The organism is Pseudomonas sp. H3_C08 (genome assembly GCF_054669455.1).
Map to the genome: position 1 here is coordinate 5,755,589 of NZ_CP162803.1, position 230,686 is coordinate 5,986,274.

The 230,686-nt window shown below is 59.8% G+C and carries 175 protein-coding genes, 2 tRNA genes and 1 riboswitch (2 of these 178 cut by a window edge); of the genes, 98 read left to right on the top strand and 79 right to left on the bottom strand.

The window, feature by feature from the left end; genetic code table 11:
- Together AB4N74_RS26270 and putA are read right to left on the bottom strand one after the other, a co-directional pair.
- Positions 1-1,379, bottom strand: the 5' portion of a protein-coding gene (locus AB4N74_RS26270) for an acyl-CoA dehydrogenase (protein WP_460089604.1). It extends 424 nt beyond the left edge of the window; the window shows 1,379 of its 1,803 coding nt (coding positions 1-1,379); its start codon is at positions 1,377-1,379; its stop codon lies off the left edge, out of view.
- Between the two features lie 259 nt (positions 1,380-1,638).
- Positions 1,639-5,592 (bottom strand): trifunctional transcriptional regulator/proline dehydrogenase/L-glutamate gamma-semialdehyde dehydrogenase, encoded by a 3,954-nt coding sequence (putA, locus tag AB4N74_RS26275; protein WP_093430113.1) that lies wholly within the window; start codon positions 5,590-5,592, stop codon positions 1,639-1,641.
- Positions 5,593-6,050: 458 nt separating this feature from the next.
- Between putA and putP the strand changes: the two genes are divergently transcribed.
- The 4 genes from putP to AB4N74_RS26295 all read left to right on the top strand — a co-directional run bounded on the left by putP (position 6,051) and on the right by AB4N74_RS26295 (position 11,253).
- Entirely contained in the window at positions 6,051-7,535 is a 1,485-nt protein-coding gene (gene putP / locus AB4N74_RS26280) for a sodium/proline symporter PutP (RefSeq protein WP_093430114.1), read from the top strand.
- Between the two features lie 351 nt (positions 7,536-7,886).
- The gene (locus tag AB4N74_RS26285) at positions 7,887-9,902 is read left to right on the top strand and encodes a type VI secretion system Vgr family protein (protein WP_460097692.1); all 2,016 of its coding nucleotides are present in this window, start codon (positions 7,887-7,889) and stop codon (positions 9,900-9,902) included.
- Positions 9,892-10,605, top strand: a complete 714-nt coding sequence (locus tag AB4N74_RS26290; protein WP_460097694.1) for a DUF4123 domain-containing protein — start codon at positions 9,892-9,894, stop codon at positions 10,603-10,605. The genes AB4N74_RS26285 and AB4N74_RS26290 overlap by 11 nt, the downstream gene beginning before the upstream one ends.
- 327 nt (positions 10,606-10,932) lie before the next feature.
- Positions 10,933-11,253, top strand: coding sequence for a hypothetical protein (locus AB4N74_RS26295; protein WP_186621237.1), 321 nt, complete (start codon positions 10,933-10,935; stop codon positions 11,251-11,253).
- 50 nt (positions 11,254-11,303) lie between these two features.
- Here AB4N74_RS26295 and AB4N74_RS26300 read toward each other — a convergent pair whose 3' ends face one another.
- Positions 11,304-11,759 carry a hypothetical protein gene (locus tag AB4N74_RS26300; RefSeq protein ID WP_093430118.1) on the bottom strand — a complete coding sequence of 152 codons (456 nt, stop codon included), beginning with the start codon at positions 11,757-11,759 and terminating at the stop codon, positions 11,304-11,306.
- 516 nt (positions 11,760-12,275) lie between these two features.
- Between AB4N74_RS26300 and AB4N74_RS26305 the strand changes: the two genes are divergently transcribed.
- On the top strand, positions 12,276-13,115 hold the full coding sequence (locus AB4N74_RS26305; RefSeq protein ID WP_093430119.1) for a 23S rRNA (adenine(2030)-N(6))-methyltransferase RlmJ: 840 nt from the start codon (positions 12,276-12,278) through the stop codon (positions 13,113-13,115).
- A 129-nt stretch (positions 13,116-13,244) separates the two neighbouring features.
- Here the strand turns inward: AB4N74_RS26305 and msrA are convergent, their stop codons facing one another.
- The 5 genes from msrA to aceE form a co-directional block, all read right to left on the bottom strand.
- The gene (gene msrA, locus AB4N74_RS26310) at positions 13,245-13,910 is read right to left on the bottom strand and encodes a peptide-methionine (S)-S-oxide reductase MsrA (protein WP_093430120.1); all 666 of its coding nucleotides are present in this window, start codon (positions 13,908-13,910) and stop codon (positions 13,245-13,247) included.
- 220 nt (positions 13,911-14,130) lie between these two features.
- A complete protein-coding gene (locus AB4N74_RS26315; RefSeq protein ID WP_093430121.1) occupies positions 14,131-16,827 on the bottom strand; it encodes a putative bifunctional diguanylate cyclase/phosphodiesterase in 2,697 nt (898 codons plus the stop codon).
- Positions 16,828-17,079: 252 nt separating this feature from the next.
- Entirely contained in the window at positions 17,080-18,477 is a 1,398-nt protein-coding gene (locus AB4N74_RS26320; protein WP_460097696.1) for an alkaline phosphatase D family protein, read from the bottom strand.
- 276 nt (positions 18,478-18,753) lie between these two features.
- Positions 18,754-20,724 (bottom strand): dihydrolipoyllysine-residue acetyltransferase, encoded by a 1,971-nt coding sequence (gene aceF, locus AB4N74_RS26325; RefSeq protein ID WP_460097698.1) that lies wholly within the window; start codon positions 20,722-20,724, stop codon positions 18,754-18,756.
- 11 nt (positions 20,725-20,735) lie between these two features.
- On the bottom strand, positions 20,736-23,381 hold the full coding sequence (gene aceE, locus AB4N74_RS26330; RefSeq protein ID WP_007915682.1) for a pyruvate dehydrogenase (acetyl-transferring), homodimeric type: 2,646 nt from the start codon (positions 23,379-23,381) through the stop codon (positions 20,736-20,738).
- A gap of 384 nt (positions 23,382-23,765) precedes the next feature.
- On the opposite strand from aceE, the gene glnE reads away from it, so the two are divergent.
- The 12 genes from glnE to AB4N74_RS26390 all read left to right on the top strand — a co-directional run bounded on the left by glnE (position 23,766) and on the right by AB4N74_RS26390 (position 38,770).
- Positions 23,766-26,705, top strand: coding sequence for a bifunctional [glutamate--ammonia ligase]-adenylyl-L-tyrosine phosphorylase/[glutamate--ammonia-ligase] adenylyltransferase (gene glnE, locus AB4N74_RS26335; protein ID WP_460097699.1), 2,940 nt, complete (start codon positions 23,766-23,768; stop codon positions 26,703-26,705).
- 307 nt (positions 26,706-27,012) lie between these two features.
- Positions 27,013-28,047, top strand: a complete 1,035-nt coding sequence (waaF, locus tag AB4N74_RS26340) for a lipopolysaccharide heptosyltransferase II (protein WP_093430125.1) — start codon at positions 27,013-27,015, stop codon at positions 28,045-28,047.
- Position 28,048: 1 nt separating this feature from the next.
- On the top strand, positions 28,049-29,110 hold the full coding sequence (gene waaC, locus AB4N74_RS26345; protein ID WP_077570514.1) for a lipopolysaccharide heptosyltransferase I: 1,062 nt from the start codon (positions 28,049-28,051) through the stop codon (positions 29,108-29,110).
- A complete protein-coding gene (locus tag AB4N74_RS26350) occupies positions 29,110-30,231 on the top strand; it encodes a glycosyltransferase family 4 protein (protein WP_093430126.1) in 1,122 nt (373 codons plus the stop codon). The genes waaC and AB4N74_RS26350 overlap by 1 nt, the downstream gene beginning before the upstream one ends.
- The gene (gene rfaP, locus AB4N74_RS26355; protein WP_093430127.1) at positions 30,232-31,038 is read left to right on the top strand and encodes a lipopolysaccharide core heptose(I) kinase RfaP; all 807 of its coding nucleotides are present in this window, start codon (positions 30,232-30,234) and stop codon (positions 31,036-31,038) included. It begins immediately after the preceding gene.
- Complete coding sequence (locus AB4N74_RS26360) at positions 31,038-31,772, top strand: lipopolysaccharide kinase InaA family protein (RefSeq protein WP_093430128.1); 735 nt, start codon at positions 31,038-31,040, stop codon at positions 31,770-31,772. Before rfaP ends, AB4N74_RS26360 begins: the two co-directional genes overlap by 1 nt.
- Entirely contained in the window at positions 31,769-32,521 is a 753-nt protein-coding gene (locus AB4N74_RS26365) for a lipopolysaccharide kinase InaA family protein (protein WP_093430129.1), read from the top strand. The genes AB4N74_RS26360 and AB4N74_RS26365 overlap by 4 nt, the downstream gene beginning before the upstream one ends.
- Entirely contained in the window at positions 32,521-33,972 is a 1,452-nt protein-coding gene (locus AB4N74_RS26370; protein WP_460097701.1) for a lipopolysaccharide kinase InaA family protein, read from the top strand. Before AB4N74_RS26365 ends, AB4N74_RS26370 begins: the two co-directional genes overlap by 1 nt.
- A gap of 119 nt (positions 33,973-34,091) precedes the next feature.
- Positions 34,092-34,427 (top strand): YceK/YidQ family lipoprotein, encoded by a 336-nt coding sequence (locus AB4N74_RS26375; protein WP_093430131.1) that lies wholly within the window; start codon positions 34,092-34,094, stop codon positions 34,425-34,427.
- A 172-nt stretch (positions 34,428-34,599) separates the two neighbouring features.
- Positions 34,600-36,354 (top strand): carbamoyltransferase family protein, encoded by a 1,755-nt coding sequence (locus AB4N74_RS26380; RefSeq protein ID WP_093430132.1) that lies wholly within the window; start codon positions 34,600-34,602, stop codon positions 36,352-36,354.
- Entirely contained in the window at positions 36,347-37,255 is a 909-nt protein-coding gene (locus tag AB4N74_RS26385) for a glycosyltransferase family 2 protein (RefSeq protein WP_093430133.1), read from the top strand. The genes AB4N74_RS26380 and AB4N74_RS26385 overlap by 8 nt, the downstream gene beginning before the upstream one ends.
- Before the next feature lie 75 nt (positions 37,256-37,330).
- Entirely contained in the window at positions 37,331-38,770 is a 1,440-nt protein-coding gene (locus AB4N74_RS26390; RefSeq protein ID WP_427119982.1) for a hypothetical protein, read from the top strand.
- A gap of 3 nt (positions 38,771-38,773) precedes the next feature.
- On the opposite strand, the gene AB4N74_RS26395 is transcribed toward AB4N74_RS26390, so the two are convergent.
- Positions 38,774-39,427 (bottom strand): toluene tolerance protein, encoded by a 654-nt coding sequence (locus tag AB4N74_RS26395; RefSeq protein ID WP_093430135.1) that lies wholly within the window; start codon positions 39,425-39,427, stop codon positions 38,774-38,776.
- A 125-nt stretch (positions 39,428-39,552) separates the two neighbouring features.
- Here AB4N74_RS26395 and msbA point away from each other — a divergent pair, with 125 nt between their 5' ends.
- The 7 genes from msbA (at position 39,553) to AB4N74_RS26430 (ending at position 47,811) form a co-directional block, all read left to right on the top strand.
- Complete coding sequence (gene msbA, locus AB4N74_RS26400; RefSeq protein ID WP_093430136.1) at positions 39,553-41,379, top strand: lipid A export permease/ATP-binding protein MsbA; 1,827 nt, start codon at positions 39,553-39,555, stop codon at positions 41,377-41,379.
- Entirely contained in the window at positions 41,373-42,269 is an 897-nt protein-coding gene (locus AB4N74_RS26405) for an antimicrobial resistance protein Mig-14 (protein WP_257356886.1), read from the top strand. Before msbA ends, AB4N74_RS26405 begins: the two co-directional genes overlap by 7 nt.
- A gap of 4 nt (positions 42,270-42,273) precedes the next feature.
- Positions 42,274-43,674, top strand: coding sequence for a PIG-L deacetylase family protein (locus tag AB4N74_RS26410; protein ID WP_460097703.1), 1,401 nt, complete (start codon positions 42,274-42,276; stop codon positions 43,672-43,674).
- Between the two features lie 64 nt (positions 43,675-43,738).
- Positions 43,739-45,160 carry a bifunctional D-glycero-beta-D-manno-heptose-7-phosphate kinase/D-glycero-beta-D-manno-heptose 1-phosphate adenylyltransferase HldE gene (gene hldE, locus AB4N74_RS26415; protein WP_093430139.1) on the top strand — a complete coding sequence of 474 codons (1,422 nt, stop codon included), beginning with the start codon at positions 43,739-43,741 and terminating at the stop codon, positions 45,158-45,160.
- 130 nt (positions 45,161-45,290) lie between these two features.
- Positions 45,291-46,265 carry a glycosyltransferase family protein gene (locus AB4N74_RS26420; RefSeq protein WP_116255772.1) on the top strand — a complete coding sequence of 325 codons (975 nt, stop codon included), beginning with the start codon at positions 45,291-45,293 and terminating at the stop codon, positions 46,263-46,265.
- Positions 46,266-46,952 (top strand): hypothetical protein, encoded by a 687-nt coding sequence (locus tag AB4N74_RS26425; RefSeq protein ID WP_099757818.1) that lies wholly within the window; start codon positions 46,266-46,268, stop codon positions 46,950-46,952. It begins immediately after the preceding gene.
- A gap of 58 nt (positions 46,953-47,010) precedes the next feature.
- Positions 47,011-47,811 carry a hypothetical protein gene (locus AB4N74_RS26430; protein ID WP_257356889.1) on the top strand — a complete coding sequence of 267 codons (801 nt, stop codon included), beginning with the start codon at positions 47,011-47,013 and terminating at the stop codon, positions 47,809-47,811.
- A 4-nt stretch (positions 47,812-47,815) separates the two neighbouring features.
- On the opposite strand, the gene AB4N74_RS26435 is transcribed toward AB4N74_RS26430, so the two are convergent.
- The 4 genes from AB4N74_RS26435 to AB4N74_RS26450 form a co-directional block, all read right to left on the bottom strand.
- The gene (locus tag AB4N74_RS26435) at positions 47,816-48,778 is read right to left on the bottom strand and encodes a metal ABC transporter ATPase (RefSeq protein WP_093430143.1); all 963 of its coding nucleotides are present in this window, start codon (positions 48,776-48,778) and stop codon (positions 47,816-47,818) included.
- Positions 48,779-48,809: 31 nt separating this feature from the next.
- Entirely contained in the window at positions 48,810-49,622 is an 813-nt protein-coding gene (locus AB4N74_RS26440) for an aldo/keto reductase (protein ID WP_093430144.1), read from the bottom strand.
- Positions 49,619-50,794: an NAD(P)/FAD-dependent oxidoreductase gene (locus AB4N74_RS26445; protein ID WP_460097706.1), complete on the bottom strand. Its 1,176-nt coding sequence runs from the start codon at positions 50,792-50,794 to the stop codon at positions 49,619-49,621. Before AB4N74_RS26445 ends, AB4N74_RS26440 begins: the two co-directional genes overlap by 4 nt.
- A 200-nt stretch (positions 50,795-50,994) precedes the next feature.
- Complete coding sequence (locus AB4N74_RS26450) at positions 50,995-51,327, bottom strand: DMT family transporter (protein ID WP_016985677.1); 333 nt, start codon at positions 51,325-51,327, stop codon at positions 50,995-50,997.
- Between the two features lie 110 nt (positions 51,328-51,437).
- Here AB4N74_RS26450 and AB4N74_RS26455 point away from each other — a divergent pair, with 110 nt between their 5' ends.
- Both AB4N74_RS26455 and waaA read left to right on the top strand, forming a co-directional pair.
- Positions 51,438-52,334, top strand: a complete 897-nt coding sequence (locus AB4N74_RS26455) for a LysR family transcriptional regulator (protein ID WP_093430146.1) — start codon at positions 51,438-51,440, stop codon at positions 52,332-52,334.
- An 11-nt stretch (positions 52,335-52,345) separates the two neighbouring features.
- Positions 52,346-53,620: a lipid IV(A) 3-deoxy-D-manno-octulosonic acid transferase gene (gene waaA / locus AB4N74_RS26460; RefSeq protein WP_460097708.1), complete on the top strand. Its 1,275-nt coding sequence runs from the start codon at positions 52,346-52,348 to the stop codon at positions 53,618-53,620.
- 91 nt (positions 53,621-53,711) lie between these two features.
- On the opposite strand, the gene AB4N74_RS26465 is transcribed toward waaA, so the two are convergent.
- The gene (locus AB4N74_RS26465) at positions 53,712-55,145 is read right to left on the bottom strand and encodes a TolC family outer membrane protein (RefSeq protein ID WP_093430148.1); all 1,434 of its coding nucleotides are present in this window, start codon (positions 55,143-55,145) and stop codon (positions 53,712-53,714) included.
- A gap of 206 nt (positions 55,146-55,351) precedes the next feature.
- A riboswitch (TPP riboswitch) is annotated at positions 55,352-55,457 on the top strand.
- A gap of 146 nt (positions 55,458-55,603) precedes the next feature.
- Here AB4N74_RS26465 and thiC point away from each other — a divergent pair.
- A complete protein-coding gene (thiC, locus tag AB4N74_RS26470; protein ID WP_099757824.1) occupies positions 55,604-57,496 on the top strand; it encodes a phosphomethylpyrimidine synthase ThiC in 1,893 nt (630 codons plus the stop codon).
- Positions 57,497-57,636: 140 nt separating this feature from the next.
- Positions 57,637-58,929, top strand: coding sequence for a putative hydroxymethylpyrimidine transporter CytX (gene cytX / locus AB4N74_RS26475; protein ID WP_116255778.1), 1,293 nt, complete (start codon positions 57,637-57,639; stop codon positions 58,927-58,929).
- Here cytX and AB4N74_RS26480 read toward each other — a convergent pair.
- Positions 58,898-59,644 carry an RsiV family protein gene (locus AB4N74_RS26480; protein ID WP_460097711.1) on the bottom strand — a complete coding sequence of 249 codons (747 nt, stop codon included), beginning with the start codon at positions 59,642-59,644 and terminating at the stop codon, positions 58,898-58,900. The genes cytX and AB4N74_RS26480 overlap by 32 nt on opposite strands.
- A 228-nt stretch (positions 59,645-59,872) precedes the next feature.
- On the opposite strand from AB4N74_RS26480, the gene AB4N74_RS26485 reads away from it, so the two are divergent.
- From AB4N74_RS26485 to AB4N74_RS26530, 10 genes are all read left to right on the top strand, one after another.
- Positions 59,873-60,490 (top strand): NUDIX domain-containing protein, encoded by a 618-nt coding sequence (locus AB4N74_RS26485; RefSeq protein ID WP_093430152.1) that lies wholly within the window; start codon positions 59,873-59,875, stop codon positions 60,488-60,490.
- Positions 60,481-60,933 carry a DUF1249 domain-containing protein gene (locus AB4N74_RS26490; protein WP_034151669.1) on the top strand — a complete coding sequence of 151 codons (453 nt, stop codon included), beginning with the start codon at positions 60,481-60,483 and terminating at the stop codon, positions 60,931-60,933. The genes AB4N74_RS26485 and AB4N74_RS26490 overlap by 10 nt, the downstream gene beginning before the upstream one ends.
- 99 nt (positions 60,934-61,032) lie before the next feature.
- Positions 61,033-61,848, top strand: coding sequence for a 3',5'-cyclic-AMP phosphodiesterase (cpdA, locus tag AB4N74_RS26495; protein WP_093430153.1), 816 nt, complete (start codon positions 61,033-61,035; stop codon positions 61,846-61,848).
- A gap of 291 nt (positions 61,849-62,139) precedes the next feature.
- Positions 62,140-62,748: a YqiA/YcfP family alpha/beta fold hydrolase gene (locus AB4N74_RS26500; RefSeq protein ID WP_093430154.1), complete on the top strand. Its 609-nt coding sequence runs from the start codon at positions 62,140-62,142 to the stop codon at positions 62,746-62,748.
- Positions 62,749-62,798: 50 nt separating this feature from the next.
- Positions 62,799-64,706: a DNA topoisomerase IV subunit B gene (gene parE / locus AB4N74_RS26505; protein ID WP_034151667.1), complete on the top strand. Its 1,908-nt coding sequence runs from the start codon at positions 62,799-62,801 to the stop codon at positions 64,704-64,706.
- Positions 64,706-65,695 carry an esterase-like activity of phytase family protein gene (locus AB4N74_RS26510; protein ID WP_460097713.1) on the top strand — a complete coding sequence of 330 codons (990 nt, stop codon included), beginning with the start codon at positions 64,706-64,708 and terminating at the stop codon, positions 65,693-65,695. Before parE ends, AB4N74_RS26510 begins: the two co-directional genes overlap by 1 nt.
- Positions 65,696-66,028: 333 nt before the next feature.
- Positions 66,029-67,030: an esterase-like activity of phytase family protein gene (locus tag AB4N74_RS26515; protein ID WP_460101238.1), complete on the top strand. Its 1,002-nt coding sequence runs from the start codon at positions 66,029-66,031 to the stop codon at positions 67,028-67,030.
- Between the two features lie 2 nt (positions 67,031-67,032).
- A complete protein-coding gene (locus AB4N74_RS26520; protein ID WP_460089646.1) occupies positions 67,033-67,566 on the top strand; it encodes a retropepsin-like aspartic protease family protein in 534 nt (177 codons plus the stop codon).
- A 7-nt stretch (positions 67,567-67,573) separates the two neighbouring features.
- A complete protein-coding gene (gene parC / locus AB4N74_RS26525; protein WP_093430157.1) occupies positions 67,574-69,838 on the top strand; it encodes a DNA topoisomerase IV subunit A in 2,265 nt (754 codons plus the stop codon).
- 177 nt (positions 69,839-70,015) lie between these two features.
- Positions 70,016-70,726: a PqiC family protein gene (locus AB4N74_RS26530; protein WP_093430158.1), complete on the top strand. Its 711-nt coding sequence runs from the start codon at positions 70,016-70,018 to the stop codon at positions 70,724-70,726.
- A 354-nt stretch (positions 70,727-71,080) separates the two neighbouring features.
- Here AB4N74_RS26530 and AB4N74_RS26535 read toward each other — a convergent pair whose 3' ends face one another.
- Entirely contained in the window at positions 71,081-72,586 is a 1,506-nt protein-coding gene (locus tag AB4N74_RS26535) for an AhpA/YtjB family protein (RefSeq protein ID WP_093430159.1), read from the bottom strand.
- A 134-nt stretch (positions 72,587-72,720) separates the two neighbouring features.
- Between AB4N74_RS26535 and serB the strand changes: the two genes are divergently transcribed.
- Positions 72,721-73,935, top strand: coding sequence for a phosphoserine phosphatase SerB (gene serB / locus AB4N74_RS26540; RefSeq protein ID WP_093430160.1), 1,215 nt, complete (start codon positions 72,721-72,723; stop codon positions 73,933-73,935).
- 119 nt (positions 73,936-74,054) lie between these two features.
- On the opposite strand, the gene AB4N74_RS26545 is transcribed toward serB, so the two are convergent.
- Complete coding sequence (locus tag AB4N74_RS26545) at positions 74,055-75,809, bottom strand: molecular chaperone (RefSeq protein WP_460097716.1); 1,755 nt, start codon at positions 75,807-75,809, stop codon at positions 74,055-74,057.
- Positions 75,810-76,029: 220 nt separating this feature from the next.
- Between AB4N74_RS26545 and AB4N74_RS26550 the strand changes: the two genes are divergently transcribed.
- A complete protein-coding gene (locus AB4N74_RS26550) occupies positions 76,030-76,431 on the top strand; it encodes a lectin OAA family protein (RefSeq protein WP_093430162.1) in 402 nt (133 codons plus the stop codon).
- A 69-nt stretch (positions 76,432-76,500) separates the two neighbouring features.
- Here the strand turns inward: AB4N74_RS26550 and asd are convergent, their stop codons facing one another.
- Genes asd through AB4N74_RS26565 form a run of 3 tightly spaced genes read right to left on the bottom strand, consistent with a single transcriptional unit; the run spans position 76,501 to position 79,776 of the window.
- Positions 76,501-77,361 (bottom strand): archaetidylserine decarboxylase, encoded by an 861-nt coding sequence (gene asd / locus AB4N74_RS26555; protein WP_460097717.1) that lies wholly within the window; start codon positions 77,359-77,361, stop codon positions 76,501-76,503.
- A gap of 18 nt (positions 77,362-77,379) precedes the next feature.
- On the bottom strand, positions 77,380-78,195 hold the full coding sequence (gene rhdA / locus AB4N74_RS26560) for a thiosulfate sulfurtransferase (protein WP_460097718.1): 816 nt from the start codon (positions 78,193-78,195) through the stop codon (positions 77,380-77,382).
- A gap of 42 nt (positions 78,196-78,237) precedes the next feature.
- The gene (locus AB4N74_RS26565) at positions 78,238-79,776 is read right to left on the bottom strand and encodes an HDOD domain-containing protein (protein ID WP_257356898.1); all 1,539 of its coding nucleotides are present in this window, start codon (positions 79,774-79,776) and stop codon (positions 78,238-78,240) included.
- 166 nt (positions 79,777-79,942) lie between these two features.
- Here AB4N74_RS26565 and motA point away from each other — a divergent pair, with 166 nt between their 5' ends.
- From motA to AB4N74_RS26580, 3 genes are all read left to right on the top strand, one after another.
- Positions 79,943-80,794 carry a flagellar motor stator protein MotA gene (gene motA / locus AB4N74_RS26570; protein WP_007952169.1) on the top strand — a complete coding sequence of 284 codons (852 nt, stop codon included), beginning with the start codon at positions 79,943-79,945 and terminating at the stop codon, positions 80,792-80,794.
- Positions 80,795-80,797: 3 nt separating this feature from the next.
- The gene (gene motB / locus AB4N74_RS26575) at positions 80,798-81,874 is read left to right on the top strand and encodes a flagellar motor protein MotB (RefSeq protein WP_460097719.1); all 1,077 of its coding nucleotides are present in this window, start codon (positions 80,798-80,800) and stop codon (positions 81,872-81,874) included.
- A 91-nt stretch (positions 81,875-81,965) separates the two neighbouring features.
- The gene (locus tag AB4N74_RS26580; RefSeq protein ID WP_460097720.1) at positions 81,966-83,129 is read left to right on the top strand and encodes a sterol desaturase family protein; all 1,164 of its coding nucleotides are present in this window, start codon (positions 81,966-81,968) and stop codon (positions 83,127-83,129) included.
- Positions 83,130-83,172: 43 nt separating this feature from the next.
- On the opposite strand, the gene AB4N74_RS26585 is transcribed toward AB4N74_RS26580, so the two are convergent.
- The 4 genes from AB4N74_RS26585 to rsgA all read right to left on the bottom strand — a co-directional run bounded on the left by AB4N74_RS26585 (position 83,173) and on the right by rsgA (position 86,271).
- The gene (locus AB4N74_RS26585) at positions 83,173-83,658 is read right to left on the bottom strand and encodes a toll/interleukin-1 receptor domain-containing protein (RefSeq protein WP_093430168.1); all 486 of its coding nucleotides are present in this window, start codon (positions 83,656-83,658) and stop codon (positions 83,173-83,175) included.
- Entirely contained in the window at positions 83,658-84,617 is a 960-nt protein-coding gene (locus AB4N74_RS26590) for a caspase family protein (RefSeq protein WP_460097722.1), read from the bottom strand. The genes AB4N74_RS26585 and AB4N74_RS26590 overlap by 1 nt, the downstream gene beginning before the upstream one ends.
- Before the next feature lie 2 nt (positions 84,618-84,619).
- Complete coding sequence (locus AB4N74_RS26595; RefSeq protein WP_460097724.1) at positions 84,620-85,027, bottom strand: TIR domain-containing protein; 408 nt, start codon at positions 85,025-85,027, stop codon at positions 84,620-84,622.
- Between the two features lie 212 nt (positions 85,028-85,239).
- Positions 85,240-86,271: a small ribosomal subunit biogenesis GTPase RsgA gene (gene rsgA / locus AB4N74_RS26600; RefSeq protein ID WP_016985702.1), complete on the bottom strand. Its 1,032-nt coding sequence runs from the start codon at positions 86,269-86,271 to the stop codon at positions 85,240-85,242.
- A gap of 107 nt (positions 86,272-86,378) precedes the next feature.
- Between rsgA and orn the strand changes: the two genes are divergently transcribed.
- The 6 genes from orn to AB4N74_RS26630 all read left to right on the top strand — a co-directional run bounded on the left by orn (position 86,379) and on the right by AB4N74_RS26630 (position 97,589).
- On the top strand, positions 86,379-86,921 hold the full coding sequence (gene orn, locus AB4N74_RS26605; RefSeq protein WP_003221098.1) for an oligoribonuclease: 543 nt from the start codon (positions 86,379-86,381) through the stop codon (positions 86,919-86,921).
- Positions 86,922-87,012: 91 nt separating this feature from the next.
- Positions 87,013-87,624 (top strand): trimeric intracellular cation channel family protein, encoded by a 612-nt coding sequence (locus AB4N74_RS26610; protein WP_093430171.1) that lies wholly within the window; start codon positions 87,013-87,015, stop codon positions 87,622-87,624.
- A 174-nt stretch (positions 87,625-87,798) separates the two neighbouring features.
- Positions 87,799-88,830, top strand: coding sequence for a hypothetical protein (locus AB4N74_RS26615; RefSeq protein WP_460097725.1), 1,032 nt, complete (start codon positions 87,799-87,801; stop codon positions 88,828-88,830).
- A 187-nt stretch (positions 88,831-89,017) separates the two neighbouring features.
- Positions 89,018-91,444, top strand: a complete 2,427-nt coding sequence (locus AB4N74_RS26620; protein WP_460097727.1) for a leucine-rich repeat domain-containing protein — start codon at positions 89,018-89,020, stop codon at positions 91,442-91,444.
- A gap of 331 nt (positions 91,445-91,775) precedes the next feature.
- Positions 91,776-92,717, top strand: a complete 942-nt coding sequence (locus AB4N74_RS26625) for a hypothetical protein (RefSeq protein ID WP_093430174.1) — start codon at positions 91,776-91,778, stop codon at positions 92,715-92,717.
- Between the two features lie 99 nt (positions 92,718-92,816).
- Positions 92,817-97,589, top strand: coding sequence for an RHS repeat-associated core domain-containing protein (locus AB4N74_RS26630; RefSeq protein WP_320335916.1), 4,773 nt, complete (start codon positions 92,817-92,819; stop codon positions 97,587-97,589).
- A gap of 15 nt (positions 97,590-97,604) precedes the next feature.
- On the opposite strand, the gene queG is transcribed toward AB4N74_RS26630, so the two are convergent.
- Entirely contained in the window at positions 97,605-98,690 is a 1,086-nt protein-coding gene (gene queG, locus AB4N74_RS26635; RefSeq protein WP_460097729.1) for a tRNA epoxyqueuosine(34) reductase QueG, read from the bottom strand.
- Positions 98,691-98,753: 63 nt separating this feature from the next.
- Here queG and AB4N74_RS26640 point away from each other — a divergent pair, with 63 nt between their 5' ends.
- From AB4N74_RS26640 to AB4N74_RS26695, 12 genes are all read left to right on the top strand, one after another.
- Entirely contained in the window at positions 98,754-100,253 is a 1,500-nt protein-coding gene (locus AB4N74_RS26640) for an NAD(P)H-hydrate dehydratase (protein ID WP_427120003.1), read from the top strand.
- On the top strand, positions 100,241-100,711 hold the full coding sequence (tsaE, locus tag AB4N74_RS26645; RefSeq protein WP_093430177.1) for a tRNA (adenosine(37)-N6)-threonylcarbamoyltransferase complex ATPase subunit type 1 TsaE: 471 nt from the start codon (positions 100,241-100,243) through the stop codon (positions 100,709-100,711). The genes AB4N74_RS26640 and tsaE overlap by 13 nt, the downstream gene beginning before the upstream one ends.
- 57 nt (positions 100,712-100,768) lie before the next feature.
- The gene (locus AB4N74_RS26650) at positions 100,769-102,142 is read left to right on the top strand and encodes an N-acetylmuramoyl-L-alanine amidase (RefSeq protein ID WP_371748301.1); all 1,374 of its coding nucleotides are present in this window, start codon (positions 100,769-100,771) and stop codon (positions 102,140-102,142) included.
- A gap of 8 nt (positions 102,143-102,150) precedes the next feature.
- Entirely contained in the window at positions 102,151-104,052 is a 1,902-nt protein-coding gene (gene mutL, locus AB4N74_RS26655) for a DNA mismatch repair endonuclease MutL (RefSeq protein ID WP_175559558.1), read from the top strand.
- Positions 104,052-105,023 (top strand): tRNA (adenosine(37)-N6)-dimethylallyltransferase MiaA, encoded by a 972-nt coding sequence (gene miaA, locus AB4N74_RS26660; RefSeq protein ID WP_257356905.1) that lies wholly within the window; start codon positions 104,052-104,054, stop codon positions 105,021-105,023. Before mutL ends, miaA begins: the two co-directional genes overlap by 1 nt.
- 95 nt (positions 105,024-105,118) lie before the next feature.
- Entirely contained in the window at positions 105,119-105,379 is a 261-nt protein-coding gene (gene hfq / locus AB4N74_RS26665) for an RNA chaperone Hfq (RefSeq protein ID WP_007902656.1), read from the top strand.
- Positions 105,380-105,391: 12 nt separating this feature from the next.
- The gene (gene hflX / locus AB4N74_RS26670; RefSeq protein WP_093430181.1) at positions 105,392-106,693 is read left to right on the top strand and encodes a ribosome rescue GTPase HflX; all 1,302 of its coding nucleotides are present in this window, start codon (positions 105,392-105,394) and stop codon (positions 106,691-106,693) included.
- Positions 106,694-106,789: 96 nt separating this feature from the next.
- Positions 106,790-107,965, top strand: a complete 1,176-nt coding sequence (gene hflK, locus AB4N74_RS26675) for an FtsH protease activity modulator HflK (protein WP_016984785.1) — start codon at positions 106,790-106,792, stop codon at positions 107,963-107,965.
- Positions 107,965-108,834 (top strand): protease modulator HflC, encoded by an 870-nt coding sequence (hflC, locus tag AB4N74_RS26680; RefSeq protein WP_016984784.1) that lies wholly within the window; start codon positions 107,965-107,967, stop codon positions 108,832-108,834. Before hflK ends, hflC begins: the two co-directional genes overlap by 1 nt.
- A gap of 313 nt (positions 108,835-109,147) precedes the next feature.
- Positions 109,148-110,335 (top strand): ATP phosphoribosyltransferase regulatory subunit, encoded by a 1,188-nt coding sequence (locus AB4N74_RS26685; protein ID WP_038360371.1) that lies wholly within the window; start codon positions 109,148-109,150, stop codon positions 110,333-110,335.
- 54 nt (positions 110,336-110,389) lie between these two features.
- A complete protein-coding gene (locus tag AB4N74_RS26690; RefSeq protein WP_460097734.1) occupies positions 110,390-111,679 on the top strand; it encodes an adenylosuccinate synthase in 1,290 nt (429 codons plus the stop codon).
- Positions 111,680-111,819: 140 nt separating this feature from the next.
- Positions 111,820-113,754 carry a methyl-accepting chemotaxis protein gene (locus AB4N74_RS26695; protein ID WP_460097735.1) on the top strand — a complete coding sequence of 645 codons (1,935 nt, stop codon included), beginning with the start codon at positions 111,820-111,822 and terminating at the stop codon, positions 113,752-113,754.
- 109 nt (positions 113,755-113,863) lie between these two features.
- Here AB4N74_RS26695 and AB4N74_RS26700 read toward each other — a convergent pair whose 3' ends face one another.
- From AB4N74_RS26700 to AB4N74_RS26715, 4 genes are all read right to left on the bottom strand, one after another.
- Positions 113,864-115,429 (bottom strand): ABC transporter permease, encoded by a 1,566-nt coding sequence (locus AB4N74_RS26700; RefSeq protein ID WP_460097737.1) that lies wholly within the window; start codon positions 115,427-115,429, stop codon positions 113,864-113,866.
- The gene (locus AB4N74_RS26705) at positions 115,429-116,439 is read right to left on the bottom strand and encodes an iron ABC transporter substrate-binding protein (protein ID WP_460097739.1); all 1,011 of its coding nucleotides are present in this window, start codon (positions 116,437-116,439) and stop codon (positions 115,429-115,431) included. Before AB4N74_RS26705 ends, AB4N74_RS26700 begins: the two co-directional genes overlap by 1 nt.
- Positions 116,440-116,631: 192 nt before the next feature.
- Positions 116,632-116,718 (bottom strand) — tRNA-Leu (locus AB4N74_RS26710).
- A gap of 180 nt (positions 116,719-116,898) precedes the next feature.
- Positions 116,899-116,985, bottom strand: a tRNA-Leu gene (locus AB4N74_RS26715).
- A gap of 226 nt (positions 116,986-117,211) precedes the next feature.
- Here AB4N74_RS26715 and rnr point away from each other — a divergent pair.
- From rnr to dnaB, 7 genes are all read left to right on the top strand, one after another.
- The gene (gene rnr / locus AB4N74_RS26720) at positions 117,212-119,842 is read left to right on the top strand and encodes a ribonuclease R (protein WP_460097741.1); all 2,631 of its coding nucleotides are present in this window, start codon (positions 117,212-117,214) and stop codon (positions 119,840-119,842) included.
- A complete protein-coding gene (gene rlmB / locus AB4N74_RS26725) occupies positions 119,839-120,606 on the top strand; it encodes a 23S rRNA (guanosine(2251)-2'-O)-methyltransferase RlmB (protein WP_007915843.1) in 768 nt (255 codons plus the stop codon). Before rnr ends, rlmB begins: the two co-directional genes overlap by 4 nt.
- A gap of 307 nt (positions 120,607-120,913) precedes the next feature.
- Entirely contained in the window at positions 120,914-121,336 is a 423-nt protein-coding gene (rpsF, locus tag AB4N74_RS26730; protein ID WP_016771938.1) for a 30S ribosomal protein S6, read from the top strand.
- A 29-nt stretch (positions 121,337-121,365) separates the two neighbouring features.
- On the top strand, positions 121,366-121,596 hold the full coding sequence (rpsR, locus tag AB4N74_RS26735; RefSeq protein WP_002551829.1) for a 30S ribosomal protein S18: 231 nt from the start codon (positions 121,366-121,368) through the stop codon (positions 121,594-121,596).
- A gap of 36 nt (positions 121,597-121,632) precedes the next feature.
- Positions 121,633-122,526, top strand: coding sequence for a hypothetical protein (locus AB4N74_RS26740; RefSeq protein ID WP_016983782.1), 894 nt, complete (start codon positions 121,633-121,635; stop codon positions 122,524-122,526).
- A gap of 19 nt (positions 122,527-122,545) precedes the next feature.
- Positions 122,546-122,992 carry a 50S ribosomal protein L9 gene (gene rplI, locus AB4N74_RS26745; protein WP_003186385.1) on the top strand — a complete coding sequence of 149 codons (447 nt, stop codon included), beginning with the start codon at positions 122,546-122,548 and terminating at the stop codon, positions 122,990-122,992.
- Between the two features lie 120 nt (positions 122,993-123,112).
- Positions 123,113-124,510: a replicative DNA helicase gene (dnaB, locus tag AB4N74_RS26750; RefSeq protein WP_007915846.1), complete on the top strand. Its 1,398-nt coding sequence runs from the start codon at positions 123,113-123,115 to the stop codon at positions 124,508-124,510.
- Positions 124,511-124,552: 42 nt separating this feature from the next.
- On the opposite strand, the gene AB4N74_RS26755 is transcribed toward dnaB, so the two are convergent.
- Both AB4N74_RS26755 and AB4N74_RS26760 read right to left on the bottom strand, forming a co-directional pair.
- A complete protein-coding gene (locus AB4N74_RS26755; protein ID WP_460097744.1) occupies positions 124,553-129,148 on the bottom strand; it encodes an NEL-type E3 ubiquitin ligase domain-containing protein in 4,596 nt (1,531 codons plus the stop codon).
- A gap of 171 nt (positions 129,149-129,319) precedes the next feature.
- On the bottom strand, positions 129,320-131,917 hold the full coding sequence (locus AB4N74_RS26760) for a hypothetical protein (protein WP_460097745.1): 2,598 nt from the start codon (positions 131,915-131,917) through the stop codon (positions 129,320-129,322).
- 209 nt (positions 131,918-132,126) lie between these two features.
- On the opposite strand from AB4N74_RS26760, the gene AB4N74_RS26765 reads away from it, so the two are divergent.
- From AB4N74_RS26765 to AB4N74_RS26780, 4 genes are all read left to right on the top strand, one after another.
- Entirely contained in the window at positions 132,127-134,439 is a 2,313-nt protein-coding gene (locus AB4N74_RS26765; protein ID WP_454565440.1) for a YgiQ family radical SAM protein, read from the top strand.
- A 424-nt stretch (positions 134,440-134,863) separates the two neighbouring features.
- Positions 134,864-138,139, top strand: coding sequence for a transglutaminase family protein (locus AB4N74_RS26770; protein WP_460097747.1), 3,276 nt, complete (start codon positions 134,864-134,866; stop codon positions 138,137-138,139).
- Between the two features lie 88 nt (positions 138,140-138,227).
- Entirely contained in the window at positions 138,228-140,714 is a 2,487-nt protein-coding gene (locus tag AB4N74_RS26775) for a circularly permuted type 2 ATP-grasp protein (RefSeq protein WP_460097749.1), read from the top strand.
- Positions 140,714-141,604 (top strand): transglutaminase family protein, encoded by an 891-nt coding sequence (locus AB4N74_RS26780; protein ID WP_257356911.1) that lies wholly within the window; start codon positions 140,714-140,716, stop codon positions 141,602-141,604. Before AB4N74_RS26775 ends, AB4N74_RS26780 begins: the two co-directional genes overlap by 1 nt.
- Before the next feature lie 210 nt (positions 141,605-141,814).
- Here AB4N74_RS26780 and AB4N74_RS26785 read toward each other — a convergent pair whose 3' ends face one another.
- The gene (locus tag AB4N74_RS26785; protein ID WP_095047310.1) at positions 141,815-142,012 is read right to left on the bottom strand and encodes a hypothetical protein; all 198 of its coding nucleotides are present in this window, start codon (positions 142,010-142,012) and stop codon (positions 141,815-141,817) included.
- 68 nt (positions 142,013-142,080) lie between these two features.
- Complete coding sequence (locus AB4N74_RS26790; protein WP_093430190.1) at positions 142,081-142,668, bottom strand: LOG family protein; 588 nt, start codon at positions 142,666-142,668, stop codon at positions 142,081-142,083.
- 340 nt (positions 142,669-143,008) lie between these two features.
- On the opposite strand from AB4N74_RS26790, the gene azu reads away from it, so the two are divergent.
- On the top strand, positions 143,009-143,452 hold the full coding sequence (azu, locus tag AB4N74_RS26795) for an azurin (protein WP_008078296.1): 444 nt from the start codon (positions 143,009-143,011) through the stop codon (positions 143,450-143,452).
- A gap of 200 nt (positions 143,453-143,652) precedes the next feature.
- Here azu and nadE read toward each other — a convergent pair whose 3' ends face one another.
- From nadE to AB4N74_RS26810, 3 genes are all read right to left on the bottom strand, one after another.
- Positions 143,653-144,480, bottom strand: coding sequence for an ammonia-dependent NAD(+) synthetase (nadE, locus tag AB4N74_RS26800; protein ID WP_093430191.1), 828 nt, complete (start codon positions 144,478-144,480; stop codon positions 143,653-143,655).
- 4 nt (positions 144,481-144,484) lie between these two features.
- Positions 144,485-145,708 (bottom strand): nicotinate phosphoribosyltransferase, encoded by a 1,224-nt coding sequence (pncB, locus tag AB4N74_RS26805; protein ID WP_460097752.1) that lies wholly within the window; start codon positions 145,706-145,708, stop codon positions 144,485-144,487.
- Positions 145,709-145,921: 213 nt separating this feature from the next.
- Positions 145,922-146,824 carry a LysR family transcriptional regulator gene (locus AB4N74_RS26810; protein ID WP_095047312.1) on the bottom strand — a complete coding sequence of 301 codons (903 nt, stop codon included), beginning with the start codon at positions 146,822-146,824 and terminating at the stop codon, positions 145,922-145,924.
- Positions 146,825-146,986: 162 nt separating this feature from the next.
- Here AB4N74_RS26810 and amaB point away from each other — a divergent pair, with 162 nt between their 5' ends.
- From amaB to AB4N74_RS26855, 9 genes are all read left to right on the top strand, one after another.
- Complete coding sequence (gene amaB, locus AB4N74_RS26815) at positions 146,987-148,477, top strand: L-piperidine-6-carboxylate dehydrogenase (protein WP_099757852.1); 1,491 nt, start codon at positions 146,987-146,989, stop codon at positions 148,475-148,477.
- Positions 148,478-148,641: 164 nt separating this feature from the next.
- Positions 148,642-149,925 (top strand): L-pipecolate oxidase, encoded by a 1,284-nt coding sequence (amaA, locus tag AB4N74_RS26820; RefSeq protein WP_460097755.1) that lies wholly within the window; start codon positions 148,642-148,644, stop codon positions 149,923-149,925.
- A gap of 368 nt (positions 149,926-150,293) precedes the next feature.
- Complete coding sequence (locus AB4N74_RS26825) at positions 150,294-151,427, top strand: ABC transporter substrate-binding protein (RefSeq protein WP_007915892.1); 1,134 nt, start codon at positions 150,294-150,296, stop codon at positions 151,425-151,427.
- Between the two features lie 241 nt (positions 151,428-151,668).
- Positions 151,669-152,583 carry an ABC transporter permease subunit gene (locus AB4N74_RS26830; protein ID WP_007915894.1) on the top strand — a complete coding sequence of 305 codons (915 nt, stop codon included), beginning with the start codon at positions 151,669-151,671 and terminating at the stop codon, positions 152,581-152,583.
- 3 nt (positions 152,584-152,586) lie between these two features.
- Positions 152,587-153,888, top strand: a complete 1,302-nt coding sequence (gene livM, locus AB4N74_RS26835; protein ID WP_093430197.1) for a high-affinity branched-chain amino acid ABC transporter permease LivM — start codon at positions 152,587-152,589, stop codon at positions 153,886-153,888.
- Positions 153,885-154,757 (top strand): ABC transporter ATP-binding protein, encoded by an 873-nt coding sequence (locus tag AB4N74_RS26840; protein WP_016985385.1) that lies wholly within the window; start codon positions 153,885-153,887, stop codon positions 154,755-154,757. The genes livM and AB4N74_RS26840 overlap by 4 nt, the downstream gene beginning before the upstream one ends.
- The gene (locus AB4N74_RS26845) at positions 154,754-155,470 is read left to right on the top strand and encodes an ABC transporter ATP-binding protein (RefSeq protein ID WP_007915900.1); all 717 of its coding nucleotides are present in this window, start codon (positions 154,754-154,756) and stop codon (positions 155,468-155,470) included. Before AB4N74_RS26840 ends, AB4N74_RS26845 begins: the two co-directional genes overlap by 4 nt.
- Positions 155,471-156,309: 839 nt before the next feature.
- Entirely contained in the window at positions 156,310-157,074 is a 765-nt protein-coding gene (locus tag AB4N74_RS26850; protein WP_093430198.1) for an SDR family oxidoreductase, read from the top strand.
- Between the two features lie 175 nt (positions 157,075-157,249).
- Positions 157,250-158,155, top strand: a complete 906-nt coding sequence (locus AB4N74_RS26855) for a cation diffusion facilitator family transporter (RefSeq protein WP_320335906.1) — start codon at positions 157,250-157,252, stop codon at positions 158,153-158,155.
- 137 nt (positions 158,156-158,292) lie between these two features.
- On the opposite strand, the gene AB4N74_RS26860 is transcribed toward AB4N74_RS26855, so the two are convergent.
- From AB4N74_RS26860 to AB4N74_RS26890, 7 genes are all read right to left on the bottom strand, one after another.
- A complete protein-coding gene (locus tag AB4N74_RS26860) occupies positions 158,293-159,426 on the bottom strand; it encodes an AGE family epimerase/isomerase (RefSeq protein WP_460097758.1) in 1,134 nt (377 codons plus the stop codon).
- Positions 159,427-159,607: 181 nt separating this feature from the next.
- Positions 159,608-160,180, bottom strand: a complete 573-nt coding sequence (locus AB4N74_RS26865; protein ID WP_093430201.1) for a HupE/UreJ family protein — start codon at positions 160,178-160,180, stop codon at positions 159,608-159,610.
- 27 nt (positions 160,181-160,207) lie between these two features.
- On the bottom strand, positions 160,208-160,822 hold the full coding sequence (gene ureG / locus AB4N74_RS26870) for an urease accessory protein UreG (protein WP_007915910.1): 615 nt from the start codon (positions 160,820-160,822) through the stop codon (positions 160,208-160,210).
- A gap of 11 nt (positions 160,823-160,833) precedes the next feature.
- On the bottom strand, positions 160,834-161,508 hold the full coding sequence (locus AB4N74_RS26875) for an urease accessory protein UreF (protein ID WP_460097760.1): 675 nt from the start codon (positions 161,506-161,508) through the stop codon (positions 160,834-160,836).
- Positions 161,505-162,005 (bottom strand): urease accessory protein UreE, encoded by a 501-nt coding sequence (gene ureE, locus AB4N74_RS26880; protein ID WP_008087160.1) that lies wholly within the window; start codon positions 162,003-162,005, stop codon positions 161,505-161,507. The genes AB4N74_RS26875 and ureE overlap by 4 nt, the downstream gene beginning before the upstream one ends.
- 301 nt (positions 162,006-162,306) lie before the next feature.
- Entirely contained in the window at positions 162,307-162,939 is a 633-nt protein-coding gene (locus AB4N74_RS26885; RefSeq protein ID WP_007915913.1) for a TetR family transcriptional regulator, read from the bottom strand.
- 154 nt (positions 162,940-163,093) lie between these two features.
- Positions 163,094-163,561 carry a hypothetical protein gene (locus AB4N74_RS26890; protein ID WP_093430203.1) on the bottom strand — a complete coding sequence of 156 codons (468 nt, stop codon included), beginning with the start codon at positions 163,559-163,561 and terminating at the stop codon, positions 163,094-163,096.
- Between the two features lie 385 nt (positions 163,562-163,946).
- Here AB4N74_RS26890 and AB4N74_RS26895 point away from each other — a divergent pair, with 385 nt between their 5' ends.
- Complete coding sequence (locus tag AB4N74_RS26895; RefSeq protein WP_093430204.1) at positions 163,947-166,022, top strand: AsmA family protein; 2,076 nt, start codon at positions 163,947-163,949, stop codon at positions 166,020-166,022.
- A 93-nt stretch (positions 166,023-166,115) separates the two neighbouring features.
- Here the strand turns inward: AB4N74_RS26895 and AB4N74_RS26900 are convergent, their stop codons facing one another.
- Both AB4N74_RS26900 and AB4N74_RS26905 read right to left on the bottom strand, forming a co-directional pair.
- Positions 166,116-166,649, bottom strand: a complete 534-nt coding sequence (locus AB4N74_RS26900) for a ferritin-like domain-containing protein (RefSeq protein ID WP_093430205.1) — start codon at positions 166,647-166,649, stop codon at positions 166,116-166,118.
- 98 nt (positions 166,650-166,747) lie between these two features.
- Complete coding sequence (locus AB4N74_RS26905) at positions 166,748-167,713, bottom strand: LysR substrate-binding domain-containing protein (protein WP_460097763.1); 966 nt, start codon at positions 167,711-167,713, stop codon at positions 166,748-166,750.
- Positions 167,714-167,804: 91 nt separating this feature from the next.
- On the opposite strand from AB4N74_RS26905, the gene AB4N74_RS26910 reads away from it, so the two are divergent.
- The 3 genes from AB4N74_RS26910 to AB4N74_RS26920 all read left to right on the top strand — a co-directional run bounded on the left by AB4N74_RS26910 (position 167,805) and on the right by AB4N74_RS26920 (position 169,719).
- Positions 167,805-168,443, top strand: a complete 639-nt coding sequence (locus tag AB4N74_RS26910) for an FMN-dependent NADH-azoreductase (RefSeq protein ID WP_460097765.1) — start codon at positions 167,805-167,807, stop codon at positions 168,441-168,443.
- Complete coding sequence (locus AB4N74_RS26915) at positions 168,444-168,749, top strand: DMT family transporter (RefSeq protein WP_093430208.1); 306 nt, start codon at positions 168,444-168,446, stop codon at positions 168,747-168,749.
- Positions 168,750-168,840: 91 nt separating this feature from the next.
- A complete protein-coding gene (locus AB4N74_RS26920; protein ID WP_093430209.1) occupies positions 168,841-169,719 on the top strand; it encodes an esterase/lipase family protein in 879 nt (292 codons plus the stop codon).
- Between the two features lie 95 nt (positions 169,720-169,814).
- Here AB4N74_RS26920 and AB4N74_RS26925 read toward each other — a convergent pair whose 3' ends face one another.
- Complete coding sequence (locus AB4N74_RS26925) at positions 169,815-170,702, bottom strand: DMT family transporter (RefSeq protein WP_093430210.1); 888 nt, start codon at positions 170,700-170,702, stop codon at positions 169,815-169,817.
- Positions 170,703-170,798: 96 nt separating this feature from the next.
- On the opposite strand from AB4N74_RS26925, the gene AB4N74_RS26930 reads away from it, so the two are divergent.
- The 3 genes from AB4N74_RS26930 (at position 170,799) to AB4N74_RS26940 (ending at position 173,283) form a co-directional block, all read left to right on the top strand.
- On the top strand, positions 170,799-171,593 hold the full coding sequence (locus AB4N74_RS26930; protein WP_257356918.1) for an AraC family transcriptional regulator: 795 nt from the start codon (positions 170,799-170,801) through the stop codon (positions 171,591-171,593).
- A 63-nt stretch (positions 171,594-171,656) separates the two neighbouring features.
- Positions 171,657-171,962, top strand: a complete 306-nt coding sequence (locus AB4N74_RS26935; protein WP_007950613.1) for a PsiF family protein — start codon at positions 171,657-171,659, stop codon at positions 171,960-171,962.
- A gap of 307 nt (positions 171,963-172,269) precedes the next feature.
- Complete coding sequence (locus AB4N74_RS26940) at positions 172,270-173,283, top strand: AI-2E family transporter (protein WP_093430211.1); 1,014 nt, start codon at positions 172,270-172,272, stop codon at positions 173,281-173,283.
- A gap of 135 nt (positions 173,284-173,418) precedes the next feature.
- On the opposite strand, the gene AB4N74_RS26945 is transcribed toward AB4N74_RS26940, so the two are convergent.
- Positions 173,419-174,693, bottom strand: coding sequence for an Hsp70 family protein (locus AB4N74_RS26945; protein ID WP_257356919.1), 1,275 nt, complete (start codon positions 174,691-174,693; stop codon positions 173,419-173,421).
- 292 nt (positions 174,694-174,985) lie between these two features.
- On the opposite strand from AB4N74_RS26945, the gene AB4N74_RS26950 reads away from it, so the two are divergent.
- Positions 174,986-175,936: a DnaJ C-terminal domain-containing protein gene (locus AB4N74_RS26950; RefSeq protein WP_460097769.1), complete on the top strand. Its 951-nt coding sequence runs from the start codon at positions 174,986-174,988 to the stop codon at positions 175,934-175,936.
- 22 nt (positions 175,937-175,958) lie between these two features.
- Entirely contained in the window at positions 175,959-176,264 is a 306-nt protein-coding gene (locus AB4N74_RS26955) for a chaperone modulator CbpM (protein WP_116255809.1), read from the top strand.
- A gap of 123 nt (positions 176,265-176,387) precedes the next feature.
- Here the strand turns inward: AB4N74_RS26955 and AB4N74_RS26960 are convergent, their stop codons facing one another.
- The 12 genes from AB4N74_RS26960 to urtA form a co-directional block, all read right to left on the bottom strand.
- Complete coding sequence (locus AB4N74_RS26960) at positions 176,388-177,515, bottom strand: sensor histidine kinase (protein WP_099757866.1); 1,128 nt, start codon at positions 177,513-177,515, stop codon at positions 176,388-176,390.
- Between the two features lie 157 nt (positions 177,516-177,672).
- A complete protein-coding gene (gene ureC / locus AB4N74_RS26965) occupies positions 177,673-179,373 on the bottom strand; it encodes an urease subunit alpha (protein WP_093430216.1) in 1,701 nt (566 codons plus the stop codon).
- Between the two features lie 156 nt (positions 179,374-179,529).
- On the bottom strand, positions 179,530-179,835 hold the full coding sequence (locus AB4N74_RS26970) for an urease subunit beta (RefSeq protein ID WP_093430217.1): 306 nt from the start codon (positions 179,833-179,835) through the stop codon (positions 179,530-179,532).
- Positions 179,835-180,368 carry a GNAT family N-acetyltransferase gene (locus tag AB4N74_RS26975; protein ID WP_093430218.1) on the bottom strand — a complete coding sequence of 178 codons (534 nt, stop codon included), beginning with the start codon at positions 180,366-180,368 and terminating at the stop codon, positions 179,835-179,837. The genes AB4N74_RS26970 and AB4N74_RS26975 overlap by 1 nt, the downstream gene beginning before the upstream one ends.
- Positions 180,369-180,373: 5 nt before the next feature.
- Positions 180,374-180,907, bottom strand: a complete 534-nt coding sequence (locus AB4N74_RS26980; protein WP_093430219.1) for a GNAT family N-acetyltransferase — start codon at positions 180,905-180,907, stop codon at positions 180,374-180,376.
- A 9-nt stretch (positions 180,908-180,916) separates the two neighbouring features.
- On the bottom strand, positions 180,917-181,219 hold the full coding sequence (ureA, locus tag AB4N74_RS26985) for an urease subunit gamma (protein WP_007915951.1): 303 nt from the start codon (positions 181,217-181,219) through the stop codon (positions 180,917-180,919).
- 330 nt (positions 181,220-181,549) lie between these two features.
- Positions 181,550-182,389, bottom strand: coding sequence for an urease accessory protein UreD (locus tag AB4N74_RS26990; RefSeq protein WP_093430220.1), 840 nt, complete (start codon positions 182,387-182,389; stop codon positions 181,550-181,552).
- 43 nt (positions 182,390-182,432) lie between these two features.
- Entirely contained in the window at positions 182,433-183,131 is a 699-nt protein-coding gene (urtE, locus tag AB4N74_RS26995) for an urea ABC transporter ATP-binding subunit UrtE (protein WP_095047335.1), read from the bottom strand.
- 140 nt (positions 183,132-183,271) lie between these two features.
- Entirely contained in the window at positions 183,272-184,141 is an 870-nt protein-coding gene (gene urtD / locus AB4N74_RS27000; protein WP_093430222.1) for an urea ABC transporter ATP-binding protein UrtD, read from the bottom strand.
- A complete protein-coding gene (urtC, locus tag AB4N74_RS27005; protein ID WP_460097773.1) occupies positions 184,138-185,217 on the bottom strand; it encodes an urea ABC transporter permease subunit UrtC in 1,080 nt (359 codons plus the stop codon). The genes urtD and urtC overlap by 4 nt, the downstream gene beginning before the upstream one ends.
- Complete coding sequence (gene urtB / locus AB4N74_RS27010; RefSeq protein ID WP_093430224.1) at positions 185,217-186,719, bottom strand: urea ABC transporter permease subunit UrtB; 1,503 nt, start codon at positions 186,717-186,719, stop codon at positions 185,217-185,219. The genes urtC and urtB overlap by 1 nt, the downstream gene beginning before the upstream one ends.
- 255 nt (positions 186,720-186,974) lie before the next feature.
- Positions 186,975-188,240, bottom strand: a complete 1,266-nt coding sequence (urtA, locus tag AB4N74_RS27015) for an urea ABC transporter substrate-binding protein (RefSeq protein ID WP_095047339.1) — start codon at positions 188,238-188,240, stop codon at positions 186,975-186,977.
- Between the two features lie 462 nt (positions 188,241-188,702).
- Between urtA and AB4N74_RS27020 the strand changes: the two genes are divergently transcribed.
- Positions 188,703-193,361, top strand: a complete 4,659-nt coding sequence (locus tag AB4N74_RS27020) for a DUF4329 domain-containing protein (protein WP_460097776.1) — start codon at positions 188,703-188,705, stop codon at positions 193,359-193,361.
- Between the two features lie 67 nt (positions 193,362-193,428).
- Here AB4N74_RS27020 and AB4N74_RS27025 read toward each other — a convergent pair whose 3' ends face one another.
- The 10 genes from AB4N74_RS27025 to cbiE all read right to left on the bottom strand — a co-directional run bounded on the left by AB4N74_RS27025 (position 193,429) and on the right by cbiE (position 202,392).
- Complete coding sequence (locus AB4N74_RS27025; RefSeq protein WP_099757875.1) at positions 193,429-194,802, bottom strand: PepSY-associated TM helix domain-containing protein; 1,374 nt, start codon at positions 194,800-194,802, stop codon at positions 193,429-193,431.
- A 110-nt stretch (positions 194,803-194,912) separates the two neighbouring features.
- The gene (locus AB4N74_RS27030) at positions 194,913-197,033 is read right to left on the bottom strand and encodes a TonB-dependent copper receptor (RefSeq protein ID WP_460097778.1); all 2,121 of its coding nucleotides are present in this window, start codon (positions 197,031-197,033) and stop codon (positions 194,913-194,915) included.
- 84 nt (positions 197,034-197,117) lie between these two features.
- Positions 197,118-197,564 carry a DUF2946 domain-containing protein gene (locus tag AB4N74_RS27035; protein ID WP_186620966.1) on the bottom strand — a complete coding sequence of 149 codons (447 nt, stop codon included), beginning with the start codon at positions 197,562-197,564 and terminating at the stop codon, positions 197,118-197,120.
- A gap of 21 nt (positions 197,565-197,585) precedes the next feature.
- Positions 197,586-198,065 (bottom strand): copper chaperone PCu(A)C, encoded by a 480-nt coding sequence (locus AB4N74_RS27040; protein WP_460089706.1) that lies wholly within the window; start codon positions 198,063-198,065, stop codon positions 197,586-197,588.
- A 48-nt stretch (positions 198,066-198,113) separates the two neighbouring features.
- Complete coding sequence (locus AB4N74_RS27045; protein ID WP_460097780.1) at positions 198,114-198,512, bottom strand: DUF2946 domain-containing protein; 399 nt, start codon at positions 198,510-198,512, stop codon at positions 198,114-198,116.
- Between the two features lie 97 nt (positions 198,513-198,609).
- Positions 198,610-198,900, bottom strand: a complete 291-nt coding sequence (locus AB4N74_RS27050) for an addiction module antidote protein (RefSeq protein ID WP_093430232.1) — start codon at positions 198,898-198,900, stop codon at positions 198,610-198,612.
- Positions 198,901-198,903: 3 nt separating this feature from the next.
- Positions 198,904-199,206, bottom strand: coding sequence for a type II toxin-antitoxin system RelE/ParE family toxin (locus AB4N74_RS27055; protein ID WP_093430233.1), 303 nt, complete (start codon positions 199,204-199,206; stop codon positions 198,904-198,906).
- A 171-nt stretch (positions 199,207-199,377) separates the two neighbouring features.
- Entirely contained in the window at positions 199,378-200,094 is a 717-nt protein-coding gene (locus AB4N74_RS27060; protein WP_257356928.1) for a cobalt-precorrin-6A reductase, read from the bottom strand.
- A complete protein-coding gene (locus tag AB4N74_RS27065) occupies positions 200,091-201,188 on the bottom strand; it encodes a cobalt-precorrin-5B (C(1))-methyltransferase (protein WP_460097783.1) in 1,098 nt (365 codons plus the stop codon). Before AB4N74_RS27065 ends, AB4N74_RS27060 begins: the two co-directional genes overlap by 4 nt.
- The gene (gene cbiE, locus AB4N74_RS27070) at positions 201,181-202,392 is read right to left on the bottom strand and encodes a precorrin-6y C5,15-methyltransferase (decarboxylating) subunit CbiE (protein ID WP_460097785.1); all 1,212 of its coding nucleotides are present in this window, start codon (positions 202,390-202,392) and stop codon (positions 201,181-201,183) included. Before cbiE ends, AB4N74_RS27065 begins: the two co-directional genes overlap by 8 nt.
- A 132-nt stretch (positions 202,393-202,524) precedes the next feature.
- Between cbiE and cobG the strand changes: the two genes are divergently transcribed.
- The 5 genes from cobG to AB4N74_RS27095 all read left to right on the top strand — a co-directional run bounded on the left by cobG (position 202,525) and on the right by AB4N74_RS27095 (position 214,229).
- Positions 202,525-203,820, top strand: a complete 1,296-nt coding sequence (gene cobG / locus AB4N74_RS27075) for a precorrin-3B synthase (RefSeq protein ID WP_460097786.1) — start codon at positions 202,525-202,527, stop codon at positions 203,818-203,820.
- Positions 203,813-204,439, top strand: coding sequence for a precorrin-8X methylmutase (locus AB4N74_RS27080; RefSeq protein ID WP_093430238.1), 627 nt, complete (start codon positions 203,813-203,815; stop codon positions 204,437-204,439). The genes cobG and AB4N74_RS27080 overlap by 8 nt, the downstream gene beginning before the upstream one ends.
- Entirely contained in the window at positions 204,436-205,170 is a 735-nt protein-coding gene (locus tag AB4N74_RS27085; RefSeq protein ID WP_371857758.1) for a precorrin-2 C(20)-methyltransferase, read from the top strand. Before AB4N74_RS27080 ends, AB4N74_RS27085 begins: the two co-directional genes overlap by 4 nt.
- Complete coding sequence (gene cobJ / locus AB4N74_RS27090; RefSeq protein WP_460097789.1) at positions 205,170-206,870, top strand: precorrin-3B C(17)-methyltransferase; 1,701 nt, start codon at positions 205,170-205,172, stop codon at positions 206,868-206,870. Before AB4N74_RS27085 ends, cobJ begins: the two co-directional genes overlap by 1 nt.
- 300 nt (positions 206,871-207,170) lie before the next feature.
- Positions 207,171-214,229, top strand: coding sequence for a TcdA/TcdB catalytic glycosyltransferase domain-containing protein (locus tag AB4N74_RS27095; RefSeq protein WP_460097791.1), 7,059 nt, complete (start codon positions 207,171-207,173; stop codon positions 214,227-214,229).
- Positions 214,230-214,319: 90 nt separating this feature from the next.
- Here the strand turns inward: AB4N74_RS27095 and AB4N74_RS27100 are convergent, their stop codons facing one another.
- The 8 genes from AB4N74_RS27100 to prmA form a co-directional block, all read right to left on the bottom strand.
- On the bottom strand, positions 214,320-214,916 hold the full coding sequence (locus AB4N74_RS27100; RefSeq protein ID WP_025111770.1) for a MarC family protein: 597 nt from the start codon (positions 214,914-214,916) through the stop codon (positions 214,320-214,322).
- Between the two features lie 64 nt (positions 214,917-214,980).
- The gene (locus AB4N74_RS27105; RefSeq protein WP_093430241.1) at positions 214,981-217,758 is read right to left on the bottom strand and encodes a hybrid sensor histidine kinase/response regulator; all 2,778 of its coding nucleotides are present in this window, start codon (positions 217,756-217,758) and stop codon (positions 214,981-214,983) included.
- 99 nt (positions 217,759-217,857) lie between these two features.
- A complete protein-coding gene (gene purD / locus AB4N74_RS27110; protein WP_116255825.1) occupies positions 217,858-219,153 on the bottom strand; it encodes a phosphoribosylamine--glycine ligase in 1,296 nt (431 codons plus the stop codon).
- 147 nt (positions 219,154-219,300) lie between these two features.
- On the bottom strand, positions 219,301-220,908 hold the full coding sequence (gene purH, locus AB4N74_RS27115; protein ID WP_095047355.1) for a bifunctional phosphoribosylaminoimidazolecarboxamide formyltransferase/IMP cyclohydrolase: 1,608 nt from the start codon (positions 220,906-220,908) through the stop codon (positions 219,301-219,303).
- Between the two features lie 83 nt (positions 220,909-220,991).
- A complete protein-coding gene (gene fis / locus AB4N74_RS27120) occupies positions 220,992-221,312 on the bottom strand; it encodes a DNA-binding transcriptional regulator Fis (protein ID WP_003221275.1) in 321 nt (106 codons plus the stop codon).
- A complete protein-coding gene (dusB, locus tag AB4N74_RS27125; RefSeq protein WP_093430243.1) occupies positions 221,309-222,319 on the bottom strand; it encodes a tRNA dihydrouridine synthase DusB in 1,011 nt (336 codons plus the stop codon). Before dusB ends, fis begins: the two co-directional genes overlap by 4 nt.
- Positions 222,320-222,504: 185 nt before the next feature.
- Positions 222,505-223,800 carry a DUF3426 domain-containing protein gene (locus AB4N74_RS27130; protein WP_099757888.1) on the bottom strand — a complete coding sequence of 432 codons (1,296 nt, stop codon included), beginning with the start codon at positions 223,798-223,800 and terminating at the stop codon, positions 222,505-222,507.
- 30 nt (positions 223,801-223,830) lie between these two features.
- On the bottom strand, positions 223,831-224,709 hold the full coding sequence (gene prmA, locus AB4N74_RS27135; RefSeq protein ID WP_093430245.1) for a 50S ribosomal protein L11 methyltransferase: 879 nt from the start codon (positions 224,707-224,709) through the stop codon (positions 223,831-223,833).
- 192 nt (positions 224,710-224,901) lie between these two features.
- Between prmA and AB4N74_RS27140 the strand changes: the two genes are divergently transcribed.
- Positions 224,902-228,861: a type III effector 1 gene (locus AB4N74_RS27140; protein ID WP_460097793.1), complete on the top strand. Its 3,960-nt coding sequence runs from the start codon at positions 224,902-224,904 to the stop codon at positions 228,859-228,861.
- 66 nt (positions 228,862-228,927) lie between these two features.
- Here AB4N74_RS27140 and accC read toward each other — a convergent pair whose 3' ends face one another.
- A complete protein-coding gene (gene accC, locus AB4N74_RS27145) occupies positions 228,928-230,283 on the bottom strand; it encodes an acetyl-CoA carboxylase biotin carboxylase subunit (RefSeq protein ID WP_093430247.1) in 1,356 nt (451 codons plus the stop codon).
- 17 nt (positions 230,284-230,300) lie between these two features.
- On the bottom strand, positions 230,301-230,686 hold the 3' portion of the coding sequence (gene accB, locus AB4N74_RS27150) for an acetyl-CoA carboxylase biotin carboxyl carrier protein (protein ID WP_093430248.1). It continues 79 nt past the right edge of the window; only the last 386 of its 465 coding nucleotides appear in the window; its start codon lies beyond the right edge, outside the window; the stop codon is at positions 230,301-230,303.

Genomic DNA, 230,686 nt, shown 5'->3' on the forward strand with positions numbered 1-230,686 from the left:
TTCTGCGCCAATTTACGCCCGAGCAAGTCCAGCGATTGAATGCCATGGGTTCCTTCGTGAATCGGGTTCAAACGGTTGTCGCGGTAATACTGCTCGACCGGGTATTCGCGGGTGTAACCGTGGCCTCCAAGAATCTGGATCGCCAGTTCGTTGGCCTTGAGGCAGAACTCCGATGGCCAGGACTTGACGATCGGCGTCAGCAGATCCAGCAATTCGTGGGCCTGTTTACGCTCGGCTTCGGACTCAAGCGTCGTGGTGTCATCGAACAGGCGCGCTGCATACAAGCCGAGGTCAAATGCACCTTCGACGTAGGACTTTTGCGTCAACAGCATGCGTCGTACATCGGCGTGCTGAATGATCGCCACCGGCGCCGTCGTCGGATCTTTGCTGTCCGGAACGCGACCCTGTGGCCGTTCGCGGGCGTACTCCAGCGAATACAGGTAACCGGCATAACCGAGCATCACCGCCCCCATACCGACGCCGATCCGCGCTTCGTTCATCATCTGGAACATGTAGCTCAGGCCCTGATGCGGCTTACCCACCAGATAACCGACACATTCACCGTTATCGCCGAAGTTCAGTGCTGTGGAGGTGGTGCCGCGCCAGCCCATCTTGTGGAACAGCCCGGCCAGCAGCACGTCATTGCGTGGGCCGAGGCTGCCGTCATCGTTGACCAGAAACTTCGGCACGATGAACAGCGAAATGCCTTTAACGCCCGCAGGTGCGTCCGGCAGTTTGGCCAGGACCATGTGCACGATGTTTTCCGAGAGCGGGTGATCGCCGCCGGAGATAAAGATTTTGTTGCCCTTCAGGCGATAAGTGCCGTCGGACGCCGGCTCGGCGCGTGTACGAATATCCGACAGCGATGAACCTGCATGCGGTTCGGTCAGCGCCATGGTGCCGAAGAAGCGGCCATCGATCATGGGCTGCAGGAAGCGTTGTTTCTGTTCCTCAGTGCCAAAACTCTCGATCAGGTTCGCCGCGCCCATGGTCAGGAACGGGTAGGACGTCGAAGCCGCGTTGGCCGACTGGAAATGCGCGAAGCAAGCTTGGGACAGCAGCGTCGGCAGTTGCATGCCGCCAGCATCGAAGCTGCGCGCAGCGTTGAGGAATCCGGCTTCAAGGAAGGCATCCACCGCCGGTTTCACTTCAGGAATCAGAATCGCCTGACCGTCTTCGTAGCGCGGCTCGTTCTCGTCGCCCTTGCGGTTGTGTGGCGCAAAGTACTTTTCGGCAATGTTGCGCGCGGTGCCGATGGCGGCGTCGAAGGTTTCGCGATTGTGCTCGGCAAAGCGCTCACGCCGGGTCAGGCCCTCGGCATCAAGGACTTCATACAGCTCGAAAGCCAGATTGCGGGAACTGAGCAGCGTTTCGGACATGGCGGCCTACCTGAAGTTGGGGTTGGGCCGAGTCTAGGCGTGCTGATAAAGGCTGAACAGGATGATTGATAAGCGTGATGTTGAAGCCGCGCGCAGACTTAACAAACACCACAAAACACTGTGGGAGCGAGCTTGCTCGCGAAGAGGCCGGCACATTCAACATTCACGTTGACTGGCAAACCGCTTTCGCGAGCAAGCTCGCTCCCACAGGGACTGTTGCTATGCCGGACACCCATGCAGGTGTCCGGTTTATCGGGTGTTAGCCGATAGTCATCAAGCTGGCATTACCCCCCGCCGCAGCGGTGTTAACGCTCAACGCCCGCTCAATCACCAGGCGCTCCAGCGCAATGTTGGTCTCGCCCTGGGACAAGCCCTGAACCCCAACGATCGCACCGGCACGCTTGGCAATCTGCTGGCAAACGCCGCGCAACTGGTCGGAATGGCCGTGATGCAGAACCGCATCAAACACCACCTCGTCTTTATTCCAGTCGGCAACCAGCTTGATCCGCGCCTGAATCTCCTTCGGCAGGCGTGCGAACAAGGCCTTGCTGATGTCGGACTCCGGCCATACCGCCGAACCGCCTACCGCAAGCACCGCCGCCAGTTGCGTCAGCAAATCACCTTCAACCTCGGCCAGGCACAACACGTGCTCACGCGGCAGGATGGCATAGCTGTTTTTCTCACCGGTCGGGCCGGCCAGCACGCGGGTGATGCCGCTCTGCGATTGCGCAGCGTACTGCACGCAAAGAGTGCTCAGGTCGGCAAACTTGTTGCTGTCGGCCCAGGCTTTCAGCGCGGTCAGCGGTTTGCTCATGGCGTCGCGCAGACGAACGTCCGGTGCCACGGCAGCATCACCGCGAGCGAAGGATTGTTCGATGGCATCAGTAGGGCGCGTCGACAGCAAGCGGTACAAGTACAGCGGGCCACCGGCTTTCGGACCGGTACCCGACAAGCCTTCGCCGCCGAATGGCTGCACGCCGACCACAGCGCCAACGATGTTGCGGTTGACGTAGACGTTACCGGCGTTGACGTTGTCGATCACCTTGGCGATGGTCTCGTCGATGCGCGTGTGTACGCCCAAAGTCAGGCCATAACCGGAAGCGTTGATCTGGCCGATCAGTTGATCGATCTCTTTGCGCTTGTAGCGAACCACGTGCAGCACCGGGCCGAAGATCTCGCGTTGCAGTTCGTCGAAGCTTTCCAGTTCGATCAGGGTCGGCATGACGAAGGTGCCGCGTTTGACTTCTTCGGTGTCGGCGATAGCGACCTGATACACGTTGCGACCTTTATCGCGCATGCCCTGGATGTGCTTGTCGATGCCCGCCTTGGCTTCGGCGTCGATCACCGGGCCGATGTCCACGGACAGGCGCTCTGGGTTGCCGAGACGGCTTTCCGCCATGGCACCTTTGAGCATCTCGATGACGCGATCGGCGGAATCTTCCTGCAGGCACAGTACGCGCAGCGCCGAGCAACGCTGACCGGCGCTGTCGAAGGCCGACGAAACTACGTCGATCACGACTTGTTCGGTCAGAGCCGAGGAGTCGACGATCATCGCGTTCTGGCCACCGGTTTCGGCGATCAGCGGAATCGGACGGCCCTGGTTGTCGAGGCGACCGGCAATGTTGCGTTGCAGCAGGCGCGCGACTTCGGTGGAACCGGTGAACATCACGCCTTTGACGCGCTCATCGCCGACCAGACCGGCGCCGACGGTTTCACCGCGACCCGGCAGCAGTTGCAGCACGCCTTCCGGGATGCCGGCCTCAAGCATCAGGCGAACAGCCTGAGCCGCCACCAGTGGGGTTTGTTCGGCCGGTTTGGCCAGTACCGGGTTACCGGCAGCCAGTGCAGCAGCGACCTGGCCGCTGAAGATTGCCAGCGGGAAGTTCCACGGGCTGATGCACACCACCGGACCCAGTGGGCGGTGGGCGTCATTACTGAAATCGTTGCGAGCCTGCACCGCGTAATAACGCAGGAAGTCGACCGCTTCGCGGACTTCGGCGATGGCGTTGGCGTAGGTCTTGCCGGCTTCACGAGCCAACAGGCCCATCAGTGGCTGAATCTCGCCTTCCATCAAGTCAGCGGCACGTTCCAGAATCGCCGCACGTTCGGCCGGCGGGGTAGCCTGCCAGATCGGTGCGGCGTTCAGTGCGCATTGGATGGCGTTGTCGACGTCTTCAACCGTGGCTTCTTGAACATGACCGACCACATCACGGTGATCAGCCGGGTTCAGAACCGCTGCCGGCGTTTCGTTGCTGGAAGCGCAACCGAGCATCGGCGCGGCTTTCCAGTCATTGTGCGCAGTGGCGAGCAAGGCGCAGGACAATGAGGCCAGACGATGTTCGTTGGCCATGTCGATGCCGCTGGAGTTGGCACGCTCGGCACCATACAGATCACGCGGCAGCGGAATGCGCGGGTGCGGCAGGCCGAAACCACCTTCCACGGTCGCCATCTGCTCGATCTGCGCCACCGGATCGGCCACCAGTTCCTGAATCGAAATCGACTGGTCGGCGATGCGGTTGACGAACGAGGTGTTCGCGCCGTTTTCCAGCAAGCGACGTACGAGGTACGCCAGAAGGGTTTCGTGAGTACCGACCGGAGCGTACACGCGGCACGGACGGTTCAGCTTGCCTTCGGAAACCTTGCCTACAACTTGTTCGTAGAGCGGTTCGCCCATGCCATGCAGGCATTGGAATTCGTACTGGCCCGGGTAATAGTTCTGACCGGCAATGTGATAAATGGCCGACAGGGTGTGGGCGTTGTGCGTGGCGAACTGCGGGTAGATGACTTCCGGCACCGACAGCAGTTTGCGTGCGCAAGCGATGTAGGAAACGTCGGTGTACACCTTGCGGGTGTAGACCGGATAGCCTTCCAGGCCTTCGACCTGGGCGCGCTTGATTTCGCTGTCCCAGTACGCGCCTTTTACCAGGCGGATCATCAGGCGATGACGGCTGCGACGGGCCAGATCGATCACGTAGTCGATCACGTACGGGCAACGCTTCTGGTAAGCCTGGATGACGAAACCGATGCCGTTCCAGCCGGTCAGTTGCGGCTCGAAGCACAGGCGCTCAAGCAGATCCAGCGACAGTTCGAGACGGTCGGCTTCTTCGGCGTCGATGTTCAGGCCGATGTCGTATTGCTTGGCCAGCAAGGTCAGCGACAGCAGGCGCGGGTACAGCTCGTCCATCACACGCTCGTACTGTGCACGGCTGTAACGCGGGTGCAGTGCCGACAACTTGATGGAGATGCCCGGGCCTTCATAAATCCCACGGCCGTGGGAGGCTTTGCCGATCGAGTGAATGGCTTGTTCGTACGACGCCAGGTACTTCTGCGCGTCGTGTTCGGTGAGGGCCGCTTCACCGAGCATGTCGTAGGAATAACGGAAGCCCTTGGCTTCGAACTTGCTCGCGTTGGCCAGCGCTTCGGCGATGGTTTCGCCGGTGACGAACTGCTCGCCCATCAGGCGCATGGCCATGTCGACGCCCTTGCGGATCATCGGCTCGCCGCTCTTGCCGATGATGCGGCTCAGCGAAGAGGTCAGGCCAGCTTCGTTGTGCGTAGACACCAGTTTGCCGGTCAACAGCAGGCCCCAAGTGGCGGCGTTGACGAACAGCGACGGGCTGTTGCCCAAATGCGGGTGCCAGTTACCGGTGCTGATCTTGTCGCGGATCAGTGCATCGCGAGTGCCTTTGTCCGGGATACGCAGCAGCGCTTCGGCCAGACACATCAGCGCTACGCCTTCCTGGGACGACAGGGAAAATTCCTGCAGCAGACCCTGAACAATGCCTGCACGACCGCCGGCACTTTTCTGGTTACGCAATTTTTCCGCGATGGAAGCGGCGAGTTTATTGGTGGCTTCTGCCATCGGCGCTGGCAGGCGAGCCTGCTCGATCAGCATCGGCACCACTTCCGGCTCAGGGCGACGGTAAGCGGCAGTGATCGAAGCACGCAGTACGGATTGCGGCAGGATGCTTTCGGCGAATTCAAGGAAGCACTGGTGGGCGTGATCGGTGTGGACTTCGCCCGCCTCATCGGCGTCCTTGGCGGTCAAACCGTTCAGCTCGGTCAGGGTTGCACCACCCTCGAGTTTTTCCAGGTAATTGAAAATTGCCTGCTTGATCAGCCAGTGCGGCGTGCGATCAATCGAGGTTGCGGCGGCCTTCAGGCGTTCGCGGGTCGGGTCATCGAGTTTGACCCCAAGGGTGGTGGTAGCCATATTTTTATCCTCATGGTTGCCACAGTTGCGTGGCATCAGCTGGCGGCAAGATTAGCCGTGCGCCGAAAGAGGTGCAACCGGGTGCAACCCTTTTTTTGTCGGAATAATAGGCAACTCGTCAGGAATTATTTTCTGGTACGAAAGTGCTGCTCCTGCTTGGTGCTTTTGCTTCTAGCAAAGGGTTATGACTGCCACAAAAGGGAGCAAAAACGGGGTGATTGTCGATAAATCCGACTAGGTGCAACTAATTCTCACGAAACTGGTTGCACCTTATTTGATTTGTTGCATAGCATTCGCGCCCTAGGTGCAACCGGGAATAACCCGGTGTACCGGCTGATGGCTTTCCTGGGGAAACATCAGTCCTAAATGCGCGGGATCCCGGATCGTCTGCCAAACGTCGTCGTTTGCGTGCGGTTCACCACCGCCGCTACATAAAAACAAAGCCAGGGCGTAACTCAATGAGCGTAAGCAATCCAACCCTGATCACGTTCGTGATCTACATCGCAGCAATGGTGCTGATCGGCTTGATGGCCTATCGCTCCACCAACAACCTTTCTGACTATATCCTCGGCGGTCGAAGCCTCGGCAGCGTCGTCACCGCGCTGTCCGCCGGTGCTTCCGATATGAGCGGCTGGTTGTTGATGGGCCTGCCGGGCGCCATCTATATGTCCGGTCTGTCTGAAAGCTGGATCGCCATCGGTCTGGTCATCGGTGCCTACCTGAACTGGCTGTTCGTTGCCGGCCGTCTGCGCGTGCAGACCGAGCACAATGGCGACGCCCTGACCCTGCCGGACTACTTTGCCAGCCGTTTCGAAGACAAAAGCGGCCTGCTGCGGATCATCTCGGCGATCGTGATTCTGGTGTTCTTCACCATCTACTGCGCTTCCGGCATTGTGGCCGGTGCCCGTCTGTTCGAAAGCACCTTCGGCATGTCCTACGAGACCGCGCTGTGGGCCGGTGCTGCGGCGACAATTGCCTACACCTTTATCGGCGGTTTCCTGGCAGTGAGCTGGACCGACACCGTACAAGCCACTCTGATGATTTTCGCGCTGATCCTTACGCCAATCATCGTGCTGCTGGCCACCGGTGGTGTCGACACCACGTTCCTGGCCATCGAAGCGCAAGATCCAAGCAACTTCGACATGCTCAAAGGCACCACTTTCATCGGCATCATCTCGCTGATGGGCTGGGGTCTGGGCTACTTCGGCCAACCGCATATCCTCGCGCGTTTCATGGCGGCGGATTCGGTGAAATCGATCGCCAAGGCGCGTCGCATTTCCATGACCTGGATGATCCTGTGCCTGGGTGGCACCGTGGCGGTGGGCTTCTTCGGTATCGCGTATTTCTCGGCACACCCGGAAGTGGCCGGTCCCGTGACCGAGAACCCTGAGCGCGTGTTCATCGAACTGGCGAAGATCCTCTTCAATCCGTGGGTGGCCGGTGTCCTGCTGTCGGCGATTCTGGCTGCCGTCATGAGCACCCTGAGCTGCCAGTTACTGGTGTGCTCGAGCGCCCTGACTGAAGATTTCTATAAAGCCTTCCTGCGCAAATCCGCCTCCCAGGTTGAGCTGGTCTGGGTCGGCCGCGCCATGGTGCTGTTGGTGGCACTGATCGCGATCGCTCTGGCCGCCAACCCGGAAAACCGCGTACTGGGCCTGGTGTCCTACGCATGGGCCGGTTTCGGTGCTGCGTTCGGTCCGGTTGTGCTGATCTCGGTTATCTGGAAAGGCATGACTCGCGACGGCGCACTGGCCGGTATTCTGGTCGGCGCGATCACCGTGGTGGTCTGGAAGCATTTCGAACTGCTGGGTCTGTACGAAATCATCCCGGGCTTCATCTTCGCCAGCCTGGCCATCTACATCGTCAGCAAGATGGGCGAGCCGACCAGAGGCATGGTGCAACGCTTCGACGCGGCGGAAAAAGATTTCCACCTGAACAAGTGATTGTTCTGAGCTGAGGCTCACCGGAAAACGGCCCGTTTCCTATAGGAGGCGGGCCGTTTTTTTGTGCCTGTGATTTCTCTGATTCACCGCGATCCCCTGTAGGAGTGAGCCTGCTCGCGATAGCGGTTCATCAGTAACGAAAATGTTGACTGTCACACTGCTATCGCGAGCAGGCTCACTCCTACAAGGTTCGGCGGTGGTTTTGGAGACTTGTCTGTAGTTGAAGGCGCCGCTTTTTGCAGGGTTTTTCGTCAATGAAAGTAGGGCAAATCTGATTTTCCAGTCACCCATTCATCACCCCTTGCCCCTCATGCAGAATCGCCCGCCCTTCATTCTGCAGAGAGACATCGGATGTTCGCGCCTGCCAATCAACCGCGTTTCACGTTGACCCTCGAAGGCGCCCAACATGACCTCAAGGTCCTTGAGTTCACGGGCAAGGAAGCCATCAGCCAACCCTTTCGCTTCGAGCTGGAACTGGTCAGTGAACGGCCGGACCTGGACCTCGAAAGCCTGTTGCACTGTCAGGCGTTTCTGAGCCTGGATGCTCAGGGTTCTGGTATTCACGGTCAGATTTATCAGGTCGGGCAGGGCGATTCCGGGAAACGTCTGACGCGTTATCACATCAGCCTGGTCCCGCGTCTGACCTACCTCGGCCAGCGGATCAATCAGCGGATCTTCCAGCATCTGACGGTGCCGCAAATTGTCGCGCGAGTGCTCAAGGATCATTCGATCCTGCGTGATGCTTTTGAATTTCGCCTCGGCAGCGATTACCCAGTGCGTGAGTATTGCGTGCAGTACGCCGAGAGTGACCTGGCCTTTATCCAGCGCCTGTGTGCCGAGGTCGGCATTCATTACCATTTCCAACACAGTCCCCACGGTCACCTGTTGGTTTTTGGCGATGACCAGACCGTGTTCCCGCGTCTGGGCGAGTCGACGGTTTATCTGCCGGGCAGTGGCATGTCCGCTGGCGCGCGGGCGATTCAGCGCTTTAACGTTCGCGTGGAAACCCGTACCAGCGTGGTCACCCGGCGCGACTACAACTTCGAAAAGCCGCGCCTGCAGTTGCAAAGCCGTATCGACGGCGAGCAGCGCCCGGTGCTGGAGGACTATCATTTCCCCGGCCAATTCAATGATCGGGAAACCGGCAAGCACCTGGCCCAGCGGGCACTTGAGCGACATGTCGCCGATTACCGTCAGGCTGAAGGCGTCAGCGACGAATCCGCATTGGTTTGCGGACATTTCCTGCAACTGACCGAGCATCCGCGCCACGACTGGAATGACCTCTGGTTGCTGACCGCCATCGAGCATCATGGCCGCCAGCCGCAGGTGCTGGAGGAATCGGTGACCAGCGATGGCGAGGGATTTCAGGGTTACCGTAATAGCTTTGTCACCACACCGTGGGACGTGTTCTTCCGCCCGGCGCTGGGGCCGGAAAAACCACGCATGCTCGGCTATCAACCGGCGGTCGTGACCGGGCCGAAAGACACGGAAATCCACTGCGACGAGTACGGCCGGGTCAAGGTGCAACTGGCCTGGGATCGCGACGGCGAATTGAACGAGCATTCCAGTTGCTGGCTGCGCGTTGCTACTAATTGGGCGCACGACCTTTACGGCAGTGTGCTGATTCCGCGAGTCGGCATGGAAGTGCTGGTCGGCTTCATCGATGCCGACGCCGACAAGCCTTTGGTCGTGGGCTGCCTGCCCAACGCCGCGACGCCGATTCCGCTGGACCTGCCGGCGGACAAGACTCGTAGCATTTTTCGTAGTCAGAGCAGCCCCGGCGGTGGCGGCTACAACGAACTGCGCATTGAGGATAAGAAAGGCGCTGAGGAAATCTATCTGCGCGCCCAGCGTAACTGGACGCAGCATGTGTTGAACGATCAACAGGTGCAGGTTGATAACCAGCGCAGCATCGTCGTTACCGGCACCGCTCGGCATGAGTTGAAGGCAGATGAGCAGCGCATCACCCACGGGCAGCGCCAGACCGAAGTGAAGCAGGACGATCATCTGAGCGTGACCGGCGACCGTCATGTTCGCGTGAGTAATCAGGCGATCAGCGCCAGTGGGCAATTCCACGTCAGCGCCGGTCAGCAAGTGGTCATCGACGGCGGCGCGAGTGCGACGATTCAGGCGGGCGGGCAGTGGATCAACATCGGTCCCGGCGGGATTTTCAGCAGCGTGCCGATTGTTGTGGGCGGTGCGCCGATGGCGGCGATGAGTGCCGCGCCGGTTGTACCGGGATTGCCGGAGAAACTCGCCGCCGCGCCGGCTGCCATGCTCACCGCTGCACAAATCATGAGTTTTAAAGGTGATGCGCCATTCTGCGAAGAGTGTGAGCGTTGCAAGGACGGTCTCTGTGCAGCCTGATTCCCTTTTGCCTGTTGATTGGCTGGCGCGTGAACCGTTGAGCGCATCCGAGCAATTGTTTGCGGTGTTCAGCAATGCCAGCGAGGCAAAGCCGTTCAAGGCTTGGTCAGAAGCGGCCAGTCCGATCTGGGCCGGGACGATCTATGCCGAGTGGGATGCGGTGATGCCTTACGTGGGAGTTGTCGCCGCCGACAGTGAGTTTCTGCATTGGGTCGCCACTACCGAGTCGCGGGATTGGGGATGGTTGGCGGTGTCTTCGGCGAGTCTTGAAGAGGTGGCGGCGCACTTTCGCAGCCTCACCCAAGTGTGGATGCCGGGCGGCAAAACGGTGTTTTTTCGTTTCTGGGACGGGCGGTTCCTATTGCCGGTTCTGCAGGCCAATGAAGTGGATACGGCGCAGCTGTTTCCGCTGATCGGGCGTTGTTTGATTAATGGTCAGGCGCTGGAAATTGGTGGCAGGGCGCAGGTTTCGGGGCGGGCATTGCCGTGGTGGCAGGTGCCGGAGTCAGTGCTGGCGCAGCAGGGTAATGACGTGCAAACGGCCAATGCGTTGCAGTGGTTGAGCGAAGAATATCCGGTTCTTTTCGAGGCCTTTCCCGAGGCGGTTTTGCGTTGCAAGGTGAGGCGGTTTTTTCAGGTTTCAATGTCGGAAGATTCGTCGCAATCGGCGTTGCTGGCGTTTTTGCTGGCAGAGTCGGAGTGAGTTTTCGGGGCGAAGGTCTCGGACGATTCCTTCGAGTTGCGGCGGTTTTCATGAACTGGTGGGCGGTGGGTTGCAGGGATAGTCTTTTCGTTGTCACTGCGAGAGTGGTGACAGGGTGTAGGAGCCCTCTACCTATGGTGCATCAGCGCTGTTGTTTGAATTGCGGCACGTAACTTGTGTGAGCAATGTCGTCAGCGGCGGCTGTGTGCGGGACACGCTTCGGCGTGGCCGAATTCCATGGGTCGGTTTCCTACTCCCGTGCACGGCTGCCACCCAATCCCGTAGGAAGGAATGCGGCAGTTCACTTACACTCTATGGAAGATAGAAATGACGACAATACGAACGGCTCCACCCTACGAAAAGATCATCCCCCATCCCGACAACCGCTTCATGGCCCTGACCGGCAATTGCAGCGACATGCCGACGCTGTTCATCGACACCCACGTGCCCCTCGACATCCTCATGGACGCCGCCAACCATCGTCTGCGCGCCGTGATCCAGGTGCTGGAAAACATGTGCATGCGCGGCTCGGTCGAATGCGACTCCGTCATCCTCAGCGACTTCGCCCAGCTCTGCGTGATTCCTTTGCGCGACGGCTGTGATGTGCTGGATGTCATCGGCAGGCGCCTGCGCGGCATGCCCGCCTGAAAAAGGTCAAAAGATCGCAGCCTGCGGCAGCTCCTACACGAGATTGGTGCTCACCCTGTTGGAGCTGCCGAAGGCTGCGATCCTTTGACTTTGATGGATGGAATGTACGCATCCTGCGTTTTGATAAAGCGGCTGAACGCCTCGGAGTTGTAGACCTTCAGGCACGCAAGGAACACTACTTTTTCATTCGAGTATTTGCTGTTTGAAGGTGTCTCTTCGTAAGCCGTTAATACGTAGTTTCGGGTTTCTTTATAGGGGTCGTGCAGCACCTGCAGTGTGTCTTCATTTTGCAGGATGGAATGCATGCCTTTGCCCATGAACGAATAGGCATTGGCGGACAATGCGATGTCTTTTTCCAGCGCGGAGTGTTCGTTGAATGGCTTCAGAATGCAGTGGCTCAGGCCGTAGTTCTTTAGTGTCTCGCGTGCCTGTTCAATGTGAGTTTCGTCGGCAAGGGCGAGGTATGGGCTAAGCAGGCTGAATAAGCAGATGATCAGATATCGCATGAGTTTTTGACTTCCTGTCGTTCATGGCTAGCCAGTTTAACGCCATAAAGCAAAGCCCCTCACCCTAACCCTCTCCCAGAGGGAGAGGGGACTGACCGAGTTGTCTGGGTGATGTACGCCGACCTGAGATTTCAGCGGTGAACTTCGCTTGGCCAAGCCTGGAGAGTGGTGTTCTTTCGGGGGACTGACCGAGTTGTCTGGGTGATGTACGCCGACCTGCGACTTCAGCGGTGAACTTCGCTTGGCCAAGCCTGGAGGGTGGTGTTGTTTCGGGGGACTGACCGAGTTGTCTGGGCGGTTTACGCCGACTTGCGACTTCTGCACTGATCTTCGCTTGGACAAACCTGAGATCACGCTGATCTTTCAGGTCGGTGTAACTCGCAAGATCACCACCGTCAGTCCCCTCTCCCTCGGGGAGAGGGCTAGGGTGAGGGAAAGGCTTTTGTCCGCTCGGCTGCGAACCCCTGACTTGCCGCCCGGTAAAAGGTAAACTTTGCGCCCTTCGCAGGAGCAGCCATGAATTATCGTCACGCCTTCCATGCCGGCAATCACGCCGATGTGTTCAAACACCTGACCTTGACCCGCCTCATCGCCTTGATGTCGCGCAAGGAGCAGCCGTTTGCCTATCTCGACACGCACGCCGGCATCGGTCTGTATGACTTGCAGGGCGATCAGGCCAACCGTACCGGTGAGTACCTGGAAGGCATCGCGCGCTTATGGGATCAACCGGATCTGCCGGCGCTGACCGCCGACTACATGAAGGTGCTGCATGATATGAACCCGGACGGCCAGTTGCGCTATTACCCGGGTTCGCCGGAGCTGGCGCGGCGCCTGACCCGTCCGCAGGACCGGGTGATGCTCAACGAGAAACACCCGGAAGACGGCGTGCTGCTCAAGGACAACATGGCCGGCGATCGTCGGGTCAAGGTTCATCTCGGCGAAGGCTGGCACGTCGCTCGTGCGATGTTGCCGGTGCAGGAAAAGCGCGCGGTGATGCTGATTGACCCGCCGTTCGAACAGCTCGACGAGATGCAACGTTGCGCGGCGTCGTTGAAAGAGGCGATTGGTCGTATGCGCCAAACCGTGGCGGCGATCTGGTATCCAGTGAAGGACCAGCGTGCGTTGCGCCGTTTCTATCAGGATCTGGCTGGCACCGGTGCGCCGAAGTTGCTGCGTGTGGAGCTGCTGGTGCATCCGCTGGATACGCCGAACAGCCTGAACGGTTCGGGCATGGCGATTGCCAATCCGCCGTGGGGGCTGGAGGAGGAATTACGTGAGCTGCTGCCGTGGTTGTCGAAGAAGCTGGGGCAGACTCAGGGTGGGTGGCAGATGGATTGGTTGATTGCCGAGAGCTGATCAACGGCAAGATCAAAAGATCGCAGCCTGCGGCAGCTCCTACGCGGTTCGGCGTCGTCCACGAATGTGCGGACGATCACTGATCTCCTGTAGGAGCTGCCGAAGGCTGCGATCTTTTGCTTTCAAGGGTCAGTTACCCGCCAGGCTCGGTGGCATGCACACGCCGGTGCCGCCGATCCCGCAATAACCCTCAGGATTCTTCGCCAGATACTGCTGGTGATACGCCTCGGCGAAGTACACGGTCGGCGCCTGTTCGATTTCGGTGCTGATTTCCCCCAGACCTGCTTTCGACAGCTCGGCCTGATAGGTCGCTTTGCTTTTCAGCGCCGCGTCCAGATGCTCAGGCGAGGTTGCGTAGATCACCGAGCGGTACTGCGTGCCGATGTCATTGCCTTGGCGCATGCCCTGCGTCGGGTTGTGCAGTTCCCAGAACATCGCCAGCAGCTCTTCGTAGCTGACCTTGGCCTTGTCATACACCACCAGCACCACTTCAGCGTGGCCGGTCAGGCCCGAGCAGACTTCTTCGTAGGTCGGATTCGGCGTGAAACCGCCGGCATAACCGACGACCGTGCTGACCACGCCTTCACGCTGCCAGAAGCGGCGCTCGGCGCCCCAGAAGCAGCCCAGACCGAAGATCGCAAAGTCGACGTCCTGGAAAAACGGGCCAAGCAGCGGGGTTTCTTCAAACACGAAGTGCTTTTCAGGCAGGGTCATCGCGGTTTCGCGGCCGGGCAGAGCTTGTTCTTTAGTCGGGAGCACGTTCTTGTTCACCAGAATTTCCGAGCGCAGAACCATGATCGTTCCTCTCAGTCAGGTTGGATGTGAAAAGTCAGACCGCCAGTGTGCCGAATGATGCCCGACTTCGCACTCTCCAAATGTGGGGGCGACGGTGCGACGATTCGACTTGCTCGCGAAAGCGGTGGGTCAGGCAATGTTGATGTCGACTGACACTCCGTCTTCGCGAGCAGGCTCGCTCCCACAGGGGAGTGTCTTCTAGAGGAACGGCTTGTGGTGATCAGAGGCAGAGCGGACCGCGCGGGTAGCGTTTCAGCGCTTGGATGAGTTCAGCGCCCGGAATCGGCCGGTCAAACAGGTAACCCTGTCCGACATCGCAACGGTGGCGGCGCAGGAACGCCAGTTGTTCGGCGGTCTCGATGCCTTCGGCCACAACCTTGAGTTTCAGGTTGTGCGCCATGGCGATCACCGCCGAGGTGATTTCCATGTCGTCCTGGTTGTCGGGAATTTCGTGGATGAAGCTGCGATCAATCTTGATGATGTCGATCGGGAATTTCTTCAAATAACTCAGCGATGAATACCCGGTGCCGAAGTCGTCCATGGCTAGCGTCAACCCAAGGCGCTTGAGCTGGTCGAGTTGCAAGTGGGTGTCTTCGGTGGCTTCCAGCAGCAGGCCTTCGGTCAGCTCCAGCTCGAGCAGATTGGCCGGCAGCGCTTCTTCCTTGAGGATGTTGGCGATCGAGGCGACCAGATCCGGGTCGGAGAACTGTTTCGGCGACAGGTTGATCGCCACTTGCAGATTGCCCATGCCGGCGGCAGTCAACGCCTTGCTCATGCGGCAGGCCTGACGCGCGATCCACTTGCCGATCGGAATGATCAAGCCGGTTTCTTCGGCGACGCTGATGAACTGGTCCGGGCGAATCATGCCGCGTTCCGGGTGGTTCCAGCGCAGCAGCGCTTCCATGCCCAGCAGACGCCCGCTGCGCAGGCACAGCTTGGGCTGGTAGAACACGTCCAGCTCGTTCTGGGTCAGGGCTCGGCGCAGGTTGTTTTCGACGAACAGTTTGTAGCTGGCCTCGGCGTTCAGTGCTTCGGTGAAGACTTGCACCTGATGTTTACCGTTGGCCTTGGCTTTGTGCAGCGCCAGGCCGGCGTTACGCATCAGCGTTTGCGGATCGCGACCGTGTAGCGGCGCGCAGGCCAGGCCGACCGAACCGGTGACGCTGATCAACTGGTTGTCGACGAACATCGGCTTGTCGAGGGTCGCCAGCAATTGGTTGGCGATCTGCTGACCGGTCGCCAGGTCGGTGTCGTCGAGCAGCACGGCAAACTCGTTACTGGCGAACCGCGCGAGGCTGCCACTTGGGCTCAGGCTGTTGCGCAGACGCCGGGCCAGACTGATCAGCAGCTTGTCGCCGGTCTGGTGACCGAGGCTGTCGTTGATCCGCTTGAAATTGTCGATGTCGACCAGCAACAGGCTGATCGGCGTATCGCTGTCGCGGGCGAAGCGTTCGTCCAGATTGCGGATAAACGCCGGCCGGTTGCCGAGGTTGGTCAGGTTGTCGGTGTAGGCCAGTCGTTCGATGCGCTGCTGCGCCAGTTTGGTCTGGGTGATGTCTTCGTAGATGCCGATGTAATGCGTCAGCTCACGGTTGTCACCGTAGACTTTGGAGATCGAGAGCTGACCCCAGTACGGTTCGAGGTTCTTGCGGCGGCTTTTGAATTCGCCCTGCCAGCTGTTGCTCTTGGCCAGCGCCGAGGGCGCGTCGAACAACAGTTCACTGAGGTTTTCCAGCGCCGGCAGCTCGGACAGACGCTGGCCGTGGACTTCTTCGGTGGTGTATTGGGTGATCGCGGTGAAGCTCGGGTTGACGTACTCGACCACGCCGTCGCAATTGACCAGCAAAAACGCGTTGGCGCTTTGCTCGACTGCACGCTGGAACAGGTGCAGGGCGCTGGTGGCTGTGCGGCGGTTGTGGTTGTTGATGACTTGCGCAAACTGGTCAGCCAGCTCACCGGCAAAGGCGATTTCGTCGGACTGCCAGGCGCGGGTGACGCCGGTCTGTTCCAGACACAGCACGCCGACCACTTGCCCGTCGACGCGAATACTGGCGTCGAGCATGGCGTTGACGTCGCGCGGGCGCAGGGCTTCGGCCATCTCCCGGGTACGCGGGTCGCGCATCGCGTTGTGCGCATCGATGGCGCGACTGCCGTGCAGGGCGTCCATGTAATCCGGGAAGCTACTGATGTCGATCACGTCCGGAAGGATGTATTCCTGGGTCGCGCGGTGGTACGCGGAGATCGGCACCAGATGCTGGCCTTCGAGGTTCCACAAGCTGGCGCAGTCGATTTCATAGATATCGCAGGCGCAGCGGGTGATCAGCTCGGCGGCTTCCTGCAACGAGTTGTGCGTGCTGTAGCGCTGGCGCGCGAGCAGCAGAATCAGGTCCTGCTGGGCGCGCACGCGTTCCAGGTGCTGCAGTTGTTCCTGCTGCGCGCGTTGATTGAGTTCAAGGGCGATTTGCAGGCGTGAATTCTGGGTTTCGAGGTCGACGCAGGGCACCTGCGGCACTTCGTCGAACACATCATCGACCGCCAATAGATAGCCGCGCAGCAGATGACGATTGTGCTGTTTATACGCTTCGCCCAATTCGAGGATGTTCAGCTTGCCTGCGGCGGTGTGCAGGGTATAGCGCACCAGATAATGCGGGCTGTCGCGCAGTTGCTGCTGGATCGCGTCGTGCAGTTGATAGCGCGCTTCGGGTTCCATCAGGCTGGCGTAGGGTGAACCGACCAGGGCGCAAAGCTCAACGGCCGGCTGACCGAACTGGCGTTCACAGTTGGGATCGAGAAACAGCATCGCCCAACTGGCTTCATTCAAGCGCTCGAAACGCAGCATGCCGAGCCGCGAGGGCACAGGCAACTGCGTCACTACCTCGGCCGCCATACGGCTGGCGGCATCGGGTTGGCTCTTCATGAAGGGAACTCGCTTGGAAATATGCTGAACGCGCCGGGCTCTCGCCCTCTTTACTGTTGCCTGCGGCAAGGTTGCATCATTGCGGCACTGACTGACAAGAGACATGAAGGCCAAGTGCTATAAGAATATGTCGGCTGCGTCGGGCATTTCTCCAGCACGTCGTTGAAAAGAGTAAAAGATCGCAGCCTTGGGCAGTGTCTACAGGGGAATGCGCCCTCTGTAGGCGCTGTCGAAGGCTGCGATCTTTAAGGCTTAGCGCAGCTTTATGGCGATCGACTGCAGCCGTTTTCCATCCCGATCATGGTAATTGACCACAAGCTGATCAGCCTCGACCACCAAGTGGGCGAAATTGTCTTCACTCACCACCGTGCTGGTCAGTTCATGCCGATAATCGCCCGCCGCCGTGCGCACCAGCGGCTGATCCAGGATGAACGTGGACGCTTTGGCATATGGCAGCAGTTTGCTGTTGCACAGCGGCGAGGACACCACCGTGTGGATTTCGAAGTCCGGGTCTTCGCTGTGTGTCAAACGAGCCGTCAGCGAGCCATGCACGTCCCCGGAAATGAACACGACATTCTTGATTCGCCGGGTGCGGATGGTTTCCAGCAGGCGCAGACGTTGTTCGGGAAAGGCTTTCCAGGCGTCATCGCCGTGGCGTTTGCGATCGGGATAGAACATCACGCTGGTGACCACGAACTTGACCCGCGCTGTGCTGTGGCTCAGCCATTTGAGCAGGGCCTGTTCCTGTGCCTCGTCGAGGATGCGTCGGTCATCGGCTGACAAGTTGCGGCGGGTGCGACTATCGGTGACAAACCATTCGATATCGCCGTCGCTGAATTGATACCAGTAATGCTCAAGTGTCGAGTGATCTATTTCACCGTTACTTGTCAGCGGATGTACCGGGCTATGACTGGCCTGATACAACTCATAGGCAGCCATTGCGTTACGGTACAAGTCGCCGTCGGACTTGCTGGCATTGGCAGGCCAGTTATCTTCGATTTCGTGATCATCGAGAATCATGTAAGTCGACGTGCCAGACATCAACCGTTGAATGTTGGGTTGGGAAAACGCGGCGCGGTACTTGTTGAGAATGTCTTTGTATTCGCGATCCGGTGCGACCAGGTTCAAGTCGTCCACATAAATTTGATCGCCTGTCATCAATACCGCGCTGATCGGGGGTTGTATGCCCTCGATGAGCTGATTGATGGATGCAAAGATCCGGTCACCCAGTTGCGGCAGGGAGGCAATGCCAGCAGTCATGCGCAAGTAGCGGCAGGAGCCGACGATGTAGGCTCTGGGGTGCAGGGCTTTGCTGGAGCGGGTGCGCAGGCGATAGATTTCCCGTGGCCATTGCAACGGCAACTCGGCAACGCTGTCTGGCGTATGTACCGGATTCATCGGGCTGAACCAGCCGGTCTGATATTCATATTCGGTGTCGGCACTCAAGTTGTTGAGGGCGAACACATGTGACATGTCGCGTAATTCACTCAGTTGCGCAAAGTTACCTTTGGACCAATGTTGTGTGCTGGAAGCGCGATAACGAATCCCGGCAAATACCGGCGAGTTGTTCTGACGATCGCCACGCATGAAGATGCGCACATGATCAGTTGTAACGTGGCCGGTAATTGGGCCGATAGTTGGTTTTAACATGTCGATTCCATTCGAATTAACTTGAATTAACAGGGTTTCACTAAGTTTTCTTAGTTGAATTGGTTGCGCCTAGGTTAGTTGCGTATCGAATAAAAAAGATCGGTGCCAAGTCGACCGGAGTTGTGGCCGATGTCAGCGCGACGTGTGGGAAAAAGACGAGGGAGGTGTTTCTTCAGGCAAAAAAAAGCCCCGCCAAACTGACGGGGTTGAGGTACGAGCGTGTGGCGCTCGAAAGGGTGCAGCAATCGGCCCTCCGTTGCCGGAGGGCCGATCGAGTTACAGCAGGATCGTGCGGATGTCCGCCAGCAGGCTGCCCAGACGCTGGGTGAAGCGTGCGGCAGCGGCACCGTTGATCACACGGTGATCGTAGGACAGCGACAGCGGCAGCATCAGTTTCGGCTGGAAGGCTTTGCCGTCCCAGACTGGCTGGATGGTTGCCTTGGAAACACCGAGGATCGCCACTTCCGGCGCGTTGACGATCGGCGTGAAGCCGGTGCCGCCAATGTGGCCAAGACTGGAAATGGTGAAGCAGGCGCCCTGCATGTCGTCAGCAGTCAGCTTCTTGTCGCGGGCTTTGGCGGCCAGCGCAGCGGCTTCGGCTGCCAGTTGCAACAGGCTCTTCTGATCGACGTTCTTGATCACCGGTACCAGCAGGCCATCCGGGGTGTCGACGGCGAAGCCGATGTTCACGTACTTCTTGCGGATGATCGCTTTGCCGCTTGGCGCCAGCGAACTGTTGAAGTCCGGCAGCTCCTTGAGCATGTGCGCGCACGACTTGAGCAGCAGCGGCAGGATGGTCAGCTTGACGCCGGCCTTCTCTGCAATGGCTTTCTGCGCCACGCGGAACGCTTCCAGCTCGGTGATATCAGCCGAATCGAACTGAGTCACGTGCGGGATGTTCAGCCAGCTGCGGTGCAGGCTCGACGCGCCGATCTGCATCAGGCGAGTCATCGGCACTTCTTCGATTTCGCCGAAACGGCTGAAGTCGACGACCGGAATCGGCGGGATGCCCGCGCCACCGGTTGCGCCCGCTGCAGCGGCCGGTGCTTCCTTGGCCTTCTGCATCATCGCTTTGACGTAAACCTGCACGTCTTCTTTCAAGATACGACCGTGCGGGCCGCTGGCGCCGACAGCGTTCAGCTCGACGCCGAACTCACGGGCCAGTTGACGCACCGCTGGGCCGGCGTGAACTTTCGCGCCCGGCTTGGCCGGTGCGGCGGCTGGAGCGGCAGCAGCAGGTGCAGCAGCCGGAGCAGCAGCGGCAGGTGCCGGAGCGCTCGGAGCAGCAGCGGCGGCAGTTGGAGCCGGGGCAGCAGCAGGGGCCGCGCCTTTGACTTTCAGCTTCAGAATCAGGTCGCCAGTACCGACTTCGTCATCCAGCTTGATGGAAACGCTTTCCACCACGCCAGCGGCAGGCGATGGGATTTCCATGCTCGCTTTGTCGGATTCCAGGGTGATCAGCGACTGGTCGGCTTCAACGCTGTCGCCAGCCTTGACCAACACTTCGATGATCTTGGCTTTGCCAGCCGAGCCGATGTCCGGAACGTGGATGTCCTGAACGCTGTCAGCCACCGGTGCTGCTGGCGCGGCTGCCGGAGCAGGCGCAGCGGCAGCGGCAGCGGCCGGTGCAGCAGCCTGGGCCGGAGCGGCAGCCGCAGGGGCCGCAGCACCCGCCACTTCCAGATCCAGAATCAGGTCGCCAGTGCCGACTTCGTCGTTGAGCTTGACGCTGATGGCTTTAACCACGCCAGCGGCAGGCGACGGGATTTCCATGCTCGCCTTGTCGGATTCCAGAGTGATCAAAGATTGATCAGCTTCGACGGTGTCGCCGACCTTGACCTGGATCTCGATGATCTGCGCCTTGCCCGAAGAGCCGATGTCCGGCACGTGCACTTGCTGAACCGAAGCGGCAGCAGGGGCAGCGGCTGGTGCAGCGGCAGCAGGCGCGGCAGCCGGTTTGGCCTCCGCTTTTGCAGCCGGCGCAGCGGCAGGAGCAGGGGCCGCTTCAGCGGCGCCCTCGACTTCCAGCTCAAGCAGTTCGTCGCCTTCTTTCAGACGGTCGCCCAGCTTCACTTTCAGGCTCTTGATGACGCCGGCTTTCGGGGCTGGCACTTCCATGCTGGCCTTGTCCGATTCCAGGGTCAGGATGCTCTGGTCGGCTTCGATACGGTCGCCGACCTTCACAAACAGTTCAATTACTTCACCTTCACCGCTGCCGATGTCAGGTACGCGAATGAGTTCGCTCACAAAATGTCTCCTCAGCAGTCCAGTGGGTTGCGTTTTTCCGGGTCGATGCCGAACTTGACGATGGCCTCAGCCACGACTTTAGGTTCGATATCACCACGGTCAGCCAGTGCTTCCAGGGCTGCCAACACCACGAAATGACGGTCGACTTCGAAGAAATGACGCAGTTTCTTGCGGCTGTCGCTGCGGCCGAAACCGTCGGTGCCCAGGACTTTGAATTCCTTGGACGGTACCCACTGACGGATCTGCTCGGCGAACAGCTTCATGTAGTCGGTAGACGCGATGACCGGACCTTTACGGCCGTTCAGGCACTCTTCGACGTAGCTCAGCTTAGGCTTCTGGCCAGGCTTGAGACGGTTGCTGCGCTCGACAGCGAGGCCGTCGCGACGCAGTTCGTTGAAGCTGGTAACGCTCCACACGTCAGCGCCGACGTTGAACTCTTCACGCAGGATCTTCGCCGCTTCACGCACTTCACGCAGGATGGTGCCGGAGCCCATCAGCTGTACGTGGTGCGCCGCATCGCGGGTGTCTTCTTCGAGCAAGTACATGCCTTTCTTGATGCCTTCTTCGGCACCGGCCGGCATGGCTGGCTGCTGGTACGACTCGTTCATCACGGTGATGTAGTAGAAGATGTCCTGTTGCTCTTCGGTCATCTTCTTCATGCCGTCCTGAATGATCACCGCCAGCTCGTAGCCGTAGGTTGGATCGTAGGTGCGGCAGTTCGGGATGGTTGCAGCCAACAGGTGGCTGTGGCCGTCTTCGTGTTGCAGGCCTTCACCGTTCAGGGTGGTACGGCCGGCGGTGCCGCCGATCAGGAAGCCACGGGTACGGCTGTCGCCGGCAGCCCAGGCCAGGTCGCCAATACGCTGGAAGCCGAACATCGAGTAGAAGATGTAGAACGGCAGCATCGGCTGGTTGTGGCTGGAGTACGAAGTACCGGCAGCGATGAAGGAACTCATGGCGCCTGCTTCGTTGATGCCTTCTTCAAGGATCTGACCTTTCTGGTCTTCCTTGTAGAACATCACCTGGTCTTTATCGACTGGCTCGTAGAGCTGGCCGACGGACGAGTAGATGCCGAGCTGACGGAACATGCCTTCCATACCGAAGGTACGGGCTTCGTCCGGGATGATCGGAACGATGCGCGGGCCGATTTCCTTGTCCTTGACCAGTTGCGCGAGGATTCGCACGAAAGCCATGGTGGTGGAAATTTCACGGTCGCCAGAGCCGTCAAGGATGGCCTTGAGGGTGTCCAGGTCCGGCGTCGGTACGCTGAAGCTTTGTGCGCGGCGCTGAGGCACGAAACCGCCCAGTGCAGTGCGACGCTCGCTGAGGTAGCGGGCTTCGGCGCTGTTTGGCTCTGGCTTGAAGAACGGCAGGTTCTCCAGCTCTTCGTCCTTGACCGGGATGTCGAAGCGATCGCGGAACAACTTCAGGCTGTCGACATCGACTTTCTTGGTGTTGTGCGCAGTGTTCTTCGCTTCGCCGGCACCGGTGCCATAACCCTTGATGGTCTTGGCCAGGATAACGGTTGGTTGTTCTTTGTGGTTGACCGCTTCGTGGTAAGCCGCATAGACCTTGTACGGGTCGTGGCCGCCACGGTTGAGTTTCCAGATCTCGTCGTCGGACAGATCAGCAACCATCGCCTTGAGTTCTGGCGTGTTGAAGAAGTGTTCACGGACGAACGCGCCGTCTTTGGCTTTGTAGTTCTGGTACTCGCCGTCGATGACTTCGTCCATGCGACGTTGCAGGATGCCGTCGACGTCTTTGGCCAGCAGTGGGTCCCAGAAACGGCCCCAGATGACTTTGGTCACGTTCCACTGAGCACCGCGGAACACGCCTTCGAGTTCCTGGATGATCTTGCCGTTGCCGCGAACCGGGCCGTCGAGGCGCTGCAGGTTGCAGTTGATGACGAAGATCAGGTTGTCCAGCTTCTCGCGGCCGGCCAGGGAGATCGCGCCCAGGGATTCCGGCTCGTCGCACTCGCCGTCGCCCAGGAAGCACCAGACTTTCTGTTTGCCCGGCTGGATGAAACCGCGGTGTTCCAGGTACTTCATGAAGCGTGCCTGGTAGATCGCTTGAATTGGACCCAGACCCATCGATACGGTCGGGAACTGCCAGAAGTCAGGCATCAGCCAAGGGTGCGGGTAGGACGACAGGCCCTGACCGTCGACTTCCTGGCGGAAGTTGTTCATCTGGTCTTCGGTGATGCGGCCTTCCATGAACGCACGGGCGTAAACGCCTGGCGAAGTGTGGCCCTGGAAGTAGATCAGGTCGCCGCCGTGTTCGTCGGTCGGGGCCTGGAAGAAGTAGTTGAAGCCGATGTCATACAGGGTCGCACTGGAAGCGAAGCTGGAGATGTGACCACCCAGGTCAGAATCTTTCAGGTTCGTACGCATTACCATGGCCATCGCGTTCCAGCGTACCAGCGAGCGAATGCGGCGTTCCATGAACAGGTCGCCAGGCATGCGTGCTTCGTGGGTTACCGGGATGGTGTTGCGGTAAGGCGTGGTGATGGCGTAAGGGAGCTGCGAGCCGCTGCGGGTCGCGAGTTCGCCCATACGGGTCATCAGATAGTGAGCACGGTCTTCGCCTTCTTTGTCGAGAACCGATTCCAGGGCGTCCAGCCATTCCTGGGTTTCGACGGGATCGAGGTCTTGCATGGCTTGCTCCAGGGCGGAAAGGCTTCCAGAATCGGTTGCCTGAGTTTGCGACTGGCCTTGTGGGCAGACGATTTAAAATTCTTGGATTGCCGATAGGTTGTTCCGGCGGCGTGTAGTTTTACTACAAATCTTCCGGCATTTCAGCCTTTCGAATGTATAGACGAGTAGTAAAACTACAGAAGAATGGCTTGTGGCCTCCGGCTGCGTTGTGAGAATAATCGTTAAGGTTGGTCTTTTACCATCCGAAAAAGGTGAAACTTTGATGTTCGCTGCCAACGATAAAGAAATTTCAGCTATTTCTAACTTTTGTTCGACAGTCTTCCGGGTAGCGGCTTTTCACCAATCACTACAAGCGGCCATTTACACGCCGATCAAGGATAGACCATGACCCTGCCCGTGCTTGCCGAACTGCCCGCCATTCTCCTGCCGTTGGTCACTCGATCGGAGCAGTCGTTCCGTACGGCCGTCGCCGCGCTGGAAGACGATCACGGCCTGGCGAACTGGACGCCAGAGCGCTGGGCGCAATTCGCCCGCGTTACCGCCGCCAGCGAATTCGTCATTGAACAGAGCGTTCGTGACCCTTTGATGTTGCTCACACTGGTGCAGTCCGGCGAACTCGACCGGGCCTTCGCGCCGGGTGAATTGTGTGCGCAGATTGCCGCTGCGGTGAACGCTGCCCAGAATGAAGATGAACTCGGTCGCGCCCTGCGCCGCCAGCGCGCCCGTCATCAAGTGCGGATCATCTGGCGCGATCTCACCCGCCAGGCCGATCTGGTAAAGAGCTGCCGGGATCTCTCGGACATGGCCGACGCCACCATCGACCAGGCCTATCAATGGTTGTACAGCCGCCATTGCGAACAGTTCGGCACGCCGACCGGCCGCCGCAGCGGTGAGCCGCAGCAAATGGTCATCCTTGGCATGGGCAAGCTCGGCGCCGTTGAGTTGAACCTGTCTTCGGACATCGATCTGATCTTCGCTTACCCCGAGGGCGGCGAGACCGTTGGCGTGAAGCGTTCGCTGGATAATCAGGAATTCTTCATTCGTCTCGGCCAGCGCTTGATCAAGGCGCTGGATCCGATGACCGTCGACGGCTTCGTTTTCCGCGTCGACATGCGCCTGCGCCCTTACGGTTCATCCGGCGCGCTGGTGCTGAGCTTCAATGCGCTGGAGCAGTATTACCAGGATCAGGGCCGGGACTGGGAACGCTACGCGATGATCAAGGCGCGGGTGGTGGCCGGCGATCAGGTGGCGGGTGCGCAGTTGCTCGACATGCTGCGGCCGTTCGTTTACCGCCGTTATCTGGACTTCTCGGCGATCGAAGCGCTGCGCACCATGAAGCAGTTGATCCAGCAGGAAGTACGGCGCAAGGGCATGGCCGACAACATCAAGCTCGGCTCAGGCGGCATCCGCGAGGTCGAGTTCATCGCGCAGGCTTTTCAGTTGATCCATGGTGGCCGCGATCTGAGCCTGCAACAGCGTCCTCTATTAAAGGTGCTGAGCACGCTGGAAGGGCAGGGTTATCTGCCGCCAGCGGTGATCAGCGAATTGCGCGAGGGCTACGAATTTCTGCGTTACACCGAACACGCCATTCAGGCGATCGCCGACCGCCAGACCCAGATGCTGCCGGATGGCGCGCAGGATCAGGCGCGCATTGCGTTTATGCTCGGTTTTGCCGATTGGGACGCCTTCCACGAGAAGTTGATGTTCTGGCGCGGCCGCGTGGCCTGGCACTTCGCCCAGGTGATTGCCGATCCCGACGAGGATGAAAACGCCGAAAGTGAAGTAGTGGTCGGCGGTGAATGGCTGCCGCTGTGGGAAGAGGCGCAAGACGAAGAGGCGGCGTGCCGGCAGTTGGAGGAGGGCGGCTTTGCTGATGCCAGCAAAGCTCTGAAAGCGCTGGCCGGATTGCGCAGCAGCCCGCAATTGCGGGCGATGCAGCGGTTGGGGCGTGAGCGTCTGGATGCCTTTATTCCGCGTCTGCTCGCACAGGCTGTGGAACACGCCAACCCGGATCTGGTGCTTGAGCGGGTGTTGCCGCTGGTCGAAGCGGTGGCCCGGCGTTCGGCGTATCTGGTCTTGCTGACGGAAAACCCCGGTGCACTGCGGCGCTTGCTGACGTTGTGTGCCGCGAGCCCGTGGATCGCTGAGCAAATTACGCGTTTCCCGCTGCTGCTCGATGAATTGCTGAACGAAGGTCGTTTGTTCAAGCCGCCCTTGGCACCGGAACTGGCGGCTGAATTGCGCGAGCGCCTGACGCGGATTCCCGAAGACGACCTCGAACAACAAATGGAAGCCTTGCGCCATTTCAAATTGGCGCACCGCTTGCGCGTGGCAGCGTCGGAAATCGCCGGCAGCCTGCCGCTGATGAAAGTCAGCGATTACCTGACCTGGCTGGCCGAGGCGATTCTCGAGCAAGTGCTGGCCCTGGCCTGGCGCCAGACCGTGGCCAAGTACGGCACGCCGCTGCGCACCGACGGCACCTTGTGCGATCCCGGCTTCATCATTGTCGGTTATGGCAAAGTCGGCGGCCTGGAACTGGGGCATGGTTCGGATCTGGACCTGGTGTTTATCCACGACGGCGATCCGCAGGCGGAAACCGACGGGCCGAAGTCGATTGATGGCGCGCAGTTCTTCACGCGCCTGGGGCAGCGGATCATTCACCTGCTGACGGCGCAGACCAACTCTGGTCAGCTCTATGAAGTGGACATGCGTCTGCGGCCATCCGGTGCTTCGGGGCTGTTGGTCAGTTCGCTGGGGGCGTTTGCCCGCTATCAGGAAAATGAAGCCTGGACCTGGGAACATCAGGCGTTGGTGCGGGCGCGGGTGCTGGTCGGCAGTCAGGATGTCGGCCAGGCGTTCGAGAGAGTCCGCGCGCAGGTCTTGGGCAAGGCGCGCGATCTGGCCAAGTTGCAACAGGAAGTCAGTGAGATGCGCGCGAAGATGCGCGATAACCTCGGCACTAAGAGCACCGCAGCCGGTACGGCGGCAAATGCCTTCGACGCCACAGCGCCCTTCGACCTCAAGCAGGACGCCGGAGGTATCGTCGATATTGAATTTATGGTGCAATACGCGGCTCTGGCGTGGTCGCAAAGCCACCCGCCATTGCTGCGCTGGACCGATAACATCCGCATTCTGGAAGAGCTGGAACACGAAGGGCTGATGCCTGCCGAAGATGCCAGCCTGTTGCGCGAGGCCTATAAAGCCTACCGCTCCGCCGCTCACCGGCAGGCGTTGCAGAAGGACGCCGGGGTGATATCGGGCGATCAGTTTGCCGAAGAACGGCGGCAGGTTTTGCGGATATGGAAAGAGATGGGGCTAAGCTGAAACCGGTTTGTGCAGCACCCAATACCCTGTGGGAGCGAGCTTGCTCGCGAAGACGGAATGTCAGACGACACCGATGTCGGATGTGCTGGCCCCTTCGCGAGCAAGCTCGCTCCCACAGTGGATCTACAGTGTCTGTAGATCTGAAGCAGGACGAAAAAACCATGTGGGAGCGAGCCTGCTCGCGATAGCGGAGTGACAGTCGACAGTCATGTTGAAGGTAATGACCCATCGCAAGCAGTGCCGCTCCCTCAGTGATTCTCGAGGCGGGGAGGCGTAAATGCCTCCCCGGTTCGTTTTTGGAAACCACATGAATATTCTGATCGTTGGGCCCAGTTGGGTCGGTGACATGGTGATGGCACAGACACTGTTTCAGTGTCTCAAACAGCGCCATCCGCAATGCGAAATCGACGTCCTGGCCCCTGAGTGGAGCCGGCCGATCCTGGAACGCATGCCCGAAGTGCGCAAGGCCTTGAGCTTCCCGCTCGGCCACGGTGCGCTGGAATTGGCGACGCGTCGGCGCATCGGCAAATCCCTGCGTGGTCAGTACGATCAGGCGATCCTGCTGCCCAACTCGCTGAAGTCGGCGCTGGTGCCGTTTTTCGCCGGCATTCCGAAACGCACCGGCTGGCGCGGCGAATTCCGCTACGGCCTGCTCAACGATGTGCGCACCCTCGACAAACAACGCTATCCGTTGATGATCGAGCGGTTCATGGCTTTGGCCTATGAGCCGAACGCCGAGCTGCCGAAGCCTTATCCGCGCCCAAGCCTGCAAATCGACCCGGTCACTCGCGAAGCAGCGTTGGCCAAGTTCGGCCTGACCCTCGACCGCCCGGTGTTGGCCCTGTGCCCTGGCGCCGAGTTTGGCGAGTCCAAGCGCTGGCCGTCCGAGCACTACGCCAAAGTCGCCGAAGCGCGCATTCGTGAAGGCTGGCAGGTGTGGTTGTTCGGTTCGAAGAACGATCATGCGGTCGGTGAAGATATCCGCGCTCGACTGATTCCTGGCCTGCGTGAAGAATCGGTCAACCTCAGCGGCGGCACTTCGCTGGCCGAGGCCATCGACCTGATGTCCTGCGCCGACGCGGTGGTCTCCAACGACTCCGGCCTGATGCACGTTGCCGCTGCGCTGAACCGTCCACTGGTGGCGGTCTACGGTTCGACTTCGCCGGGTTTTACCCCGCCGCTGGCCGAGCATGTCGAAGTGGTTCGTCTGGGCCTCGATTGCAGCCCGTGCTTCGACCGCACCTGCCGTTTCGGTCATTACAACTGCCTGCGCCAGCTGATGCCGGATGCGGTCAACGATGCCTTGCAGAAGTTGCAGGGCTCTGTGGTCGAGGTTCATTAAGTTGCGGGTACTGCTGATCAAGACTTCATCGCTGGGTGACGTGATTCATGCGTTGCCGGCGCTGACCGACGCCGCCCGGGCCATCCCTGGGATCAAGTTCGACTGGGTGGTGGAAGAAGGCTTTGCCGAGATCCCGACCTGGCACCCGGCCGTTGGCAAAGTGATTCCGGTGGCGATCCGTCGCTGGCGCAAAAACCTCTGGAAAACCATCACCAGCGGCGAGTGGAAACGCTTCAAACAAAGTGTGCGCGCCAATAAATACGACTTGGTGATCGACGCTCAAGGCCTGCTGAAAAGCGCCTGGCTGACCCGTTACGTCAAAGCACCGGTGGCCGGTCTCGATAAAGGTTCGGCGCGCGAGCCGATGGCTTCGCGTTTCTATGATCGCAAACTGGCTGTGGCCCGCGGTCAGCACGCCGTCGAGCGCGTGCGCCAACTGTTCGCCATCGCTCTCGGCTACGACTTGCCGAAAGGCTTGGGTGATTACGGCCTCAACGTCGAGCGTTTGGTCGAACTGCCGCGCAAAAATGCCTTTGTGGTGTTCCTGCATGGCACCACCTGGGACACCAAACACTGGCCGGAAAGTTACTGGCGTGAACTGACCGAGCGCGTCGGCTACCTCGGCGTCGGCGTCAAACTGCCGTGGGGCAATCCGCAGGAAAAGGCCCGCGCTGAGCGCATCGCCGCCGGTTTCAAACACGCCGAAGTGCTGCCGAAGCTCAATCTGGCCGGCGTCGGCAAAGTCCTCGCCGGTGCGCAAGCCTGCGTCGCGGTGGACACCGGTCTCGGCCACTTGGCCGCCGCGCTGGACGTGCCGACCATCTCGCTGTTCGGCCCGACCAACCCAGGCCTGACCGGCGCTTACGGCAAGCTGCAGATTCACCTTGCCAGCGACTTCCCGTGCGCGCCATGCCTGCAAAAGAAATGTACCTATCAACCGACCGCGCAGGATGCCCGTCAGTTTGACCTGAAGCGTGAACAGCCGCTGTGCTTCACGCGTCTGAACCCCGAGCGTGTCGCCAGCCGACTGAGCACGTTGTTAATGGCTGAGGAGCTGCGCTGATGCAATTGGCATTCGTCCTGTACAAATATTTCCCGTTCGGTGGCTTGCAGCGCGACTTCATGCGCATCGCCCTTGAATGCCAGAAGCGCGGTCACCAGATTCGCGTCTACACGCTGATCTGGGAAGGCGACGTGCCGCCCGGTTTCGAAGTGCTGGTGGCGCCGGTCAAAGCGTTCTTCAATCACCGTCGCAACGAAAAGCTCAGCGCATGGATGGAAGCGGATCTGGCCAAGCGCCCGGTTGATCGCCTGATCGGTTTCAACAAGATGCCGGGGCTGGACGTTTATTACGCCGCCGACGGCTGCTTCGAAGACAAGGCGCAGAACCTGCGCAACTCTTTGTACCGTCGCTGGGGCCGTTATCGCCACTTCGCCGAGTACGAGCGCGCGGTGTTCGCCAAGGACGCGAAGACCGAAGTGCTGATGATTTCCGAAGTGCAGCAGCCGTTGTTCATCAAGCATTACGACACGCCGCTGGAGCGTTTCCACCTGCTGCCACCGGGCATTGCCCAGGATCGTCGCCGCCCGGCGGATGCCGCTGAAATTCGCGCCGGGTTCCGCGCTGAATTCAATCTCAAGGACGACGAACTGCTGCTGGTGCAGATCGGCTCCGGCTTCAAGACCAAAGGCGTCGATCGCAGCCTGAAAGCGCTGGCTGCATTGCCTGCCGAACTGAAGAAACGCACCCGGCTGTTTGTAATCGGCCAGGATGACCCCAAATTATTCCAAATGCAGAGCGCAACCTTGGGGCTGGGCGATAACGTAACGTTCCTCAAGGGCCGCAGCGATATTCCGCGTTTCCTGCTCGGTGCCGATCTGTTGATCCACCCGGCGTACAACGAAAACACCGGCACCGTACTGCTTGAAGCGCTGGTCGCCGGTTTGCCGGTGCTGGTCAGCGCGGTCTGCGGTTACGCCCATTACATTGCCGAGGCGGATGCCGGGCGAGTGCTGGACGAACCGTTCGATCAGGCGCAACTGACGCAATACTTGACTGAAATGTTGCATGACGACGCTGCACGGGCGGCCTGGAGCCGCAATGGTCTGGCCTTCGCCGAGACGGCCGACCTCTACAGCATGCCGCAGCACGCGGCCGATGTGATTCTGGCGGAGCACGCTTAAATGAAGTTGATGCTGGCTGAACCGTTCAAAAGCCTGTGGGCCGGCCGCGACCCGTTCGCTGAAGTCGAAGGCTTGCAGGGCGAGGTATACCGCGAGCTGGAAGCGCGCCGGACGCTGCGCACGGAAGTCGACGGCAACGGATTTTTCGTGAAAATCCACCGAGGTATCGGCTGGGGCGAGATCTTCAAGAATCTGCTGACCGCCAAGCTGCCGGTTCTCGGCGCGGGCCAGGAGTGGCAAGCCATTCAGCGTCTGCAGGAAGTCGGCGTGCCGACCATGACTGCCGTGGCTTACGGTGAGAAGGGCAGTAACCCGGCAGATCAGCACTCGTTTATCGTCACCGAAGAACTGGCGCCGACCATCAGCCTCGAAGACTTCAGCATCGATTGGGTCAAGCAGCCACCCGAGCCGAAACTCAAGCGCGCGCTGATCGCCGAAGTCGCACGCATGACCGGCATGATGCACCGCGCTGGCGTCAACCATCGTGACTGCTATATCTGCCACTTCCTGCTGCACACCGATAAACCGGTGACGCCAGACGACTTCAAACTCTCAGTGATCGACCTGCACCGTGCCCAGACCCGCACGAAAATCACGCAGCGCTGGCGCAATAAAGATCTGGCCGCGTTGTACTTTTCCGCGCTGGACATCGGCCTGACCCGCCGCGACAAACTGCGTTTCCTCAAAGGCTATTTCCAGCAACCGCTGCGCCAGATCCTGGCTGAAGAAGCGCCGTTGCTGAGCTGGCTGGAAGGCAAGGCCAACAAACTCTACGCGCGTAAACAGCGTTACGGGGATGCGCTCTGATGGCGGGTTGGACTCTCGAGCCGCAATACAGCGAGCTCGCCGAAGACTTCGGCAGTCTCGAAGCGGTATTTGCGTTGCAGGGCGAACGCCTGACCCGTGATCCGCTGTCGGAAGTGATTCGCGTGCAGCGCAACGGTGTCAATTATTACGTCAAACGCTATGTCGGCGCTGGTAAAGGCTTGCGCCGTTACCTCGGCAAGCCGCGGGTGAAGATGGAATGGCAGAACCTCAAGCGCTTCGCCAAGTGGGGCATTCCCACCGCTGAAGTGGTGGCCTGGGGCCTGGAACGACGTGGCGCGGCGTATGATCGTGGCGCGATGATCACCCGTGAACTGCCCGACACCGAAGACCTTTCGGCGCTCGCCGAGCGCAAGGATCCGAAACTCAAGGATCGCGCCTGGGTTGACGGCGTCAGTCGGCAATTGGCCGGCTATACCCGGACGATGCATGATCACCGATTTACCCATAACGATCTGAAATGGCGCAACCTGTTGATCGATGATCAGGCGCGGATATTTCTGATCGATTGCCCTAACGGCGAGTTCTGGCGCGGCTTCTGGCTCAAGTATCGGATCACCAAGGATCTGGCCTGTCTCGATAAACTCGCCAAATACCACCTGTCCAATACCCAACGCCTGCGCTTCTATAAGCAATACCGCCAGTGCGATCGGCTTGATAGCGCCGACAAGAAACGGATTCGGCACGTGGTGAGATTTTTCGAGGGACGCGAATGACTGATTTTCTCGCCGCTGAAGACCGCGCACTGCTTGAGCGCCATGGTCTCGGCACTTTTGACGCGCTTTGGGCGAAGCAGCTTGAGGCCGTGGACGAACCCAATACCGCCCGTGGCGGTTGGAGCAGCGTCTTCCGTTTGGATCTTGAAGGGCAGGGTTATTACCTCAAGCGCCAGAGCAACTACCTGACGCGGACCTTGCACGCGCCTTTCGGCGAGCCAAGCTTTGCCCGCGAGTTTCGCAATATCAGTCGCTATCGCAAGCTCGGTATCCCGGCGCTGCAAGCAGCGTTTTTCGGTGAGCGTAAGGTCAACGGCGAAGTCCGTGCCATTCTGCTGACTCGGGCACTCGATGGCTGGAGTGATCTGGAATCGCTGTTGCAGCGTTGGGCGCAGCTCAGTACCGCGCAGCATTCAGCCATTCTCAAGGCTTGCGGATTGCTCGCGCGGCATCTGCACGGCGTGCGTCAGGTGCACGGCTGCTTCTATCCCAAACATATTTTTCTGCGAGCCACCGGTGACGGGTATCAGGCGCAATTGATCGACCTGGAAAAGACCCGACCGTTGTTGTTTGGCATGCGCGACCGGATCAAGGATCTGGAACCGCTGCAACGTCGCGCACCGGAATGGAGCGAGGCGCAACTGCGTGAATTGCTCGCGGCTTATCTCGATCAGCCCACTGACAGCGCGCTGCTGGACAGCTGGCTCGCCCGGCTGACCGCGCGTCGCAGTCACAAGGAGACCCGCTGATGCAATTGTCCGAGCTGGCCGGTGCCGGGCGAGCCCCGCAATTGCCACTGACGGTGACGCTGGCCGATGCCGCCGGGAGTGCGGATCTGCAATTGCTGAGTCTGCTGCGGGTGTTGCCGGGACAGCGTTATGTTGGTGCCGGTGTCTGGCGCGGGCGTCCGGTGCTGGCCAAATTGCTGGTCGGCGGCAAAGCTGCCCGGCATTTTCAGCGCGAGCTGGAAGGCGTGCGCTTGCTGGCTGCGCAAGGCCTGGCCACGCCGCTGCTACTGGCCGATGGTTTGCAAAATGGCGAAGGTGGCTGGTTGCTGTTCGATTTCCTTGAGGGTGCCGAAAGCCTTGGCGATGCCTGGGCGAAAGTCGAGTCGCTGCCGGTGTTGGCCGATGAGCAATCGGCGGTGCTGGCCGAGGCGCTGGGCGCTATTGGCCAATTGCACGGCAAAGGGCTTTGGCAGGAAGATCTGCACCTGGACAACCTGTTGCGCCACGGCGACCAGTTGTACTTGATTGACGGTGCCGGGATTTGCGCAGAAACCGCCGGCCAGCCGTTGTCGCGACAAAAAGTTCTGGAAAATCTCGGGGTGTTTTTCGCCCAGTTACCCAAGGCGCTGGAACCGTTCACTGAAGAACTGCTGGTGTATTACCTGTTGAGCAACAGCGAGCATGCGTTGCCGCTGGAGGCCTTGCAGAAACAGATCGACAAAGTGCGGCGCTGGCGTTTGAAAGACTTCCTGATCAAGGTCGGTCGCGAGTGCACGCTGTTCAGTGTGCAGCGTGGAGCGTTCGCTCTGCGCGCAATCCGCCGCGAAGAAGAGTCAGCCATGCTGCCGGTGCTGGCGCAGGCCGATGCGTTGCTTGATCAGGGTCACCTGTACAAGACCGGTGGTGCGGCGAGCGTTGGCAAGGTTCAGGCCGGTGCGCGCACGCTGGTGATCAAGCGCTACAACATCAAGGGCTTTGCGCATTGGCTCAAGCGTTTCTGGCGGCCAAGTCGGGCCTGGCATTCGTGGCGCGAAGGCAATCGCCTGGCGTTTCTCGGCATCGCCACACCCAAACCGCTGGCGGTGCTGGAACAGCGCTTTTTGTGGCTGCGCAGCCGTGCGTATCTGGTGACCGAGTTCCTGCCGGGGCCGGATATCATCGAGCGCTTTGCGCCGTACGTTGAAAGTGGTGAAGCGCCGGAAGCGGAGTTGCAGGCGCTGGATCAGTTGTTCGCCAGATTGATTGACGAGCGGATCAGTCATGGCGACTTCAAGGGACATAATCTGTTCTGGCAACAGGATCGCTGGGCGCTGATCGATCTGGACTCGATGTGCCAGCATGGATCTGTCGGCAGTTTCGCGCCGGCCTATGCCCGTGACCGTGCGCGATTCATGCGCAACTGGCCCGAAAGCAGCGCGCTGTATCAGATTATTGATCTGCGTTTGCCGAAAGACATTTCCAGCGTGGCCTGAGACAAACCAGCAGTAGAGGACAAGATTCAGCGACTTGTCCTACAGCTTCGCCAGAAGCCATGAACTGTGCCCTGTTCAGTCCCGATGCTAATTTGCCCAACGACCTTGGAGGGCGAATTTTGACCATTAAACAGGCTGCAACGCTGGGTGTATTTTCATGGATTCTGGCTGGCTGTGGCAGCGCCATGACTGTCTTGCAGGACGATGCCGACGTGGCGCGGGACATGCGCAAACAAAAAACCTATTGCCAGTCCATTCCGCGGATTTACAGCGGTCTGGCCTTCGATTTCTGCGTGTTGAACGCGCCGCCGGATCCCAGCGGTTTTCTGGTGCCATTCGTGTTGCTGGATCTGCCATTGTCGGGAGTATTCGATACAGTAGCGTTGCCCTATACGGTTTATCGTCAGCTCACCGACGGCAATCTTGGTATTTACTGGCGCAAGGGCAGTTATTGAGTAGCAGGGTAAGGTTTCTCCAGACCATTCACCCAGAGGGCAATCGCACAGGGTAATTCCCTACTCGTTTACGCTATAATCCCGCCCTTTAGCTGTCACTCGCCCTGTGCGAGGGCACATCAATTTTCAAGGCGCATCGCGCCTGCACGCAGACTAAAGAGGCTAGACCCCTGTGGCATTGACGATTCTTGGCCTGTCCGGCGCCCTTAGCCATGACCCTTCAGCAGCCTTGTACATCGACGGCAAGCTGGTGGCGGCGGCTGAAGAAGAGCGCTTCGTACGCGATAAGCATGCAAAGAACCGCATGCCCTACGAATCGGCGAAGTTCTGTCTTGAGCAGGCCGGCATCAAGCCGTCCGACGTTGACGTAGTTGCGATCCCGTTCGCTCCGATCAGCCTGTTCGGCAAGGCGCGCTGGCACTACGCCAAGCGTTACTGGTATGCACCGGATCGCGCCCTGGATGCGATCCTGATGGGCAACCGCCGCTACAAGCGCTACCGCAACAAGATTGTCTGGTGCCTGGAGCAATTGGGTTTTGATCCGAAGAAGATCAAGATCGAACCAGTCGAGCACCACTTGGCTCACGCCTCCAGCGCCTACCACTGCTCCGGTTTCAAAGAAAAAACCGCGATCCTCGGTATCGACGGCAAGGGCGAGTACGCCACGACCTTCTTTGGCTACGGTGAAAACGGCAAGATCCACAAGATCAAGGAATTCTTCGATCCGGACTCCCTCGGCGGCCTGTATGGCGCGATCACCGAGTTCCTCGGCTTCGAGATGCTCGACGGTGAGTTCAAGGTCATGGGCATGGCGCCGTACGGCGATGCCAGCAAGTACGATTTCTCGCGTCTGGCCTCGTTCGAAAACGGTGAGCTGGTGATCAACACCGACTACGCCAACGTTATCGGCCTGCGCCGCTATAAAGAGAAGGGTAAAGGCTTCTACTTCTCGCCTAAGCTGATCGAGTGGCTGGGGCCGAAGCGCGAAGGCGATATTGCTGACGAACCGTACATTCACTACGCCGCGAGCATGCAAGCGCTGTTCGAGAAACTGGCGCTGCAGATGATTGATCACTATTTGGGTGACGTGCTCAAGGAAACCGGCAAACTGGCCTTCGCTGGTGGCTGTGCGCTGAACGTCAAACTGAACCAGAAAATCATTGCCCGCGACGACATCAAGGAACTGTTCGTGCAACCGGCGTCCGGCGATGCCGGTACGGCGGTCGGCGCAGCAGCCTATGTGTCCCACGCCCGTGGCGTGCCGGTAGAAAAGATGGAACACGTCTACCTCGGCCCGTCGTACAGCAACGAGGACGTGATCGCCGCCTGCGCCCGTCACGAGAACAAGCCGGCGTGGCGCAAGCTCGATAACATGCCGGAACAGATCGCCAAAATCATGGTTGATGGTAATCCCGTGGCCTGGTTCCAGGGACGTATGGAGTTCGGTCCGCGTGCATTGGGCGGTCGATCGATCATTGGTTGCCCGAGCGTGGCCGGCGTGGCCGACCGCATCAACCATCAGATCAAGTTCCGCGAGCGCTGGAGGCCTTTCTGCCCGTCGATGCTCGACACCGTTGCGCCACAGATGATCAAGATCGATCATCCGGCGCCGTTCATGACTTTCACTTTCGAAGTAGCGGACGAGTGGAAGACCCGTGTGCCGGAAGTCGTTCACGAAGATGGCACTTCTCGTGCCCAGGTCCTCAAGCGTGAATACAACCCGCGCTACTACGACATGATGAAGGCGCTGGAAAACCTGACCGGTAACGGCGTATCGCTGAACACCTCGCTCAACCGTCGTGGCGAACCGATGATTTGCTCGCCGACCGACGCGCTGAACATGTTTTTCGGTTCGGATCTGGAATACCTGATCATGGAAGATATTCTGGTCGTAAAAGAGGGTGTGAAAGGATACGAACTTGACTGAAACACTGATCAGCGTCGTCATTCCGGTTTACAACTATGCGCGAACGCTGCCTCGTGCAGTGGAGTCGGTGTTGGCGCAATTGGATGAAACGACGGCGGATCTGCTGGTCATCGACGACGGGTCGACGGACGATACGCCTGAGGTAGTGGAACGGCTCCTGCTTAAGCATGGCGGTCGTTTTCGTGCGCTGCGTAAAAGCAACGGCGGATTGTCATCGGTGCGCAATCGGGGGCTGGAAGAGACAACCGGGCGATATCTGGTGTTTCTCGACTCTGACGATGAAATGGCTCCCGGTGCATTGGCTGCGCTTGCGCAGCACATTGCCAGTCATCCGCAGACTCTTATGGTGATCGGTGCGCACTGGTCAGTGTTCGCTGACGGGCGCCGCAGTTTGCAGGCGGCCAGGCCTTTGCCTGGGACGCCCCGCCAGCGCCTGCAGGGTTACCTGCTGAACAAGACGGTGTCGATTTCCAACGGTGCCTGTGCGATGCACCGCGAAGTGTTCGCTCTGGGCAATTACCCGGAACATTTGCGCAACGTCGAGGACCTGCCAGTGTTTGCCCAAGTGCTGGCGCGCTACCCCTGCACCGTTCTGGACAAGCCTCTCGCACTGATCCACAAGCACGCCGACAGCATGCGCCATGATTTGCGCCAGAGTCTTGCTGCCGGTACGGAGCAGGTCGTCAGCGAAGTGTTTTCCAGCCGAAGAATGCCCGAAGAAATGTGTGATCTGCGCCAGGCGTTTCTGGCACAACGCTGTTTGTCGCTGTTTCGCGACTGTTATTCCCATGGCGAGTACAAGCTGGCCAGGTCGTTCTATTTCCAGGCTTTGCGTGCAGACTGGCGGACGTTTTCACGCTGGTCATACACCCGCAAGGCTTTGCGGTTGCTGTTTCGGTAAGCGGGTCGCGATGATGTGCGCGTACCTTGTAACGGATGTCGGTGAGGTGGCTGGGTGAAAGATACGGGCGGTAGCGTGGCAACTCGAGTCTCCAGAATCATCGATAAATACCCGGTCTGGCTGGCGTTTGTGGGCAGCGCGCTGTTATCGCTGATAGCCGTCCTGGGCACTGCGACAGTGGGGCGTGATGCCGCGCTGTACATCGATATTGCGCAACAGGTCACCGAGTACGGGCCGAATGTGGCTTGGGCTACTTTCGACTGGCCCTGGTTTTCCTTTCTGCTGGCCGCTACGCATTCCATCCTGCATTTGCCGCTGGAGCTGAGTGCCTATCTTTGGTGTGCACTCTTTTTTGCCGGCACCAGCGCGTTGATGGTGGACTGCGTGCGTCAGCGGTCTGCGCAGGTCACCGGTTGGGCGTGCCTGGTGGTATTGGCCATGCCGGCGGTGAATGCCTTTCGAAACGACATCATCCGTGAGTGCGGTTTCTGGTTCTTCTGCACGCTGACGCTTTGGCTCGCGCTGCACTGGCAAGCCCGTGGCGGCTGGTTGCGCGCGGCATTCATCCACCTGGCAATCGTCGCAGCAGCCTTGTTTCGGCTGGAGGCCTTGTTGCTGGTGCCGGCGTTGGCTCTGTGGCAGTTGCCCAACCTGTGGTCATCTGGCCGGCGGATGCAGTTTGCCCAGTTTTCGCTGCTGCCGGTTTTGGGGCTGCTGGCCATTTCGGCAACCGGTGTACTCATGTCGGCGCGAGTGATGCTGTATCTGGACATGATTGCCCCGCACAGTGTGTTTGCGTCCTTTCAGATGCTGTGCGATCAGTTTGCCAATTCGCTCATCAACAAGTACTCCCAGGATGAAGCCGGGCGGATCATTTTCTTCGGCATCCTGGCGACCATGACCATCAGTTTTGTGAAGTTGATGGGGCCTTTCGCCGTTCCCTTCATTCTGCGGCGTAACTGGGGGGTGCTAGGCGTCTACTGGCGCGACTATCGACCCTTCGCCTGGGCGGCGTTGCTGTATCTGGTCGTGCTGGTGCTGTTTTTCATCAAGCAACAGTTCATGAATACGCGCTACTTGAGTTTTCTCAATCTGTTGTTTGTGCCCGCGCTGGCGATGGGTCTGGCGGCGTTCGTTCGCGAGTTCCCGCGTTGGGGCAGGTGGCTGGTGGTTCTGTGTTTGCTAGTGATGCTGTCGAACGTCATCTCCACCGGGGCCGGCAAAACCCATTACGTCCAGGCCGGGCGCTGGTTGTCGGCCCATGTCGAGCCAGGGGCGAAGACCTATTTCGAGGATGGGCGGATCAGCTATTACGCCGGTCGTGGCTATGTGATACCGGTATTGACCGCAGAGGAAGCGATGTCGGCAGCGCACGCTGGCGACTATCAATATTTCCTCATCGAGGCCAAGGGTGACGAGCCTTGGCTGAATGAGTGGCTGGTGGCGCACAAGCTGCGCATCATCGAGCATTTCGCCAATCGCAAAGGTGCCACTGTAGTGGTCATCGGCCGCTAAGGCTTAACCGAGCAGCGGGCGCAGGCGCGAGATCAGCGGCGCTTGCCGGTTGCTCGGCAGTGCCTGCCGATAGCCCTCGATAAACGTGTCGCCGGCGTCCTGGCCGAGCAGCCATTGGCGGTCTTCCTTGTAGCGCAGCAAATGCGCGAAGTTACGCAGGCGTTTACTGTCACTGAGCGCGTGCTTCTGGCAGCGCAGGTCGGCAATATCGATCAGGCCCAAACGCTTGTCGGGGGTCTGCACGACGTTGCCAAAGTGCAGTGATCGAAAGTACACACCTTTTTCGTGCAGCAGGGCGAAGTACCCGCCCAGCTGGAATCTCAGTGTGTCAGCCTCTTCGTCAGTGCCTTGTAGCTGACGCACTGTATTGCCTTCCAGCGGGCTGTAATACACGCAGTCACGTTCGATGCTCGGGATGCGGTAGACCGCGATGACTTTGGGGCAGAGGATGCCGCGTTGTTCGAGGGCCCGGGTATTGTCGGCAAAGCGTTGTGCATAGGGGTAGAACAGTGCCGAACTGAGCAGCCGCTTGCGGCGGAACAGCTTGAGCATGCGTCCATCGGCCAATCTGAGCACCTTGTCGCCGGAACCGTCGGCTTCCAATACGTGTGCACCCGCGCGCAGTGCCTCGTAAGTGCTGTGATCAATCGATTGCATATCCGGCTCCCCATCATTAGCGGGGTATCTTAACCGAGTTGGTCGAAGGCTGGCTTGAAGTCATGTTTATCGGGGCAAAAACGCGTGTGATATCATCGGCGCCTCACTGAATTGCGCGGATCACCATGAGCAGTCCTGAACCGAAAGCCCAGTCCACGCTGGCGATCTATTTCCGCCTTTTGGCTTACGTGCGGCCTTATGCCGGCCTTTTCCTTCTCAGCATCGTCGGGTTTCTGATTTTCGCATCGACTCAGCCGATGCTCGCTTACATCCTCAAGTACTTTGTCGACGGTCTGGCCAATCCTGAAGCCAGTCTGTTCCCGGGCAACCCTTATCTGGGCAAGCTGCAGTTGCTCGAAACCGTGCCACTGATGATCGTCTTCATCGCGTTGTGGCAGGGCGTGGGTTCTTACCTGGGCAACTTCTTCCTGGCGCGGGTTTCTCTGGGCCTGGTGCATGACCTGCGGGTGGTGTTGTTCAATAAATTGCTGGAGTTGCCCAATCGCTTCTTCGACAAGAACAATTCCGGCCACCTGATTTCCCGGATCACCTTCAACGTGACCATGGTCACCGGCGCGGCAACGGATGCAATCAAAGTCGTCATCCGTGAAGGCATGACCGTGATTTTCCTGTTCTGCACACTGTTGTGGATGAACTGGAAGCTCACGCTGGTGATGGTCGCCATCCTGCCGTTGATCGGTTTGATGGTGAACAGCACCAGCAAAAAATTCCGCAAGCAAAGCAAGAAGATCCAGGTCTCGATGGGCAACGTCACGCACGTCGCGTCCGAGACCATTCACGGCTATCGCGTCGTGCGCAGTTTTGGCGGCGAGCAGTACGAAAAGGATCGCTTTCGCGATGCCAGCCAGAGCAACACCGACAAGCAGTTGACGATGACCAAGACCGGCGCCGTTTACACGCCGATGCTGCAGCTGGTGACTTACAGCGCCATGGCGGTGGTCATGTTCCTCGTCCTGTACCTTCGCGGCGATGCATCGCCGGGTGATCTGGTGGCCTACATCACCATGGCTGGCTTGTTGCCCAAGCCGATCCGTCAGTTGTCGGAGGTCAGCTCGACGATTCAGAAAGGTGTCGCCGGTGCCGAAAGTATTTTCGAGCAACTGGATGAGCCGGCGGAAGTGGATCAGGGCACGGTCGAGCAAGATCGTCTCGAAGGCCGTCTGGAAGTGCGCAATCTGAGCTTCCACTATCCTGACACCGACAAAGCGGTGCTCAATGACATCAGTTTCGTCGTCGAACCGGGGCAAATGGTTGCCTTGGTCGGCCGCTCGGGCAGTGGTAAATCGACCCTGGCCAGCCTGATTCCGCGCTTCTATCAGCATGATCATGCGCAGGGCCAGATCCTGCTCGATGGCGTGCAGGTGCAGGACTTCACCTTGCGCAGCCTGCGTCGGCAGATTGCTCTGGTGACCCAGCAGGTCACGCTGTTCAACGATACGGTGACCAACAACATCGCCTACGGTGATCTGGCCGGTGCGCCGTTCGATGAGGTCAAGCGCGCGGCCACCGAAGCCTATGCCGATGAGTTCATCATCAAGATGCCGCAAGGCTACGAAACCATGGTCGGCGAAAACGGCGTGCTGCTGTCCGGCGGCCAGCGTCAGCGCATCGCTATTGCCCGGGCGTTGCTCAAGGATGCACCGCTGCTGATTCTCGACGAGGCCACTTCCGCGCTCGATACCGAGTCGGAGCGGCATATCCAGGCTGCCCTGGATCATGTGGTGAAAAACCGCACGACCCTGGTGATCGCCCACCGTTTGAGCACCATCGAGAAAGCCGACCTGATTCTGGTCATGGACGAAGGTCGCATCGTCGAGCGCGGCTCTCACGCACAATTGCTCGAGCAGAACGGCTATTACGCCCGTCTGCACGCCAAAGAGTTTGAAGAGGGTGACGAGCCTCAGCCGGCACACGCGACCGACGTATGCTGACGATGTTTCGCAGTTTTCGCGAGCGTGGCTGGACCGAAATCGACCGGGACAGCTACGCCCGCGCCTGGCAACGTTTCGGCGGCAGTTTTGCTACACACCCCGAAGTCGTCGAGCGCTTGTCAACGTTCCTTGGCATCGAGTTGCGCTACCTGGGCTGGGTCGTTGGCGGTGATGTGCTGGCCGCCATCCCTTGCTGGGGGCGGCATGTTGCGTTGTCCAAGGAGGTGCTCAAGCGCGAGGGCAAGCGTGGCTTGCTGGACATGGGCAATGCGGAAATCATTCTGCCGATCGCGCCAGACGTCATCGTGCCGGTGCGCCAGCGCGTGGCTTATGTGTCCCAGCTCAATGCCGGGCAGATCAGCACGCTGAAGCCACAGCCTGAGGGCCTGGCGCTGGCCCGGTTGCCGGAAGAATATTCGAAGAAGTTCCGCTACAACCAGCGTCGCGAACAGCGCCTGCTGGAAGAGGCAGGCGGATCGCTGGTGCCGATGTCCGACTTTACGCCGCAGGAACAGGCTGCCGCTTACGGCGATTTATTCCAGCGTCGCTGGGGCTTCGAGGTGCCGGGCAAGGCCGGGCTGGTTGAGGTCTTTACCTTGCTGCGCGAGTTCATGACCGGTTCGGTGGTGATGCTCGAATCGGCGCCCGTCGCCATTCAGGTGCTCTATCGCATCGAGGCCCCGCAATGGGTTTCGCTGGAATACATCAACGGTGGTGTCGACCCGCAGAGCCGCGAGTTCAGCCCCGGCAGTGTGCTGAGTTTCGTCAATACCCAAGAGGCCTGGGCGCACGCGCAAGCGCTGGGCAAACCACTGCGTTACTCATTCGGTCGTGCCGACCGAGAGTACAAGGATCGCTGGTGCCACACGGTGCCGGTCTACAAGGTCTGAATTCATGAGCGCTCGCAAGCAACAGCTTCTCAAGGCCCATCGGCGCAACAAGCGTCTGTTCCTGATCGCCTTTGTGCTGGCGCTGTTGCTGATCGGCGTGCTGATCGCGTGGTGGCTGGTGCCGTTGTTGCTGGTGCTGGCCTGGGTCGCTCACGAGGCCTGGTTTGCCGACCATTTGTTCTACCGGCCTACCGACGACTATCAATACGACTTTCCGCCGCAAACCGCGCGGCAGGCCGTGAGTCTTGAGGGCGGCGTGGTAGGCCTGAGCGAACCGCTGGCGCAGGGCGAGACATTGGTACTCGAACTCGAAGTGAAGTCCACCTGGCTGGGGCGCTGGCTCGATCCCTATGTTGAGGTGGGCGATGATCGTCAGGATCTGGAGCGGGGCGTCAGAGGGCGGCGTTTCCTCAATCTGTCGGGGCAGGTCGATGCGCTGGCGCAAGGGGCTCTGACGCTGCGTGGCCGATATTGCGTACCTGCTGCGACGGGCGTGTTGTGGGTAATGGCCAATCCGGACTACAGCCGCCAGCGGGTCATGGTCATCGCGCCCCATGCCGATGATGCAGAACTCGCCGCCTTCGGTCTGTACAGTCGATGCGAAGGCGTCAGCATCGTCACCCTGACCCAGGGTGAGATCGAGGCTGAAGACTTTCAGCGCCTGGGCCTTGATCAATCCGCAGCAGCACGATTGAAGGGCCGCTTGCGCAGTTGGGACAGCCTGGTGATTCCGCTGTGGGGGGGCGTGCCTGCCGAGCGTTGTGTGCAATTGGGCTATTACTGCCTGCAACTGCCGTCGATGGCCGAAGCGCCGACCCAGGCGTTCGGCTCCCGGGAATCGCAGGAAAACGATATTCGCAGTGTGCGCCGGCATAACCCATTGATCCTGCCCGCCGACGTTGACGGGCAGTCGACCTGGCAAAACCTGCTGGGTGATCTGACGGCCCTGCTTGAGCACTATCGCCCGGAAGTGGTCGTTACACCGCATCCTGAACTCGATCCCCACAGTGATCATGTAGCGTCGACCCAAGCGCTGCTTGAGGCTATCGAACGCAGTAGCTGGAAACCGGCGACCCTGCTGCTGTACGCCAATCACCTGTACGACAATGATCGCTGGCCGATGGGGCCTGCCGGTGCGGGTGTTCCGCTGCCTCCCGCCATCGAGCCGCTACCGGCTGATCGCCTGTGGAGTCCGCTGCTGTCGGCTGACGTGCAACTGGACAAAGCCATGGCGCTGGCCATGGAACACGATCTGCAGGGCCGACAGGCGTTCAAACGGCAATTGCGCCGCTGGATCCAGCAGGCTCTGGCCGGCCGTCGCTGGCCTGAAACGGGCAGTAACGAGTTTTTCCGCAAGGCGGTCCGGCGTCACGAGTTGTTCTGGGTGCGCGACCTTTCAGATTGAGGCGGACGGCGCTTTACCCTGTGTTAATATCGCGCCCCTGTTCATTTTGTATGTGGGTTGCTCCATGAAGTTGTCCATGCCGCGTTTCGATCAAGCCCCGGTCTTGGTAGTCGGCGATGTCATGCTCGACCGTTACTGGCATGGCGGAACCTCACGGATTTCCCCTGAGGCGCCGGTGCCGGTCGTTAAGGTCGAGCAGATCGAAGACCGTCCGGGCGGTGCCGCGAACGTTGCCTTGAACATTGCCGCGCTGGGTGCGCCGGCGTCGCTGGTCGGTGTGACCGGCGATGACGAAGCCGCCGACAGCCTGAGCAACAGTCTCAAAGGCGCGGGCGTACGCGCTCTGTTCCAGCGCATCGCGCACCAGCCAACCATCGTCAAGCTGCGGGTCATGAGCCGGCACCAGCAACTGCTGCGTATCGACTTTGAAGAACCGTTCGCCACCGACGCTCTGGCCCTTGGTTCGCAGGTCGACGACCTGCTCGAAGGCATCAAGGTGCTGGTGCTCTCCGATTACGGCAAAGGCGCCCTGAAAAACCATCAGGCGCTGATCCAGGCCGCTCGCGCGAAGAACATTCCGGTGCTGGCCGATCCAAAGGGCAAGGACTTCTCGATTTATCGCGGCGCCAGCCTGATCACCCCCAATCTCAGCGAATTCGAAGCCATCGTCGGCGGTTGCGTCGATGAGCATGAGCTGGTGAGCAAGGGCGCCGCCCTGATGCACGACCTCGAACTCGGTGCGCTGCTGGTAACGCGCGGCGAACATGGCATGACCCTGTTGCGTCCGGATCAGCCGGCGCTGCACCTGCCGGCCCGTGCCCGTGAAGTGTTTGATGTCACCGGTGCCGGTGACACGGTGATCTCCACCCTGGCGGCAGCGATTGCCGCCGGTGAAGACCTGCCCCACGCCGTTGCGCTGGCCAACCTGGCCGCCGGCATCGTGGTTGGCAAACTCGGTACGGCCGCCATCAGCGCCCCGGAACTGCGTCGCGCCATTCAGCGTGAAGAAGGTTCCGAGCGCGGAGTGTTGGGGCTGGAGCAGTTGCTGCTCGCCGTGGCCGATGCCCGTGCGCACAACGAGAAGATCGTCTTCACCAACGGCTGCTTCGACATCCTCCATGCCGGCCATGTGACCTACCTGGAGCAGGCGCGGGCACAGGGCGACCGGCTGATTGTCGCGGTCAACGATGATGCTTCGGTCAGCCGTCTCAAAGGCCCGGGCCGCCCGATCAACAGTGTTGACCGGCGCATGGCGGTTCTCGCCGGCCTCGGCGCTGTGGACTGGGTGATCAGTTTCCCTGAAGGCACCCCGGAGAACCTGCTGCGCGAGGTCAAACCGGACGTGCTGGTCAAGGGCGGCGATTACGGCATCGATCAGGTAGTCGGCGCTGATATCGTCACTGCTTATGGCGGTACCGTAAAGGTGCTGGGACTGGTGGAAAACAGCTCGACAACTGCGATTGTCGAGAAGATCCGCAGTCGTTGATCAGATGAATTTTTACCGTTGTGTACTGCGTGTGAACGGATTTTGCCTTGGGGATTTTACCGTTTCCGTTGATGTAGGCTGCTTTGAATCCGATGCGCTTGCCTGCCTACGTCGCGTGGTCAATTAACCTATGAAAGTCATGCTCCTGGTGATGGACGAGCAGCGGGTCATTCTCGACCGGCTCTACGACATCGTGCAGCAGAACTGTGATGAGTGTTTCATCTATCGTTTGAGCAAAAAACAGCAGTTGAATCTGGGGTCGTTTCTGGCCTCGGTCGATTACCAGACCTTCGATCGCGTGGTGATTTTCTCCCGGGTCAAACGCCTGGCCACGCAACTGCAGGTGCTCAAATGCATCCCCGGGCTGGTCTTCCTCGAACACGACGCCTACCAGAACTACATGCCAGCGAGTAAATACCGCGGCGCGTATTCACGGCTCTACCGTCGTCTGCCGAGTTGCCGGGCGCTGGTGTCCGGTGCCGTGGTCGCGCGCAAGATGCTCGCTGAAGGCATCGACACGGTGTTTGTCTCCAAAGGTTATGACGAGCAGATGCTGCACAACACCGGCGTCGAGCGGGACATTCCCATCGGTTTTCTTGGCAGCTTGAAAAGCACCGAATATGCCGAGCGCAAAGCCATGCTCGAGTCGCTCTCGCAGCGAACCGGGATGCTGGTGACCCGTACCAAGTCGGGTGCGGAATACCTGCAGACGCTCAATCGCATCAGGATTTTCGTCAGCGCCGACATCGGCATGAACGAGTTCATGATCAAGAACTATGAGGCCATGGCCTGCGGTTGTGTGCTGCTGGCCTGGAGTCAGGGCGAAGAAGACCGTCTGCTCGGCTTTGAAGACATGCACAACACCGTGTTCTACCGCAGCGCAGATGAAGCGGTGGAAAAGATCCAGCTGCTGCAGAGCGACCCGGAACTGGCAGAGCGCATCGCCCGCAATGGCCAGGAGTTCGCGCAAAGCCGTTATTCCTTTGCCCGTGTCGGTCAGGCACTGGCTACGGAAATCCAGCGTGAGATGCGTCCATGGCAGCCGCCCTCGGCGTTCACGCGATTCTGGGTGAAGCTGCGTTACGGGATGAAGGTGCCGGTCTGAATGAAGGACGAACACATGGCGCTGGATGCGCTGCCCGGTGGTGATCAGTCCGTACCGGGGGCGTTACCGACAGAACTTCTCGACTGTCTGAGTCGTGCGCCTCGGGTGGTGCTGATTGCCAACAACCCGGCCATTACCGCGGCGGACTTTCAGGCGTTGAACATTGGCGTCGATGACGTCGTCGTCAGCTTCAATACCTGCATCAAAGCGGCGCTGCTCAACAAGCAGAGCGTCAATGTCTTTGTGCATGGCTACAACGCGCCGGACGCGTATTTTTTTGGTCTGCCTTACGCGCCGCCGGTACAGCAGATGTTCGAACAGGCGAGCGAACGTTGTTTCAGCATGCTGGTGGGCTGCGCCGCACCGATGTGTCCACTGCCACGCGTGGCCATGTACTGGGATCGCATTCCACTGCCGCCACTGTGGAACTACCCGGTCGACCGCCCGGGCGGCAAGCGCTACGTTGGGCCTTCTACCGGTTTCAACACGCTGGTGCTGTTTGACTGGTTGCGCGCTCATGCCGGTTATACCTATCAGCTCATGACCCTGGGCTTTTCCAACGAAGCAGGAAAACTGTGGGGCGGCCATGCCTGGGACTATGAGCGTGACTGGCTGCAGAAGTCGGACATCATCGTGGTGCCGCTGCAACCCCGTCGCTGGTGGCAAAAACTGTTTCGACAGAAGTAAGCGACATCGTCTGTCCGGTTGCCAGCAGGCCCGAACTACTTTCAAAAGGTGCTGTTGAGTGTTGAAAATTGCCGTGGCTTTTTTCGGAATCCCGAGAAATTCGCCGATCTGTTTCCCCTCCATCGAGCAAAACGTGCTGGCGCAGTTGCCTGCAGGCAGCGACGTAAAGTGCTTCTACCATCTGTACAAGATTGATGAGGTGCAGAACTCGCGATCCGGTGAGAAAGGCGAACTGAAGGCGGACAACTACCAGCCATTCGAATCGATGACCGGCACACTCACCTCGACCGAGGGCGTGTTGGAGCGCTGGGATTTCGAACAGGTCAAAGCACAGGGCGATACCTGGGCAGATGACTTTGCGTCATTGCGCAATTTGATCTTTCAGCTCAACTCATTGCATACCGTGACCAGCATGATCGAGCCGTTCAATCCGGATTTCGTTGTGTTCGTGCGCCCGGACAATTTCTTTCACAGCGCATTGCCTGGCTATATCTTCGCTCATCCTGAGGTGCGCCAGCACAACGCTTATATTCCTGACTGGCAATGGTGGGGCGGTTTGAACGACCGTTTTGCCGTGTGCGGGCGCGACACGTATGTCGCGTACGGCAAGCGCATCGAATGTATTTTCGATTTCTGCAAGGCAACAGGCCGAAAGCTGCATTCCGAACGCTTGCTTAAATATGCCCTGCAGCAGGTCGATGCCAAAATCTGCACGCTGCCGACGCAGGCATCGCGGGTGCGCATTACCGGTGCATTTGCCGAAGAATCGTTCTCGCCCAAGCGTGGCATGGGCAAGCGCGAAAACCGCTACTTTCATTTCTTCGCCGGGTTGCGCACCTGGTGGGACCGTCGCCGCTAAACCGTTATTTACCGGTTTTCTTGCCCAGACCGACCAGTCGCAGCGCCTTGATACTCAGTTGCTTGAGTCCCTGACGCGGGGCTTTCGCCGGTTGCAGGCCCTGCTGCACCAACCAGTCCTTCCAGCGAATCCGCTCTTCGCGCACAACCCAGCCGGTTTGTGTGGCAAAACTCTCGGCCAGATAAAGACCCCGGGTGCTCGCCGGTACCAGTTTGTCGCGCTTGAGCGTGTACAACTCTGCCAGTGGCGCGCCGTCCTTGAGGGGCATCAAGTACAGGTCAGGCCGTTTGCGGTCGAGTCGGGCCACCAGTTGATCACCCTCCAGGCGTTCGTCGACGTGGAACAGGCTCAGGGACTTGGCTTCCTTGGGCACATCCAGACGCAAGTCGTAGATCAATTGCAGCGATGCGGTCGGCAGATGCACGTAGGCCCTTGGGCGTTCGAGCAATTGCAGATTGGCGCTACGTATCGGTCGCGCTGAGCCGGACAGCGGGGTCAGGCGAAACGGCAGCGCTTCGCGATAATGCAGTGCAGCGGAGTAGGGCGCCGGCAGCCAGGTGTCGTTGAAACGTCCGCCGAGCCAGCCTTCCGGTGTTTCCAGCAAACACTCTTCGGCAATTTCCTGAATGGCCGTGTGTAGCGGAATATTCAGTTCATGCGCCGGCACGTAACCGGAAATCAATTTGAGCACGACATCGCCACGATCCTGACGGCGCTGGCGCACCAGCACCCAGTAGTCGCGATTCTGCCAATGCAGGGTCAGGCGCACGGAAACCCCGAGGTTGGCCAGTTCCAGCGAGAAGCGCTCGGTGTCAGCCACGCTCACCGGTTTACGCCGCTGCAAGGTCTGCGCAAAGTTCAGCGGCATGCCGACGCTCTGGTAGGTCAGACCTTCGGGGGTGGCTTCGACGTACAACGGCAGGGTCTTGAAGTTGCTCGGGTTCTTTCTGATGAGCGTGCGCGGCATATCGGCTCCTGCTTAAGGCCGCGAAGCGGCGTCAGTGACCACGTAGGACCTGGGCAACGGTCGCAACGTTGTGGGCGAGGTGCAGCGGATTGATCGTCCCGACAATAGCACTGGCCACGCCAGGTTGCGCGAACAGCAATTCGAAGCTGGCGCGCACCGGATCCACGCCCGGACTCAAACAGACGTGACCGCTGGCCAGGGCTTTTTTCACCAGAATGGCTTTGCCGTGGGCAGCAGCATAGTCAATGACAGCCTTCTCGTTTTGTTCGTTCAGATTGTAGGTGACCATCGCACAGTCGCCTTGCTCCAGCGCTTTCAAACCGCCCTCGACGGTTTTGCCGGAAAAACCGAAGCCGCGAATCTTGCCCTCGGCCTTGAGCGCGGCGAGTGTCGCGTAGACCTCTTCGTGCTCGAGGATCGCCATGTCGTTGCCGTCGGAATGCACCAGCACCAAGTCGATAAAATCGGTTTCAAGACGTTGCAGGCTGCGCTCCACCGACATCCGTGTGTGTGCTGCGCTGAAATCGTGTTGCGAGAGGCCATCGGCAAACTCTTCGCCGACCTTGCTGACGATCACCCAGTCTTGACGTTGACCGCGTAGCAACGGGCCAAGGCGTTCTTCGCTGCGACCGTAGGCCGGGGCGGTGTCGATCAGGTTGATGCCCAGATCGCGCGCCTGACGCAGCAGCATCCGCGCTTCATCATCGCCGGGGATCTGAAATCCGTTGGGGTATTTCACCCCTTGGTCGCGGCCGAGTTTGACTGTGCCCAGGCCCAGCGGCGAAACCGTCAGGCCGGTGCTGCCCAAGGGACGATGCAGATCGTGCAGGGTGGCAATGGTCATGGCAGCAATTGCTCCCAGGCAGGAACGCCCAGCGGTGGTTTTGGCAGTGCGGGCAATGGTTCGGTGGCTTGTGGCTGGATGCCGTCGCGCTCCAGGGCGGCGATGACCCGGTCAGCGAAGTCCGGCGCCAGCGCCAGTTTGGTCGGCCAGCCGACCAGCAAGCGGCCTTGCTCGGCAAGGAAGGCGTTGTCCGGGCGCGTCAGCCCGGTTTGCAGTGGCTCGGCACGGTCAACCCGCAGGGTCGCCCATTGCGTAGTGCTGAGGTCGATCCACGGTAACAACTGGGCGATCTCTTTCTGCGCGGTGGCAATCTGCTCGGCCGGCTCGCGGTTCACACCTTCGCTTTCGGCGATGTCGCCACCCATGTACCAGACCCACTGGCCGTCAGCGGCCGGATGCGTGGTCACAGTGATGCGCGGTTTGGTGCCGCCGCCCAGGCAGTGGGCGTACAGCGGCTTCAGACCTGGGCCTTTGGCGATGATCATGTGCAGCGGGCGGCGTTGCATGGCCGGCTGGCTCAAACCGAGGTCTTCGAGCAGTTGGGCAGTACCGGCACCGGCGCTGAGGACAATGCGTTGCGCGCGGATTTCGCGACCATCGACTTTCAGGCCGACCAGCACGCCGGCCTCCAGCAGTGGCACGATGGTTTGCCCGGCGAGCAGGCCATCGCCGGCCAGATCGGCCAGGCGCTGGATCAGGCTCGGTACGTCGACCACCAGTTCGGCAAGGCGATAGACCTTGCCCTTGAAGCGTTTGTCTTGCAGGGCCGGCGGCAGTTGCTCGCCCTTGACCTGATCGACCCGGCCGCGCACGGCTTTACTGGCGAAGAAACTGGTGAGGTTGCCGGCGAGGGTGCCTGGCGACCACAGGTAATGGGCCTCGGACAGCAGGCGTACGCCGGACAGATCCAGTTCGCCACTGCCGGCCAGCGCCTCACGCCAACGACGCGGCATGTCGGCGATTGCTTCCGAGGCGCCAGTCAGCGCGCCGTGCAACGCGTACTTGGCGCCGCCGTGGATAATGCCTTGGGACTTCACACTCTGCCCGCCGCCGAGGCTGGCGCTTTCCACCAGCACGGTCGAAAAACCCTGGCGGCGCAGGCGCGCGTTCAGCCAGAGGCCGGCGACACCAGCGCCGACAATCAGAACGTCGGTGGAAATAACGGATGGCATGCAGCGACCTCAGTGTTCAAGACGAGGGCGCAGTATACAGACTCGGGAAAGGGGCGGATTTGTCGATGATCAACAGGTTGAACGCAGAACCAAATGTGGGAGCGAGCTTGCTCGCGAAGAGGGTGTGTCAGATAGCAATCATGCGTCTGACGAACCGCTTTCGCGAGCAAGCTCGCTCCCACAGGGATTGTGGTTGGATTTTAGTGGCCGGCGGTTTTCGAGAACAGCTGGATCACCACGACACCCAGCACGATCAACGCCATCCCCAGCATCGCCGGGATATCCAGCTTCTGTCCGTAAATGAACAGCGCCGCGACGCTGACCATCACAATCCCCATGCCCGCCCACACCGCATAGGCCACGCCAACCGGAACGGTGCGCACCACCAGGGTCAGCATCCAGAACGCGATCGCGTAGCCGACGATGACCAGCACCAATGGCAGTGGCGTGCTGAAGCCTTTGACCGCTTTCATCGACACGGTGGCGATCACTTCGGCGCAGATGGCAATGGCCAGGTAGGCGTAGGCGTTCATGGTTCAAATCCTCAATGTGAAACGTTGCTTGCTGAGGCGGCATTCTAGTGATTCGCCAGATGGGGTAAAGTCATTACCTATCTGCTACAGAGATGGGTTGGTGAATCAACATGCAGTGGAATCTGGATCAACTGCGGGTGTTTGTCGACGTCGCCGAACACCGCTCGTTTTCCGCCGTGGCGCGCCAGCAGCGTAAAGCGCAGTCGGCGATCAGCAGCGCGATTGCCATGCTCGAAGATGACCTGGGCGTCAGCCTGTTCGAGCGTAGCAGCGGCCGTCAGCCAACGCTCACCGAGGCGGGCGAAGCGCTGTTGGAAGAGGCACGTGAAGTCCTGCGTCAATGCGAGCGCCTAAACGGTCGGGCGATGGCGATGCTGCGCGGCCAGGAAGCACAACTGCGCGTGGCGCAGGATGAGGCGATGCCCTATCAGGCACTGGTGGAAAGTTTCGGTGAACTGGCCGAGCAGTTTCCCAGTCTTGAAGTGCAACTGACCAGCGCCGCGCAAGGCGAAGTCGCGCGTAAGCTGGTTGAGCGTCGTGCCGACCTCGGTCTGCTGTTCTATCACGATGAAATCCCCGAGGCGCTGGAGCGCCGGGTGCTCGGCAGCGTCGAAATGGTCACGGTCTGCGGCATCAATCATCCGCTGGCGAAGCAGTCTTACGTGACCTGCCAGCAACTGGCGCAGCACCGGCAATTGTTGATGTCGACGCAAACCAGTGTCTATCCCGGCAACGAGCCGGCCAGCCCGCAGGTATGGCGCGCCGACAGTTTTTACGTGATGTCCGAATGGCTGGTGCGCGACCTCGGCTGGGCCTGGTTGCCCCGGCATGTGGTGCAGTACTCGGCCTATCAGGGCTTGATGGTCGAACTCGACAGCGAATGGACCCCGCCGGCACTGGTGGTGGAACTGGTCTGGCGCCGCGACGAGCCGCTCGGCCCGGCCGCGCGCTGGCTGGCGGAACGTTTTGCCGTGCACTTGCGGGCGATCGGCGACAAAAGTCGATAAACTCCACCGCCATGAATAGAACTCTCTACACCGCGCTGTTTTACCTGGGGCTGCCATTGGTGGCGATTCGGCTATGGCTGCGTGCGCGCAAGGCGCCGGCGTATGCCAGGCGGATTGGCGAACGTTTCTCCTACGGCATGCCGACGCTGCAGCCCGGCGGCATCTGGGTGCACGCGGTGTCGGTGGGCGAAAGCATTGCTGCGGCGCCGATGATCCGCGCCTTGCTGCAACGTTATCCACAACTGCCGATCACCGTGACCTGCATGACCCCGACCGGTTCGGAGCGGATTCAGGCGCTGTTCGCCAATGAGCCGCGCATCCAGCATTGTTATCTGCCGTACGACTTGCCGTGTGCGGCTGCGCGTTTTCTTGATCGCGTTCAGCCCAAGCTCGCGGTGATCATGGAAACCGAGCTGTGGCCCAATCACATTCATCAGTGCGCCAAGCGCGGAATTGCCGTGGCATTGGCCAATGGACGCTTGTCCGAGCGTTCCGCCAAAGGCTATGGCCGCTTCGGCAAACTGACCGCGCCGATGCTCGCCGAAATGAGTTTGTTCGCCGTGCAGAGCGAAGCCGAAGCCCAGCGCTTCCGCGATCTCGGTGCGCGCCCGGAAACCGTTGAGGTCACCGGCTCGATCAAGTTCGACCTGACCATCGATCCGCAACTGCTGCAACGTGCAGCTGACTTGCGTGGCCAGTGGCAGGCGCTGGAGCGTCCGGTGTGGATTGCCGCCAGCACCCATGAAGGCGAGGACGAAGTGATCCTTGACGCTCATCGGCGCTTGCTGGCCAATCACCCGGATGCGTTGCTGATTCTGGTGCCGCGTCACCCGGAACGTTTCAACTCGGTGTTCGAACTGTGCCAGCGCGAAGGCTTTACCACGGTGCGGCGTTCGACCGGCTCAAATGTCGATGCGCAGACGAGCGTGCTGCTCGGCGACACCATGGGCGAGTTGCTGTTTCTCTATGCCTTGGCGGACAGCGCGTTTGTCGGCGGCAGCCTGGTAGCCAACGGCGGGCACAATCTGCTGGAGCCGGCAGCCTTGGCCAAACCGGTGATCAGCGGCCCGCACCTGTTCAACTTCCTCGACATCGCCGCGCAATTGCGCGAAGCCGGAGCGTTGGCCGAGGTCGATGATGCCGAAGGGCTGGCCGTGGAAGTGCAGCGCCTGTTTGAGCTGCCGCGTGATGCGCAGCGTATGGCCGACGCCGGGCTGGCGGTGATGCGCCGCAATCAGGGCGCGTTGCAGCGTTTGCTGGATGGTTTGGGCCGACTGATCAAGTAAAGCAAAAAAGATCGCAGCCTTCGGCTGCTCCTACATTGGAATACGTTTCCTGTAGGAGCTGCCGAAGGCTGCGATCTTTTGTTTTTAAGGCTTAAGGCCGGGCCTTGAGCTGCGCCTCGGCCGCTTTGGCCAGATCCGGCGGCAGGAAGTCCTTGTCCGGGTTGTAGTCAGCCTTCAGATACCGCCGCAGATCTTCCAGATCCCCCGGGTTCAACGTTCCCGCCGCCTGCTTCAAGCGCAGGTTGTCGAGGATGTAGTCATAACGCGTGTTGTTGTAGTTGCGCACCGAGGTGTACAGCTGGCGCTGCGCATCGAGCACGTCGACGATGTTGCGCGTACCGACCTGATAACCGATTTCCGTGGCTTCCACTGCGCTCTGGTTGGAGATGATCGACTGACGACGCGCCTGCACCTGCTCGACGTCGGTGTTCACCGCGCGGTGCAGGTTGCGGGTGTTCTCGACGATCTGCCGGCGCAGGGATTCGCGCTGTTGTTCGCTCTGATTCAGTTGCTCATACGACTGGCGCACTTGCGAGCTGGTCAGTCCGCCGCTGTAGATCGGGATGTTCAATTGCAGGCCGACCGTGCTCTGTTCGACATTGTCACGGTACGGCACACCGAAAGCGTTCGGGTTGGAAAAGCCGAGGGCGTCGTTGTCACCCTTTTCGTATTTGGCCACGGCATCGAGGGTCGGCAAGTGGCCGGCCTTGCGCTGCTTGAGGGTCTGCTCGGCGGAGCTGACGGCGAAGTTGCTCGCCAGCAGATTGAGGTTCTGTTTCGCCGCAGTATCGACCCACGCCTTGGCGTCGTTCGGCGCTGGCGGCAGGATCGGCAGCGTGTGGACGATGCCCTGAATCGAGTTGTACTGGCGGTTGGTCAGGGTGATCAGCGCTTCGAAGGCATCGTCGACCTGACGCTGGGCAACGATGCGGTTGGCCCGTGCGGTGTCGTAGCTGGCTTGCGATTGCAGCACGTCGGTCTTGTCCGACAGGCCGACATCGAAGCGTTCGTTGGACTGGTCGAGCTGGCGCTTGAACGCGGCCTCTTCAGCTTTGGTCGAGGCGAGGTTGTCCTGGCTGCGCAGCACGTTGAAATAGCTTTCGGCCGATTGCAGGATCAGGTTCTGTTCGGTCGCCGACAGTTGCAGCGCTGCTTGCTCGTTGACGTCCTTGGCCGCCTGGTACTGGAACCAGCGATCGGCGCGGAACAACGGCTGGGCCAGAGTCGCCTGGTAGGAGTGAGCGCTGCGGTTGGCAGTGGCCGAGGGCTGATCGATCGACGTCCGCACATTGGCCACCTCAGCGCCGCCTGACAGGTTCGGCAGCAGACCGGCGCGGGCCTGTGGCACCACTTCTTTCTGTGCGCCGTACTGCGCGCGGGCGGCGGCGAGGTCGGCGTTGTTGTCGACCGCCTCCTGATAGACGCTGACCAGATCGGTTTTGGTCGACAAGGGCGCTTCTGCTGCCCAGGCCATTGCGTTGGACGCACAAGACACGGCAAGAGCCAGTGAGAGTTTGCGCAGCATGAGGCGATCCCTAGCATTAATATTATGGAAGTAATCCGGGCGCCAAAGGTAAGGCGCAGGCCCCACAGCGTCAAGGCGTGGCGGGGCAAAGCGAGTGTAGTTGCGCATTTGCCTCACAACAATCAGCCAAGCCCCTGTATTTATGCCATTCATCATGGTGTTTGCTGCGGTGTTGGCGTTCTTTGCCGGTTGTGTCTAGACTGGCCGGGTTCTTGTCGGGGTGCCTTGCTATGAGGCTGAGATCGAATAATTTCGGATCCCGTTGAACCTGATCAGGTTAGCGCCTGCGTAGGGAACAAGATTTCTCGTCACCCGGCGAGTCCTCTTGTGCTTCGTCCGGGAAATTGTTCGACAATCGAACGCTCGACGACGAGGCACAGCACCGGTCCTGGTGCGTCCGTGCCTTTCAGGTTCTGCTCCGACAATCCACTGCCTGGATGCTGTCTGGAGAGCCCGTGATGACGACTACAAAATCAAAAAACGCGATCAACCTGAGTGACTCGGCCAAGGTCGACGAGCAATCGGTCAAACCGTTCACCCGTTCGCAAAAAGTCTACGTTCAGGGCTCGCGCCCGGACATCCGCGTGCCGATGCGTGAAATCACCCTCGATGTGACCCCGACCGACTTCGGCGGCGAAATCAACGCGCCGGTGACCGTTTACGATACCTCGGGCCCCTACACCGATCCGAACGTGGTGATCGACGTGCGCAAAGGCCTGGCCGATGTGCGTTCGGCGTGGATCGACGACCGTGGCGACACTGAGCGTCTGGCCGGCCTGAGTTCCAACTTCGGTCGCGAGCGCCTCGCCGATCCTGAATTGACCAAACTGCGCTTTGCCCACGTCAACAACCCGCGCCGCGCCAAGGCCGGGGCCAACGTCACGCAAATGCACTACGCGCGTCAGGGCATCATCACGCCCGAGATGGAATTCGTCGCCATCCGCGAAAACATGAAACTTGAAGTGGCCCGCGCCGCCGGCCTGCTGGACCAGCAACACCCGGGTCACAGCTTCGGCGCCAGCGTGCCGAAAATCATCACCCCGGAATTTGTCCGTGAAGAGATCGCCCGTGGCCGCGCAATCATTCCGGCCAACATCAACCACACCGAACTGGAACCGATGATCATCGGCCGTAACTTCCTGGTGAAGATCAACGGCAACATCGGCAACAGTGCCTTGGGTTCGTCCATCGAAGAAGAAGTGGCGAAACTGACCTGGGGCATTCGCTGGGGCGCGGACAACATCATGGACTTGTCCACCGGTAAGCACATTCATGAAACCCGCGAGTGGATCATCCGCAATTCGCCGGTGCCGATCGGCACGGTGCCGATCTATCAGGCGCTGGAAAAAGTCGGTGGCGCGGCTGAAGACCTGACCTGGGAGCTGTTCCGCGACACGCTGATCGAGCAGGCCGAGCAGGGCGTCGACTACTTCACCATTCACGCCGGCGTGTTGCTGCGCTACGTGCCGCTGACCGCCAAACGCGTGACCGGTATCGTTTCCCGTGGTGGTTCGATCATGGCCAAGTGGTGCCTGGCGCATCACAAGGAAAACTTCGCCTACACGCATTTCGAAGAAATCTGCGAAATCATGAAAGCCTATGACGTCAGCTTCTCGCTGGGTGATGGCTTGCGTCCGGGTTCGATTGCCGACGCCAACGATGCCGCGCAATTCGGCGAACTGGAAACCCTCGGCGAACTGACCAAGATCGCCTGGAAGCACGACGTGCAAACCATGATCGAAGGCCCGGGCCACGTGCCGATGCAGTTGATCAAGGAGAACATGGACAAGCAGCTGGAGTGCTGCGACGAGGCGCCGTTCTACACCCTCGGCCCACTGACCACCGACATCGCGCCGGGCTACGACCACATCACCTCGGGTATCGGTGCGGCAATGATTGGCTGGTTCGGTTGCGCCATGCTCTGCTACGTGACGCCGAAGGAACATTTGGGCCTGCCGAACAAGGATGACGTGAAGACCGGGATCATCACCTACAAGATCGCCGCGCACGCAGCGGACTTGGCCAAAGGGCATCCGGGTGCACAGATTCGCGACAACGCCTTGAGCAAGGCGCGCTTTGAGTTCCGTTGGGAAGACCAGTTCAACCTCGGTCTGGACCCGGACACTGCGCGTTCGTATCACGATGAAACCCTGCCGAAGGATTCGGCGAAGGTCGCGCACTTCTGTTCGATGTGCGGGCCGAAATTCTGCTCGATGAAGATCACTCAGGAAGTCCGCGAATACGCGGCCAACCAGCGGATCGACGCGGTCGACGTGGACGTCGCCAAAGGCCTGGCGGAACAGGCCGAGCGGTTCAAGAAGGAAGGCAGTCAGCTGTACAAAAAGGTTTGATCTGACCTGAAAAGGGTGGGCCTGCAAGGGCCCCTTCGCGAGCAGGCTCGCTCCTACTTTGGAATGCATTCAAGTGTGGGAGCGAGCTTGCTCGCGAATGCGATCAACACAACAACAAATGTCCCTCTGAGATAACACCCTTGAGCATTCAACCCAGCACCTATTCCCCCGACCTCGCCGTACCCGCCGACAAGCGAGTATTCGGCGGTCGCGATCTGTTTTCCCTGTGGTTCTCCCTCGGCATCGGCCTGATGGTTTTGCAAACCGGCGCATTGCTCGCGCCTGGCCTGGGCTTGTCCGGTTCACTGCTGGCGATTTTCCTCGGTACACTGGTTGGCGTTTTGCTGCTGGCCGCCGTCGGCGTGATCGGCAGCGACACCGGCCTGTCGGCGATGGCCGCGCTGAAACTCAGCCTCGGCAGCAAGGGCGCGAGCCTGCCGGCGCTGCTGAATTTGCTGCAACTGATCGGTTGGGGCTCGTTCGAAATCATCGTCATGCGCGACGCCGCCAGCCTGCTCGGCACCCGGGCGTTCAGCGAAGGTTCGTTGTGGTCGAGCCCGCTGTTGTGGACACTGTTTTTCGGTGCGTTGGCGACGTTGCTCGCGGTCAGCGGCCCGCTGACTTTCGTCCGGCAGATCCTGCGCAAGTGGGGCATCTGGCTGTTGCTGGCGGCGTGCCTCTGGCTGACCTGGAACCTGTTCGCCAAAGCCGATCTGGCCGATCTCTGGTCGCGTGCCGGTGACGGTTCGATGCCGTTCGCCGTGGGCTTCGACATTGCTATCGCGATGCCGCTGTCGTGGCTGCCGCTGATCGCCGATTACTCGCGTTTCGGCAAGCGCGCGAAGAATGTGTTTGGTGGCACTGCGGTCGGTTTCTTCATCGGTAACTTCTGGCTGATGAGCCTTGGCGTCGCCTACACCCTGGCCTTTGCGCCAAGCGGTGAAGTCAACGCGCTGTTGCTGGCTCTGGCTGGCGCCGGTCTGGGCATTCCGCTGCTGCTGATTCTGCTCGATGAGTCGGAAAACGCCTTCGCCGACATTCATTCGGCAGCGGTATCGAGCGGGATTCTGTTGCGCCTGAAAGTCGAACATCTGGCCTTGGCGATCGGCGTGATCTGCACGCTGATCGCTCTGCTGGCGCCTTTGGCGCAGTACCAGAATTTCCTGCTGCTGATCGGTTCGGTGTTTGCGCCGCTGTTCGGCGTGGTGCTGGTGGATCACTTCATCCTGCGCAAGCGCAGTGTTCAGGTCGCGTCAGCCGCATTGCGCTGGCCGGCGTTGTTGGCGTGGCTGGGCGGCGTGAGCACCTACCACTTGCTGGCGAATCTGTATCCGGATGTCGGCGCAACCCTGCCGGCGCTGGTGCTGGCAGGGCTGTTGCAGCTAGTGCTGGGCCGGGCCTTCAGTTACGGCCGGGAAACAGCTCGGGCTTGAGAATGCCGTTCAGACGCGGGTAAGGAATCTTCAGTTCGACGTGGCCCAGTGCGTAAGGCGCAATGGTGCTCACGTCGTACTTGAGGATCACACCGCCATAGGTCAGCGCCACGTTCGGGGTTTTCACGAACGGCCAGCTCTTCACAAAGTCCGCTTCCTGGTCGAGCTTGGTGCTGATCAACCAGCTGTTGTGCGCGACTTGTGCCGCTTTCCAGAATGCCTCTTCCTGACCCGGCATCAACATGTCGGACAGGTTCAGTACTTTATGCTGCTGGCGCGAATAGTTGATGAAACCGCGACCCGGTGTGCCATGCGCACCGCCGGTGTCGAGGTAGCTCGATAGTTCGATGATCACCAAGCCGTCATGCTGCTCACGTACTTTCGCTTGCAGGTAGCTGCTGTTGCGTGGGCCGGCGCTGGCCAGAAACTGCTCGCGGTAGGCCGCCAGGGTTGGCGCCACCGGGGCGTTTTTCTCGGTGCGGGTCATTTGCAGCAGGCGTTTTTCGATAATGCCGTCCAGCGCAGGTTCGGCCGGGAAGCGCAGGGTGTCGATGTTCACCAGCGGGCAATCAGGGTTGGAACATCCAGGCTTAAGTTGTTCCGACGCATCGCGGGTGGTTTCCAGCGGTGTGCGGTAGTTGGGCTGGAACAGGCTTGCGCACGCGCCGAGGGTCAGGGCGATGGCGGCCACGGAGGCAATTTTGAAAAGCGACATGGGCGTCCTTTCGAAAGCAGGGGAAGGCAAAAAGATATCCGCTTCGACTCTCGCAGAAGCAGTCAGTTCGCCACTAAGCTAATTAGAGTGGGTTTCGCCTCCACCGTCCATCCCGCTGACGGTAAAGGGGCTGCATCAAACCGTTCGGGCGCGTTAGGATGGCGCGAAGTCGAGGTTGCCAGTCACCAACAGCAACCTCGTAATGGATCTGCAGTAAAGAGGATGCTCATGACTGATTTTGCCAACGCCATTCCGACCACCGTCGACGTCGTGCGACGCGAGCGCTGCTACGAGGGTTTTTACAAACTCGATCGTTTGCACCTGCGCCATGAATTGTTCGCCGGTGGCATGAGCCGCGAGATCAACCGTGAAGTGTTTGTGCGTCACGATGCGGTGTGCATGTTGCCCTACGATCCACAGCGCGACGAAGTGGTGTTGATCGAGCAGTTCCGCGTCGGCGCCATGGGCAAGACCGACAATCCGTGGCTGGTCGAACTGGTCGCTGGTCTGATCGACAAGGATGAGCAACCGGAAGAAGTTGCTCACCGCGAGGCGCAGGAGGAAGCTGGGCTGGACATCAAGGCCCTGTGGCCGATGACCAAATATTTCCCGTCGCCGGGCGGCAGCAACGAGTTTGTGCATTTGTATCTGGGGCGTTGCAGCACCGAAGGCGTTGGCGGCCTACATGGCCTGGAAGAAGAGGCAGAAGATATCCGCGTCACGGTCTGGGCTTTCGAAGATGCCTTGCAGGCCGTCCGTGACGGTCGCATTGCCAACGCGGCGAGCATCATCGCCTTGCAATGGCTGGCGCTGAACCGCGCCGAAGTGAGGGGGTTATGGTCGTAAACAAGCTGCGCGATCGTTATCGAGTCGACCTCGTGGGGCTGCAAGCCGCCTGCGAGGCCAACTACGCGCGCTTGATGCGACTAGTTCCGGACATGCGCAACGAACCCGAGGCGCGGCGCATCGCCGTCACTCAGGGCGAGCAGATGCTCGGCGTGCTGGCCCTCGAAGTGCTACAAACCTGCCCGTACACCACCACTTTGCAGGTGCGTCAGGAACACAGCCTGCCATGGCTGCCGGTGCCGCAACTGGAAGTCCAGGTCTATCACGACGCGCGCATGGCCGAAGTGGTCAGCGCCGAACATGCACGACGCTTTCGCGGCATCTATCCTTACCCGAACGCGGCGATGCATCAGCCGGATGAAAAGGCTCAGCTCAATCTGTTCCTGGGGGAATGGTTGAGTCACTGTCTGGCGTTGGGGCATGAGTATGAAGTCGTACGCTAGTTGTGAACTGCGTCCGGTTCGGCGGTTTCCTCTTTCCCTGATCCCCCAGCATAATTGCGGCACTTGATCGATTCCGTGCTTTTGCCTTGGGAGAGCGCCTTGCCGAGCGTATCCACGTTGACCTCCGCCGATACGGCGCTGCTGGTGCAGTTGTCCGACAGCCATCTGTTTGCTGAAACGGACGGCACGCTGCTGGGCATGAACACCCGTGAAAGCCTGCAAAAGGTCATCGAATTGGTGCTGGAACAACAGCCGCAGATCGATCTGATTCTGGCCACCGGTGATATCTCGCAAGACGGCACGCTGGAGTCGTATCAGCAGTTTCGCCAGATGAGCGCCCAAATCACTGCCCCGGCGCGCTGGATTCCCGGTAATCATGATGAGCCGATGATCATGGCCCAGGCCGCCGTGCAAAGTACGCTGCTGGAGCCAGTGGTCGATATCGGCAACTGGCGGGTGACTTTGCTGGATTCGGCGGTGCCGGGTTCGGTGCCGGGGTTTCTGCAGGACGATCAATTGCAACTGCTGGTCCGTTCGCTGAGCGAAGCACCGGAGCGCCATCATCTGGTGTGCTTTCACCATCATCCGGTGTCGATTGGTTGTGCGTGGATGGAGCCGATCGGTTTGCGCAATCCCGAGGCATTTTTCGAAGTGCTGGATCGTTTTCCGCAGGCCCGGGCGGTGTTGTGGGGGCATGTGCATCAGGAGATTGACTGCGCTCGCAACGGCGTACGTTTGCTGGCTTCGCCGTCGACGTGCATTCAGTTTGAGCCGGGGAGTGTGGACTTTAAGGTGGGTGAGCAGGCGCCGGGGTATCGCTGGTTGCGGTTGTTGCCGGATGGGCGGTTGGAGACCGGGGTTGAACGCGTCAGCGATTTTGCCTTCACGGTTGATTACGGTTCCAACGGCTACTGATCGAATCAAAAGCCCCTCATCGGAACGCCGTCCGCCCAGCCCTCTCCCGGAGGGAGAGGGGGCCGACCGAGGTATCCATCGACCTGAAAGAATGTGTTGATTATGGATTCGCTGAAGCTCGCTCAAGTCGGTGTAGCACTTGAATATCCCCCATTCAGTCCCCTCTCCCTTTGGGAGAGAGCTAGGGTGAGGGCCGCCCCTGCTGAATGACCAATTTCTCGAAACCACCCCCAATCCGCGCTTCTCTCCCTGTAAACTCCGCAAACCCAAACCGACACCCAGGGAGCTCAAATGTCCGGTTCGATCCTCTATATCCACGGTTTCAACAGCGCTCCGGCCTCGAAAAAGGCCTGTCAGCTGGTCTCCGTGATGGAGCAGCTGGGTTTGAGCGACAAATTGCGTGTCCCGGCCCTGCATCATCACCCGCGCGAAGCCATCGGTCAGTTGGAACAAGCGATTGCCGAACTGGGCAGCCCGCTGCTGGTGGGAAGCTCACTCGGCGGCTACTATGCGACTCACCTGGCCGAGCGCCATGGCCTGAAAGCCCTGCTGGTCAACCCGGCGGTCAGCCCGCACCGGATGTTCGACGGCTATCTGGGCCCGCAGAAAAACCTGTATACCGATGAAACCTGGGAATTGACCCACGACCACGTCACGGCCCTCGCCGAACTGGAAGTGCCGGCGCCTCAGGATGCGCAGTGTTATCAGGTGTGGTTGCAGACCGGCGATGAAACACTGGACTATCGCCTCGCCCAGCAGTATTACCGCGCCTGCGCCTTGCGTATTCAGGCCGGCGGCGACCACAGTTTTCAGGGTTTCGCCGGGCAATTGCCGGCGTTGCTGAGTTTTGCCGGCATTGGCGCCGATTTGTATCAGGCCATCGATTTCTCCGCATTGTGAGCTGTGGCCCCATGAATTCTTTTTTCACCGAACATTGACGACGAGACCCTATGGCCACTCCCAGCGCTAGCTCTTATAACGCCGACGCCATCGAAGTCCTCTCGGGCCTCGACCCGGTGCGCAAACGCCCCGGCATGTACACCGACACCAGTCGGCCGAACCACCTCGCCCAGGAAGTCATCGACAACAGTGTCGACGAAGCCCTGGCGGGTCACGCCAGATCGGTGCAGGTCATCCTCCATGCCGACCATTCGCTGGAAGTCAGTGACGACGGCCGTGGCATGCCGGTCGACATTCACCCGGAAGAGGGCGTGTCGGGTGTCGAGCTGATCCTCACCAAGCTCCACGCGGGCGGCAAGTTTTCCAACAAGAACTACCAGTTCTCCGGCGGTCTGCACGGCGTGGGTATTTCCGTGGTCAACGCCTTGTCGACCGAAGTCCGTGTGCGTGTAAAACGTGACGGCAACGAATACCAGATGACCTTCAACGACGGTTTCAAAGCCTCGGAACTGGAAATCGTCGGCACCGTCGGCAAGCGCAACACCGGCACCAGCGTCTATTTCGCGCCGGACCCGAAATACTTCGATTCACCGAAATTCTCCATCAGCCGCCTCAAGCACGTGCTCAAGGCCAAGGCTGTGCTGTGCCCGGGGCTGCTGGTCAGCTTTGAAGACAAAGGCACCGGCGAGAAAGTCGAGTGGCATTACGAAGACGGTCTGCGTTCCTATCTGGTCGATGCGGTCAGCGAGTTCGAACGCTTGCCGGACGAGCCGTTCTGCGGCGCTTTCGCCGGTAATAAAGAAGCCGTCGACTGGGCCCTGCTGTGGCTGCCGGAAGGTGGCGACGCGGTGCAGGAAAGCTACGTCAACCTGATCCCGACGGCGCAGGGCGGTACTCACGTCAACGGTCTGCGTCAGGGCCTGCTTGATGCGATGCGCGAGTTCTGCGAATTCCGCAGCCTGCTGCCGCGCGGCGTCAAGCTGGCGCCGGAAGATGTCTGGGAGCGCATCGCGTTCGTCCTGTCGATGAAGATGCAGGAGCCGCAATTCTCCGGCCAGACCAAAGAGCGACTGTCGTCCCGTGAAGCGGCGGCGTTCGTCTCCGGTGTGGTCAAGGATGCGTTCAGCCTGTGGCTCAACGCCAACCCGGAAACCGGTCTGGCCCTGGCGGAACTGGCGATCAACAACGCCGGTCGTCGTCTTAAGGCCAGCAAGAAAGTCGAGCGTAAACGTGTGACTCAGGGGCCAGCGTTGCCTGGCAAACTGGCGGACTGCGCCGGGCAGGACCCGATGCGTTCCGAGCTGTTCCTCGTCGAAGGTGATTCCGCTGGTGGTTCCGCCAAGCAAGCGCGGGACAAAGAGTTCCAGGCGATCCTGCCGTTGCGCGGCAAGATCCTCAACACCTGGGAAGTCGATGGCAGCGAAGTACTCGCCAGCCAGGAAGTGCACAACATCGCCGTGGCCATCGGTGTCGATCCGGGTGCGGCGGATATGAGCCAGCTGCGCTACGGCAAGATCTGCATCCTTGCCGACGCCGACTCCGACGGTCTGCACATCGCAACGCTGCTCTGCGCATTGTTCGTCCAGCATTTCCGCCCGCTGGTGGATGCCGGTCACGTCTACGTGGCGATGCCGCCGCTGTACCGCATCGACCTGGGCAAAGAAATCTACTACGCCCTCGACGAAGCCGAGCGCGACGGCATTCTCGACCGTCTGGTCGCCGAGAAGAAGCGCGGCAAACCCCAGGTCACCCGATTCAAAGGTCTGGGTGAAATGAACCCGCCGCAGTTGCGTGAGACCACAATGGACCCGAATACTCGGCGTCTGGTGCAACTGACGCTGGGTGAAGACTTCGCCGAAACCTCGGAAATGATGGACATGCTGCTGGCGAAGAAACGCGCCGGTGACCGCAAGACCTGGCTCGAATCCAAAGGCAACCTCGCCGAGGTGCTGGCCTGATGCGGTTTGGCTGGGCCTTGGCGGGTGCGTTGCTGCTGAGTGCGATGAGCGTGTCGGCCGAGCCGTTGCAGGAATTGCGCGTGCTCTCCGAGCACCCGGTCGACGGCATGCGCGGCGGCAACCTGTCGGGGCTGGCCATGTGCGGCAGCGAGTTGTGGACGGTGTCGGACCGCGATGACGATCAGATCTATCGGCTCAATACCGCCGATCAGGTCTGGCAGGCCGAAGCCTTGCACATCGACGTGCCCCTGGTGCCGGAGACCGGTCTGCCGTGGGGGTTGCGCTCGCGCAATTGGGCCGCATCGTTCGTGCGCGGTGGCGACCTGGATTTCGAAGGCATCAGTTGCGACAGTGCCGGCAATCGCTACATTGTCAGCGAGGGCCATGCGGCAGTCTTGCAGGTGCCCGTCAGCGGCCCGGTCAACTGGCTGAAGATCTCGCCGATGATGGTTCGCGAAGCACGGGCCAGCGGCATGCTCCTGCATTTCAATGCGATCTTCGAGGGCTTGGCGATCACTCCGGCGGGCGATCAGATGTGGCTGGCTGCCGAACGGCAAAGCCGTGGCTTGCTGCTGATCAAGCGCCAGCAGACGGTGTGGGATTGCGACGGTCGTTGCGTGCTGCTCAGCGAGGGCGGCAAGGAAATGCAGCCGCCGCAGTTCCCGAAGGCCAGAGCGGTCGACCGGGACTTTTCCGACCTTTCATTGTTTAACGGCAAATTGTTTACCCTTGAGCGCAACGCCTTTCAGATTTGTCGGCGCGATGTGCAGACCGCCAAGGTCGAACGTTGCTGGTCGTACGCCGCTGAATTGTTGCAGGCCAACCGCCGTTATTCGCAGAACTTCGGGCTGGAAGAGGCGCTGATCGTTGACGCTGATGGTGCGTGGGTCGGCGTCGACAATAATTTCGGCCCGCGGGCCGACGGTGAGGTTCGGCCGATCGTCTGGCGCTTCGCCGCGCCTGACGGTGGCTGGAGCGCCAAGCCTTAGCGTACTGCGTCCGAGTATTGCTGACGGGTATTTGCCGATCTGTGAGCAGATCAGGAAACTGCTGCAATACTCCAATCGGGACGGCCCTGGCCGTTGTGAGTGAGAACGCTTGAGGCGGCTCACTCGCGCAGGTTTTGGAGGGTGTGCCGGAAGCAAGGCGCGCTGGATGATTTACAGGTTTGCTGCGCTGGCCGCTGATTGAACAGCGAGCCATGAAGTGCAGACAATGAAGCTCTGAAGCAATGCTGTCGAGAAAGTAGTGTGATCGTTGAATTCCGACATGTCGTGCAAGGCTCGGGGAAACTTAAAACGCCGACTGCGGGAGATTCAATGATGAAACTCAACCTCTTTATTGCGGGTTTTTTGCTTGTCTGGAGTTCGCTGGGACTGGCCGCCGCCCCGGAACTGCGGTTGCTTTCTGAGCATCCGGTGGAGGGGATGCGCGGAGGCAATCTGTCCGGGCTGGCCAAGTGTGGCGAGCAGTTGTGGACGGTGTCGGATCGTGACGACGACCGGATCTACCGGCTCGATAAGCAAGACAAGGTGTGGAAGGCCGAGGCTGTTTTGATTAATGTTCCACCGGTGCCTGAAGATCCCGGCCGGACGTTGGCCATGAAAACCCAGAGCTTTTTCAGATCGCTTGCGGGTAACGGTGCGTTGGACTTTGAAGGGATCACCTGCGACGCTAGCCAGAATCGCTACATTCTCAGTGAAACGTATTCAGCCATTCTCAAGATCTCACCCAGTGGAGAACTGGCCTGGTTGCGCATCTCGTCGCAGGTGCTGACTATGGCGCGAGAGGCTGGGCTGGCTACGCACGCCAATGCGTTGTTTGAAGGCTTGGCGGTTTCCGGCATTCTTGGCAGTGAAATCTGGCTGGCTGCAGAGCGGCAAAAAAGAGGGTTGGTCAAAATCAGGCGGCTACTGACTCCTCCCCTTGATAACAAATGGTACTGTTTTTCCATTTGTGTGCTCATGACCGAGGGAGGACTGGCGCCGCAACCGCCGCAATTTCCAGGCTCCAAACCGGTAGAGAAGGATTTTTCGGATATTGCTCTATTCAATAACAAACTGTTTCTCCTGGATCGCAACGCTTTCAAAATCTGTCGGCATGAAATGTTGACGGGTAAACAGGAACGCTGCTGGTCATTCGCTGCGGATGCACTGGTTCCGAATCGTCAATATGCGTCCGAACACGGACTGACCGAGGCGTTGCTGGTCGACGCGCAAGGCGCGTGGATTGGCGTCGACAACAATTTTGCAACCCGCGCCGATGGCGAGTCTCGCCCAATTGTGTGGCGCTTTGCAGCGCCTGAGGGCGGCTGGATTCAATGAGTATGGGTGAACAACGACAACAACCCCCGGGCAAGCGCGCCGGTCGGGTGCTGATGATTCTGGCATGGTGCGCGGCTCTGTTTCTGGCGACGCGGTTTTTTGGCCAGTGGGAGCAACGCCAGCAGAATCCGAACGTCGTGGTCAGTTCGGAGCAGGGCGAAGGGTTTATCGAGGTGAAGCTGGCCGGCAATGCCCAAGGGCATTTTGTCGCCAGCGGTCAGATCAACGGCGAACCGGTCGAGTTCATGCTCGACACCGGCGCAACCGATGTGGCGATCCCGGCGGATCTGGCCAAGCGTTTGAAGCTGGAAGAAGGTTTCGGTGTGACCCTGAGCACGGCCAATGGCCTGAGCCAGGGCTATCGAACCAAAATCGACCGCCTGCAACTCGGTGACATCGTGCTGCGCGACGTCCGCGCACTGGTGGCGCCGGGGCTGCATGGCGATCAGGTGCTGCTCGGCATGAGCGCCCTGAACAAACTTGAATTTACTCAGCGCGGTGGCACCATGCTGCTGCGCCAGACAACGAACCGATGAGGCCTGCATGAGCAACCCCCTTGATCTCAGCCTGGACGGTGTAGAACGCCGCTCGTTGGCCGACTTCACCGAAAGTGCCTACCTCAACTACTCCATGTACGTGATCATGGACCGTGCTCTGCCGCATATCGGCGACGGCCTGAAACCGGTACAGCGGCGTATCGTCTACGCCATGAGCGAGTTGGGCCTGGACGCCGACTCCAAGCACAAGAAATCGGCGCGTACCGTCGGTGACGTGCTCGGTAAATTCCACCCGCACGGTGACTCGGCGTGCTACGAAGCGATGGTGCTGATGGCGCAGCCATTCAGCTATCGCTACACGCTGGTCGACGGTCAGGGTAACTGGGGTGCGCCGGACGATCCGAAGTCCTTCGCGGCCATGCGTTACACCGAAGCACGTCTGTCGCGTTATTCCGAAGTGCTGCTCAGCGAACTGGGCCAGGGCACTGCCGACTGGGGCCCGAACTTCGACGGCACCTTACAAGAGCCGCTGGTGCTGCCGGCGCGTCTGCCGAACATCCTGCTCAACGGCACCACCGGTATTGCCGTGGGCATGGCCACCGACGTGCCGCCGCACAACCTGCGTGAAGTCGCCACCGCTTGCGTGCGTCTGCTCGATGAGCCGAAAGCCACGGTCGAGCAGCTCTGCGAACACATTCAAGGCCCGGACTATCCGACCGAAGCGGAAATCATCACGCCGCGCGCCGACTTGCTGAAGATGTACGAAACCGGCAAGGGCTCGGTGCGCATGCGCGCCGTGTACCACGTCGAGGACGGCGACATCATCGTCACCGCGCTGCCGCATCAGGTGTCCGGCGCCAAGGTGCTGGAGCAGATCGCCGCGCTTATGCAGGCCAAGCCGTCGAAAGCCCCGCAGATCGCTGACCTGCGCGACGAATCCGACCACGAAAATCCGTGCCGCATCGTGATCATTCCGGTCAACAGCCGCGTCGATCATGAAGCGCTGATGCAGCACTTGTTCGCCAGCACCGAGCTGGAGTCGACCTACCGGGTCAACGTCAACATCATCGGTCTGGACGGCAAGCCGCAGCTGAAAAACCTGCGAGCGCTGCTGGTCGAGTGGCTGGAATTCCGCGTGCTGACCGTACGTCGCCGCCTGCAATTCCGCCTCGACAAGGTCGAGCGTCGTCTGCACCTGTTGGACGGTTTGCTGATCGCCTACCTCAACCTGGATGAAGTGATTCACATCATCCGTACCGAGGAGCATCCGAAGGCCAAGCTGATCGAGCGTTTCGCCCTCAGTGAAATTCAGGCCGACTACATCCTCGACACCCGTCTGCGTCAGTTGGCGCGACTGGAAGAGATGAAGCTGCGCGACGAGCAGGACGAACTGCTCAAGGAACAAGCCAAGCTGCAAGCCCTGCTGGGCAGCGAAGCCAAGCTGAAGAAGCTGGTGCGCACCGAACTGTTGAAAGACGCCGAAACCTACGGCGATGACCGTCGGTCGCCAATCGTCGAGCGCGCTGAAGCCAAGGCGCTGACCGAACACGATCTGCTGCCGAACGAAAAAGTCACCGTGGTGCTGTCTGAAAAAGGCTGGATCCGTTCGGCCAAAGGTCATGACATCGACGCCACCGGCCTGTCGTACAAGGCCGGCGACGGCTTCAAGACCTCGGCAGCGGGGCGCTCCAACCAGTTTGCGGTGTTTATCGACTCGACCGGCCGCAGCTACTCGGTGGCCGCGCACACCCTGCCATCGGCTCGGGGCCAGGGCGAGCCGTTGACCGGTCGTCTGACACCACCGCCCGGTGCGAGCTTCGAATGCGTGCTGATGCCGGAAGACGACGCGTTGTACGTGATCGCTTCCGACGCCGGTTACGGTTTTGTGGTCAAGGGCGAAGACCTGCAAGCCAAGAACAAGGCCGGTAAAGCCCTGTTGAGCCTGCCGAACAACGCCAAAGTCATCGCGCCACGTCCGGTGGCCGATCGTGAGCACAACTGGCTGGCGTCGGTCACGACCGAAGGTCGCCTGCTGATCTTCAAAATCAGCGATTTGCCACAATTAGGTAAGGGCAAAGGTAACAAGATCATCGGTATTTCCGGTGAGCGTGTGGCCAGTCGCGAAGAATATGTCACGGACATCGCCGTCCTTCCGGAAGGCGCCACCTTGGTGCTGCAGGCCGGAAAACGGACCCTGTCGCTGAAGGCCGATGACCTCGAACACTACAAAGGTGAGCGTGGGCGTCGTGGCAATAAGCTGCCGAGGGGCTTCCAGAGAGTGGATGCGCTGCTCGTCGAAAACCTCAATTAGGCGCCCTAGAGCGTTGGATCTACGATTTAACGCGTAGATCGACGCTTTGGCGCTGGAGTCGGAACGCATATTCACGGATGATATGGCCTTTCCAAGCGCCGGCGTGGCCGAGCGTTCTTCATATTTATTGAGTATTTTCACTGTGGTCAGCCTTGTGGCGGCCACCTGGACGGGATGATGACTGCTCTGCGCCCCCTTATTTTCCTGCTCGCCGGCGTTTTGGGCCTGGCGGGTTGCAGCGTTCACCAGCCGGTGTCGCTGTATCAACTGGACAGCGGAAGTCCGGTTCAGCCTGCGCAAAGCGCGGGCATGGCGGTTCTTTTGGGTCCGGTAGTCGTAGCCGATTACCTGCAGCGTGAGACATTGCTGCAACGTCAACCCGATGGCAGTCTGCAGGCAGCGACAGACGGTCGTTGGGCTGGCAGCCTTTCGTCGGATATCGATCAGTTGCTGATGCGTCAGGTTGCTGGCCATCTGGACAGCCAGCGTGTAGTGCTGGCACCGGCCACTACGGGGTTCACTCCGGATGTGCAGGTGTTGCTGACCATCACGCGTCTGGACTCTGGCCAGAAACAACCGGCGATTCTCGATGCTCAATGGCGTCTGATCGACCGTCGTGGTCAGGTGCGCGATAACCGCATCGTTCATCTGCAAGAGCTGCATGCCGGCAGTACCGCTTCGCAGGTTCAGGCCCAGGGCATTTTGCTGCAGCGTCTGGCCGAGCAATTGTCTGTAGCGCTCAAGCCGTTGGCCAATCAGCCACCGGTGGCCGAGGCACCGCGTAAAGCGGCACCAAAACCGGCAGCGCCGGCGGCGGAATCAGAGAAACAACCGAAGATTCCGATGGCATCGCCGATTCGGACAGACATGGAAGTGTTCCGCTTCTAAGCTGGATCGAGTCAGAACAGAGCCCGCCTTGTGCGGGCTTTGTTGTGTCTGGGGTTCTGCGCGAAAGATCAAAAGCCCCTCACCCCAGCCCTCTCCCTGAGGGAGAGGGGGCCGACCGAGATGTCTGGCGCCATGCATCGACCTGAACGATCCTGGCGGTTATGGATTCAAAGCAGGACGTGCAGGTCGGTGTATTCCGGCAATAATCCCGGATCGGTCCCCTCTCCCTGTGGGAGAGGGCTAGGGTGAGGGGCTTTTCAGGGTGCTTGCAATCTCGATAACACCGGCCACAAAAAAGCCCGCAGACAATCACTCGTCTGCGGGCTTCTGTGTTTCTGACTTAAGGCCTAAGGCTTACGCCCGACGCTCATGCATCCGCGCCAGTTGCCGTTCCAGCATCGACGGATACGGTTCCATCAACCGCTCCACGCAGCAAGCCCCCTCAGGACTGGCGATCGGCCGGATCCGCGCACGCTGACGAATCAGCGCATCGTCGCCGATCTTGCGTTCGACCAGCAGCAGGTTACGGCTGTGCTGCGACAAGGCCAGCGCATCCTGCGCCGAATCGGTCAGCAGCAGATCAATCTGACTCAAGCCGAACAACTCATCGCCCAGGGTCAGGCCCAGCTGCAGTTGCAGGGTGATGCCGCTGTCCGCGACTTCAATCTGCAACTGATGACCCAAGGCCCGCAGCAACTCGCCGCAGCAGATTGCGTTGGTCAGGTAATCGTCACCGCTGTCTTCGGTGTGGAAGAGCATCAGCGTGCTGCCGTCGTTGAGGGTTTCGATTTCACCCTGATACAGCGAAGCAGCCTGATCGAGGCAGTCACGATAACGCTCCTGCAATTCTTCCAGACGTGCCCGCGGCAAGCGGCGCAGTTGTTCCTGTGAGCCCAGTTGTACCGCTAGCACGGCGCTGTGTTGTGGCACACTCGGAGTCGCCTTGCGGGCGACCGGTTGTGGCGCAACGTCCAGCGATTCATCGCGCAGATCAGCGAACGCGTCATCGTCATCATCGTCTTCGACGGTGCTGACCAGATGTCGCGGTGCAGGCTTCTGCGCGGCCATCGGACGGGTTTCGTCGAAACTCGGATCACGCAAGTTGCGCACCTCGAATTCCGGCTCGTCCTCTTCGTCCTCGAACTCAGGCTCCGGTTCCGGTGCAGGCTCTGGCGCGTAGTTGGCGTGCAGCTGACGCGCCAGATCGCCGATTTCATCCTGACGATCAATGCCCGGCGTGTGCTCGTCGATGCGGCGTAACCAGACGCGAAGTTGCAGCAACGGCGTCGACAGGTATCGGCCCATGCGCAGGCTCAAGGCCAGCGACAGCGCGAGCAGGATGCCGCTGAGAATGCCCATGCTTTGCAGGCTGATGGTCATCGGCTGCTGGAACTGATCCATGTCCAGACTGATGCGCAGTTGCCCGGCGGTCACGTCCTGGAAGGTGATCTTGCTCTCGTACATGCCCTCGGCTTCGCCCAGCAGGCTGTGCTTGGGCCGCTGACCGGACTCGGCGAGGATGCGGTTATCCACGCTGTAGATCGCCGCGTGGGCCACCAGTTTGTTCTTGGTCAGGTTGTTGAGCAGCACGTTGAGGCTGAGGATGTCGTTGGACACCAACAGCTCGGTGGCCGAGGTCGCGGTCTGCGTGGTCAGGCTTTCGCCCAGCGCATCGGCCTGCTGGTGCATGGCCTGCTTGAATTGCAAACCCATCACGCCGGCATAGATCACCAGGGCCAGAGCGACCAGGATCACGTTATGGCTGGCAATGCGCAATGCAATCGGTACACGGCGGTGGCGCAGTGCACGGAAGATCAGCAGGAAGAAGTTATCGGTTTTAACTGGCGTGGGCCGGTTCACTGAGCTCGGCTCTTTTGTCCGTGAAGTTGACGCGCAGTATAGCGACAGGCCCTAGACCGGCAAAGCGCTCGCGGTGCCCGATGGTCACTGAAAGTGGGTAGAATGCGGTTTTTTTCCAGTTGCGGGGGTGCGCGTTGCGCGAAATCGTCCTGATTAACATCACGGGAGTCGACCGTCCGGGTCTGACTGCGGCCATTACCGGCGTTCTGGCACAAGGTGGTGTGAACATTCTCGACATCGGTCAGGCGGTGATCCACGACACCCTGTCGTTCGGCATCCTGGTTGAAATCCCCGATTCCGAGCAAGGCAAGTCCGTGCTCAAGGACATTCTGTTCAAGGGCTACGAGCTCGATCAGCAGGTACGCTTTACGCCGGTGTCCGAAGAGGATTACCAGCAATGGGTGGGTAATCAGGGCAAGAAGCGTCACATCGTTACCCTGCTGACCCGCAAAGTAACCGCTGGCCAATTGCAGGCTGTCAGCTCGATCACCGCCAAATATGGCCTGAATATCGATCACATCGACCGTCTGTCGGGTCGCATGCCACTGGACACGCCAGCGGACAAGGGCAAGGGCTGCATCGAGTTCTCCGTGCGTGGCGAAGCCGCCGATCCACAGGCGCTGCGTGCTGAATTCCTCAGCGTTGCCCAAGCGCTGAACGTCGATATCGCCTTCCAGGAAGATTCGCTGTTCCGGCGCAACCGTCGTCTGGCGGTGTTCGACATGGACTCGACGCTGATCGAGGCCGAGGTCATTGACGAGCTGGCCAAGGCTGCCGGCGTGGGCGAGCAGGTGTCCGAAATCACAGAGCGGGCAATGGCCGGCGAGCTGGATTTCCGCGCCAGTTTCAAAGAACGTCTGGCCTTGCTCAAAGGTCTGGATGTCAGCGTGCTGGACTCGATCGGCGCTTCGCTGCGTCTGACCGAAGGCGCCGAAACGCTGTTCGCTGAACTCAAGCGTCTGGGCTACAAGACCGCGATCCTGTCCGGTGGTTTCACCTATTTCGCCAAGCAATTGCAGGCCAAACTCGGCATCGACTATGTGTTTGCCAACGAACTGGAAGTGGTCGATGGCAAGTGTACCGGCGTGGCGATCGAGCCGATCGTCGATGCCCAGCGCAAGGCTGATTTGCTCAAAGAGCTGGCACACAAGGAAGGTTTGCGTCTGGAGCAGACCATCGCGGTCGGCGACGGTGCGAATGACCTGCCGATGCTGGCGATTGCCGGTTTGGGCGTAGCGTTCCGTGCCAAGCCGTTGGTGAAGCAGTCGGCGAAGCAGGCGATTTCGACGTTGGGGCTGGATGGCGTGTTGTATCTGCTGGGTTTCCGTGATCGCGACGGGCAGCTCTGAGATCTCTATCGCCTGACTTGGCCTCTTCGCGAGCAGGCTCGCTCCCACAGTTGAAATGTATTCCAATGTGGGAGCGAGCCTGCTCGCGAAGGTTGCGCCGCCGATCCATCGGTGGGCACTTAAAGCGACTTCCACAACGAATCAAAATCCTCTTCGCTCCCGCCATTGCGCGCGGTTTCCAGCGAACGATAGGCGAACTGATTGAAACTGTGCGTACTCGCCACCCGTCGATCCAGCCCGGCGCGGTGTTCTTCGCCTTGGGTGTTGATCAGCACTTTACTGCCTTCCTGAAACGGCAAGCGCGGCGCCAGCAAGGTTGCCGGCAAATCTATCGCACTGATCTCCGGTAACAATAATCCGCGCAGATACTGACTGTGATCGTCCCGTGAGCGCACCAGTTGCAGGCCGCAAGGCTGGGCATGTGGCGCCACCAGCTCAATGCCCATTTGCGTGCCGCCGCCGCGCACCTGGCGGATCCAGCGAATGACCGCAATGCTCCAGCCCAGACTGACACTGTCCTGAATGCCGAGCATTTCCCCGGCCTGCAGCTCGGCGGGCACTTCATTTGGCCACGCCAGGCAATATCCACCGGGGCTGTGATTGATCACCGGCAGGGCATGGGTCGGGTAATGGGGCGTACTGTCCGTGCCGCTTTCATCCTCGAGCAAATGGTCGTACTGGATTTCCTCGTAAGGCAAAAACTCATCAGTTTTGCTTTGCGGTGCGGCGTCGAAAGCCTGGCTCCAACTGTCCTTTTCACCTTTGGCGACGGCACTGCTGAAATTCGCCGAGCGCGTTCCGGGGTGTTTGAGCAGCTCGCTGAAACTGCGCTCGCCACCCAGATAAAAGTGCAGCGCGCTCATGCCTACGCACACGGTCAGATGGCCTTGGCCGACGGTGCGCTGAAAGCTGCGCTCGGCGGCTTGTCCCCAGGTGGCATGCAGGTGTTGCAGGGTGTCGAAGCTGAGCCCGGGCGGAACGGGCAGCGGCGTCGATGCGGGCTGGTGCTGCAAATGCGCTTCGATGGCGTTCACCAGTGGCTGCGGATCGAAGCCGAGCAATCCGGCCTGTTCTTCGCTGCGAAACATGTTGCGGTAGCGCGGGCCGGTATCGATCGCCGGGCTGATCGCAAACAGTCCTTCGCTCGAGCGACCGGGATGCAATTTGAGCAGGGCGCTCCACGGTTCGAGTACTTCAGCCAATCGGGCGATCTGGTTCTGCCGCAATTGATTGCAGCGGGCACTGCCCAAGAGCAGGGCGGCGATGTAAGTCTGTTCAAGCGTGAGTTCGGTGGTGAGGCTGGCGAGATCGTCGTGGACCCGGCGCTGCTGCAGTTGCAGTTCGCAGGTGATGCGATACAGCTGATGCAGTTCGAGCCACACCTGCTCCAGTGCCGCGCTGTACAGTTGCGTCGCACGCAGCAGTTGACCCTTGAGAGCATGGGCCGCCCGTTGCAGGGCCGTGCTGACCAATATCGCGCGATCCTTGCTGTACTTCGGCGCAATCCGCAACACGATCTGTTTGTAGCCGACGGCCAGATGGCTTTGCAGCGCCTGGCACAAATTGCTGATCTTGCGTGAACGCTCGTCGAGCATGATCGCCTGATGCAGGAAGTGCCGTTCCAGATGCTGGCAGACGAAATACACCTCGGGTCGCAGCAGCTCCAGCAGGTTGAGGCGATTGTCACTGGGGGTGAGCAATTGATTGAGTTCGCCCAGGCCTTGATACAGCAGGCGGGCGGTTTCACCGATGTTAGCCTTGGGCAGGTCGGCGATCCAGCGCTTGAGGTCGCGTGGCGTTGATTCGCAAAACGACAGACGCGTTTGCGTCGGGGTCGGGGCGCTCAGGGAGGGTTGGGGACGAGACTCACTCATGCCTTGACGGGCTCCGGCGGCGGAAGGGGCAATGCCCAAAACTCTAGCAGCTGTGGTCTGTTTCGCTGGGTAGCGTCAGACTTTTTGACCGCTGGTCTGCTGGCCGGATGCCATTCCCCAAGCCCTACTAGTCTCTCAGGCGTGCGATCGGAAACGCACGGTTGCACGGCCTGCCGTCAACCTCGGGCAGGTCTCCCGAAACTTCAAGGAGATGAGGTTCATGTCTAAATATGCAGTGGCAAATCAATGGGGTGGCAGTTCGGCGCCGTGGCATCCGGGTGGAACCTGGGTACTCGGCGGGCGGGACAACCAGAATGTCGTCGCGATCGAGATCAAGTCGCGTGATGACGGTAAAACGTTCACCGGCACCATGACCTATGCCGGGGAAGGTCCCATTGGCTTCAAAGCGCAACGCACCGGTCAGAACCAGTACAACGTCGAGAATCAGTGGGGTGGCAATGATGCCCCGTGGCATCCGGGCGGCAAGTGGGTGATTGGCGGCCGGGACAATCAGAACGTTATCGCGTTGAGCGTCACGTCCAGTGATGGAGGGAAAAACCTCAGTGGCACCAATACCTATGCCAACGAAGGCCCGATCGGCTTTCGTGGGCAAATAGAGTAACGGCACCACCGAGTCGTATCCGCCTTTTCGCAGACGTGTGAAAAGGCGGATCAGTGGCTCACATCATGTTCAGGCTTTTGGCAGCGCCAGGCCTTGCCCCATCTGCACTGGCGAACCCGCCACCAGCTCTTGCGCCCATGTCACCTGATCCGGCCCGAACAGCACGATCGCGGTCGAACCCAGTTTGAAGCGACCCAGTTCGGCGCCTTTTTCCAGATGAATCGGCGCGCGGGCGGCTTCGTCGTAGCGGAAGGTTTTCAGCTCGCGCTTCGGCGGCGTGACCAGACCGGCCCATACGGTTTCGATCGAAGCGACGATCATCGCACCCACCAGCACCACGGCCATCGGCCCGCGCTCGGTGTCGAAAATGCACGCCACGCGCTCGTTGCGGGCGAACAGTTCCGGAACGTTTTCTGCGGTGGTCTGGTTGACCGAGAAGATCCGGCCCGGGATGTAGACCATTTCGCGCAGGGTGCCGGCCAGCGGCATGTGCACGCGGTGGTAGTCCTTAGGCGACAGGTAAATGGTGGCGAAGTCGCCGCCCATGAACGGTGCAGCGTTAGCCGCATCACCGCCGAGCAGTTCCAGCACGCTGAAGCTGTGGCCCTTGGCCTGGAACACGCGACCGTGTTCGATCGGGCCAAGCTGGCTGACCGCACCGTCGGCCGGGCTGAGGATCGCGCCCGGGGTTCCGTCCAGCGGACGCGCGCCGTCTTTCAGGGCGCGGGTGAAGAAGGCGTTGAAGTGCTCGTAGGCAGTGAGGTCTTCGACCAGCGCTTGCGACATGTCCACCTGGTAGCGCTTGGCGAACCATTGGGTGAAGGCATTCTTGAACCAGCGCACGCGGCATTCGGCAATGCAGCCGGCCAGACGCGATAGCAGGTGATGAGGCAGCAGGTACTGGCTGAGGATAAACAGACGCTCTTTCATTAGTTGTCCTTAAAAACCTTAAATCTCGACTGGCGTGTCAGGGTGGTTGCCCCATTCGCCCCAGGAACCGGCGTAGCCCTTGACCCGCGGATAACCGAGGGATTTGGCCACCAGATAAGTGAAGCCCGACCGGTGATGGGTCTGGCAGTGGGTAATGATTTCTTTGTCCTTGGTGATCCCGAGGTTTTCGAGGATCTGCGGCATGTCTGTGCGAATGCGCAACTGACGGGCCTTGTCCATGCCGGCCGTCCATTCGAAATTGACCGCACCGGGGATGTGCCCAGCCTTGGCGGCCAGCACTTTCTCACCGGAATACTCCAGCGGCCCGCGCGCATCCCAGATCGCCAGATCGGCAGCACCGAGGCGGCTCTGCAGGTATTCACGGGTCGCGGTCGGTTCTTCATGCAGGGTCAATGGCACAGGGCCGCCCACTGCAGACGGAACCTGGATCGACATCGGCATGCCGGCCGCCAGCCACGCCGGCAGACCGCCGTCGACGTAGTGATATTTGTCGTGACCGATCACGTCGAGCAGCCAGATGAAACGCCCGGCCCAACCGCCGCCTTCGTCGTCATAGACCACGTAGACCGCATCTTTGCGATGGCCCAGTTCACCGAACAACGCTTCCAGGTCGCCTTTGGCCGGCAACAAGCCCGGCGCCGGCGGCTGGCCGAGCTGGGTGCGCTTGGGATCGACAAAGCGTGCGCCGGGAAAGTGACCTTCGGCATAACGGGCAGGGCTGGTCAGGTCCACCAGAATCAGTTCAGGGGAGTCGAGACGCGGGAGCAGGTCGCTCGCCTCGATGACGAGCGGCAAGCCAGAGAAGTCAGACATGTGAGGTCTCCAGAGCACAAAGGGGAGGATTGTAGCGCAGCCTCATCGGCCGCGGCTGCTAAAGCTGTGCAGGGCTTTTTCGATGCACTGTGCGGTTTTGCCAAAGGCTTGCACGGTGATATCGGCGAACGGCCCGCCGCCCTGATCGGCGACGACAATCATGATCACCCGGCCGTTATTGACCAGGGAACGCAGAAACAGATGCTCGCCACGAAACAGGGTGCGCAGGCTCGCTGGCAGCAGAGCGGAGAACTGAGCGTTGTTCTCGGGATTGATCCGCACCTGCGCCTGTTGCGCGAGCAGCCGTTGCAAGACCTTGCTCTGGCTGACGACGAAATTCAGCGCCGCCGCTTCTTTCGGTAGCCCGGCGGTTTGATTCACGCGCAGATTGGACTGTGTGCGATCGGCCATCAGGATCATCACCCGGCGCATGCCGCTGGCGACCAGCGCATCGCGAGCGGCGACGGTCAGGCTCATGGCATTGGTGAAGCGGCTTGGCTCGGCCAATAGCTCGGCGCATTGCTGGCGCCATTGCGTCAGATCTTCCGAGGTTGGCGCAGCTGCGGGCAGCATGCCGGCTGGCAAACGATGGGTGCCCCATGGCCACAGCAACGAAACCGCCGGATGCCACAGGTCGGGCATCGCATGATGGCGCGCGCTGTTGGCGGCTTGCTGGTGCAACTGTTGTTGCACTTCATCCATGGAAATCTGCAGATAAAGGCTGGTCAGGTACTGCCAGCGCTCACTGTGCGGACTGTCCCACGCCTGTTGCGCAGACAGTGCCAGGCCGTTGGCCAGCAGCACGGTGTTGGCCGGTTGGTTGAGCCAGCGGCGCAGGGTCGGGTCGTCATCGAGGCGGTTTTGCTGGCGCAACGGATGTTCGCTGTCGCGGGCGATGCGCAGCACTTTGACCAGTTCGCGCTGTTCACTCAGCAGCAGCTTATAACCCTGCTGCACCCAGATCGGCAGATGCCAGGCCTGCACCAACGCTTCAGCGATTTTCAGCAGGCGTACGCCGAACAATTGCTTCTCGACCACGCGCGCCGATTCGCCCTTGTGGATAACCCGCAGTTCCCATTCTTCGAGCAACTGCGGATACGTCAGCGCCAACGGCCACAGCGGCGACAGAAACAGCAGGCTGCCCCAATGAATGTCCTGCCAAAGCCGCGCCAGCCGACTGGCGAAAAAGCCGTTGGCCTGTTGCGTCGCGTGCTGGCTGATCATCTGTAACTGGCGCAGGGCTTTGGGGATTTGCATCTGCGGTTCAGCCGGCAGGCGCGCGAGCAATTCTTCAGTCCGCGCCAGGCCGAGACGGTTGATCGCCACCTCGAGATTTTCCGCCGGTGCGGCCATGGTGCCGTGGGTGTGACGATTCGCCTCACGGATGATGCTCAAGGCCAGTGCCGGGCTGTCCTGCATCAGATCGGCGATGTCGCGCAGCGAGCTGCGATTGTCGCGGATCGCCCGACAGACTTTGTCGTGAGCCTCTTGCGGCACGGGCAGCCGGACGCTGTCGAGCAGCTTGACCCAGCCGTCGAGCGTGGTCGGTTTTGCGTGTGGGACGTTCGTTTCATTAGCCATGTCTGGACGGGATCTTCACTGACTGTAGACGCGCCCGGCATGGGCTAAATTGGCTTTTCGCCTGAACTGGCTATAGTCTGGCGCAGTTTTGCCGATAAGTAGAAGAAGAGATTTTTTAACTTCCGAATATGACCTTGAACCCGACTTAAATAAGTACTTTCTACCTATGGCTAAAATTATCGGCATCATCGTCGTATTCGCGAGCGTGCTCGGCGGATACGTGCTCTCCCACGGCAAGATTGCCGCCCTGATCCAGCCCTTCGAGGTGATGATCATCGGTGGTGCGGCACTGGGTGCATTCCTCCAGGCCAACCCCGGTTACATGACGATGCACGTGCTCAAGAAATCCTTGAGCATGTTCAGTTCGCGCTTCAGCCACACGTTCTATCTGGAAGTGCTCGGGCTGATCTACGAGATCCTCAACAAGAGCCGCCGCGAAGGCATGATGGCCATCGAAGGCGACATCGAAGATGCCGCTGCGAGCCCGATCTTCGCCAAGTACCCGGCAGTCCTCAAAGACGAGCGCATGACCGCGTTCATCTGCGATTACCTGCGCATCATGTCGTCCGGCAACATGGCGCCGCACGAGCTGGAAGGCTTGTTCGACATGGAACTGTACAGCCTGAAAGAAGACCTCGAACATCCGTCTCATGCGGTGAACGGCATCGCCGATGCCATGCCCGGTTTCGGTATCGTCGCGGCGGTACTCGGTATCGTGGTGACCATGGCCTCGCTGGGTGAAGGCGATCAGAAGTCCATCGGTCTGCACGTTGGTGCGGCACTGGTCGGTACCTTCTTCGGTATTCTCGCAGCGTACGGTTTCTTCGGCCCATTGGCGCATTCCCTGGCCCACGATGCCAAGGAAGAGCTGAACGTCTACGAAGCCATCAAGGCCTCGCTGGTGGCTTCGGCTTCCGGCATGCCGCCGTCGCTGGCGGTCGAGTTCGGTCGCAAGGTGCTGTACCCGGCCCACCGTCCAAGCTTTGCCGAGCTGGAACAAGCCGTTCGCGGTCGCTAAGTCATGGAAAATAATCAGCCGATTATCATCAAGCGCGTCAAGCGCATAGCCGGCGGGCATCACGGCGGGGCGTGGAAAATCGCCTTCGCCGACTTCGCCACGGCGATGATGGCGTTCTTCCTGGTGTTGTGGCTGCTGTCCACCGCCACGCCCGAGCAGAAGATCGCCATCGCCGGTTACTTCAAAGACCCGGTCGGCTTTTCCGAAAGCGGCACGCCGTACATCATCGACCTGGGCGGCACGCCGACCCTGGCGCCGGAAAACACCCTCAACCCGGAAGTGAAGTCGCAGCCGCAACCGGACAAGGTCACGGTCGACACCGAGCAGGTTGAAGGCATGGCCGAACAGGTCGAGAAGGAACGCCTCGAACTGCTCCTGCAAGAACTGCAGAACAAGGTCGACGAGAACCCGCAACTGCAGAAGTTCAAGGACCAGATCCTCTTCGAGATCACCCCGAACGGCCTGCGCATCCAGATCATGGACGCCGAGAACCGGCCGATGTTCGACTCGGGTTCTGCCCGCCTGAAACCGTACTTCGAAGACATCCTGCTGGCCATGGCCGACACCATCAAAGCGGTGCCGAACAAGATCAGCATCAGCGGCCACACCGACGCCAAGCCGTACACCGGCACCGGTGATTTCGGTAACTGGGAATTGTCGGCCAACCGTGCCAACGCTGCGCGTCGTGCCTTGATCGCCGGTAGCTATCCGGATGCGCAAGTGGCGCGGGTCGTCGGTTATGCCTCGTCGGCGCTGTTCGACAAGGAAAACCCGTTCAACCCGGTCAACCGCCGCATCGACATTGTGGTGCTGACCAAGAAGGCCCAGGCGGCCATTGAAGGTGCGCAGGGTGCCGATCCGGCGAAACCGGCGGATCAAGGTCAGAACGGCGCCGCTCCGGCAGCGCCGGTTGACCCGAATGCGCTGCCGGCGGATCAGCAACCGGTGCCTGCGCATGAACTGCGCGAACGCCTGAACCTGTTCGACGACGCCGCACCGAAACCGGCTGAACCGGGGAACGCGGCGCCTGCCTCCGCTGCTCCGCCAGCCACTGCCCCGGCTCCCGCGCCGAAGCAGTGACCGACAAAAAGCCACGGTCACCGTGGCTTTTTTGTATCTGCCTGCGTCGCAATGACCAGTCGCAGTTTTCGCAATCACGGAAGATCAGTAAATGGAAAGACTCAAAGCCTATTTTCAACGGCACGGCAACGCACCCTTCAAATTTGGCGAGGGGCGGGTCAGTGGCTATATTTCCGCCACCCTCGGGCTGTTGAGCCTGCTGGCGGTGTTCTGCTTTCTGTTTCCCGAATGGCTGACCACGGCCGAACTGCGCAAAGTCTATGACGAGCAGTTCGCGCGCACCACGCTGTTGCTCGGTCTGGTGCTGTCGTTCAGCCTCGGCACCCTGAATATCCTGCTCAACAAGCGCAAACGTCTGGGGATTACCGGATTGGTGGCGTCGGGGCTTGCAGTGTTTCTGGGCGGTACCAATGTCCAGGTCAGCGCGATCGGGCAGACGCCGTACTCGCTCGGTCTGGACTGGTTTGTGCTGGCGCTGCTGGTGTCGGCCATCGTGTTCATTCCTCTGGAAAAGCTCTATTCCAAGGACCCCGAGCAAAACATCCTGCGCCCGCACTGGCGCACCGACCTGACCTACTTTTTCGTCAGCCACATGCTGGTGCAGTTCATCCTGATTTTCATCACCGCCTCTTCGAGTTACATCGCCGGTTGGGCGATGTCGCCGGGCTTGCAAGCGAGCGTGCAAAGCCTGCCGCTCGTTGTGCAGTTTCTGCTGGCGATACTGGTCGCCGATCTCGGTCAGTACTGGCTGCACCGGCTCTACCATGTAGTGCCATGGCTGTGGCGCATTCACGCGGTGCATCACTCCAGTACGCACATGGACTGGCTCGCCGGCTCCCGCGTGCACTTCATTGAAATCCTGCTGACCCGCACTGGCGTGCTGGTGCCATTGATGCTGCTGGGCTTCGCGCCGCAAGCGTTGAATGCCTATGTGATCCTGGTCGGTGTTCAAGCGGTACTGGCCCACGCCAACGTGCGAATCAACGGCGGCTGGCTGAACTACCTGATCGTGCTGCCGCGCTATCACCATTGGCACCACGCTCGGCACAAAGACTACATCTACAAAAACTACGCGATCCACACGCCGCTGGTGGACATGCTCTTCGGGACGTTCAAGCTGCCGCCAAAGGAATGGCCGGTGCGTTATGGCGTGTTTGGCAAGGAACTGCCGGGCGGGATTGTGCGTCAGCATCTGTATGCGTTTCGCAAGCCTGAGCCAAAGGTGGTTGTGCCAAAACCGCCGGCCAGCGTGTGAGGCAAAAAAAAGCCGCGAGATGATCGCGGCTTTTTTACGTCTGTCAGAACCCACGCCGAATCCGGTTCTTCAGTTGTTCGTGGAAAATCTCGGCGTTGCGCTTATAGGTGCCGCTAAAGGATTCATTGCTCGAATCCAGCGTCATCGAGCGTTTGTTGGAAACTTCCTCGCGATACGCGTCGATAAAGAAATTCAGATCACTGTCCGTGCTCAGCTTCGGCCACTTATCCAGATACAACGGCAGCTCCGTCGGCCCGGTCTTGAACGAGCAGATCCGCCGGTTGCTGATGGTCGCTTCGCCAATTTCGAACGGCACCCACCACGATAACGCAGTCTTTTCCGAGACCACTGCCAGCAGGTGCGTGCATTCGGTGATGTTGCGGGTGATGACCCCAGTGATGTCGTCGGTGGTCTGCGACTCGGGGTCGAGCACGTCGAGGTAGGTTTTGATGTTGGCCTGGATCAGGCGGCTATTGATGGCGATGGCGTGGGCGCGATCCATGTGGCGGTAGCTGATGAATACGGGCATCAGAAGTGTCCTTTTATGGCGAGTTCGCGGTAGTAGGCGCCGAGGGCGGTGAGGCGGCAGCCGGTGGAGTTGATGGCGGCGTAATACATGTGTTCGGCGTCCACGGGCTCGATCAGGCTGTGGCGATTGCACATTTGCAGTTGCTTGAAGATGTCGCCGTGCTCGGGGTTGAACTGCGCTTCGGTGGGCTCGTAGCTGGGGTCGAGTCTGAAAACGAAGCTCGGTTCCGGGAACCAGTCCTTGAGTTTGCGCAGGGTTTCTTCGGCGATCAGCGGCGCGACCTCGCGTAGCGGCACAAACTGCGAAACATTGGTCTTGAATACCGGACGCTGTTCCCAGGCTCCCAGCGCATTGTCGACAAACGAATAGACGCTACCGGGGGTGACCTTGCCGAGTACGTTGGCGGCGCCACCATGCAGCGCTTGCAGCAACAGATCCGTAAATACCCCGTGACCGCGGCTTTCCAGGGCGTACTGTTCTTTTTTGCAGGCGGTGAGAATGGTCACGCCTTCGCCGATCACACTGCTGCCGCCGCGCAGGTTGCGCAGGGCGCCTGCTGCACCGGCCTGGCAGCAATCGAGAATGATGATTTTATTCTTGATGTGCGGGGCTTTGTCCGCCCATTCCAGAATGTCGCTGATGCGAATACCGTCTCCGCCAGGCTGATAGTCCTGGGGAATGAGTAGTCCTTCGTCGATGCAGGTGTCGAACTGCCCATGACCGGCGAAGTACAGCAGTGCCACGTCACAGTCGCCTGAGAACAGGCTCTGGATCTGCTGTTTCATGTGTTTGAGCGTTAGTTGTTCTTCGGCCGACGTCAGCACTTTGCTGCTGAAGTTCGGGCGCCCGTTGGCGTGACGCTCCAGTACCGAAGCCATGGCCATTGCGTCGTTGTTGCAACCGCTCAACGGCGAGACGTAGTCGTAGTGGTTGATGCCGATAAACAGTCCCTTGCGCATGATCACACCGCCGTATGCAGGCGAATCGCGCTGACGATGCTATTGGTGTTCCACGCGCATTCGGCGTGTGCCGCGTCACGTACCACGGCGGAAATGCGCTCGGCGCCGAATGGCTTGATCGCGATGATCACCTTGCCCATGCGTTTGGCGATCTCGATTTCCTTGTTGATCCACTTGCTGTAGGTCGAATACATCCCGGCCATGATTAGTACCGCCGAGCAGGGGCGAATCTTGTTTTCGATGGCTTCTTCGAGCTGTTTGTCGGTCTGCGCGCCCAGGATCGGGTTATGTGGCGGCACGGAAAAATTCTTGAAACTGAAATCCGGCTTGGCGCCGAGCAGGCGTACCAGATTGTCGTGAGCGTGGGCGTAGTTCCACGAATGGCTGATGAACAGGTGATAGGTCTGCATGGGGTTCCTCGAAGGTCGCGAAGGTGCGAAGGAGGACCCCAATCTAGGCATCTGGAGCTTGCCTACAAGGGTTGGGCGGTGAAAGAGAAATGTCCTGCAAGCAGGCGTGTGCGGGACTGTAAGAAAAGTCTGGCGTTTAACGGAATCGGGGGTTTGTCAGGCGCAGTCCGACATCCGGCAGCCCTCGGGCGAGGTACTGCCGGTGCAGATGTTTAGTAGCCGTTTTCCGGCAGGCTGGCGATGATCGAGCGGTAGCTGTTCATCCGCTGCTGCTGCACGCGGCCATCTTCCAGCGCCTTGAGCAGTGCACAACCCGGTTCACGGTCGTGCTTGCAGTCGCGGAAGCGGCAGGTGCCGAGCAGGTCATTGAACTCGATGAAACCGGCTTCAACATCGGCGCGGCTGACGTGCCCCAAGCCGAATTCGCGGATACCCGGGGAGTCGATCAACTCACCGCCGCCAGGGAAGTGGAACAGGCGCGCAGTGGTCGTCGTGTGCGTACCCTGACCGGACAACTCGGACAACGGCCCGACACGGGTTTCCACTTCAGGCAGCAAGCTGTTGACCAGCGATGACTTGCCGACACCGGACTGGCCGACGAACACGCTGATGCGCCCGTCGAGTTGCTGTTGCAGTTGTTCCATGCCGTTGCCGTGGTGTGCCGAGACTTCAAGCACCGGATAACCGAGTGTGCGGTACACCGCCAGCAGCGCATTCAGTGCTGGGGCGTTCTGCTCGTCGATCAAGTCGAATTTGTTCAACAGCAGCAGCGGCCGGATGCCAGCGTGTTCGGCGGCAACCAGATAGCGGTCGATCAGGTTGGCATGCGGCTCGGGCAGCGGCGCGAAGACGATGACGATCATGTCGACGTTGGCGGCTACCGGTTTGAGCTGGCCACGGCTGTCCGGGCGGCACAGTTCGGTGGTGCGCGGCAGTTGCGCGACGATCACCCCGATGCCCTGATTGCCGGCACGCCAGACGACTGTGTCGCCGGTTACCAGCGCAGGCAGGTTGGCGCGCAAGTGGCAGCGGAACACTTGGCCGGCCTGATCACCGTCAACGGCCTCGACCTCGACCTGTACACCGAAGTGGGCAATCACCAGGCCGGTCTGTTCCGGGCCCAGGTCGCCGCCCTCAAGGGCTTCGACAGCCGAGGACTCGCGTTTGGCGGCGCGTGCAGCGCGCTCGCCCTGAATCTTTTCGATGCGCCAGTTTTGACGACGATTGAGTTGGCGTTTGGCCATGGGTGTTCCGTCTGAAGAATGCAGCGATTAGGTAAAACGGCCGCGAGTTTAGCACGCCCGGCCACCGGCCTAGGCTAAACTGCGCAGCATTGCCTAGGAGCCGACATATGCAAAACCCGCAGAACCTGATCTGGATCGACCTGGAAATGACCGGTCTGGATCCGGAAAACGACGTCATCATCGAGATGGCCACCATCGTCACCGACAGTGATCTGAACACCTTGGCCGAAGGCCCGGTGATCGCTATCCACCACAGTGACGAAGTGCTCGCGCGTATGGACGAGTGGAACACCCGCACCCACGGCAACTCCGGCCTGACCCAGCGCGTGCGTGACAGCCGAATCAGCATGGCCGAAGCCGAAGCTGAAACCATCGCCTTCCTGGAAAAATGGGTACCGAAGGGCAAGTCGCCGATCTGTGGCAACAGCATCTGTCAGGATCGCCGCTTCCTTTATACCCACATGAAAGCGCTGGAAAGCTATTTCCACTATCGCAACCTCGACGTCTCCACGCTCAAGGAACTGGCCGCGCGCTGGGCACCGGACGTGCGCGACAGCTTCAAGAAGGGCAGCACCCACCTGGCGCTGGACGACATCCGCGAATCGATCGCCGAGCTGCAGCACTACCGCAAGCATTTCATCAAGTTCTGATGCCTGGCGATGGGGGCGGCATTGCGATTGCCCCCTTTTGGTGCCGCACTGAAATGGCTAGACTGCGCGCCTTCCTGCCTGGATCGCCACCATGTTGCTGATGCTCTATCTGATCGCCATCACCGCTGAAGCCATGACTGGCGCCCTGTCTGCCGGGCGGCGCGGCATGGACTGGTTTGGCGTGGTACTGATCGCCTGCGTAACAGCCTTGGGCGGTGGCTCGGTGCGCGATGTGCTGCTCGGGCATTATCCGCTGACCTGGGTAAAACACCCGGAATACCTGGTGCTGACTTCGGTCGCGGCAATGTTCACCGTGTTCACCGCGCGCTGGATGCGCCACTTGCGTTCGCTGTTCCTGGTGCTCGACGCCGTCGGTCTGGTGGCGTTCACCCTGATTGGCTGCATGACCGCGCTGGAAATGGGCCACGGCATGCTGGTGGCGTCGGTCAGCGGCGTGATCACGGGGGTGTTCGGTGGCATCTTGCGCGATATTTTCTGCAACGACATTCCGCTGATCTTTCGCCGCGAACTGTATGCGAGCGTCTCCTTCGCTGCAGCGTGGTGCTACATGTTGTGTCTTTATCTGAATGTGCCCGGTGAACAAGCCATTCTGATTACGCTGTTCGGCGGGTTCTTGTTACGTCTGCTGGCCATCCGTTTTCATTGGGAAATGCCCAAGTTTGTTTATAACGACGAGCCTTGATGGTTGTCGCCGGAAAATAGTTGTTTGCCAGATAAAAGTCTGTAAGCCACTAGAGGTTTGCAAGCGTATGTTTCTTACATTTTCGCTTTGCTGTTTATTTGAAAGGTCTGTAATTTTTTTGTTGGCATATTTTCGATGTCGACATTTAAATATTACTCTTCGAAGGAACACATCATGAGTGAAAGCATGGATGCTACACACGATCAGCAAACCACTGCGCCCATACTCGCAGGCCTTGCCATTATGAAGATCAAGTTTGATGCGAGCGACAATACTCGCACCAAGTCGCTGTTTGGTAATGGCCGGATGCAGGTGAAAGTACAAGTTCTGGTTTCCGGGATAGACGCCAACGGCAATGCCATGCACGTGCCTGCAGATGTAATGGAAAGCATCGAACTGATTCATTACAGCACTGGCAAAACGTTGCGCGACGGCTGGGCCGCAAGCACCGATCAAGGGCGGTTTACGATTGAGGCGCGACCTTCAACCTCCGCCGGAGACGCTCCCGACAACGATCCGGAAAATGACAGCGTCCATCCTCAGGTCCGCACGTTTTGGGTATCCTCATCGAGCGCCGGGACGACCCAGATTGGTGCGCGCCTGTCGCTGAACGGTGAGAGGATTCTCAGTAATGGAACGACACTCTCCAGTGTTCATGACAGTAGTGTAACCATCGAAGCACAACCTCCATCGGCGTACTCCATCGAAGAATTTCGCTGGTATCAAACCCGGCGCGGCGATGAATTGCCCGGCAATCGAATCTGGAGCCATCGTCTTGGGCTCTATCCGCGAGGGCAGCAGATCAAGCTGGTCGATTGGGTTGTAGACGGAGTAGGAGAAGGCGTTGACCATAAGTTTGCGGGGGGTAACAGACTTAATGAAATAAAAACCAATTATATGGAGGTCATTCTTGTTCGCCCTGAAAAACAAAGTGTGACTGTGATCTTGCCGGCTAACGGAGATCCTTTTGTATACACCTTTTTTCCTGACGCCCATACATGGGGTCGAGAGCATTATGATGTGAAGATTCAGAGCGATGGAGAGCTAACCGTCGTGCAAGCCCTGTCCGAATACTCGGAAGCCGGTAAAGGTTCCAAGTACGGAAACAAGCTTCACTTTCTTGCCATTGATGAACACGGTACGGAGCATAGGCTGGCGATTCGCGTAAACTTTTACGAGCGAAATTTATATCTGGAACGAGGCTAAGACTCACCTTCGCTGATGCAATGCCAGTGGATGTAGTAGATATATATGCTTTTTGGCATGGTAACTACCGATAAGCTGTGGTGTTCAATTATCAGGTAATTGCATTCAAAGTGCTTTTGCTTATATCGAGTGTTGGCCCCTTCTGTAATGCGGGGCCAACGCAGCCATATCTCAAGGATGAGCAGCCATGACTGGCAAACCGCCAAAGGTCAAACCTGTACCTGCCCCAATCAAAATCCCCGAATTCAGCGTAGACGGTACTCATCGGCCACCGCCCGGCTCTTCAGCAATGCCGCACCTGTCTATACCCCATCACCTCGAAACGCTGGCCGTTTCCTTCGGGCCTGACTCGATCGCAGTGACGCCAGCGATCAGAGTGAGCGTGAACCCGAGGTCATCTGCGATCGATGAGTTCGCGATGCGTGTCGCGGAGTACTCACTGGCAGATTACTGGATACCCGCACCCAAAATCTTCGGTGAAGCCGATGCGCAAGGCATCAGGATTGTGAAGCAGCGCCAGTACGTGGCCGTGGCCGATGACCATGTCGTGCAAGTGGTGCTGGACGCTGAGAGCGGGCTGTTTCGCGCCACTCTGGCCAGTGAACTCGACCCCTCCGGCCCGCTATTGAAGCCGGACAGCGAAGGCCGGTTCTGGGGGCCGCTGGACAGCGATGTCACCCCCTTCACTGACTCAATCTCAGTACAAACCGCAGAACTTTTTCGGCGGATGGGCCGTTCCGTGGCGCAATTTTCCGCCGCCATGGTTGCACGTGTGCTGGCAGTGAGCGGGGTCAATGAACCAGTGCTGCGCGATGTGCTCATGAATGATCGCCCTGCGCCTTTTTTACTGGAGGACACCATCAGGCGATTCGAACTTGATCAGACGATTCAGGCGCAGGGACGCGGGGCCGCCCCTGAGCGATTTAGGCGGTTCAAGAATCTGGAAGATGCCTTCGAATCCGATTGCGATGAAAACACTTTACGGATGCGCCGGGTGTTTCCACATCTACCGAAAACCGCTGCGCAGGCGATATGGCGCAATATGAGCGCTGCCGAACGTTTACATATGCACAACCTGCCAGGCATGCCTCAGCGAGTGGCGAAAGAGGCACTGGTGGCGCTGCGAGAGATTCGCCTGGCAAGGGCCGTGGAAGGCATTCACTTAGAGGCCGTAGCCAACCCGGACAGTGATCGGTTAGTGCTGCATATGCTCGGAAATCTGGCGAATTGGCCGCGGCAGACGCGTGTCGAGATTCGCCAAAGGACGATGGACGGACATGTCCTGAGCGCTATCGGCGACGCCCGATCACCGTTTCGTCACATACTGATCCGTCAGGATGATGGCTATACCGTTGCAAGCAGCCCGCCGCCACTACCAGGGGCGCACAATCTGTATTCGACAGTCTGGTCTCTGTTGTCGCCAGAGCAGCGTCAGGCGCTCGGTATTTCTGGCAATGGCGGCCGAGCGCTGCAAAAAGTAATCCGTACTCAGCCTTCACCATCGCGCCAAGTGGTGAACGAAGTGCTGCACTTAGCACCACTGGCACTCACAGTCAAGGCTACTAAAACGCAAGACCGGCAAGCGGGACTTTTGCGCGGCGGAGCCGACGTCAGCCCTGAATCGACAAAGTCTTTTGAAAGTCGCGTACGTGATCTTTACCCCGGGATTTCGGACGAAGACGTGGCTGCGTTCATTGACAAGCGCTTACAGCACGATCCCTCTGGAGTTCTGAGGCGGCTGGAAAATGAATTCTCCACGCTGCGTCACGAATTGGAAGTTTGGCGCGTTGAAGCGCCTCCACATCCAACAGAGGGTGTGGAATGGAGCGTCGAGGCGTCTGTCGAGCAATTACAGTTGCGTCAGGGGTTCAGCGAAAAACTGCAATTGGCGTGGCAGCAAAAGATGCTTTCAGAGGAAGACGCAGCAAATGAAAGTTTCAGTTCGTTCATCGATTTCAACGCCGAGTTGCCGCAAATGAGCGCCAGATTCGAGCACGTGACGGAGTTGGTGTTGGAGGCGCGGAATCCAGGCGTGAAATTGGGCAGATTTCTCGACAGTTTCCCCAACCTCAGTTATTTGGTTCTTGAAAAGGTGCGCATGGATGGATTCGCTTCGGGCATTTTCCAAATGCGTGACTTGCGACACCTGATCTTGAAAGACTGTTCACTTCAACTGTCTGAAACCGAAGCGGAGGGGCTTTCGAGAATCGAAACGCTGACCCTGTTGAGGCTTGACGGAAATCCGTTGGGTGTCGTTCCTCATGTGGGGTTCATGCGTCATCTGAAAGAGTTGTATCTGGGTAACGTGGGGCTGACCAGTATTCCCTCCGGTGTAGAGCGACTGAGTAGGCTGAAAATCCTTGATTTATGCGATAACAATATTGTTGATGTCGGTGATGATTTTTTTGAAGTGCCCGATGCGCAAGACATATATGTCGATCTGAAGGGTAATCCGCTAAGCCATGCGGCAATATTACGTATCAGTGAATATCTGCAAAACGCCAGCATGGATAGCAAAATCGTTATCAGAGTTCAGGAGCAGGTGTTTGATGAGGTTTACGAACTTTCCGAATTTTCTGATAGTGGTGTGGGATCTGATAGCGATGGAGGTTGAGCTTTTTTTCATGTGAAAATTATCGCTTGGTAACAGTGTTGATAGGGTCCACTTAAAGTTTCGTTTTCAAACGATTTCTTGATAGTGGGCTTTTTTGTGCGCGAAGACTTTATAGTTGGAGCGTTACGCAGGATGTTTGATTGGTATGGGCGGTGTGATTATTTTTCTGGCGGGTGAGTTGTTTCGATTGTTGTGTTGTTTTAATTGTCTGTTTAAAACCTAACATATGGAAATAAAGCGCTTCTGTTATTTGTCCTTGTTGCGTGTATCAATATGCCGGGTCGAGTGCGTTGTAACGCCTCCTAAATAAGATGGTTAATGGGGTTTTTATATGTCTGAGCAGAACTTGAGTATTCAGCGACTTGAAGTGAAGTTTGATGCTTCTACGATTCGTCATAAGGCTCTTTATGCCAACGGCCGTATGCAAGTCAGGGTTTTGGTGCTGGTTTCGGGAGAAAATTCGCAGGCTGAGGAAGTATCGCTCTATGGGCATCCCGCCCTTCAGACATTGAAGTTGATCAGCTATGACACCTCTGCACCGTTGAGTGGGAATTGGAGCGTCGGAACCCAGGAGAACCGCTACGCCCACGATATGTCAGGTGGTGCGGCCCGCGTTGTGCCGTTGGTGCCAGCGCCGGATAACCGGATATCCGATCCTTCGGAAAGTGTGCAGATTTTCGAGTTTTGGGTTACCAGCAGTCGTCCAGGCTCAATTCAAGTTGCCGCTGAAATTACGCTGCAAGGCGTGAGGTATCGAAGCAATGGTCGCAATGGCTATGACAGCAGTATCACGCTGGAAGCAATCGCTCCCAAGCATTATCCAATCGCTAATTTTGTCGTGAAAAAGACTCGGGTTCTAGAATTGCCCAGTCTTTTTGAGCAGACCGAATTACACAGTATCGCTTTGCATGCGGAAGGTCGGCGGATCAATCTGCTTGATTGGACGAGTTTCGACACCAAATATGACGACGAGTTTGCAACCGAGTTTTTCTCATCGGGTAATGCCCTCGATGTATCGCCAGGACTGAGAAGTTATGTTGCCTTTATTGGACCGATTTATGGTGCACAAGTCACCGCGCGTACTTCGCAGGGATTCCGCTCCGTGACTCAGGATCCGGGCACGATTTCAATACTAAGTCATTTGACGCAAGAGTATCCGAACAAGCCTGAGCACACAGCACAACTGGATTTGCAGGTTTTTGATGAATACGGCACCGAGCACGGAATTCGTATCAATCCCGATGTCGCTAATCGATCCTACCTATTAAGTTGACAGATATTTTCCGTATTAGCTCTGGCTTGGTTATTGCTCTTGGAAGTAAGCGGGACGCTTGCTTTTGTTCTTTTTTCTGAAAATGACAGGAAGTTATCCATGGATAGTCAATCTATTGGGTCTGTGCGGTCTAATGCATTCAATTTCGGCGGTTTTGTGGCTGGTGGCGTTGATCCCCGCACAGGTATATATACCTTGGCTTTGACTCTCGGCTCCATTCGCTCTAGCGATCTAAACGGTCCGTCATTCAATCTTGCTCTGGGCTTTAACCCTCTTAATACGCGTAATGCCGGCTATGGCACAGGGTGGTCGCTGGCGATCAGTCGTTATGACTTGCGCAGTAAGGTCATGACGCTGGCCAGCGGTGAGACGTATAAAGCCTCTGAAACACCCAAGGCTCTATTCTTCAAGGAAATGAAGCTGGAGAGCACCAAGGTTCTGAAAACAGGTGCCGGGCATTATGTTGTTCACTACAAAGATGGCCGGCGAGAAGAACTTGAGGTGTTTGGCACCACTCAGATCGCCGTACCCGCGAGAATCATTGCTGCGAACGGTGCAAGCATCGCTTTAAAGTATGCCTTGTTCAATGAACAACCCAGACTCGTGGAAATAAGGGATGCAAAAAGAGTTTTGCTCAATGTCGGCCGTACGGCTGGCAAGCTTACATTGACCCAGAATCCTGAAACGCTGGACAGCACAGAGTTTTCGATGAAGTTCGATAACGATCGTGTCAGCGGAATCGCCTTGCCGCTAGGTGCTGGTTGGGGTCTGCAGTACGAAATCATTGACGGCATCAGCTATGTGAAACGTGTGGAATCGCCACTTGGGACAGTCGAAATCATTCGCTATAAACGCGCAGGTCACTTGCTTCCTGGGGGAGAACAAAGCCTGCCGTACGTGATAGCTCACGATATTTTCGCCAAGCAAGGACAGCAAAAGATAGTCAAGACTTACACCTATTCGGACCGGAACTACCTAGGCCATGGTGTGGAGACGGACAGCAAGGATGACATTGACTTGGTCTACCGTGCGCAGAGGAAATATCAGTACAGCTCCACCGAACAGTTAATTGTGGGGGAGAAGCTCCATACTCGGACCGAACGCACCTACAACAAATTTCATCTATTGGTCTCTGAAGTGACGCAGTGCGGTGATGCGGTAACTTCGGCTTCTACCGAATATCACTGTGACGTCGCCAAGCCATTTACTGAGCAGGGCGCGCAATTCAGGATGCCCAAGTCCCATACCCTCAGATATGAAAACAGCACGACCGGGAAGAAGCGCACCGAGATATCAACCACTGAGTTCGACTCTGCCGGCAACCTTGTCAGACAAGTGGGTGCCAATGGGGTGACCACGCAGTTTGAATATTACCCAGACACCGAATCAGATGACTGCCCGAAAGATCCTTTGGGTTTTGTCCGCTTTCTGAGACAGAAGACCGTGTTACCAGCGGTTGGGGGCGGAGCATCTACCGTTACTCGCTATCGATATGCTTTGCATCCCGCTCTCGAAGGCGCGACGCACGCCAATGTCGTGCCCATCCAGGAGAGCTTTTGCGAACTGGCCGATGCAAGTGAGACCCTTCGTTCCCAAGTTGACCTGACTTATCTCAATACGCCCAAGGACCCTGCCAGGCACGGCTTGCTGCTACAGCAGTGCGTGACCCGCAATGCCAAGAAGACTCGTATCGATTACTCGTATGTGCTCGACGTTACCAAACTGGAGGTGAAGAAGACCGTGCACGGTTTTGACGGCACCACCAGTTCAAGCAAGCAAATACTCTCGACCCTGAACGGACTGGTAGTGTCCGAGCGAGATGCTGATGGCCGCGTTATCGAGTACGAGTACGACAAGCTTGGCCGCCGTCTACGCAAGACACTTGCACCCGGTACGGCGTACTCCTCCTCTACTCATTGGAGCTATGAGGCTGCCAAAGATAACAAGCCTGCGATGATGATCACGACAGACTCGTCAGGTGGTATGCAAATAGCCAAATACGATGGGCTGGGCCGCATCATGGCGATTCAGGAAAAGGATTGCGATAACCCGGACCCGCAGGGCAACTGCCCAATGCGCACGGTATACAGCACCTTTCATGACCAGTCAGGACGACCAGCGCAGATCATTCATAGCGACTGGTGGGAAGGTCTTCTGCGAGAGTTCAGGACGGAGTTTTCTTACGACAATTGGGGGCAGGTCGCCGAGACACGCCACGGCGACGGACGAATCGAGCATAGCGTGTTCGACCCGATCAGCCGCCAGCAGCAAAACTGGCAGATGGGTATGGGCAAGACGGTCACCGCCGTCAACGCTTTCGGTAAGCCGGACAGTGTCGAGGTGTTCGATCTCAAGGATCAAAGCCTGGGCAAAACCGTTTATGGATATGACGGTTTGGGCCGTACCCTCAGTCAGACCGATCCGGCCGGTAACACGACCCGTTACGAATATGATGTGTTCGACCGGATGGTTCGCAGTGTTCTGCCGGACGGCAATGCTGTGGAAACCATGTTTGCGGCCCATAGCACTGATGAGCTGCCTGTGGAAATTAAAGTGGCGGGTTTGCCATTGGGGCAACAGAGGTTCGATGGTTTGAACCGCGTGACCGAGATTTCGGTGGGGCGGCGTAAGTCGGTCGCCAGTTATGAGGCTGGTTGCAGCCTGCCCAAGTCCTCCACAGATGCCTCGGGTCAGAAGATCGAGTTTGTCCATTCAACAGAGCTGGGCGGATTGTTGACTGAGCGCAAAGCCGTGACCGAGAGGGAAGGTGACGGGTTGACCACTCGATTCACCTACGATGTCCTGAACGGAAAAACCAAGAGCTGCGTCGAACAAGGTCGTGAGCGTCATTTCGAGTATTTTCCCTCCGGTCGCCTGAAGTCGGAAACCACCCGTTACGGCGAACAACGCAAGACAGTTTCCCATACCTATTCTTTCGCCGGCCTGCCCCTGACATACATGGATGTACTGGGTACAAAGCATCAGACCGAGTACGACAACTGGGGACGTAGAACCTCATTCAAGCAAGGCGCGCTGCAGGCTGATTTTTTCTATGACAAGCGCGGCCTGCTGGAGAAGATCGAAACGCGCGACACTTCGACCAAACGTCTGTTGACTACGCGCCTGACCTACGACGATATAGGGCGTGAAACAACTCGAAGTTTTGAAGTCAACGGTTTGCCCACCCAGACGTTGAACTCCAGCTACACCGTGGCCGGCAAACTGGCGCGGAAGGTTTTGAAGCGCGGTGCTTTCGTGCTGCGTGATGAGAGCTTCACTTACGACGTGCGCGGGCGCCTCGCGCAGTACGACTGCAGTGGCAGCCAGCGGCCACGCGATCCATACGGCAAGGAAATCGCCCAGCAAATATTTACATTTGACGCGCTGGACAACATCCAGACGCTGCAAACCACCTTTCCCCAAGGCGTCAACGTAACGACCTTCAGTTTCAGCGAAATAGATCCGGCACAACTTATTGGCGTTATGCACTCCCACGCTGATTATCCCGCGCCAGTCACTCTGGAATACGACGCCAACGGTCGAATGATCAAGGACGATCAGGCACGTACCTTGGCTTATGACGCCTTCGGTCGGCTGACCAAGGTGAGCAACGCGCGAGGGGATGTGTTACGTGGTTTTCACTTTGACGGCTTTGACCGAATTGTCGAACTGTCGCAACCGCGCATGCCTGATGTGCAGCGCTACTACCACCACTCGGAAGTCATTAGCGAAATTCGTGGCGACGATTCGCGCAGTGTCATGCGCAATGGCGGATCGATACTGGGGCAACAACAATTCGGGGCTAACGCTGGCAGCCAGATCTTCGGGACGGATCAACAGCAAACCGTGCTGACCGAGTTGCACAAGGAGCAATGGGAAGACAATGCCTACAGCCCTTATGGACATCGTCCTGCCGAAGGCGGGTTGTTCAGTCTGGCGGGTTTCAACGGCGAGCAACTGGATGCAGTCACAGGTCTGTACCTGCTCGGCAACGGTTACCGGGCCTACAGTCCGACCCTGATGCGGTTCACCAGTCCCGACAGCATGAGTCCGTTTGGTGCGGGCGGTTTGAATGCCTATGCATACTGCCTGGGTGATCCAGTCAATCGCATTGACCCTACGGGACATATTTCCTGGCAGTCGATTGCGGGGATTGCACTGGGGATTATCGGGATTGTCGCCAGTATTGTGACCCTGGGTGCTGCTACGCCATTAGCCCTGTTGGCAATGGGGTTGGGCGTCGCTTCAGGGGTGACTGCCATTGGCAGTGAGATTGCCTATGCGTATGACCCGCAATCCCAGGTCGGCGAAATACTCGGCTGGGTAAGTATGGGGTTAGGTATTGCGTCGGCTGCTGCGGGTGCACTGGCGGTTCGACACGCAGTTGCGCAAACACTGAAGCCGCGCTCGTATCTTGTGAAACTGGCTGACGAGCCGCCGGGCAGGATCGTGGAAAAGGAATACGCGACGTTCGGCATGCCGTTCAAAAAGGAATATGCCAAGTCAGGCAAGACGAGAGGTGCTGCCCCTCAGGCGGAGTCGCCAGCAAACTGGACAGTTATTGAGGATTTCGCCGAACACAATTACCTTGATCAGGGTAAGCGGGGCGAAACGCAGTTTAAGAAGTACCTTGAGTACAAGGCAGAGATTGTTAACCACAATACTCATCCCCGAGAGGCAGCAAAGGTTTTCCCCACGGGCCTGTACGAGAACTATCCCAACTACAAAAGCTTCAAGCCTACTGGTGAGCACAAGGACTTCATGCATGCACACATGCGTGTGACGCATGAGCACCGTACTTTTTTCCTGGTGAATGACAACACCAAGCAAATCATCATCAAGCAAATCGGCACTCACGATCCACAGTGGTGATTTGCAGGATGAGTATCATTGGCCTGGATATGGATCAGTGTGAGCCAAATGCTGACGTAACGCCCACTCCACATGCTCCCTGACCAACTCTGACGGATAATCCCGTCGCGCCTTCAACGCTTCCAGCACCGGAATCGTTGAAGGCGCATTGCCCAGACCGACCGCCAGATTCCGCAACCAGCGCTCATACCCGGCACGCCGCAACGGCGAACCTTCAGTGCTGCTCAAGAACTTCTCCTCATCCCACAAAAACAACTCGGCCAACTCGGCGTTGTCGAGGTTGTGCCGTGGTTTGAAATCGCTTTCCCCGGAAGGCTTGGCGAAACGGTTCCACGGGCAGCAAATCTGACAGTCATCACAGCCGAACACGCGATTGCCGATCAGCGGCCGCAGATCCTCGGGGATTGCGGTTTTCAGCTCGATGGTCAGATAGGAAATGCAGCGCCGCGCGTCCAGCACGTAGGGACCGACGAAAGCATTGGTCGGGCAAATGTCGAGGCACGCAGTGCAGCGGCCGCAGTGTTCGCTGCTGTGCGGTTCGTCCACCGGCAACGGCAGATCGACGAACAGTTCGCTCAGGAAGAAATAACTGCCGGCCTTGCGATTCAGCACCAGAGTGTTTTTGCCGATCCAGCCCAGCCCGGCCTGTTCGGCGATGGCTTTTTCCAGCACCGGGGCGCTGTCGACAAACGCGCGGAAACCGAACGGGCCGATCTGCGCCTGAATCTTGTCGGCCAATTGCTGCACACGTTTACGGATCAATTTGTGGTAATCGCGGCCCAAGGCATAACGCGACACGTAGGCTTTTTCCGGTTGCGCGAGCATTTGCGCCATTTGCGTGTCGCCGGGCAGGTAGTCCATGCGCAGCGAGACCACGCGCAACGTGCCCGGCACCAGTTCTTCGGGGTGCGAGCGTTTGCTGCCATGGGCGCCCATGTAGTCCATTTCGCCGTGGTAGCCGGCCTCGAGCCAGCGCGCGAGGTGCTGCTCATGCTCGGCCAGATCCAGGCCGCTGATGCCGACTTGCTGGAAGCCCAGCTCGCGACCCCAATCCTTGATCGATTGGGCGAGGCCGGGCAGGTCTGTGGTGATGGCGGACATGAGGCGAGAGAAACCGGAGCTGAGGTGCGTATAATTCTGCCAGACATCGGAGCCCGAAGACGCATGCCGCACACGAAAGATGAATTACCCGACGCGCTGTATGGCGCCGCACAGGTGCGCGAACTCGATGCACGGCTGATTGCCGCCGGTACGCCGGGCTTCGAATTGATGCAGCGCGCGGCCCATGCGACGTGGCGCGCATTGGTGCGGCAGTGGCCTTCGGCGACTGAACTGACGGTGCTGGCCGGGCATGGCAACAATGCGGGAGACGGTTATCTGGTTGCGGCCATGGCCCAGCGAGCCGGGTTGCTCGTACGGGTGTTGGCGGTCGGTGATCCCCGGCAATTGCAGGGCGACGCGGCGTCAGCCCATGCCGAGGCCTCGACGCACGGTGTGGCGATTCAGGGCTGGAGCGCTGACAGTGAGTTGCGCGGGGTCATCCTCGATGCCCTGCTCGGCACCGGCCTGAGCGGCGACGTGCGTGAGCCGTATGCCGCCGCGATCAATGCGATCAACGTCAGTGGTTTGCCGGTTGCTGCGGTCGATATCCCTTCCGGATTGTGTGCCGACACTGGGCGAGCGCTGGGTGTCGCGGTCTGTGCCGATCTCACGGTGACCTTTATTGGTCTGAAGCTTGGGCTTTTCACCGGTGACGCGGCGGATCATGTCGGCGCGCTGCTGTTCAACGATTTGCAGGCGCCAGCGGAAACTTACCGTGACATTCCTGTCCGCGCCCAGCGACTCAATGCCGCTAATCTTCCTCGATTGGCGCCGCGCGCGCCGGCGTCGCACAAGGGCCGTTTTGGCCATGTGCTGCTGATCGGTGGCGATCACGGATTTGGCGGGGCAATTCTGCTCAGCACCGAAACGGCTCTGCGCAGCGGCGCGGGCATGGTTTCGCTGGCGACCCGTCCCGAGCATGTGCCAGCAGCCCTGACCCGTGTGCCGGAAGCTATGGTTCTTGGCACCTCATCGGCCAATCAGTTGATGGGGTTGCTGGAAAAAGTCTCGACGCTGGTCGTCGGTCCTGGCCTCGGCCAGGCCAGTTGGGGCCGCGCATTACTGTCGGCGGCGGCCAACGCGGCATTGCCGCAAGTGTGGGATGCCGACGCACTGAACCTGCTGGCCAGCGGTTTCGTTCAATTGCCCAAGGATTGCGTGATCACCCCGCATCCAGGCGAAGCGGCGCGCTTGCTGGGCATCAGCACCGCCGACGTGCAGGCGGATCGTCCGGCAGCAGCGTTGGCGCTGAGCAAAAAATATACAGCAGTGGTGGTGTTGAAAGGCGCAGGCAGCCTGATTGCGCATCCCGGTGGCCGTTTGGCGCTCTGTCACCAAGGTCATCCGACCATGGCCACTGCAGGACTCGGCGACGTACTGGCCGGTTTGACCGGTGCGCTGCTGGCGCAGGGCATGACCGGTTTTGATGCGGCGTGTCTGGCGGTCTGGCTGCACGCCAATGCCGGTCAGCAACAAGGAAAATTCGGCCGTGGGCTGGCGGCCAGTGATCTGATTCCAGCCATTCGTCAGTTGTTGGAGGAGCAAGCACCGTGTCTGAAGTAACCCTGTACCTGGCCGATGAACAGGCCATGAGCGACTTTGGCGCACGGATCGCCCGCGTGACCCAGGGCCATGGCCTGATTTTTCTCGAAGGCAACCTGGGCATGGGCAAAACCACCCTGTCGCGGGGCATCATTCGCGGCTTGGGCCATGTTGGTGCGGTAAAAAGTCCGACCTTCACCTTGGTTGAACCCTACGAAATCGGTGAGATCCGCGCCTTCCACTTCGATCTGTATCGTCTGGTCGATCCGGAAGAACTGGAGTTTCTCGGCATCCGCGACTACTTCGAAGACGACGCGATGTGTCTGATCGAATGGCCCGATAAAGGTGCAGGCTTTTTGCCAAAGCCTGACCTGACCATTACCATTAGCCCGCAAGACAGCGGGCGTTCGCTGAAAATTTTATCCCAGGGCTCGCGTGGCGAGGCCTGGTGTGCCGCTTTGGCGTTGGAATCCAATTAAATGATGGGGTTAGGTATGCGCTTTCGCGCGTTGGTGGCTGCCGCTGGACTGTTGTTGATGGCAGTGACTGTCAACGCCGTGGCCGATTCAAAGGTCAATAGCGTGCGCCTGTGGCGGGCGCCGGATAACACGCGACTGGTCTTCGACCTGAGCGGCCCGGTGCAGCACAGCGTGTTTACCCTGACCGCGCCGGATCGTCTGGTGATCGACATCAACGGTGCCACCCTCGGTGCACCGCTGAATGTGCAGACCGCAAACACGCCGATCACCGCAATGCGCTCGGCCCAGCGCACGCCGACTGATCTGCGCGTGGTCATCGACCTGAAAAAAGCCGTCACCCCGAAAAGCTTCTCGCTGGCGCCGAACGCGCAGTACGGCAACCGCCTGGTGGTCGACCTGTTCGATAACCCGGCCGACGCCGCACCGCCGCCTGCGCCGACGCCGCAGGTCGCGACTGTGCCAGCGGTGCCGGTAACCCCGACCGAACCGGCAATCAAGTTGCCGCCAGCCCCGGCCGGCAAGCGCGACATTATTGTGGTGATCGACGCCGGCCACGGTGGCGAAGACCCGGGCGCATCCGGTTCGCGCGGTCAGCGTGAGAAAGACGTAGTGCTGCAGATCGCTCGCGAACTGCAGCGTCAGGTCAACGGCATGAAAGGCTTCCGTGCCGAATTGACCCGTACCGGCGACTACTTCATCCCGTTGCGCGGCCGTACCGAAATCGCTCGCAAGAAAGGCGCCGACCTGTTCGTCTCGATTCATGCTGACGCCGCGCCGTCTGCGGCCGCCTTCGGCGCTTCGGTGTTTGCCCTGTCTGATCGCGGCGCAACTTCCGAGACCGCGCGTTGGCTGGCCGACAGCGAAAACCGTTCCGACTTGATCGGTGGTGCCGGCAACGTCAGCCTCGACGACAAGGACCGCATGCTCGCCGGCGTATTGCTCGACCTGTCGATGACCGCCTCGCTGACTTCCAGCCTCAACGTCGGCCAGAAAGTCCTGACCAACATCGGCCGCGTCACGCCGCTGCACAAACAGCGTGTGGAACAGGCCGGGTTCATGGTGTTGAAGTCGCCGGACATCCCGTCGATTCTGGTCGAAACCGGGTTTATCTCCAACGCCAACGAAGCCAACAAGCTCTCGGCATCGAGCCACCAGCAAGCGTTGGCCCGTTCGATCAGCAGCGGCGTGCGCCAGTTCTTCCAGCAGAACCCGCCACCGGGCACTTACATCGCCTGGCTGCGTGATTCCGGCAAGATCGCTCAAGGCCCGCGCGATCATCGCGTCGGTCCGGGTGAAACGCTGGCGATGATCGGCGTGCGCTATCAGGTGTCGCCGGCCACGCTGCGCGCTGCCAACAATCTGAAAAGCGATGAACTGAAAGTCGGTCAGCACTTGACCATTCCTGGCACCGAACTGGCGTCCAAAGAATGAACGAAGTGCTGAACGCTGCTGCCCGCATCGAACTGCTCAGCCCACGGCTGGCGAACCAGATCGCCGCCGGTGAGGTGGTTGAACGTCCGGCCTCGGTGATCAAGGAACTGCTGGAAAACAGCCTCGATTCCGGCGCCAAGCGTATTGATGTCGATGTCGAGCAGGGCGGGGTCAAGTTGCTGCGGGTGCGTGACGATGGCAGCGGCATCTCTGCCGATGACCTGCCGCTGGCCCTGGCCCGTCACGCCACCAGCAAGATTCGCAACCTGGAAGACCTTGAGCAGGTGATGAGCCTCGGTTTCCGGGGTGAGGCGCTGGCCTCGATCAGCTCCGTGGCGCGCCTGACGCTGACCTCGCGTACTCGCGATGCCGATCAAGCCTGGCAAGTCGAAACCGAAGGCCGCGACATGGCACCTCGGGTGCAACCGGCAGCGCATCCGGTCGGCACTTCCGTGGAAGTTCGCGACCTGTTCTTCAACACCCCGGCGCGACGCAAATTCCTCAAGACCGAAAAAACCGAGTTCGATCACCTGCAAGAAGTGATCAAGCGTCTGGCGCTGGCGCGTTTCGACGTGGCTTTCCATCTGCGGCATAACGGCAAGACCATTCTCAGCCTGCACGAAGCCCACGATGACGCGGCCCGCGCCCGGCGTGTGGCGGCGATCTGCGGTTCGGGTTTCCTCGAGCAGGCGCTGCCGATCGAGATCGAGCGCAACGGCTTGCACCTGTGGGGCTGGGTTGGTTTGCCGACCTTCAACCGCAGTCAGGCGGATCTGCAGTATTTCTTTGTGAATGGCCGGGCGGTGCGCGACAAACTTGTGGCTCACGCCGTGCGTCAGGCCTATCGCGACGTGCTGTTCAACGGCCGTCACCCGACGTTTGCGCTGTTTTTTGAAGTCGATCCGGCGGCGGTCGACGTCAACGTGCACCCGACCAAACACGAAGTGCGCTTCCGTGACGGGCGCATGGTGCATGACTTCCTTTATGGCACGTTGCACCGTGCTTTGGGCGACGTGCGTCCGGAAGATCAGCTTGCCGGTTCCGTGACCACAGCTGTTGTGCGGCCAACGGGCCTCGATGCCGGTGAGTTCGGCCCGCAGGGTGAAATGCGTCTGGCGGCCAATGCGCTGTTGGAGCAACCGCAGGCACAACCGGCGTTCAATACCTCGTCCGGCGCCAGCGCTGGCGGGGCTTACCAGTATCAATACACGCCACGCCCACAATCAGCGGTACCGCCGGCTGCCGAGGCTCAGGCTGCGTATCGCGAGTTTTTCGCGCCGCTGCCTGAGGCTAATGCCAACGCGCTGCCGGCCGGGCAGGAAGATATTCCTCCGCTGGGTTATGCCTTGGCGCAGTTGAAAGGTATCTACATTCTTTCCGAAAACGCCCAAGGGCTGGTGCTGGTGGACATGCACGCTGCTCACGAGCGGATCATGTACGAACGCCTGAAAATCGCCATGGCCAGCGAGGGCCTCAGTGGGCAGCCATTGTTGGTGCCGGAATCCCTGGCCGTTAGCCAGCGCGAGGCCGATTGCGCTGAAGAGCACGCGGCATGGTTCCAGCGTCTGGGGTTCGAGCTGCAGCGTCTGGGCCCGGAAACCCTGGCGATCCGCCAAATCCCGGCGTTGTTGAAACAGGCCGAAGCCAACCGTCTGGTCGGCGATGTCCTGTCGGACTTGATGGAGTACGGCACCAGCGACCGGATTCAGGCACACCTCAACGAATTGCTCGGCACCATGGCCTGCCACGGCGCGATCCGCGCCAACCGGCGTTTGGCCCTGCCGGAAATGAACGGCCTGCTGCGCGACATGGAAAACACCGAGCGCAGCGGTCAATGCAACCATGGCCGACCGACCTGGACCCAATTGGGCCTGGACGATCTGGACAAACTGTTTCTGCGCGGTCGTTGATGAGCCAGCTTCCTCCAGCGATTTTCCTGATGGGCCCGACCGCTGCGGGCAAGACCGATCTAGCCATCGAGCTGACCAGGGTGCTGCCGTGCGAGTTGATCAGTGTCGATTCAGCGCTGGTCTATCGCGGCATGGACATTGGCACGGCCAAGCCTTCGAAAGAACTGCTGGCCGAATATCCGCACCGCTTGATCGATATTCTCGACCCGGCTGAGGCTTATTCGGCTGCGGATTTCCGTCGCGATGCCCTGCAAGCCATGGCCGAGATCACCGCGCGCGGAAAAATTCCGCTGCTGGTCGGCGGTACGATGCTCTATTACAAGGCTTTGGTCGAAGGTCTGGCGGATATGCCAGCGGCCGATGCCGATGTTCGCGCGCAGATCGAAGAAGAGGCTGCACGCCTCGGTTGGCAAGCCTTGCACGATCAATTGGCGAGCATTGACCCGGTGTCAGCGGCGCGCATTCACCCGAACGATCCGCAGCGCTTGAGTCGCGCGCTGGAAGTTTATCGAGTCAGCGGTCAGAGCATGACCGAGCTGCGTCAGCAACAATCTGCGCAAAGTACTGAAGCAGCCGCTTCGGGACTGCAACAATTGCCCTATACTGTCGCGAACTTGGCCATTGCCCCGGCGAATCGTCAGGTATTGCACGAGCGCATTAAACAAAGATTCACAAATATGTTGGAACAGGGGTTCCTCGACGAGGTCGTAGCCCTGCGTAAAAGAAGTGACCTGCATTCGGGGTTGCCGTCTATACGTGCGGTAGGCTACCGCCAAGTCTGGGACTACCTGGATGGCAAGCTGACGTTGGCCGAAATGCAGGAGCGCGGCATCATAGCCACGCGCCAATTGGCCAAACGCCAGTTCACCTGGCTGCGCAGCTGGGAAGATATACACTGGCTGGACAGTCTTGATTGCGACAATCTGCCACGCGCCTTGAAATACCTTGGGACCATCTCCATATTGAGCTGAGTCCTTGCAATTGCCGTCTATCCTTGGGGGTGTGGCGGCCAAAGCCATCTGAATTACCTATTTTTTATTATTGAATCCTTAAAGGAGTGCGGCACATGTCAAAAGGGCATTCGCTACAAGACCCTTACTTGAATACTTTACGTAAAGAGAAAGTTGGGGTTTCCATCTACCTGGTCAACGGTATCAAACTGCAAGGCACGATCGAGTCGTTCGACCAATTCGTGATCCTGCTGAAAAACACCGTAAGCCAGATGGTTTACAAACACGCTATCTCGACAGTAGTGCCGGTTCGTCCAATTCGTCTGCCTAGCGCAACCGAATCCGAAGCAGGTGACGCTGAGCCAGGTAACGCCTGATAGGAGTCTCCTTTGTTCTTTGAGCGCCACGGTGGTGGTGAACGAGTGATCCTCGTTCACTTGGATGGACAGGACCCTGAGGCGCGCGAAGATCCGCAGGAGTTTCAGGAATTGGCTAATTCGGCCGGCGCCGAGACCGTTGCGTTTTTTAACGTGCCGCGTCATCGGCCAACCGCCAAATTTCTGATCGGCAGCGGCAAGGTCGAGGAACTGCGCGACCTGGTCAAGGCTGAAGAAGCCGATCTGGTGATTTTCAATCACATCCTCACGCCCAGTCAGGAACGTAACCTCGAACGTGTTTTCGAGTGTCGCGTGATCGACCGTACCGGTCTGATTCTCGATATTTTCGCCCAACGCGCCCGTACCCATGAAGGCAAGCTCCAGGTCGAACTGGCCCAGCTTGACCACATGAGCACGCGCCTGGTTCGCGGCTGGACTCACCTTGAGCGTCAGGGTGGCGGCATCGGCATGCGCGGCCCGGGTGAGACCCAGCTGGAAACTGACCGCCGTTTGCTGCGGGTCCGCCTGCGCCAGATCAAGGGTCGGCTGGAGAAGGTGCGCAGCCAGCGCGAGCAATCGCGACGTGGCCGCTCCCGTGCGGATATCCCTACCGTGTCTTTGGTGGGATATACCAACGCCGGCAAATCGACACTCTTCAACAATGTGACGAAATCCGATGTTTACGCGGCCGACCAGTTGTTCGCCACACTGGACCCGACGCTGCGCCGTCTGGATCTGGACGACCTGGGGCCGATTGTTCTGGCGGATACGGTAGGCTTCATTCGTCACCTGCCGCACAAGCTGGTCGAAGCATTTCGGTCTACCCTCGAAGAGTCGGCCAACTCCGACCTGTTGTTGCACGTGATCGATGCGGCCGAACCGGATCGCATGTTGCAGATCGAGCAGGTGATGGTGGTGCTGGGCGAGATTGGTGCCCAGGACTTGCCGATACTCGAGGTCTATAACAAACTCGATTTGCTTGAAGGCGTTGAGCCACAAATCCAGCGCGACGAAAACGGCAAGCCCCAGCGGGTCTGGCTTTCGGCGCGTGATGGCAGTGGTCTGGAATTGCTTGAACAAGCCATTGCCGAATTGCTCGGCAGTGATTTGTTCATCGGTACATTGCGCTTGCCGCAACGATTCGCCCGACTGCGTGCGCAGTTTTTCGAACTCGGTGCGGTGCAGAAAGAAGAGCATGACGAAGAAGGCATCAGCCTGCTGGCCGTTCGTTTGCCCCGGGTCGAGTTGAATCGACTGGTAAGCCGCGAAGGATTGCAGCCGATGGAGTTCATCGAGCAACACACTTTGCAATAAAAGCCTGAAGAAGCGGTTGTGCCGTAACGGCAGGCATTCTGTAGCATTGGTCGGCGCGCCGTGGGTGCGTCTTTGCTTTATCAGATGGAGAGCGCTATGGCTTGGAATGAGCCGGGTGGCAACTCGAATAATCAGGATCCTTGGGGTGGCAAACGCCGCAATAACGGCGACCGCAAGGGGCCACCGGATCTCGACGAGGCCTTCCGAAAGCTGCAGGAAAGCCTGAACGGGTTGTTCGGTGGTGGTAAGAAACGCGGTGGTGATGACGGCGGTGGTTCGGGCAGGAGCGGTGGCGGCTTCGGCGGTCTGCTCGGCATCGGCCTCGTCGTGCTGGCGGCTGTCTGGCTGTACAGCGCGGTCTACGTGGTGGACGAGCAGGAGCAAGCCGTGGTGCTGCGCTTCGGCAAGTACTACGAGACTGTTGGCCCGGGCCTGAATATCTACTTCCCGCCGATCGATAAAAAGTACATGGAAAACGTCACGCGTGAGCGTGCGTACACCAAGCAGGGCCAGATGCTGACCGAAGACGAGAACATCGTCGAAGTGCCGCTGACCGTGCAGTACAAGATCAGCAACCTGCAGGACTTCGTGCTGAACGTCGATCAGCCGGAAATCAGTCTGCAGCATGCGACTGACAGTGCCCTGCGCCACGTGGTGGGTTCCACCGCCATGGACCAGGTGCTGACCGAAGGTCGTGAATTGATGGCCAGCGAAATCAAGGAGCGTCTGCAACGCTTCCTCGATACCTATCGCACCGGTATCACCGTCACTCAGGTCAACGTACAGAGCGCAGCGGCACCGCGTGAAGTGCAGGAAGCCTTCGATGACGTGATCCGCGCCCGTGAAGACGAGCAGCGTTCGCGCAACCAGGCTGAAACCTACGCCAACGGCGTCGTGCCGGAAGCCCGTGGTCAGGCCCAGCGCATCCTCGAGGATGCCAACGGTTATCGCGACGAAACGGTCTCGCGCGCCAAGGGTGAGGCCGATCGCTTTACCAAGCTGGTCGCCGAGTACCGCAAGGCACCTGAGGTTACCCGCCAGCGTCTGTACCTGGACACCATGCAGGAAGTCTTCAGCAATACCAGCAAGGTACTCGTGACCGGCAACAAGAACGGCCAGAGCAACCTGCTTTACCTGCCGTTGGACAAAATGATTCAGAACAGTTCGGGCAGCAATGCACCGGTCACCGGTTCGGCTGCCGCCAGCAACAACACGGACGTCACGCCGCATGTCACTGACCTGCCGCAGTCGCGCACAAGGGAGACCCGCTGATGAGCAATAAATCGCTGATCGCCCTGATCGTTGGCGTTGTTGTGGTACTGGTGGGCTGGAACTGCTTCTACATCGTGGCTCAGACCGAGCGTGCGGTGCTGCTGCAATTCGGTCGCGTGGTTCAGGCCGATGTTCAGCCAGGCCTGCATGTGAAAGTGCCTTACGTTAACCAAGTGCGTAAATTCGACGCACGTCTGATGACGCTGGATGCACCGACACAGCGCTTCCTGACCCTGGAAAAGAAAGCCGTGATGGTCGATGCCTATGCCAAGTGGCGCGTGAAGGATGCCGAGCGCTTCTACACCGCAACTTCCGGCCTCAAGCAAATCGCCGACGAGCGCCTGTCCCGTCGTCTGGAATCAGGTCTGCGTGACCAGTTCGGTAAGCGCACCCTGCACGAGGTGGTGTCGGGTGAGCGTGACGCACTGATGGCTGACATCACTGCTTCGCTGAACAAAATGGCGGAAAAAGAGCTGGGTATCGAAGTTGTCGATGTCCGGGTCAAGGCCATCGATCTGCCGAAAGAAGTAAACCGCAGTGTGTTCGAACGTATGAGCACCGAGCGTGAGCGTGAAGCTCGCGAGCACCGCGCCAAGGGTAACGAGCTGGCTGAAGGCATCCGTGCCGACGCCGATCGTCAACGCCGCGTGCTGCTGGCTGAAGCCTATCGTGAGTCCGAAGAGGTTCGCGGTGATGGTGATGCCCAGGCCGCTGCGATCTACTCCAAGGCCTACGGTCAGGATCAGGAGTTCTACAGTTTCTATCGTAGCCTGCGCGCCTACCGTGAAAGTTTCGCGAACAAATCCGACGTATTGGTCCTCGACCCAAGCAGCGACTTTTTCCACTACCTGGAAAAGGCCAAGCCTTGATACGCCGTTGACCTGAATCATTCCGCCCGGCGGCTAAAACCTCGGGCGGGGTGATCCTTTGGGAAAACGTGTGTATGATGCGGCAGCCGGGAAATTCCCGGCTTTTTTGCGTCTGCACGTTTGATTGCTGTTTTTTGTTGCAGGCATCGGGTTGAATGGCCCGAGAGTATTTCGAGGAAAGTGATGGGCGAAGCCGGTAACAGGCCTTTCGCCGCGTCGTTCATGCGCGTGCGTTTTGAACGGTTCGGTCATTTTCTGCTTCACTCAAGGCTCGCCCGCAGGCTGGCCGCCCGGATCAAAGGGGAATGGCGTAATGGCAACGGTAGACCGCTGGCTGCTGCCAGATGGCATCGAAGAAGTACTGCCACCGGAAGCGGCGCGCATTGAAGTCGCGCGTCGTCAGGTGTTGGATCTGTTCCAGAGCTGGGGTTACGAGTTTGTCGTGACTCCCCATATCGAGTACCTGGAATCCCTGCTGACCGGCGCGGGCCAGGATCTGGATCTGCGTACCTTCAAGGTCATCGACCCGCAATCGGGCCGGCAGATGGGTTTCCGTGCCGACATCACGCCGCAAGTGGCGCGTATCGATGCGCACACCCTGCGTCGCGAAGGTCCGAGCCGTCTGTGCTACGCCGGCAGTGTGCTGCATGCTCAGCCGCGTGCACTGTCGTCCTCGCGAAGCCCGATCCAGTTGGGCGCCGAGTTGTACGGCGACGCCAGCCCGAGCAGCGACGTTGAAGTGATCAGCCTGATGCTGGCCATGCTGCAACTGGCCGATGTGCCGGATGTGCACATGGACCTTGGTCATGTCGGCATCTATCGTGGTCTGGCGCGTGCCGCCGGTCTGTCCGGTGAAGTCGAACAGCAGTTGTTCGATGCGCTGCAACGCAAAGCCATCGACGAGGTCATTACCTTGACCGAAGGCTTGCCGGCCGACTTGTCCGGCATGCTGCGTGCGCTGGTTGATCTGTGTGGCGGGCGTGAAGTGTTGAGCGCTGCCCGCGAACGACTGGCCAATGCGCCGGCGCCGGTTCTGGCAGCACTGGAAGATTTGCTGGCGATCGCCGAGCGCCTCTCGGCGCGTTTCCCGGACCTGCCGTTGTACTTCGACCTGGGCGAGCTGCGTGGCTACCACTACCACACCGGTGTGGTGTTCGCGGTGTTCGTGCCGGGCGTTGGCCAGTCCATCGCTCAGGGCGGTCGCTACGACGACATCGGCGCGGATTTTGGCCGCGCCCGTCCAGCGACAGGCTTCTCCACCGATTTGAAAACCCTGGTGACCCTGGGGCGTGCTGAGATCGAGCTACCGTCTGGCGGTATCTGGATGCCTGACAGTACGGATGCGGCACTCTGGCAGCAGGTTTGCCAGTTGCGCAGTGAGGGTCAGCGTGTCGTTCAGGCTTTGCCTGGGCAACCTTTGGCCGCCGCCCGTGATGCGGACTGCGACCGGCAATTGATTCAGCAGAACGGGCTTTGGCAAGTATCGCCACTGGCTTCTTGAGTTTTCCTGCCGGCCATCGCCGGCACCAAGTTTGCGCGAATGAGGACAAGTGTTATGGGTAAGAATGTCGTAGTCCTGGGCACCCAATGGGGTGATGAGGGCAAAGGCAAGATCGTTGATCTGCTGACCGAACATGCTGCCGCCGTAGTGCGCTACCAAGGTGGCCACAACGCTGGCCACACACTGGTGATCGACGGCGAGAAAACCGTCCTGCACCTGATCCCGTCGGGCGTGCTGCGCGAAGGCGTGCAGTGCCTGATCGGCAACGGCGTGGTGGTTGCACCTGACGCCCTGCTGCGCGAGATCACCAAGCTGGAAGAGAAAGGCGTACCGGTGCGTGAGCGTCTGCGTATCAGCCCGTCCTGCCCGCTGATCCTGTCCTTCCATGTGGCGCTGGACCAGGCCCGTGAAAAGGCCCGTGGCGAGCTGAAGATCGGTACCACCGGTCGCGGCATCGGCCCGGCTTACGAAGACAAGGTTGCTCGTCGTGGCCTGCGTGTTGGCGACCTGCTGAACATGCCGCGCTTCGAAGACAAGCTGCGTGAACTGGTGGATTACCACAACTTCATGCTGGTCGGTTACTACAAAGAGCCAGCCATCGAGTTCGAGAAAACCCTGGCCGAGTGCAAGGAGTACGCTGAGCTTCTGAAGCCGCTGATGCTCGACGTCACTGCCGAGTTGCACGACCTGCGTCGCGCCGGCAAAGACATCATGTTCGAAGGCGCTCAGGGTTCGTTGCTCGACATCGACCACGGTACCTACCCGTACGTGACCAGTTCCAACACCACTGCCGGTGGCGTAGCGACTGGTTCCGGCGTTGGCCCGATGTTCCTCGACTACATCCTGGGCATCACCAAGGCTTACACCACTCGTGTCGGTTCGGGTCCATTCCCGACTGAGCTGTTCGACGACGTCGGCGCTCACCTGGCCAAACAAGGTCACGAGTTCGGTGCGACCACCGGCCGTGCCCGTCGTTGTGGCTGGTTCGACGCCGTTATCCTGCGTCGCGCTATCGATGTGAACAGCATTTCGGGTATCTGCCTGACCAAGCTGGACGTACTCGACGGTCTGGAAACCATCAACATCTGCGTTGGCTATAAAGACGCCGAAGGCAATGCCGTTGCTCCGACCGACGCTGACAGCTACGTAGGCCTGCAGCCTGTGTACGAAGAAGTGCCGGGCTGGACCGAATCGACCGTGGGCGCCAAGACCCTGGAAGAGCTGCCAGCTAACGCTCGCGCCTACATCGAACGCGTTGAAGAGCTGATCGGCGCGCCGATCGACATTATTTCGACGGGCCCGGACCGCAACGAAACCATCGTTCTGCGTCATCCGTTTGCTTGATAAGTCGTTGATGTAAAAACACAAAGGCCCCTTCATCGGGGCCTTTGTCGTTTATGCCTGTTGGACGGCATGACCTTTGCTGTGAATCTGTCTACAAGAGTGCCATCAAATTAATGGCGTCAGAAGTAGAGGTATTCACAGTGTCGGCCGTTCTCTCACTGTTACAAAGCCGTTTGTTGCGCCCCGTGTTCGTTACCCTTGGTATCGCCCTTTTGGTGCAAGTGTTGGTGGCCGTTGCCCTGACGCGGAGCACCGTCACGGCGCTGGAAGCTGACTTGGCGGTGCGCCTCGGCGCCGACAGCCAGAAGCTCTCCGGTGAACTGGAGCAGGCCGGGCGTGAAGTCACCTCGAGCCTCGATGCCTTGTCCGCCAGTACTCGTCAGCGGCTTACCGCCGGCCTGTCTTCGCGCCTGAAAGAAGAGCAGGCGCAACTGCGTGCGACGCTGGAAAAGGATCTGAAAGATTCGGCCAATGACATGGCGCAGTTACTGGCCTCTGTAGCCCCGCGTGCCATGTGGGACAGCGACGTACCGACCCTGTCCGAGTTCGCCCGCCGTGCCCAGCGCAATCCCAATGTGTTGTTCGTGGTCTACGACGACGCCACCGGCCAGCACCTGACCCGCTATCTCAATCGCGAAAACCCGATCAACAAGGCCTTGCTGGAAAAGGGCCAGGGCGAGCGTGCACTGGATAAAGTGCTGGATGCGGCGAAAAACGATCCATCGGTTTACTACCTTGAAGCCTCGATCAATCCCAATGGCGTGGAAATCGGCAAGGTGCTGATGGGCGTTTCCACGGCGTCGGTGGAAACCGATCTGGCGGCACTGGACAAGCGCTTCTCAGCGCTGATCGCGAGCAGTGATCAACTGGTCGGCGACAGCCTCAAGGGCGCTGCAGCGGACAGTGCCAATGCCATGCAGGCGCGCCTGCAATCGGCGCAGTCAACCGCTGTCGAGATGAAAGCCAATACCACCAATACTGTTCAAGAAGCGGCAGCCACCCTGCGTTGGCGGATCGGCATGGGCCTGGCGTTGGTCGGTTTTGGCGTGCTGCTGTTACTGGCCGTCGTGCTCGGCCATCGCGTGGTCAATCGCCTGAAAATGCTCAACGCTGCGATGGATGACCTGGCGGCGGGCGAGGGCGACCTGACCAAGCGTGTGCAGATCAACAGCAAAGACGAAATCGGCGACATGGCCTCGGCGGTCAACCGCTTTGTGGATAAGTTGCAACCAATCGTGCGCGAAGCGGGCGATGTCGCGCAGCGTACCGGCGTCGAAATCGGCGCAATGACGCTGCGCAATGCCGGTGCCGATGCGGCGGCGGGCATGCAGCGTGATGAAGTGGCGGAGAGTCTGCGCGCGCTGTCGCAAATGGCTGATGAGGCGCAGTCGGAAAGCCATGCGATGCAAGCGGCTTTGAAACAGGTTGTGGATATTCGCCAGGCCACCGACGAAAACACCCGGACGTCCGCCAAGGTCGGCAGCCTGATCGAGGCGCTGGCGGGGCAGGTCGATACCGGCGCGAAAGTCATCGAGCGGCTGGCTCAGCAGAGTGAGCAGATTGAGGTGGTGCTGACGGTGATTCACGGGATTGCCGAGCAGACCAATCTGCTGGCGCTCAACGCGGCGATTGAAGCCGCACGTGCTGGCGAGACCGGGCGTGGATTCGCCGTTGTTGCCGACGAGGTGCGTGCATTGGCGAGCAAGACGCAAAGCTCCACCGGCGATATTCAGGCGCACATCGTGGCATTGCAGCAGGGCGCTCGTGAGGCGGTCGAAGCGATCGGCCAGGCCGGGCGTCAGGCCAGCGAAGGTTTACTGGTGTTGCGTGACAGTGCGCGCTTGCAGCAGTCGGTACAGGTCTCGGTCGAGCAGGTGCATGCGGCGATTGGCTTGGCAACGCAGGCTGCTGCGCATCAGGCGCAGGGTGCGCAGGCTGTGCGTGGGCGCGTCGAGACAATTCATGCGCAGGCCGAGAAAGCAGCGCAGGCGGTGGTGGAGACCACTGCGAGTGGCAAGGTGCTGGATGGTTTGGCAGCGCAGCTCAAGGCTAGTCTGGGGCAGTTCAGGGCTTGAGGTTGTCTGGGCGGGCCTCTTCGCGAGCAGGCTCGCTCCCACATTAGATCGCGTTCCTCTGATGGAACTCGGTCAACATGTGGGAGCGAGTCTGCTCGCGAAAGCGGTATCAGCGGCTCAGATACATCCGGGTCGTCAGTAAATAAACCGGCAGCCCCGACACCAAAATCAACAACGACGCATAAGGCGCCGCCGCCGCAAATTCGACATTTGCAGTATGCGCCCACACTTCCGTTGCCAGCGTATTGAGCCCGGTCGGACTCAGTAGCAACGTCGCCGTCAATTCCTTCATCGCATCCAGAAACACCAGCGCAAACGCCGCGCCCAATGCCGGGAAGATGATCGGCAACGTCACTCGGCAAAACGCCGTGAACGACGAGGCGCCCAGCGTTCGCGCAGCCTCTTCCAGTTGCGGTGCCGCCTTGTTCAGTGCCGTGCGAATCGGCGCCTGCGCCAATGGCAGAAACAGCAGCGCATAAGCGATCAGCAGCAACCCCGAAGTCTGGTACAGCGCCGGCACGTAGTGCAGGGCGAAATACACCAGCGTCAGCGCAATCACCAGGCCCGGCAGCGCATGCAGCAGATACGGCAAGCGCTCGGCCCAGATCGCCAGTTGACCTTTGTAACGCACCACCAACAAGCCGACCGGCACGGCCAGCACCAGGCACAACGCAGCTCCGCCAAGAGAAAGTGCCAGAGAAGAAAGCAGGGCTTCAGTGATCGCTGCTACCGGGAATGCTGCGGATGAACCGACCGCCAGCCAATACGCCAACATCCCCAGCGGAATCCCGCTGCCGACAATTGCCAGCATCAGGCAATACAGCTGACCGACCGTGGCCCATGGTCCTAGCCGAACCTGTTCAGCTTGGCGCGCGGCACCTTGTCCGGTGCGCACATGCCGAGCTTTGCCGCGTACGCGCAGCTCCAGCCACAACAACACCAGACACAGCGCCAGCAGCACGGCGGAAAGCATCGCCGCGTTGGCGTTACTGAACTCCAGTTCGAATTGCTGATAGATCGCCGTGGTGAAGGTTTGCAGGCCGATGATCGACAGTGCGCCGAACTCCACCAGCATGTGCAAGGCAATTAGCAGCGAGCCGGCCAGTAGCGAAGGCCAGAGCAGCGGCAGGGTCACGCGGAAAAACACGCCCCAGCGATTCTGCCCAAGGGTGCGCGCCGACTCTTCAAGGGAGGGGTCGAGATTGCGCAGAGTTGCCGCCACCGGCAGGAAGATCAACGGATACTTCGACAGGCTCATCACCAGAATTGCCCCGCCAAGCCCTTCGAACTGCGCGCTCAGCGAAACCCAGGTGAAGCTGCTGACAAACGCCGGCACCGCGAACGGTAGGCACAGGATCACGCCCCATAGGCGACGCCCTGGCAAATTGCTGCGTTCCAGCAGCCAGGCCAGCGACAGACCAATCACGCCGCAGGAGAGGGTTACGCCAACCATCAACGCCAACGTGTTGCGCAACAGGCCGAACACATACGGGCGCCACAACAAATGCAACGCCTCGGCCCAGCCGGCCTGCCAGGCCTTGAGCCCGACATAGGCCAGCGGCAACAGGCTCAGCACCACCAGTAACAACACCGGCAGCACCAGCCAGATTGATGGCCGCTTGCGTTTTGGCACGTAACCCCCGCGCATGGCGGGGGCGGATAACGATGCGGTCATCAGTTCAAGCCAACTTCGCGTTCCAACTCCAGCGCTTCTTCGGCATTGCCCAGATCGGCCGGGGTCACGTTCGGCGCTTCCAGTTCGCTGAACGGCTTGAGCCCGCGATCCGATTCCATACCTTTGTGCAGCGGGTATTCGGCGGTGGTCTGGGTGATCACGCGCTGACCTTCTTCGCTGGCCATATAGGCGAGGAATTGCTGGGCTTCTTTTGGATGTTTGCTGGATTTCAACACGGCAGCGCTCGACACGGTGATCAAGCCACCGACGTCGCCACCGGTGAAGTAATGCAGTTTCGAGTCGAGTTTGCCTTTCTCGTGCTGCAGGGCGAACCAGTAGTAGTTGTTCACCAGCACGGTGGCGACTTCACCGTTTTCCACGGCTTTGAGCGCAACCATGTTGTTGCTGTAGGTCTTGCCGAAGGCGCGCAGGCCGGTCAGCCACTCTTCGGCGGCCTCGCGACCGTGCATTTTGATGATGGCCACGGCTTGTTCCTGAAACGCGCCGCTGGTTGGCACGAAGCCGACTTTGCCTTGCCACTGTGGATCGGCAAAATCCAGGACTGATTTTGGCAGGTCTTTTTCGTCGACCAGTTTCGGGTTGTAAGCGACCACGCGAACGCGTGCCGTCACGCCAATCCAGGTGCCGTTAGCTGCGACGTATTTTTCCGGCAGCACGGCCAAAGTGGCGTCATCGGCCTTGGCCAGCAGGCCTTGTTCGCCGAGATTGTTCAACGGTGGCGATTCTTCGGTGTAGATCACGTCGGCAGGGGAGCGGTCGCCTTCTTCGATGATCTGGCTGGCGAGCTGATTGCTGCTGCCTTTGCGCACGTTGACGTGAATGCCGGTCTTGGCTTCGAAGGCTTTGGCGATCGCGTCGCCGACTTCCTTGTGCTGGCCGTTATAGAGAGTCAGGGAAACCGCATCGGCAGCCTGGGTGAGGGGAGTGGCGAGCGCCAGGCCGAGGAAGGTGAAGGTCAGGCCTCGGCGCAGGGTATTTCGAAACGTCATTCGCGGGGTTCCTCACTGTCGCATTGCAAAAACTTGCAACAATGATAAACGATATTGTTTCTCAAGTGCGCCTTGCGGTGGGGCTGGCGTTTTGATAGGTGCGATGGTGATGGCGTTTCGGGAAGCCAGAAACGCAAAAACCCGCTTTCGCGGGTTTTTGTGAAATCCAAGGTCGTAACCTTGAATTTGAATTGGTGCCCAGAAGAAGACTCGAACTTCCACGACCGTAAGGTCACCAGCACCTGAAGCTGGCGTGTCTACCAATTTCACCATCTGGGCAATCATCGCTAGCGTTGCCGCTGTTGATGTGGCGCACTATACGGAGCGCGTTTTGATCTGTAAACCCCTGATTTAATTTTAATAAATCAGTTTTAAGAAAAGCCGGGCTTAGAATGCAAAAAACCCGCTTTCGCGGGTTTTGTGTGAGCCTTGAAACTGATCTAGTCTCAAACTCGAAATTGGTGCCCAGAAGAAGACTCGAACTTCCACGACCGTAAGGTCACCAGCACCTGAAGCTGGCGTGTCTACCAATTTCACCATCTGGGCAGTATCGTTAACGCTTGTGCGTCGTCGATGGCGCGCACTATACGGAGCGTCTTTTTAACTGTAAACCCCTGTCAGCAAAAAATATGATTTTTTTTACCGGCGGTGTTCAAAACGGCTTTCAAGCGACGATACAGACCCTCATAAGGGCCTTATATAGTCGGAAATTTCCCGTTTCATGGCGCCTATGCCAAACTAACCCGCATATAGACAAGGTGAAAACTCTCTAATGGCCGATTGGCAGTCCCTCGATCCCGAGGCCGCTCGTGAAGCGGAAAAATATGAAAACCCTATTCCTAGCCGCGAACTGATCCTGGCGCATCTCGCCGATCGGGGCTCGCCGGCTGCCCGCGAGCAACTGGTGGAAGAGTTTGGTCTGACCACAGAAGACCAGATCGAAGCCCTGCGCCGCCGCCTTCGCGCCATGGAGCGCGACGCCCAACTGATCTACACCCGCCGCGGCACTTATGCGCCAGTCGACAAACTCGACCTGATCCTCGGTCGCATCAGCGGTCACCGTGACGGTTTCGGCTTCCTGGTGCCGGACGACGGCAGCGACGACCTGTTCATGAGCCCCGCGCAAATGCGTCTGGTGTTCGATGGCGACCGTGCGCTGGCGCGTGTGTCCGGTCTCGACCGTCGCGGTCGCCGCGAAGGCGTGATCGTTGAAGTGGTCTCGCGTGCTCACGAAACCATCGTCGGTCGCTACTTTGAAGAAGGCGGCATCGGCTTCGTCGTCGCGGACAACCCGAAGATCCAGCAGGAAGTGCTGGTCACCCCGGGTCGCAACGCCAACGCGCAGATCGGTCAGTTCGTCGAGGTGAAAATCACCCACTGGCCGACGCCGCGCTTCCAGCCGCAAGGCGACGTGGTTGAAGTGGTCGGCAACTATATGGCGCCGGGCATGGAAATCGATGTCGCTCTGCGCACCTACGACATTCCGCACGTCTGGCCCGAAGCCGTTCTGAAAGAAGCGGCCAAGCTCAAGCCGGAAGTCGAAGAAAAAGACAAAGAGAAGCGCGTCGACCTGCGCCATTTGCCGTTCGTCACCATTGACGGTGAAGATGCCCGCGACTTCGACGATGCTGTTTATTGCGAAGCCAAGCCGGGCAAGCTGCGCCTGTTCTCCGGCGGCTGGAAGTTGTACGTGGCGATTGCTGACGTTTCCAGCTACGTGAAGATCGGCTCGGCCCTGGACAACGAAGCGCAGGTGCGCGGCAACTCGGTGTACTTCCCTGAGCGCGTGGTGCCAATGCTGCCTGAGCAGCTGTCCAACGGCCTGTGCTCGCTGAATCCGCACGTCGATCGTCTGGCCATGGTCTGCGAGATGACCATCTCCAAGTCCGGCGAAATGACCGACTACTGCTTCTATGAAGCGGTGATCCATTCCCACGCGCGTCTGACCTACAACAAAGTCAGCGCGATGCTGGAAACGCCGAAAGTGGCCGAAGCACGCAAACTGCGTGGTGAGTACACCGACGTCGTGCCGCACCTCAAGCAGCTTTATTCGCTGTACAAAGTGTTGCTGGCTGCCCGTCACGTGCGCGGCGCGATCGATTTCGAGACCCAGGAAACCCGGATCATCTTCGGTTCCGAGCGCAAGATTGCCGAAATCCGTCCGACCACCCGTAACGACGCGCACAAGCTGATCGAGGAATGCATGCTGGCGGCCAACGTGGCCACCGCCGAATTCCTCAAGAAGCACGAAATCCCTGCGTTGTACCGTGTCCACGACGGCCCGCCACCGGAGCGTCTGGAAAAACTGCGCGCCTTCCTTGGCGAACTCGGCCTGTCCCTGCACAAAGGAAAGGACGGTCCATCGCCGAAGGACTATCAGGCGCTGCTGGCGAGCATCAAGGATCGTCCGGATTTCCATCTGATCCAGACGGTGATGCTGCGTTCGCTGAGTCAAGCGGTGTACAGCGCTGACAACCAGGGCCACTTCGGCCTGAATTATGAAGCCTATACCCACTTCACTTCGCCGATCCGTCGTTACCCGGACCTGCTGACGCACCGCGCGATCCGCAGCTTGATCCATTCGAAACAGGACACCCCGCACGTTCGCCGTGCCGGTGCGATGTCCATTCCGAAGGCGCGCATCTATCCGTACGACGAGGCGGCGCTGGAGCAACTCGGCGAGCAATGCTCGATGAGCGAGCGCCGTGCCGACGAAGCGACCCGCGACGTCGTGAACTGGCTCAAATGCGAGTTCATGAAGGATCGCGTGGGCGAATCGTTCCCGGGTGTGATCACTGCGGTGACCGGTTTTGGTCTGTTCGTCGAACTGACCGATATCTACGTCGAAGGCCTGGTGCACGTCACCGCGCTGCCGGGCGATTACTACCACTTCGATCCTGTGCATCACCGTCTGGCGGGCGAGCGCACCGGCCGCAGTTTCCGTCTCGGCGATACCGTTGAAGTACGTGTGATGCGCGTTGACCTCGACGAGCGCAAGATCGACTTCGAGATGGCCGAAAAAACCATCAGCGCGCCGATTGGTCGCAAAAAACGTGGCGCTGAAACCGCTGCTCCGGCGGCCAAGGTTGCGGAAGAAAAGGCTCCGGCTAAATCCGCCAGCCGTCGTCCGGCCAAGGAAAAAGCGGCAGAAGCCTATCGCCCAAGCGACGCCGTGGCGAAAAACGCCGAGCTGCGCAAAAGCCGTGAAATGAAGAAGGCTCTGCTTTCCGACGCTAAAAACGGTGGTAAAGCGGCGTCCGGGGGAAAGACCGGACGGTCGGCGCCTGAAAAGGCCTCCGGCGGCAAGCCAGCGAAACCGAGCAAACACCGTAAGGGGCCGCCAAAAGCGGGCTCCGCTCCAGCCAAAAGTGGCGGGGCACGTAAACCGAAGGCGAAGTCATGAGTCAGTTGGAAAAAATCTACGGCGTTCACGCGGTAGAAGCGTTGCTGCGTCACCACCCGAAACGCGTCAAGCAGATCTGGCTGGCGGAAAGCCGCAACGATCCGCGCGTGCAGACCCTGGTTGAGCTGGCCAACGAAAACCGTGTTCAGGTCGGCCAAGCCGAGCGTCGCGAAATGGACGCCTGGGTTGAAGGCGTGCACCAGGGCGTGGTCGCGGAAGTAAGCCCGAGTCAGGTCTGGGGCGAAGCCATGCTCGACGAGCTGCTCGATCGCACTGAAGGTGCGCCGCTGTTGCTGGTGCTCGACGGTGTGACCGACCCGCACAACCTCGGCGCCTGCCTGCGTTCGGCGGATGCGGCCGGTGCGCTGGCGGTGATCGTGCCGAAAGACAAGTCGGCGACCCTGACGCCGGTCGTACGTAAAGTCGCTTGCGGCGCGGCAGAAGTGATTCCATTGGTTGCTGTGACTAACCTCGCTCGCACCCTGGAAAAACTTCAGCAGCGCGGTCTGTGGATTGTCGGTACTGCGGGGGAGGCTGAGGTCAGCATCTACGACCAGGATCTGACTGGCCCGACCATCCTGATCATGGGCGCCGAAGGCAAGGGCATGCGTCGCCTGACCCGCGAGCACTGCGACTATCTGGTGAAGCTGCCGATGGCCGGTAGCGTCAGCAGCCTCAACGTCTCGGTTGCGACGGGCGTGTGCCTGTTCGAAGCGCAGCGTCAGCGCGGTGCAAAAGCCAAGGCCGCCACAAAGAAATCCTGAGTCGTACTCGATTCAAATGTGGGAGCGAGCTTGCTCGCGAAAGCGGAGTATCAGTCGACATAAATGTTGCCTGACAAACTGCATTCGCGAGCAAGCTCGCTCCCACATTGTTTTGTGGTGTGGCATAACTGAGTGATTGTTCAAATAATCACCAATTGCCTTGCACCTCCTCTGTCCCTTCTCTACAATTGCGCCCCTTGCTGTGACGGCAGGCACGCATGTGCCCCGCGCCAGCAAGTCCATAAGTGTCATTCACTCCTTGTCTGACCGTTTTTGAGCGGCAGGCTACAACCCGTAAGGAGCATTCATGCGTCATTACGAAATCATCTTTTTGGTCCACCCGGATCAAAGCGAGCAAGTCGGCGGCATGGTTGAGCGTTACACCAAGCTGATCGAAGAAGACGGCGGCAAAATCCACCGTCTGGAAGATTGGGGCCGTCGTCAACTGGCCTACGCAATCAACAATGTTCACAAGGCTCACTACGTGATGCTGAACGTTGAGTGCACTGGCAAGGCCCTGGCCGAGCTGGAAGACAACTTCCGCTACAACGATGCAGTGATCCGTAACCTGGTCATCCGTCGCGACGAAGCCGTAACTGGCCAGTCCGAGATGCTCAAGGCTGAAGAAAACCGCAGTGAGCGCCGTGAGCGTCGCGACCGTCCTGAGCACGAAGGCGCCGAAGGCACCGATAGTGATGACAGCGACAACAGCGATAACGCTGACGAGTAATCCACGGACCTTATTAAGGAGCCTATCAAATGGCACGTTTCTTCCGTCGTCGTAAATTCTGCCGCTTCACCGCTGAAGACGTGAAAGAGATCGACTACAAAGATCTCAACACTCTGAAAGCCTACGTATCCGAGACCGGCAAAATCGTTCCAAGCCGCATCACCGGTACCAAAGCTCGTTATCAGCGTCAGCTGGCCACCGCTATCAAGCGCGCCCGCTTCCTGGCCCTGCTGGCCTACACCGACAGCCACGGCCGCTGAGACCGGGCAGTCGACAAGTAGCAAAGGATTGAATGCATGCGTGCCTTAGCTGAGTTCATCATGCGAGGCCGTATGCAGGCCACTCTCGTGGTGGCCGGATGTGCAACATTGCCGTTGTTGTATTGGTTGGGTGCTGCCGCGGGGAGCCTTGTGCTGCTGCGGCGCGGACTGACGGACGCCCTGGGTGTTCTGTCTCTGGGGCTGCTGCCGGCGTTGATCTGGTGGCTGTATGCCGATGACCCACGGGCACTTCTGGTGCTGCTGGGGTCTTCGGGGCTTGCGTTGGTTTTGCGCGCAAGTGAATCCTGGGTCCGCACGCTGCTGGTCAGCGTAGTGATTGGAGTGGTGTTTTCGGTGGTGCTCGGGGCGGCGTTTGCGGCCCAGATCGAGATGCTCGCGCAGGCCTTGATAAAGGTCATGCCGGCGCTTCTTGGTGAAACCTACAAGCAATTGTCGGTCGATGAGCAAGCGCGTTTCGCGTCCCTGATTGCACCGGTCCTGACCGGACTGATTGCGGCTTTGTTGCAGATCGTCAGCGTGCTGAGCCTGATTGTCGGGCGGCATTGGCAGGCGTTGTTGTACAACCCGGGTGGTTTTGGTCGCGAGTTTCGCGCCATCCGGATCCCGCTGGGGCCGGCGATGTTGCTGCTGGCGTTGATGCTTCTGGGCCCGAATCTCGGTGCACAGATGGCCATGTTGACGCCGTTGTGCAGTGTACCGCTGGTGTTCGCCGGACTTGCCCTGATTCACGGGCTGGTCGGGCAGAAGCGACTGGCCGGTTTCTGGCTGGTGGGGTTGTACGTCACGCTGCTGTTGTTCATGCAGCTGATCTATCCGTTGCTCGTGGTCCTGGCCATTGTCGACAGCCTGATTGATTTTCGCGGTCGTCACGTGTCGAAAGACACCGATAACGCGAACGGTGAAGGTTAAAAGTTAAGAGGATTTCCACATGCAACTGATCCTTCTGGAAAAAATCGCCAACCTGGGCAACCTGGGCGACAAAGTAAACGTTAAGGCCGGTTACGGCCGTAACTACCTGCTGCCTTTCGGCAAAGCTACCGCTGCAACTGCTGCCAACCTGGCTGCGTTTGAAGAGCGTCGTGCTGAGCTGGAAAAAGCTGCCGCAGACCGTAAAGCATCGGCTGAAAGCCGTGCTGCCCAACTGGCCGAGCTGGAAGTGACCATCACTGCCACCGCTGGCGACGAAGGCAAGCTGTTCGGTTCGATCGGTACTCACGACATCGCTGACGCACTGACCGCCTCCGGCGTTGAAGTTGCGAAAAGCGAAGTTCGTCTGCCGAACGGCACCATCCGCAACGTGGGTGAATTCGACGTGGCTGTGCACCTGCACGCCGAAGTTGAAGCCACCGTACGCGTTGTCGTGGTAGCAGCTTAAGTAACACCTGATCGGCTGGCGGCTTGTCCGTCAGACGGTTAACATCGGGCACGATCCTGTTTACAGGTCGTGCCCTTTGTCTTTCTGAACTCCCTGTTTTTCCAAATTACACAAGTGGCCATGAACGATATCTCCGCTCCCGAGCAATACGATCTGCAAACCGCCGCCCTGAAGGTGCCGCCGCATTCCATCGAGGCCGAACAGGCTGTACTCGGTGGTCTGATGCTGGACAACAACGCCTGGGAACGCGTGCTCGATCAAGTCTCCGACGGCGATTTCTATCGACATGACCACCGTCTGATTTTCCGTGCGATCGCCAAACTGGCCGATCAGAACATGCCGATCGACGTCGTGACCCTGTCTGAACAACTGGACAAGGAAGGCCAGACCTCGCAGGTCGGTGGCCTCGGTTACCTCGGTGAACTGGCGAAAAACACGCCGTCCGTCGCCAACATCAAGGCCTATGCGCAGATCGTTCGTGAGCGAGCGACATTGCGCCAGTTGATCGGCATCAGCACCGAAATCGCCGACAGCGCCTTCAACCCTGAAGGCCGTACCGCCGCCGAGATTCTCGACGAAGCCGAACGCCAGATCTTCCAGATTGCCGAGGCCCGGCCAAAAACCGGCGGCCCGGTAGGTGTGAATGACTTGCTGACCAAGGCCATTGATCGCATCGACACTCTGTTCAACACCGACAACGCCATTACCGGCCTGTCCACCGGCTACACCGACCTCGATGAGAAGACCAGCGGCCTACAGCCGTCCGACTTGATCATCGTCGCCGGCCGTCCGTCGATGGGTAAAACCACCTTCGCAATGAACCTGGTGGAAAACGCCGTGTTGCGCAGCGAGAAAGCGGTTCTGGTGTACTCCCTCGAGATGCCAGGCGAATCGCTGATCATGCGTATGCTCTCCTCGCTGGGCCGCATCGACCAGACCAAGGTGCGTTCTGGCCAACTGGAAGACGATGACTGGCCGCGCCTGACTTCGGCGGTCAACCTGCTCAACGACCGCAAGCTGTTCATCGATGACACTGCCGGCATCAGTCCGTCGGAAATGCGTGCGCGGACCCGACGTCTGGTGCGTGAACACGGTGACGTCGGCCTGATCATGATCGACTACCTGCAACTGATGCAGATCCCCGGTTCCAGCGGTGACAACCGCACCAACGAAATTTCCGAAATCTCGCGATCCCTGAAAGCGCTGGCCAAGGAATTCAACTGCCCGGTGGTGGCGCTGTCGCAGCTCAACCGTTCCCTCGAACAGCGTCCCAACAAGCGCCCGGTGAACTCCGACTTGCGCGAATCCGGAGCGATCGAGCAGGACGCCGACGTGATCATGTTCGTGTACCGCGACGAGGTCTATCACCCGGAAACCGAACACAAAGGCATCGCCGAAATCATCATCGGCAAGCAGCGTAACGGCCCGATCGGTTTTATCCGCCTGGCCTTTATCGGCAAATACACGCGCTTCGAAAACCTCGCGCCGGGCAGTTACAACTTCGACGACGACGAGTGACAGCAGGCCGAAGTTCATCGGCCTGCTGCGACGCTGTATCGATTACAGCGTTGCGCCACTCGATCCCGGAGTTTCCTGCGCAGGCGTGACGTTGGCAGGAGGCGCCTCGATTGTTGTTCGAGGCTGCAATTCCTGCCGCGTCAGCGTCTGGATCAATGTCGCTTCGACAATCGCCAACTGCGCCGTTACGTCATCGGTTTGCGATTTGTATTGAGCTTCGCTCAGCAGTCTTTGTGATGACTGGCTGTCGAGAATTTCCTGGCGATCCTGGAACGGCTGGCGACTCGCATCGAATTGCGCCTGGTATTTGTGAATGATGAAGTCCTGCCAGAAATTCATCGACACCAATGCCTGAAACTCTTCAGGCGAACCATTCAGCGTCAAGACTTTGCGATATGCCGCATCCAGCATTGCCGGGGTAACGCCGGCCATGCCGATAAACGAGAGTGTCTGTGGCTGAAACGGCAATTGCAGCCGATCCCTGAGACCAAAGCGGTAGGCCATGGTCATTTCATGGGGATCGCGTATGCGCAGGTTGTGGCTGTTTCGCAGCTCCCGGGAGGTTGCCGGATCGTCAATGATTGCCCTGCTTGAAGCGATCTCTGCCGCCGCGATGTCGTCGACCTGTTTTAGCCGGAACAATCCTTTGGACAGCGCCACCAAGGGGGCGCCATTCATATCCAGCCTGGCCTGTATGCGCGCCTTGTGAGTCATGGCCAGGACCTGCAGATCAGTGAAGGTGGCTGCGGCAAGGTCAGTGCAGCCGGCTTCGCACGCGCGATCGAACAGTTCTCGACGCAAGGTTCGCGACTGTGGATTGTCCTGGCTGATGACATCGATCACGTCCCAGACCTGGCGCCGGAAGTCGGCATGGTGCGCACGGCTCGCGAGGATGTTGAAGAAGCCGTCCGAGCCTTGCTGCTCGCGCAACGTGCGCCATTGAGTGTTTCTGGCGATCGCTTGATCAGCGGGTAGTCCTGTGGTCCAGATCGGAGCAGGGTCCGCGGCTGCCCTTGCACTGGGACGTTGTGCCAAGGGGAATGACGTTGTGAACAGGTTGGATCTGTTGTGAAGCCCGGTTTGGGCTTCGTCCAGTTGCCTGCGATAGACGCCCATTTGTATCCGCGTCTCATCGGTAATCGGATTATTCGTCAGTAACGTGCCACTGTTCACCTGGACCGAATGCGCCAGGCGCTCCGGGGACGGAGCAGTGACAAAGTCAGGAATCGTGGTGATCTGATTGTTGCTCAGATCGATCCGGGTCAGCAGGGGTTGATCAAACAGCCCGGTTGGCCACTGCGTGATGCCGGTGTTCGCCAAGGTGACCTCGCGCATATCGGTGATCAGACTGAAATCCGGGATCACACCGAGCTGGGGATTGTTGTCGATCCAGAGTGCTCTGAGCGTTGTGCGTCCGGCCAGTATCCGCGCCGTTTCTGCATTGAGTTCAAGTTGGTTGTGCTGCAGGAAGAGGCGCGTCATCCCGTGCATTTCTCCTACAGCCGGGGGCAAGTCCCTGAGGCGATTGTTCGCCATGTCCAGCCAGCGCACATGACGAAAACGGGTGAGGAAGCCTTCCGGTGACTCCGTCAGGTTCATGCCGCTCAATCTGAGTGAACCCACATGGCTGAAGTCGATGCTCAGATCCGGCAGGGTCGGCAAGGTCAGGCCGCTCAAGTCCAGTTCCAGACCGATCGGTGTGCCGTCGAAAGCATGTTTTTGCGCCGTCTCGCGGCGCCAGCAACTGATGATCCGATCCCGCGCTGCAGTGCGGTCATTACGGGTGGTGGCGTTGATTTGCAGCTGATTGGCACGCACGTAACGCAGGCGGTTGCCGCCCCCGGAAAAGACCCAGTCGTCGAGCTGGGTTTTCAGAAGATCGAATTCTTGTTCCAGTGCGAGCAAGCGTGGTGCCACGGTGCCTTTGTCATGATTCCAGATGAACTCCCTGCACTCCTTGATGGTTTTGCTCGGGAACAGGTTTCGATAACGCTGCGCCCTGGAGTCTTCGCTATCGAATACGGCGGGATGGGCCGGCTCCATCAGCTCGGGGTGAGACTGTTTAAGGCGTCGCCAGTAGCCGTCGAATTTTCGCCAGTACGCGGAGGGGAAGTCGTTGCCTTCAAGGCGCGTGACATTGTTGATCCGCGCGACGACAGCCAGTGTCTCGGGTGTCGGGTTGAGATTGGCCTGGGGAACCTCGCTCAAGCGATTGTCGCGCAGGTCCAGGTGGTTTAAAGCGGTTTTGTCGAGCAGCCCGGCAGGCCACTGACTGAGGCCCGTGTTTTTCAGGTTCAATGCCTGCAACCCGGACATGGCGCTGAAGTCGGGCACTGCCCGCAGTTGATTGTTGGACAGATCGATCTGTTTCAACTGGTGCAATGCACCGAGTGCCAAAGCGCTTTGTTCATCCAGTTTTATCTGGTTTGAACTCAGATCCAGATAGTTGAGTTTGTCCATCTCGGCGATTTTTTGCGGCAGTTTATCGATGCCAGAGTTAACGATGGTCAGGCTTTCCAGATTGGGGCAATTGGACAGAAGCGTATTGGCGGTGTCCGACCAGATTACCGAGTCGAGACTGAGGGATTTGATGTGACTGAAATCCACGGTCAGCAGGGGTAATGGACCGTACAGCGCTGGCAGTTTCAGTTCGCCGTCCGAATCGCCCAGCCAGCAGCCTCTGATGATTCTTGCCAGGCGGGTAGCGTTGACTCTTTCCGGGCCCACGGCGTGGGCCGGTCCGGGTTGGCTGTCGGCGATGTAGGCCTGCAGTTGCGTTTCCAGTAGCTCGAAGCCGGCAATGCGTCGCGCGATCTGCTCTTCGGCGCCATCCCCCAGGGCGAGCAAATATTCCCTGGCGGCTTGCGGATTCTTGTCTGGATACATACGCCGCACCATCGCCACTTCGGGAATGTCGCCATCCAGTCTGAACGCGTCTGCGCGGGAGCCCGTGCGCATCGCCGGATAGTCGGCCACTACGCGGCGCCAATAAACCTCAAGCGTTCGCCAGTAACCGGTCGGGAAGGGGTTGCCTTCAATCAGGGTGACTGAGTTGATACGGGCAATCGCCAGTAGTTCATTGTTTGACGGGTCAAGGATCGGCTGTGGAATTTCGCGCAGTTGGTTATGGCGCAAGTCGACCACGTCCAGTGCCACCTGATCGCGTAAACCGCTGGGCCAGTGATCCAGTCCGGTGTTGCTCAGGTTTAATGACCGAAGTTGCGACATGCCGCGAAAGTCCGGGATTCTGCCAAGCGGGTTGCTCGACAGGTCGAGGTGTTCAAGCTGCTTGAGTGCGCCCAGTTTTACTGCTGCCTGCTCATTGAGCTGGATTCGGTTCGAGCTCAGCTCCAGAGCCTTGAGAACGGTCATCGGCGCGATATCGGGCGGCAGTTTATCCAGGGTGGAGTGAGTCACCGACAGTTTCTCAAGGTTGGGAAAACTGCCAAGGAAGGTATCGGCGGTGTCCGACCAGGCGACCGCTTTCAGCTCCAGAGTTCTTACATGGCTGAAATCAGCCGTCAGCGGCGCAAGGATTGCCTCTCCCAAATCAAGTTTCAGCGTCGTTCCCGTCTGCCGTTTCCAGCAACGTTTTATTTCTTCGACAGCACGCTCCACCGCGGGATGCGCAGCTTCGTTGGGGGCCTGCGAGGATGTCTTCCTGATCCAGGAAGCGAGATCCGCCTTGAGCGCCCTGTAACTGGCCTCGCGTTGGGTCAGATAGCCGCGGACGTCATCCCCGTGCGAATGCAGAAGCCGGGTGATCTCGTCGCTGTCGAGGGCCGGGAAGAGCTTTCGAGCGCGGGACTCTGGCGTGCGCAAATGATTGATCGCGCTGGCAAACCGTTGCAGCAGGCCAGGATGCGCGGGGCTGCCTGGCTCGTTGCGGAGCATCCCGCCGACACCGCCGACCGCCGTTCCCAGCCAGCCTTCGCGAGCATCGTAAATGATCGGCTCCGAGCGCCCGGGGCGTGTAGCGATGTAGGTATTGGTGCTGTCGCTGGCCACCGGATCTTGCGCACGGACGATACGCATCACCGCTGTCGACGGGGTCGAGGCATCGGTGTCGTGCAGAACCTGATAACTGTGGTTGTCGATCACCGCATAGAGTTTACCGTTGAGCCGGTGAAGGCCATCGCTGCCCCTTTGAATGCCGCTGAAATCCAGTGGCGTGCGGAAAGCTTCCAGGCGGCTGCTCGACAATGGCACACCGATCGGCTCGAAGTGTTCCAGCTCATGCCAGAGTCCCGCGCTGGAGTCACGCAGCAACACGGGTCCCGAGGGACTGGATTCGCTGGGCAGTCTGGCCCGATACAGTCCTGTTTGCGCATCTTTGCCGACCAGCACGATGCCGCCAGGTACATCGGCATATTGGCGGCCTTTGTGGGTTCTCAAACCGTCAGCGTTGCGATCCGACAAACCGCTGGCCGCAGGCACCCAGTAATGTTCCAGGGACTGGCTAGCCGCACGCGGATTTTCAATCGGCAACGCGGGTCGATGAATGGTGATGCTCGGAGCCGGCTCGATCGCGTCGATATCGGCTGGCGTTGGTAAGCGGCCCGGTCGTGGTGGTTGCCCACCGGGTATCGAGACCTCTAAATGTGTGCGCGGTGGCAGGTCGAGGCGCGGGGTGTCCACGTCTGGCACAGTGTTTTGGCGAACCGGGGGATTGCCGGAATTGTTGCCTCTGGGGGGCGATTTAACGGGCATGTCTTTCTATCCTTGCGGGTTTGCGCATCAGTTCGCCTGAACGGGAGCTGATGGCAGGGGCGGCGTCATTGCCTGATTGATCGTATGGCCCTGAGTCCTTTACTCAGGCCTGGAAGGCACGCCAGCCTCGCTGGCCAGTGCAAAAATCTTGCTCGCGGTCTTGCCATCGAAGGTCTGGCGCCAGATGGCCACGTGCGGCAAGCCAGCCTGTTCATCGCGGCGCTGAGACTCGATACCGCGTCGGCTCTGTTCGAGGGTTTTGAGGTGGCCGCCTCTTGTGGTGAAACTCAGTGGCGCGGCGTTGTGCTGGTCATAGTGGAAGTGTGCCTCCCATAACGGTGCGTCATCGGCGCGATCAGTGATCGAATAAACGTCGAGAAACGACTTGCCCTTGCCTTTGCCCGATGGCTTGCGATCAACGGTTTTGCTCACGCTGACTTCGTCGGCATCCATCAGATAGTTCAAGCGCATGATGTCGAGCACCTCCCTATTCTTGTACATGCGCACCAGAACACTTTGGCCATGCGCGTCCAGTGACCCGCCAGCGCTTCGCAAACGCGCAGCCAGGTCGAGGATTTCGGTGTCCGCGTCTTCATGGCTTTCCAGGCGCCTTGCCTGCTCGTTCAGTCGTTCAGTCTCTTTACTCAGGTCTTCGACAATATCGGTCGGATTGGTTTTTCTCGCCTCGTCCACCCTGGCCTTGGCAACGTGTTGTTCGACGTCGGCCAGTAACCGGTTAGCCTCGGCGACCAGCTGTGGTCTGGGTGTACTGGTGATGGGCGGGCGCACTGGCAGCCATTCACCTTGTCTTTTTTCGTAGCGGGATGGCGAATCGGGACGCAACGGGTCCTGGACCTTGACGATGATGTTGCCATCCTGGGTCGTTTCCATGTCCCTGACCATTACCCGATAAGTTCCGTGTTGACGGATCCGGAAAATTTTTCTGGGCGGCACGGGGCGTGCATTTTCGGAGGTGTCTGGTTGCGGCGGAAGGAAATCGAAATCGATATCGTGGTCAATGTTTGGCAGTTCGCGGTCGCGACCAATCGATTCCAGAATGTCGCTCAGTCTGTTTTCGATTCGCTGTTCGAGTGGGTCGATCAAGGTGAGGGCTTCCCTCAGGTACTCGGCCCTGGCAGTGTCGATATCAGTGGTCAGTAGCGCTTCAAATCGAGACTTGTCCGACCTTATCTGATCAAGGCTCAAGAGCAGTGCCATCGGCTGGTGGTGCTGCGGAATCTTGTTCAGGTCGCTGGTGACCAGATCAACCGAGGAAAGCGAGGGCATCGTGGCGTTGGGCGAATGGTCGGGCGCGCCCGCAAACAGGTGTATATAGAGCGTCAGTTTGTTGAAGTCGATACGCTCGGCCGACGGCACTTGCTGTCTGATTTTTTCAAGTATCGGTTCCGCTCCTGGATCGGCTTTTTTGATTTCTGCCAACACCACTTCCCGCTCTTGGATAAACCTCAGCTTCTTGTTCAGGTGGGGGATCATCTTCCTGCAACTGTCGGCGTCGACTTTGGCGCTCGTAGGCTTGAACCTCAGGTCCATGGTCGCCATGAGTCGATTCAGAAACTCCGCACGTTCTATCCGGAAGGTGCGCAATTCCTGTTTGAACAGCCCTTTTGCTTTTGCGCGGATCAGCCAGTTCTTGTTGAGAATAAGTGACTCCACGAAATCTGCTTGCTTGTGAACATGCTTGAGCAGATTCACCTCAAGGTTGAGCAGTTTCAGGTTTTTCTCTGCACTGCCCTCCGGCAATTTTTTGATATCAGCCCAGAGATCGTTATGAAGCGCAGTCGAGTTCTCCAACTCTGCGTGTGCTTTCTGAAAAGGCAGATACATCAGCCTCAAAGTGTCGATGCTTAACCCGGCCGCCTCTGCATCCGTGATGCCGCTCTTCAGCTCTGGCAAATGATAAACCCAGCGATTGCCCTCATCGCGCCGCACAGTCCGCGTTTCGCCGCTGCGGCTGGCGCGGTAGATATTGGCGATATCAGTTGCCACGGGATCTTTCGGGTTGACGATACGCCACGCTTTTTGTGTCGCCGTGGAGGCACTCACATCGTGCATGACCTGATAAACGTGGTTGTGCAGGGACAGGTACAGTCGGCCTTCGTGGCGCAATAACCCGTCGCTGTCGGCCTTGGCGCGTGTGAGTTCGAGATCCGTGCGCAACGTCTGCAGGTGAGTGTCAATCAAGGTCACGGCGTCACCGTCCTTGAGCGAATGCCACAGACCACTGTCGGCGTCGCGCAGCAGTAGCGGACCACTGGCAACCCGCTCGGCCGCGAGTTGGGCGCGGTAGAGGCCGGTCTGCGGATCGACCCCGACCATCACGATGCTGCCGTGCGCGACATCGACGTATTCGCGGCCCTTGTACAGCCTCAAGCCCTCGGTATTGGCCTGGGGCAAACGGTCAGGTGCGGGGATACGGTAACTCTCCAGCGATTTTGCTCCCGTTGCGCCCGTTTTCACCGAGGCGGTTGCTGTGTGCGTGATGACGACGGGAGACGGTCTTGTTACCTCAGGGCTGGCAGTGCCGTGAGTGCCGCCCGGACGCGTTGCAGAGGGGACAGGCAGGGACGGTTCAGGCCCCGTCCGTGGCGCTCGCCCGGTATTGCCTTGCTGCGGCGCATCCGGGCTGGTTGGGGGCTTGACTTTGATGCTGCCCTTGGCGGGCTGTTTGGGTGACATTGCTTCATCCTTGAAGGGTTGCCACATCAGTCGGCGCAGGCACCGGACTGATGAACGTTAAGTTTGAACGATGATTTTTTTGCCTGTTACGGGGTATCGGGCAGGCCCGACGCGGGTTGTAAGAGAAACCGACCATTGCCGTCGGAATTGGTTATTTTTTGTGCTATATTCCGCGCCCGCGAATTTTCACTTCAACACCGGTCGTCGACATGCAAGCAGCCAAGCCGTTATTTGACTATCCAAAATATTGGGCCGAATGTTTCGGGCCAGCGCCATTCCTGCCGATGAGCAGGGAGGAGATGGATCAGCTTGGCTGGGATTCGTGCGACATCATCATTGTTACCGGTGATGCCTACGTCGATCACCCGTCGTTTGGCATGGCGATCATTGGCCGGCTGCTGGAGTCCCAGGGCTTCCGTGTCGGGATCATTGCCCAGCCGAACTGGCAGTCCAAAGACGACTTCATGAAGCTCGGCGAGCCGAACCTGTTCTTCGGGGTTGCGGCGGGCAACATGGACTCGATGATCAATCGCTACACCGCGGACAAGAAAATCCGTTCCGACGACGCCTATACGCCCGGCGGCATGGCCGGCAAGCGTCCGGATCGCGCGAGCCTGGTCTACAGCCAGCGCTGCAAAGAAGCCTACAAGCACGTGCCGATCGTGCTCGGCGGCATCGAAGCGTCCCTGCGCCGCATTGCCCACTACGACTACTGGCAGGATCGTGTGCGTAACTCGATCCTGATCGACGCCAGCGCCGATATTCTGCTGTACGGCAACGCCGAGCGCGCGATCGTCGAAGTCGCCCAGCGCCTGTCCTACGGGCACAAGATCGAAGACATCACCGACGTGCGCGGCACCGCGTTCATCCGTCGCGATACGCCGAAAGACTGGTACGAAGTCGACTCGACGCGTATCGACCGTCCGGGCAAGGTCGACAAGATCATCAACCCGTACGTGAACACTCAGGACACCCAGGCCTGCGCCATCGAGCAGGAAAAAGGTCCGGTCGACGATCCGCAGGAAGCCAAGGTCGTACAGATCCTGGCCAGCCCGCGCATGACCCGTGACAAGACCGTGATTCGCCTGCCATCGGTAGAAAAGGTGCGCGGCGACGCCGTTCTGTATGCCCACGCCAACCGCGTGCTGCACCTCGAAACCAACCCGGGCAACGCCCGTGCGCTGGTGCAGAAGCACGGTGAAGTCGACGTTTGGTTCAACCCGCCGCCGATTCCGATGACCACTGAAGAAATGGACTACGTGTTCGGCATGCCTTACGCCCGTGTCCCGCACCCGGCGTACGGCAAGGAGAAGATCCCGGCCTACGACATGATCCGTTTCTCGGTGAACATCATGCGTGGCTGCTTCGGTGGCTGCACCTTCTGCTCGATCACTGAGCACGAAGGCCGGATCATTCAGAACCGTTCCGAAGAGTCGATCATTCGCGAAATCGAAGAGATCCGCGACAAGGTGCCAGGTTTCACCGGGGTCATCTCCGACCTCGGCGGCCCGACCGCGAACATGTACCGCATCGCCTGCAAGACACCGGAAATCGAATCCGCGTGCCGCAAGCCGTCCTGCGTGTTCCCGGGCATCTGCCCGAACCTGAATACCGACCACTCGTCGCTGATTCAGCTGTACCGCAGCGCTCGTGCCTTGCCGGGTGTGAAGAAGATTCTGATTGCTTCCGGCCTGCGCTACGACCTCGCGGTCGAGTCGCCGGAGTACGTCAAAGAGCTGGTGACCCACCACGTCGGTGGTTACCTGAAGATCGCCCCGGAACACACCGAGGAAGGTCCGCTCAACCAGATGATGAAACCGGGCATCGGCAGCTATGACAAGTTCAAGCGCATGTTCGAGAAGTACACCAAGGAAGCGGGCAAAGAGCAGTACCTGATTCCGTACTTCATCGCCGCCCACCCGGGCACCACCGACGAAGACATGATGAACCTGGCCCTGTGGCTCAAGGGCAACGGCTTCCGCGCCGACCAGGTGCAGGCGTTCTACCCGTCGCCGATGGCCACCGCCACCGCGATGTACCACTCGGGCAAGAACCCGCTGCGCAAGGTCACCTACAAGAGCGACGGCGTGACCATCGTCAAGAGCGAAGAGCAACGTCGTCTGCACAAGGCGTTCTTGCGTTATCACGACCCGAAAGGCTGGCCGATGCTGCGTGAAGCGCTGATCCGCATGGGCCGCGCTGATCTGATCGGTTCGGGCAAGGATCAGTTGATCCCGACGCATCAACCGGCGACTGACAGCTACCAGAGCGCCCGTCGCAAAAACTCGACGCCGGCCGGCAGCCATAAAGTGGCGAAGGAAGGCAAAGAGAAGACCACCAAGATCCTCACTCAGCACACCGGTTTGCCACCGCGTGCCAGTGATGGCGGTAATCCGTGGGACAAGCGTGAGCAGGCCAAGGCGGCGGCGTTTGCCCGTAACCAGCAGGCTGCGAAAGAGCGTAAAGACGCCGCGAAAGGCAAAGGGCCGAAGCCGACCCGCAAACCGGTCGTACCGCGCTAAACATCACTTGAGCTGAACAGAACGCCAACCTTCGGGTTGGCGTTCTGCATTTCCGGGGATGGATATTGGGTTGTCCGGGAGATCCATCCCCCTCACCCCAGCCCTCTCCCCCATGGGGGGCGAGGGGGAAGGGAGCAGATCTCCATGCTTTTCAAGATTTGAGTTCGACTCAAGACCTTCAGGTCGGTGTAGCTCGCTTAGTCAACTCGGTCAGTCCCCTCTCCCTACGGGCGGTCCGACGTTTCGGGAGGGTTAGGGTGAGGGGCTCTTCGCAACATTTACGTGCAATCAGCCCAAACCATTTCCCCGCATCGCCCGATTTTGGTGCTGTACTGCCCTAAGCATTCCGGGAAAGCGCCCAAGCCTCTGCATGGCATAAGTCTTGCGCGCTTTCGAATACGCTTAGGCTCGCAGGAGGCACGCCGTGTCGATTCATGTCGCATTGCATCACGTCACGCATTACCGCTATGACCGCGCTGTCGAACTCGGCCCGCAGATCGTACGTCTGCGCCCGGCTGCCCACAGCCGCACGCGGATTCTGTCGTATGCCCTGAAAGTCTCGCCCGAGCAGCATTTCATCAACTGGCAGCAAGACCCGCAGGGCAACTACCTCGCGCGATTGGTGTTTCCCGAGAAAACCAATGAGTTGCGCATCGAGGTCGATCTGCTCGCCGAAATGGCGGTGTTCAACCCGTTCGACTTCTTCCTCGAACCCTACGCCGAGAAAATCCCTTTCTCCTACGCCGCCGATGAGCGCAAGGAACTGGCGCCGTACCTCGAAACCCTGCCGCTGACGCCGAAATTCAAAGCCTATCTGGACGCCATCGACCGCACGCCGCTGCCGGCGGTGGACTTCCTTGTGGCGCTCAACCAGCGCTTGAGCGAAGACATCGGCTACCTGATTCGCATGGAACCGGGCGTGCAGACCCCGGAACACACCCTTGAGCACGCCTGCGGTTCATGCCGCGATTCGGCGTGGTTGCTGGTGCAACTGCTGCGCAACCTCGGGTTGGCCGCGCGGTTTGTCTCCGGTTATCTGATTCAACTGACCGCCGACGTGAAAAGCCTCGATGGCCCGTCCGGCACTGAAGTCGATTTCACTGACCTGCACGCCTGGTGCGAGGTGTATCTGCCTGGCGCTGGCTGGATCGGCCTGGACGCCACTTCCGGGCTGTTCGCCGGCGAAGGGCATATCCCGTTGGCGTGTAGTCCCGATCCGTCCTCGGCGGCACCGATCAGTGGCTTGGTCGAGCCATGCGAATGTGAGTTCAGCCATGAAATGTCGGTGGAGCGGATCTGGGAGGCGCCGCGCGTCACCAAGCCCTACACCGATGAGCAATGGCTGGCGATTCAGGCGCTGGGACGGCAGATCGATGCCGATCTGCTGGCGGATGACGTGCGCCTGACCATGGGCGGCGAGCCGACCTTCGTTTCCATCGATGACCCGGATGGCGCCGAGTGGAACACCGCCGCGCTGGGGCCGGCCAAGCGGCGACTTTCCGCTGAACTGTTCCAGCGCATGCGCACGCATTACGCGCCGCAAGGTCTGGTGCATTTCGGCCAGGGCAAGTGGTATCCCGGCGAGCAACTGCCGCGCTGGTCGCTCAATTGCTATTGGCGTCGCGACGGTGTGCCGATCTGGCACAACAACGCACTGATTGCCGATGAGCAGCAGGACTACGGAGCGGATGGCGAGCTGGCCGGACGCTTCCTCGTCAGTGTCGCCGAGCGCCTGAAATTGCCTACACGTTTTGTCTTCCCGGCCTACGAAGACAATTTCTACTACCTCTGGCGCGAGGGCACGTTGCCGAGCAATGTCAGCGCCGAAGACTCACGTCTTGAGGAACCGCTGGAGCGCGCACGCCTGCGCAAGGTCTTCAGTCAGGGCCTGAACAAGGTAATCGGTCAGGTGTTGCCGCTGGCGCGCACCGCCAAAGGCGATCAATGGCAGAGCGGGCGCTGGTATCTGCGTGACGAACATTGCCGACTGGTGCCGGGGGATTCGCCGCTGGGCTATCGCCTGCCGTTGGGGGCGCAGCCGTGGGTGAAGGCCGCCGAGTATCCGTTCATTCATCCTCAGGATCCGAATCAGGACTTCCCTGAGCTGCCGGAAAACGCGCAGCTCAACAGTCATGGCGAACCTGCCGCGACTGACGAACGCGTGCCGAAAATCGACGAATCTGCCGACTGGCTGACCCGCACTGCATTCTGCGCCGAAGCCCGCGAGGGGCGTTTGTACCTGTTCATGCCGCCGCTGGAGCGGGTTGAGGATTATCTGGAACTGGTGGCCGCCATCGAAGCCACCGCCGAAGAGCTGCATTGCCCGGTGCTGCTGGAAGGCTATGAGCCGCCGAGCGATCCGCGTCTGAGCAATTTCCGCATCACCCCGGACCCGGGTGTGATCGAGGTCAATGTGCAGCCGTCGGCGACTTGGGACGAGTTGGTCGAACGCACCGAATTTCTCTATGAAGAGGCGCGCCAGACCCGCCTGACCACCGAGAAATTCATGATCGACGGTCGTCACACCGGCACCGGCGGCGGCAACCATTTCGTTCTCGGTGGGGCGACGCCGGCGGATTCACCGTTTCTGCGCCGCCCGGATCTGCTGCGCAGCCTGATCAGTTACTGGCATAACCATCCGTCATTGTCGTATCTGTTCTCCGGATTGTTCATCGGCCCGACATCGCAGGCGCCGCGGGTCGATGAGGCGCGTAATGATGCTTTATATGAACTGGAAATCGCTTTTGCGCAGATGCCCGAGCCGGGCGAGGAATGCGCGCCGTGGCTGGTTGATCGACTGCTGCGCAACCTGCTGATCGACGTCACCGGCAATACGCACCGTGCCGAGTTCTGCATCGACAAACTGTATTCACCGGACGGCGCCACCGGGCGTCTTGGCTTACTTGAGCTGCGTGCCTTTGAAATGCCGCCCCATGCGCGCATGAGCCTGGCCCAGCAGTTGTTGCTGCGGGCACTGGTCGCGCGTTTCTGGCGCGAACCTTATGCGCCGCCGAAACTGGCGCGCTGGGGCACCGAACTGCACGACCGTTTCCTGCTGCCGCACTTTATCGAACAGGATTTCGCCGACGTCATCGTCGAACTGAACAACGCCGGTTATCCGCTGCGCGCGGAATGGTTCGCAGCGCATCTGGAGTTTCGTTTTCCCAAGGTCGGCGATTACGCCGTCAACGGCATCGAACTGGAGCTGCGTCAGGCGCTGGAACCGTGGCATGTCCTGGGCGAGGAGGGTGCGGCTGGCGGCACGGTGCGTTACGTCGACTCATCTCTGGAGCGTTTGCAGGTCAAGCTCAAAGGGCTGCCGCCGCAGCGTTATTTGCTGACCTGTAATGGCATCGCCGTGCCGTTGCATCCGACCGGACGGGTTGGCGAGTTTGTCGCGGGTGTGCGTTACCGCGCATGGCAGCCGGCCAACTGCTTGCAACCGACCATCCCCGTGCACGCACCGCTGGTGTTCGACCTGCTCGACACCTGGATGGGCCGCTCGCTGGGCGGTTGTCAGTACCACGTCGCGCATCCGGGCGGGCGCAATTACGAGACGTTGCCGGTCAATGCCAACGAAGCCGAGAGCCGGCGGATGGCGCGCTTCTTCCGCGTCGGACACACGCCGGGGAAACTTCCTGTACCGAATATAGAAATCAGTGACGAGCTACCGATGACAATCGATTTGCGACGTTTCTAAGGCCTACGCGACACGCGGATTTTTCGTATATCCGCGCGTCATGTGCCTGCGTTAGTCTGACCGTTCCTTGCTGTCTGCCGAGCTTTCCATGCCTGACCTGCTAGACCGCTACCCGCTTACGGCGGGCACTTATCACGAACTGCTCGACGGCAGTGGCGCGGTGCGCCCGCACTGGCGGCGTTTGTTCGATCAGTTGCAGCGCAGCACGCCGGCGCAACTGCTGCAGCGGCAGGCACTGCTGGCGCGGCAGATTCAGGAGAACGGCGTCACTTATAACGTCTATGCCGACCCGAAAGGCGCGGATCGGCCATGGGAGCTGGATCTGTTGCCGCATGTGATTGCGGCGGATGAATGGCAGCAATTGTCGGCAGGCATCGCTCAGCGCGCGCGACTGCTCAACGCTGTGTTGGCAGATTTGTACGGGCCGCAGCGGTTGATCAGTGAAGGTTTGCTGCCGGCAGAGCTGGTCTTTGGTCACAACAACTTTCTCTGGCCGTGTCAGCATATCGCGCCGCCGGAAGAGATATTTCTGCACCTGTACGCCGTGGATCTGGCACGTACGCCGGACGGGCGCTGGTGGGTGACTGCCGATCGCACACAAGCGCCATCGGGCGCAGGGTATGCCCTGGAAAACCGCACCATCGTGTCGCGCGCCTTTCCCGAGTTGTACCGGGATCTGAAGGTGCAGCATCTGGCGGGATTCTTCCGCACATTGCAGGAAACCCTCGCGCGACAGGCGCCCAGTGACGATGACGCACCGCTGGTGGTACTGCTCACGCCGGGGCGCTTCAACGAAAGCTATTTCGAACATTTGTATCTGGCTCGTCAGCTCGGTTACCCCTTGGTCGAGGGCGGTGACCTGACGGTGCGCGACGCCACGGTCTACCTGAAAACCCTCAGTGGTTTGCGTCGGGTGCATGCGATCATGCGCCGGCTCGATGATGATTTCTGCGATCCGCTGGAGTTGCGCACGGACTCTGCGCTGGGCGTTCCCGGGTTGCTTGAGGCAGTACGCCAAGGGCGGGTTCTGGTCGCCAATGCGCTGGGTAGCGGCGTGCTGGAGTCGCCGGGATTGCTGGGCTTTCTGCCGAAGATCAACCAATACCTGTTTGGCGAAGAACTGATTTTGCCGTCGATCGCGACGTGGTGGTGCGGTGAGGCGCCGGTGTTGGCCCAAGCCCTGGAAAAACTGCCCGAACTGCTGATCAAACCAGCATTTCCTTCGCAGAGCTTCGCGCCGGTCTTTGGCCGTGATCTGAGTGAAAAACAGCGTCAGGCGCTTGCCGAGCGCATGCAGGCGCGTCCTTATGCCTATGTGGCGCAAGAATTGGCTCAACTGTCCCAGGCACCGATCTGGCAGGCGGAAAATGGTCAACTGCAACCACGGGCGATCGGCATGCGCATGTACGCCGTGGCGGGTGCTGACGGTTATCGCGTGCTGCCCGGTGGTCTGACCCGGGTGGCCGCCGAGGCTGATGCCGAAGTAGTGTCGATGCAGCGCGGTGGGGCGAGCAAAGACACTTGGATACTCGGTGATCGTCCGCCCAGTGGCGAGCAGTGGAAGAGTCAGCGCAGCGTTGGGGTCCATGATCTGGTACGACGCGATCCGTATCTGCCTTCGCGAGTGGTGGAAAACCTGTTCTGGTTCGGCCGTTACTGTGAACGCTGTGACGACAGTGCGCGACTGCTGCGGATCATGCTCGCGCGCTATGTCGACGGCGACGACCCGCAAGCGTTGCAGGCGGCGGTCGACCTCGGTGAGCGGCTGACGCTGCTGCCGGATGAAGGTGAACTCCCTGAGCGCCTGTTGGCGGCGCTGCTCGGTGAGGACTGGTCGTTCAGCCTGCGTTCCAACCTGCAGCGTTTGCAGTGGGCGGCCTCGCAGGTGCGCGGCAAGCTTTCGCGGGAGAACTGGCAAGCGCTGGTGGAGTTGCAGCGCGAAGCGATGGAACTGGACACCGACGAGCCTGATTTCGGCGAACTGCTGGACTTCCTCAACCGGCTGGTGATGTCGCTGGCGGCGCTTTCCGGGTTTGCTCTCGACGACATGACCCGCGACGAAGGCTGGCGCTTTCTGATGATTGGCCGGCGCATCGAGCGACTGCAGTTTCTCAGCAGCAGCCTTGCGGCGTTTCTGCGTGGCGCCGGTGCTTTCGATCAGGCAGGCCTGGAGTGGTTGCTGGAGTTGGGCAACAGCAGCATCACCTACCGCTCACGTTATCTGGCGGTGGCGCAATTGATTCCGGTGCTCGACCTGTTGCTGCTCGACGAGCAGAACCCGCACGCGGTGTTGTTCCAGTTGAAACTGGTGACCCGCACCTTGAAACGTTTGAACGATGATTTCGCGGCGCCGCGGGAAGCGGCATTGTCGCAACTGGTCGAGCGTCTGGCGCGGTTTGATCTGGGATGTCTGGAGAATCCGCTGTTCGGGGAATCCAGCGTACGAGCCGCTTTGAATGGTCTGGCGGATCTGCTGCAGGACATTGCCGAGGCCAGCGGGCAAGTGTCGGATCGTCTGGCCCTGCGCCATTTCGCCCATGTCGATGATGTCAGCCAGCGCACGGTGTCCGTCTGATGAATGCTCGCTACCAGATCCTCCACGACACCTGTTACCACTACGACAGCCCGGTGTCCCTCGCCCAGCAACTGGCGCACCTGTGGCCGCGTGAATGCGAATGGCAGCGCTGCACCGAACAACAGTTGCTGATCAGCCCGGACCCGACAGCCCGCCGTGATGAGCTCGACGTGTTTGGCAATCCGCTGACCCGGCTGGCCTTCGAACGGCCTCACGATGAATTGCAGGTCAATGCTCGGCTCACTGTTGAGGTGCTGGCGCGGCCGGTGCTGGACTTCAGTCAGTCGCCCGCCTGGGAGCTGACCCGCGATGCGCTGACCTACAGCAGTCAACCGCTGTCCGCTGAGTTGCTCGAAGCTTGTCGCTACCGGTTCCAGTCCCCTTACGTGCATTTGAAAAGCAGCTTCGTCGAGTTTTCGCAAAGTTGTTTTCCGCCGGGCAGGCCGTTGCTGCTGGGTGTGCAGGACTTGATGCAGAAGATCTTCAGTGAATTCACCTTTGATGCCGAGGCAACCCAGGTGGCGACACCGCTGGTGGAAGTGCTGGAACGGCGGCGTGGGGTCTGTCAGGACTTCGCTCACCTGATGCTGGCGTGCGTGCGCTCGCGAGGGCTGGCAGCGCGTTATATCAGCGGCTATCTGCTGACCCAGCCACCGCCGGGGCAACCACGTCTGATCGGCGCTGATGCGTCGCATGCCTGGGTGTCGGTGTTTTGTCCGGTGCTGGGCTGGGTGGATTTCGATCCGACCAACAATGTGCAGCCGGCGCTGGAGCACATCACGCTGGCGTGGGGGCGGGATTTTTCCGATGTGTCACCGCTGCGCGGGGTGATTCTGGGCGGCGGCAATCATGACCCCGAAGTGCGCGTCACCGTGATGCCCCTGGATTAACGCCGATCAAACTGTAGGAGTGAGCCTGCTCGCGATAGCGGTGTGTCAGCAGCAAATATTTACACTGATACACCGCTTTCGCGAGCAGGCTCGCTCCCACAGGGGATTTTGGTGTATTGGGGAGGGGAAGGGCTGTGAGGGCCGGCAGTGGAACCGCCAGCCCCGTCACAAATCCGCAGGGTCTGATTCAATGATCAAACCCGGTGGGGTTCAGGCGTCGGGCGCCTGATCTTTCGGTGTTTCAGTCGCTTCGGTTGCATCAACATCATCTTGCGTCGCCACTTCACCGTCAGGGTTCAGTGCCGCTTCCTCAGCGGTTTGTTTCTTGCGCTGAAGCTTTTCCTCTTTCTTCTGTTCCTTTGCCAGGTCTCGTTGACGTTTGGCGAAGGAGTAATTGGGTTTGGCCATGGGCGATCCTCTTGGGTCGAAGGTGAGGTTGAGCGGCGCATATTCTGCCTTGTATCGGTGCCTCGTGGTTAGCCGGGTTTTTGGTCGACCCATTTTGGCGTGACGGTCGGCTTCCAGTTATCCAGGGCATCGAGCAGGGTTTGCGCTGATTCGCTCACTTGCAGCATGTCACGGTGTGGCGCGCGAACGAAGCCTTCGCCGACGATATGGTCAAGAAATGCGGTGAGTTTGCTGTAGAAACCGTTCACTTCCAGCAAACCCAACGGCTTGCCGTGGTAGCCGAGCTGGCCCCAGGTCCAGACTTCGAACAGCTCTTCCAGCGTGCCGAGGCCGCCGGGCAGGGCGATGAAGGCGTCGCTCAGCTCGGCCATGCGTGCCTTGCGCGCGTGCATGCCATCGACCACTTCCAGGCGCGTCAGGCTTTTGTGGCCGATTTCCTTGTCCATCAGGCTTTGCGGGATGATCCCGATGACTTCGCCGCCGGCAGCCAGCGCCGCGTCAGCAACAATGCCCATCAAACCCACGGCGCCACCGCCGTAGACCAGGGTCAATTTACGTTCGGCCAAGGCCCGGCCAAGGGCGACGGCGGCTTCGGTGTAGGCCGGAACAGTGCCGGCGTTGGCACCGCAAAATACACAAACGGATTTCAGAGACATGCCTTCCTCCTGGGTCAATCCGTCACAGGGTAATGGCTGGCAAGCCTCGATCCAAGGCCTAAACTTCGCGTTCAGGCGATTCAAAGGTACCGCTGGCGCCACAGGCGTAGGCGGCGAGCAAACTGCACAACAGACCGTTAAAGAACATGACAGGCACTCCGTCTCAGTAGATGCGCCGATCATAGGGCGGGCCGGGAATTCTGGCCGTTAGATTGTTTCGATGAATGTCATAGCCTGAAAGTTGTATACAATTTTTGACTCAAGTCATAGGAACTTGCGAAGATTTCAGGCAGTCTTTCCATCATTCGTGTTTTTGTTAACCCTGCCTTGGAGATTCACCATGTTTTCCAAAGTTGTTGCGGTATCCCTGCTGGCGTTGGCCAGCAGCCAATTGATGGCTGCTGAGTGCAAAACCACCGTTGACTCCACCGATCAGATGTCCTTCAACACCAAGGAAATCGTGATCGACAAGAGCTGCAAGACCTTCACCGTCGAACTGACTCACTCCGGCAGCCTGCCGAAGAACGTCATGGGCCATAACCTGGTGATCAGCAAAGAAGCTGACATGCAGCCGATCGCTACCGCTGGCCTGGCCGCCGGTATCGACAAGAACTACCTGCCGGAAGGTGATGCACGCATCATCGCTCATACCAAGATCATCGGCGCCAAGGAAACCGATTCGCTGACCTTTGACGTAGCGAAGATTGCTGATGGCGGCTACGGCTTCTTCTGCTCGTTCCCTGGCCACATCTCGATGATGAAAGGCACGATTACTGTCAAGTAATCAGGACCACCGCGTCATCGTTCTTCGCGAGCAGGCTCGCTCCCACAGGGTTCTGTGTCGGTCACACATTTTGTGAACAACAGATAAACCTGTGGGAGCGAGCTTGCTCGCGAAGGGGCCATCCGCATCAATGAATGTAATGGCCAAAGAAAAGCCCGCTGAGGATCGCTCCTCAGCGGGCTTTTTCATTCCATCAGCGCTTACGGCGCAAACGGCATCACACGCTTGTGATGGGTCTTGTTGTAGGTCGCAACGATGATGTCGAACGCTTCCTGACGCACCGGTTCGCCGTGCAGGAAGGCGTCGATCTCGGCATAGGTCACACCGTGGGAGGCTTCGTCCGGTTTCCCCGGCGACAAATCCTCAAGGTCTGCTGTCGGGACTTTTTCGACCAGCGACTCCGGGGCGCCAAAGCTGCGCGCAATCGCCCGCACCTGATTCTTCACCAAGCCACTGAGCGGTGCCAGGTCGCAGGCGCCGTCACCGAACTTGGTGAAGAAGCCCATCACTGCTTCCGCCGCGTGATCGGTACCGATCACCAGACCGTGCGCCGCGCCGGCGATGGTGTACTGCGCCACCATGCGCATCCGCGCCTTGGTGTTGCCCAGTACGAAGTCCACCGACACCGCGTGCTTGCCTTCAAACGCCGCGACTTCACTGGCCAGCGACTTCACCGCCGGGCCGATATTTACGGTATGGCGCTCGTCCGGCGCGATGAAATCCACCGAGGCCTGGGCGTCGTGTTCGTCAAACTGGGTTTCGTAAGGCAGACGCACGGCGATGAATTTGTAGCTGTTGTCGCCGGTCTGGTCGCGTAGCTCGCGCATCGCCCGCTGGGCCAGCAGGCCGGCGGTCAGTGAGTCGACGCCGCCACTGATGCCCAGCACCAGCGTCTTGAGCCCGGAATTGACCAGGCAATCCTGAATAAAGGTGATGCGCCGGGCGACTTCGGCCTGCAGGGCCTTGTGGTCGGCGAACGGCGGTTGCACCTTGAGCTGTTCAGCAATCTCACGCTGTACGGCTTGCATGAATTCACTCCTTGCTAGATAGACTGGAATCGGCAGGAACCTGGAAAACGTGCCGCAAATAGGCGACAAAATTCGGGTCTTTACAGTGGGTCTTGCCTGGCTCGTCGGAGATCTTCGCCACCGGTTGGCCGTTGCAGGCGGTCATTTTAAGCACGATGCTCATCGGTTCGACACCCGGAATGTCACAGGTGAGGTTGGTACCGATGCCGAAGCTGACGTTGATCCGCCCGTGCAGCGCACGGAAGATCTCCAGCGACTTGGGCAGGGTCAGGCTGTCGGAGAACACCAGGGTCTTGCTCATCGGATCGATGCCGAGTTTGTGATAGTGCGCGATGCATTTTTCGCCCCACGCCACAGGATCGCCGGAGTCATGGCGCAGGCCGTCAAACAGTTTGGCGAAGAACAGGTCGAAGTCGCCGAGGAACGCATCGGTGGTGATGCAATCGGTGAGCGCGATCCCGAGCAGGCCACGGTATTCGCGAACCCAGCAATCAAGCGCGGCGATCTGGCTGTCGATCAGCCGTGGACCGAGTTGCTGGTGCGCCATGATCCACTCGTGGGCCATGGTGCCCAGCGGTTTCATGTCCAGCTCGCGGGACAGGTGCACGTTGCTGGTGCCGACGAAACGCCCGGGGAAGTCGTGTTTGAGTACATTCACCACTTCAGCCTGTACGCCATACGAAAAGCGGCGGCGGGTGCCGAAATCGGCGACCTGCAGTTGCGACAACTCGTCGGCCGAGGCGTTGGCGGTCAGCCAGTCGAACTTGCGATAGAGCTGTTCGCGCGCTTGTTCCAGCACGGTTTCGCGGTAGCGATAGCGGTTGCGCACTTCGCTGATGATCGCCAGCAGCGGCACTTCGTAGAGAATCACATGCAGCCACGGCCCGCGCAGACGGATGAACAATTCGCCGTTCTCGATGCCGGTGTGCAGATAGCGCAGGTTAAAGCGGAACAGCCCGAGAAAGCGCAGGAAGTCCGGCTTGAGGAAACTGATGCGCTCGAGAAAGCTCAGTTGATCGGCGCTCAGGCTCAGTTCGGCCAGACGCTCGATCTGAAAACGGATCTCGGCCAGATACGGGCGCAGATCTTCGCTATTACGGCAACGGAACTCCCATTCGACTTCGACGTTGGGGTAGTTGTGCAGCACCGCCTGCATCATCGTCAGTTTGTAGAAGTCGGTGTCGAGCAGGTTCTGCACGATGCGATCGGCAAACACGCTCTCGCTCATAACGGGGTCTCCAGGTGCGCCGCGCCCGTGCGCGGTCTCAATCGATGGCGCTAGTGGCGCATATCAGGGACGAAGATTGCCAGCAATTTTTTAGATCACCGCAGAACCCTTGTCGGAGCGAGCCTGCTCGCGAAGGCGTCATTTCAGTCGAAATGGGTATTGAATGTGCCGGCCTCTTCGCGAGCAGGCTCGCTCCCACATTTTTCAATCGGGTCAGTCATTCGGGCTATCGATCTGCTCCAGCATCCACTTCACGAAATCCCGTACCTTTGGCACTTCCGCCGCATGCTCCGGGTATGCCAGGTAATAGGCATCGGTGCTGGGCATGGCATGCTCAAAAGGAATGACCAGTTTGCCGTCGGCCAATTCCTCTTCCACCAGAAATCGCGGCAACAACGCCACACCGCAACCAACCTGCGCGGCACGGATGCACATATAAAAGGTTTCAAAGCGCGGCCCGTGATAGCTGTGTTCGGTCTGGTAACCCTGACTGTCGAACCAGTCGTGCCAGGCCTGCGGGCGCGAGGCATTTTGCAGCAGGACCAGATCGGTGAGTTGCGTCGGATCAGTAAACGGCTTATCAGGCAGGCTGCCCGGTGCGCACACCGGCACCAACTCTTCGCCGAACAACTTCAGGCACTCAGTGCCGGGCCGTGAACCCTGGCCGAAATAGAACGCCAGATCGCTGCGCCCTTGCAGCAGATCATCCGCTTCCTGCTCGTTGCACAAGTCCAGATGAATCGACGGATGGCGTAGCCGCCAGCCTTTCAGGCGTGGCACCAGCCAGCGCGCACCGAAGGTCGAGGGCGTCGAGACGCGCAGGACTTCGGTCTCGCCGCCGTAGGAACGCAGGTAATGCGTCGACATCTCCACTTGTGTGAGGATTTTTCGTACTTCAACCAGGTACAAATCCCCGGCCGGGGTCATCTGCAAACGTCGACGCACGCGGCGAAACAATAAATGCTGCAACAGCTCTTCAAGCTGCGCGACCTGTTTGCTCACCGCACTCTGGGTCAGATTCAGTTCCTCGGCGGCGCGCGTGAAACTGAGGTGCCGGGTCACGGCCTCGAAACACTGCAGGGCGGTGATCGAGGGCAAGTGGCGTTTGTTCAGCATGGCCGATCCTTTTCTTGTCTTTCTAGCGCAGCATGAATAAACGGAATGATATCTCGCGTAAAGGTCGTTTGTTGCCTCGCCATTGTGACGCTACAACTAAAGGCCTGCCCGGTCGCGAAAAAGCGTCCGCACACATTCAGTTTTTTGCTTGAGGAGTGACCCATGGTTGCCGCATTGCTTGATCGTCTTGGTGTGAACCCGGCCCTTTATCAGAACGGCAAAGTGCCGGTGCATTCGCCGATCGACGGCAGCCGCATCGCCGCCGTGAACTGGGAAGGCCCGGCCGAAGTCGAGCAGCACATCAGTCGCGCAGATCATGCGTTCGAGCAGTGGCGCAAGGTGCCGGCTCCGCGTCGTGGCGAGCTGGTGCGTCAATTCGGTGAAGTACTGCGCGAATACAAGGCTGATCTCGGCGAACTGGTTTCCTGGGAGGCGGGCAAGATCACTCAGGAAGGCTTGGGTGAAGTGCAGGAGATGATCGACATCTGCGATTTTGCCGTCGGCCTGTCCCGCCAGCTGTACGGTTTGACCATTGCCTCCGAGCGTCCGGGCCACCATATGCGTGAAACCTGGCATCCGCTGGGCGTGGTCGGGGTGATCAGCGCGTTCAACTTCCCGGTTGCGGTGTGGGCATGGAACACCACGCTGGCGCTGGTTTGCGGCAACCCGGTGGTGTGGAAACCGTCAGAGAAAACCCCGTTGACCGCGTTGGCCTGCCAAGCGCTGTTTGATCGCGTGGTGAAGAATTTCAGCGATGCGCCGGCGAACCTGTGCCAGGTGATCATCGGCGGTCGCGATGCCGGCGAAGCGCTGGTCGATGATCCGCGTGTCGCACTGATAAGCGCCACCGGTAGCACGCGCATGGGCCGCGAAGTGGCGCCGAAAGTCGCCGCGCGTTTCGCTCGCAGCATTCTGGAACTGGGCGGTAACAACGCGATGATCCTCGGCCCGAGCGCCGATCTGGACATGGCGGTACGGGCGATTCTGTTCAGCGCCGTCGGTACTGCCGGGCAGCGTTGCACCACCCTGCGTCGATTGATTGCCCACGAGTCGGTGAAAGAAGAAATCGTCACTCGTCTCAAGGCTGCTTACTCGAAAGTGCGCATCGGCAACCCGCTGGAAGGCAATCTGGTTGGCCCGCTGATCGACAAGCACAGCTTCGAAAACATGCAGGACGCCTTGGAGCAGGCATTGAGCGAAGGCGGTCGAGTGTTCGGCGGCAAGCGTCAGCTCGAAGATCAATTCCCCAACGCCTATTACGTTTCGCCGGCCATCGTTGAAATGCCCGAGCAGAGCGACGTGGTCTGCAGCGAAACCTTCGCGCCGATTCTCTACGTGGTCGGTTACAGCGATTTCCAGGAAGCGCTGCGCCTGAACAACGCCGTGCCACAAGGTTTGTCGTCGTGCATCTTCACCACCGATGTGCGCGAGGCCGAGCAGTTCATGTCGGCAGTCGGCAGCGACTGCGGCATCGCCAACGTCAACATCGGCCCGAGCGGTGCCGAAATTGGCGGCGCGTTTGGTGGCGAGAAAGAGACCGGTGGCGGGCGTGAGTCCGGCTCGGACGCGTGGCGCGCCTATATGCGCCGGCAGACCAACACCGTGAACTACTCGCTGGAGTTGCCGCTGGCGCAGGGCATCACATTCGACTGACAGGTGGAGATCCCTCCTTGTGGGAGCGAGCCTGCTCGCGAATACGGTGGGTCAGTCGACATTGATGTTGGCTGATACGCCCCTTTCGTCGGAACGCCGCCCGGAGCAAGCTCGCTCCCACAGGATCAGCACTGTGTTTGGCAGGTTTCTGTTGGAGTCTGGCAATGCCGTTACGCGAAGAATGTCTGTGGGAAAAGCTCACGCCGCAAAGGCCGGATAACACCGCGCTGCGGGGCGAAGTAAAGGTCGATGTCTGCGTGATCGGCGCCGGGTTCACCGGATTGTCGGCGGCGCTGCATCTGTTGGAAAAAGGCAAAAGCGTCTGCGTGCTGGAAGCGCATCGCGCCGGTCACGGCGGTTCCGGGCGCAACGTCGGGCTGGTCAACGCCGGCCTGTGGATCCCGCCGGACGAGATCGAGGCCGGGTTTGGCGAAGCGGTCGGCAGCCAGCTCAACCGCATGCTCGGAGCGGCGCCGGCGCTGGTGTTCAGCCTTGTGGATAAGTACAACATCGATTGCCAGTTGCGCCGCGAAGGCACCCTGCACATGGCGCACAACGCCAAGGGCGAGGCGGATCTGCGCAGTCGCGAGCAACAATGGAAGCGCCGTGGTGCGCCAGTCGAACTGCTGACCGGCAAGGCCTGCGAGCAAGCCACCGGCACGCAAAAAATCGCCGCTGCGTTGCTCGATCGTCGCGCCGGTACGCTCAACCCAATGGCTTATGTCACCGGGTTGGCCAACGCAGTGAGCGGACTCGGCGGGCAAATGTTCGATCATTCCCCAGTCTCTCGCCTTGAGCGTCAGGGCGCGAAATGGTCGGTGCAGACCGAACACGGTTCGGTACTGGCCGAGCAAGTGGTCATCGCCTCCAACGCCTACACCGAAGGCGACTGGACCGAACTCAAGCGCAACTTCTTTCCCGGTTACTACTATCAGGTCGCTTCGGTGCCGCTGAGCGAAGATGCCGCGCAGGCAATTCTCCCGGGCGGACAGGGCTCGTGGGATACGCGTCAGGTGTTGAGCAGCATCCGCCGTGACAAAGAAGGGCGGTTATTGCTCGGCAGCCTGGGCAACGGCAATCAAAAACCGACCTGGTTTCTCAAGGCCTGGGCCGATCGCGTGCAGCAGCATTATTTCCCCAATCTGAAACCGGTCGAGTGGGAATGCACCTGGACCGGGCGTATAGCTTTTACGCCCGATCACCTCATGCGCCTGTTCGAGCCGGCGCCGGGGCTGGTGGCCGTCACCGGTTACAACGGCCGTGGCGTCACCACCGGCACCGTGGTCGGCAAGGCTTTCGCTGATTACCTGTTTAACGGAAATCCTCAAGCCCTGCCGATTCCCTTCGCACCGATGCAGCCCCTGACCGGTGTGGGCTTGCGCAGTTGCCTGTACGAGGCCGGGTTCTCGCTGTATCACGCGGGCCAGTGCCTGCGCATTGTGATTTGAGTGTTGAAATATGTTGCCGGACGCGGCGCTTTTTCACGTAGCGACTAGCCTGTAATGGTGCGGGTTGTAGCAGTCCCGCACCAGCAGTGTGCAGTTCGGTGACGCGGGCTGTTACAGGCTGGTTGCACGTCGTTTGGCGCCGCGGTTGCAATGATGGCGCGTGCGGGTTGCGCCTGAAAAAATAAATGGTTTCACCTTCCGCGGTTTAGACGGTTGCACGCCCAATGAAAATGGGAACGAAACAGTCGAAATAACAAGAAAGCAGCGACTTTTTGAAGAATAAAAAACCGATGGCACGGCCCTTGCTCAGAGCAATCAGTGAAGTGAAGTCGCAGTGCCAACTAAAAAAAACCTTGGAGCACCACCTCATGTCCCAGACGTTTTACAAGAAAGGCTTTCTGGCCCTCGCAGTGGCTACTGCGTTGGGTGTTTCTGCGTTTGCTCAAGCTGATGTGAAAATCGGTGTAGCGGGTCCAATGACGGGCGCCAACGCGGCATTTGGCGAGCAGTACATGAAGGGTGCACAGGCAGCGGCTGACGCAGTCAACGCGGCAGGCGGCGTCAACGGGGAGAAAATCGTATTGGTCAAAGGCGATGACGCCTGCGAACCGAAGCAGGCCGTGACGGTCGCCAAGGACCTCACCAACCAGAAAGTCGCCGGCGTGGTCGGTCATTTCTGCTCCTCTTCGACCATTCCAGCGTCGGAAATCTACGACGAAGCCGGGATCATCGCGATCACCCCGGGTTCGACCAACCCACAAGTCACCGAGCGTGGCCTCAGCGCCATGTTCCGTATGTGCGGGCGTGACGATCAGCAAGGCATTGTGGCCGGCGACTACATCGTCGACGTGCTCAAGGGCAAGAAAGTCGTCGTACTGCACGACAAAGACACCTACGGCCAAGGCCTGGCGGATGCCACCAAAGCCCAACTGGTCAAGCGCGGCGTGACGCCTGTGTTGTACGAAGGCCTGACCCGTGGCGAAAAAGACTTCAGCACCATCGTTACCAAGATCCGTGGCGCTGGCGCCGACGTCGTCTACTTCGGCGGTCTGCACCCGGAAGCCGGTCCGCTGGTTCGCCAACTGCGTGAACAAGGCCTGAAAGACGTCAAGTTCATGTCCGATGACGGCATCGTGACTGACGAACTGGTGACCACCGCCGGTGGCCCGCAATTTGTCGACGGCGTACTGATGACCTTCGGCGCCGACCCACGCCTGCTGCCAGACAGCAAGACCGTGGTAGATGCTTTCCGCAAGGCCGGTACCGAGCCTGAAGGCTACACCCTGTACGCCTACGCTTCGGTGCAAACCCTGGCTGCCGCGTTCAACGGCGCGAAGTCCAACAAGGGCGAAGAGGCTGCGGCCTGGCTGAAGAAAAACCCGGTTAAAACCGTCATGGGTGAAAAAACCTGGGACTCCAAGGGCGACCTGAAAGTCTCCGACTACGTGGTTTACCAGTGGGACAAGGACGGCAAATATCACCAGCTGGAAAAACAGAAGTAAGGGCTGACGCGATCAGCTGATCCCCACCGAACCAATGTGGGAGCGAGCTTGCTCGCGAAGACGGAGTTACAGGCAACACATGTGTTGAATGTTAATCCGCTATCGCGAGCAGGCTCACTCCTACAGGGGGCGGTGGTGACGGGTGAATCGCGCTCTGACATTGCTCCGACGTAAATCTGTATTTTTCCTAGAAGAACCGCACATCACTGGTGTGCAGGTTCTCACTGCGTGAGATTGCGTTATGGATGGTATTTTCCTGCAGCAACTGGTCAACGGCCTGACCCTCGGGTCGGTCTATGGCCTGATCGCCATCGGCTACACAATGGTCTACGGCATCATCGGCATGATCAACTTCGCCCATGGCGAGGTTTACATGATTTCTGCTTACCTGGCGGCAATCAGTCTGGCTCTGCTGGCTTACTTCGGTATTGAATCCTTCCCGCTGCTGATGCTCGGCACCCTGATTTTCACCATCGTGATCACTGCGGTGTATGGCTGGGTCATCGAGCGTGTCGCTTACAAACCCCTGCGCAACTCCACCCGCCTGGCACCGTTGATCAGCGCCATCGGTATCTCGCTGATTCTGCAAAACTACGCACAGATCGCCCAGGGCGCCAAACAACAGGGCGTACCTACCCTGCTGACCGGGGCGTGGCGTGTTGAAGTCGGTACCGGCTTCGTGCAACTGACCTACACCAAAGTCTTCATTCTGGTGGCCGCATTCGTCGGTATGGGCCTGCTGACCTACGTCATCAAGTACACCAAGCTCGGACGCATGTGCCGTGCGACCCAGCAAGACCGCAAGATGGCTTCGATCCTCGGCATCAATACCGATCGGGTCATTTCCTATGTGTTCATCATCGGTGCAGCCATGGCGGCGCTGGCCGGCGTGCTGATCACCATGAACTACGGCACTTTCGACTTCTATGCCGGCTTCATTATCGGCATCAAGGCGTTCACCGCTGCGGTGCTTGGCGGGATCGGTTCATTGCCCGGGGCAATGCTCGGCGGGATCATCCTCGGCATCTCCGAGTCGCTGTTCTCCGGCCTGGTCAACTCCGACTACAAAGACGTGTTCAGCTTCTCGCTGCTCGTACTTGTTCTGGTCTTCCGGCCGCAGGGCCTGTTGGGCCGTCCTCTTGTGTCGAAGGTGTAAGCGATGTCTTCAACCACTCAAAAATCCATCGATATCAAAAAAAGCCTGGTTGAGGCGATTCTTGCCGGCCTGATTGCCCTGATCGTTTTCGGCCCGATTGTCGGCGTTGTACTCGAGGGTTACAGCTTCAACCTCGAACCGACCCGCGTGGCCTGGATCATCGGCATTGTCATGCTTGGCCGCTTTGCCCTCAGCCTGTTCCTGCAAACGCCCAAGGGCCTGAAAATTCTCGACGGATTCGAGAGCACCGGCTCTGGTGTGCACGTGCTGCCTGCCGATCACAAATCCTCGCTGCGCTGGATCATTCCGTTGCTGATTGTGCTGGCGGTCATCGTGCCGTTTGTCTCCAACTCCTATCTGCTCGGCGTGGTCATCCTCGGGCTGATCTACGTGCTGCTGGGGCTGGGGTTGAACATCGTGGTCGGTCTGGCCGGTCTGCTCGACCTTGGTTATGTGGCGTTCTACGCCATCGGTGCCTACGGTCTGGCCTTGGGTTATCAATACCTGGGGCTGGGGTTCTGGACGGTGTTGCCGCTGGCTGCGATCACTGCCGGGCTGGCCGGTTGCATCCTCGGTTTCCCGGTGCTGCGTCTGCATGGCGACTACCTGGCGATCGTGACCCTGGGCTTCGGTGAAATCATTCGTCTGATCCTCAACAACTGGTTGTCGCTGACTGGCGGCCCGAACGGCATGCCGGCGCCATTGCCGACGTTCTTCGGTCTGGAGTTCGGCAAGCGGGCGAAGGATGGCGGGGTGCCGTTTCATGAGTTCTTCGGCATCGCCTACAACCCGGATGTGAAGTACTACTTCATCTACGCAGTGTTGTTTCTCGTGGTGTTGGCCGTGCTGTACATCAAGCATCGTCTGGTGAAAATGCCGGTCGGCCGCGCCTGGGAAGCCTTGCGTGAAGATGAAATCGCCTGCCGCTCAATGGGTCTCAACCACGTGTTGGTCAAGCTCTCGGCGTTCACCATCGGTGCATCGACCGCCGGTCTTGCCGGGGTGTTCTTCGCCACCTACCAAGGCTTCGTCAACCCGACCTCGTTCACCTTCTTTGAATCGGCGTTGATCCTCGCCATCGTCGTGCTCGGCGGTATGGGCTCGACCATCGGCGTGGTGATTGCGGCATTCGTACTCACCGTCGCTCCGGAATTGCTGCGCGGCTTCGCCGAATATCGCGTGCTGCTGTTCGGCATCCTGATGGTGTTGATGATGATCTGGCGACCACGCGGGCTGATTCGCATCAGCCGGACCGGGGTCACTCCACGCAAAGGTGCCATTCACTATGAGAGGACTGCGCCATGAGTGAAGTCGTACTCTCTGTTGAAAAACTGATGATGCATTTCGGTGGCATCAAGGCTTTGAGCGATGTCAGCCTGAAGGTCAAACGCAACTCGATCTTCGCCCTGATCGGCCCCAACGGTGCAGGCAAGACCACGGTGTTCAACTGCCTGACCGGGTTCTACAAGGCCTCGGGCGGCAAGATCGAACTCAATGTGCGCGGCCAGCAGACCAACGTCATCCAGTTGCTGGGCGAGTCGTTCAAACCGACCGATTTCGTATCGCCGAAGTCATTCCTCAGCCGTATGTACTACAAGATGTTCGGCGGTACGCACCTGGTAAACCGTGCAGGCTTGGCGCGGACATTCCAGAACATTCGCCTGTTCAAGGAAATGTCGGTGCTGGAAAACCTGCTGGTGGCCCAGCACATGTGGGTCAACCGCAACATGCTGGCCGGTATTCTCAACACCAAGGGCTACCGCAAGGCCGAAAGTGACGCGCTGGATTGCGCGTTCTACTGGCTGGAGGTGGTCGATCTGGTGGACTGCGCCAACCGGCTCGCCGGTGAGCTTTCCTACGGCCAACAGCGTCGTCTGGAAATTGCCCGGGCCATGTGCACGCGGCCACAGATCATCTGCCTCGACGAACCGGCCGCCGGCCTCAACCCTCAGGAAACCGAAGCGCTCAGCGCGATGATCCGGCTGCTGCGCGACGAGCACGATCTGACCGTGGTGCTGATCGAACACGACATGGGCATGGTTATGAGCATTTCCGACCACATCGTGGTGCTGGACCACGGCATCGTCATCGCCGAAGGCGGGCCTGAAGCGATCCGCAACGATCCGAAGGTGATCGCAGCCTATCTGGGCGCCGACGAAGAGGAGCTGGTATGACGCAACCGATCCTCGAACTCAAAGACCTCGACGTCTTCTATGGTCCGATCCAGGCCCTCAAAGGTGTTTCGCTGCAGATCAACGAAGGGGAAACCGTCAGCCTGATCGGCTCCAACGGTGCCGGCAAATCGACGTTGCTGATGTCGATCTTCGGCCAGCCACGGGCGGCAGGCGGGCAGATTCTTTATCAAGGCGTCGACATCACCCACAAGTCCTCGCACTACATCGCTTCCAACGGCATTGCGCAGTCGCCGGAAGGGCGGCGAGTGTTCCCCGACATGACCGTCGAGGAAAACCTGCTGATGGGCACCATTCCGATTGGCGACAAGTACGCCAAAGAGGACATGCAGCGCATGTTTACGCTGTTTCCACGGCTGGAAGAGCGACGTAACCAACGGGCGATGACCATGTCTGGTGGTGAACAGCAAATGCTCGCCATTGCCCGTGCCTTGATGAGCCGACCAAAGTTGTTGCTGCTCGATGAGCCGAGCCTGGGCCTGGCGCCGATTGTGGTGAAGCAGATTTTCGCGACCCTGCGGGAATTGGCGAAAACCGGCATGACCATTTTCCTCGTTGAGCAGAACGCTAACCATGCGCTGAAGCTGTCGGACCGCGCATATGTGATGGTTAACGGCGAGATTCGCCTGACGGGCACGGGTAAAGAGTTGCTGGTGAATGAGGAGGTGCGTAACGCCTATCTGGGCGGGCACTGATTCTTCGACGTTATGCACAACCCCGGCGACGAAAGTCCCGGGGTTTTTTCATTCCGCAAATCCACCGCAACCCCCTGTAGGAGTAAGCCTGCTCGCGATCGCGGTTTTCCATTCGCCATCACCGGTGGCTGATACACCGCTATCGCGAGCAGGCTCACTCCTACAGTTGATCTGCGCCAGAATCCAGAATTGTGGAAAACAAATTCCCCAAGCTGCCAAAGCGCGACATATAGACGCTGCAAATGGCTGTTTTTCCACAGTTTTGACTTGTCCCCGTTTGCTGTGGAGCTGGCTGTGAATAACGTGGGTGTATCTGGCTGCGCGCCATGTAAACCGTGGCCTGCAAGTGTGTGGTTGTTTTTTGATCAGGCGTTTTTGCGGGGCTTGAAGTCTTTGTTGTCAACCTTTTTATAGTGTCGCGGATAGCAGCGATTCCGGGTGAACAAGCCTGTGGATAAGTCTGTGATTAAACTCTGGAAAGACTGCGCTGAGGGCCGTAATTACTGGCCTCGCGCAATCACTGCGCTGACTGCTCGGTCGTGCAAAATGCCATCTCCCGCACATCTGCCGCTTCAGGGTCAAGCAAAAAACTTTCTATTTCGCCCGCAAAGCCTTGTGTGGCGCGGCTTTGCGCGTTTCCAGTTGCCCCCGGAAACTGTGGAAGGGACTGTGGATAACATGCGTGCACATGGCTACAGGCCACGGTCGCTATGGCGTTGGCATGTCTGGTTGTTTTTTGTACAGCTTGTGGGTGTTGCCCGTGAATGCGCGGGCGGGCATGCTGCCTGCTGATTTTCTATTCCAAGGGCTGCCCCGGCGGCCGAAGCAAGGAGAACACGATGTCCAACACCCTGTTTATCACCGGCGCGACGTCCGGATTTGGTGAAGCCTGCGCCCGCCGTTTTGCCGAGGCTGGCTGGAAACTGGTGCTGACCGGCCGTCGTGAAGAGCGCCTCAATGCGTTGTGCGCCGAATTGTCGAAACAGACCGAAGTGCACGGTCTGGTGCTTGATGTGCGCGATCGCAAGGCGATGGAAGCGGCGATTGCCAACCTGCCGCCGTCGTTCGCCAAGCTGCGTGGCCTGATTAACAACGCCGGTCTGGCATTGGGCGTGGACCCGGCGCCGAAGTGCGATCTCGACGATTGGGACACCATGGTCGACACCAACGTCAAAGGCCTGATGTACGCCACCCGCTTGTTGCTGCCGCGCCTGATCGCCCATGGTCGTGGCGCCGGCATCGTCAACCTTGGCTCCATCGCGGGTAACTATCCGTATCCGGGCAGCCATGTGTATGGCGCGACCAAGGCGTTCGTTAAACAGTTCTCGCTGAACCTGCGTTGCGACTTGCAAGGCACGGGCGTGCGGGTCAGCAACATTGAGCCGGGGCTGTGCGAGAGCGAGTTCTCGCTGGTGCGTTTTGCCGGCGATCAGGAACGCTACAACGCGACCTACGCTGGTGCCGAGCCGATCCAGCCGCAGGACATTGCCGAGACGATTTTCTGGGTGATGAACGCGCCGGCGCACATCAACATCAACAGTCTGGAATTGATGCCGGTGAGCCAGACCTGGGCGGGTTTTGCCATCGAGCGGAACAAGGCCTAAGACCGCGTTGAAGCCATTCGCGAGCAAGCTCGCTCCCACATTTGATCGCGGTCTCATGTGGGAGCGAGCTTGCTCGCGAAGGGGCCGTCACAGGCAATAAATCCCGATAAGGTAAACTCCCCTCGCAACAACCCAACCGCACCCCGCGGTTTTCAGGGTTTTTCGAGGAGTCAAAGTGAGTAACCGAGGTGAGCAGGCACTGCTCAAACAATCGACCATTCTGATGTTGGCGGTGGCGATTGCCGGGATCGTCACCGGTTTTGTTTCAGGTTCGCAATCCATCCTGTTCGATGGTTTTTTCTCGCTGATCGCAACCTTCATCAAAGTCCTGATGCTGATCACTGCCAAGCTGATCGCCAAGCAAAGCAATCACCGTTTCCAGTTCGGGTTCTGGCATCTGGAGCCGATGGTGCTGCTGATCGAAGGCAGTTTCCTGATGTTGATTGCGATCTATGCGTTTCTCAACGGCGTGTTCGGCATCATCAACGGTGGCCGTGAGATCGAGTTGGGGCTGGTGATCATTTATGCGGCGGTGTTTACCGTGGTCGAGTTCGCCTACTTTTTCTACGTCCGGCACCGTAACCGCAAGCTCAAATCCAGTCTGATCCAGTTCGACAACATCAGTTGGCTGGTGGACGCGATGCTGTCCGTGGGCCTGTTGGTAAGCTTCCTTGCGGCGCTGCTGCTCAAGTCGCAGGGCTATGGGCAGTGGGCGGTGTATGTCGACCCGCTGATCCTGATCGTGCTGGCCCTGACCATGTTGCCGCCGGCGTTCAAGATTCTTGGCCCGGCCCTGCGAGATGTCCTGGGGATTGCCCCGGACACGCTGGATGATCAGGTGCGCCAGGTGATGGACGCGGCGAAAATCGAGCATGGTTTCGACGATTACGTGTCGTACGTGCAGAAGCACGGGCGGGCGCGGTTTATCGAGATTCATGTGGTGTTGCCGGCGGATTATGCGCTGAGCAATGTCGGGCAACTGGATGCGTTGCGCGAAGAGATCTCGGCGAAGCTGGGCAAGCCGGATGCAGCGCGCTGGCTGACCATCAGCTTTACCGGCGACAAGAAGTGGATCGCCTAGAGACCGCATAACGGCTAATCGTCGGATCGCCGCCCGGAGCAGGCTCACTCCCACATTGGAATTGCGCCGAACACACTATTTGTGAGCAGCACAAATCAACTGTGGGAGCGAGCCTGCTCGCGAAAGCGATCTATAAGTCAGCGAAGATATTCAGCCAGACCGTGGTAACAAGTCGCCAAGTGATACGGCGTAGTCGAAGGCATGTCCTTGCGACTCACCTCGCCCAACTCATCCCGGCACTCATGCCAGCCATCAGCATGCAAAAACCGCTGCTGCAACGCCTGCAACTGGCGCAGCACCACCGCTTCACTGCCCTGACGCAAGGTCAGCGCGCGCAGATATTCTGCCTGAGCCCAGATCCGCTGGGTCGAGTCTCGCGGGCGTCCGTCCGTTTCCAGATCGAGCATCGCCCGCACCGCGCCGGATGACTGCACCACACCGTATTGCTCGGTGAACGCAAATGCCCGATCCAGCGCCGCATGCAGTTTCGAACCACGTAATAACGGCGACGATTCGAGCAGGAAATACCATTCGAACTGATGCCCCGGCTCATACCAGTTATCCACAGCCCCGAGCGGCTTCTCCATCAACACGCCATATTGCGGATCGACGAACTGCTTGTGCATGGCTGTGCATAACGCCAGCAACGCTGTCTGCGTTTGGGCATCGTCGCGCACGGCAAGGGTGGCGAGGAACGCTTCGGCCAGGTGCATCAGCGGGTTTTGCAGTGGACCGGTTTGCAGGGTGATCCAGTCCCGTTCCAGGCAGGCTTCGTACAAGCCATCGCCGGTGGCGAAACGCCGGCCGATGATTTCCAGCGCCGCATTCAACGTCGACTCGACCAGCGGATCGCCGGATTTTGCCGAGTAATGCGCGCAGGCAAACAGGATAAAAGCGTGGGTGTAGAGATCCTTGCGCTGATCCAGCGGTTTGCCCTGAGCATCGACGCTGTAGAACCAGCCGCCATGCTCCGCATCATGAAAGTGCCGTTGCAAGGAGCGGAACAGCGCCGCCGCACGCACTTCAGCGTTATCCACAACCCCGATCAGACTGGAAAACAGATACAGCTGCCGCGCACAGGCCATCGCCCGATAGCGCTGCGGCGGCAGTGGTTGATGCGTGGCGTCCAGCGCCTCATAGGGCAGCGCCATGTCGGCGTTCCAGCCCGGGCCTTGCCAGAGCGGCACGATCACGTTGACGAAGTGCTGTTGCACAGCGCCGAACAGGGCGGTCAATTCGGGCAGGGAGGTGGAGCGAGAAGCGTGGGGCATGGGCGGACGTCGTCACGGCTGGGGCGATTGCGCGACATGGTAGCAGAGAGACTGACATCAGCGATGCGGCGTCTGATCGGCCGCCTTCGCGAGCAAGCTCGCTCCCACAGGTTTTGTGTTCGCCACCAATCCAATGTGGGAGCGAGCTTGCTCGCGAAAAGGCCAATTCAGACAATAAAAACTAGCCTGCTAGCAACCAAGCCCCAGTCACCGCCGAAGCCGCACCCGCCAACCGCACCAGCGGCGCCGCTGCCTGCGGCAACACGCGAACCACGCCATAACCGACGGCATGCAAAGCGGCGGTCGCCACAACGAAACCCGCCGCATACGCCCAAGGACTGCTCATGTCTGGCAGTTCCAGACCATGCGCCACGCCATGGAACAACGCAAACAGCGCCGTCGCCGCTACTGCCATGACCAACGGCGGCCGCACCGCCAAGGCCACTGCCAGACCCAGCGCCAGCACCGATGCGGCAATTCCGCTTTCCAGCGCTGGCAATTCCAGCCCTTCAAAACCGAGCATGCCGCCGATCAGCATGGTGCCGACAAACGTGCACGGCAGCGCCCAGCGCGCGGCGCCCTGCTGCTGCGCGGCCCACAAACCGACAGCCAGCATCGCCAGCAAATGGTCGAGGCCGCCAATCGGGTGGCTGATACCAGCGACCAGGCCGCTGTCGCCATGCCCCGGGTGAGCGAAGGCCAGCGCTGGCGTCAGCAGCAGCGCCACGGCGCCAAGAATACGTTTGAGTGTCATGGATAAGCTTCCTTGTTGAGCAGTGAATCAGGCTGCGGTCAGCAGGCCCTGGCGTTCGATGAAGGCGATGATTTGCTCAAGGCCCTGACCGGTTTTCTGGTTGCTGAAGACGAACGGCTTGCCGTTGCGCATGCGTTTTGTGTCGCTGTCCATCATTTCCAGCGAGGCACCCACCAGCGGCGCCAGGTCGATCTTGTTGATCACCAGCAGATCGGATTTGCAGATCCCCGGCCCGCCCTTGCGCGGCAATTTGTCGCCGGCCGAAACGTCGATCACGTAGATGGTCAGGTCGGACAGCTCCGGGCTGAAAGTCGCCGACAGGTTGTCGCCGCCGGATTCCACCAGAATCAGATCCAGCCCCGGAAAACGGCGGTTCAGTTGATCGACCGCTTCCAGGTTGATCGAGGCGTCTTCGCGGATCGCGGTGTGCGGACAGCCACCGGTTTCCACGCCGATGATCCGTTCCGGCGCGAGGGCTTCGTTGCGCACGAGAAAATCGGCGTCTTCGCGGGTGTAGATATCGTTGGTGACCACGGCGAGGTTGTAGCGCTCGCGCAGGGCCAGGCACAGGGCCAGGGTCAACGCGGTTTTACCGGAACCGACCGGGCCGCCGATGCCGACGCGCAGAGGTTGTGTGTTCATGGTTGTTTCTCCTAAGAGCGGAAGAGGCGGCTGTACTGGCGCTCGTGGGCCATGCACGCCAAGGACAGGCCGAACGCGGCGCTGCCCATGTGGTCGGGGTTGATTCGGCTCGCGTCCTGTTGCGCCTGTTGTAACAACGGCAGCAGTTCGCTGGTCAGGCGCTGGGCGGCTTGCTGGCCCAGCGGCAAGGTTTTCATCAGGACGGCGAGCTGGTTTTCCAGCCAGCTCCATAACCACGCGGCGAGGGCGTCTTGCGGGCTGATGCCCCAAGCGCGCGCGGCCAGCGCCCAGCACAGGGCCAGATGCGGTTCGGGGCATTGATCAAGAAAATCGCGGGCGGCTGCGTCGAGTTCCGGCAAACCATTGAGCAGTTGTTGCAACGAATAACCCATCTGCCGACTTTCCAGATGCAACTCGCGCGTCTCGCGGCTGGCGCGATGGCTTTCGCAGAGGCTCAGCAGCTCGGCCCATCGGCCATCCGCCGCTGCCTGGCAATGCGCGAGCAGCAGCGGCGCTTCGAAGCGGGCGAGGTTGAGCAGTAACTGATCGCTGATCCAGCGCCGGGCACTGTCCGGGCTGTTCACGCGGCCGTTATCCACCGCCATTTCCAGGCCTTGCGAATAGCTGTAGCCGCCAATCGGCAATTGCGGACTGGCCAGGCGCAGCAGCGCCCAGGCCGGATTCACAGGCGTACGCCGAACTGATGGAGTTTCGGCGCGTAGTTGAAGTCTTCGTCGCCGTGGCGTGAATGGTGATGGCCGCCGCCATAGGCACCGTGCTCGGGCTGGAATGGCGCTTCGATCGCTTCTACCTGCGCACCAAGCTGTTCGAGCATCGCCTTGAGTACGTAATCGTCGAGCAGGCGCAGCCAGCCATCGCCAACCTGCAAGGCGACGTGGCGGTTACCCAAGTGATAGGCAGCGCGGGTCAGTTCGAAGGCGTTGGCGCAGGTGACGTGTAGCAATTGCTCGGGGCGGGCGCAGACGCGGACGATGCGGCCGTCTTCAGCTTGTAGGCATTCGCCGTCATACAGCGGCGGCTGACCGCGCTCCAAAAACAACCCGACGTCTTCGCCCTCGGCACTGAAACAGCGCAAACGGCTTTTGCTCCGCGCTTCGAAGGTCAGGTGCAACTCGGCGGCCCAGACGGGTTGAGGGTCGATTCTGCGGTGAATCACCAGCATCGGAAAGCTTCCAGCTATGGACAATACTCAGGCTAGAGCAAGGGCCTTGCCAATCGGACGAGATGTAGGAAATCCCTGTCGGAGCGTAGTGGATGTTTCAAGATGTTGCTGGAATATGGAAGGTTTTGGTGCGTGAAGATTTTTTTATGCACCAAATGGAGGCCGATGCGCCGAACCAAATGTGGGAGCGAGCTTGCTCGCGAAAGCGGTGGGTCAGTGATTTAGAAGTTGGCTGACACGACGCCTTCGCGAGCAAGCTCGCTCCCACAGGGGATTTGGTCTGGGCTGAAATAAAGGAAGGTTATTCGGTACTGCCCAGCCCCTGCCAGTGCTTGAGCCCAATAAAGATAAAGCGCAGTTGCTGGGTGATCTTCGCCTGCGGCGTCAGATGTTCCGGCAAGGCTTCGGCCGGCGGATCGATGATGTCGGGGAGGGTAGCGAAGACCGATTTGACGATCAGGTCAGCCATCACGCTCAAACCGGCGGCATCCAGGTGCTGAAGCTTGGGCATCATCGTCAGGTCGGCCGCCAGGTCGGAGCTGATGTTCTCGCGCAACCGGCCAATTGCCTGACGCACCGGCAGCGAACCGCCGTACTGTTCACGGGCGAGAAACAGGAATTGCGAGCGATTGGCGCTGACCACGTCGAGGAAGATCCGCACCGAGGCATCGATGATGCCGCCCATGACGAATTCGTTGTGGCGCACCAAGCGGATGGTTTCACGGAAGGTCTGGCCGACTTCACTGACCAGCACCAGGCCGAGCTCATCCATATCGGCAAAATGCCGGTAGAAACCGGTGGGCACAATCCCGGCGGTTTTGGTCACTTCGCGCAGGCTCAGGCTGCCGAATCCTCGGCCGCTTTCCATGAGGTGGCGGGCAGCGTCCATCAAGGCGTTGCGGGTCTGTTGTTTCTGTTCGGCGCGGGGCAGCATCGCAGGGTGTGTTCTTTGGCAGGACAAGCGCCGCACTCTAGCAAATCGGCTTTGTCGGCGTCGAACGAGAGGACATGGAGCAGAAGATTTCACCGGCCAGAAAAGTCAAAAGCCCAATCCGGTGATTGGGCTTTTTTTCGAGGCCGCCATGGGCTTAGCTCAAGGCACTGTTGCGTTCGATCACACGGTCACCACCACCTTCGGCAAGGGTTTGACCTTGTGGAGTGCGGTCGCCGCCATCGGAAGCCAGGGTCTGGCCTTGTGGAGTACGGTCGCTACCATCGGAAGCCAGAGTCTGGCCTTGTGGAGTGCGGTCGCTACCGTCGGAAGCCAGAGTCTGGCCTTGTGGGGTGCGGTCGCTGCCGTCGGAAGCCAGGGTCTGACCTTGTGGGGTCTTGTCGTACCCGTCCTGAACCAGGCCTTTCTCTTCCAGGCGATCACGGCCGCCTTCAGCCAGGGTCTGGCCTTGTGGGGTACGGTCCGAACCATCAGCTGCTACGGTCTGGCTGAATACCGAGTGGCTGGATTTCACTTGCGGGGTAGCCTGGTCGGCAGCGGGCAGGGCGAAAGCAGTGCTGGCTAGCATCGACAGGGTAAGGCTGAGCAGTAATTGGCGTTTCATGATGGGTTGCTCCTTGGGAGGGCGATAAAGTGGGTACGAGGGCAATGCTACTCTCGATAAGTCGATATAAAAGTTCATAAACGCAATGGTAATAATCAACAGAATTGATTGTTCTGCCGGGAGGCTCTAGATCGCGGCTTTCCGGGCGACGGTTTTGCACCGAGGTGGGTATTTCCGACTCACTCGCGCCTCGCAAAAGTGCGGGTCGCGGTAACACTGTTCGACTGACTGGTCAGATTTCGCGCGACTTTTTACGCGGTAATCGGCCTTTCGATTAAACCTGCGGCCGGTTTGCCAGTCGTAGATTTCATGAGGGCCGCTTTGGCCCGCCGTTTCAGCCGTACGCCGCAGTCTTTGCGTGCGGTCGTGATCAGGAGCTTTGTGCATGACGCGCACTGGAAAAATCTTCAGCTGGACCTTCGCCATCCTCGTGCTGCTACTGGCCGTGCTGGTGTTGATCATCGTGTTCTTCGACTGGAACCGGATCAAACCGCCGCTCAACGCCAAAGTCTCGGAAGAACTGCACCGACCGTTTGCCATCAATGGCAACCTCGCGGTGATCTGGCAGCGCGAGCCGGACGAGGGTGGCTGGCGCGCCTGGGTGCCGTGGCCGCACGTGGTCGCTGAGGATTTGAGCCTGGGCAACCCGGACTGGTCGAAAAAGCAGCAGATGGTCACGCTCAAACGCGTTGAGCTGCGTATCTCGCCGCTGGCATTGCTGGCGCAACGCGTGGTGATTCCGCGCATCGACCTGACCGAACCCAATGCCGAGTTGCAGCGTCTGGCCGATGGCCGCGCCAACTGGACATTCAAGTTCGACCCGAAAGATCCGAACGCTGAACCCTCGAGCTGGGTGGTCGACATCGGCGCCATCGGTTTTGACAAGGGCCATGTCACCCTCGACGATCAAACGCTCAAAACCAATCTGGATGTGCTGATCGATCCGCTGGGCAAACCCATCCCCTACAGCGATATCGTCGGTGACAAAGCAGCCAAGACTGCGCAGGACAAGGGCGGTGCGCCGCAGGATTATGCATTTGCCTTGAAGGTCAAAGGCCAATACCACGGTCAGAACCTCACCGGCCAAGGCAAGATCGGTGGGCTGCTCGCCTTGCAGGATGCGCGCAAGCCATTCCCGCTGCAGGCCCAGGCGAAGATCGGCGACACTCGCATCGAACTGGCCGGCACGCTGACGGATCCGCTCAACCTCGGCGCCCTCGATCTGCGCCTGAAACTGGCCGGCGCCAGCCTCGGCAATCTTTATCCGCTGACTGGCGTGACCCTGCCGGACACCCCTCCGTATTCCACTGACGGTCACTTGATCGCCAAACTGCACGATGAGGCCGGGGCGAAATTTACCTACGAGCAGTTCAACGGCAAGATCGGCAGCAGCGACATCCATGGCGACCTTACCTACGTCGCCAGCCAGCCACGGCCGAAACTCAGCGGCGCGTTGCTTTCCAATCAACTGTTGTTCGCTGACCTCGCACCGCTGATCGGCGCTGACTCCAATGACAAGCAGAAGGCGCGCGGCGGCGAGAGCAAACAGCCGGCCGATAAAGTGCTGCCGGTGGAAGAGTTCAAGACCGACCGCTGGCGCGCGATGGATGCCGACGTCGAGTTCACCGGCAAGCGCATCGTCCACAGCGAGAAACTGCCATTCAACGACCTCTATACCCACCTGAAACTTAACGATGGCGAGCTCAGCCTGGAGCCACTGCGCTTTGGCGTGGCGGGCGGCAATCTTGATGCACAGATCCGCCTCAACGGTCGTACCGAACCGCTTGAGGGCCGCGCGAAATTGACCGCGCGCAAGTTCAAGCTCAAGGAGCTGTTCCCGACGTTCGAGCCGATGAAGACCAGTTTCGGTGAACTCAACGGCGACGCCGATATCACTGGTCGCGGCAACTCGGTGGCCAAGCTACTGGGCGGCGCCAACGGCAAGTTGAAGATGTTGATCAACGACGGCGCGATCAGCCGCGAACTGATGGAACTGGCCGGGCTCAACGTCGGCAACTATGTGGTCGGCAAGATCTTTGGCGACAAGGAAGTGAAGATCAACTGCGCGGCGGCAGACTTCGACATCAAGACCGGTCTGGCGACCACGCAGCTGTTTGTCTTCGATACCGAGAACGCGATCATCTATATCGATGGCACGGCGAACATGGCCACCGAGCAACTCGACCTGACGGTGACGCCGGAGTCCAAGGGCTGGCGGTTGATTTCCCTGCGTTCGCCGCTGTATGTACGCGGCAAATTCATCAAGCCGGATGCCGGCGTGAAGGCCGTGCCGCTGATGTTGCGCGGGGCGGGGATGGTTGCGCTGGGTGTGATCGCCGCGCCGGCGGCGGGGCTGTTGGCGCTGGTGGCACCGAGTGGCGGTGAGCCGAATCAGTGTGCGCCGTTGCTGGAGCAGATGAAGGCGGGCAAGGCGCCGGTTACTGTAAAACCTACCAAGTAATCTTCAGCGTTAGTAAAGACGCCATCGCGAGCAGGCTCACTCCTACATTTGGAATGCGTTCCCATGTAGGAGTGAGCCTGCTCGCGATAGGGTTTAGAGGTCGTTCAGGATGTCAGCCATGTCATCGGCATGCTCTTCTTCCTGCGCCAGGATATCTTCGAAGATACGCCGCGTAGTCGGGTCTTTCTCGCCGATGTACTGGATGATTTCGCGATAGCTGTCGATGGCGATCCGCTCGGCAACGAGGTCTTCGTAGACCATCTCTTTGAGGGTGTTGCCGGCCACGTATTGCGCGTGGGACATCTTCGACAGCATGTCGGGGTTGAACTCGGGCTCGCCACCCAATTGCACAATGCGCTCGGCCAGACGGTCAGCGTGCTGGGCTTCCTGGGTGGCGTGTTCGAGAAACTCTTCGGCGGCCACATGGGCTTTCACACCATTGGCCATGAAGTAGTGGCGCTTGTAGCGCAGCACGCAGACCAGTTCGGTGGCCAGCGATTCATTGAGCAAGCGCAGCACCTCTTCACGGTCGGCGCTGTAGCCCTCGGTGACGGCGCCGTTCTCGACGTGTTGGCGCGCACGTTCGCGCAAGGTTTGAACATCTGACAGATGCAGGTCGTCGCTCATTTCGATCTCCTGGAGGCTAATCCGATTGTCGCCACGTTCTGCGGACGCGGTCGCTACCTAAGCTGTGAGTCGTGAGCGTTGCAAAAAGTTTTATCGGTTTACGCAACCCCTGTAGGAGCTGCCGAAAGCTGCGATCTTGGCGCCAGCCCGGACAAAACTGCCTCCTCGCGCAGCCAGGCAAAAAAAGCCCGCACCGGCGGATGCCGCTCGCGCCCCGGCACGCACAACGCGCTGTACCCGGCGCCATCGACCTGAACCTGGCCCATGAACGGCACCAGCAAACCGCTGGCGACACTCTCCGACACCAGAATATTGCTCGCCAGCACCAGCCCTTGCCCGGCGATCGCCGCTTGCAGGGCGTAATGCTCTTCATCGTATTCGCGGATGGCCGGTTGCGCGTGTAACCAGTTTTCGCCGGCCTTGGCGCACCACGCTTCCCAGCCATGGGCATACAGCTTGGAATTGTGCCAGCGCACGCTGATCAACGTGGGTGTACGCCGCGCCGCCAGCGCCACTTGCTCGGGTGAGCCGTACACGCCGAACGACTCATCGAACAGGCACAGGCCATACAGGTTCGGGTAATCGTCGAGGCTATAGCGCAAAACCAGGTCGACACTGGCGTCCTGATGCAGATCGATGACTTCGCAGTGCGTATCGAGGCGCACGTTGATGTTCGGATGCTGCGCGTAAAAGCGCCCGAGACGCGGCACCAGCCACAGCGCCGCGAATGCGGCGGTGGTCGACAGCGTCAGCGTGCTGGCGTTGCGTTGCGGGCGCAGGGTGTCGACGCTTTGCGCCACCTCCAGCAATGCGCCGTGCAGGCTGCGAAACAGGCGTTCGCCGCCCTCGGTCAGACGTACCTGGCGCGGCAGACGCTCGAACAACGCGACGCCGATCCAGTCTTCCAGCGAGCGAATCTGATGCGAAATCGCCGTGGGCGTGACCGACAGCTCTTCGGCGGCAGCCTTGAAGCTCAGCAATCGTGATGCCGATTCAAAGGCGCGCAGGGCGGTCAGCGGTAGCGAGGCGAACATTGGAAAACTCCACGGATGAAATAAATTCATCCCGACTGATTTTTGCTCATTTGAGGCAACGGTCTGCTGCCTGCAATCTGCAGCGACACAGAAATCAAAGTCTAGCCTCAAGGAGTTTCAGATGAGCAAGATTCTTGCGATACATGCCAGCCCACGTGGTGACCGTTCGCACTCGCGGCGTCTGGCGGAAAGTTTTCTCAGCGCCTGGCAGGTGCTTCATCCACAGGCGCAGGTGACCCGGCGTGAAGTCGGCCGAGCGTTGATTCCGGCGGTCAACGAGGCTTTTGTCGCTGCCGCGTTTTATCCGGAGCCTGAAGCGCGTCCGTTGTCGATGCAGGCTGATCTGGCATTGAGCGATCAATTGGTCGGCGAGTTGTTCGACCACGACCTGCTGCTGATTTCCACGCCGATGTACAACTTCAGCGTACCCAGCGGCCTTAAGGCCTGGGTCGATCAGATCGTGCGGCTGGGCCTGACGTTCGATCACACGCTGGACAATGGCGTCGCCCAGTACACGCCGCTGTTGCAGGGCAAGAAGGCGCTGATCGTCACCAGTCGCGGTGGTTTTGGCTTCGGCACGGGCGGCGAGCTGGAAGCCTTGAACCACGCCGATCCCTGGTTGCGCACGGCGCTGGGGTTCATCGGCATCAACGACGTCAGCGTGGTCGCTGCCGAGGGCGAAGAGTCCGCCGAACGCACGTTCGCGGTGTCGTTGGCCGAGGCCGAGCAGCGTTTGCTCAGCCTTGCCCGGGAGTTCTAGGTGGCCTGGCTGTTCCTGCTGATCGCCGCCGGATTTGAAGTGACGTTCGCCATGGGCATGAAATACGCCGAAGGCTTCACCCGGCTCTGGCCGTCGTTGATCACGGTGATTGCGGCGATCGGCGGGATCTACTTCCTGACACTGGCAATGCGCGAGTTGCCGGTGAGCATCGCCTACCCGATCTGGACCGCGATTGGCTCACTCGGCACGGTGTTCCTCGGTTTCGCCCTGTTGGGCGAGAGCCTGACGCTGGTCAAACTGCTGTCAGTCGGGCTGATTGTGGCGGGGGTGGTGGGCCTGAAGTAGGCTGGTCGTCGAGTTGTCATCATCACGGAGGATGCTTGGCGGGCGTTTTGCACGCCTGGCATCCACTCACCGACCACAAGGATGTTTGCCCATGTCAACGCGTTATCCACTGGTGCTGGTGCCCGGCATGCTCGGGTTTATCCGGCTGGTTCTCTATCCGTACTGGTACGGCATCATCAAGGCGCTGCGCCGTGGTGGGGCGACGGTGATTGCTGTACAGGTGTCGCCGCTGCATTCGACGGAGGTGCGCGGCGAGCAGTTGCTGGCGCGGATTGATGAGATTTTGCGCGAGACCGGGGCGCACAAGGTCAACCTGTTCGGCCACAGTCAGGGTTCGCTGACGGCGCGCTATGCGGCGGCGAAACGGCCGGATCTGGTGGCCTCGGTGACGTCGGTCGCCGGACCGAATCATGGCTCGGAACTGGCCGACTATCTGCAAAAACACTACCCGGCGGACAGCGCCAAGGGCCGTCTGCTTGAAGCATTGCTGCGTTTTGTCGGCTGGCTGATGGCACTGCTGGAGACCGGTTACCACGGGCCGAAACTGCCGGTGGATATTCACGCCTCGCACCAATCGCTGACGACTGAGGGTGTGGCGCTGTTCAATCAGCGTTATCCACAGGGGTTGCCTGAAACCTGGGGTGGGCACGGGCCGGAGGAGGTCAATGGTGTGCGTTATTACTCTTGGTCAGGGACGTTGCAGCCGGGCAAGACTGATCGTGGCGGTAATCTGTTCGACGGGACCAATCGCAGTTGTCGCTTGTTTGCGAAAACCTTCGTGCGTGAGCCGGGGCAGTGTGACGGGATGGTCGGGCGGTACAGCTCGCATCTGGGCACGGTGATTGGCGATGACTATCCGCTGGATCACTTCGACATTGTTAACCAGTCGCTGGGGCTGGTCGGCAAGGGCGCGGATCCGGTTCGGCTGTTTGTTGAGCATGCGGCGCGGCTAAAGGCTGCCGGCGTTTAACCGCAAGACCTAGTCATCGTTCTTCGCGAGCAAGCTCGCTCCCACATTCGAATGCATTTCCCTGTGGGAGCGAGCTTGCTCGCGAAGAGGTCGGGTCAGGCAACGCTGATCCGGCGGCCCAACACGGTTGTCCAGCGCTCAGACAAAATCACCCCACCCAAGGTCAGCAACCCACCGACCAGGTGATACATCGCCAACTGCTCCTTCAACACCACTGCTGCAATCAGCGCGGTAATCAACGGCAGCAAGTTAAAGAACAACGTCGTGCGACTCGGCCCCAACCGTTGCACCGCCTGCATCCACGCCAGTGGCGCAAGCATCGACGCCAGCAGGCATGCATACAACACCAGCGGAATGTTCTGCAGGGTCAAACCGGTTTTTGGCGAGGCGGCATACAAAGGAAACAACACGACAATCGCCACCAGCACCTGCAAATACAGCAACACCAGCGGCGGCAGGCGCAGCTGCCATTTTTTCAGCAAAGTGCTGTAGATCGCATAGGCCAGGGTGGCGATCAGCATCATCGCATCACCCATGTTCACGCCGTGCTGCAGCAACGCGCCGAGGCTGCCGGACGAGACCACGACCAATACGCCGGCAAACGACAGAACCGCACCGACCAGCGCACCGGCGGTCAGGCGTTGGCCGAGACTGATGATCGCCATGGCCAGCGACATCAACGGCATCAGCGAGAGGATGATGCCCATGTTGGTCGCGGTGGTCAGGGTTGCGGCGAAGTAGGCGAGGCTCTGATAGACCGCCATGCCGAGTACGCCGAGGATGAAAATCCTGCCCAGGTTTGGACGGATCTGCGGCCAGTGCGCGATGACGGCTTTGAGCATGAATGGGGTGAACAGCAAACCGGCGAGCAGCCAGCGGTAGAAACCGATCTCGGCGGGGAAAATCGCCCCGACTGCGAGTTTGTTGATCACGGTATTGCCGGCCCAGATAAAAATCGCCAGCAGCGGAAACGCGTATTGCATGAGTCGAAACCAGTACGTTGATGAAGGGCAATTATCCCTTGTCTGGATGCAGGCCTATACTGCGAACCAGACAACCTGCCTTTGAAACCGGACAGCATGAACAGCAAACACATCGATCTGCTGGATTTCAGCGAACTGCCGTCAGCGGTGTACTTCCGCTACGCCGACTTCAATGCCCACGAATTCGCCGCCCCGCATCGGCATCCGTGGGGCACGCTGGAGTACGCCGCTCATGGCGTGCTGCACATGGACGTCGACGGCAGCCGTTTCATGTCGCCGCCGCAGTACGCGGTGTGGGTGCCGCCGCAGGTCGAGCACAGTTTCTACAGCCGTCAACCGGTCAACTATCGCGCGGTGTGCCTTGACCCCAAAGTCTGCGCCGAACTGCCCAAGCGCGCCTGTACCCTGGCGATCAGCGACATTCTCAAGGCGATTCTCAAAGACTTCGCCGCTCGTGACGTGAAGATTCCTGAACTCGATGCCGATCAGCGTCTGGCTCAGGTTCTCGTCGATCAACTGCAACAGGCGCCAGTGCACGAATGCTATCTGCCGTACGCGAGCAGTCCGGGGTTGCTGGCGATTCTCGAAACCTTGCAGGCCGAGCCGGGCAACAATCAGCCGCTGGCGCATTGGGCGCTGCAGGTGCACGTCGGCGAACGCACGCTGGCCCGGCAATTCGTTCGGGAGCTGGGGATGAGTTTCGGCGAGTGGCGCCAGCGTCTGCGCTATCTCGCGGCAATCGAGGCGCTGGAAACTTCGCGCAGCGTGCAGGAAATCGCCTTCGATCTCGGCTACAGCAGTGGCTCGGCGTTTATCGCCATGTTCGCGCGGCAGGCCGGGTGTACGCCAGAGCAGTATCGCCGTAGCCATCTGGAAGGCAGGAAGGTGTAACAAGATTTGGCTACACTCCAGCAGAGGCCGTTCCCATCGGTGCGGCGACAAGGAGAAAACTCCATGAAGATGTTGCGTGTCCCTTTGTTGATGATTGGTTTGCTCCTGTGTTCCCAAGGTTTTGCCGCCACGGCGCAACAGAACAAGATGACCACCTGCAATGCTGATGCGACCGCCAAGAGTCTGAAAGGCGATGAGCGCAAAACCTTCATGAGCACCTGCCTTAAGGCAGCGCCAGCGGCCAACGATGCCAAGGCCCTGACCCCGCAGCAGGAGAAAATGAAAACCTGTAACGCCGACGCGAAAACCAAAGCCCTGACCGGCGATGCGCGCAAGACGTTCATGAGTGATTGCCTGAAGAAAAAATAATCCGGTTCTGTGGAGTGTCAGGGTCGACGCGTCCGCTTGAAATTTGCCCTCACCCTAACCCTCTCCCGGAGGGAGAGGGGACTGACCGCGGTGTCTCAAGAAACTCGTCGACCTGAAAAAAACCGGTCGATTATGGATTCCATGTCGCTGTTTCAGGTCACTGGATATCCAGTGCATACCCCAATCGGTTCCCTCTCCCTCTGGGAGAGGGCTAGGGTGAGGGGGCTGAAGCTCCGCATATTTCTAGTGCTCACCCCGGAACGCTGGCAGACTGCCAATCCTTTTACGCCGTTCGTTTTGAGGCTGTATGCCAACGTTTTCTGAGCGTCATGTAGTGTTCTGGGTCAGTTGCATCATCATTTTCGGCGGTTTGCTGCTGGTGCTGCCGCTGCGCTTGTTGCCGAGCCTGCTGGCCGGGCTGCTGGTATTTGAACTGGTCAACATGCTCACCCCGCAACTGCAACGGCTGATCGAAGGTCGCCGCGCGCGTTGGCTGGCGGTGGCGTTGCTGGGCACGTTAGTGGTGAGTGTGCTGGCGTTGATCTTCGCCGGCGCCATCAGCTTCTTATTGCATGAAGCGGAAAATCCCGGCGCCTCACTGGACAAGTTCATGGGCGTGGTCGACCGCGCGCGGGGGCAATTGCCGCCGTTCATCGACGCCTATCTGCCGGCCAGTGCTGCGGAATTTCGCGTAGCGATTGGCGAGTGGATGGGCAAGCACCTGTCCGACCTGCAACTGGTCGGCAAAGACGCGGCACATATGTTTGTGACGCTGCTGATCGGCATGGTGCTCGGTGCGATCATCGCCTTGCAGCGCATCCCCGACGTCACCAAGCGCAAACCGCTGGCAGCGGCCCTGTTTGATCGCTTGCACTTGCTGGTGCAGGCCTTCCGCAACATCGTCTTCGCGCAAATCAAGATTTCCCTGCTCAACACTTTCTTCACCGGGATCTTCCTCGCGGTGATCCTGCCGATGTTCGGCATCAAGTTGCCGCTGACCAAAACCCTGATCGTGCTGACCTTCCTGCTCGGCCTGCTGCCGGTGATCGGCAACCTGATGTCGAACACGCTGATCACCATCGTCGGCCTGTCGCTATCGATCTGGGTGGCGATTGCCGCGCTGGGCTATCTGATTTTTATCCACAAGCTCGAGTACTTCCTCAACGCGCGGATTGTCGGCGGGCAGATCAGTGCCAAGTCGTGGGAGTTGCTGCTGGCGATGCTGGTGTTCGAGGCCGCGTTCGGCCTGCCGGGGGTGGTGGCGGGGCCGATTTATTATGCGTACCTGAAGAGTGAGTTGAAGCTGGGCGGGATGGTCTAACCGATGAATCTGTGTCGCCTGATCTGGCGCCTTCGCGAGCAAGCTCGCTCCCACACTGAATTGCATTTCAACTGAAGAAATGCGGTCAAATGTGGGAGCGAGCTTGCTCGCGAAAGGCGCGACGCCGATTTCAGGTCAGTTCATGGCGCCATAGCGTTTCATCGCGTCAATCGCCAAACCGCTACCAATGCTGCCAAAAATATTCCCTTCGACATGCCGCGCATTCGGCAGCATCGCCGAGACGCTGTTGCGCAGTGCCGGAATGCCGCTCGAACCACCGGTGAAGAACACCGTGTCGACCTGTTCCACCGCCACACCGGCATCGTTCAACAACTGCGTAACACTGCCGCGTACCCGCTCCAGCAACGCATCGATCGCTGATTCGAACAGTACGCGCGTCAGTTCCACACTCAGCCCGGCCTCGATGCGATCCAGCGGCACATGGCGGCTGTCGCTGTGTGTCAGCTGGATCTTGGTTTCTTCGACTTCCATCGCCAGCCAGTGCCCGGCGCGCTGTTCGATCAGCTTGAACAAGCGATCGATGCCACCGGTGTCTTCGATGTCGTAACGCATGCTGCCCAGCGCCAGGCTGGATTTTTGCGAGTACACCGAGTTGATGGTGTGCCAGGTCGCCAGGTTCATGTGGTGGCTGGTCGGCATGTAGGCGCCGCTCTTCATGCGGCTGCCGTAGCCGAACAGCGGCATCAGACCTTGCAGGCTCAGCTGTTTGTCGAAATCGGTCCCGCCGATGTGCACGCCGCCGGTGGCGAGGATGTCATCGTGACGGTTATCGAGGCCACGACGCTCGGGCGACAGGCGCACCAGCGAGAAGTCAGAGGTACCACCGCCGATGTCGACAATCAGCACCAGCTCTTCTTTCTCGATGGTCGACTCGTAGTCGAAGGCCGCCGCAATCGGTTCGTACTGGAACGAGACCTCTTTGAAGCCGATCTTGCGCGCCACTTCGACCAGGGTGTCTTCGGCTTCCTGGTCAGCCAGTGGATCGTCATCGACGAAGAACACCGGACGCCCGAGCACCACCTGCTCGAATTCCCGACCGGCGGCGGTTTCGGCGCGGTTCTTCAACTGGCCGATGAACAGGCCGAGCAAGTCCTTGAACGGCATCGCGGTGCCGAGCACGCTGGTGTCGTGCTTGATCAGCTTGGAACCGAGCAGGCTTTTCAGCGAGCGCATCAGCCGGCCTTCGTAGCCTTCCAGGTACTCGTGCAGCGCCAGACGACCGTACACCGGACGGCGTTCCTCGATGTTGAAGAAGACCACCGACGGCAGGGTGATCTTGTCGTCTTCCAGCGCGATCATCGTTTCCATGCCGGGGCGCAGCCAGCCGACGGTGGAGTTGGACGTGCCGAAGTCGATGCCGCAGGCACGGGCTGGAGAGGCGTCTTTCATGTCTTTCGGTTCCGGTCAAAAAAACGGCCGCGCAGTGTATGTCAGTGCGCGCCAGATTCGAAGGCCGGTCATCTGCTATTTCACGACTAAACTGCCTTGAAACCTCAAGCTTTGCCCCAAACTTGCTGGCATGGGCCGGCAGAACCACCGGCGGTCGCAAGAACCGCCGTCCACTGCCGATAAACTTCTGCTGCGCCACCCGGTCACAACTTTGAGATCGGTCAACCTGGCACGCGCGAATCGGCGCATGCTGGCATCGGCGCGAAATCGATAACGGACGGTGACTCCTTCGATGGACTTCAAAGACTATTACAAGATACTCGGCGTGGAGCCGACAGCAGATGACAAGGCAATCAAGGCTGCCTATCGCAAGCTGGCGCGCAAATACCACCCCGATGTCAGCAAGGAAAAAGACGCCGAGGCCAAGTTCAAAGACGCCTCGGAAGCCTATGAAGCGCTGAAAAGCGCCGACAAACGCGCCGAATACGACGAGCTGCGCCGTTATGGTCAGCACGGTCAGCCGTTCCAGGGACCACCGGGCTGGCAGAGCCGTGGCGGCTTTGGCGGCGGCGGTGGCGACACCGGTGACTTCTCGGACTTCTTCAGTTCGATCTTCGGCAATCGCGGCCCCGGTTTCGGTGGCGGCGAAGGTCGACAACAACGCAGTACCGGGCGCCGAGGGCAAGACGTGGAAATGGAACTGCCGATCTTCCTCGAGGAGACGCTGTCGAACGAGTCGAAGAAAGTCACCTTCCAGGTGCCGCAGTACAACGCCAACGGCCAGCACGTCAGTAACACCAGCAAGAGCCTGAACGTGAAGATCCCGGCGGGCGTGACCGACGGCGAGCGCATCCGCCTCAAGGGCCAGGGCGCACCGGGCGTTGGTAGCGGGGCGAATGGCGACCTGTACCTGACCATTCGTTTTGCGCCACACCCGAAATTCGATGTTGAAGGCGAAAACCTCATCATCACCTTGCCGCTGGCCCCGTGGGAGCTGGCCCTGGGCACCGAAGTGGCCGTGCCGACCCTGACCGGCAAGATCAACCTCAAGGTCCCGGCCGGCAGCCAGAACGGCCAACGCATGCGCGCCAAGGGTCATGGTCTGAAAAACAAGGCCGGCGAGCGCGGTTACCTGTTCGTCCAGCTCAAAGCCGTGATGCCGAAAGACGCCGACGACGAGGTCAAGGCGCTGTGGCAGGAACTGGCGAAGAAAGCCGCCTTCAATCCGCGAGAGAACTTCTAATTCGACGACGGAGTAGCCCATCATGAGCAGCCCCCTGATCGTTCAACTGGACCTGGCAGAATTCTGTGAGGCGGCCGATCTGTCGGACGTCTACGTGATCGAAATCGTCGAACACGGCATCCTCGAACCTCAGGGTGCGCAGCCCCGGGAGTGGCGTTTCACCGACTACGAGCTGAGTCTGGCCAAGCGCGCCGCCAAATTGCGGCGCGAGCTGGAGCTTGAGTGGGAGGGCGTCGCGCTGGCACTCGATCTGCTTGAAGAAGTGCAGGAGCTGCGGGCCGAGAACCGCATGTTGCGCCAGCGTTTGGCGCGGTTGGTGGTCGAGTAGTCTGCCTGATGTTGATCAGTTGCTTGATCGCGCCTCTTCGCGAGCAAGCCCGCTCCCACATGTGAGCACGGTCTCCTGTGGGAGCGAGCTTGCTCGCGAAGAACGATAACGCGGTGATCCTGCTTAAACCGTTCTGGGCAACACCACGTTGAACCGCGTCCCGTCAGTCTCGTTTGAGCTGACTTCGATGGTGCCGCCATGGGCACTCACCACTTCCTTGACGATAAACAGGCCCAACCCGAGGCTGGTTGACGGCTGTCCGAGTTCTTCGTCGGCGCTGCGCACCAGCGGATCGAAAATCGTGCCGAGCGCCTCTTCGGGAATCGGTGTGCCGTAGTTGTGCACCGACAGGCAGACGTTTTCGCCCGCGCCATCGATATCGAGAGTGACATCGCGCTTTTTGGCTCCGTGCTGCAAGGCATTGCCAATCAGGTTCTGCAGTAACTGGTCGATTCGGCCGGCATCCCAGGTACCGCGCGGGTCGCCGTTAACATTGAGCTTCGGATCGCACTCCGGATTGCCGGCGCACGCCTCGGCAATCGCCGCCCGTGCGGCATCGGCCAGGTCCATTGGCGTTGGTTCGATCGGCAGGCTTCTGCCCAGTCGACTGCGCACCAGTTCCAGCAAGTCGCTGACCATCGCCGCCATGTGCCGCGCGCCACGCTTGATGTGCAGGGCGCAGGCCAGCGCATCGCCCTCGAGGCTGGATTTGCGCAGCAGCAACTCGATGGACATGCTCACCGCTTGCAGCGGCGCACGCAGGTCATGGCCGAGAATGGCGAGGAAGATGTCCCGCGAGCGATTGACCTGTTCGGCGTAGGCCGCAGTCGATTCGGCCAGTGCTTCGTCGATGGCTTCGTTGAAGCGGATCATGTCCTGAAAATAGGCCATGTCCGGGGCTTTGAGGCTGTCGACCCACAGGCGGATCACGCAAGCGCGCAGATGACGGAACTCGGAGGTCATCTGCACCAGGTCAAAACCCACGGTGTGGCGCAACTCGCCATGACTGGCGCCGGCCTCGTCCAGACTCGGGGTTTTTTCCGGGCCTTCGCCCTTGGCTTTGGCGGCCTGTTCGGCAGGGCTCTGCGGCTTGCTCATGTCGCGGGCCGCGGCCCGCAGAATGGCGCTGGCGTGATCGCGCAGAGCCGCGGAATCCAGGTAGTCGGCGGCCGGCGTGATCGTTGCGGCGAACTGTTCCCACTCATCGACGATAGGCTCGATATTCGCCAGGATGAACTCGGATAGACGCATGGGCAGTTCCTGAAAAGAGGTGGAGCGAATCGAATAGTAGTTCCTTTGGCGAGAATTACACGACTGTTTGCGTGGTGGTTTCATACCGGCACGAAAAAGGCCCCGAGACTGTGCGCAAGGCGCGGTCCCGAGGCCTTTCTACAGCGTGGCGGCTGCGTCAGAACAGGAAATACCGCTGGGCCATCGGCAACGTTTCTGCCGGCTCACACCACAGCAGAACGCCATCCGCCTTGACCTGATAGGTCTGCGGATCGACATCGATATTCGGCAGATAGTCGTTGTGGATCAGGTCGGTTTTCTGCACATCACGGCAGCCTTTGACCACGCCGATTTTCTTCTTCAAACCCAATGTTTCAGGCAGCCCGGCTTCCTGCGCCGCCTGACTGATAAAGGTCAGGCTGGTGGCATGCAGCGAGCCGCCGTAGCTGGCGAACATCGGGCGGTAGTGCACCGGTTGCGGCGTCGGGATCGAGGCGTTGGCATCGCCCATCAGGCTCGCGGCAATCGCACCGCCCTTGAGGATCAACGTCGGTTTCACGCCGAAGAATGCCGGACGCCACAGCACCAGATCGGCCCACTTGCCGACTTCGATCGAGCCGACTTCATGGCTGATGCCATGGGTGATTGCCGGGTTGATCGTGTACTTGGCGATGTAGCGCTTGGCGCGGAAGTTGTCGTTGCCTGCGCCGTCCTGCGGCAGCGGGCCGCGCTGCTTTTTCATCTTGTCGGCGGTCTGCCAGGTGCGCGTGATGACTTCGCCGACACGGCCCATGGCCTGGCTGTCGGAGCTGATCATCGAGAACGCGCCGAGGTCGTGAAGGATGTCTTCGGCGGCAATCGTTTCGCGGCGGATCCGGCTTTCGGCGAAGGCGACGTCTTCGGCAATGCTCGGGTCGAGATGGTGGCAGACCATCAGCATGTCGAGATGTTCGTCGATGGTGTTGCGCGTGAACGGCCGGGTCGGGTTGGTCGAGCTCGGCAGCACGTTAGGGAAGCCGCAAGCTTTGATGATGTCCGGTGCGTGACCGCCACCGGCACCTTCGGTGTGATAGGTGTGAATGGTGCGGCCCTTGAACGCGCCGAGGGTGGTTTCGACGAAACCGGATTCGTTGAGGGTGTCGGTGTGGATCGCCACCTGCACGTCGAACTGATCGGCGACGCTCAGGCAGTTATCGATGCTTGCTGGCGTGGTGCCCCAGTCTTCGTGCAGCTTGAGGCCGATGGCGCCGGCCTTGACCTGCTCGATCAGCGGTTCCGGCAGGCTGGCGTTGCCTTTGCCGGTGAGGCCGATGTTCATCGGGAACGCGTCAGCGGCCTGAAGCATGCGCGCCAAGTGCCACGGGCCGGAGGTGCAAGTGGTGGCGTTGGTGCCAGTGGCTGGGCCGGTGCCGCCGCCGATCATGGTGGTGACGCCGCTCATCAGTGCTTCTTCGATCTGCTGCGGGCAGATGAAATGGATGTGTGTGTCGATGCCACCCGCGGTGAGGATCATGCCTTCGCCGGCGATTACTTCGGTGCCGGCGCCAATGGCGATGGTCACGTTGGGCTGCACGTCGGGGTTGCCGGCCTTGCCGATCGCGGCGATGCGCCCGTCCTTGAGGCCGACGTCGGCTTTGACGATGCCCCAGTGGTCGATGATCAGCGCGTTGGTGATCAGCGTGTCGACCACTTCGGCAGCCAGCAACTGGCTTTGGCCCTGGCCGTCGCGGATGACTTTGCCGCCACCGAATTTCACTTCTTCGCCGTAGGTGGTGAAGTCTTGTTCGACTTCGATCCACAGCTCGGTGTCGGCCAGGCGCACCTTGTCGCCGACGGTGGGGCCGAACATGTCGGCGTAGGCTTGTCTGGAAATCTTCATGCGGCGTCCTTCAGGAAAATAGTGGTGAGCCATCGACCCTCACCCTAGCCCTCTCCCAAAGGGAGAGGGGACTGTACGCGGTGGGCCGGCTATCGGTGATCGGCGCCGCAGAGGGGACTGGTCGCGGTGGGGTGAGGGCAGCGGTGCACGCAGATGTCAGAGGTCACCCATTATCCGTCCGGCAAATCCGAACACCCGCCGATGCCCGGCGTAATCGACCAGCTCAACCTCACGGCTCTGCCCCGGCTCAAAGCGCACCGCCGTGCCCGCCGGAATATTCAGGCGCATGCCACGGCTGGCGGCGCGATCGAAGGTCAGCGCGTCGTTGGTTTCAAAAAAGTGATAGTGCGAACCGACCTGAATTGGCCGGTCGCCGCTGTTGGCGACTTTCAGGCTGATAGTGCGGCGGCCGACGTTGAGTTCGATGTCGCCGGGCTGGATCTGGTACTCGCCAGGAATCATCACTGGGCTCCTTGCAGAATCTTGTAATAGAGGGCGGTCGGCCGATAGGTGCCGTTCGGATCGCAGGCGTAATCAGGGATTTCGCCTGCGCGGCTGTAGCCCAACGCCTTGTAGAAATCTTCGGCGGGCGAGCCGGCCTCGGTGTCGAGGTAAAGCATGCCGCGCTTGTGTTTCGGCGCTTCGAGTTCCAGCGCACTCATCAGTTGCTGGCCGAGGCCGCGACGTCGTGCGTGTTCCCGCACTAGCAGTTTCTGCACCTCGGCACGATTGAGGCCGTTGGCCTTCTGGCACAGGCCCAGTTGCACACTGGCCAGTACCTGCTCGTCCTTGACCACCACCCAGAGCAGCACGCTGCCCTTGTTGACGTTGTCCTGCACCTCATCGAAATACGCGCGCGCCTGCGCCGCATCGAGGTCGGCCATGAAGCCGACGCTGGCGCCGTAACCCACGGCATCGAGCAGCAGATCAATCAGGCCCTGACGGTAATGCGCAAAACTTTCAGCATTGACGCGGCGCAGTTGGGCGGCGTTCATCGGTGTCACTCCTTGATGGCGTCAGGCGGCTCCGCGCCAGGGTTGAGGGTCAGTTGCATGAAGGTCAGGTCGAGCCAGCGGCCGAATTTGGTGCCGACTTGCGGCATCTGCCCGGTAATGTTGAAACCGGCGCGCTCGTGCAGACGAATCGAGGCAGCGTTGCCGCTTTCTATGGCGGCGACCATCACGTGTTTGCCGCAGGTTCTGGCGCGCTCGATCAGCGCTGCCATCAATTGCGGGCCGAGGCCATTGCCACGCTGGTCGCTGCGCACATAAACCGAGTGCTCGACGGTGTGGCGAAAGCCGTCGAACGGTCGCCAGTCACCGAAGGAAGCGTAGCCGAGCACGCTGTTGTCGGCGTCGACGATCAGCAGAATCGGATAAGCCTGGGCCTGACGCGCGCTGAACCACGCCTGGCGGTTGCCGAGATCGACGGCTTGTTCATTCCAGATCGCCGTGGTGTTGAGCACGGCGTCGTTGTAAATGTCACGGATCGCCGGCAGGTCGGCGTGCAACGCATCGCGAATGGTGTAAGTCATGGCGCGGCCTCAGACGATCGGCTGGTGGACGGTGACCAGTTTGGTGCCGTCGGGAAACGTCGCTTCAACCTGGATCTCCGGGATCATTTCCGGGATGCCTTCCATCACTTGTTCGCGGCTGAGCAGGGTGGTGCCGAAGTGCATCAGTTCGGCCACGGTCTGGCCGTCACGCGCGCCTTCGAGCAGCGCGGCGGAGATGTAGGCCATGGCTTCCGGGTAATTGAGTTTCACGCCGCGGGCCAGACGCCGCTCGGCGACGAGGCCGGCGGTGAAGATCAGCAGCTTGTCTTTTTCGCGTGGAGTCAGGTCCATTGTGGGGTTCCATCAGGGCAGATTTGTGAGGTTCTTGCGGGCGCGGGGTGCCCGTTGGAGCAACCCCTCACCCTAGCCCTCTCCGGAGGGAGAGGGGACTGATCTCGGTTGTTTTCAGTGGCCGGTTCAGTCAGCAGTATTCGTTCAGGCAGTTAAATTCATTTCAAACGACTCGGTCAGGTTCTCTCCTTCGAGGGAGAGGGGACTGATCTCGGTTGTTTTCAGTGGCCGGTTCAGTCAGCAGTATTCGTTCAGGCAGTTGAATCATTTCAGACGACTCGGTCAGGCTCCCTCTCCCTCCGGGAGAGGGCGGGGGGTGAGGGTCGCTTTTCAGGTGCTCCATATTCTGGGGGATACCGCGTCGCGACCCAGCAGGGCGGGTCTGAGCAAACGCCATAAATCGATGAGCCAGGCGCGAGCGAGCAACGCCTCACTGGCCAGACAACGAGCCACCAAAAGCCCCGGCAATTGGGTCAAATCCCCACGCACTTCGTGGCCCAGCGAGCGGCAGCGCTCAAGCAATTCAGGCTCAATCTCACCAGTGACCAACAACGTCGCAAACACCGGATGACCATCCAGCCCGATCGGCGAATCAAGCAAACCGTCGTCACCGACAATGCGCTGGCGTTCATGCCAGAGCAATCGGCCATCGCGGCGAATATCCAGATGCGCCTGAAAATGCCCACGGTCAAAACGCTCGCCACTGGCCGGGCGACCCAACGCCACCACGTCCCAATAAAACAGCCGCGCATCGCCTTCAAGATCAATCGAAGTACTCAGCTCAGCCTGCGCGGCGCTATAGACGATGGTTTCTTGCGGCAGCCATTCCAGCGTCGCCCCGGCCGCCACTTTCAAGTCGAGCTTTTGATACGCCGGCCCACCCGCGCGGTACCACTTGGCCGCGCCTGGGCTGGTGATCTGCGCCCAGGCGTGTTGCTCGACACGTGCGCTGATATCGAGGCGATCACCGCCGGCAATCCCGCCTGGCGGGTGGACGATGATGTGCTGGCAGACCTCGGGGCCTTCGGCGTACAGGTGCTTTTGCACCCGCAGCGGGCCGAGGTGCCGGCGCATGACCGGACGCGTGCAGTCACCGAAACGGGCGTAAGCGAGTTCCAGCTCGGCGTGCCAGCTCGGGGTAAACAGGGCAGGTGAAACAGTCGAATTCATGGTTTGTAATTATCGTTAGGAAGCTACAGATTAGTTCGTTGTACTAGATCGTTACCAGCCCGCGTACACCTTCGGCCTCCATATTTTCACCGCGCCCCTGCTGGACGATCTCGCCCCGGGACATCACCAGGTACTGATCGGCCAGTTCTGCGGCGAAATCGTAGAACTGCTCCACCAGCAAAATCGCCATGTCACCGCGCGCCGCAAGTTTCTTGATGACCGCGCCGATCTCTTTGATCACCGAGGGTTGAATGCCTTCGGTGGGTTCGTCGAGGATCAGTAAACGTGGGCGGCTGGCCAATGCTCGCCCGATCGCTAACTGCTGTTGCTGACCGCCAGAGAGGTCACCGCCGCGACGCTGCTTCATTTGTAGCAGCACCGGGAACAGTTCGTAGATGAAACCTGGGACTTCTTTGGCTTCACTGCCGGGAAACCGCGACAAACCCATCAACAGGTTTTCTTCCACGGTCAGCCGTCCGAAGATTTCCCGGCCTTGCGGCACATAAGCGATGCCGGCGTGGACACGCTGGTGCGGCTTGAACGCGGTGATCGGTTTGCCTTCCCAGTTCACCGCACCTTCCTTGGCCGGCAGCAAGCCCATCAGGCATTTGAGCAGGGTGGTCTTGCCCACGCCGTTACGGCCAAGCAGGCAGGTGACTTCGCCGACCTTCACGTCGAAAGACAGGCCCCGGAGGATGTGGCTTCCGCCGTAGTACTGGTGCAGCTTGTCGACTTGCAGCATGTTCAAATTCCTTCTGTTACACACAGAACCCTGTGGGAGCGAGCCTGCTCGCGAATGCGGACTGACATTCAACATCTTCATCGCCTGATGCACCGCTTTCGCGAGCAGGCTCGCTCCCACAGGTTTTGTATTCGCAAACCTTAGCGGCCGAGGTAGACCTCGATCACGCGCTCGTTTTCCTGCACTTGCTCAAGCGAGCCTTCGGCCAACACGCTGCCCTGATGCAACACGGTGACGTGGTCGGCAATCGAGCCGACAAAGCCCATGTCATGTTCCACCACCATCAGCGAATGCTTGCCCGCCAGCGACTTGAACAGTTCAGCGGTGAATTCGGTTTCTGCATCGGTCATGCCCGCCACCGGCTCATCGAGCAGGAGCAATTGCGGGTCCTGCATCAGCAACATGCCGATCTCGAGAAACTGCTTCTGACCATGAGAGAGCAACCCGGCCGGGCGATTGACCGAGGTGGTCAGGCGAATCGTCTCCAGCACTTCGCTGATCCGGTCCTTCTGCTCGCCACTGAGGCGCGCACGCAGACTGGCCCACACCGACTTGTCGGTCTTCTGCGCCAGTTCCAGGTTTTCAAATACGCTCAGCGCCTCGAAAACGGTCGGCTTCTGGAACTTGCGGCCGATGCCGGCCTGAGCGATTTGCACTTCGCTCATCTGCGTCAGGTCGAGGGTTTCACCGAACCAGGCCTTGCCGTGACTGGGGCGAGTCTTGCCGGTGATCACGTCCATTAGCGTGGTCTTGCCCGCGCCGTTGGGGCCGATGATGCAGCGCAACTCACCGACGCCGATGTACAGATTCAGATTGTTCAGTGCGCGAAAGCCATCGAAGCTGACGCTGATGTCTTCCAGGGTCAGGATCGTGCCGTGACGGGTATCCAGACCCGGGCCGACGCGCTGGCCGAGGCCGATCGAGTCGCGACTGGTGCCCTCGTCCTTGTTCGGTTCGACGGGGAAAAAGGCCGGTTCCAACATGAATTCAGCGCTCGCTGTGACTCTCATTGTTCACCTCGTTTCTTCAGCAGACCGATCACGCCTTTGGGCAAGTACAGCGTCACGACGATGAACAACGCGCCGAGGAAGAACAGCCAGTATTCCGGGAACGCTACGGTGAACCAGCTCTTCATGCCGTTGACCACACCGGCGCCGAGCAGCGGGCCGATCAGCGTGCCGCGACCCCCGAGAGCCACCCACACGGCCGCTTCGATGGAGTTGGTCGGCGACATTTCGCTCGGATTGATGATCCCGACTTGCGGCACATACAACGCCCCGGCCAGGCCACACAACACCGCACTCAACACCCACACGAACAACTTGAAACCGCGCGGATCGTAGCCGCAGAACATCAAGCGGTTTTCTGCATCGCGCAATGCGGTCAGCACCCGGCCGAATTTGCTCTGCGCCAAGCGCCAGCCGATGAACAGGCTCGCCACCAGCAGCAACACCGTGGCCAGAAACAGCACCGCGCGGGTGCCCGGTTCGGTGATGCCGAAACCGAGAATCGTGCGGAAATTGGTGAAGCCGTTGTTACCGCCAAACCCGGTCTCGTTGCGGAAAAACAGGAGCATGCCGGCGAAGGTCAGGGCCTGGGTCATGATCGAGAAATACACGCCCTTGATTCGCGAACGGAAGGCGAAGAAACCGAACACCAGCGCCAGCAATCCCGGCGCCAGCACCACCAGACACATCGCCCAGATGAAGCTGCTGGTGCCGGTCCAGTACCACGGCAGTTCGCTCCATGACAGAAAGGCCATGAACGCCGGCAGACCATCACCGGCGGCCTGACGCATCAGGTACATGCCCATCGCATAACCGCCGAGGGCGAAGAACAGACCGTGACCCAGTGACAGCAACCCGGCGTAACCCCAAACCAGATCCAGCGCTAACGCGACGATGGCGTAGCAGAGGATTTTGCCGACCAGCGTCAGCGTGTATGCCGAGACCGACAAAGCATTTTCCGGCGGCAACAACGACAGCAGCGGCAAGGCAATCAGCAGCGCGAGGATCACCGCGCCGACCGCGAGGGTGACTTTCGGTCCGGCCTTTTGTGTGGCCGTGACTAACAGAGGCTGGTTCATCAGTCGATCACCCGTCCTTTCAGTGCGAAGAGGCCTTGCGGACGTTTCTGGATAAACAGAATGATCAGCGCGAGGATCAGGATCTTGCCAAGCACCGCACCGATCTGCGGTTCGAGAATCTTGTTGGCGATACCGAGGCCGAAGGCCGCCAGCACGCTACCGGCCAACTGGCCGACGCCGCCGAGCACCACCACCAGGAATGAATCGATGATGTAGCTCTGGCCGAGGTCCGGGCCGACGTTGCCGATCTGGCTCAGCGCCACGCCGCCGAGACCGGCGATGCCCGAGCCGAGGCCGAAGGCGAGCATATCGACGCGCCCGGTCGGCACGCCGCAGCAGGCGGCCATATTGCGGTTTTGAGTGACGGCGCGAACGTTGAGGCCGAGGCGGGTCTTGTTCAGCAGCAGCCAGGTCAGCACGACGACGAACAGTGCGAAGGCGATGATGACGATGCGGTTGTACGGCAGCACCAGATTCGGCAGCACTTGAATGCCACCGGACAGCCACGCCGGGTTGGCGACTTCAACGTTCTGCGCGCCGAACAACAAACGCACAAGCTGAATCAGCATCAGGCTGATGCCCCAGGTGGCGAGCAGGGTTTCCAGTGGCCGGCCGTAGAGGTGGCGAATTACCGTGCGCTCCAGAGCCATGCCGATTGCCGCCGTGACAAAAAACGCCACCGGCAGGGCGATCAGCGGGTAGAACTCGATGGCTTGCGGTGCGTAGCGCTGGAACATCAACTGCACCACGTACGTCGAGTAGGCGCCGAGCATCAGCATTTCGCCGTGGGCCATGTTGATCACGCCGAGCAGGCCGAACGTGATCGCCAGACCGAGTGCGGCCAACAGCAGGATCGAGCCGAGCGACATGCCGCTGAACGCCTGGCCGAGGATCTCGCCGATCAGCAGTTTGCGTTTGACTTGCGCGAGGCTGGTTTCGGCGGCGGTGCGTACGCCGGCATCGCTCTCGACGCCGGGTTCAAGCAAACCTTCAAGGCGTGTTCGCGCCAGTGGGTCGCCGGTTTCGCCGAGCAGGCGTACGGCGGCGAGGCGCACCGCCGGGTCGCTATCGACCAGTTGCAGATTGGCCAGTGCCAGGCTCAGAGCGGCATGGACGCTTTCGTCTTTTTCGCCAGCGAGTTGCTGGTCGAGGAATTTCAGCTGCGCGGGTTTCGCGCTTTTCTGCAATTGCTGCGCGGCAGTCAGACGGATTTTGGCGTCGGCGGCGAGCAATTGGTGGCTGGCCATGGCGGTGTCGATCAGACCTCGCAGGCGATTGTTCAGGCGCAGGGTTTTTGGCTGGCCATCGATGGTCAGTTCGCCTTGTTGCAGGGCGTTGATCAATTCGATACGGGCCGGATCGGGCTGCGCGGCCCAGGTTTCCAACAGTTTGGCTTGTTGCGCGGGATTGGCCGCGACGAAGTCTTCGGCATCGCCAGCAAAGGCAGTCATCGGCAACAGCAGTGCGATGGCCAGAAACAAGCGGAATATGGCAGTGGGCATGAGTGGTGTTTCCTTTCTTGCGGTGGCCGATGGAGCGGTGTCCGGCTGTGAATCCGCCCCTCACCCTAACCCTCTCCCAGAGGGAGAGGGGACTGACCGAGTTGTCAGATCATCCAACACCGACCTGACGTTCCTGCGTCGAACTCAGGTTCTGATAGCTACAGAGATCAGCTCCCTTCCCCCTCGCCCCCCTTGGGGGAGAGGGTTGGGGTGAGGGGGAAAGATCTCCGCCCCACAACAAAACCCAAGTCAGATTCAGTTGCTCTTCACCGCATAATCCGGCTTCTTGTCGTTACCCTGAATGAACGGGCTCCACGGTTGCGCGCGAATCGGCCCTTCGGTCTGCCACACGACGTTGAACTGACCGTCGCTCTGGATCTCGCCGATCATCACCGGTTTGTGCAGGTGGTGGTTGGTCTTGTCCATGGTCAGCGTGTAGCCGGACGGCGCGGCAAAGGTCTGGCCGGCGAGGGCTTCGCGGACTTTGTCGACGTCAGTGGATTTGGCTTTCTCGACCGCCTGCGCCCACATGTGGATGCCGACGTAGGTGGCTTCCATCGGGTCGTTGGTCACGGCTTTGTCGGCACCCGGCAGGTTGTGTTTCTTCGCGTAAGCCTTCCAGTCATCGACGAACTTCTTGTTCACCGGATTCTCTACGGACTCGAAGTAGTTCCACGCCGCGAGGTTGCCCACCAGTGGTTTGGTGTCGATGCCGCGCAGTTCTTCTTCACCGACCGAGAACGCTACAACCGGTACGTCAGTAGCTTTCAGACCCTGGTTGGCCAGCTCTTTATAGAACGGCACGTTGGAGTCGCCGTTGACCGTCGAGATGACCGCAGTCTTGCCACCGGCGGAGAATTTTTTGATGTTGGCGACGATGGTTTGATAGTCGCTGTGACCGAACGGCGTGTAGACCTCTTCGATGTCCTTGTCGGCGACGCCTTTGGAGTGCAGGAACGAGCGCAGGATCTTGTTGGTGGTGCGCGGGTAGACGTAGTCGGTGCCGAGCAGGAAGTAGCGCTTGGCGCTGCCGCCTTCTTCGCTCATCAAATATTCAACCGCCGGGATCGCTTGCTGGTTCGGCGCGGCGCCGGTGTAGAAGACGTTCGGCGACATCTCTTCGCCTTCGTATTGCACCGGGTAGAACAGCAGGCCGTTGAGCTCTTCGAACACCGGCAACACCGATTTACGCGACACCGAAGTCCAGCAGCCGAACACCACGGCGACCTTGTCCTGGGTCAGCAACTGTCGGCCCTTTTCGGCGAACAGCGGCCAGTTGGATGCAGGGTCAACCACCACTGGCTCAAGCATCTTGCCGTTCACACCGCCCTTGGCGTTGATTTCGTCGATGGTCATCAGCGCCATGTCTTTGAGCGACGTTTCGGAGATCGCCATGGTGCCGGACAACGAATGCAGAATCCCCACCTTGATGGTCTCCGCAGCCTGGACAGTCCAGGTCATGCCCATCGCGGCAATGGATGCCGTGAGTGTGAAAGCCTTGATCAAACTGCGACGCTTCATTGTGCGATCTCCATGAACATTTAATTTTTCTGGTTGGCAGATGCGGACGACTGAAGGTGTGTTTTGCAAGGGCTGTGCCCGGTCGGGATCGGGCAGGAAAATGTCGTGTTAGAGCGGTTGTAAGGTGGGGGCGCGCACCAGTAGAGGACATCTGACGGGCGTTGGTGCGTCCGGGCGCGCCAGATTGGGGCGCACTACTGAGCGGGAAGATGAAGATACATAAACGATAAACATGTACCTCGGCTCACGGCGCGTGCAGCAACACACTCATTTGATCGTTATCCCGATTGTTCTTCGCAGGTTTCTATCATGAGTAATAGTTCAGTCCGATCCAGACGTGCCGCAACCGAGTCCCGAAAATCCAGGCTACCTCCCCTGAGTCCGCCGTTTCTGTCAGAGGAGGATGCTGCGTATTGGGTTCATACGCGCATACCGCCCAAGGCGGAAGTGGAATATGGCAGCGTGATTTTGCTGCGGCCGGATGGGAAATTCGTGGCCACTTCACCGATACCCGGAGAGGCCACCACCTTTGATTTGAGCACCATCATCGACTTTGATGCGCTGGGAGAGCTGGAGCCGCCCAAGGGGTATCGGTTTGCTGCAAACATTCACAGCCATGCCGCTCTTCACGATGTCGTAGGTGAGGCCTATCCAGAACTGGATGAAATGAACCTGCGACTCTTCATCAACTTCTTCTCCAGTAGCGATTTCATGGGGGATGTGGATGGGCGCGCCTATTTTCGTAGTTCATACCTCTCCGGCCCCGATGGAACATTGCTCAAGTATTCGCCCAGTGGTTCGAAAGCGGAACTCGATTACTACCGTTGGCACGAGGCAGGTGCACGACCAGGGCGTGAGCCGTGGACTCGTGACGTGATGAGCATCATCAATAAGCTTGCATCTGTCGGTGAACTGAAAGTCCTCGTTTCAAGTGCAGACTGGGGGCATTCGGTGGGTGTCGTACCGCCGGACTGGCAACCAGGCCAGGGTTTTTCAACGGGCAGGGTGACCGAATTACCTTTGATGACCCGCATTTGCTCCACTGTCGAGCGGGCGGTACTCGCTGCACTGAAATCAAGAGGTGCACAGGACTCGGGGTTACTGCTGAAGAAGACTGCTGGCAATGAGTATGTCGCGACCCATGCACGTCCGTTCGGGCTCGCGTCATGGGATCCAGCGAAGATCTTTGCGGCGGGTGATGACGGTCAATTACGGTTGCCTGAAGGCTATAGGCTGGAAGGTTTTTACTACGCCTCCCGTCCTGACCCTTCGCGGCTCACTCCTGCTCAGCCGTGGCTCTACGAGAATTTCTTCACGCCACAGGACATTGCTCTGGCCATTTCGTGTCACAAGAGGAGTCAGCAATTGGCTGTGGCCGGTCGACCTTTGTCGCTGTACATGCAGGCCAACGATGCGTCCATGTTGAAGTACAGCTTCAGCGGCAGCGAGATAGAAGCGGCAATGAGCGTCGAGCATTCCGACGGGTCGATCACCGACGCCGGGGTGCAATCCAGGTTGCTGACTGGAGCATTGTCGCCACGGGAATTTGTCTCGATGCTGATACTGGCGGGCCGGCTTGAGGTGTTGCGGGGCAGCGCGCTCTGGGCACGTTTGGGGAGGGTGGGCCTGGAATGGATACCCTTCGCGAACTTCCCTTGGCCGCCATTGAGTCAGGCGTTTTTATCCGCCGATGACGCCGTTCGGTATGCCCACGAACAAGTCGGCATTCGCCGTGACCGCCAGTACGCAGGCTATGTATTTCAGCGCAGCGACACACGCTTTGTGGTCACCGAGCCGTTGGAAGGGGATATCGATGTGCTGGACCAGGGGCGACTTTATCCTCGGGATAATCGAGGGCGTCCGGTTTTCCCTGACGACCACGTGGTGCATGCCCGATATGTCTCCCACGTCGCGCTCACGCAGCTTGAGCCGGTCAATATCAGTTCCCGGAAGTGGACGCTCCAGGAGGCGTTACTAAGCCTGCAAATGTTGAGTGTAGAAGAGGTGCGGCAGGTATTGCTCGATAACACCGTTCTGTATTGCTCTGCTGCCATGAACAGTCTGGTCAGGTTTGCACCTTACGCAACCCCGGCTTCGAAGGATCTGGCGCGACACCTGGGAACACGCGTGCATCCCGGTCCATTGGCTCTAGGTCTGGACAAGGGCAGCAAGCGACCGCAAGACTTCATCAGGGAGCAGGCCGCCGCCGGCTGGCTGTTCAACCTGACGGACAACGAGTTGTGGGGCCATCGCGGCCAAATATTACCGGGCTGGAGCATGTCAGAATCCGCCGGATCAACCTCTGCAGAACCGACGTCACCCATACCTGCACTCCCTACGCCGTCCCTGCCTCAGCCGTCGCTGCCCCCGTATCCTTCGTCGTCTTCGCCCCGGCCATCTTCTCCTCGGCCTTTGCCATGGAAGCGGCCTGAGTTCGTCCTGTACGGTCCTGTCTGTTCTTCGGCGGACGACGCGGCACAGTATCTCTTTGCTGGCGACAGGCGTTTGCACGATGAGAACCGTGCCTGGTTCGGATTCATCCTCAAGCACAAGGATCGGGAGGAATACATCGGCACGGAACTGTTTCCAGTCAGCGGTCAAGACAGCAATCTTTTTCGGCAGGCGTTGGTGTTCGCCTCTCGACGGTCGGCGCCGTGGCATCAATACCCGGAAGGCTTCGACATGTATGGGAGCTTTTATGCGCATCAGAAAGTAGAAGCATCTTCGAGCAGCCCTGAAGACTGGCTGGCGCAGTATTTTGTTTCGCCAGACATCCTGACAACAGCCATGTACTACGGTCGCCGTCGGCCTGTAATCGCTTCAAGCCCCGCCGCGTTTTATCTTGCCACTCGGGACGGTGCTCTGCTCAAGTATGCGAGGAGTCAGGCAAGCAAGTTGTTCCATGACGACACGTCTCAGACAACACTCGACTCGATCAAGCGAGGGCTCGCGTCCGGCGAGTGGCTGCCGACGGATTTCGTCCATACGGTCGCTGAAAGCGGCGAACTCTCGGTGTTGCGAACAAGCGCGTGCTGGGATCGGTCAGGAAAGGTCAGGCCAACGTGGCAGCCCTACGCGAATCTGCAGCGGCGCTGGCTCGGCCCGGTTTTTCAGAGTGCTGACGATGCCGCAGCGTTTGCCAGATCGAGCTTGCCGCTGGTCACGGACAAACCTTTTGGCGGCGTCATTTTGAAACGCCCCGACGGCCTTTACGTAGCCTCTGCGCCCATCAAGGTGTCGCGGGAGGATTTCGACATCACCGAGATTTTTCCGGATGAAAGCAAGGGCGCCGGGGTATTTCCTGATGGCTGTATTATCACGGCGCGTTATCGATCCAGAGTGGCCAGGGAGCTGTCGGTCATTTTTTCTCGTATTGAGAAGCAGATCTATCTGAACATGCTGTCCGTCGACACCGTGTACTCATCCTTCAAGCGGCTACCAAGACTGGCATGGGATGAATACCTGTTCGGCCCCGACGGTTCGTTGATCCGCTATCAGCCAGGAATATGGGATCGTCTGCGCGCAGATCTCTTGGCAGCTCTGACGGATTACAAAACGCTTCCTGCGTCCCTTGATGGCGATGCGATAAAACAGAACATACGTAGCGCCAAGCTGAAACCGAGTGAATGGGTCGACGCCTTGGCAAAGGCCGGTTACTTGCAAATTGTCATCGGCAGTGAAATCTGGGGTTTGCCCCGCCAGATCAGTCGCTGGGTTCCTTTCTTTGCTGATCTGCAGCCTCTAATGGATTACACCAGAGCCGCGAGCGCACCACTTTGCAGCCCAGTGTTCGTTCAAGCAGATGCTGTTGCCCGGTATGTTCATGAAGCCTCGGTGAGCAGGGACACCCAGACGTTCGGATTCATACTGCGCTCTCGGGATGGCTTGTTCCTCGCCAGCCTGCCCGTTGATGTGCAACGCTCTGGCCTGGCTGTGGATCGAGTATTCGAACAGGCAAGACTGCCTTCAGGGTTTGAACAGGATTCGATTTATCTGCGCGCAGCGCTGCCTCCGCTCGGCGCACGGCCTGACGATATGCGAAATGTCTTTGTACTTCCCAACGATGTTCAGCAAGCCTGCCGACAGGCCAGTACGCCGCGGGGGTACAGACCGATCTATATCTCCTGTGCCGATGACGCGTTGTTGAAGCTGCAATTGCATGCGTTTGAACCCGGCGTGTTCTACGACGCTTTCGGGCAGGTTGAGTTGCGCCCCAATGCGTTTGTATCGCGTGAACAGGCAGCGATCGATGAGCGTGACATTGCCAGTGGCCGATTCAGATTTACAGACTACGTGCACCGGATGGCCAAGGCCGGCCGGCTCGACGTGATAGAAACCAGCGACTACTGGTCGCGGCAGGGTCAAGTGGATGAGCATTGGCAACCGCGTATGGCCGATACTTCCAACGAGCAGCGATGGCGAGATAGCCCGGTGCCGGCGTTGGGACCGATTTTTCATCACCCTGACGATGCCGCCCGCTATGCGCAACAACGCACGGACGATTCCGGTCACAGTGAAACCGGCTACGAAGGCGCGATCCTGGCGCGGTCGACCAGCAGTCGATTTGTCCCGCTCGAGCCAATAGTCTGGTCTGCCCATGCCGAGGACCCTGTCCTGCGGATATTTCGCTCGTCGAGTGATCCGACGATCAGTTGGCGCAATCCGGCGGCGCGTTACCCCAATGGCTACACACTCGTGGCCAGCCACCAGTTCCATCTGTCGGGCAATACCACGCTCGCACCGGACACTGATGATGTCAGAGCAAATTTCGCTTCGCCTGCGCGGGTGCATGCGCATACGCATGAACTGAAGACCCAGGGTTTCGACATTCAGGATTATTACTACTCAACGCCGAACCACGTGTTGATCAGGTACACACCCGTTTACTCGCAGGCCGAGAGGGATTTGCTGCTGGCCCGGCCTGTGGATTTCGAAGCGGGGCGCTGGGTCAGCCGGCTGAGTCCGGGCGAGTTTGTTTCACAACTCATGGAACTGGGTGAATTCAGGGTGCTGGTCGCCGGGCATTACTGGCGTCAGACCGGACGAATGGGCGCCGGCTGGAGAGTGCGTCGCCAGCAGCCTGTAACGGAGGGTGGTGCGCGAGTCAGGGACGAGTTGTAACGTTCGATCCAGTGGCTACACGGCAGGAGTGTGCCGCCGTCGGCGGCCACTCCACATTGAGTCGGATTTACGTCGAGGCAGACTCAGGTTGCCGGTCAATGCGCGATAGCAGCAATCGATCCAGCAACCAGACGACCACCAGCGAAGCCCCCACCAACGGGAACACCACCGCCAGCGCCAACATGATTACCACGCCGGTTTTCCATTTCGGCAAGTCATGACGCAGCGGCGGTACGCCGAATTTGCCCTGTGGCCGGCGCTTCCACCAGATCACCACCCCGCTGACGGCACTGAGCAGAATCATCAGGCAGATCAGCAGCACGACGATCTGGTTGAAGGTGCCGAACATCTTGCCTTCGTGGAGCATCACGCCGATTTCCGTGGCCCGCGCCACAGTGCCGTAGTGTTCGAAACGCACATCGGCGAGGACCTTGCCGGTGTACTGATCGACATGCAGGGTCGCATCGTTGCGCGGGTCATCGGCGAACACAGCGATGGTGAACACACCGGTGGCGGTGGTCGGCAGGGTGATGCTGTAGCCCGGCTCGACCTTGCGTTGGGTAGCAATGTTTTGCACGTCTTGCAGGCGGATGGCGGGTGCTGCGGGGCCGGCGTTGCTGGCGCCGTGGTTCATGTGTTCGGCGTGGTCGCCGGACATCGGCATCGGCGTGTTTTCCATCGCCCATGGCACGGTCTGGCGGGTGGCGGTGTTAAGGGTTCGGGCCTCGATGTCGGAGGTCGGCACGTTGTCCCACATCGCCGCCGGGAACACGTTCCACACCTGGGCGTATTGCTTGCCCCAGAAACCGGTCCAGGTCATGCCACTGAGCAACATTACCAGCAACAGTGTGGCGCCCCAGAACCCGGTGACCGCGTGCAGATCACGCCACAATACGCGACCGCGACTGTTCAGCCGTGGCCACAAAATCCCCGCGGCCTGACCGCGTGGCCACCACAGAAAAAGTCCCGACACCACCAGCACCACGCCCCACCCGGCGGCCATTTCGATGAGGCGGTCACCGACGGTGCCAATCATCAATTCACCGTGGATGGCGCGGGCGATGGCTTGCAGGTTCTGTTTGGCATCCTGTTCGCCGAGGATGTCGCCGTGGTATGGATCGACGAATACGTTGAGTTCGTGGCCGGCGTTCTTCACCACAAACTGTGCGCTGCGCTCGGCGTTGACCGGTGGCAGGTATTGGGTGACCTGGCCTTGTGGATAAGCGCTTTTCACCCGCTGCAGCAGGTCATCGGCCGGGACAGTGTGATGGCCGGCGGGGACATTGAGCAGGCTGCTGTACATCAACGAATCGAGCTGCGGTTTGAACAGATAAATGATGCCGGTCAGGGCCAGCATCACCATGAACGGGGCGACGAAGAGACCGGCGTAAAAATGCCAACGCCAGGCCAGGTTGTAGAAATTCGGTTTGGGCTGTTTCATCACGTGTGCTCCGCTTGGCTTGGATCTTCTAGTTGTCATTGGCGGTTGCTGCGCAACCGATCGCGAGCAGGCTCACTCCTACAGTGGGAGCCAGCCTGCTGGCGATGCTGTTAGAAACTCATGTCGACCTTGGTCCAGAGCGTGCGCCCCGGCTCATTGATCGCTTGCGGGTCATTGGCCGGGTAGCCGAATCCGGCGTTGCCCGCCAGGTTCAGGTGTTCGGCGTAAGCCTTGCCGAACAGGTTGTCGACGCCGCTGCTGACCTTCCAGTTCTTGTTGATCCGGTAGGCACCGTTGAGTGAGAACACGCCGAAGCCCGAACTCTTGTCGTAATCCTTGCCGACCACGTTGCCCTTGTTCTGATCGATACGATTTTGCGCGGCAACCACCCTCCAAAGTGCACCGGCGCTCCAGTTGTCTTCGCTATAGGTCAGGCCGAAACGCGCATCCAGCGGCGGCATCTGTGGCAGAGCCTTGCCGTCACTGCTGTTCTTGCCCCAGGCGTAGGCCAGGGTCGCATCGGCTTTCCAGTGGTCGGTGAGTCTGTACGCGGCACCGAGTTCACCGCCCATGATTCGCGCGTCAATGTTCTCGGCGCGCGAGGTGCTCATGCCCATCATTGCCGGGGTGTAGTCGAAGAGGATGTAGTCGCGTACCACGCCGACATAACCCGAGGCCCAGGCTTCGAGGTCGGCGCTCTTGTAGTTCACGCCGAAGTCGAACTGAGTGGTCTTTTCCGGTTTGATCGAATCGAACGCGTTGACCGATCCTGCCGGGCCGGATTTGGGCGAAAACAGCTCCCAGTAATCCGGGAAGCGTTGCGCGTGACCGAGACCCGCATAAAGCGTGGTCGGACTGTCGGCGAGGTCATGCTCGTAGCGGATGAACCCGCTGGGCAGGGTGTCGGCGCGGGTATCGTCGGCGGTCGGGTTGGGGCGGGACATCATTCCCGAGCCGGTGGTTTGCCGGTAATCCTTGGCTGAAGCGCGGTCGACGCGGGCGCCGCTGATCAGCCGATCACGGTCGGCGGCGTACCAGGTCATTTCGCTGAACACGCCATAGTTATGGAAATCGGCGTCCTTGCTGTACGGCTGATCCTTGTAGGTATCGATGCCCATGCCGCTGCGCTGGCGGTGTTCGTTGGTCTGCGCGTCGAGGCCGGTGATCAGCTGAATATCAGCCCAGCGCCAGGTGGCTTTGATCCGCGCGCCGAGGGTGCGGCGGTCGACATTGGACGCCATTGGGCCCGCCATCATCCCGGTGCCGGACGGCGTGCGCAGGGTGTAGTTGTCCATCACGTGGTCGGCGTAGTTGTAGTAGACCTGCGCTTCGAGTTTCTCCAGCACGTCAGTGATGTTGGATTTTTCGAAACGCAGGCCGAGGCTTTCGCGTAGGAATTGCGAGCCGTCCATGCCGCGTCCGGCGTAGCGCGCTTCGCCATCGCCCTTGCCGGCGGTGAGTTCGATCAGGGTGTCGGCGTCCGGGGTCCAGCCCACTGCGATGTCGCCGTTCCACTTGTCGTAGCGTGAGGCGACGATGTCGTTGTTGCCATCGCGGTAATCGTCGGAATGCGCGGTGTTGCCGATTACTCGCACGTAGCCCAACGGCCCGCCGGCAGCGGCATCGACAACCTTGTCAAAACGTCCGTGGGAGCCGGCCAGAATGCTTGCGTTCACGCGGGTGCCGAGTTCGCCGAAGCTCTCTGGCTCACGATCGAACAGCACCGTACCCGCCGACGCGCCGGGGCCGTAAAGCACCGTTTGCGGGCCTTTGATCACGGTGAGTTTGTCGTAGGTTTCCGGCGAGATATACGAAGTCGGCGCGTCCATTCGGCCGGGGCAGGCGCCGAGCATCATGCTGCCGTTGGTGAGGATGTTCAGGCGCGAACCGAACATGCCGCGCAGCACCGGATCGCCGTTGGTGCCGCCATTGCGCACCAGCGCAAAGCCCGGAATGGTCTTCAGATAATCGCCGCCATCACTGGCCGGCACCGGTTGGCGCGGGTCTTTGGGGTTGGTGACGATGGTCAGCGGTGAGCTTGGGGTGATCGCGGTAATCACCGTAGGGCTCAGTTGTTCCTGGTGGCCGGCGTGATCATCGGCCAGTACCAGCGGTGACAGCAGGACGCCGCAAAGGACGGCGGTAGCGTGCCTGAAACGAACCCGCGATTCGTTCAGAGCGAAGGACGCCGGGGCAACGCCCGAGCGTGGAACAGCAGAAAACCTGGACATGACAATTTCCATCAAACAGTCGTAAACGACACGGCCGGCAGCCTGAAGCTGTCTTCTCAACCGTGTGCAATCAAAGGTGCGTGTTTACGCTGCGATGGGCGGGGCGCGGGTGCGGGCGCCGGGGAAGAAGGTCTGCCGGGCGTGGCCCAGGCGCGGGGAGGGCGGGGTGAAGGTGTTCAGCGGCGGGATATTGAAAGCGACGAAATCGCCGCCACCGGTCAGTGCCGGGCAATTGAACAGCAGGCTGCAGTAGCCGCACTTTTCCCACAGCACGTGGTGCGAGGATTGCGGTGGGCAGTGTTCGGCGCTCGGTTTTGCATCATGGCCCGCGTGATCCATGCCCGGCATGTCCATCGACATGTCCATGCTCATCGGCATCGATGTCGAGGCGTGCTGATCCATCGGCATCGACTGAGAAATCAGTGGGCCGATGAAGATCATCAACATGGCGAACAGGGCGATCCAGCTGCCGCGAGTCAGGTGTTGAGTCTGACGGCGTTGCCGGGAGGGCCTGGCGCTCAGCGGGCGCATGGGCGGAGTCTGCCGGAAGGCTTACTGGGCGTGCGCGTGGGCCTGTGTGGTTTCCGGCGGTTTCTTCTGCACCGAGACTTCGACGGTGACGTCACCGGCCTTGTCGAAATGCAGCGTCAGCGGGAAGCGCTTGCCGTCGCTGAGCAGGCTGCGGTCTTTCGGGTTGAGCAGCATCACGTGATAGGCCATTGGCGCAAACGTCACGTTGCCGCCGGCCGGAATGGCCACGCTCGGCACTTGCTGCATCTTCATCAGATCGCCCTGCATCACGTGTTCGTGCAGTTGCGCTTCCGGAGCGATGGGCGAATCGACGCTGAGTAAACGATCGTCAGTCTTGCCAGCGTTGTGAATGATGAAATAGGCGGCGACCGTCGGTGCGTTCGGCGGCAACTCTTGCGACCACGGATGGGCGATCTCAAGTTCCCCAACTTTGTATTCGTGAGCATGGGCAAAGCACGCCGGCAACAGCAGCGCAGCGACGATGATGAGTTTGTTCAACATGGCAGTTCTCCAGAACGATTTGAAACGCAGGTCAATTGCGCGAACAAATCAAACCAGAGGGGAAGCGCGGGGATTGAGACTCGGCCATTGCTGGCGCGGCGTGGGTGTTTGCAGCAAGGCGGGCGCCACACTGCGATTGCTTTCATAGCGGGCGAAATACAGCTGCGGGGAATGCCCCGGCAGCGCCACCAGTGGCGCCGAGCCTGAGCAGCACCAGCAATGCTGCATGTTCGAATGATTGTCGTTGCTCGGGGCCTTTTGATCGGTGGTGCCGATGTTGATCGCAACCATCTTCGTCCCGCTGCCGGTGCAGAAACTGCTCCAGAGCAACTGTTCGGCCGGTGAATTGGCCGCCTGCGCCATCGCTCCCGTCATCGGCATGGCGAGCATGTTGAACAGCACTGCAAAGCAGGCGATCCAGGCAATTGCTAGCCGGTGTCGGTTCATGGGACAGATCCATTGGGTGGGCGATCAGGCGCGGCTATTTAGCCTGATCAGGGCCGATAAGTAAAAAAGCGTCGTGCGGTTTGGTGTCGCAGCGCCTTCACAGTGTTACGGCATGCAATCGCAAACCCAGAGCCTTCATGACTTTCATGATAGTTGCGAATTCGGGATTGCCAGTGCTACTGAGCGCTTTATAAAGACTTTCGCGGCCCAAACCTGCATCCCGCGCCACTTGTGTCATGCCTTGAGCTCGGGCGATGTCATTGAGTGCTGCACGAATCAGAACGCCATCGCCTTCATCGTCGTCAAAACAGGCATCCAGATATGCCGCCATATCCTCGGGAGTCTTGAGGTACTCGACGGCGTCAAAACGGGCGAATTCTTCGGTCATGATTTACTCCTCATTTCCGATGTTATGAGCCATTTGCACGGCGCGTTTGATATCTCTCTTTTGTGTCGATTTGTCGCCCCCGATCAACAGCAGATAAATCACTTCGCCTTTACGTGTGAAGTACATTCTGTAACCAGGGCCGTAATGAACACGCATTTCATAAACGGTGTCACCGACGAAGCCGCAATCGCCGAAGTTGCCATGTTCGGCTGTTTTAATCCTGGAGATGATTCGGCCTTTCCCTTTGATGTCTTTTAAGGAGTCGAGCCATTCGGAAAATATGCGGGATCGTTCAAAAGCGATCATGTCGGGATCGTATTCCTTGGGATACAAGCTGGCAAGCCGCTTTTCTCGGCTGGCTGCTTGTGGGGATTAAAGGAACCGAAGTATTGGAGTGAGGGTGTAGTGAAGAACAGTCGGCTGCGTCCTCAAAATTTGCAGGTAAATTCACAGATAAATACGGAATGATGAAAAGTCTTACGACGTCAGGGCTTCAAGGACTTCAGACGCTGATCGAAACTCCCGATCAACCCCCGGCAACCCCGGTCGCTTCAACACAACCACCGGCACCCCACGCTCGCGCGCCACTTCCAGCTTCGGCTCGGTGGCGGTGCTGCCGCTGTTCTTGCTGATCAACACATCGATCTGCCGCCGCTCAAACAGCGCTCGCTCATCTTCAAGCAGAAACGGCCCCCGCGCGCCGATCACTTCGCAGCGTTCGTTGCCGGGGTAGACGTCGAGGGCGCGCAGGGTCCAGAACTGCTCAGCAGGGATTTCTTCGAGGTGTTGCAGCGGTTCGCGGCCGAGGGTGAATAAGGGGCGGCGAAACGGTTTGAGGGCGGTGATCAACTCGGCCCAGTCGCTGACTTCACGCCAGTCATCACCGGGCTGCGGCTGCCATGCCGGACGGCGCAGCGCCCAGCAGGGGATGCCGGTCAGTCGCGCGGCGGTCGCGGCGTTCTGGCTGATCTGTGCGGCATAGGGATGCGTGGCGTCGAGCAACAGTTCGATGCCTTCGTCACGAATGAATTGCGCCAGACCCTCAGCGCCACCGTAACCACCGACGCGCACCTGACAGGTCAGATCCGTCGGCACCCGGCCAACACCGGCGAGGCTGTAGATATGTTCTGGCCCAAGCGTGCGGGCAATCGCCAGTGCCTCAGTGACGCCGCCGAGCAGCAAAATCCGCTTCATGCAAAACCTCCGGCCTGTCCGACAATGCCGCCCTGACGATCAATCGCAAACACCTCGACCTGCACCTGCGGCGGCACCACGCTGCGGGCGAAATTCAACGCATGGCGGCAGACCTCATCACCGAGGGCGATCCCCGCCGCACTGGCCATGGCCAATGCCTGCTGGCTGGTATTGGCCTCACTAATGCTTTGCTGCAACGCCTCTTCGGCACCAATCGCCGCGGCCCACTCAGCCAGTTGCGGCAAGTCGATACTTGAATGCCGCGAGTGCAGATCCATGTGTCCGGCCGCCAGTTTGCTGATCTTGCCGAAGCCGCCGCACAGGCTGAGTTTATCCACAGGCACTTTGCGCAGATGCTTGAGCACCGCGCCGACGAAGTCGCCCATTTCGATCAGGGCGATTTCCGGCAGGTTGTAGACCCGGCGCATGGTGTCTTCGCTGGCATTGCCGGTGCACGCGGCGATGTGCAGATAACCATTGGTTTTCGCCACATCGATGCCTTGATGGATCGAGGCGATGTAAGCCGCGCAGGAAAATGGCCGGACGATGCCGCTGGTGCCTAGGATCGACAAACCGCCAAGAATGCCCAGCCGTGGATTCATGGTTTTCAGCGCCAGCGCTTCGCCGCCCTCGACGTTGACCGTGACGTCGAAGCCGCCGGCATAACCGGTTTCGGTGGCAAGCAGTGTCAGGTGATCACTGATCATCTTGCGTGGCACCGGGTTGATTGCCGGCTCGCCGACACCCAGCACCAGTCCCGGCCGCGTTACGGTGCCCACGCCGGCGCCGGCATTGAAACGAATCCCCGGTTCACTCAGCAGCCGCACGCGCGAATAGAGCAACGCGCCGTGAGTCACGTCGGGATCGTCGCCAGCATCCTTGATCGTGCCGGCCTCGGCGCCATCATCGGTCAACCGGCAGAACTCCAGACGCATCTGCACTTGTTTGCCTTTGGGCAAGACGATCTGCACCGCATCGGCCGCCAGTCCGCTGAGCAACAGGCGCGCGGCGGCCAGGCTGGTCGCGGTGGCACAGCTACCGGTGGTCAGGCCGCTGCGCAGGGGCGCGGGTTGTTCGGCGGTTTCGTCACGCATCGAGGGGTTTGACCAGATCGAGCAGGGTGATCGGCAGCGCCTGGCGCCAGGTGTCGAACTCGCCGAGCGGCTGCGCTTGGGCGACATGGATACGCGTCAGCTCGCCGCCGAAGCATTCGCGCCAGTTCATCAGGGCCATTTCGCTTTGCAGCGTCACCGCGTTGGCGACCAGACGGCCACCGGGTTTGAGCTGTTCCCAGCAGGTTTCGAACACGCCCTCTCGGGTGACGCCGCCGCCGATGAATATGGCGTCCGGGCGTTCCAGTCCCGCGAGTGCCTGCGGTGCCTTGCCGCGAATCAGTTGCAGGCCCGGCACGCCCAGTGCATCGCGGTTGTGCTCGATCAATTGCTGGCGACCATCATCGGCTTCGATGGCCAAGGCGCGGCAGCTCGGGTGCGTACGCATCCACTCGATACCGATCGAACCGCTACCGGCGCCGACATCCCAGAGCAGTTCGCCGGGGGTCGGGGCGAGGCGGGCGAGGGTGATGGCGCGCACGTCGCGTTTGGTCAACTGGCCGTCATGCTGGAAGGCCGAATCCGGCAGTCCGGCGAGACGCGAAAGGCGCGGGGCCTGTGCGTCGGCCAGACATTCGATGGCGATGACATTGAGGTCGGCCACGGACGCGGTATTCCAGGCATTGGCGGTGCTGTCGATGCGCCGTTCGGCGTCACCGCCAAGATGCTCAAGCACGCTCATGCGACTCGAACCGAAGCCGCGCTCGCCGAGCAATTGCGCGACCGCCGCCGGGCTCTGGCCATCGTTGCTCAGCAACAACAGGCGCACGCCGCTGAACAATTGCGCATTGAGCGCCGCCAGCGGTCGGGCCACCAGCGACAGCGTCACCACCTCCTGCAATGGCCAGCCGAGACGGGCGGCGGCCAGCGCGCAGGACGACGGGGCGGGCAGGATCAGCATCTCTTCACTTGGCACCTGGCGGGCGAGGCTGGCACCGACGCCGTAGAACATCGGGTCACCGCTGGCCAATACGCAAACTGCTTCGCCACGCTGTTCCAGCACCGGTGCGAGGGAGAACGGGCTCGGCCACAACTGGCGTTCGCCGCGAATACACACCGGCAGCAAATCCAGTTGACGCTGGCCTCCGACGATCCGCGAGGCGCCCAGCAGGGCACGCCGGGCGTTTTTGCCCAAGCCCTTGAAGCCGTCTTCACCGATTCCCACTACCGTCAGCCAGGGTGACATCTATATTCCTCTAAACACGCCGTTCCGACGGGCAGTCTTTTCATGCCAGCGGACAAAGCAGGCATAATACCGCGCCTTCGCCCGCGAAGCGCCTTTCCCACGCAGCCGGTCAGCCCCTTGAACGAACGCCCGATGTCCACCGCCTTACGCCCCTCGGCCTGCCCGGGGTTGCTGCGTATCGTCCAGGCACTGGACGGCGGCATCTGCCGGATCAAGCTCAATGGCGGTTCGATCAGCGCCGATCAGGCCGACGCGGTGGCCGATGCTGCCGAACAGTTCGGCGCGGCGATCGAGGCGACCAACCGTGCCAATCTGCAGATTCGCGGGATCGGTGAGCAATCCGCAGCGCTGATCGAGCGTCTGCTCGCCGCCTGCCTTGGCCCGCGCACGGCGGCCGGTGACGATGTGCGCAACCTGATGCTCAGCCCCGCAGCCGGCATTGATCGGCAGATGCAGATCGACACGCGCGGCCTCGCCGGGCAGATCCTCGATACTTTGCAAAGCCATCCACGGTTCCACGAGCTGAGCGCCAAATTCGCCGTGCAACTGGATGGCGGTGAAGCGCTGGCGATGCTCGAACATCCCCACGACCTGTGGTTGTCGGCGTTCGCGCGTTACGGTGAGCCCTGGCTGGCGTTCGGCCTGGCCGGATGCCCGACGGATCGTGCGGTCGGCGCGGTGGCGCTGGAGCACGGCCATGCGTTGGTGGTGGCGGTGCTGGAGTTGTTCCTGGCGTTGGCGCGTCCCGAGCAGACGCGCATGCGTCATTTGCTCGATGAATTGCCGATGCCGGCGTTTCTGCAACAACTGAGCGCACGTTTGCCGATCAAGCCGATCAGCGATTGGCAGCGCACCGCCGTGGCGGACGATCTGCACATCGGTGTTCATCCGCAAAACACTGCGGGTCAGGTGTATATCGGTGCGGTGCCGGCGCTGGGCCGTCTCGATCCGGCGATGCTGCGCGGGGCTGCGCAACTGGCCCGCCAGTTCGGCAATGGCAGCCTGCGTTTTACGCCTTGGCAAAGCCTGCTGGTGCCGGACGTCAAAGCAAGTGATGCGGCTCAGGTGCTGGAAGGCCTTGAGCACCTGAACCTGTTGACCCGCGCTACCGAGCCCCTCGCACGCCTGATCGCTTGCACCGGTGCCAGTGGCTGCGGCAAAGGCCTGGCCGACACCAAGCAGGACGCCCGCCATCTGGCGACGCTGCTGCCCACGGCCGTCAACGTGCATCTCAGCGGCTGCATGCGCTCGTGCGCCGCCGCCCACTGTGCCCCGGCGACGTTGCTGGCCGTCAGTGCCGGTCATTACGACCTCTATTTTCGCGATGCAACGCAGCCGGGTTTCGGCGCGCTGCACGCACGCAACCTTACTATTGAAGCGGCCGCGACCCTGCTCGCCGCCCGCTCTCGGAGCCCCTTTGATGCTTGATTACATCCGCGATGGTCAGGAGATTTATCGCAACTCCTTCGCGATCATTCGCCGCGAGGCCAATCTGGCGCGCATCCCGGCCGATCTGGAAAAACTCGCGGTGCGGGTGATTCACGCCTGCGGCATGGTCGAGGCCATTGACGGTCTGCAGTTCTCCGAAGGTGCGGGCAAGGCCGGGCGCGATGCGCTCGCCGCCGGTGCGCCGATCCTCTGCGATGCGCGGATGGTCTCCGAAGGTGTGACCCGTGCGCGCCTGCCGGCCAACAACGAAGTGATCTGCACCTTGCGTGACGAGAGCGTGCCGGAGTTGGCGCGCGAGCTGGGCAACACCCGTTCCGCCGCCGCACTGGAGCTGTGGCGTCCGCATCTGGAAGGCAGCGTAGTGGTAATCGGCAACGCGCCGACCGCACTGTTTTATCTGCTGGAAATGCTTGACGCCGGCGCACCGAAACCGGCGCTGATCCTCGGCTTCCCGGTCGGCTTCGTCGGTGCCGCCGAGTCGAAAGCCGCCCTGGCCGCCGACAGCCGTGGCGTGCCGTTCGTGATCATGCAAGGCCGCCTCGGTGGCAGCGCCATGGCCGCCGCCGCCGTCAATGCCCTCGCCACGGAGATCGAATGATGCAGGCCAAAGGACGTTTGCTTGGCCTGGGCGTCGGCCCGGGGGATCCGGAGCTGATTACCGTCAAAGCCCTGCGCCTGCTGCGCGAATCGCCGGTGGTGGCGTACTTCGTTGCCAAGGGCAAAAAGGGCAACGCGTTCGGCATCATCGAAGCGCATCTGCAACAGGCGCAGAACCTGTTGCCGTTGGTCTACCCGGTGACCACCGAAGCGCTGCCGGCGCCGCTGTCCTATGAGCAGGTCATCAGCGATTTCTACGACGAAGCCGCCGAGACGCTCGCCGCACACCTGGATGCCGGTCGCGATGTGGCGGTGATTTGTGAAGGTGATCCGTTCTTCTACGGCTCCTACATGTACCTGCACGATCGCCTCGCCACTCGTTATGAAGCCCAAGTGGTGCCGGGCGTGTGCTCGATGCTGGGCGGCGCTTCGGTGCTCGGCGCGCCGCTGGTGTATCGCAATCAGAGCCTGTCGGTGCTCTCGGGCGTGTTGCCCCATGAAGAGTTGAAGCGGCGTCTGGCCGATGCCGACGCGGCGGTGATCATGAAGCTGGGGCGCAATTTCCCCAAAGTGCGTCAGGTCCTCGAAGAACTCGGTCTGGCCGAACGCGCGCTTTATGTCGAGCGCGCGACCATGGCCAATCAGAAAATCGTGCCGATGGATCAGGTCGAGCCGATGTCGTCGCCGTACTTCTCGCTGATCATCGTGCCGGGCGAACGGTGGCAAGGCTGATGACTCAATCCACGCCAGCAATCGTCATTCTCGGTCAGGGTAGCCTGGCCACCGCGCGGCGCATTCAACAGGTCTATCCGGCAGCGCAGATCCACGGCCTCGCCGGGCGCGTCGAAGGCGCCGATTGCACGTATCAGGAGTTCGGCGCGACCCTGCGCGCGCTGTATCAGCAGGACACGCCGATCATTGCCCTGTGCGCGGCCGGCATCGTCATCCGTACGCTGGCGCCGCTGTTGCTGGAAAAGGGCGCCGAGCCTGCGGTACTCGCCGTGGCCGAAGACGGCAGCGCCGTGGTGCCGCTGTTGGGTGGCCTCGGCGGGGTGAATGTCATGGCGCGCGACATCGCTGCCGGGCTGCAAGTCGCAGCCGCGATCACCACCAGCGGCGAGTTGCGTTTTGGCACGTGCCTGCTCAACCCTCCGACCGGTTACGCCCTGGGCGATCTGGAACTGGGCAAGCGTTTTGTCTCCGACCTGTTGGCCGGTCACAGCGTGCGCATCGAAGGCGCGGCGCCGTGGCTGGATCAGGCGCAATTGCCGGAAGATCCGCAGGCGCAGCGTTCGATTCATGTCGGCAGTGTCGCGCGTGAAGCGAGTGCCAATGAGTTACTGATCTATCCACGCAGCGTGGCGCTGGCGGTGAGTGCCGAAACAGCTGATCTGGCGAATGCCGTTCGCCGGGCGTTGCAGCAGGCGCAAATCGCCGTGCAGTCGCTGGCCTGTCTGTTGGCCAGCGAGACGCAAATGGCTGCACCAGTTTTGCGTGAAGCGGCGCTTGAGCTGGGTGTGCCGCTGCGCTTCGTTGCGGCGCAAAGCGACATCGAAACTCTGGCACGTGCCGCAGTGCCTGAGGCTAAAGTTGTGGTCAGCCACGGCATGGCGATCGCGGTCGCCGAACAGCCTTTGGAGGTTTCCAGCATTGGCCGGCCCCGCGGCCGTCTCGCCGTGATCGGCCTCGGCCCCGGCGCTGCCGAACTGATGGTGCCGGCAGTCAAAGCCGAACTGGCCCGCGCCACCGATGTGCTCGGCTACGAAACCTACGTACGCATGGCCGGGCCGTTTCGCGACGATCAAGTGCAGCACTGCACCGATAACCGCGAAGAGATGCAGCGCGCCCGTCACGCCTTCAGGCTGGCCGCCGAGGGGCGCTCGGTGATTGTTGTGTCATCGGGTGATCCCGGCGTGTTCGCCATGGCGGCGGCGGTGCTCGAAGCCTTGCACGAGTCGACGGACCCGGCGTGGCACAGCGTCGATCTGGAAATGCTCCCGGGTGTTTCCGCTTCGCTGGCCACAGCGGCACAGGCCGGTGCGCCACTGGGCCATGACTTCTGCGTGATGTCGCTGTCGGACAATCTCAAGCCTTGGTCGATCATCGAAAAACGTCTGGATCTGGCCGCTGAAGCGGATCTGGCGTTGGCGTTCTACAACCCGATCTCCCGGGCGCGTCCGTGGCAACTGGGCCGGGCGCTGGAGATTGTCGCGCAGCATCGCGCACCTGAAACCCCCGTGGTGTTGGGCCGCGACATCGGCCGTCCGGGCCAGACCCTGCGCACCACGACACTCGGCGCCTTAACCCCCGAGCAAGTGGATATGCGCACCATGGTGTTGATTGGTTCTTCGACCACCTGCACCTTCCCGCGCGGCGACGGCGGCGTCTGGGTTTACACCCCGCGCTGGTACGGTGAAAAACCCGGGGCGTGAGAATGTCGTGTTGAGCGTCCAGCGCAGTTGTAAGCAACTGCGTGAGACGTGATATCCGGTTAACGCTTCGGATTGAATCATCCCGCTCGAACACAAGGCCGCCAATCTTCTGGATTGGCGGCCTTGTGCGTTTGTGCGCCGGTAAGAAACCAGGCAATTCATTGCCACATGGTTCAAGCGCAAACCCCGAGTGTTATTGGCTGTTTCACTGGACATCGTTTGAGTTTGTTCGGGTTTGAGCGTGGTACTCCAGTTCAATAGTTTCGTGGCGAACGAAGCCGTTATGGAAGAAGTGCCACGATGAAAACCAACAAGCCGTACGAAATCCTTTCCGTCAAAGACTTCTCGCAACTGCAGCGGGCGCTGAGCGAGTTTGCCGGCAGCGCTGAATACAAGGTGTTGCTGTCGCACTATGAACTGGCCAGACAAACCGCTGATGACCCGCAGCGACTGCTGTTGATCAAGCTGTTTCAGGAGACGCTGGAGTCGTTGCTCCAACGCAGGACTCAGCCCGTTTCCGAAGCCATCAGCCAGATCAGATCGGATCTGGTCAAGTCTGTCGCCAGGCTGGAGGACACACACGCCATGCTCCATGGCGTGGCCAGGCCCGTGGCGAAAATCATGCACTTTGTCTGGGTGGGCGGCAGTGAAGTCGGGGCCAATCAGCGCGACTACATGAACATCTGGCGCCAGGTGCTGGAGCCGCAGGGTTACCGCTTCAACCTCTGGTACGACAGTGATGCGTTGCTGGCCTTTGAAATGAACCGGGTGATCCTCGACAGCGCCAGAGTGGATGCGCTGGAGTCGGGCGGTGACAAGGTCAGCAAGGCTTTTCAGTTGTCGCAGATGATCGAAGACCGTGCGCGGGTGTTGAAGCAGCAGATGTTCGCCCACCTTCAGCAAGCCCAGTGGCGGGGGCGAGCCGACGAAGCGCGTATCGACTTGATGGTGCGTGCCTACGGCAAGGATCGGGCGACGCTCGAAGCCTTTCGCCAGCGCTGCCTGCAGACGCATCAGGCGATGCTCGGAGCGGACCTGCAATTGCGCGATGTCGGCGACGAATTTGCCGGGCACTTTTTGCAGGATGTCTATCAGCGCGAGGTGGCCATGCGCGGCAATTTTGCCGCAGCGAGCGATGTCGTGCGCCTGCAGGCCGAATACCTCGAAGGTGGCCGTTACAGTGACATGGATTACTTGCCGCCACTGGCGGACACGCTGGCCGGCGTCGATATTCTCAGCGTCGGCGAAGAAGGCCGAATCGGCGTTTTGCAGTTGCTGTTCAACCACAATGAAGCGTTGATGCCGGGACGCGACCGCCAGCGGTATCTCGACCGCACTGACAAAATCCCGCCCGAACACCTCGAGGCATTGACGGCGTTTGCCCGTGAGCAACACCCGCTAAGCGAGATCTTTGTCGCACCGCAAGATCACGCGGTGCCGCAGGACTCGATGCGTTTGGGCACGGCCTATGGCTTGCCGGACTGGGCGGAAATGAATGCGCACATGCTGGCCCATCCCGGCAGTGCCATGACCCTGGCGTACATGCAGATGATCCGCCTCAATTATGACTGTCTGCTGGAAGTGGAGCGGCGTGCGGCGCTCGCCGGCATCGACGCGCCGGATCAGGCACGGATGTTTGATGTGGTCGAGAATGTGGTCAACGAAGCTCAGGCGCAGGGCAAACTGCCTGAAGCGCAAGGCGAGGTGTTCCGCTCCAGATTGATCGACGCGATTTTTACCTATTACCGCGATGGCATTCGCCTTGAAGCCCGCGGCACCATCACCCTGACCGGCCCGGGGGCCGCCGCGGCCGCGCTGCTCAAATACATAGAGCAGCACCTGCAACCCGATCGACATGTGCAGATCCGTGAGCGCCTGAAGTTGCTCGAAGGCTACAACACCCACACCGAGGAGGAGATGATCTCCGGCTGGACCGTCGATGGTAAGGCCGAGCAATGGTTGCTTGAGGAGCGGGAAAAGTGGCAGAACGGCAAACTGAAATCGCGCTACGTCGGCCAACTGGCGGATCTGCTGAAAGCGCACACGCTAACCTTCAAGCAGGGCTGGCCGGTCATCGAAGGCCAACCGGTGATGTTGACCTCGGTATTGCAGCCACTGATGGACGATCTGGGCGAGCCCTTCCTGCGCGCGATGCAGGAGAAGTTGAGCGGCGACATGACGTTCAATTCAGCGATCTCCATCGGTTTCGACAGCCGTGAGCAGATTCGCGCGCAAACAGTCCGTGAGATTCCGCTTTCCCATGGCGCGGAGCCTACCCGCAATCTCAATGAGTTGTTCACCCTCGTTGCCCATGGCTCGCTGGCGGTTGAGCAACTCAGCCCGTTGCAACGCGTCATCCTCGGCGGGATGTTGGGGGCAAACAGTCTGGATGCCGCCGGGTTTGCCCCGGTCTGGCAGAGCGTTATGGACATCGCTCGGGAAACCGCTGAGGGCGGTTTGTTCGCCCGTTACCACGCGATCGAAAAGGCCCTGATTCAGCAGGCGTCGCCGACCTTCGAGGCGGGGCTTGCCGGCGCGAGCATCCACGGCACGCACACGGCGCGCGAACTCAAGGCGTTGGCGATGAGCGAACCGCTGACGCTGAAACAGTGGGGCGAGCGCATCGGACAGATCAATCGCACGGCACAGCGTGAATACCACAGGCACATTTTCAAGCGGGGTGGCCAGGTGCGGGAGGTGTTGTTCCAGTCCGGTGCCGTGTCTGTCAGGCAGCTGCCGCAGGATTTGTTGAGGCGCAGCACGGGCGACCCGGGACGCCGTTGCTATCCGCTGGCATTGTTGATGGCCGCCGCCGTGGCGGCTGGCGGGTTGGCCGAGCGTGCACTGATCGGACGTGTGGCCAATGCCAGCCTGAGGCCGGAAGACGTTGATTCGCGGGCGTTGCTCAGTGCGCTGGATGAGCTGGGCGAGGTCTCCGGGCGTGCGATCGGACAGGCTCGTGGCCGGCAAAACCTCGACAGCGTGATGCAGACACTGGAAGCGAAAACCGCCCCCGGCGTCCTGCTGCTCGATACAGGCAATCACGCTTTGCTGGTAGCCAAAGTGCAAGTGGATGAGCAAACGTTCTATCGCTTTTATGATCCCAATTTTGCGATTTATGGATTTGCCGCCAGCGCAGAAATGAAGCAGGGCGTGGCACGCTATTTAAGTGACGACGGCAACACTTTGGCGAAGTTGTACGGCCTGACTGACATCGGCACTGCGCAATTCGATGTAATCGAACTGGACACCGTAGCGCTCGCCGAGCGGACATTGTCGTCCGGGTTGCGCGTCGAGAGTTTTTTGCAAACCGCAGCGCTCGCCGATCCTCAGGCGGCTTCGATCTGGGCCAGGCAAGCTGTCGCACGCACGCGCTCACTCAGTGAAAACGCGCGGCTGGGGGCTAGCCTCGCGCAGTTGGACGCGCGTTACTGGGCGCAGGAATTTGATCAGGCGACCCGGCAATTACGCGCTGAACACACATTGGGTCGCGACTATCTGCCGCTGCTGGAAACGCTCAAGGCAAACCCGGACGCGGGTTATTCGCTGACGCTGGTGGATGTGCAAAACCCGGCCAGATCATTGACGGTCGGCACCGCCGATGCGCGGTTCTACAGGCTTAAGAAACACCTTCAACGTTTGGTTATCGCATTGACGGGCAAGCCGAGTGCCGCGGTCGAAGCCGACGGCGGCAGTCGTCTGAGTTTCGCCTTCGCGATCCAGGCGTTGGTCACTGAAATGCGCCATCGTGACTATCAGGTTGATGGCGAGCGGGCGCCGGTTCTGTCGATAGCCCTGCAAGTGCAGGTCTATTTCAACTATGCGCAGTTGGGTTTCGGCGTATTGAGCGACACGGCCCAGACGATCAATCTGGTGCGTCAGGTGGCGGCCAGCGAACGGGCATTGACGCTTGGTCAGTCGTCGTTATCCGGGCGTGTGCTGGGGCGTGCCACCACGGCAGGCGGATTGGTATTTTCGCTCGCCAACATCGGCTTCGATCTCCACAACCTGTCGGTCGCCGAGAACCACGAGCAACGCTCGCGGTTCTCCACCTCACTGGTATTCAACGTTGCGGCATTGGGGCTGGATGTTGTTGCTTTGGCGGCTGGCGGGGCGGTGGGCACGGCAGCGGCCGTTCTCTCGGTGCCGCTGCTGGGTGTCGGCATTGGGGTGACGGCGATTGCCAGCAACCTGGGACAGATCAGGGACAAGGCGACGGCGGTGGGCAATCATCTGCGGGCGATCGGTCATGCTTACCGGCGCGGTGCCTACACCTTGAAGGATGGCGTGCTGCAATTTCCCGCAGAGGCGGTCATCGTCAGTCTGAACCTGCAAACCAATGACGTGCGCTTCGACAGCCAGAAGTTTTACCCCTGGACGGGCGGGCCACTGGAACTGCCGCAGTACAACGATGACCCGCAGGCTATTCACCTGTCCCTCGATATCCGCCAGGCACTGGGGCTGCCCGAGGTCGTTCATCTTTACCGTGACGAAACCGACAGGCTCGAGACGCTGGTGCTGCCGTGCACGCCGATCTGCCATTACGGTTACGAGTATCAGTTGAAGGGGCTGGGCGGGTACACCTACGAACCCCTTCCCGGCGAGGTCGGGGACGCTGGCGACATCCCTGCTGAAACCCGCTACCCGCAAGTGACGGATCGCATGGCGGACACGCTGGAGTATGACCAACACGGAAACCGGCGCTTTTATCTCACCAGCAACCCGTCGCTGCCGCACATTCTGTACACGCTGCATCCGGTCTATCAACCGACAGACATCAGCGTGGTGCTCGACAGTCAGGTACGCCAGTTGGTGGTGCCGACGCTGGAAGCGCCAGTGCAGAACAAAATTTCCTACGCGATCACCGCTCCTGCTGGGCACTATCAGGTGCGTCTGGTACCCGGCATTGTGGCGGTCAGATTTCATGGCCCTGCCAAGTGGATCGTGCAGGCGACCTGGGCTTGCCTGGAACAGGTCAGATTTGCCGCCCCGAATCGGGAAAATGATGATGAAGTCCAACTGATGGTTGATGGCACGTTGCTGTCGGTTTTCGCTGGCTTGATCGAACTGGCCGAGGGCCTGTTCCGGGTCGATGGGTGGGAGCGCTGCCTTCGCTTACAGTCGGTCACCCTTGATGAGCAAAGCCGCCTGCCGCAAATACTGGCGATGTTGCGCCAGCACGCCCGCGAAGGCCGATTGGTCGCAAATGCTGTGGCGCTGTACAAATTCCGCATGCCCGCCGCCATGGTGGTGACCACCGCCTGGTATGACGCGACCAGTGATCGTCTGTTGTACGCGCGCAATCTGCCGAGCGCGGTGAACGAGGGGCTGCTGTTGGGCGGCGCCAGTGCCCGCCATGCCTGGTTCTACCATCCGCAACGGGCGACGGTCTGGCGTGTCGACGCGATCACCGGCACGGTTGTGCATCGCTACCGCTTGATGAACCCCGCGAGCGGGTCGCACATCATGGGTTGTGTCCAGGACGCCGATGGCAGTTTGCGAGTGTTGCAACGCTTGCTGATCGACGCCCGGATAACTGAAACCGAAACCACACTGGAGTATCGCCTCAGCGATGCGGCCGTGGTCCTGACGGGCATCAAGTCATCGTTTATCGAGGAACCCACCGCGCGTCCCGGGCAGGGCGACTTGCATCACTTCACGACCTTCGGCGCGTATAACGATGAAACCCCGGGCATGGCCAATGCCATCAGCACCTGGGTATATGCAGCGTTCGTTTACGCGCGCACCTACTACTTCGAAGGATTGCGCCGGCGTGCCTGGGTCAACAAACGCACCGGCCACTATTTTTCGGCGGGGTTGGGCAGTGAGGCGGACATGGTCATGTTGATGCCGGCCGATCCGCAGAGCGGTGCGCTGCTGTTCTACAGCAAGCAAGCGCAGACCATCAGTCAAGGGGTGGAGCCGAGGGTGGGGCAATTCATCAATCGGGTCATCGAGCGCGATATTGTCGACGTCACCCAAACGTACGGAAGCTACATTGCCACCAAGGCCGACGGCCGCCTCTTCGAGGTCGACACCAGCATCAAAGATGAGCAGTGGACGGACGGCATTCCCACGCCGAACATTCTGAAATTTGCCGGCCTCGGCCAGCGCTGGCTACAGCTCAACTCCGACTGGCTGGACGCCTTGCCGGCGCTGGCAAAAGTCTACAAAGCCGAACCTTTTCCGCTCATCGGATTGGGCAATGGGGCGGGTCATGCATTTCTGCCGGCGTGGTGCATCGAGGAGCAATTCGTCGTGTCGAACATCGGACCTGAAGTGCAGTTGACGCCGTTGGGACTGACGCCGGACAAACAGGCCGCATGGTTGCTGGAGGGTTCGACCGGGCGGCTTTATCGCCAGCCGACGATTGCCATCGAGGCATTGCGCGTCGCGTTTGCTGCTGGGCCGCAGCGCGTGAGCCCCGGGCAGTTGCCCATGGCAGAAAAGATCTGGCCGCAGTGGTCATTTGTTCACGTGCTGAGGCATGGACAAGGTCTGCTCGGGCAAACCCGCGACGGGGTCAATGTCGAACTGCACGATCAGCAGCCAGCGCGGATCATCAGCGTGGAAAATCGCTGGTCGCACGTGCAGGGGCAGACGGCCGAGCAGTGGCGTACGCGCTTGAAAGCACTGCTCGCGGGGCAGGTCCACGCGCAGGTCGTGCCGGTCGAACATACCGGCACGCGCTACACGTATTACCTGCCTGCAACGGATCGCTTGTTTGAGGTCACCGCCCGCCATGCGCGACAGTGGCCGACGTTTCTTGGCACGCGCCAAAACACCGCTGCGCTGCTATTCGACGCAGTTGACGGACTTGTCTTCAGCACAGGCCCGGTCGATCCTGATCCTGTCTGGATTCCGGGCTGCCACGCGCACCGCGAAGGCGAGGTGTTGTCCCTGTCCTTGAGCGATAACGTGACCGATGTCTGCGCATTGTTGCCCGATGGCATCGACACACTGATTCTGGCCTTCGGTTCCCGGGAAACCGGGTATTGCATCACCGACGAAACCTGGCAGCGTCTGGATTGCATCGTGGTCGATACGCGGCTGGCAGCGGACGACGATGGTCCGGGCACGAACCTGCTGTTCCTCGACATGGCTGACTGCGCGCGCCTTTTGATGTCGCGGGTTGAAGGGCATCTGGTGATTGCCGACCCGGACAGTGCAAGCACGCTGATTGTGCGGGATGTCGAGCCGCAGGGCGGCGAGGAAAACACGCCAATGGAAATAACAGTCCGGCTCGATGAGCGGGTCCACTGCACGTTTACTCTCGCTGATTGGTTGCAGCGTTTTGCGCAGGTACAGGGCGCTAATGCCGTGGTCAGTCTGAACGAGCTGATCGAGGCAGCGCTTTGAGTCAACGACCGATGTAGAAAGTAAAAGGGCCGTGAAGAGTAAATTCACGGCCCTTTGCAAGAAGTGTACGGACGTATTCGATGCGCTTGTTCAGGGCACCAAATAGCCTTTGACCCCTGTAAAAATGATCTGCGCCGCCAAGGCGCAAACAAACAATCCCATCAAACGACTGACGATCTGCAAGCCCTGATCGCCCAGAATCCGCTCGATACGATTCGACAGATACAGCACCACGCCGACGGTGAAACTGGCCAGGGCAATACTCATGATCGCGGTGAGTTTGTCGTCCCAGTGCGGCTGGCTGACGCCCATTACCAGCAAGGCACCGATGGTGCCCGGGCCGACCGTCAGCGGGATGGTCAGCGGCACGATGGTGACGTCCTGCTGCACATTGTCGGCCTGTACCGCCGGTTTGCCCTGCGCCATCCCCAGTGCCGAAATGAACAGCACACTGCCGGCGCCGATGCGAAACGCATCCACGGTGATGCCGAACACATCGAAAATCACCCGCCCGAACAAATACAGTAAAACGCTGGAGACCAGCGTGGCCACGGCGACTTTCCAGGCCAGCCGCCGTTGTTCCTTGCGCGAATAACCGCGGGTCAGGCTGATAAAGCACGACAGCACGAAGAACGGGCTGTAGAGCACCAGCATCTTCAGGTAAACGCTGAACAACACATGGAGCATGGTGCAAGCTCACTGGCGAGGGAATTCGTGGGGGAGTCTATCAGGCGCTACGGGGTCTGTCGGCTCAGGAGGTGGGCGTCGTGGCACGGTTCTGCTGATCACGCTCGGCTACCCAGTGCTCGATCAGCTCGCGCAATTGTGACAACTCGACCGGCTTGGACATGTGCCCATCCATCCCGGCCTGACGCGCGCGCTCCTTGTGTTCGGCGAGAATATGCGCCGTCAACGCCACGATCGGCGTGCGAATGCGTTGATTGCTGACTTCCCAGGCGCGCAATTGCTGGGTCGCCGAGAAGCCATCGAGGATCGGCATTTCGCAGTCCATCAGCACCAGATCGTAACGCTGGGCTTTCATCGCTTGCAGGGCTTCTTCGCCGTTGGCGGCGGTGTCCGGTTGCAGGTTGAGCTTGCCGAGCATGCCGCGAATCACTTTGGTCGAAATCGTGTTGTCTTCGGCGACGAGGATGCGGAAATCGCTCGGCACTTTCGCCGCCGTGGCCGGGGTGACCACTTGCGGCTGGAACACCACCTGACCTTTGTTGCGCTGGTTGAGCTCGTCGGCCAGGGTGGTCTTGAGGGTGTAGCCGGCCACCGGTTTGGCGAGGATGCGTTTGATCCCCGAGTTGCGCGCGATGATCTTGCTCGGTGCATTGCTGATGCCGGTGAGCATGATCAGCAGGATGTCGTGGTTCAGACTCGGGTCTTCCTTGATCTTGGCCGCGAGCTGCATGCCGGTCATGCCGGGCATGTTCTGATCGAGCAACACCACATCAAAGTAATCACGCAGGTGCGCCTTGGTCCGCAGGAGAGCCAACGCTTCCTTGCCTGAAGGTACGGCGCTGACATTCAGCCCCCACGCACTGCATTGCTGGACCAGCACTTTGCGGCAGGTGTCGTTGTCGTCGACCACCAGGACCCGCGCGCCCTGCAGCGGACTGTCGAGATCGGAGGTCGGGTGTTCGAGGCGGTCGGGGTCCAGCGGCAAAGTCAGCCATAACGTGCTGCCCTGATTGGCGCCGCTCTTGATGCCGAACTCGCCATGCATCAAGCGGATCAGTTGTCGCGCGATCACCAGCCCCAGGTTGCCACCCAGACGATTGGCCGAAAGGAAGTGCTTGCTGTGCAGTTCGGCGTGCATCAGTGCGTCGCGTTCTTCCTGCTCCATCGGTTCACCGCTGTCCTGCACGGCGATGCGCAGACGCGGTTTGTTGCTGCGCTCGTCGAGGGCGACGACGATCAGCACTTCACCTTCATCGGTTTTCTTCAGGGCGTTTTCCAGCAGGCTCAGCAGAGTCTGGCGCAGGCGGGTCGGGTCGCCACTGATCACCCGCGGTACTTGCGGCTGGATAAAGCTGATTAGTTCGACGTTCTGCTGTTCGGCCTTGGCTCGATAGATACTCAGACAGTCGTCGATCAAGGCATTGAGGTCGAACTGCACATCGTCCAGTTCGATCTGCCCGGACTCGAGCTTGGAGATGTCGAGAATCTCGTTGATCAACGTCAGCAATTCGTTGCCGGCGCTGTGAATGGTCTGCACGTAGTCGCGTTGCTTGACCGACAGTGGCGTGCCCAGCAGCAGTTCGGTCATGCCCAGCACGCCGTTCATCGGCGTGCGGATTTCGTGGCTGATCTTGGCAAGGAACTCGGCTTTGGCGTTGATCTCGGCATTACTCGCGGCGAGGTCGCGGCTGACGCTGAAACGACTTTCGGTGATGCTGCGCTGACGCTCGCCGAGGGCGATGCTCATCAGCAGCCCGCTGATACAGATGAATGCCATCAGGGTCATGATCAGACCCTGCGGCGAGACCAGTGTCAGCCCCAGCAACGCGGGAAGAATGATCAAGGTGCCGATGTTGAACACCACCATTGCGGCGACGAACAGGCGCGCCGGGCGGTAACCCTTCTGCCAGTGATAGAAGGCAACAAACAACATGCTCAGGCCGGCCAGGGCCACCAGGGCATAGGTGATGATGTTCAGCGGCAGGGTGTTGACGAACAGCAGCAACAGACTGCAGGTGACGATAAACAGGATGTCGCCAATCAACAGTTTGTTCAGCGGGTGCGGGCCGAGCGGCGCGAAGAAGCGATAGGCGAACATCAACCCTGCTGGAGCGGTCAGCAGCAATGCCAGATAGGCGCCCGGGGTCTGCACCGCGTGCCAGTTCGGCAGCCAGGGGCCGGCGAGGTTGAGCAGCAGCAACAGACTGAGGCCCAGCAGGCCCTCGCAGACCGCCAGCCACAGGCTGCTGCGCGAACGGGAGTAGGCGTAGCGCACAAGGTTGTGCAACAGCAGCATGGCGAGACAGCCGAACAGCAAGCCGAAGATCAGCGTCTGATTGTGGTTGGCCGCGCTCATCACCGCCGATTGCAGGGTGACGTGCGGGCGCAACTGGTGATCGGAGACTAGGCGCAGATAAACATCGAGCGGTTTGTCGGTCTGGGGCAACGGCAGCATGAAGTCGCTGCTCGGCAACGGCCTTTCGACCTGTGGCTGGTCGGTGCCGGTGTTGCGTTGCTCGATCAGCTTGTCACCGTCGAGTACGTAGAGATTGAGCTGTGACAGGTCGGGGGCAAAGATGCGCAGCACTTGTTCGTGCTTGCCCGGCGCCAGTTTGAAGCGCAACCACAGGGCGCCATCGGGCTCGGCCGCAGTGAGGCGGTCGAGGTCGATGGGGCTGAATTGATTGGTGTAGCGAGCGGAGCGGATATCGCTCAGTTGCAGATTGCCCTGATCGTCAAGCAATACCGACCAGCCACTGCCTTGCGCGGCCTGGGCCGGGAGCATGCAGAGCAAGGTCAGCAACGTGACGGTGAAGCTTATGGCAATCCTGAGCCAGCGCACGGCGAAATCCCTTCGTAGGTTGATGCCAGAATATAACGATGCGCCGCGGCGGAACAGTCCGGCGAGGAACGGTATCCCTCGCCGGACTTGATGAACAGCTTATTCCTGGGTTTCGCCACGTTCACGGGCAATGGCGCGGTAGCCAATGTCCTTGCGGTAGAAGCAACCTTCCCAGTCGATGGCCTCGGCCAGCTTGTAGGCTTGCTGCTGGGCTTCACCGACGCTAGCGCCCATTGCGGTGGCGCAGAGTACGCGACCACCGGCAGTGACGACCTGACCATCCTTCAGCGCGGTACCGGCGTGGAAGACTTTGCCTTCCAGGCTGGCCGCTGCGTCCAGACCGTTGATCGCCGCGCCCTTGGCGTAGTCGCCCGGGTAGCCGCCAGCGGCCAGCACGATGCCGACGCTCGGGCGTGGATCCCACTGTGCTTCAACCTTGTCCAGCGCTTGCGCCAGAGCGGCTTCAACCAACAGCACCAGGCTCGATTGCAGACGCAGCATCACCGGTTGGGTTTCCGGGTCACCGAAGCGGCAGTTGAACTCGATAACCTTTGGATTACCAGCCTTGTCGATCATCAGACCGGCGTAGAGGAAACCGGTGTAGACATTGCCTTCTTCAGCCATGCCACGCACGGTCGGCCAGATCACCAGATCCATCACGCGCTGGTGCACGTCGGCAGTGACCACCGGGGCAGGGGAGTAGGCACCCATGCCGCCAGTGTTCGGGCCGCTGTCGCCGTCGCCAACACGTTTGTGGTCCTGGCTGGTGGCCATCGGCAAGACGTTTTTGCCATCGACCATGACGATGAACGAGGCTTCTTCGCCGTCGAGGAACTCTTCAATCACCACGCGCGAACCGGCATCACCGAAGGCATTGCCAGCAAGCATGTCGCGCACGGCGTCTTCGGCTTCGGCCAGGGTCATGGCGACGATCACGCCTTTACCGGCGGCCAGGCCATCGGCCTTGATCACGATCGGTGCGCCTTTTTCACGCAGATACGCCAGGGCCGGCTCGATCTCGGTGAAGTTCTGGTAGTCGGCGGTCGGGATCTTGTGGCGAGCCAGGAAGTCCTTGGTGAAGGCCTTCGAACCTTCCAGCTGCGCAGCGCCGGCGGTCGGACCGAAGCAGTCCAGGCCACGGGAGCGGAACAGATCAACAACGCCAGCGACCAGCGGCACTTCCGGGCCGACGATGGTCAGGGAAACGTTTTTCTCGGCAAAGTCGGCCAGTTGCTCAAGGGCCAATACGTCGATGGCGACGTTCTCGCACTTGGCTTCGATGGCGGTGCCAGCGTTGCCCGGTGCGACGAAAACTTTCTGCACGCGCGGATCCTGAGCCACTTTCCAGGCCAGGGCGTGTTCACGGCCACCGCTGCCAATGATCAAAACATTCATTTCAAAAACCTCAAAAATCTGTCAGGCGCTGCTGGAGCGCTTTATGTGGGAGCGAGCCTGCTCGCGAAAGCGGTGTGTCAGTCAAAACAGCTATGACAGACAGATTGCATTCGCGAGCAGGCTCGCTCCCACATTTGAACCGGTATATCAGTGACGGAAATGGCGCATGCCGGTGAACACCATCGCGATGCCAGCCTCATCGGCAGCAGCAATCACTTCAGCATCACGCATCGAGCCGCCCGGCTGGATCACCGCAGTGATGCCGACCTTGGCCGCGTTGTCGAGGCCGTCGCGGAACGGGAAGAACGCGTCCGATGCCATCACCGAACCGGCAACTTGCAGGCCAGCGTGCTCAGCCTTGATCGCGGCGATACGCGCCGAGTTTACGCGGCTCATCTGGCCCGCGCCGACACCGATGGTCTGACGGTTCTTGGCGTAGACGATGGCATTGGACTTGACGTACTTGGCCACTTTCCAGGCGAAGATCAGGTCGTGGATTTCCTGTTCGGTCGGCGCGCGTTTGGTCACGACTTTGAGGTCATCGGCGCTGATCATGCCGATGTCGCGGCTCTGTACCAGCAGTCCGCCATTGACACGCTTGTAGTCCCACGCGGCTGCGCGGTCTGCCGACCACTCGCCGCAGGCCAGCAGGCGCACGTTGGCTTTGGCCGCAACGATGGCGCGGGCTTCTGCGCTGACGCTCGGGGCGATGATCACTTCAACGAACTGACGCTCGACGATCGCTTTGGCGGTCTCGGCATCCAGTTCACGGTTGAAGGCGATGATGCCGCCGAACGCCGATTCGGTATCGGTGGCGTAAGCCAGTTCATAGGCCTGACGGATGCCGCCTTCAGCGTCCGGGCTGACGGCCACGCCGCATGGGTTGGCGTGCTTGACGATCACGCAGGCTGGCTTGACGAAGCTCTTCACGCATTCCAGCGCGGCGTCGGTGTCGGCCACGTTGTTGTACGACAGTTCTTTGCCTTGCAGTTGGGTCGCGGTAGCGATGCCGACTTCGGCAGGCTTGGCTTCCACGTAGAACGCCGCGCTCTGGTGCGGGTTCTCGCCGTAGCGCATTTCCTGGGCCTTGATGAACTGGCTGTTGAAGGTGCGCGGGAATTCGCTGCGGCCTTCAGTGCTCAGGGTTTCAGCCGCTTGATTCACGGTGCCCATGTAGTTGGCGATCATGCCGTCGTAGGCGGCCGTGTGTTCGAAGGCCTTGAGCATCAGGTCGAAACGCTGCGCGTAGGTCAGGCCACCGGCTTTCAGCCCTTCCAGGACGCTGGCGTAATCGCTGGCATTCACCACGATCGCTACGTCTTTATGGTTTTTCGCTGCCGAACGGACCATGGTCGGGCCGCCGATGTCGATGTTCTCGATGGCGGTCGGCAGGTCGCAGCCTGGCTTGTTGATGGTGGCTTCGAACGGGTACAGGTTGACCGCCACCAGATCGATCGGCTTGATGCCGTGCTCGCTCATGATTGCGTCGTCGATACCGCGACGACCGAGGATGCCGCCGTGGATTTTCGGGTGCAGGGTTTTCACCCGACCGTCCATCATTTCGGCGAAACCGGTGTAATCCGCGACTTCCACTGCGGCAACACCGTTGTCGCGCAGCAGCTTGAACGTTCCGCCGGTGGAGAGGATCTCGACGCCCAGAGCTTCAAGCTCCTTGGCGAATTCGAGGATCCCGGTCTTGTCGGAAACGCTGATCAAGGCGCGGCGGATCGGCAGGCGGGTAGTCTGGTCGGTCATCTCAATTTCCATCAAAAGCAAAGGAAGTCAGCAAAAAAGGCGACCGTTTTTTACGCGGGCGCCTTTCTGGTTTGATTGAATGCTTACAGCAGATCGTACTGCTTGAGTTTCTTGCGCAGCGTGCCGCGGTTAAGTCCGAGCAGCTCACTGGCCTTGGTCTGGTTGCCCTTGACGTAGTTCATCACGCTTTCGAGCAGGGGAGCCTCGACTTCGGAGAGCACCAGGTTGTACACATCCGTGACGGACGCGCCCTCAAGGTGGGCGAAATAATTGTGCAGCGCCTTCTCGACACTCCCGCGAAGGGTCTGGCCTTCTTCGCTCGGGGTATTGAGGTGCTGTTTCAAATTCACGTTGTCGCTCACGGGTGCTGTTCCACTCACTAAAGTCTCGGTCATCATCGTCATGCGGCCACCCCTTCTTCGTCCCCTGTCAGGCTCTTGTAACGCTCGGCGAAAAACTCCCGAACGTTGGCGCATTGTGTTTCCGTACCATCCAAACGATTGAAGTGGGCGCGAAACTCCCTGGCGCCCGGCAAGGTTGCGAGATACCAGCCCACATGCTTGCGCGCAATGCGCACGCCCATCACATCCCCATAGAAAGCGTGAAGGGCGGCCAGATGCTCCAGCAGAATGTGTTCCACTTCGATCAGTTCCGGTGCCGGCAATTTCTCGCCGGTACGCAGGAAGTGTTCGATCTCGCGAAAAATCCATGGCCGCCCTTGGGCGGCGCGGCCTACCAACAGGCCATCGGCACCGGTCGCGTCGAGCACGTAACGGGCCTTTTCCGGCGAATCGATATCGCCATTGGCAAACACCGGCATCGACACCGCCTGCTTGATCGCGGCAATCGTGTCGTACTCGGCTTCACCGGTGTACAGATCGGCGCGAGTGCGGCCATGCACTGCCAGCGCGGTGATCCCGGCCTGCTCGGCGATCTTCGCCACGGTCAGGCCGTTCTTGTTGTCGCGATCCCATCCGGTGCGGATCTTCAAGGTGACCGGCACATCAACCGCAGCCACAACGGCCTGCAGGATCTCGGTCACCAGTGCTTCGTCCTTCAACAACGCGGAACCGGCGGCCTTGTTGCAGACCTTCTTTGCCGGGCAACCCATGTTGATATCAATAATCTGCGCGCCCAATTCGACGTTGGCCCGGGCCGCATCCGCCAGCATCTGCGCGTCGCCACCGGCAATCTGCACCGAGCGGGGCTCGGGATCGCCTTCGTGGATCATGCGCATGCGCGACTTGCGGGTGTTCCACAGGCTCATGTCACTGGTGACCATTTCCGAGACTACAAGCCCTGCGCCCAAACGCTTGCACAGCTGACGAAAGGGCTGGTCGGTGACGCCCGCCATCGGGGCGAGAATCAAGCCGTTCTGCAATGTGTATGGGCCGATGCGTACCGCCGACATAGGACTTCCCTGAGGTGGGGCCGGATCATGAGAGTTCGAAAAAGGGTTGGCATGATACCCGCTCTCGATGACTGGATAAAGGCTGAATTGAACAAAATCTGAACAGTTATTCCGTTATCGCCACAGGTTTGGTTGTGGGTGGCAAAGTCAGAAAACCGCCGTCAATTGCAAACCGCCGCAGGGATTCACTCGGGCGAGTGGAAACTCAGGCTGTAATTCACTGCTTTCGGGCCTGGGTCGAGGATATCCAGCGCAATGTGGATCGGCGTTTGCGGCGGCATTTCCGCCAGACCTTCGAGGTCCCCTCTGAGGTATTCGCCGGGTTTGAAGCGACGACTGGCGATCAAGTGGCCATTGAGGTCGGCGAAACGCAGTTCCAGTAATGGAAAGGGCTGAGAGAACGTCGCGCGGTTATAAATGATCGCGTCGACCACCAATGCGCCGTTGAACTCCGGATGACTGCGCACCACCAGGTTGCTGCTCTTGATCCGGGCGATGTCGACCTTGGACGGCACCGTGCAGCCGATCTGCGGGCAGATTTGCTGGAACCACGGACGGTATTGATCCTGGCGGGCGAGTTCGTCGAAATGATAGGCGATGTATTGGGCAGCCAGTCCGCCCGCCGCCAGTAGCACCAACAGCAACCAGAGCAAACGGCGTCCCCACGGCGAGCGGCGTTTCTGCCAGTCCAGTTGCAGCGGGTCGTCAGTCAGGTCCTGCAGGACTTCAGCACGTACACCGGGTTCTGCGCGCTCGCGCTTTTTGCGCAGCGGCTCGATCGATGGCAACTCGTCGCCGTCATCGTTATCGTCGCTGGCAGAAAATCGTTCACGACGGGCATTCGGATCGATCGGGTCGTGAAGGCGCAGTTGCGGGATCGCCGGCTCGTCGTCGAGATCTACCGGTTCCAAAGTCAGCGAAGGCTCGGTGCGTGCGGCTTTGGCCGGTTCGATCTCCGAGACTTCCGCCTCGTCGTCGGGCTCGATCGTGTGCTCATCGGCATGTTCGCTGAACAGGCTGTCGCGCCAGACGGTTTCGTCCGGCTCAGGCATGTCGCGCCGGGCGCTCAGGGAATCTTCGCGGGGACGACCGAATTCGGTGGTCGGCTGGATTTCCCGTTGCTCGAGGCGGGCAAGTTCCTGGTCCAGATCGAGGCTGTCGAGATCCAGCTCCGAGGCGCTCCACTGCTTTTGGCTGATGGCGCGCGGTGCCGGCGGCTCGACGATGGCTACGGGTTCGACGGCTGGCGTCGACTCGACAATCGGCGGTGGCTCCGCAATCGGCAGTGGCTCGGCAAGCGACGGCGCGAGCGGCGTCACCGCGTCCTTGCCAGCGTGTTGTTCCAGCAGCTGTTTGGCGGCATTGAACACTTGCAGGCAGGAGCCGCAGCGAACCACCCCGCGGGCCACGCTCAATTGAGCATGGCTGACACGGAAACTGGTTTGGCAATGCGGGCACTGGGTGACGAAACTGTCAGTCATGCGGCGATCCGGATTATGCAGGCGGACATATTAGCGCCGACGGCCGGTGATGCGCACCCAGCCATCGCGATTGGCGATCGGGTCGAGATCGAAGTCCTGTGCATAAGCGGCAGCGACTTCATCACCTTGTTCAGCGAGGATGCCCGACAGGGCCAGACGACCGCCGGATTTGACCAGGCCAGACAGTTGCGGCGCCAGCGAAACCAGCGGACCGGCAAGAATGTTGGCAACCAGCACGTCAGCTTGAACCTGCGGCAAGTCTTGCGGCAGGTACAGCGGGAACAGTTCGTCGGCAATATTGTTGCGACCGGCGTTGTCGCGCGAGGCTTCCAGTGCCTGCACGTCGATGTCGGTACCAACGGCTTCTTTCGCACCGAGCAACAGGGCGGCGATCGCCAGAATTCCCGAACCGCAACCGAAGTCGAGCACGTCGCAGTCTTTCAGGTCCTGGCCGTCGAGCCATTCCAGGCACAAAGCGGTGGTCGGGTGAGTGCCGGTGCCGAACGCCAGGCCCGGATCCAGCAGCAGGTTGACCGCATCAGGTTCCGGCGCGGCGTGCCAGCTCGGCACGATCCACAGGCGCTGGCCGAAACGCATCGGCTGGAAACCGTCCATCCAGCTGCGTTCCCAGTCCTGATCTTCGATGACTTCGCTGTGGTGTTCGGGCAGCGGGCTGCCGGTCAGCAGTTCCAGATGGGCCAGTACCGGGGCTGGTTCGGTGCCGCCTTCGAACAGCGCCAGCAAGTGGGTGTGCGACCACAATGGGGTGGTGTTGAGTTCCGGTTCGAAGATCGGCTGGTCTTCGGCGTCCATGAAGGTCACCGACACGGCGCCGACTTCGAGGAATGCGTCCTCGTAGGTTTCGGCTTGTTCGGGGGTGATGGCGAGACGGACTTGCAGCCAAGGCATGGCGGGCACCTTTGAAAATCTGTGGGGCAGCCCGAAGCTGCAAAAGCGCGCAGTTTACGCCAGGTCGCCGGCAAAGTGGACACGCCTCTTGGCTGTTACACATTCGCCGGCGCGATATACATATGTATCCCCGGAGCGCGGTTGCCGGCAAATAGAGTGAAAGCTCATTTCTACGCAAGCGGGCTGGACGATATGGCGAGTGAACAAGGGATTGTAGAAGAAAAACCACCGGAAGCCGCTGCGCCCACAGGGACGGCCCAGGAGATTCTGCTGCGGATCACGCGTTGGCAGGTACTCATCGACAAGCGCCTGAGCAGTCAGCTGACCTTGTTGGAGGCCATGGAAACTTTCGCGTTGACCGAGCTGCGCAATCATTACCCGCACGGCAATATCGATCCGGGTTTTGTGCTGGCTTTGCTCGATTCGATTCTGCAGAAAATCATCGACGGCAAGCCGATGATGTATCTGGCGATTCAGGACGCTCCGTACCGCTGGCCGGGTGCTGCTGACCGGGGATTTCCGCTCGGCCATCGTCAAGCGGTCATCCAGACTGTGGAGAGCGTTTCTGAGCATTTCCTTGATCAATACAAAAACTACCTGCGAACACATTGGGAAACCAAAGGGCAGGAGCCTGCGTTCGATCAGTTGGTTTTGCGCAAATTGCAGCGTTATATCGATGACATCGACGCGCTGTTCCAGACTGACCGGCTCGTGCGACTGACGCCGGATCGATTGCGCAGGCAAATCGAAAAGGTTCAGGAGCGAGGCGCTCGCCGCTATCGGTTGACCGCACTGGCAACGGGTGCGGAAAAGAAGAGGCTCGAAGCGCTGTCATACGCGCAATTGCCGCATTGGCTGCGGGTGCTGAACGAACCGGAGCGTGCCAGGCTGCGCCGTTATCAAGAACAGACGTCGCAGGCCCAGGCAGCGCTCGATGATCTGCTAGAAGGCTACGGCTCGTTGCGCGCCTATGCCCGGCAACAGGCGATTGACTATATCCAGCTCAAACTCGACATGGAGGTGGAACCGGACCGGATCGATGTCCGCCTGAGGTGGCTTTCAGCGGTCGGCGAGCCGACGCAGAACCGCAGTTTGAGCCAGTTGCTCGCGGCGGGGCCGATCGGTACGGATTTCGCTGCCGTTCTGGAAGTCACCAGTGGTCCTTCGCGACGCAATCAGCCGCTGGAGCCGGCATTCATCGCCGACATGCTGGCCGACCAGGATTATCCGGTCGGGTACCTGCGAGCCCTCGCCGGGCAGTATGAGCGCGAAGACGTACAAAAGGCCTTGATCGACTGGTTTGTCGCGCGACTCAAGCAAAGCGCGTTCGTTGCGCGTTGTGCGGGGCATCTGGCGGTGGGCGATCATGATCGTCTCGAATCGATGTGGGCAGGGGAAGCCATGGGCGAATCCTTGCGCGTCGCCGCACTGACTTTACCCAACGGCATGCAGTGTGCCGACTTTCTGGTGTTTTACCGGCAAGAGCCTGCACCAGCGGTGAGCGATCTGCTGCTGTACGCGCCAAACAAGCCAGACGGCCAGGAGTGGGTGCGCCTGCCTTCGCTGGCGGCATTGACCGGAGAGGTCTGGGGCTGGACGCAGAGCGAGTCCGGTCGCGAATATCTTTTGCAGCAGCTTTCTCCCACTGCCCATCGGCGAGCGCGGGAGTATCTTGTCGCCGTGGCTGCCGACCCTGGCCGTTGGGGTATGAGCAGTGATATTCGGCGTGCGCCCCTGCCGTTCGCTCAGTGCGTCGAAGCGGCTGTAAAAATGGGCCTGGCCAAAAACCTGCAGCAGGTCGAAGAGGACAACTTACTGCGCTGGAACTCAACGCTGACCCTGGATGCGCGTCGACGCCTCAGTAGTCTGAATCAGGAGCTGGTTGTTCATCAGCAGGTCTTCAATGAGTTGCTGGGCGGTTTCGAAGTCTTTGTCGACTTTGCCAGACGCACGGTGGCCGCAGAGATCGCGCCTTATATGCGTAGCAAACAGGTGCTGGAACCGGTTGATCCGGCCACCGTGTTGATCGATTACAACGCCGGCATCGCCGATCGCAGGAAACAGTCGGTAGCCAGCCTGCTCGATCTGGCGATCTACGGCTATGACGACAACGCAGGTATCGACAATCCGAAAAAGGGTGTGCGCTCATCCGTTGGCCAGGATCTGAGCGAGGTGCGCAGCGCCGATCTGGCGTTGTATCTGCGCGGGGCTTGGCTGGGTGAGAAGTACGCCAGCGAGATCCGAGGCAAATATCTCGACGCTCGCCATGCGGACTACGAGCCGCGCCGGTTTGCCTGGCGCAATGTGCTGCTGTCGACAATGGATCGTGACTTGCGGGTTGCGCGAAGTCAGGCACGGCTAAGCGACACGGTGTATACAGCGCTCGTCCGCCAGGTCTCGCTGTTGAGTCAATTGCCAACGTCAGGGGGCCATTTGCCGGGCGCCAACAGGGTCACGACTGACGGCGTATTCAGGTTTACTGTGCGTGGTCATGTCGTACTCGGGGTTTATGTTTTTACTGCTTTCGATCCCGAGCCGTCTTGGTGGTTGTATACCCCGGATGCTCCTGACGGCCTTGCGGTGCGCCCGTACCATTCACTGTTTGGCGACATCGCCGGCGAGCTGCATGACTACTTGATGGCGCGCACGGCGGTTGCTGCACGCAAAACCGTTTCGCTCTCCTTGCATGCGATAGCGGTAAAAAATCAGCGCGTCGATACGCTGTACGAAGCGCAGCGAGTGAGCGACGCGCGGGTTGAGTTCAACGCTTACATCGAGCGCACGGTTACGGATGTGCACGACATCACGACCAGCCGCGCGGAAATGATCGAAAGACAGGTGGTCAAGGGACTGATGTTCGCCGCCGCGCCGTTCTGCATGGTGTTTCCGCCCTTCGCCTTGCTGCTGGACGTGGTGTTCATTGCCGTCAGTGCCGGTGATGCCGTCGCGGCGCATCTGGAGGGCGATGTCGATGGCGCGCTCGGCCATTGGCTTGAGGCGTCGTGGGGCGCGCTGTTTGCCATGGTTGGCGCCGGCAGTACGGTCAAGTTACTCGGGCGCACGGTCAGAAATCTGAAGCACACGACGCGGCCGGTCTCATTGCTCACCGAACGCTTGAGCACCGTGGCTCCGATTCGCAAGGAAGCGCTGCCGGCGGTTCGCAAGGTGCGTTTTCACGCCAGACAGGCCGTCAGCAACAAGCCGGATAATTTGCAGCAGGTCACTGAAGAAGGTGTCTTTTTTGGCACATGGCGCAGTCCGCCCAGTGCTGCACAGCCCCAGCCGACCTATTACATCCGCAACAGAGGCAAGTACTTCCAGTTCAGGGAAAACCCGCATTTCGGCGGGCTCAGCCTGATCGATGCCCGGCGCCCCGAAGCCATTTATCAGCGCCCCGTACGTCTGACCGCGAGTGGCAAATGGACGCATGACCGGGTCGGGCTGCGCGGCGGCAATGATCAGGTACGTAATCTTGGTCGAGTGAACAATCTGCGCAATGCGTTTCCCGGCCGGGTCGAGCCAGTGCTGAACCGTGGTGCGTTGCAGGGCGAGGCTGTGGTGGCGAAGTTTGTCGCCGGGTCTATGGACAATTATCTGTTTTCGCTGAATGCGCAGACCTGCGTGATTGCCTCGATGTACAACCCGGCGACAAAGGTCGGCGCAGTCATTCATTTCGATCACAACATTCGCTCGCTGATCAACCACACCGTCAAGGATGCGATGACGCGTCTGGGAGGCTCGCCCAAAGATGTTCGGGTCACGCTGGTGGGCGGTGACTGGCTGACCGGCACCGACATCGGTGGACCGGTCAGGAGTGTATTGCGTCAACAGGGGCTGAGGCCGACATGGGATTACTGGTCGTATTCTTCCTGTCTGGGTAATACCTATGCTGTTTCGTTGAATCTGAACAACGGTGTTTCGACGGTGTTCAAGACTTCTGCCAGCCAGGTTGAACGCTTGTATTCGCCGGTTTTGCAGCGGGCCAGATATGCCAGCGATCCGGTGTCGAAACGTGCACAGGTATTCATGGAGCGGTTTCGTCGAAAGCCATTGCACCAAGATGCCTCTGGCGCTGTAGTCGACCAGAACGGGCGCCGGGCAACCCCTGAAATGATTCAGGGGCAGGCTTTTACCTTGGTGTCGATGTACTGATGCGCTGGTTGCAGGCATAAAAAAACCCGATCCACAGGGATCGGGTTTTTCCACGCCAGGTCAGTCTTACGACTGCTTGGCCAGCTTGTGCTCGAGGTAGTGAATGTTCACACCACCTTTGCAGAAGCCTTCGTCACGAACCAGGTCACGGTGCAGCGGGATGTTGGTCTTGATCCCGTCAACCACGATTTCGTCCAGGGCATTGCGCATGCGGGCCATGGCTTCGTCGCGGGTCGCGCCGTAAGTGATCAGCTTGCCGATCAGCGAGTCGTAGTTCGGTGGAACCGCATAACCGCTGTACAGGTGCGAATCGACGCGAACGCCGTTGCCGCCTGGTGCGTGGAAATGCTTGACCGTGCCCGGGCTCGGCATGAAGGTTTTCGGGTCTTCAGCGTTGATCCGGCATTCCAGCGAGTGGCCACGAATAACCACGTCATCCTGAGTGAACGACAGCTTGTTGCCAGCGGCGATGCTGAGCATCTCCTTGACGATGTCGATACCGGTAACCATTTCCGAAACCGGGTGCTCCACCTGAACACGGGTGTTCATTTCGATGAAGTAGAAGCGACCGTTTTCGTAGAGGAACTCGAAGGTGCCGGCGCCACGGTAACCGATGTCGATGCACGCCTTGACGCAACGAGCCAACACTTCTTCGCGAGCCTTCTCGTCGATGCCCGGTGCCGGCGCTTCTTCGAGAACCTTCTGGTGGCGGCGTTGCAGCGAGCAATCGCGGTCGCCCAGATGGATGGCGTGGCCCTGGCCGTCGGACAGAACCTGCACTTCGACGTGACGCGGATTGGTCAGGAATTTTTCCAGATAGACCATCGGGTTGCCGAACGCCGCGCCTGCTTCGGAGCGGGTCAGTTTCGCCGAGGCGATCAGGTCTTCTTCCTTGTGCACCACGCGCATGCCGCGACCGCCACCGCCGCCAGCGGCTTTGATGATCACCGGGTAGCCGACTTCACGACCGATGCGCAATGCCGTTTCTTCGTCTTCCGGCAGCGGGCCGTCGGAACCTGGAACGGTTGGCACGCCTGCTTCGATCATCGCGTGCTTGGCCGAGACCTTGTCACCCATCAGGCGAATGGTGTCGGCTTTCGGGCCGATGAACGCGAAGCCGGAGTTCTCGACCTGCTCGGCAAAATCGGCGTTTTCCGCGAGGAAACCGTAGCCTGGGTGAATGGCGGTAGCGCCAGTCACTTCAGCGGCAGCGATGATGGCCGGGATGTGCAGGTAGGACTGAGCGGCAGAAGCCGGGCCGATGCAGACGGATTCGTCTGCCAGACCCAGGTGCATCAGCTCTTTGTCGGCCTTGGAGTAAACGGCGACGGTCTTGATGCCCATCTCTTTGCAGGCACGCAGAATCCGCAGGGCGATCTCACCGCGGTTAGCGATCAGAACTTTTTCCAACTTCGCAGTCATCAAAGGCTCTCCGCAGTTCAAACGATGGTGAACAGCGGTTGGTCGTACTCAACCGGCTGGCCGTCTTCGACGAGGATGGACTCGATCACACCGCTGGTTTCAGCTTCGATGTGGTTCATCATCTTCATGGCTTCGACGATGCACAGAGTGTCGCCTTTCTTCACGGTCTGGCCGACTTCAACGAAGGACGGCGAGGTTGGCGAAGATTTGCGATAGAAGGTGCCGACCATCGGCGAACGGGCAACAGTGCCGTTCAGCGCTGGTGCAGCAGCGGCAGCCGGGGCTGCGGCAGCAACCGGAGCAGCGGCGGCGGCAGGTGCGGCAGCCGGAGCGTGCATCGGAGCCGGCGCGTAGTACTGCTGAGCCGGGGTCTTGCTGTGACGGCTGATGCGTACGGACTCTT

Coding starts and splice junctions, on each gene's coding strand:
- AB4N74_RS26405 (WP_257356886.1), top strand. CDS start 41,373: ATGCTGACGATGTTTCGCAGTTTTCGCGAGCGTGGCTGGACCGAAATC.
- waaA (WP_460097708.1), top strand. CDS start 52,346: ATGAATAGAACTCTCTACACCGCGCTGTTTTACCTGGGGCTGCCATTG.
- AB4N74_RS26780 (WP_257356911.1), top strand. CDS start 140,714: ATGAATGCTCGCTACCAGATCCTCCACGACACCTGTTACCACTACGAC.
- azu (WP_008078296.1), top strand. CDS start 143,009: ATGTTTTCCAAAGTTGTTGCGGTATCCCTGCTGGCGTTGGCCAGCAGC.
- AB4N74_RS26590 (WP_460097722.1), bottom strand. CDS start 84,617: ATGCGCAAGGGACTGTTTATCGGCATCAACCACTACGACTACGTCTCG.
- AB4N74_RS26975 (WP_093430218.1), bottom strand. CDS start 180,368: ATGAACGCCGCCCAACTGCGCCGCGTCAATGCTGAAAGTTTTGCGCAT.
- msbA (WP_093430136.1), top strand. CDS start 39,553: ATGAGCAGTCCTGAACCGAAAGCCCAGTCCACGCTGGCGATCTATTTC.
- AB4N74_RS26790 (WP_093430190.1), bottom strand. CDS start 142,668: ATGTCTCTGAAATCCGTTTGTGTATTTTGCGGTGCCAACGCCGGCACT.
- AB4N74_RS26960 (WP_099757866.1), bottom strand. CDS start 177,515: ATGCGTCTATCCGAGTTCATCCTGGCGAATATCGAGCCTATCGTCGAT.
- putA (WP_093430113.1), bottom strand. CDS start 5,592: ATGGCTACCACCACCCTTGGGGTCAAACTCGATGACCCGACCCGCGAA.
- AB4N74_RS26840 (WP_016985385.1), top strand. CDS start 153,885: ATGAGTGAAGTCGTACTCTCTGTTGAAAAACTGATGATGCATTTCGGT.
- AB4N74_RS26315 (WP_093430121.1), bottom strand. CDS start 16,827: ATGAAGAGCCAACCCGATGCCGCCAGCCGTATGGCGGCCGAGGTAGTG.
- AB4N74_RS26450 (WP_016985677.1), bottom strand. CDS start 51,327: ATGAACGCCTACGCCTACCTGGCCATTGCCATCTGCGCCGAAGTGATC.
- AB4N74_RS27065 (WP_460097783.1), bottom strand. CDS start 201,188: ATGCGTGACGAAACCGCCGAACAACCCGCGCCCCTGCGCAGCGGCCTG.
- AB4N74_RS27060 (WP_257356928.1), bottom strand. CDS start 200,094: ATGAAGCGGATTTTGCTGCTCGGCGGCGTCACTGAGGCACTGGCGATT.
- AB4N74_RS26955 (WP_116255809.1), top strand. CDS start 175,959: ATGAGCAGCCCCCTGATCGTTCAACTGGACCTGGCAGAATTCTGTGAG.
- cbiE (WP_460097785.1), bottom strand. CDS start 202,392: ATGTCACCCTGGCTGACGGTAGTGGGAATCGGTGAAGACGGCTTCAAG.
- hfq (WP_007902656.1), top strand. CDS start 105,119: ATGTCAAAAGGGCATTCGCTACAAGACCCTTACTTGAATACTTTACGT.
- miaA (WP_257356905.1), top strand. CDS start 104,052: ATGAGCCAGCTTCCTCCAGCGATTTTCCTGATGGGCCCGACCGCTGCG.
- parC (WP_093430157.1), top strand. CDS start 67,574: ATGAGCAACCCCCTTGATCTCAGCCTGGACGGTGTAGAACGCCGCTCG.
- AB4N74_RS26895 (WP_093430204.1), top strand. CDS start 163,947: ATGACGCGCACTGGAAAAATCTTCAGCTGGACCTTCGCCATCCTCGTG.
- ureC (WP_093430216.1), bottom strand. CDS start 179,373: ATGAAGATTTCCAGACAAGCCTACGCCGACATGTTCGGCCCCACCGTC.
- AB4N74_RS26990 (WP_093430220.1), bottom strand. CDS start 182,389: ATGAATTCGACTGTTTCACCTGCCCTGTTTACCCCGAGCTGGCACGCC.
- AB4N74_RS26640 (WP_427120003.1), top strand. CDS start 98,754: ATGCCGCACACGAAAGATGAATTACCCGACGCGCTGTATGGCGCCGCA.
- motA (WP_007952169.1), top strand. CDS start 79,943: ATGGCTAAAATTATCGGCATCATCGTCGTATTCGCGAGCGTGCTCGGC.
- AB4N74_RS26910 (WP_460097765.1), top strand. CDS start 167,805: ATGAGCAAGATTCTTGCGATACATGCCAGCCCACGTGGTGACCGTTCG.
- AB4N74_RS26520 (WP_460089646.1), top strand. CDS start 67,033: ATGGGTGAACAACGACAACAACCCCCGGGCAAGCGCGCCGGTCGGGTG.
- rpsR (WP_002551829.1), top strand. CDS start 121,366: ATGGCACGTTTCTTCCGTCGTCGTAAATTCTGCCGCTTCACCGCTGAA.
- AB4N74_RS26370 (WP_460097701.1), top strand. CDS start 32,521: ATGCAATTGTCCGAGCTGGCCGGTGCCGGGCGAGCCCCGCAATTGCCA.
- amaB (WP_099757852.1), top strand. CDS start 146,987: ATGGTTGCCGCATTGCTTGATCGTCTTGGTGTGAACCCGGCCCTTTAT.
- msrA (WP_093430120.1), bottom strand. CDS start 13,910: ATGGTTCTGCGCTCGGAAATTCTGGTGAACAAGAACGTGCTCCCGACT.
- AB4N74_RS26595 (WP_460097724.1), bottom strand. CDS start 85,027: ATGCAGACCTATCACCTGTTCATCAGCCATTCGTGGAACTACGCCCAC.
- urtE (WP_095047335.1), bottom strand. CDS start 183,131: ATGCTGCAAGTCGACAAGCTGCACCAGTACTACGGCGGAAGCCACATC.
- AB4N74_RS26610 (WP_093430171.1), top strand. CDS start 87,013: ATGTTGCTGATGCTCTATCTGATCGCCATCACCGCTGAAGCCATGACT.
- AB4N74_RS27140 (WP_460097793.1), top strand. CDS start 224,902: ATGGCGAGTGAACAAGGGATTGTAGAAGAAAAACCACCGGAAGCCGCT.
- AB4N74_RS26810 (WP_095047312.1), bottom strand. CDS start 146,824: ATGCTGAACAAACGCCACTTGCCCTCGATCACCGCCCTGCAGTGTTTC.
- AB4N74_RS26565 (WP_257356898.1), bottom strand. CDS start 79,776: ATGGCTAATGAAACGAACGTCCCACACGCAAAACCGACCACGCTCGAC.
- rnr (WP_460097741.1), top strand. CDS start 117,212: ATGGCCGATTGGCAGTCCCTCGATCCCGAGGCCGCTCGTGAAGCGGAA.
- AB4N74_RS26650 (WP_371748301.1), top strand. CDS start 100,769: ATGGCAGTGACTGTCAACGCCGTGGCCGATTCAAAGGTCAATAGCGTG.
- AB4N74_RS26785 (WP_095047310.1), bottom strand. CDS start 142,012: ATGGCCAAACCCAATTACTCCTTCGCCAAACGTCAACGAGACCTGGCA.
- AB4N74_RS26775 (WP_460097749.1), top strand. CDS start 138,228: ATGCCTGACCTGCTAGACCGCTACCCGCTTACGGCGGGCACTTATCAC.
- hflK (WP_016984785.1), top strand. CDS start 106,790: ATGGCTTGGAATGAGCCGGGTGGCAACTCGAATAATCAGGATCCTTGG.
- dnaB (WP_007915846.1), top strand. CDS start 123,113: ATGAACGATATCTCCGCTCCCGAGCAATACGATCTGCAAACCGCCGCC.
- ureA (WP_007915951.1), bottom strand. CDS start 181,219: ATGGACCTGACTCCACGCGAAAAAGACAAGCTGCTGATCTTCACCGCC.
- rpsF (WP_016771938.1), top strand. CDS start 120,914: ATGCGTCATTACGAAATCATCTTTTTGGTCCACCCGGATCAAAGCGAG.
- rsgA (WP_016985702.1), bottom strand. CDS start 86,271: ATGGCCAAACGCCAACTCAATCGTCGTCAAAACTGGCGCATCGAAAAG.
- AB4N74_RS26550 (WP_093430162.1), top strand. CDS start 76,030: ATGTCTAAATATGCAGTGGCAAATCAATGGGGTGGCAGTTCGGCGCCG.
- AB4N74_RS26705 (WP_460097739.1), bottom strand. CDS start 116,439: ATGACGTTTCGAAATACCCTGCGCCGAGGCCTGACCTTCACCTTCCTC.
- prmA (WP_093430245.1), bottom strand. CDS start 224,709: ATGCCTTGGCTGCAAGTCCGTCTCGCCATCACCCCCGAACAAGCCGAA.
- rhdA (WP_460097718.1), bottom strand. CDS start 78,195: ATGTCTGACTTCTCTGGCTTGCCGCTCGTCATCGAGGCGAGCGACCTG.
- AB4N74_RS26890 (WP_093430203.1), bottom strand. CDS start 163,561: ATGAAACGCCAATTACTGCTCAGCCTTACCCTGTCGATGCTAGCCAGC.
- AB4N74_RS26545 (WP_460097716.1), bottom strand. CDS start 75,809: ATGAGTGAGTCTCGTCCCCAACCCTCCCTGAGCGCCCCGACCCCGACG.
- AB4N74_RS26630 (WP_320335916.1), top strand. CDS start 92,817: ATGGATAGTCAATCTATTGGGTCTGTGCGGTCTAATGCATTCAATTTC.
- AB4N74_RS26580 (WP_460097720.1), top strand. CDS start 81,966: ATGGAAAGACTCAAAGCCTATTTTCAACGGCACGGCAACGCACCCTTC.
- AB4N74_RS26940 (WP_093430211.1), top strand. CDS start 172,270: ATGCCAACGTTTTCTGAGCGTCATGTAGTGTTCTGGGTCAGTTGCATC.
- AB4N74_RS26285 (WP_460097692.1), top strand. CDS start 7,887: ATGTTCGCGCCTGCCAATCAACCGCGTTTCACGTTGACCCTCGAAGGC.
- AB4N74_RS26620 (WP_460097727.1), top strand. CDS start 89,018: ATGACTGGCAAACCGCCAAAGGTCAAACCTGTACCTGCCCCAATCAAA.
- AB4N74_RS26485 (WP_093430152.1), top strand. CDS start 59,873: ATGACTGATTTTGCCAACGCCATTCCGACCACCGTCGACGTCGTGCGA.
- waaF (WP_093430125.1), top strand. CDS start 27,013: ATGAATATTCTGATCGTTGGGCCCAGTTGGGTCGGTGACATGGTGATG.
- hflC (WP_016984784.1), top strand. CDS start 107,965: ATGAGCAATAAATCGCTGATCGCCCTGATCGTTGGCGTTGTTGTGGTA.
- AB4N74_RS26440 (WP_093430144.1), bottom strand. CDS start 49,622: ATGACCATTGCCACCCTGCACGATCTGCATCGTCCCTTGGGCAGCACC.
- AB4N74_RS27055 (WP_093430233.1), bottom strand. CDS start 199,206: ATGATCGCTTTTGAACGATCCCGCATATTTTCCGAATGGCTCGACTCC.
- AB4N74_RS26490 (WP_034151669.1), top strand. CDS start 60,481: ATGGTCGTAAACAAGCTGCGCGATCGTTATCGAGTCGACCTCGTGGGG.
- parE (WP_034151667.1), top strand. CDS start 62,799: ATGGCCACTCCCAGCGCTAGCTCTTATAACGCCGACGCCATCGAAGTC.
- motB (WP_460097719.1), top strand. CDS start 80,798: ATGGAAAATAATCAGCCGATTATCATCAAGCGCGTCAAGCGCATAGCC.
- dusB (WP_093430243.1), bottom strand. CDS start 222,319: ATGTCGGCGGTACGCATCGGCCCATACACATTGCAGAACGGCTTGATT.
- AB4N74_RS27080 (WP_093430238.1), top strand. CDS start 203,813: ATGCTTGATTACATCCGCGATGGTCAGGAGATTTATCGCAACTCCTTC.
- AB4N74_RS26515 (WP_460101238.1), top strand. CDS start 66,029: ATGAAACTCAACCTCTTTATTGCGGGTTTTTTGCTTGTCTGGAGTTCG.
- AB4N74_RS26615 (WP_460097725.1), top strand. CDS start 87,799: ATGAGTGAAAGCATGGATGCTACACACGATCAGCAAACCACTGCGCCC.
- queG (WP_460097729.1), bottom strand. CDS start 98,690: ATGTCCGCCATCACCACAGACCTGCCCGGCCTCGCCCAATCGATCAAG.
- AB4N74_RS26420 (WP_116255772.1), top strand. CDS start 45,291: ATGAAAGTCATGCTCCTGGTGATGGACGAGCAGCGGGTCATTCTCGAC.
- AB4N74_RS26930 (WP_257356918.1), top strand. CDS start 170,799: ATGAACAGCAAACACATCGATCTGCTGGATTTCAGCGAACTGCCGTCA.
- rfaP (WP_093430127.1), top strand. CDS start 30,232: ATGAAGTTGATGCTGGCTGAACCGTTCAAAAGCCTGTGGGCCGGCCGC.
- AB4N74_RS26425 (WP_099757818.1), top strand. CDS start 46,266: ATGAAGGACGAACACATGGCGCTGGATGCGCTGCCCGGTGGTGATCAG.
- AB4N74_RS26465 (WP_093430148.1), bottom strand. CDS start 55,145: ATGCTGCGCAAACTCTCACTGGCTCTTGCCGTGTCTTGTGCGTCCAAC.
- AB4N74_RS26295 (WP_186621237.1), top strand. CDS start 10,933: ATGACGACAATACGAACGGCTCCACCCTACGAAAAGATCATCCCCCAT.
- AB4N74_RS26765 (WP_454565440.1), top strand. CDS start 132,127: ATGCAAGCAGCCAAGCCGTTATTTGACTATCCAAAATATTGGGCCGAA.
- accC (WP_093430247.1), bottom strand. CDS start 230,283: ATGACTGCGAAGTTGGAAAAAGTTCTGATCGCTAACCGCGGTGAGATC.
- AB4N74_RS26300 (WP_093430118.1), bottom strand. CDS start 11,759: ATGCGATATCTGATCATCTGCTTATTCAGCCTGCTTAGCCCATACCTC.
- fis (WP_003221275.1), bottom strand. CDS start 221,312: ATGACGATGATGACCGAGACTTTAGTGAGTGGAACAGCACCCGTGAGC.
- AB4N74_RS26935 (WP_007950613.1), top strand. CDS start 171,657: ATGAAGATGTTGCGTGTCCCTTTGTTGATGATTGGTTTGCTCCTGTGT.
- rplI (WP_003186385.1), top strand. CDS start 122,546: ATGCAACTGATCCTTCTGGAAAAAATCGCCAACCTGGGCAACCTGGGC.
- AB4N74_RS26925 (WP_093430210.1), bottom strand. CDS start 170,702: ATGCAATACGCGTTTCCGCTGCTGGCGATTTTTATCTGGGCCGGCAAT.
- aceE (WP_007915682.1), bottom strand. CDS start 23,381: ATGCAAGACCTCGATCCCGTCGAAACCCAGGAATGGCTGGACGCCCTG.
- AB4N74_RS26760 (WP_460097745.1), bottom strand. CDS start 131,917: ATGTCACCCAAACAGCCCGCCAAGGGCAGCATCAAAGTCAAGCCCCCA.
- AB4N74_RS26435 (WP_093430143.1), bottom strand. CDS start 48,778: ATGCCGCGCACGCTCATCAGAAAGAACCCGAGCAACTTCAAGACCCTG.
- AB4N74_RS26885 (WP_007915913.1), bottom strand. CDS start 162,939: ATGCTGCCCCGCGCCGAACAGAAACAACAGACCCGCAACGCCTTGATG.
- AB4N74_RS26865 (WP_093430201.1), bottom strand. CDS start 160,180: ATGACACTCAAACGTATTCTTGGCGCCGTGGCGCTGCTGCTGACGCCA.
- livM (WP_093430197.1), top strand. CDS start 152,587: ATGTCTTCAACCACTCAAAAATCCATCGATATCAAAAAAAGCCTGGTT.
- AB4N74_RS26350 (WP_093430126.1), top strand. CDS start 29,110: ATGCAATTGGCATTCGTCCTGTACAAATATTTCCCGTTCGGTGGCTTG.
- AB4N74_RS26900 (WP_093430205.1), bottom strand. CDS start 166,649: ATGAGCGACGACCTGCATCTGTCAGATGTTCAAACCTTGCGCGAACGT.
- AB4N74_RS26830 (WP_007915894.1), top strand. CDS start 151,669: ATGGATGGTATTTTCCTGCAGCAACTGGTCAACGGCCTGACCCTCGGG.
- AB4N74_RS27030 (WP_460097778.1), bottom strand. CDS start 197,033: ATGTCCAGGTTTTCTGCTGTTCCACGCTCGGGCGTTGCCCCGGCGTCC.
- hldE (WP_093430139.1), top strand. CDS start 43,739: ATGAAGTTGTCCATGCCGCGTTTCGATCAAGCCCCGGTCTTGGTAGTC.
- nadE (WP_093430191.1), bottom strand. CDS start 144,480: ATGCAAGCCGTACAGCGTGAGATTGCTGAACAGCTCAAGGTGCAACCG.
- rlmB (WP_007915843.1), top strand. CDS start 119,839: ATGAGTCAGTTGGAAAAAATCTACGGCGTTCACGCGGTAGAAGCGTTG.
- glnE (WP_460097699.1), top strand. CDS start 23,766: ATGACCCTGCCCGTGCTTGCCGAACTGCCCGCCATTCTCCTGCCGTTG.
- AB4N74_RS26365 (WP_093430129.1), top strand. CDS start 31,769: ATGACTGATTTTCTCGCCGCTGAAGACCGCGCACTGCTTGAGCGCCAT.
- thiC (WP_099757824.1), top strand. CDS start 55,604: ATGACGACTACAAAATCAAAAAACGCGATCAACCTGAGTGACTCGGCC.
- cobJ (WP_460097789.1), top strand. CDS start 205,170: ATGACTCAATCCACGCCAGCAATCGTCATTCTCGGTCAGGGTAGCCTG.
- AB4N74_RS26845 (WP_007915900.1), top strand. CDS start 154,754: ATGACGCAACCGATCCTCGAACTCAAAGACCTCGACGTCTTCTATGGT.
- AB4N74_RS27035 (WP_186620966.1), bottom strand. CDS start 197,564: ATGCGCCCGCTGAGCGCCAGGCCCTCCCGGCAACGCCGTCAGACTCAA.
- AB4N74_RS26980 (WP_093430219.1), bottom strand. CDS start 180,907: ATGACTTACACCATTCGCGATGCGTTGCACGCCGACCTGCCGGCGATC.
- AB4N74_RS26395 (WP_093430135.1), bottom strand. CDS start 39,427: ATGCAATCGATTGATCACAGCACTTACGAGGCACTGCGCGCGGGTGCA.
- urtA (WP_095047339.1), bottom strand. CDS start 188,240: ATGAAGCGTCGCAGTTTGATCAAGGCTTTCACACTCACGGCATCCATT.
- AB4N74_RS27095 (WP_460097791.1), top strand. CDS start 207,171: ATGAAAACCAACAAGCCGTACGAAATCCTTTCCGTCAAAGACTTCTCG.
- AB4N74_RS26920 (WP_093430209.1), top strand. CDS start 168,841: ATGTCAACGCGTTATCCACTGGTGCTGGTGCCCGGCATGCTCGGGTTT.
- AB4N74_RS26860 (WP_460097758.1), bottom strand. CDS start 159,426: ATGCCCCACGCTTCTCGCTCCACCTCCCTGCCCGAATTGACCGCCCTG.
- AB4N74_RS27130 (WP_099757888.1), bottom strand. CDS start 223,800: ATGACTGACAGTTTCGTCACCCAGTGCCCGCATTGCCAAACCAGTTTC.
- purD (WP_116255825.1), bottom strand. CDS start 219,153: ATGAATGTTTTGATCATTGGCAGCGGTGGCCGTGAACACGCCCTGGCC.
- AB4N74_RS26480 (WP_460097711.1), bottom strand. CDS start 59,644: ATGTCGCTTTTCAAAATTGCCTCCGTGGCCGCCATCGCCCTGACCCTC.
- AB4N74_RS26455 (WP_093430146.1), top strand. CDS start 51,438: ATGCAGTGGAATCTGGATCAACTGCGGGTGTTTGTCGACGTCGCCGAA.
- AB4N74_RS27040 (WP_460089706.1), bottom strand. CDS start 198,065: ATGTTGAACAAACTCATCATCGTCGCTGCGCTGCTGTTGCCGGCGTGC.
- AB4N74_RS26700 (WP_460097737.1), bottom strand. CDS start 115,429: ATGACCGCATCGTTATCCGCCCCCGCCATGCGCGGGGGTTACGTGCCA.
- AB4N74_RS26305 (WP_093430119.1), top strand. CDS start 12,276: ATGAATTATCGTCACGCCTTCCATGCCGGCAATCACGCCGATGTGTTC.
- AB4N74_RS27025 (WP_099757875.1), bottom strand. CDS start 194,802: ATGAAACAGCCCAAACCGAATTTCTACAACCTGGCCTGGCGTTGGCAT.
- AB4N74_RS26410 (WP_460097703.1), top strand. CDS start 42,274: ATGAGCGCTCGCAAGCAACAGCTTCTCAAGGCCCATCGGCGCAACAAG.
- AB4N74_RS26945 (WP_257356919.1), bottom strand. CDS start 174,693: ATGAAAGACGCCTCTCCAGCCCGTGCCTGCGGCATCGACTTCGGCACG.
- AB4N74_RS26585 (WP_093430168.1), bottom strand. CDS start 83,658: ATGCCCGTATTCATCAGCTACCGCCACATGGATCGCGCCCACGCCATC.
- AB4N74_RS26740 (WP_016983782.1), top strand. CDS start 121,633: ATGCGTGCCTTAGCTGAGTTCATCATGCGAGGCCGTATGCAGGCCACT.
- orn (WP_003221098.1), top strand. CDS start 86,379: ATGCAAAACCCGCAGAACCTGATCTGGATCGACCTGGAAATGACCGGT.
- asd (WP_460097717.1), bottom strand. CDS start 77,361: ATGAAAGAGCGTCTGTTTATCCTCAGCCAGTACCTGCTGCCTCATCAC.
- urtD (WP_093430222.1), bottom strand. CDS start 184,141: ATGAGAGTCACAGCGAGCGCTGAATTCATGTTGGAACCGGCCTTTTTC.
- AB4N74_RS26950 (WP_460097769.1), top strand. CDS start 174,986: ATGGACTTCAAAGACTATTACAAGATACTCGGCGTGGAGCCGACAGCA.
- ureG (WP_007915910.1), bottom strand. CDS start 160,822: ATGAACACACAACCTCTGCGCGTCGGCATCGGCGGCCCGGTCGGTTCC.
- AB4N74_RS26685 (WP_038360371.1), top strand. CDS start 109,148: ATGGCAACGGTAGACCGCTGGCTGCTGCCAGATGGCATCGAAGAAGTA.
- putP (WP_093430114.1), top strand. CDS start 6,051: ATGAGCGTAAGCAATCCAACCCTGATCACGTTCGTGATCTACATCGCA.
- ureE (WP_008087160.1), bottom strand. CDS start 162,005: ATGCTGGTGATTCACCGCAGAATCGACCCTCAACCCGTCTGGGCCGCC.
- AB4N74_RS26360 (WP_093430128.1), top strand. CDS start 31,038: ATGGCGGGTTGGACTCTCGAGCCGCAATACAGCGAGCTCGCCGAAGAC.
- urtC (WP_460097773.1), bottom strand. CDS start 185,217: ATGAACCAGCCTCTGTTAGTCACGGCCACACAAAAGGCCGGACCGAAA.
- cobG (WP_460097786.1), top strand. CDS start 202,525: ATGTCCACCGCCTTACGCCCCTCGGCCTGCCCGGGGTTGCTGCGTATC.
- AB4N74_RS26905 (WP_460097763.1), bottom strand. CDS start 167,713: ATGAATTTATTTCATCCGTGGAGTTTTCCAATGTTCGCCTCGCTACCG.
- AB4N74_RS26970 (WP_093430217.1), bottom strand. CDS start 179,835: ATGATTCCTGGCGAGTACCAGATCCAGCCCGGCGACATCGAACTCAAC.
- purH (WP_095047355.1), bottom strand. CDS start 220,908: ATGACCGACCAGACTACCCGCCTGCCGATCCGCCGCGCCTTGATCAGC.
- AB4N74_RS27045 (WP_460097780.1), bottom strand. CDS start 198,512: ATGAACCGACACCGGCTAGCAATTGCCTGGATCGCCTGCTTTGCAGTG.
- AB4N74_RS27100 (WP_025111770.1), bottom strand. CDS start 214,916: ATGCTCCATGTGTTGTTCAGCGTTTACCTGAAGATGCTGGTGCTCTAC.
- AB4N74_RS27050 (WP_093430232.1), bottom strand. CDS start 198,900: ATGACCGAAGAATTCGCCCGTTTTGACGCCGTCGAGTACCTCAAGACT.
- AB4N74_RS26445 (WP_460097706.1), bottom strand. CDS start 50,794: ATGCCATCCGTTATTTCCACCGACGTTCTGATTGTCGGCGCTGGTGTC.
- AB4N74_RS26690 (WP_460097734.1), top strand. CDS start 110,390: ATGGGTAAGAATGTCGTAGTCCTGGGCACCCAATGGGGTGATGAGGGC.
- AB4N74_RS26625 (WP_093430174.1), top strand. CDS start 91,776: ATGTCTGAGCAGAACTTGAGTATTCAGCGACTTGAAGTGAAGTTTGAT.
- AB4N74_RS27085 (WP_371857758.1), top strand. CDS start 204,436: ATGATGCAGGCCAAAGGACGTTTGCTTGGCCTGGGCGTCGGCCCGGGG.
- AB4N74_RS26530 (WP_093430158.1), top strand. CDS start 70,016: ATGACTGCTCTGCGCCCCCTTATTTTCCTGCTCGCCGGCGTTTTGGGC.
- AB4N74_RS26850 (WP_093430198.1), top strand. CDS start 156,310: ATGTCCAACACCCTGTTTATCACCGGCGCGACGTCCGGATTTGGTGAA.
- urtB (WP_093430224.1), bottom strand. CDS start 186,719: ATGCCCACTGCCATATTCCGCTTGTTTCTGGCCATCGCACTGCTGTTG.
- AB4N74_RS26500 (WP_093430154.1), top strand. CDS start 62,140: ATGTCCGGTTCGATCCTCTATATCCACGGTTTCAACAGCGCTCCGGCC.
- pncB (WP_460097752.1), bottom strand. CDS start 145,708: ATGAGCGAGAGCGTGTTTGCCGATCGCATCGTGCAGAACCTGCTCGAC.
- AB4N74_RS26320 (WP_460097696.1), bottom strand. CDS start 18,477: ATGTTAAAACCAACTATCGGCCCAATTACCGGCCACGTTACAACTGAT.
- AB4N74_RS26510 (WP_460097713.1), top strand. CDS start 64,706: ATGCGGTTTGGCTGGGCCTTGGCGGGTGCGTTGCTGCTGAGTGCGATG.
- amaA (WP_460097755.1), top strand. CDS start 148,642: ATGCCGTTACGCGAAGAATGTCTGTGGGAAAAGCTCACGCCGCAAAGG.
- AB4N74_RS26825 (WP_007915892.1), top strand. CDS start 150,294: ATGTCCCAGACGTTTTACAAGAAAGGCTTTCTGGCCCTCGCAGTGGCT.